Annotated in this window: 196 protein-coding genes, 1 tRNA gene and 2 riboswitches (2 of these 199 only partly in view); of the genes, 97 read left to right on the top strand and 100 right to left on the bottom strand. The window is 70.9% G+C overall.

Translation table 11 applies throughout. From position 1 onward, the window contains the following. A protein-coding gene (locus AC1HIL_RS23310) for a response regulator transcription factor (protein ID WP_057593104.1) crosses the window boundary here: on the top strand, positions 1-442 show its 3' portion. Its footprint begins 470 nt before the window's first position; only the last 442 of its 912 coding nucleotides appear in the window; its start codon lies off the left edge, out of view; its stop codon occupies positions 440-442. Between the two features lie 9 nt (positions 443-451). On the opposite strand, the gene AC1HIL_RS23315 is transcribed toward AC1HIL_RS23310, so the two are convergent. The 3 genes from AC1HIL_RS23315 to AC1HIL_RS23325 all read right to left on the bottom strand — a co-directional run bounded on the left by AC1HIL_RS23315 (position 452) and on the right by AC1HIL_RS23325 (position 5,064). Further along, positions 452-2,347: a GspE/PulE family protein gene (locus tag AC1HIL_RS23315; protein WP_057593103.1), complete on the bottom strand. Its 1,896-nt coding sequence runs from the start codon at positions 2,345-2,347 to the stop codon at positions 452-454. 132 nt (positions 2,348-2,479) lie between these two features. Further along, positions 2,480-4,009 (bottom strand): sensor domain-containing diguanylate cyclase, encoded by a 1,530-nt coding sequence (locus AC1HIL_RS23320; RefSeq protein ID WP_479670101.1) that lies wholly within the window; start codon positions 4,007-4,009, stop codon positions 2,480-2,482. Between the two features lie 86 nt (positions 4,010-4,095). Beyond that, entirely contained in the window at positions 4,096-5,064 is a 969-nt protein-coding gene (locus AC1HIL_RS23325) for a tripartite tricarboxylate transporter substrate binding protein (RefSeq protein ID WP_479670102.1), read from the bottom strand. 236 nt (positions 5,065-5,300) lie between these two features. On the opposite strand from AC1HIL_RS23325, the gene AC1HIL_RS23330 reads away from it, so the two are divergent. Next, positions 5,301-5,747: an SRPBCC family protein gene (locus tag AC1HIL_RS23330; protein WP_479670103.1), complete on the top strand. Its 447-nt coding sequence runs from the start codon at positions 5,301-5,303 to the stop codon at positions 5,745-5,747. Positions 5,748-5,771: 24 nt separating this feature from the next. Continuing rightward, positions 5,772-6,122, top strand: coding sequence for a hypothetical protein (locus tag AC1HIL_RS23335; protein WP_296737016.1), 351 nt, complete (start codon positions 5,772-5,774; stop codon positions 6,120-6,122). A gap of 22 nt (positions 6,123-6,144) precedes the next feature. On the opposite strand, the gene AC1HIL_RS23340 is transcribed toward AC1HIL_RS23335, so the two are convergent. Continuing rightward, positions 6,145-7,050, bottom strand: coding sequence for a LysR family transcriptional regulator (locus AC1HIL_RS23340; protein ID WP_479670104.1), 906 nt, complete (start codon positions 7,048-7,050; stop codon positions 6,145-6,147). Positions 7,051-7,157: 107 nt separating this feature from the next. On the opposite strand from AC1HIL_RS23340, the gene AC1HIL_RS23345 reads away from it, so the two are divergent. The 4 genes from AC1HIL_RS23345 to AC1HIL_RS23360 all read left to right on the top strand — a co-directional run bounded on the left by AC1HIL_RS23345 (position 7,158) and on the right by AC1HIL_RS23360 (position 9,906). Then, the gene (locus tag AC1HIL_RS23345) at positions 7,158-8,066 is read left to right on the top strand and encodes a ferritin family protein (protein ID WP_057593097.1); all 909 of its coding nucleotides are present in this window, start codon (positions 7,158-7,160) and stop codon (positions 8,064-8,066) included. After that, a complete protein-coding gene (locus tag AC1HIL_RS23350) occupies positions 8,066-8,467 on the top strand; it encodes a RidA family protein (protein WP_479670105.1) in 402 nt (133 codons plus the stop codon). Before AC1HIL_RS23345 ends, AC1HIL_RS23350 begins: the two co-directional genes overlap by 1 nt. Then, the gene (locus AC1HIL_RS23355; RefSeq protein ID WP_479670106.1) at positions 8,457-9,377 is read left to right on the top strand and encodes an alpha/beta hydrolase; all 921 of its coding nucleotides are present in this window, start codon (positions 8,457-8,459) and stop codon (positions 9,375-9,377) included. Before AC1HIL_RS23350 ends, AC1HIL_RS23355 begins: the two co-directional genes overlap by 11 nt. A gap of 112 nt (positions 9,378-9,489) precedes the next feature. Further along, positions 9,490-9,906: a PaaI family thioesterase gene (locus AC1HIL_RS23360; protein ID WP_479670107.1), complete on the top strand. Its 417-nt coding sequence runs from the start codon at positions 9,490-9,492 to the stop codon at positions 9,904-9,906. Positions 9,907-9,931: 25 nt separating this feature from the next. On the opposite strand, the gene AC1HIL_RS23365 is transcribed toward AC1HIL_RS23360, so the two are convergent. From AC1HIL_RS23365 to AC1HIL_RS23375, 3 genes are all read right to left on the bottom strand, one after another. Next, positions 9,932-10,348 carry a hypothetical protein gene (locus AC1HIL_RS23365; RefSeq protein ID WP_479670108.1) on the bottom strand — a complete coding sequence of 139 codons (417 nt, stop codon included), beginning with the start codon at positions 10,346-10,348 and terminating at the stop codon, positions 9,932-9,934. A gap of 61 nt (positions 10,349-10,409) precedes the next feature. Continuing rightward, the gene (locus AC1HIL_RS23370) at positions 10,410-12,632 is read right to left on the bottom strand and encodes a M1 family metallopeptidase (RefSeq protein ID WP_479670109.1); all 2,223 of its coding nucleotides are present in this window, start codon (positions 12,630-12,632) and stop codon (positions 10,410-10,412) included. 801 nt (positions 12,633-13,433) lie between these two features. Beyond that, on the bottom strand, positions 13,434-14,327 hold the full coding sequence (locus AC1HIL_RS23375) for an alpha/beta fold hydrolase (RefSeq protein ID WP_479670110.1): 894 nt from the start codon (positions 14,325-14,327) through the stop codon (positions 13,434-13,436). Positions 14,328-14,527: 200 nt separating this feature from the next. Between AC1HIL_RS23375 and AC1HIL_RS23380 the strand changes: the two genes are divergently transcribed. From AC1HIL_RS23380 to AC1HIL_RS23390, 3 genes are read left to right on the top strand one after another with little or no spacing between them, the layout of a single operon-like run. Continuing rightward, positions 14,528-15,214, top strand: a complete 687-nt coding sequence (locus tag AC1HIL_RS23380) for a response regulator (RefSeq protein ID WP_057593088.1) — start codon at positions 14,528-14,530, stop codon at positions 15,212-15,214. Continuing rightward, on the top strand, positions 15,211-16,698 hold the full coding sequence (locus AC1HIL_RS23385; RefSeq protein WP_064262270.1) for a sensor histidine kinase: 1,488 nt from the start codon (positions 15,211-15,213) through the stop codon (positions 16,696-16,698). The genes AC1HIL_RS23380 and AC1HIL_RS23385 overlap by 4 nt, the downstream gene beginning before the upstream one ends. A 49-nt stretch (positions 16,699-16,747) precedes the next feature. Next, the gene (locus tag AC1HIL_RS23390; protein WP_057593087.1) at positions 16,748-17,572 is read left to right on the top strand and encodes a substrate-binding domain-containing protein; all 825 of its coding nucleotides are present in this window, start codon (positions 16,748-16,750) and stop codon (positions 17,570-17,572) included. Positions 17,573-17,585: 13 nt separating this feature from the next. Here AC1HIL_RS23390 and AC1HIL_RS23395 read toward each other — a convergent pair whose 3' ends face one another. Further along, on the bottom strand, positions 17,586-18,512 hold the full coding sequence (locus tag AC1HIL_RS23395) for a LysR family transcriptional regulator (protein WP_479670111.1): 927 nt from the start codon (positions 18,510-18,512) through the stop codon (positions 17,586-17,588). 116 nt (positions 18,513-18,628) lie between these two features. Here AC1HIL_RS23395 and AC1HIL_RS23400 point away from each other — a divergent pair, with 116 nt between their 5' ends. Then, on the top strand, positions 18,629-19,039 hold the full coding sequence (locus tag AC1HIL_RS23400; RefSeq protein ID WP_057593085.1) for a RidA family protein: 411 nt from the start codon (positions 18,629-18,631) through the stop codon (positions 19,037-19,039). A 4-nt stretch (positions 19,040-19,043) separates the two neighbouring features. Here AC1HIL_RS23400 and AC1HIL_RS23405 read toward each other — a convergent pair whose 3' ends face one another. The 6 genes from AC1HIL_RS23405 to AC1HIL_RS23430 all read right to left on the bottom strand — a co-directional run bounded on the left by AC1HIL_RS23405 (position 19,044) and on the right by AC1HIL_RS23430 (position 26,122). Then, complete coding sequence (locus tag AC1HIL_RS23405; protein WP_057593084.1) at positions 19,044-19,685, bottom strand: LysE family transporter; 642 nt, start codon at positions 19,683-19,685, stop codon at positions 19,044-19,046. 61 nt (positions 19,686-19,746) lie between these two features. Then, positions 19,747-22,266 (bottom strand): response regulator, encoded by a 2,520-nt coding sequence (locus AC1HIL_RS23410; RefSeq protein ID WP_479670112.1) that lies wholly within the window; start codon positions 22,264-22,266, stop codon positions 19,747-19,749. Continuing rightward, on the bottom strand, positions 22,259-22,717 hold the full coding sequence (locus AC1HIL_RS23415) for a response regulator (RefSeq protein ID WP_057593082.1): 459 nt from the start codon (positions 22,715-22,717) through the stop codon (positions 22,259-22,261). The genes AC1HIL_RS23410 and AC1HIL_RS23415 overlap by 8 nt, the downstream gene beginning before the upstream one ends. Further along, complete coding sequence (locus AC1HIL_RS23420; RefSeq protein WP_261207081.1) at positions 22,710-25,040, bottom strand: ATP-binding protein; 2,331 nt, start codon at positions 25,038-25,040, stop codon at positions 22,710-22,712. The genes AC1HIL_RS23415 and AC1HIL_RS23420 overlap by 8 nt, the downstream gene beginning before the upstream one ends. A gap of 36 nt (positions 25,041-25,076) precedes the next feature. Next, positions 25,077-25,733 (bottom strand): biliverdin-producing heme oxygenase, encoded by a 657-nt coding sequence (locus AC1HIL_RS23425; protein ID WP_261207079.1) that lies wholly within the window; start codon positions 25,731-25,733, stop codon positions 25,077-25,079. Then, positions 25,733-26,122, bottom strand: coding sequence for a response regulator (locus tag AC1HIL_RS23430; RefSeq protein WP_057597945.1), 390 nt, complete (start codon positions 26,120-26,122; stop codon positions 25,733-25,735). Before AC1HIL_RS23430 ends, AC1HIL_RS23425 begins: the two co-directional genes overlap by 1 nt. 204 nt (positions 26,123-26,326) lie before the next feature. Here AC1HIL_RS23430 and AC1HIL_RS23435 point away from each other — a divergent pair, with 204 nt between their 5' ends. Continuing rightward, positions 26,327-27,058: an ABC transporter substrate-binding protein gene (locus AC1HIL_RS23435; RefSeq protein WP_479670113.1), complete on the top strand. Its 732-nt coding sequence runs from the start codon at positions 26,327-26,329 to the stop codon at positions 27,056-27,058. On the opposite strand, the gene AC1HIL_RS23440 is transcribed toward AC1HIL_RS23435, so the two are convergent. From AC1HIL_RS23440 to alaS, 20 genes are all read right to left on the bottom strand, one after another. Then, positions 27,055-28,377 carry an MFS transporter gene (locus AC1HIL_RS23440; RefSeq protein WP_479670114.1) on the bottom strand — a complete coding sequence of 441 codons (1,323 nt, stop codon included), beginning with the start codon at positions 28,375-28,377 and terminating at the stop codon, positions 27,055-27,057. The two genes, AC1HIL_RS23435 and AC1HIL_RS23440, sit on opposite strands and share 4 nt — an antisense overlap. Positions 28,378-28,405: 28 nt before the next feature. Continuing rightward, on the bottom strand, positions 28,406-29,512 hold the full coding sequence (locus AC1HIL_RS23445; protein WP_479670115.1) for a porin: 1,107 nt from the start codon (positions 29,510-29,512) through the stop codon (positions 28,406-28,408). 45 nt (positions 29,513-29,557) lie between these two features. Beyond that, complete coding sequence (locus AC1HIL_RS23450; protein WP_479670116.1) at positions 29,558-30,526, bottom strand: PDR/VanB family oxidoreductase; 969 nt, start codon at positions 30,524-30,526, stop codon at positions 29,558-29,560. Between the two features lie 17 nt (positions 30,527-30,543). After that, complete coding sequence (locus AC1HIL_RS23455; protein WP_479670117.1) at positions 30,544-31,590, bottom strand: Rieske 2Fe-2S domain-containing protein; 1,047 nt, start codon at positions 31,588-31,590, stop codon at positions 30,544-30,546. Positions 31,591-31,600: 10 nt separating this feature from the next. After that, a complete protein-coding gene (locus AC1HIL_RS23460; protein WP_057595700.1) occupies positions 31,601-31,822 on the bottom strand; it encodes a recombinase-like helix-turn-helix domain-containing protein in 222 nt (73 codons plus the stop codon). 29 nt (positions 31,823-31,851) lie between these two features. Next, positions 31,852-33,012 (bottom strand): FAD-dependent monooxygenase, encoded by a 1,161-nt coding sequence (locus tag AC1HIL_RS23465; RefSeq protein WP_479670118.1) that lies wholly within the window; start codon positions 33,010-33,012, stop codon positions 31,852-31,854. Positions 33,013-33,043: 31 nt separating this feature from the next. Beyond that, the gene (locus AC1HIL_RS23470; RefSeq protein WP_479672434.1) at positions 33,044-34,030 is read right to left on the bottom strand and encodes a Bug family tripartite tricarboxylate transporter substrate binding protein; all 987 of its coding nucleotides are present in this window, start codon (positions 34,028-34,030) and stop codon (positions 33,044-33,046) included. Between the two features lie 14 nt (positions 34,031-34,044). Beyond that, the gene (locus AC1HIL_RS23475) at positions 34,045-35,016 is read right to left on the bottom strand and encodes a VOC family protein (protein ID WP_479670119.1); all 972 of its coding nucleotides are present in this window, start codon (positions 35,014-35,016) and stop codon (positions 34,045-34,047) included. A gap of 15 nt (positions 35,017-35,031) precedes the next feature. Beyond that, positions 35,032-36,507, bottom strand: a complete 1,476-nt coding sequence (locus tag AC1HIL_RS23480) for an aldehyde dehydrogenase (protein WP_479670120.1) — start codon at positions 36,505-36,507, stop codon at positions 35,032-35,034. Between the two features lie 8 nt (positions 36,508-36,515). Further along, on the bottom strand, positions 36,516-37,313 hold the full coding sequence (locus AC1HIL_RS23485; protein ID WP_479670121.1) for an aspartate dehydrogenase: 798 nt from the start codon (positions 37,311-37,313) through the stop codon (positions 36,516-36,518). 32 nt (positions 37,314-37,345) lie between these two features. Next, complete coding sequence (locus tag AC1HIL_RS23490) at positions 37,346-39,052, bottom strand: thiamine pyrophosphate-binding protein (protein ID WP_479670122.1); 1,707 nt, start codon at positions 39,050-39,052, stop codon at positions 37,346-37,348. After that, a complete protein-coding gene (locus AC1HIL_RS23495) occupies positions 39,045-39,878 on the bottom strand; it encodes an SDR family oxidoreductase (protein WP_261207056.1) in 834 nt (277 codons plus the stop codon). Before AC1HIL_RS23495 ends, AC1HIL_RS23490 begins: the two co-directional genes overlap by 8 nt. Positions 39,879-39,883: 5 nt before the next feature. Continuing rightward, complete coding sequence (locus AC1HIL_RS23500) at positions 39,884-40,720, bottom strand: IclR family transcriptional regulator (RefSeq protein ID WP_057595708.1); 837 nt, start codon at positions 40,718-40,720, stop codon at positions 39,884-39,886. Between the two features lie 39 nt (positions 40,721-40,759). Beyond that, the gene (locus AC1HIL_RS23505) at positions 40,760-41,617 is read right to left on the bottom strand and encodes an alpha/beta fold hydrolase (protein ID WP_479672435.1); all 858 of its coding nucleotides are present in this window, start codon (positions 41,615-41,617) and stop codon (positions 40,760-40,762) included. A gap of 11 nt (positions 41,618-41,628) precedes the next feature. Continuing rightward, a complete protein-coding gene (locus AC1HIL_RS23510) occupies positions 41,629-42,177 on the bottom strand; it encodes a cupin domain-containing protein (protein WP_479670123.1) in 549 nt (182 codons plus the stop codon). A 33-nt stretch (positions 42,178-42,210) separates the two neighbouring features. Continuing rightward, on the bottom strand, positions 42,211-43,026 hold the full coding sequence (locus AC1HIL_RS23515) for an SDR family oxidoreductase (RefSeq protein WP_296785066.1): 816 nt from the start codon (positions 43,024-43,026) through the stop codon (positions 42,211-42,213). Positions 43,027-43,033: 7 nt separating this feature from the next. Beyond that, a complete protein-coding gene (locus tag AC1HIL_RS23520) occupies positions 43,034-44,017 on the bottom strand; it encodes a Bug family tripartite tricarboxylate transporter substrate binding protein (protein ID WP_479670124.1) in 984 nt (327 codons plus the stop codon). A 189-nt stretch (positions 44,018-44,206) separates the two neighbouring features. Then, positions 44,207-45,463: a D-amino acid dehydrogenase gene (locus tag AC1HIL_RS23525; protein ID WP_479670125.1), complete on the bottom strand. Its 1,257-nt coding sequence runs from the start codon at positions 45,461-45,463 to the stop codon at positions 44,207-44,209. 52 nt (positions 45,464-45,515) lie between these two features. Then, entirely contained in the window at positions 45,516-46,532 is a 1,017-nt protein-coding gene (locus AC1HIL_RS23530; RefSeq protein ID WP_479670126.1) for a 2-dehydropantoate 2-reductase, read from the bottom strand. A gap of 19 nt (positions 46,533-46,551) precedes the next feature. Then, entirely contained in the window at positions 46,552-49,176 is a 2,625-nt protein-coding gene (gene alaS / locus AC1HIL_RS23535) for an alanine--tRNA ligase (RefSeq protein WP_479670127.1), read from the bottom strand. Positions 49,177-49,442: 266 nt separating this feature from the next. On the opposite strand from alaS, the gene AC1HIL_RS23540 reads away from it, so the two are divergent. Together AC1HIL_RS23540 and oxlT are read left to right on the top strand one after the other, a co-directional pair. Beyond that, positions 49,443-50,267: a ferritin-like domain-containing protein gene (locus AC1HIL_RS23540; RefSeq protein ID WP_057595715.1), complete on the top strand. Its 825-nt coding sequence runs from the start codon at positions 49,443-49,445 to the stop codon at positions 50,265-50,267. Positions 50,268-50,478: 211 nt separating this feature from the next. Further along, complete coding sequence (gene oxlT / locus AC1HIL_RS23545) at positions 50,479-51,804, top strand: oxalate/formate MFS antiporter (RefSeq protein ID WP_296727389.1); 1,326 nt, start codon at positions 50,479-50,481, stop codon at positions 51,802-51,804. 63 nt (positions 51,805-51,867) lie between these two features. Here oxlT and AC1HIL_RS23550 read toward each other — a convergent pair whose 3' ends face one another. Together AC1HIL_RS23550 and AC1HIL_RS23555 are read right to left on the bottom strand one after the other, a co-directional pair. Then, positions 51,868-52,152: a hypothetical protein gene (locus tag AC1HIL_RS23550; protein WP_057595717.1), complete on the bottom strand. Its 285-nt coding sequence runs from the start codon at positions 52,150-52,152 to the stop codon at positions 51,868-51,870. A gap of 242 nt (positions 52,153-52,394) precedes the next feature. Beyond that, the gene (locus tag AC1HIL_RS23555; protein WP_412179530.1) at positions 52,395-52,772 is read right to left on the bottom strand and encodes a VanZ family protein; all 378 of its coding nucleotides are present in this window, start codon (positions 52,770-52,772) and stop codon (positions 52,395-52,397) included. A gap of 137 nt (positions 52,773-52,909) precedes the next feature. Here AC1HIL_RS23555 and AC1HIL_RS23560 point away from each other — a divergent pair, with 137 nt between their 5' ends. From AC1HIL_RS23560 to AC1HIL_RS23585, 6 genes are all read left to right on the top strand, one after another. Then, positions 52,910-53,668 (top strand): hypothetical protein, encoded by a 759-nt coding sequence (locus tag AC1HIL_RS23560; RefSeq protein WP_479670128.1) that lies wholly within the window; start codon positions 52,910-52,912, stop codon positions 53,666-53,668. Between the two features lie 9 nt (positions 53,669-53,677). Continuing rightward, positions 53,678-54,301: an FMN-binding negative transcriptional regulator gene (locus AC1HIL_RS23565; protein ID WP_479670129.1), complete on the top strand. Its 624-nt coding sequence runs from the start codon at positions 53,678-53,680 to the stop codon at positions 54,299-54,301. 152 nt (positions 54,302-54,453) lie between these two features. Continuing rightward, the gene (locus tag AC1HIL_RS23570) at positions 54,454-55,548 is read left to right on the top strand and encodes an FkbM family methyltransferase (protein WP_057595720.1); all 1,095 of its coding nucleotides are present in this window, start codon (positions 54,454-54,456) and stop codon (positions 55,546-55,548) included. A 26-nt stretch (positions 55,549-55,574) separates the two neighbouring features. Beyond that, a tRNA-Gly gene (locus AC1HIL_RS23575) sits at positions 55,575-55,648 on the top strand. Positions 55,649-55,787: 139 nt separating this feature from the next. Further along, positions 55,788-57,071: a PucR family transcriptional regulator gene (locus AC1HIL_RS23580; RefSeq protein WP_479670130.1), complete on the top strand. Its 1,284-nt coding sequence runs from the start codon at positions 55,788-55,790 to the stop codon at positions 57,069-57,071. Positions 57,072-57,189: 118 nt separating this feature from the next. After that, complete coding sequence (locus AC1HIL_RS23585; protein ID WP_479670131.1) at positions 57,190-59,514, top strand: hypothetical protein; 2,325 nt, start codon at positions 57,190-57,192, stop codon at positions 59,512-59,514. 24 nt (positions 59,515-59,538) lie between these two features. Here AC1HIL_RS23585 and AC1HIL_RS23590 read toward each other — a convergent pair whose 3' ends face one another. Continuing rightward, on the bottom strand, positions 59,539-60,660 hold the full coding sequence (locus AC1HIL_RS23590; protein ID WP_082322006.1) for an AraC family transcriptional regulator: 1,122 nt from the start codon (positions 60,658-60,660) through the stop codon (positions 59,539-59,541). Positions 60,661-60,800: 140 nt separating this feature from the next. Here AC1HIL_RS23590 and AC1HIL_RS23595 point away from each other — a divergent pair, with 140 nt between their 5' ends. Then, positions 60,801-62,999: a DUF6351 family protein gene (locus tag AC1HIL_RS23595; RefSeq protein WP_479670132.1), complete on the top strand. Its 2,199-nt coding sequence runs from the start codon at positions 60,801-60,803 to the stop codon at positions 62,997-62,999. Here AC1HIL_RS23595 and AC1HIL_RS23600 read toward each other — a convergent pair. Both AC1HIL_RS23600 and AC1HIL_RS23605 read right to left on the bottom strand, forming a co-directional pair. Then, the gene (locus tag AC1HIL_RS23600) at positions 62,978-63,490 is read right to left on the bottom strand and encodes a guanylate cyclase (protein WP_479670133.1); all 513 of its coding nucleotides are present in this window, start codon (positions 63,488-63,490) and stop codon (positions 62,978-62,980) included. The two genes, AC1HIL_RS23595 and AC1HIL_RS23600, sit on opposite strands and share 22 nt — an antisense overlap. 68 nt (positions 63,491-63,558) lie before the next feature. Continuing rightward, the gene (locus AC1HIL_RS23605) at positions 63,559-64,266 is read right to left on the bottom strand and encodes a Crp/Fnr family transcriptional regulator (RefSeq protein WP_261206901.1); all 708 of its coding nucleotides are present in this window, start codon (positions 64,264-64,266) and stop codon (positions 63,559-63,561) included. A gap of 139 nt (positions 64,267-64,405) precedes the next feature. Between AC1HIL_RS23605 and AC1HIL_RS23610 the strand changes: the two genes are divergently transcribed. The 3 genes from AC1HIL_RS23610 (at position 64,406) to AC1HIL_RS23620 (ending at position 67,622) form a co-directional block, all read left to right on the top strand. Further along, positions 64,406-66,649 carry a DUF6351 family protein gene (locus AC1HIL_RS23610; protein WP_479670134.1) on the top strand — a complete coding sequence of 748 codons (2,244 nt, stop codon included), beginning with the start codon at positions 64,406-64,408 and terminating at the stop codon, positions 66,647-66,649. Between the two features lie 179 nt (positions 66,650-66,828). After that, a complete protein-coding gene (locus tag AC1HIL_RS23615; RefSeq protein ID WP_057598357.1) occupies positions 66,829-67,062 on the top strand; it encodes a hypothetical protein in 234 nt (77 codons plus the stop codon). A gap of 29 nt (positions 67,063-67,091) precedes the next feature. Then, the gene (locus AC1HIL_RS23620; protein ID WP_479672779.1) at positions 67,092-67,622 is read left to right on the top strand and encodes a 2'-5' RNA ligase family protein; all 531 of its coding nucleotides are present in this window, start codon (positions 67,092-67,094) and stop codon (positions 67,620-67,622) included. Between the two features lie 31 nt (positions 67,623-67,653). On the opposite strand, the gene AC1HIL_RS23625 is transcribed toward AC1HIL_RS23620, so the two are convergent. The 4 genes from AC1HIL_RS23625 to imuA all read right to left on the bottom strand — a co-directional run bounded on the left by AC1HIL_RS23625 (position 67,654) and on the right by imuA (position 74,227). After that, positions 67,654-68,610 (bottom strand): hypothetical protein, encoded by a 957-nt coding sequence (locus AC1HIL_RS23625; protein WP_261206893.1) that lies wholly within the window; start codon positions 68,608-68,610, stop codon positions 67,654-67,656. Between the two features lie 104 nt (positions 68,611-68,714). Next, positions 68,715-72,071 (bottom strand): error-prone DNA polymerase, encoded by a 3,357-nt coding sequence (locus AC1HIL_RS23630; protein ID WP_479670136.1) that lies wholly within the window; start codon positions 72,069-72,071, stop codon positions 68,715-68,717. Next, positions 72,064-73,443: a Y-family DNA polymerase gene (locus AC1HIL_RS23635; protein ID WP_479670137.1), complete on the bottom strand. Its 1,380-nt coding sequence runs from the start codon at positions 73,441-73,443 to the stop codon at positions 72,064-72,066. Before AC1HIL_RS23635 ends, AC1HIL_RS23630 begins: the two co-directional genes overlap by 8 nt. Continuing rightward, positions 73,412-74,227 (bottom strand): translesion DNA synthesis-associated protein ImuA, encoded by an 816-nt coding sequence (gene imuA, locus AC1HIL_RS23640; RefSeq protein WP_057596687.1) that lies wholly within the window; start codon positions 74,225-74,227, stop codon positions 73,412-73,414. Before imuA ends, AC1HIL_RS23635 begins: the two co-directional genes overlap by 32 nt. Before the next feature lie 231 nt (positions 74,228-74,458). Between imuA and AC1HIL_RS23645 the strand changes: the two genes are divergently transcribed. Together AC1HIL_RS23645 and AC1HIL_RS23650 are read left to right on the top strand one after the other, a co-directional pair. After that, positions 74,459-75,346 (top strand): CmcJ/NvfI family oxidoreductase, encoded by an 888-nt coding sequence (locus AC1HIL_RS23645; protein WP_422096674.1) that lies wholly within the window; start codon positions 74,459-74,461, stop codon positions 75,344-75,346. An 8-nt stretch (positions 75,347-75,354) separates the two neighbouring features. Next, entirely contained in the window at positions 75,355-75,969 is a 615-nt protein-coding gene (locus AC1HIL_RS23650) for a 2-hydroxychromene-2-carboxylate isomerase (RefSeq protein WP_409976481.1), read from the top strand. A 12-nt stretch (positions 75,970-75,981) separates the two neighbouring features. Here AC1HIL_RS23650 and AC1HIL_RS23655 read toward each other — a convergent pair whose 3' ends face one another. Then, positions 75,982-76,896 (bottom strand): LysR substrate-binding domain-containing protein, encoded by a 915-nt coding sequence (locus AC1HIL_RS23655; protein ID WP_479672436.1) that lies wholly within the window; start codon positions 76,894-76,896, stop codon positions 75,982-75,984. A 90-nt stretch (positions 76,897-76,986) separates the two neighbouring features. After that, positions 76,987-77,886 carry a LysR family transcriptional regulator gene (locus AC1HIL_RS23660; RefSeq protein ID WP_479670138.1) on the bottom strand — a complete coding sequence of 300 codons (900 nt, stop codon included), beginning with the start codon at positions 77,884-77,886 and terminating at the stop codon, positions 76,987-76,989. A 132-nt stretch (positions 77,887-78,018) separates the two neighbouring features. Here AC1HIL_RS23660 and AC1HIL_RS23665 point away from each other — a divergent pair, with 132 nt between their 5' ends. Then, positions 78,019-79,386 (top strand): M20 metallopeptidase family protein, encoded by a 1,368-nt coding sequence (locus tag AC1HIL_RS23665; RefSeq protein ID WP_479670139.1) that lies wholly within the window; start codon positions 78,019-78,021, stop codon positions 79,384-79,386. 15 nt (positions 79,387-79,401) lie between these two features. Here AC1HIL_RS23665 and AC1HIL_RS23670 read toward each other — a convergent pair whose 3' ends face one another. Further along, the gene (locus AC1HIL_RS23670) at positions 79,402-80,940 is read right to left on the bottom strand and encodes a WD40/YVTN/BNR-like repeat-containing protein (protein WP_479670140.1); all 1,539 of its coding nucleotides are present in this window, start codon (positions 80,938-80,940) and stop codon (positions 79,402-79,404) included. 268 nt (positions 80,941-81,208) lie between these two features. Here AC1HIL_RS23670 and AC1HIL_RS23675 point away from each other — a divergent pair, with 268 nt between their 5' ends. Continuing rightward, positions 81,209-82,141 carry an aldo/keto reductase gene (locus AC1HIL_RS23675; protein ID WP_479672437.1) on the top strand — a complete coding sequence of 311 codons (933 nt, stop codon included), beginning with the start codon at positions 81,209-81,211 and terminating at the stop codon, positions 82,139-82,141. Between the two features lie 6 nt (positions 82,142-82,147). On the opposite strand, the gene AC1HIL_RS23680 is transcribed toward AC1HIL_RS23675, so the two are convergent. Both AC1HIL_RS23680 and AC1HIL_RS23685 read right to left on the bottom strand, forming a co-directional pair. After that, a complete protein-coding gene (locus AC1HIL_RS23680; RefSeq protein ID WP_479670141.1) occupies positions 82,148-83,038 on the bottom strand; it encodes an alpha/beta fold hydrolase in 891 nt (296 codons plus the stop codon). Further along, positions 83,035-83,595, bottom strand: coding sequence for a cytochrome b (locus AC1HIL_RS23685; RefSeq protein ID WP_479670142.1), 561 nt, complete (start codon positions 83,593-83,595; stop codon positions 83,035-83,037). Before AC1HIL_RS23685 ends, AC1HIL_RS23680 begins: the two co-directional genes overlap by 4 nt. 128 nt (positions 83,596-83,723) lie before the next feature. Here AC1HIL_RS23685 and AC1HIL_RS23690 point away from each other — a divergent pair, with 128 nt between their 5' ends. After that, a complete protein-coding gene (locus tag AC1HIL_RS23690) occupies positions 83,724-85,214 on the top strand; it encodes a glycosyltransferase family 2 protein (RefSeq protein ID WP_057596695.1) in 1,491 nt (496 codons plus the stop codon). On the opposite strand, the gene AC1HIL_RS23695 is transcribed toward AC1HIL_RS23690, so the two are convergent. Then, positions 85,205-86,035 (bottom strand): DODA-type extradiol aromatic ring-opening family dioxygenase, encoded by an 831-nt coding sequence (locus tag AC1HIL_RS23695; RefSeq protein ID WP_479670143.1) that lies wholly within the window; start codon positions 86,033-86,035, stop codon positions 85,205-85,207. The genes AC1HIL_RS23690 and AC1HIL_RS23695 overlap by 10 nt on opposite strands. Positions 86,036-86,141: 106 nt before the next feature. Between AC1HIL_RS23695 and AC1HIL_RS23700 the strand changes: the two genes are divergently transcribed. Together AC1HIL_RS23700 and AC1HIL_RS23705 are read left to right on the top strand one after the other, a co-directional pair. Continuing rightward, entirely contained in the window at positions 86,142-87,086 is a 945-nt protein-coding gene (locus AC1HIL_RS23700; protein ID WP_479670144.1) for a LysR family transcriptional regulator, read from the top strand. Positions 87,087-87,158: 72 nt separating this feature from the next. Continuing rightward, positions 87,159-89,018 carry an ABC transporter ATP-binding protein gene (locus AC1HIL_RS23705; protein WP_172705665.1) on the top strand — a complete coding sequence of 620 codons (1,860 nt, stop codon included), beginning with the start codon at positions 87,159-87,161 and terminating at the stop codon, positions 89,016-89,018. A gap of 23 nt (positions 89,019-89,041) precedes the next feature. On the opposite strand, the gene AC1HIL_RS23710 is transcribed toward AC1HIL_RS23705, so the two are convergent. Then, the gene (locus AC1HIL_RS23710; protein ID WP_296798507.1) at positions 89,042-89,470 is read right to left on the bottom strand and encodes a VOC family protein; all 429 of its coding nucleotides are present in this window, start codon (positions 89,468-89,470) and stop codon (positions 89,042-89,044) included. A gap of 81 nt (positions 89,471-89,551) precedes the next feature. Here AC1HIL_RS23710 and AC1HIL_RS23715 point away from each other — a divergent pair, with 81 nt between their 5' ends. Further along, positions 89,552-90,172, top strand: coding sequence for a TetR/AcrR family transcriptional regulator (locus tag AC1HIL_RS23715; protein ID WP_057596700.1), 621 nt, complete (start codon positions 89,552-89,554; stop codon positions 90,170-90,172). 8 nt (positions 90,173-90,180) lie between these two features. Here the strand turns inward: AC1HIL_RS23715 and tssF are convergent, their stop codons facing one another. Beyond that, complete coding sequence (gene tssF, locus AC1HIL_RS23720) at positions 90,181-92,070, bottom strand: type VI secretion system baseplate subunit TssF (protein WP_479670145.1); 1,890 nt, start codon at positions 92,068-92,070, stop codon at positions 90,181-90,183. Positions 92,071-92,088: 18 nt separating this feature from the next. Then, positions 92,089-92,649 carry a type VI secretion system baseplate subunit TssE gene (tssE, locus tag AC1HIL_RS23725; protein WP_479670146.1) on the bottom strand — a complete coding sequence of 187 codons (561 nt, stop codon included), beginning with the start codon at positions 92,647-92,649 and terminating at the stop codon, positions 92,089-92,091. Positions 92,650-93,116: 467 nt separating this feature from the next. On the opposite strand from tssE, the gene AC1HIL_RS23730 reads away from it, so the two are divergent. Further along, a complete protein-coding gene (locus tag AC1HIL_RS23730; protein ID WP_479670147.1) occupies positions 93,117-94,517 on the top strand; it encodes a DUF2868 domain-containing protein in 1,401 nt (466 codons plus the stop codon). Next, entirely contained in the window at positions 94,514-95,941 is a 1,428-nt protein-coding gene (locus AC1HIL_RS23735) for a GTPase/DUF3482 domain-containing protein (protein WP_479670148.1), read from the top strand. Before AC1HIL_RS23730 ends, AC1HIL_RS23735 begins: the two co-directional genes overlap by 4 nt. Positions 95,942-95,954: 13 nt before the next feature. On the opposite strand, the gene AC1HIL_RS23740 is transcribed toward AC1HIL_RS23735, so the two are convergent. The 4 genes from AC1HIL_RS23740 to AC1HIL_RS23755 are packed head-to-tail and all read right to left on the bottom strand — an operon-like array spanning position 95,955 to position 100,301. Then, positions 95,955-98,177: a xanthine dehydrogenase family protein molybdopterin-binding subunit gene (locus AC1HIL_RS23740; protein ID WP_479670149.1), complete on the bottom strand. Its 2,223-nt coding sequence runs from the start codon at positions 98,175-98,177 to the stop codon at positions 95,955-95,957. A 3-nt stretch (positions 98,178-98,180) separates the two neighbouring features. Beyond that, positions 98,181-99,176 (bottom strand): FAD binding domain-containing protein, encoded by a 996-nt coding sequence (locus AC1HIL_RS23745; protein ID WP_479670150.1) that lies wholly within the window; start codon positions 99,174-99,176, stop codon positions 98,181-98,183. Then, positions 99,169-99,816 carry a (2Fe-2S)-binding protein gene (locus tag AC1HIL_RS23750; protein ID WP_479670151.1) on the bottom strand — a complete coding sequence of 216 codons (648 nt, stop codon included), beginning with the start codon at positions 99,814-99,816 and terminating at the stop codon, positions 99,169-99,171. Before AC1HIL_RS23750 ends, AC1HIL_RS23745 begins: the two co-directional genes overlap by 8 nt. A gap of 29 nt (positions 99,817-99,845) precedes the next feature. Beyond that, complete coding sequence (locus tag AC1HIL_RS23755; protein ID WP_057597412.1) at positions 99,846-100,301, bottom strand: DoxX family protein; 456 nt, start codon at positions 100,299-100,301, stop codon at positions 99,846-99,848. A 145-nt stretch (positions 100,302-100,446) separates the two neighbouring features. Here AC1HIL_RS23755 and AC1HIL_RS23760 point away from each other — a divergent pair, with 145 nt between their 5' ends. Then, the gene (locus tag AC1HIL_RS23760; RefSeq protein ID WP_479670152.1) at positions 100,447-101,361 is read left to right on the top strand and encodes a LysR family transcriptional regulator; all 915 of its coding nucleotides are present in this window, start codon (positions 100,447-100,449) and stop codon (positions 101,359-101,361) included. A 61-nt stretch (positions 101,362-101,422) separates the two neighbouring features. Here the strand turns inward: AC1HIL_RS23760 and AC1HIL_RS23765 are convergent, their stop codons facing one another. Continuing rightward, positions 101,423-103,447, bottom strand: coding sequence for a tetratricopeptide repeat protein (locus AC1HIL_RS23765; protein WP_479670153.1), 2,025 nt, complete (start codon positions 103,445-103,447; stop codon positions 101,423-101,425). 146 nt (positions 103,448-103,593) lie between these two features. Here AC1HIL_RS23765 and AC1HIL_RS23770 point away from each other — a divergent pair, with 146 nt between their 5' ends. Together AC1HIL_RS23770 and trhA are read left to right on the top strand one after the other, a co-directional pair. Next, complete coding sequence (locus tag AC1HIL_RS23770) at positions 103,594-105,024, top strand: glycerophosphodiester phosphodiesterase family protein (protein WP_422096661.1); 1,431 nt, start codon at positions 103,594-103,596, stop codon at positions 105,022-105,024. An 18-nt stretch (positions 105,025-105,042) separates the two neighbouring features. Next, positions 105,043-105,663: a PAQR family membrane homeostasis protein TrhA gene (gene trhA / locus AC1HIL_RS23775; RefSeq protein ID WP_057597838.1), complete on the top strand. Its 621-nt coding sequence runs from the start codon at positions 105,043-105,045 to the stop codon at positions 105,661-105,663. 9 nt (positions 105,664-105,672) lie between these two features. Here the strand turns inward: trhA and AC1HIL_RS23780 are convergent, their stop codons facing one another. The 3 genes from AC1HIL_RS23780 to bla all read right to left on the bottom strand — a co-directional run bounded on the left by AC1HIL_RS23780 (position 105,673) and on the right by bla (position 109,278). Continuing rightward, the gene (locus AC1HIL_RS23780) at positions 105,673-106,974 is read right to left on the bottom strand and encodes a UDP-N-acetylglucosamine 1-carboxyvinyltransferase (protein ID WP_093344681.1); all 1,302 of its coding nucleotides are present in this window, start codon (positions 106,972-106,974) and stop codon (positions 105,673-105,675) included. A gap of 41 nt (positions 106,975-107,015) precedes the next feature. Continuing rightward, on the bottom strand, positions 107,016-108,245 hold the full coding sequence (locus tag AC1HIL_RS23785; RefSeq protein WP_261206836.1) for an MFS transporter: 1,230 nt from the start codon (positions 108,243-108,245) through the stop codon (positions 107,016-107,018). A 145-nt stretch (positions 108,246-108,390) separates the two neighbouring features. Continuing rightward, positions 108,391-109,278: a class A beta-lactamase gene (gene bla, locus AC1HIL_RS23790; RefSeq protein ID WP_422096660.1), complete on the bottom strand. Its 888-nt coding sequence runs from the start codon at positions 109,276-109,278 to the stop codon at positions 108,391-108,393. 178 nt (positions 109,279-109,456) lie between these two features. Here bla and AC1HIL_RS23795 point away from each other — a divergent pair, with 178 nt between their 5' ends. The 7 genes from AC1HIL_RS23795 (at position 109,457) to AC1HIL_RS23825 (ending at position 116,698) form a co-directional block, all read left to right on the top strand. Then, positions 109,457-109,810: an ArsR/SmtB family transcription factor gene (locus tag AC1HIL_RS23795; protein ID WP_479670154.1), complete on the top strand. Its 354-nt coding sequence runs from the start codon at positions 109,457-109,459 to the stop codon at positions 109,808-109,810. Between the two features lie 35 nt (positions 109,811-109,845). Next, complete coding sequence (locus tag AC1HIL_RS23800; RefSeq protein ID WP_479670155.1) at positions 109,846-110,382, top strand: SRPBCC family protein; 537 nt, start codon at positions 109,846-109,848, stop codon at positions 110,380-110,382. 258 nt (positions 110,383-110,640) lie between these two features. After that, positions 110,641-112,707, top strand: a complete 2,067-nt coding sequence (locus tag AC1HIL_RS23805; protein WP_479670156.1) for a hypothetical protein — start codon at positions 110,641-110,643, stop codon at positions 112,705-112,707. A gap of 12 nt (positions 112,708-112,719) precedes the next feature. After that, positions 112,720-112,968 (top strand): hypothetical protein, encoded by a 249-nt coding sequence (locus tag AC1HIL_RS23810; protein ID WP_479670157.1) that lies wholly within the window; start codon positions 112,720-112,722, stop codon positions 112,966-112,968. Positions 112,969-112,979: 11 nt separating this feature from the next. Beyond that, entirely contained in the window at positions 112,980-115,094 is a 2,115-nt protein-coding gene (locus AC1HIL_RS23815) for a phosphocholine-specific phospholipase C (protein ID WP_479670158.1), read from the top strand. Positions 115,095-115,166: 72 nt separating this feature from the next. Continuing rightward, a complete protein-coding gene (locus AC1HIL_RS23820; protein WP_203201563.1) occupies positions 115,167-115,943 on the top strand; it encodes a DeoR/GlpR family DNA-binding transcription regulator in 777 nt (258 codons plus the stop codon). Between the two features lie 20 nt (positions 115,944-115,963). Beyond that, positions 115,964-116,698: a glutamine amidotransferase gene (locus AC1HIL_RS23825; RefSeq protein WP_057595075.1), complete on the top strand. Its 735-nt coding sequence runs from the start codon at positions 115,964-115,966 to the stop codon at positions 116,696-116,698. A 141-nt stretch (positions 116,699-116,839) separates the two neighbouring features. Here AC1HIL_RS23825 and fauA read toward each other — a convergent pair whose 3' ends face one another. Continuing rightward, positions 116,840-119,032 (bottom strand): TonB-dependent alcaligin siderophore receptor FauA, encoded by a 2,193-nt coding sequence (gene fauA / locus AC1HIL_RS23830; protein ID WP_479670159.1) that lies wholly within the window; start codon positions 119,030-119,032, stop codon positions 116,840-116,842. 88 nt (positions 119,033-119,120) lie between these two features. On the opposite strand from fauA, the gene AC1HIL_RS23835 reads away from it, so the two are divergent. The 8 genes from AC1HIL_RS23835 (at position 119,121) to AC1HIL_RS23870 (ending at position 126,551) form a co-directional block, all read left to right on the top strand. Next, positions 119,121-120,107 (top strand): helix-turn-helix transcriptional regulator, encoded by a 987-nt coding sequence (locus AC1HIL_RS23835; RefSeq protein ID WP_479670160.1) that lies wholly within the window; start codon positions 119,121-119,123, stop codon positions 120,105-120,107. Between the two features lie 93 nt (positions 120,108-120,200). Continuing rightward, the gene (locus AC1HIL_RS23840) at positions 120,201-120,833 is read left to right on the top strand and encodes a CDP-alcohol phosphatidyltransferase family protein (RefSeq protein WP_057595072.1); all 633 of its coding nucleotides are present in this window, start codon (positions 120,201-120,203) and stop codon (positions 120,831-120,833) included. A gap of 29 nt (positions 120,834-120,862) precedes the next feature. Next, entirely contained in the window at positions 120,863-121,444 is a 582-nt protein-coding gene (locus tag AC1HIL_RS23845; RefSeq protein WP_479670161.1) for a glutathione S-transferase family protein, read from the top strand. A 110-nt stretch (positions 121,445-121,554) separates the two neighbouring features. After that, positions 121,555-123,942 carry a penicillin acylase family protein gene (locus AC1HIL_RS23850; protein WP_479670162.1) on the top strand — a complete coding sequence of 796 codons (2,388 nt, stop codon included), beginning with the start codon at positions 121,555-121,557 and terminating at the stop codon, positions 123,940-123,942. A 56-nt stretch (positions 123,943-123,998) separates the two neighbouring features. Next, on the top strand, positions 123,999-124,652 hold the full coding sequence (locus AC1HIL_RS23855) for a histidine phosphatase family protein (RefSeq protein ID WP_479670163.1): 654 nt from the start codon (positions 123,999-124,001) through the stop codon (positions 124,650-124,652). Between the two features lie 50 nt (positions 124,653-124,702). Continuing rightward, the gene (locus AC1HIL_RS23860; protein WP_479670164.1) at positions 124,703-125,665 is read left to right on the top strand and encodes a DnaJ C-terminal domain-containing protein; all 963 of its coding nucleotides are present in this window, start codon (positions 124,703-124,705) and stop codon (positions 125,663-125,665) included. Position 125,666: 1 nt separating this feature from the next. Further along, a complete protein-coding gene (locus AC1HIL_RS23865; RefSeq protein ID WP_057595067.1) occupies positions 125,667-125,981 on the top strand; it encodes a chaperone modulator CbpM in 315 nt (104 codons plus the stop codon). A 90-nt stretch (positions 125,982-126,071) separates the two neighbouring features. Next, positions 126,072-126,551 (top strand): MerR family DNA-binding protein, encoded by a 480-nt coding sequence (locus tag AC1HIL_RS23870; protein ID WP_479670165.1) that lies wholly within the window; start codon positions 126,072-126,074, stop codon positions 126,549-126,551. Here AC1HIL_RS23870 and AC1HIL_RS23875 read toward each other — a convergent pair. The 3 genes from AC1HIL_RS23875 to AC1HIL_RS23885 all read right to left on the bottom strand — a co-directional run bounded on the left by AC1HIL_RS23875 (position 126,505) and on the right by AC1HIL_RS23885 (position 129,804). Beyond that, positions 126,505-128,250, bottom strand: a complete 1,746-nt coding sequence (locus AC1HIL_RS23875) for a dipeptidase (RefSeq protein ID WP_479670166.1) — start codon at positions 128,248-128,250, stop codon at positions 126,505-126,507. The genes AC1HIL_RS23870 and AC1HIL_RS23875 overlap by 47 nt on opposite strands. Positions 128,251-128,402: 152 nt before the next feature. Beyond that, complete coding sequence (locus tag AC1HIL_RS23880) at positions 128,403-128,744, bottom strand: hypothetical protein (protein WP_057595065.1); 342 nt, start codon at positions 128,742-128,744, stop codon at positions 128,403-128,405. Between the two features lie 199 nt (positions 128,745-128,943). After that, entirely contained in the window at positions 128,944-129,804 is an 861-nt protein-coding gene (locus AC1HIL_RS23885) for a hypothetical protein (RefSeq protein WP_479670167.1), read from the bottom strand. 173 nt (positions 129,805-129,977) lie between these two features. On the opposite strand from AC1HIL_RS23885, the gene AC1HIL_RS23890 reads away from it, so the two are divergent. Beyond that, complete coding sequence (locus AC1HIL_RS23890) at positions 129,978-131,060, top strand: S1C family serine protease (RefSeq protein WP_479672780.1); 1,083 nt, start codon at positions 129,978-129,980, stop codon at positions 131,058-131,060. Positions 131,061-131,083: 23 nt separating this feature from the next. Here AC1HIL_RS23890 and AC1HIL_RS23895 read toward each other — a convergent pair whose 3' ends face one another. Then, complete coding sequence (locus AC1HIL_RS23895; RefSeq protein WP_479670169.1) at positions 131,084-132,415, bottom strand: lytic murein transglycosylase; 1,332 nt, start codon at positions 132,413-132,415, stop codon at positions 131,084-131,086. Positions 132,416-132,566: 151 nt separating this feature from the next. Between AC1HIL_RS23895 and AC1HIL_RS23900 the strand changes: the two genes are divergently transcribed. Then, positions 132,567-132,737, top strand: a complete 171-nt coding sequence (locus tag AC1HIL_RS23900) for a hypothetical protein (protein WP_172705438.1) — start codon at positions 132,567-132,569, stop codon at positions 132,735-132,737. 30 nt (positions 132,738-132,767) lie between these two features. On the opposite strand, the gene mmsB is transcribed toward AC1HIL_RS23900, so the two are convergent. The 5 genes from mmsB to AC1HIL_RS23925 form a co-directional block, all read right to left on the bottom strand. Continuing rightward, positions 132,768-133,661, bottom strand: coding sequence for a 3-hydroxyisobutyrate dehydrogenase (gene mmsB / locus AC1HIL_RS23905; protein WP_296729667.1), 894 nt, complete (start codon positions 133,659-133,661; stop codon positions 132,768-132,770). A 27-nt stretch (positions 133,662-133,688) separates the two neighbouring features. Further along, complete coding sequence (locus tag AC1HIL_RS23910; protein WP_296729665.1) at positions 133,689-134,804, bottom strand: enoyl-CoA hydratase/isomerase family protein; 1,116 nt, start codon at positions 134,802-134,804, stop codon at positions 133,689-133,691. A 150-nt stretch (positions 134,805-134,954) separates the two neighbouring features. Beyond that, positions 134,955-136,109, bottom strand: coding sequence for an acyl-CoA dehydrogenase family protein (locus AC1HIL_RS23915; protein WP_479670170.1), 1,155 nt, complete (start codon positions 136,107-136,109; stop codon positions 134,955-134,957). Then, positions 136,106-136,468 carry a lysozyme inhibitor LprI family protein gene (locus AC1HIL_RS23920; RefSeq protein WP_064262341.1) on the bottom strand — a complete coding sequence of 121 codons (363 nt, stop codon included), beginning with the start codon at positions 136,466-136,468 and terminating at the stop codon, positions 136,106-136,108. Before AC1HIL_RS23920 ends, AC1HIL_RS23915 begins: the two co-directional genes overlap by 4 nt. 32 nt (positions 136,469-136,500) lie before the next feature. Further along, positions 136,501-138,024 carry a CoA-acylating methylmalonate-semialdehyde dehydrogenase gene (locus AC1HIL_RS23925; protein ID WP_261206788.1) on the bottom strand — a complete coding sequence of 508 codons (1,524 nt, stop codon included), beginning with the start codon at positions 138,022-138,024 and terminating at the stop codon, positions 136,501-136,503. Between the two features lie 253 nt (positions 138,025-138,277). Here AC1HIL_RS23925 and AC1HIL_RS23930 point away from each other — a divergent pair, with 253 nt between their 5' ends. After that, entirely contained in the window at positions 138,278-139,177 is a 900-nt protein-coding gene (locus AC1HIL_RS23930) for a LysR family transcriptional regulator (RefSeq protein ID WP_057595057.1), read from the top strand. Here AC1HIL_RS23930 and AC1HIL_RS23935 read toward each other — a convergent pair. Then, the gene (locus tag AC1HIL_RS23935; RefSeq protein WP_479670171.1) at positions 139,174-140,142 is read right to left on the bottom strand and encodes a LysR substrate-binding domain-containing protein; all 969 of its coding nucleotides are present in this window, start codon (positions 140,140-140,142) and stop codon (positions 139,174-139,176) included. The two genes, AC1HIL_RS23930 and AC1HIL_RS23935, sit on opposite strands and share 4 nt — an antisense overlap. Before the next feature lie 176 nt (positions 140,143-140,318). On the opposite strand from AC1HIL_RS23935, the gene AC1HIL_RS23940 reads away from it, so the two are divergent. From AC1HIL_RS23940 to AC1HIL_RS23960, 5 genes are read left to right on the top strand one after another with little or no spacing between them, the layout of a single operon-like run. Next, positions 140,319-141,266 carry a dihydrodipicolinate synthase family protein gene (locus AC1HIL_RS23940; protein WP_479670172.1) on the top strand — a complete coding sequence of 316 codons (948 nt, stop codon included), beginning with the start codon at positions 140,319-140,321 and terminating at the stop codon, positions 141,264-141,266. Continuing rightward, positions 141,247-142,494, top strand: a complete 1,248-nt coding sequence (locus AC1HIL_RS23945) for an aminotransferase class V-fold PLP-dependent enzyme (protein WP_479670173.1) — start codon at positions 141,247-141,249, stop codon at positions 142,492-142,494. Before AC1HIL_RS23940 ends, AC1HIL_RS23945 begins: the two co-directional genes overlap by 20 nt. A 33-nt stretch (positions 142,495-142,527) precedes the next feature. Further along, the gene (locus AC1HIL_RS23950; protein WP_479670174.1) at positions 142,528-143,511 is read left to right on the top strand and encodes a Bug family tripartite tricarboxylate transporter substrate binding protein; all 984 of its coding nucleotides are present in this window, start codon (positions 142,528-142,530) and stop codon (positions 143,509-143,511) included. Positions 143,512-143,524: 13 nt separating this feature from the next. Beyond that, on the top strand, positions 143,525-144,706 hold the full coding sequence (locus AC1HIL_RS23955; protein ID WP_413763101.1) for an enolase C-terminal domain-like protein: 1,182 nt from the start codon (positions 143,525-143,527) through the stop codon (positions 144,704-144,706). A gap of 55 nt (positions 144,707-144,761) precedes the next feature. Next, positions 144,762-145,928 carry a pyridoxal phosphate-dependent aminotransferase gene (locus AC1HIL_RS23960; protein WP_479670175.1) on the top strand — a complete coding sequence of 389 codons (1,167 nt, stop codon included), beginning with the start codon at positions 144,762-144,764 and terminating at the stop codon, positions 145,926-145,928. Here AC1HIL_RS23960 and AC1HIL_RS23965 read toward each other — a convergent pair. The 3 genes from AC1HIL_RS23965 to AC1HIL_RS23975 form a co-directional block, all read right to left on the bottom strand. Continuing rightward, entirely contained in the window at positions 145,925-147,310 is a 1,386-nt protein-coding gene (locus tag AC1HIL_RS23965) for a CoA transferase (RefSeq protein WP_479670176.1), read from the bottom strand. The genes AC1HIL_RS23960 and AC1HIL_RS23965 overlap by 4 nt on opposite strands. Positions 147,311-147,386: 76 nt before the next feature. Next, a complete protein-coding gene (locus AC1HIL_RS23970) occupies positions 147,387-148,025 on the bottom strand; it encodes a 3-oxoacid CoA-transferase subunit B (RefSeq protein WP_057595049.1) in 639 nt (212 codons plus the stop codon). A 1-nt stretch (position 148,026) separates the two neighbouring features. Then, positions 148,027-148,827 (bottom strand): CoA transferase subunit A, encoded by an 801-nt coding sequence (locus AC1HIL_RS23975; protein WP_057595048.1) that lies wholly within the window; start codon positions 148,825-148,827, stop codon positions 148,027-148,029. 95 nt (positions 148,828-148,922) lie between these two features. Here AC1HIL_RS23975 and AC1HIL_RS23980 point away from each other — a divergent pair, with 95 nt between their 5' ends. Further along, positions 148,923-149,525 (top strand): LuxR C-terminal-related transcriptional regulator, encoded by a 603-nt coding sequence (locus AC1HIL_RS23980; protein WP_261206766.1) that lies wholly within the window; start codon positions 148,923-148,925, stop codon positions 149,523-149,525. 21 nt (positions 149,526-149,546) lie between these two features. Here AC1HIL_RS23980 and AC1HIL_RS23985 read toward each other — a convergent pair whose 3' ends face one another. After that, positions 149,547-150,029 (bottom strand): GNAT family N-acetyltransferase, encoded by a 483-nt coding sequence (locus AC1HIL_RS23985; protein WP_479670177.1) that lies wholly within the window; start codon positions 150,027-150,029, stop codon positions 149,547-149,549. Between the two features lie 192 nt (positions 150,030-150,221). Here AC1HIL_RS23985 and AC1HIL_RS23990 point away from each other — a divergent pair, with 192 nt between their 5' ends. Further along, positions 150,222-150,362, top strand: a complete 141-nt coding sequence (locus AC1HIL_RS23990) for a hypothetical protein (RefSeq protein ID WP_172705439.1) — start codon at positions 150,222-150,224, stop codon at positions 150,360-150,362. A gap of 124 nt (positions 150,363-150,486) precedes the next feature. Next, positions 150,487-150,954, top strand: coding sequence for an ASCH domain-containing protein (locus AC1HIL_RS23995; RefSeq protein WP_479670178.1), 468 nt, complete (start codon positions 150,487-150,489; stop codon positions 150,952-150,954). Positions 150,955-150,981: 27 nt separating this feature from the next. Here the strand turns inward: AC1HIL_RS23995 and AC1HIL_RS24000 are convergent, their stop codons facing one another. The 5 genes from AC1HIL_RS24000 to adh all read right to left on the bottom strand — a co-directional run bounded on the left by AC1HIL_RS24000 (position 150,982) and on the right by adh (position 155,709). Continuing rightward, positions 150,982-151,191 (bottom strand): TOBE domain-containing protein, encoded by a 210-nt coding sequence (locus AC1HIL_RS24000; RefSeq protein WP_057597434.1) that lies wholly within the window; start codon positions 151,189-151,191, stop codon positions 150,982-150,984. A gap of 115 nt (positions 151,192-151,306) precedes the next feature. Next, positions 151,307-152,230: a LysR family transcriptional regulator gene (locus AC1HIL_RS24005; RefSeq protein WP_057597435.1), complete on the bottom strand. Its 924-nt coding sequence runs from the start codon at positions 152,228-152,230 to the stop codon at positions 151,307-151,309. A 22-nt stretch (positions 152,231-152,252) separates the two neighbouring features. Further along, entirely contained in the window at positions 152,253-153,599 is a 1,347-nt protein-coding gene (locus AC1HIL_RS24010; protein WP_057597436.1) for a DUF2325 domain-containing protein, read from the bottom strand. A 119-nt stretch (positions 153,600-153,718) separates the two neighbouring features. Beyond that, entirely contained in the window at positions 153,719-154,108 is a 390-nt protein-coding gene (locus tag AC1HIL_RS24015; protein WP_057597437.1) for a DUF779 domain-containing protein, read from the bottom strand. A gap of 80 nt (positions 154,109-154,188) precedes the next feature. Next, positions 154,189-155,709 carry an aldehyde dehydrogenase gene (gene adh / locus AC1HIL_RS24020; protein ID WP_479670179.1) on the bottom strand — a complete coding sequence of 507 codons (1,521 nt, stop codon included), beginning with the start codon at positions 155,707-155,709 and terminating at the stop codon, positions 154,189-154,191. A 236-nt stretch (positions 155,710-155,945) separates the two neighbouring features. On the opposite strand from adh, the gene AC1HIL_RS24025 reads away from it, so the two are divergent. The 3 genes from AC1HIL_RS24025 to AC1HIL_RS24035 all read left to right on the top strand — a co-directional run bounded on the left by AC1HIL_RS24025 (position 155,946) and on the right by AC1HIL_RS24035 (position 159,915). Continuing rightward, on the top strand, positions 155,946-157,853 hold the full coding sequence (locus tag AC1HIL_RS24025; RefSeq protein ID WP_479670180.1) for a sigma-54-dependent Fis family transcriptional regulator: 1,908 nt from the start codon (positions 155,946-155,948) through the stop codon (positions 157,851-157,853). Between the two features lie 110 nt (positions 157,854-157,963). Beyond that, complete coding sequence (locus AC1HIL_RS24030; protein ID WP_479670181.1) at positions 157,964-158,866, top strand: nitroreductase family protein; 903 nt, start codon at positions 157,964-157,966, stop codon at positions 158,864-158,866. After that, positions 158,863-159,915, top strand: coding sequence for a M24 family metallopeptidase (locus AC1HIL_RS24035; RefSeq protein WP_064262340.1), 1,053 nt, complete (start codon positions 158,863-158,865; stop codon positions 159,913-159,915). Before AC1HIL_RS24030 ends, AC1HIL_RS24035 begins: the two co-directional genes overlap by 4 nt. Positions 159,916-159,939: 24 nt before the next feature. Here the strand turns inward: AC1HIL_RS24035 and AC1HIL_RS24040 are convergent, their stop codons facing one another. Next, a complete protein-coding gene (locus AC1HIL_RS24040; RefSeq protein ID WP_479670182.1) occupies positions 159,940-160,980 on the bottom strand; it encodes a molybdopterin-dependent oxidoreductase in 1,041 nt (346 codons plus the stop codon). Between the two features lie 208 nt (positions 160,981-161,188). On the opposite strand from AC1HIL_RS24040, the gene AC1HIL_RS24045 reads away from it, so the two are divergent. The 3 genes from AC1HIL_RS24045 to AC1HIL_RS24055 all read left to right on the top strand — a co-directional run bounded on the left by AC1HIL_RS24045 (position 161,189) and on the right by AC1HIL_RS24055 (position 164,838). Next, positions 161,189-162,022, top strand: coding sequence for a class I SAM-dependent methyltransferase (locus tag AC1HIL_RS24045; RefSeq protein WP_479670183.1), 834 nt, complete (start codon positions 161,189-161,191; stop codon positions 162,020-162,022). A 282-nt stretch (positions 162,023-162,304) separates the two neighbouring features. Next, complete coding sequence (locus tag AC1HIL_RS24050; protein WP_479670184.1) at positions 162,305-163,903, top strand: OpgD/OpgG family glucan biosynthesis protein; 1,599 nt, start codon at positions 162,305-162,307, stop codon at positions 163,901-163,903. Between the two features lie 173 nt (positions 163,904-164,076). Next, complete coding sequence (locus tag AC1HIL_RS24055) at positions 164,077-164,838, top strand: glucose 1-dehydrogenase (protein WP_479670185.1); 762 nt, start codon at positions 164,077-164,079, stop codon at positions 164,836-164,838. A gap of 3 nt (positions 164,839-164,841) precedes the next feature. Here the strand turns inward: AC1HIL_RS24055 and AC1HIL_RS24060 are convergent, their stop codons facing one another. Further along, complete coding sequence (locus tag AC1HIL_RS24060) at positions 164,842-165,252, bottom strand: FKBP-type peptidyl-prolyl cis-trans isomerase (RefSeq protein ID WP_057597061.1); 411 nt, start codon at positions 165,250-165,252, stop codon at positions 164,842-164,844. A gap of 130 nt (positions 165,253-165,382) precedes the next feature. Between AC1HIL_RS24060 and eat the strand changes: the two genes are divergently transcribed. Genes eat through AC1HIL_RS24080 form a run of 4 tightly spaced genes read left to right on the top strand, consistent with a single transcriptional unit; the run spans position 165,383 to position 169,623 of the window. Then, positions 165,383-166,810: an ethanolamine permease gene (eat, locus tag AC1HIL_RS24065; RefSeq protein WP_479670186.1), complete on the top strand. Its 1,428-nt coding sequence runs from the start codon at positions 165,383-165,385 to the stop codon at positions 166,808-166,810. 7 nt (positions 166,811-166,817) lie between these two features. After that, positions 166,818-168,212, top strand: a complete 1,395-nt coding sequence (locus tag AC1HIL_RS24070) for an ethanolamine ammonia-lyase subunit EutB (protein ID WP_296742455.1) — start codon at positions 166,818-166,820, stop codon at positions 168,210-168,212. Further along, positions 168,209-168,994 carry an ethanolamine ammonia-lyase subunit EutC gene (gene eutC, locus AC1HIL_RS24075; RefSeq protein ID WP_479670187.1) on the top strand — a complete coding sequence of 262 codons (786 nt, stop codon included), beginning with the start codon at positions 168,209-168,211 and terminating at the stop codon, positions 168,992-168,994. Before AC1HIL_RS24070 ends, eutC begins: the two co-directional genes overlap by 4 nt. Before the next feature lie 50 nt (positions 168,995-169,044). Further along, positions 169,045-169,623, top strand: coding sequence for a peroxidase-related enzyme (locus tag AC1HIL_RS24080; protein ID WP_479670188.1), 579 nt, complete (start codon positions 169,045-169,047; stop codon positions 169,621-169,623). Between the two features lie 30 nt (positions 169,624-169,653). Here AC1HIL_RS24080 and AC1HIL_RS24085 read toward each other — a convergent pair whose 3' ends face one another. Next, positions 169,654-171,408 (bottom strand): phosphoethanolamine transferase, encoded by a 1,755-nt coding sequence (locus tag AC1HIL_RS24085; RefSeq protein WP_479670189.1) that lies wholly within the window; start codon positions 171,406-171,408, stop codon positions 169,654-169,656. A 57-nt stretch (positions 171,409-171,465) separates the two neighbouring features. Further along, a complete protein-coding gene (locus AC1HIL_RS24090) occupies positions 171,466-172,164 on the bottom strand; it encodes a phosphatase PAP2 family protein (protein ID WP_057597067.1) in 699 nt (232 codons plus the stop codon). Positions 172,165-172,328: 164 nt separating this feature from the next. Here AC1HIL_RS24090 and AC1HIL_RS24095 point away from each other — a divergent pair, with 164 nt between their 5' ends. Further along, a complete protein-coding gene (locus AC1HIL_RS24095; RefSeq protein WP_057597068.1) occupies positions 172,329-172,997 on the top strand; it encodes a winged helix-turn-helix domain-containing protein in 669 nt (222 codons plus the stop codon). A gap of 3 nt (positions 172,998-173,000) precedes the next feature. Beyond that, entirely contained in the window at positions 173,001-174,365 is a 1,365-nt protein-coding gene (locus AC1HIL_RS24100) for a sensor histidine kinase (RefSeq protein ID WP_479670190.1), read from the top strand. Between the two features lie 16 nt (positions 174,366-174,381). Here the strand turns inward: AC1HIL_RS24100 and AC1HIL_RS24105 are convergent, their stop codons facing one another. The 3 genes from AC1HIL_RS24105 to AC1HIL_RS24115 all read right to left on the bottom strand — a co-directional run bounded on the left by AC1HIL_RS24105 (position 174,382) and on the right by AC1HIL_RS24115 (position 176,491). Continuing rightward, a complete protein-coding gene (locus AC1HIL_RS24105; RefSeq protein ID WP_057597070.1) occupies positions 174,382-174,804 on the bottom strand; it encodes an acyl-CoA thioesterase in 423 nt (140 codons plus the stop codon). Next, entirely contained in the window at positions 174,801-175,631 is an 831-nt protein-coding gene (locus tag AC1HIL_RS24110; RefSeq protein ID WP_409976483.1) for a DMT family transporter, read from the bottom strand. The genes AC1HIL_RS24105 and AC1HIL_RS24110 overlap by 4 nt, the downstream gene beginning before the upstream one ends. Before the next feature lie 77 nt (positions 175,632-175,708). Further along, positions 175,709-176,491 carry an SDR family oxidoreductase gene (locus AC1HIL_RS24115; protein ID WP_479670191.1) on the bottom strand — a complete coding sequence of 261 codons (783 nt, stop codon included), beginning with the start codon at positions 176,489-176,491 and terminating at the stop codon, positions 175,709-175,711. A 138-nt stretch (positions 176,492-176,629) separates the two neighbouring features. Here AC1HIL_RS24115 and AC1HIL_RS24120 point away from each other — a divergent pair, with 138 nt between their 5' ends. Then, complete coding sequence (locus AC1HIL_RS24120; protein ID WP_479670192.1) at positions 176,630-178,333, top strand: electron transfer flavoprotein-ubiquinone oxidoreductase; 1,704 nt, start codon at positions 176,630-176,632, stop codon at positions 178,331-178,333. Between the two features lie 131 nt (positions 178,334-178,464). Here AC1HIL_RS24120 and AC1HIL_RS24125 read toward each other — a convergent pair whose 3' ends face one another. The 5 genes from AC1HIL_RS24125 to AC1HIL_RS24145 all read right to left on the bottom strand — a co-directional run bounded on the left by AC1HIL_RS24125 (position 178,465) and on the right by AC1HIL_RS24145 (position 186,682). Beyond that, entirely contained in the window at positions 178,465-179,541 is a 1,077-nt protein-coding gene (locus AC1HIL_RS24125; protein ID WP_413763084.1) for a hypothetical protein, read from the bottom strand. 231 nt (positions 179,542-179,772) lie between these two features. Then, positions 179,773-183,429, bottom strand: coding sequence for a hydantoinase B/oxoprolinase family protein (locus AC1HIL_RS24130; RefSeq protein WP_479670193.1), 3,657 nt, complete (start codon positions 183,427-183,429; stop codon positions 179,773-179,775). A 45-nt stretch (positions 183,430-183,474) separates the two neighbouring features. Next, entirely contained in the window at positions 183,475-184,782 is a 1,308-nt protein-coding gene (locus AC1HIL_RS24135; RefSeq protein ID WP_413763082.1) for an MFS transporter, read from the bottom strand. 90 nt (positions 184,783-184,872) lie between these two features. Then, positions 184,873-185,688, bottom strand: a complete 816-nt coding sequence (locus tag AC1HIL_RS24140) for a putative hydro-lyase (protein WP_479670194.1) — start codon at positions 185,686-185,688, stop codon at positions 184,873-184,875. Between the two features lie 88 nt (positions 185,689-185,776). Then, on the bottom strand, positions 185,777-186,682 hold the full coding sequence (locus AC1HIL_RS24145) for a LysR family transcriptional regulator (RefSeq protein WP_479670195.1): 906 nt from the start codon (positions 186,680-186,682) through the stop codon (positions 185,777-185,779). Positions 186,683-186,769: 87 nt separating this feature from the next. Between AC1HIL_RS24145 and denD the strand changes: the two genes are divergently transcribed. The 4 genes from denD to AC1HIL_RS24165 all read left to right on the top strand — a co-directional run bounded on the left by denD (position 186,770) and on the right by AC1HIL_RS24165 (position 190,717). Beyond that, a complete protein-coding gene (gene denD, locus AC1HIL_RS24150; protein WP_479670196.1) occupies positions 186,770-187,789 on the top strand; it encodes a D-erythronate dehydrogenase in 1,020 nt (339 codons plus the stop codon). A 64-nt stretch (positions 187,790-187,853) separates the two neighbouring features. Continuing rightward, on the top strand, positions 187,854-188,825 hold the full coding sequence (locus tag AC1HIL_RS24155) for a TRAP transporter substrate-binding protein (RefSeq protein WP_057597664.1): 972 nt from the start codon (positions 187,854-187,856) through the stop codon (positions 188,823-188,825). Positions 188,826-188,948: 123 nt separating this feature from the next. Beyond that, positions 188,949-189,443: a TRAP transporter small permease gene (locus tag AC1HIL_RS24160; RefSeq protein WP_057597665.1), complete on the top strand. Its 495-nt coding sequence runs from the start codon at positions 188,949-188,951 to the stop codon at positions 189,441-189,443. Beyond that, positions 189,440-190,717: a TRAP transporter large permease gene (locus AC1HIL_RS24165; RefSeq protein WP_057597666.1), complete on the top strand. Its 1,278-nt coding sequence runs from the start codon at positions 189,440-189,442 to the stop codon at positions 190,715-190,717. The genes AC1HIL_RS24160 and AC1HIL_RS24165 overlap by 4 nt, the downstream gene beginning before the upstream one ends. 10 nt (positions 190,718-190,727) lie before the next feature. Here AC1HIL_RS24165 and AC1HIL_RS24170 read toward each other — a convergent pair whose 3' ends face one another. Continuing rightward, positions 190,728-191,543, bottom strand: a complete 816-nt coding sequence (locus AC1HIL_RS24170) for an AraC family transcriptional regulator (RefSeq protein WP_479670197.1) — start codon at positions 191,541-191,543, stop codon at positions 190,728-190,730. A gap of 140 nt (positions 191,544-191,683) precedes the next feature. Between AC1HIL_RS24170 and AC1HIL_RS24175 the strand changes: the two genes are divergently transcribed. Further along, entirely contained in the window at positions 191,684-192,877 is a 1,194-nt protein-coding gene (locus tag AC1HIL_RS24175; RefSeq protein WP_479670198.1) for an MFS transporter, read from the top strand. A gap of 148 nt (positions 192,878-193,025) precedes the next feature. Beyond that, complete coding sequence (locus AC1HIL_RS24180; protein ID WP_479670199.1) at positions 193,026-193,544, top strand: YybH family protein; 519 nt, start codon at positions 193,026-193,028, stop codon at positions 193,542-193,544. Between the two features lie 16 nt (positions 193,545-193,560). Here the strand turns inward: AC1HIL_RS24180 and AC1HIL_RS24185 are convergent, their stop codons facing one another. From AC1HIL_RS24185 to AC1HIL_RS24200, 4 genes are all read right to left on the bottom strand, one after another. Next, entirely contained in the window at positions 193,561-195,939 is a 2,379-nt protein-coding gene (locus AC1HIL_RS24185) for a TonB-dependent siderophore receptor (RefSeq protein WP_479670200.1), read from the bottom strand. A 2-nt stretch (positions 195,940-195,941) separates the two neighbouring features. Then, entirely contained in the window at positions 195,942-196,946 is a 1,005-nt protein-coding gene (locus AC1HIL_RS24190) for a DUF4880 domain-containing protein (protein WP_479670201.1), read from the bottom strand. Then, positions 196,943-197,443 carry a sigma-70 family RNA polymerase sigma factor gene (locus AC1HIL_RS24195; RefSeq protein WP_057597614.1) on the bottom strand — a complete coding sequence of 167 codons (501 nt, stop codon included), beginning with the start codon at positions 197,441-197,443 and terminating at the stop codon, positions 196,943-196,945. The genes AC1HIL_RS24190 and AC1HIL_RS24195 overlap by 4 nt, the downstream gene beginning before the upstream one ends. A 191-nt stretch (positions 197,444-197,634) precedes the next feature. Beyond that, complete coding sequence (locus AC1HIL_RS24200) at positions 197,635-199,674, bottom strand: acyltransferase family protein (RefSeq protein WP_479670202.1); 2,040 nt, start codon at positions 199,672-199,674, stop codon at positions 197,635-197,637. A 203-nt stretch (positions 199,675-199,877) separates the two neighbouring features. On the opposite strand from AC1HIL_RS24200, the gene AC1HIL_RS24205 reads away from it, so the two are divergent. Further along, positions 199,878-200,429: a hypothetical protein gene (locus AC1HIL_RS24205; RefSeq protein WP_479670203.1), complete on the top strand. Its 552-nt coding sequence runs from the start codon at positions 199,878-199,880 to the stop codon at positions 200,427-200,429. On the opposite strand, the gene AC1HIL_RS24210 is transcribed toward AC1HIL_RS24205, so the two are convergent. Continuing rightward, a complete protein-coding gene (locus tag AC1HIL_RS24210; RefSeq protein ID WP_479670204.1) occupies positions 200,423-201,391 on the bottom strand; it encodes a LysR family transcriptional regulator in 969 nt (322 codons plus the stop codon). The genes AC1HIL_RS24205 and AC1HIL_RS24210 overlap by 7 nt on opposite strands. A 136-nt stretch (positions 201,392-201,527) precedes the next feature. Between AC1HIL_RS24210 and AC1HIL_RS24215 the strand changes: the two genes are divergently transcribed. The 9 genes from AC1HIL_RS24215 (at position 201,528) to AC1HIL_RS24255 (ending at position 213,394) form a co-directional block, all read left to right on the top strand. After that, positions 201,528-202,850: an MFS transporter gene (locus AC1HIL_RS24215; RefSeq protein ID WP_479670205.1), complete on the top strand. Its 1,323-nt coding sequence runs from the start codon at positions 201,528-201,530 to the stop codon at positions 202,848-202,850. A 26-nt stretch (positions 202,851-202,876) separates the two neighbouring features. Continuing rightward, a complete protein-coding gene (locus AC1HIL_RS24220) occupies positions 202,877-203,950 on the top strand; it encodes a porin (RefSeq protein WP_479670206.1) in 1,074 nt (357 codons plus the stop codon). A gap of 23 nt (positions 203,951-203,973) precedes the next feature. After that, entirely contained in the window at positions 203,974-205,497 is a 1,524-nt protein-coding gene (locus AC1HIL_RS24225) for an FAD-dependent monooxygenase (protein ID WP_479670207.1), read from the top strand. 4 nt (positions 205,498-205,501) lie between these two features. After that, on the top strand, positions 205,502-206,845 hold the full coding sequence (locus AC1HIL_RS24230) for an amidohydrolase family protein (RefSeq protein WP_479670208.1): 1,344 nt from the start codon (positions 205,502-205,504) through the stop codon (positions 206,843-206,845). Beyond that, positions 206,842-207,801, top strand: coding sequence for an alpha/beta hydrolase (locus AC1HIL_RS24235; protein ID WP_479670209.1), 960 nt, complete (start codon positions 206,842-206,844; stop codon positions 207,799-207,801). Before AC1HIL_RS24230 ends, AC1HIL_RS24235 begins: the two co-directional genes overlap by 4 nt. Positions 207,802-207,823: 22 nt before the next feature. Next, a riboswitch (glycine riboswitch) is annotated at positions 207,824-207,907 on the top strand. A gap of 20 nt (positions 207,908-207,927) precedes the next feature. Further along, positions 207,928-208,034: riboswitch (glycine riboswitch) on the top strand. A gap of 15 nt (positions 208,035-208,049) precedes the next feature. Continuing rightward, positions 208,050-209,249 carry a glycine cleavage system aminomethyltransferase GcvT gene (gene gcvT / locus AC1HIL_RS24240; RefSeq protein WP_057597618.1) on the top strand — a complete coding sequence of 400 codons (1,200 nt, stop codon included), beginning with the start codon at positions 208,050-208,052 and terminating at the stop codon, positions 209,247-209,249. A gap of 48 nt (positions 209,250-209,297) precedes the next feature. Beyond that, positions 209,298-209,669, top strand: a complete 372-nt coding sequence (gene gcvH, locus AC1HIL_RS24245) for a glycine cleavage system protein GcvH (RefSeq protein WP_093344930.1) — start codon at positions 209,298-209,300, stop codon at positions 209,667-209,669. Between the two features lie 75 nt (positions 209,670-209,744). Further along, on the top strand, positions 209,745-212,657 hold the full coding sequence (gene gcvP, locus AC1HIL_RS24250; protein WP_479670210.1) for an aminomethyl-transferring glycine dehydrogenase: 2,913 nt from the start codon (positions 209,745-209,747) through the stop codon (positions 212,655-212,657). Positions 212,658-212,662: 5 nt separating this feature from the next. Further along, positions 212,663-213,394 carry a Crp/Fnr family transcriptional regulator gene (locus tag AC1HIL_RS24255; RefSeq protein WP_479670211.1) on the top strand — a complete coding sequence of 244 codons (732 nt, stop codon included), beginning with the start codon at positions 212,663-212,665 and terminating at the stop codon, positions 213,392-213,394. Here the strand turns inward: AC1HIL_RS24255 and AC1HIL_RS24260 are convergent. Next, positions 213,337-214,902 (bottom strand): alpha/beta fold hydrolase, encoded by a 1,566-nt coding sequence (locus tag AC1HIL_RS24260; protein ID WP_479670212.1) that lies wholly within the window; start codon positions 214,900-214,902, stop codon positions 213,337-213,339. The genes AC1HIL_RS24255 and AC1HIL_RS24260 overlap by 58 nt on opposite strands. 270 nt (positions 214,903-215,172) lie before the next feature. Here AC1HIL_RS24260 and AC1HIL_RS24265 point away from each other — a divergent pair, with 270 nt between their 5' ends. From AC1HIL_RS24265 to AC1HIL_RS24285, 5 genes are read left to right on the top strand one after another with little or no spacing between them, the layout of a single operon-like run. After that, positions 215,173-216,642, top strand: coding sequence for an MFS transporter (locus AC1HIL_RS24265; protein WP_479670213.1), 1,470 nt, complete (start codon positions 215,173-215,175; stop codon positions 216,640-216,642). Beyond that, a complete protein-coding gene (locus tag AC1HIL_RS24270) occupies positions 216,639-218,198 on the top strand; it encodes an FGGY family carbohydrate kinase (protein ID WP_261206668.1) in 1,560 nt (519 codons plus the stop codon). The genes AC1HIL_RS24265 and AC1HIL_RS24270 overlap by 4 nt, the downstream gene beginning before the upstream one ends. Next, on the top strand, positions 218,195-219,874 hold the full coding sequence (locus tag AC1HIL_RS24275; RefSeq protein WP_208510386.1) for a glycerol-3-phosphate dehydrogenase/oxidase: 1,680 nt from the start codon (positions 218,195-218,197) through the stop codon (positions 219,872-219,874). Before AC1HIL_RS24270 ends, AC1HIL_RS24275 begins: the two co-directional genes overlap by 4 nt. Then, complete coding sequence (locus AC1HIL_RS24280) at positions 219,871-221,421, top strand: FAD-binding oxidoreductase (protein WP_479670214.1); 1,551 nt, start codon at positions 219,871-219,873, stop codon at positions 221,419-221,421. The genes AC1HIL_RS24275 and AC1HIL_RS24280 overlap by 4 nt, the downstream gene beginning before the upstream one ends. Positions 221,422-221,431: 10 nt before the next feature. Beyond that, positions 221,432-222,028 carry a glycerol-3-phosphate responsive antiterminator gene (locus AC1HIL_RS24285; protein WP_057596439.1) on the top strand — a complete coding sequence of 199 codons (597 nt, stop codon included), beginning with the start codon at positions 221,432-221,434 and terminating at the stop codon, positions 222,026-222,028. On the opposite strand, the gene AC1HIL_RS24290 is transcribed toward AC1HIL_RS24285, so the two are convergent. Next, a protein-coding gene (locus AC1HIL_RS24290; protein ID WP_479670215.1) for a DUF3014 domain-containing protein crosses the window boundary here: on the bottom strand, positions 222,025-222,258 show its 3' end. Its footprint extends 699 nt past the window's final position; only the last 234 of its 933 coding nucleotides appear in the window; the start codon falls outside the window, past its right edge; it ends in the stop codon at positions 222,025-222,027. The two genes, AC1HIL_RS24285 and AC1HIL_RS24290, sit on opposite strands and share 4 nt — an antisense overlap.

Below are 222,258 nucleotides of genomic sequence, written 5' to 3' on the forward strand. Positions count from 1 at the left end.
CGGGCGCGTCGCCTGGCGCTCGCCGCAGGCCGGCCTGTGGCTGCATGCGCTGGGCGAGGCACGCGCGCCGGGCCTGCTGCCGCGCGCGCTCGAGGCCGCGCTGGCGCCCGGCGCCACCCTCGGCGTGGTCACGGCGGCCGGCATCCGGCTGTCGGTGCGCAACCTCGGCGCGGCCGCGCTCGGCGAGACCATGCTGCTGTTCGCGGTGCAGCGCGAGGGCGCGGGCGGCGCCTCGTCGGCGCGGCTGGCCGAGGCCGCGCTCACGCCGCGCGAGACCGAGGTGCTGTCATGGCTCGCCAAGGGCAAGACCAACCGCGACATCGGCGAGATCCTCGGCACCAGCCCGCGCACGGTGAACAAGCACCTCGAGCACATCTTCGAGAAGCTCGGCGTGGAGACCCGCGCGGCAGCGGCGGCGCTGGCCAGCGGCCGGTTCGATTGAGGCGCGCCCTCAGGCGTTGCTGGTCGCGCGCACTTCCTCGATCGTGGTCTGGCCGGCCAGCACCTTCTCGATGCCGTCCTGGCGCAGGGTGCGCATGCCTTCCTTCAACGCCGCCTGCAGCAGTTCCTCGGCGCGCGCCCCGCCCTGCACCAGCCGGCGCAGCTCCTTCGAGACCGTCATCAGCTCGTGGATGCCGACGCGGCCGCGGAAGCCCGTCTTCGCGCAGTGCTCGCAGCCCGCGCCGCTGTGCAGGTGCAGCCGCCCGTCGCGGCCGAAGCGCTGCAGCCAGCCATCGAGCGTGGCCTGCCGGCGCGCCGGGATCTCCTCGGCCGGGAAGGCGTGCAGGTAGTCGGCCAGCAGTTCCTCGACCGCCTCCTCGCTCGCGGGCGCGCTGCGCACGCAGTGGCCGCAGATGCGGCGCACCAGCCGCTGCGCCAGCACCGCGAGCAGCGAGTCGGCGAAGTTGAACGGGTCCATGCCCATGTCGAGCAGGCGCGTCACTGTCTCGGGCGCGCTGTTGGTGTGCAGGGTCGACAGCACCAGGTGGCCGGTCAGCGAGGCCTCGATCGCGGTCTTCGCGGTCTCCTCGTCGCGGATCTCGCCGACCATGATCACGTCGGGATCGGCGCGCACGAAGGCGCGCAGCGCCTTGGCGAAGGTCCAGCCGATGCGCGGATTGATCTGCACCTGGCGCAGCCCGTTCTGCGTGATCTCCACCGGGTCCTCGGCGGTCCAGATCTTGCGCTCGGGCGTGTTGATGTGCATGAGCGCCGAATGCAGCGTGGTGGTCTTGCCCGACCCCGTGGGGCCCACGCACAGCACCATGCCGTAGGGCCGTTCCACCGCGTGGGTCAGGCGCCGCAGGTTGTCGGGCGACAGGCCCAGCGACTGCATCGGCAGCGGCTTGGCCGAGGCCAGGATCCGCATCACCACGTCTTCGAGGCCGTTGTTGGTGGGAATGGTCGCCACGCGCAGCTCGATCTTGTGCTGCGGCGAGTACTTGGCGAAGTTGATCTTGCCGTCCTGCGGGTTGCGCTTCTCGCTGATGTCGAGGTCGCACATGATCTTCACGCGCGCCACGATCGCGTTGCGGTAGCTCGGCGGCAGCTCGAGGTAGGTGTAGAGCAGCCCGTCGCGACGGAAGCGGATGCGCGTCTTCTCCTGGCCCGGGTAGCTCTCGATGTGGATGTCCGAGGCGCCCTCGCGATGCGCCTCCTGGATCATGCTGTTGATCATGCGCACCAGCGAGTTGTCCGACTGCTCGATCGGCGTTTCCGCCGGTGCCGGCGCCGGGCCCTCCTTCTCGAGCGTCTGCAGCAGCTCGGTGGTGCCGGCCATGTCGAACTCGAGCGGGCGCATCGGGTCGAGGTGGGCCGCGCCGCCGCCACCGCCGTCGGCCGCGTCGCCGATCTTCTCGTAGGCCGCGGCCAGCACGGCGTCGAGGTCCAGGCACTGGCCCACCACCGGGATCACCTTCATCTGCGCGACGAACTGCACCTCGTCGATCACCGAGTAGCGGCTCGTGGGATCGTCGATCGCGATCACCAGCCGCCCTTCGTGCAGCATCAGCGGCATGACCTGCAGCCGCCGCGCCACGCCATGCGCGACCTTGCGCAGCGCCTCGGCCGCGGGCGGGAACACGTGCAGGTTGACCAGCGGATAGCCCATCTTGCGCACCAGCGCGGTCTGCAGCTGGCCGCGGCTCACGGCGCCCATGCGCACCAGGGTCTCGCCCAGCGGCACCAGCGGCTCGCGGCGCTGCTGGCGCAGCCCGGCGGCGAGCTGGTCGCCGGTGATCATGCCGAGCGCGACCAGCGCCTCGCCGATCCGCGTGATCGGCATCCGGCTCTGCGCGTCGAGCGCGCGCACGAGCTGCTCGGGCACGGCGACTTCTGTGAATGACATGGCTTGTTCTTTTCCTGTTGTCGGGTTGGGCGGCGCGCCGGACGGCGATGCCATCGCGGCGCGCGGGATGCGCGATCGTAGAGCGCCGCGCGAGGGCCCGCTACCCGGCGGGACTCCTGAGTACGCAAGTGTTCAGGTCACCGGTGTCTCGTTGGTGCACACGCGGTTGCGCCCGCCCGACTTGGCGACGTACAGCGCCTTGTCGGCGCCGCGCACCAGCTCCTTCGGCTGCAAGGCGCCGGCCTCGGGCCGCAGCGCGTCCACACCCGCGCTCAGCGTGACGAAGCCGTCGATGGCACCAACATGCTCGATCTCGAGCGCGCGCACCGCGGCGCGGATGCGCTCGGCCAGCAGCGCGGCCGCCTCGACGTCGGTGCCCGGCAGCAGCACCGCGAGTTCCTCGCCGCCATAGCGCGCCGCGAGGTCGCCGGGCCGGCGCGCCGCCACGTTGGCGATGGTGCGGCAGATCTTCTGCAGGCACTCGTCGCCGGCCGTGTGGCCGTAGATGTCGTTGTATTCCTTGAAGCGGTCCACATCGAGCAGGATCAGCGCCAATGTGCTGGCATTGCGCACCGCGCGGCCGAACTCCGTGTCGAGCGCGACGTCGAACTGGCGCCGGTTCGCGAGGCCCGTCAGGCCGTCCTCCATCGCCAGCGTGTTGAGCGTCTTGTTGAGCGCCTCGAGCGCGTCGCGCGCGCGCAGCAGCTCGGCCTCGGTGCGCGTGCGCCGCTCGATCTGGCGCACCAGCCCCAGGCCGACGAAGGCCACCACGGCGCTGAGCGCCAGCACGCCGCCCGAATGCCAGAAGGTGTCCTTCCACCAGCCCGCGAGGATCTCGTCCTTGGACAGCGCCGCGCCCACGAACAGCGGGTAGTGGTCGAGCCGCCGGAAGCTGTTGAGCCGCAGCACGCCGTCCTGCGCCGACTTGATGTAGGCGGTGCCGACCGGGCCGTTCTCCTTGTACGAAGTGAACAGCTGCGAGCCGCGCATGTCGCGCCCCACCATCTCCGGGCCGAAGGGGCGGCGGACCATCATGGTGCCGCTCTCGAGGATCAGCGCCGCGGCGCCGCCCTTGCCGATGTCGAGGCTGTCGTAGAACCTGAGGAAGAAGTCGACGTCGATGCTCGCGAGCGCCACGCCCGCGAAGCTGCCGTCGGCATGGTCGATGCGGCGCGACACCGGGATCAGCCGCTTGCCGTTGGTGCGGCTCGTCACCGGAATGCCGATGTGCGGGCCGCGGTCGGGGTGGTCGCGGTGGAAGACGAAGTACTCGCGGTCCGCGTTGTTGAGGTTCTGCGGCGGCGCCGCACGGGAGTTCGCGACCCAGTTGCCGTCCTGGTCGTAGACGTGCAGCGCGTCGAGCTGCGGCAGCTCGGCCACCTGCGCGGCCAGCACGCGGCGCAGCCGCTCGACCTGGGCCGGCCCCGTGCCCTCGTGCTCGATGCGCTCGACCACGCCGACCAGCACGGTGTCGGCCTGCTTGATGGTGTCGTCGGCCTGCTGCGCCAGCGCGCGCGACAGGTTCGAGGTCGCCACGCCCATCTGCTCGAGCAGCACCGTGCGCGACTCCCAGCTGTGCCAGATGTCGAGCCCCACGAGGGCGAGGCACACGGCGGCCACGAAGGCCATCGTGCGCACGGCAATGGAGGGACGTTGGAACACGGGAAACCTGGCGGCAGTGAAGGCGGCCGGATTCTCGCCGGTATCCGGCCCCGCCGGCCTGCGCACGATCCCGCGTCAGCGGCCGGTCAGGGTGCGAGCCCCGCGGTCTTCACGACCGCCGCGTACTTGCCGGCCTCCTCGCCGACGTAGGCGGTGAACTGCGCGGCATTGCGCGGATCGGGCTCGGCGCCGATCTCGCGCAGCCGCTGCGCCAGCGCCGGGTCCTCGAGCACCTTCGCCATGGCGGCCGACAGTTGCCTGAGCACCGGCGGCGGCAGCTTCGCGGGCGCGAACACGCCGAACCAGGCGCTGACCTCGAAGCCCGGCAGCCCGCTCTCGGCCACCGTGGGCACATCGGGCAGCAGCGGGCTGCGCCGGCTGCCGGTCACGGCCAGCGGCTTGAGCTTGTGGGTGGCGATGTTGGGCAGCGACGTGGTCTGCAGGTCGAACATCAGCGGCACGTGGCCCGCGAGCACGTCGGCCAGCGCCGGCGCGCTGCCGCGGTAGGGCACGTGCAGCAGCTTGAGCTTGGCGGCCGAGGCCAGCATCTCGCCGGCCAGGTGGTTCGAGGTGCCGGGGCCGGCCGAGGCATAGCTGATCGATCCCGGCGCCTGCCGGGCCGCCGCGAGCAGCTCGGCCACGCTGCCGTAGGGCGCGCTGGGATGGGCCACCAGCACGAAGGGGATCGATGCCAGCGCGCTGACCGGCACGAAGTCCTTCACCGGGTCGTAGCCGACCTTGGACATCGCCGGGTTGATGGCCTGCGAGCTCACCGTGCCGAGCAGCAGCGTGTAGCCGTCGGGCTTCGCTTCCGCGACGAAGCGCGCGCCGATCGCCGTGCCGGCGCCGCCCTTGTTCTCGACCACCACCGGCTGCCCGAGCTGCGCCGCCAGCTTCTGCCCCACCGTGCGCGCCAGGATGTCGGCCGAGCCGCCGGCCGGATAGGGCACGACCAGCGTGACCGGGCGATCGGGAAAGCCCTGGGCCAGGGCCGGCGCGGCGATGCCGGCGGCAACGAGCAGCAGGCCCGCGAGCAGCGTGCGAGGAAGATTCATCGGGGGACTCCTTGGTGGGAACCGCATGGTGCGAACGGGGGTGGCGGTCTGTCCAATACGTTCACTGGCCGGCGTTCATATATGAAATGAATCACCGGGCCGCCGAAGTCCGGCGCCGGCTACAGTGAATCCCGCCGGTTCGAAAAAAATTTCGGATTCGTGTCGATCCGTCCGGAGCTCGTCCGTCGTGTCAGTGGAGGGTCGTCCTCCGCACCACTTCACCAGGAGAACACACCATGGCTACCCACACCGTCCGCCTGCACCGCGTGCTGCGCGCCCCGCCCGAGCGCCTCTACCGCGCCTTCACCGAACCCGGCGCCTTCGAGCGCTGGCTGCCGCCCTTCGGCTTCACCGGCAAGGTCCACCAGATGGAGCCGGTGGTCGGCGGCAGCTGGCGCATGTCCTTCACCAACTTCAGCTCGGGCCACGGCCATTCGTTCGGCGGCAAGTACCTCGAGCTGGTGCCGGGCCAGCGCGTGGCCTACGACGCGAGCTTCGACGACCCCAACCTGCCGGGCACGATGAAGACCACCGTCACGCTGACCGCCGTGTCCTGCGGCACCGACGTGGCCATCGTGCAGGAAGGCATTCCCGAGATGATTCCGGTCGAGATGTGCTACCTGGGCTGGCAGGAGTCTTTGGTGGCACTGGCGCAATTGGTGGAGCCGGATATTCCGGGTTGAGACGCCCTCGCTGGCGCCACCGGAATGAACCACGCCCACCCCTACTGGCCGAAGCTCGAAGCCGCCTTGTCCGACACCTCGGGAATCATCGTCCCTCAGGGCGAGGACGAGGGGGCGTATTTCGAGCGGCTGCGGTCCAGCATTCGCGAACATGCCACCGGGGCGGAGATGGTGTCGGCCACGGTCGCGGCGCCCGGATTCGCCCATCGCGAACTCGGGTCGCGGATCTCGGGCTGGCTTCTCGCGCGATCCGAAGGCTACTGGCTGGTCTACGAACCCGACGAGGACCTGTACTACTGCTTCTGGGGCGCGGACGCGGACAGCCTCGGCGCGCACGGCGTCTGCGGAAACCCGCTCTATTGCTGGTGGGACTGAGGCGACTCGGTCTTCGCGCGCCCTATCGCCCCGCCCCCTCCACCGCCTTCCTCGCCACCGCCAGGAACGACTGCACCACCGGATTGTCGTTGCCGCTCGCATGCGCGAACACCAGGCGGTAGGTCGGCGGCGGCCGCGCGCCGGCGATCTCGAGGAAGGCGACGTCGGCCATCGCGAGCACGCGCATCGCGGCCGGCACCAGCGCGATGCCCAGGCCGCCCGCGACCAGCGTGAGGATGGACTGCATCTGCGCGGCCTCCTGCACCACCTTCGGCAGGAAGCCCGCCGCCTGGCAGGCGCCGAGCAGCGCGGCGACGAAGCCCGCGCCCTCCGCGGCCGGGAACGAGATGAAGGATTCGGCCGCCAGCGCCTCGATCTTCACCGAACGCTGCGCCGCCAGCGGATGGCTGCGCGGCACGGCGATCACGAACTTCTGCGCCTGCAGGTCCACCAGCACCAGCCCGCGCGATTCGTAGACCGGGCCCACCACCAGCGCGAGCTCGACCTCGCCCTTGCGCAGGTCCTCGAGCTGGCGCGCGGTGGTCTCGGCCGTGAGGCGCAGCTGCACGGTCGGGTAGTCGTGCTGGAAGCGCTTGAAGATCGCGGGCAGCACGTCGAGCGCGGCGCTCGGCACGAACGAGAGCCGCAGCGAACCCTCCAGCCCCTGCGCCGCGCGGCGCGCGCGTTCGCCGGCCGCCTGGGCCTGCTGCAGCAGGCGCTGCGCGTCCTTGTGGAAGACCTGGCCCGCGGGCGTGAGCCGCACGTGGTGCCGGCTGCGGTCGAACAGCACCGCGCCGAGCTGCTCCTCGAGATTGCGCATCGCCACGCTCAGCGGCGGCTGCGACATGTGGAGCCGGATCGCGGCGCGGCCGAAGTTCAGTTCCTCGGCCAGCACCACAAACTGGCGCAGTTGTCTGAATTCGAACATGGGCGTGGAGATAGCTGCGGCGAATGACGAGCCACTTTAAACAGTATTGGATGTATGAGCGCGGCCTTCCTAGCATGGCCTTTCCCCACCCACGACGGACACCGCCCATGCAAGCCTCGCTGCTCGAAGAGATTCCTTCCGTGCCGAACCCCTATCCCGTGGTCTCGAAGGTCGAATACCCCGAGGTCTGGCGCCTGTGCACCCAGGCGCGCGAACTGGCCTGGGACCCGGTGGCCGACATCGATTACGCCGACCTGCGCGAGGCCGAGCTGCCGCCCGAGGTGCGCCAGGCCGGCGCCGAATGGTGGAGCCTGCGCGCCTGGATGGAGCACGGCGCCACGCCCTACGGCGCCGAGCGGCTGCGCGAGGCGATCTTTGGCCACCAGCCCTTCGAGATCAAGCAGCACATCACGAACTTCATTGCCGAGGAGTTCCGCCACCACGAGGCCAGCTTCCGCATCGCCGAGCACCTCGCGGCCTACGAGCCCACGCCGCGGGCCGACTACTTCCGCGACATCATCCCGCGCTTCCACGACGAGAAGGACGAGAAGGCGATGAGCTTCTTCGCGGGCCTCTCGGTCAACACGCTGTTCGAGCAGCTCTCGGGCGAACTGCTGCAGGCGCGCTACGAGAACGCGCGCTTCGGCTCGATCCGCGAGGCCTGCCGGCTGATCCTGCGCGACGAGGCGCGCCACATCCAGTTCGGCCGCATCATCATGCGGCGCTTCTTCAGCGAACTGCCGGCCGACGAGAAGCGCACCATCGGCGAGAAGGTCGCGAAGAAGCTGCGCGGCAGCCTGCTCAACGGCGTCTACGCGGTGGTCAACCTGCCCGAGGACGAACGCCGGCGCTCGGGCCGCAACCGCGCGCTGGCGGCCGACCACGGCCTGGGCGCCACCCATCCCGACGAGGAGATGGGCATCATCAAGCGCGGGGTCGACAAGATCCGCGAGGACATCGGCGCCTATGGCGTCGAGATCCCGTTCATTCCCGAACTCGACGGCGCGGTGCATTGATGACGAGCACCGCAGCCACCCTCATCGCACCCGGGGACGTCGCGCCGCCGGTCGGCGCCTACAGCCACGGCATCGTCACCCAGGGGCCCGGCCGCTGGCTGCACATCGCGGGCCAGATCGGCACCGCGGCCGACGGCACGCTGCCCGAGGGCTTCGAGGCGCAGGCCAGGCAGGCCTGGACCAACCTCGTGGCCGTGCTGCGCGCGGCCGGCATGGACGTGTCGCACCTGGTCAAGGTCACGACCTTCCTGACCGACGCCGCCGACCTGCCGCGGCTCGGCCCGGTACGCGCCGGCTTCCTCGGCGAGGCGCGCCCGGCCTCGACCTTGCTCGTGGTGCAGGCGCTCGCGCAGCCGGCCTGGCGCATCGAGGTCGAGGCCTCGGCCTTCCGTGCCGACTGAAGACGGCATGCGCCCCGACGGACGCTCCGAAGCCATCGACCGGATGCTGCGCGAGACCGGCCCGGCCTGGCAGGCCGACATCCGCGCGGCCGGCGACCGCGTGAAGGCCGCCTACCTGCCGCTGCTGCTGGCCGCGCCCGCCCACGGCTGCGAGGTCGTGCGCGACCTGCCCTACGGCGCGCATCCGCGGCAGGTGCTCGACGTCTATCGGCCGCGCGGAGCGCGGGCCGCGCCGGTGATCGTGTTCGTGCATGGCGGCGCTTTCGTGCGCGGCGCCAAGGACATCAACGCCGCGATGTACGGCAACGTGCTGCGCTGGTTCGCGCGCCGGGGCTGCGTGGGCATCAACGTCGAATACCGGCTCGCGCCCGAGGCCATGCATCCGCAGGGCGCGCTCGACGTGGCCGCGGCCTGCGACTGGGTCGCGCGCCATGCGGCCGGGCACGGCGGCGATCCCGCCGCGATCTGCCTGATCGGGCATTCGGCCGGCGGCACGCATGCGGCCAGCTATGCCTGCGATCCCTCGCTGGGCTTCATGGGCCGGCACCTGCGCGCGCTGGTGCTGGTGTCGGCGCGGCTGCGCGCCGACGCGCGGCCCGAGAACCCGAACGCGGCCGGCGTGCGCGCCTATTTCGGCGACGACGCCGCGGCCTACGACGCGCTGTCGCCGATGGCGCATGCCCACCGGCTGGCGCTGCCCACCTTCGTCGTGCATGCCGAATACGAGAACCCGCTGCTCGACGTCTACGCGACCGAGTTCGCCTGGCGCATGGCCGAGACCCGGGGCCACGCGCCGCGCCACCTGAGCCTGCCCGGGCACAACCACGTCTCGGTCATGGCCCACTTCGACAGCGGCGAGCAATGGCTGGGCGAGGAGATCCTGGCCTTCCTCGAGTCGGTGCGCGGCTGACTATCTCTTTCGGGGAATCGATCGCGCCGCGCCGGTGCGGTACGCTGCCGGCCTTCGCCGCGCCGGCGCGCGGCCTCCCTCCACCGCATCGACCACGGAAAGACCTCCAGCCATGACCGCGTTCACCCTCGAAGAAGCCAGGGACGTCCTCGCCACCGCCTTGCCGGGCTGCGTGCGCAGCCTCGGCGTCAGCGTCGAATCGCTGGGCGAAGGCAAGGCCACGCTGCGCATGCCGGCCAGCGAGCAGGCCACGCGCGAGGGCAACATCTTCGGCGGCCAGGCGCTCTCGGTGCTGGCCGACAGCGCGATGTGCTTCGCGATCTGGACCGACGGCCGCGGGCGCCGCCCGATCGCCACGGTCGACCTGCACATGACCTTCATGCGCGCGGGCGGCGGCGAGGACGTGCTCGCGCATGCCGAGCTGGTGCGCTCGGGCCGCTCGCTGGCCTTCGCGCGCGTGACCATGGACCTGGCCTCCACCGGCCAGACGCTCGCGACCGCGGTCGCGACATTCGCCCTACCGGCCTGAGCCAGCGCCCACGCGGGCGTCGCGCTCAGAGCTTGTAGGCCTCGACCGGTCCGTGCGAATAGAACAGGAAGTAGCCGGTCGAGGTCCGGAAGCCGTTCTTCTCCCAGCCCGGCGGCACCTTGAACAGCGCGAGCTGCTCGCTCTTCATGCCGACGAATTCCGTCCGCGTGCCGTCGGTGGTGATGCGCTGCCAGTCGTCGCGCGTGGCGGGCGCGAGCTGCATCTTGGGCTCGCTCCAGTCGGGCGTGCGCACCTTGTCGCGCAACACGTAGCGCCCACCCTGGCGCTCGATCTTGATCAGCTCCTTGAGCGCCCCGCCCTGCTTCACGGCATAGACGCCGACCAGCTCGGCCTCGGGGCCGCCGCGCGCGCCGCAGGCGGCCAGCAGCAGCGCGCAAGCGATGCACGCGAGCGCGCGCGGTGCGTTGTTCCATGTGCTCATCGATGGTCTCCGGTGAAAGATGGGTGGCCCACCGGGCACGTCGCCCGGCGGGTTCGGGCCGTCAGCGCTGGAGGTTCTCGCGCAGCTTCAGGCTGCCCCGGAAGCGCAGCGCATGCGGGTACTCCTCCTTGGCGCCCGCATCCACCGCCGCCATCTTCTGCTGGCTCTCCTGCGTCTTGGCCAGCAGCGCGGTCGGCAGGTTCAGCACGCCCTTGATCTGGTCGTACTGCGCCTGCGTGATGCGCCCCACGCCGAGCAGCCGGAAGGCATCGCGCTCGATGTTCAGCAGCAGCGGCTTGTTGCCGGCGAAGTTCTGCGCCTGCGCCAGCAGCGCGCTCCACGAGCCCGCGCTGTAGTTGCTCACGTAGTAGTCCTGCCCGGTCGGCCCGGCCAGCACCGCGGTGCAGCCCGGCAGCTCGAGGTTGGTGCGGTTGTTGTCCATCACGAAGGTCTTGCGCTGCGCCATCGCGTCGCCATAGGCCAGCGTGACGGGCACGGTCCAGGTCGAGGCCGGGTACTGGTTCTGGTTCGGGAACGACTCCTGCGTGATAGCCACGTAGGTGCGGTCGCCCGCGCACTGCGCGTCGACCGTGAGCAGCGGCACGCCGGTCTGGCGAATCAGGCTGTCGCCGATGGCACTCACCTTCTTGTCGGTGGCTTTCTCGAGCGAGCTCCACAGCCGCGAGGGCGTGACGTTGCCATAGGCATAGTCCTTCAGGTAGATCTGCAGGCCCTTCTGCATTGCCTCCTCGCCGATGTAGTTCTGGATCGTCTCGAGCACGTGGCTTCCCTTGTTGTAGACGAAGATCGACGGGCTGATGAAGCCGAACGAACCCGCGTCGTTGAGGTTGCGCTGCACCGGCACCGCCGTGTTCTTGAGGTCGGCCACGATCACGCTGTGCTTGTCGAGCACGTAGTCCGAGAAGCTGTAGTACTCGGGGTGGAACTTGATCGTGGTGCGCCGTTCGAACCAGCGCGCGAACGACTCGTTGAGCCACACGTTGTCCCACCAGTCGAGCGTGACCAGGTCGCCGAACCACTGGTGCGCGACCTCGTGCGTGACCACCGTCACCGAATAGAGCGTGGGCGTGTCGCCGGGCTTGGTCAGCACCGAGTCGGCGAACTCGAAGATCGAGCCCCAGTTCTCCATGCCGCCGAAGCCGGTGTTGGGCTTGTTGTCGTAGCTGTCGTTGGCGGCCACGGTGTCGAACTTGTCGAAGGGCAGCGGGATGCCGGTGTACTTGTAGTAGTAGTCCATCGCGACCTTGGTCCACTCCATCGCGAAGGTGGCCCAGGTCGAGCGGCCGGGCGGCGTGAACCAGCGCAGCGGCATGGTCTTGCCGTCGAGCGGGCTCTTGAATGTGTCCTCGAGGATGTCGAACTTGCCGCCGCCGAAGAAGGTCAGGTACATGGGCATCGAGGGCGTCTTCTCGAACGACACCAGCTGGTAGCCGTCGGGCAGCCGGGTCTGCGATTTCTGCGCGCCGTTCGACACCGTCTTCCAGTCGCCCGGCACCTCGGCCGAGATCTCGAAGGTATGGCGGAACGCGGGCTCGTCCCAGCCCGGGAACCACTGGCGCGCGAAGTTGGTTTCGCCCTGCGTCACGATGGCATCGCTGCTCACGCCCTCGGGCGTGGAGAGGCCGACCTTGAACACGCCGGTGGCGGCCGAGCACAGCGGGTTCTTGATCATCTCGGCCGGCGGGCAGTACTCGGCATCGGAGAACTGGATCTTGCCGTCCCACTCCATGTGCAGCAGGTACTTGCCCTTCGCGATCTGGCCGTCGTTGAGCCGCAGCTGCACGAAGTCGCCGCGCGTCTGCGGCGTGGGGATCAGCGCGATCGCCTCGCCCGGGCTCGAGAGCTTGCGCAGCGTGGTGCGGCCGTTGGCGAACTTGAGGTCGTGCGCGGCCACCACGATCGCATCGACCGGCTTCAGCACCTCGATCTCGACGTCGCCGCGGCCCGTGAAGGTCTTGAGTGCCGCATCGGGCCGGAACCACAGCTTGTAGTTCTTCGGCCAGACCGTGTCGGGCAGCTCCATCGGCTGGGCCGAGCGATCGATGTTGCCGTTCGCCGCCGCGTCGGGCACGGCCGAGGGATTGCCGTCGTCGGGCGCGTTGGCGTCGCCGTTCTGCGCCACCACGTTGCCGGTGTCGGGGGCCGCGCCGGTGCCGCCGAACGATGGCGTGCCGCCACCGCCGCCACCGCAAGCCACGAGCGCGGCAAGGGTCACTGCACCGATGGCAAAGTACGGGATTGCGGGCTTGAGAAATTTCTTCATGATCGCCTCTTGTAGGGACATGCGCCGTCCTGCACCTGCCGGCGTGTGGCCGGCTCCTGCATGGAACGCGCGCGGGTTAAGGGGGTGAAAGGCTCGCGCGTCGGCAAGACGCCACCCTCCCGTCGAACCGATCGTTCGACAGGCAGGCAGTGCCAGCCATGAGCAGCGGTTTCAGTGGACGCGGCAAGCGCGTGCCGCGTGCGACCGCACCGGCGGTCGATGCGGCGGGCCGAGGATCCGCGGCATCAGCGGACTCGGCGTGCGGAAGAAGCGGATGTGCATACCCGACGATGCGCGGGGCAGCGGGAGGACGAATCGCACCAGGAGCCGGAGCGTTCGATTCAGCGAAGGGCGCGCGTGCGATGCACGCGACGCGCGATGGACGAAGCCGCGTTCGGCATGGCCCCATCGGCCGCCTTGCGTCTTCCCGCACCGGCCACGAGGCGATCGGCAGCGAGGACGCAACGGCGGGAGTATGTGCGCTTGGTGTTCGAGATCTTCACGCGTTCTCCCTCCATCGAGTGCGCACAGTTCTAACTGCCGCTCCCCCCACGCGTCAACGAAGCGCGGAACTTTTCCCTCTCAAATTGTTCGCGCTTCATACGAAGAATGGAGTCAACGAGGCGTGGTGCTTCGTGGGGTACGAAGATGGACTCACGCCATCCGCATCGCCGCGCCTTCGACGCGATGCGCCCGGACAACAGCGCATTGCTTTTTCGTTGATGCAGCGCAGTTGCATCAATCGCGGCGCACGCGTTCTTTGGTTCGCGTCGCCGCCGCCGCTGCGGACTTTGGACCGCGCTACAGCACGTAGCCGCGTCCGCGGAAATGATCGAGCAGCATCTGCCCCACCCGCTGCGCCTGATCGAACTCGATCGCATGCCCCGCATCGGGCACCACCATCAGCTCCACGCGCGGCGCGTTGACGCGCAGCCGCCGGCTCGCCACGTCGACGGCATGCAGCGCATCGTCCTCGCCGAGCAGCACGCGGGTGCCGGCCGGCAGCAGCCGCATCTCGGCATCGCTGAGGCCGGCGGCGCGCGGCGGTCCGGCGCCCTGGCTGCGCCAGCGCACGAGCAGGTCCTCGAGCGCCCAGTCGGACAGCGGGCAGGCATGCGGCGAGGAATTCAGCGCCTGCAGGCGGCGCAGGTTGCCGTCGGAGGGATGCAGCCGCGCGAGCAGCGCGAAGACGGCGGGAACGACGCGCCGCGGGCCGATGCGCGGCGGTGCGAGCAGCGCGAGCCTGGAGACGCGGCGCAGCGAGCGCCGCATGTAGGCGGCGGCCAGCCAGGCGCCGAAGGAGGCGCCGCACAGTCCCAGCTTGGGCCGGCCGATGCCGATCAGCACGTCCTCGAGCCAGTCGCAGTAGTCGTCCTCGCTGGCCGGGCGCCGGCCCTCGCTGCGACCGGCATCGCCCACGATGTCGACCGCGTACACGCGCAGCGCACCCGCGAGCACGCCGGCCATGTGCACCCAGGTGCTGGCATTGCCGCCCTCGGCATGCAGCAGCAGCACCGGCACGCCATAGGCCGGTCCCCAGGCCAGCAGGTGGGCGCGGCCGCGCCGCGTGTCGACATGGCGCGATTCCACCGGCACCGGCCAGCGCGCGAGCACGCTGTCGTACGACCGCGAGAGTGCCGCATGGGCCTGGGCCGAGCGGAAATGCGGCAGGAAGGAAATGGCGTCGAGGGACATCGTCGAAAGGCGAAGAGGACGTGGAGGATGCGAAGCCGGCCCCGGGGACCGGCCCGTGAAGCAACGCGCGAGCCTGCTGGATCGTGGGCGGCGCAGATGAAGGTCTGCTGAAGATTCGGCGACTCGGCCTGCCTTGCACCTTTCAGGCTTGGTCGAGAAGCTTTAGGAATTCCTTCAGCTTCGCCGGTTAGATTGCATTCATGAAGATTCTTGTGGTGGAAGACGATTTCGACCTCGCGACCGGCATCCGGGTGGCGCTGCAGACGCAGGGCATGGAGGTGGTGTGGGTGCGCCGCATCGAGGACGCGCGGCGCATCCTCGATGGCGAGGGCTGCGACCTTCTGCTGCTCGACCTGGGCCTGCCCGACGGCGACGGCCTGGGCCTGCTGCAGCACGTGCGGCGCGCCGAATCGCGGCTGCCGGTGCTGATCCTCAGCGCGCGCGATGCGCTCGACGACCGCCTGCTCGGGCTCGACAACGGCGCCGACGACTACCTGGTGAAGCCTTTCGTTCTCGCCGAGATGCTGTCGCGCGTGCGCGCGCTCGCGCGCCGCAGCTACGGCAGCGACGGCGTGACCTTCGAGGTGCGCGGCCTGTGGCTGCACGAGCCGACGCAGCGCGTGCAGGTCAACGGCCAGCCGGTGGACCTGTCGCGCAGCGAGTTCAAGCTGCTGAGCCTGCTGATCAAGCGCACCGACCGCGTGATCACGCGGCGCATGCTCGAGCAGCAGGTGCTGCCGGCCTGGCAGACCCATGGCAGCAACGTGCTCGAGGTCCACATCTCGAACCTGCGCCGCAAGATCGGCGACGGCTACATCCGCACCGTGCGCGGCATCGGCTACGTGATCGACCAGGCCGCGCTGAAGCTGCCGGGAACGCCGTCTTGACGGCCGCGGCGGCGGCCTCCGACGCCCCGCGCGGCTGGCGCCGGCTGCTGCGGCCCACGCTGGTGCGCCGGCTGATGCTGGCGCAGGTGGCGATGCTCACGCTGCTGTGGAGCATCGCGGTGGGCCTGGTGCTCGGCACCTCGCTGACCGAGGACATGGGCATGGTCGACACCTCGCACCGCAGCGTGCTGTCGGTGGCGCACAACCTGGCGGACCGGCCCGCGGCGCTGGCCGAGAGCCTCCAGCGCATGGACACCGCGCTGCGCGAGACCATGGGCAGCGACAACGATCCCTCGCTCTCGCCGAGCCTGCTGGTGTGGCAGCACGGCCGGCTGGTCTACCACTCGGAGGGCGTGCCCACCGACATCGCCAACAGCCGCCTCGGCGTGGCCGAGGACGTGACCGCGCAGGGCAAGCAATGGCGCACGCGTTCGCTGGAGAGCGAGGACGGCGCCACGCGCGTCGCGCTGGTGCTGCCGGCCGGCCCGCAGATGTGGCTGACCTTCCATTCGCGCGGCTACTACATCCTGCCGCTGGTCATCAGCGTGCCCTTCCTGCTGCTGCCGGCCTGGCTGTCGATCCGGCTCGCGCTGCGGCCCTGGCGCAAGGTGGCGCGCGAGATCGCGTCGCGCGACGTGCGCGAGCTCGCGCCGCTGGCCACGCAGACGCGCCACGACGAGCTGCGCCCGCTGGTCGACAACTTCAATGCGCTGATGCAGCGGCTGCGCGCGAGCATCGAGCGCGAGCAGAGCTTCATCGCCGATGCCGCGCACGAGCTGCGCACGCCGATCGCGGCGCTGCGCGTGAACGTCGAGGCACTGCAGGGCCTGCAGGCGCAGCCCGAGCCGGTGCCGCCGCCGCGCCAGCAGGAGCTGATGGCGCGCGTGGTCAGCGCCAGCGCGCGCGCCGAGCGGCTGGTGAATCAGCTGCTGCACCTGATGCGCAGCGCGGCCCAGGTCTCGGCGCCGCGCCCCGCCCTGCTGCGCCTGGACGACCTGGTGCAGGAACGGCTGGCCGCGCTGTCGGTGCTCGCGCGCACGCGCGGCGTGGAGGTGGAGCTGCTGAGCGACGACCCGGCACCGGTGGCCGGCGATCGCGACAGCCTGGTGTCGATGATCGACAACCTGATCGACAACGCCACCAAGTACGCGCCGCCGGGCTCGGCCGTGACCGTGGGCATCCGGCGCGACGGCGCGCAGGCCGAGCTGACCGTGGCCGACCGCGGCCCGGGCATTCCGCCCGAGCTGCGCGAGCGCGTGTTCGACCGCTTCTTCCGCGACCCCGACCAGACCCAGACCGGCAGCGGCCTGGGCCTCGCGATCGTGCGCTCGGCCACCGAGGCACATGGCGGCAGCATCGTGCTCGGCGACACGCGGCCCGGCCCGGGCCTGCTGGTGACGGTGCGGCTGCCGCTCGCGCGCGAAGGCATCGAGCCGGGCGCCACGGCCTCGGTGAAGACCCGCGCCGTGCTGACGGCGGATTGACAGCCGGTGCTCCTACGATGACGGACGCGACATCGACACAGGAGACCCCATGACCATCCAGCGCCCCCGCCTCGCGGCCTTCACGCGCCGCGCCCTGCTCGGCGCCGCCCTCGGGCTCGCGCTCGCGGGCTGCGGCAGCCCCGCCGGCAATGCCCCGGCACCGAAGCCCGAGCTCCACGTGATGACCTCGGGCGGCTTCACGGCCGCCTACAACGAGCTGCGCCCCGGCTTCGAGCGGGCCAGCGGCCGTGCGGTGAAGACCGCCTACGGCGCCTCGATGGGCAATGCCAGCGACTCGATCCCGAGCCGCCTCGCGCGACGGGAGCCGGCCGACGTCGTGATCCTGGCGCGGCCCGCGCTCGATGCGCTGGTCGCGCAGGGCCAGGTGCGGCCCGGCAGCCAGGTCGACCTGGTGCGTTCCTCGATCGGCTTCGCGGTGCGCAAGGGCGCGCCCAGGCCCGACATCTCGAGCGTCGAGGCGCTCAAGCGCACCCTGCTCGCGGCGCCGTCGATCGCCTATTCGGCCAGCGCCAGCGGCACCTACTACGAGACCGAGCTGCTGAAGAAGCTCGGCCTCGAGGCCCAGGTCAAGCCAAAGAGCCGCCGCATCCTCAGCGAGCGCGTGGGCAGCGTGGTGGCGCGCGGCGACGCCGCGCTGGGCCTGCAGCAGGTCAGCGAGCTGCTGCCGATCGAGGGCATCGACTACGTCGGCCCGCTGCCGGCCGAGGTGCAGCAGGTGACGGTGTTCTCGGCCGGCATCGCCACGGCCTCGACGCAGCCCGAGGCGGCGCGCGAACTGATCCGCTACCTGAACTCGCCGGCCAGCGCGCCGACGATCGCGAAGACGGGGCTGGAGCCGCTGGCTTCGCGTTGAGGCGCGCGCCGCCTCAGGCGCCGCCCGGCACGGCGAGCGGCGCATGCTTCGCCATCAGTTCGTCGACCCAGTCGATGAACACGCGCAGCTTCGCGCTCAGGTGCCGGTTCGGCGGGAACACCAGGTACAGCGGCATCGGGGCCACTTCCCAGTCCTCGAACAGCGGCACCAGCTCGCCGCTGTCGAGGTGCGCCTGCGCCATGTAGCGCGGCAGCCAGAGCACGCCCATGCCCGCGACACCGGCCGCGGCATAGGCATTGCCGTCGTCGAGCGCGACCACGTGGCGGCCGCGCGGGGCGAGCTGCTCGCCCGCGCGCGACAGCGCGATCGGCGCCAGCGTGCCGCTGCGCGAGCGCAGGAAGCCGACGATGCGGTGATGCGAATCCTCGAGCTCGCGCGGATGCGCGGGCGTACCGGCGCGCGCCAGGTAGGCGGGCGAGGCATAGACGCCGAGCCGCAGGTCGCCCACGCGGCGCGCCACCAGCGAGGAGTCCGTGAGCTCGCCGCCGCGCAGCACGCAGTCGACGTTGTCGCCGATCACGTCGACCACGCGGTCGCTCACGCCCAGGTCGAGCTGGATCTCGGGATGGCGCGCATGGAAGGCCGGCAGCGCCGGCACCAGGATCAGCCGCGCCAGCGGGGCCGGCACGTCGACGCGCAGCCGCCCCTTGGGCGAGGCCGTGACGCTGGCCAGGCGGGTGTCGGCATCCTCGAGGTCGGCCAGCAGGCGCACCACGCGCTCGTAGTAGAGCGTGCCCTCGGCCGTGACCTTGACCTGCCGCGTCGTGCGGTGCAGCAGCTTCACGCGCAGCCGTGCCTCGAGCTGCTGCACCAGCTGGGTCACGGTGGTCTTGCTCATGTGCAGGGTCTGCGCCGCCTTGGTGAAGCTGCCGGCTTCCACCACGCGCGCAAAGGCCTGCATCGCATCGAAACGGTCCATGTCGTGGTCCGATTGTTTGGGATTGTCAAACAGTCATTGTGCGTCTTGCCCGTTTATCCGCGAAGAGCGAACACCTAGATTCACTGCATCCGCAACCATCGAAGAAAGTGAATCCCATGTCTTCCCCCCGCGATGTCGTCTTTCCCGCCGGCCGCCAGGCGCTCTACGAGCTTCACCGCTACTCGCCGGCCGTGCGCGCCAACGGCCTGCTGTTCGTCTCGGGCCAGGTCGGCAGCCGGTCCGACGGTTCGCCCGAACCCGAGCTCGAGGCCCAGGTCCGGCTGGCCTTCCAGAACCTGAATGCCGTGCTCGCGGCCGCCGGCGCCAGCTTCGCCGACGTGATCGACGTGACGGTCTACATCGTCGATCCGGCCTCGAAGTTCGAGCGCATCTGGAACCTCGTGCTCGCCGAGTTCTGGGGCGAGGCGCCCCATCCCACGGCCACCGCCATCGGCGTGACCTGGCTCTACGGCTTCGACTTCGAGATCAAGGTGGTCGCGAAGCTGCCGGAAACGGCCGCCGCCTGAGACGCTAACGAGCGACGATCCGCTGCACGCCGAGCATGACCAGCATGCCGCCGGCCACGCCATCGACCCAGCGCTCCACGCGCAGGTAGCGCGCGCGGATCGCCTCGGCGCCGAACACCACGGTGATGCCGAAGTGCCACAGCAGCGAGAGCACCGCCACCATGAGGATGGTGGCGGGATAGAACCAGCCCGCGGCCTGCGCGGGCACCAGGGTCGCGAACACGCTGGTCCAGAAAGCCGCGCCCTTGGGGTTGGTGATGCCGGTCAGCAGGCCGGCGCGGTAGGCGCCGCGCGCATCGCGGCGCGTGCCCGCGGGCGCGCGGCGGGCGCTGCCCGCGGCGGTCTTCACGGGGCGGGCCACGGCCCGCCACAGCAGGCTCGCGCCATACCAGACCAGGTAGCTCGCGCCGAGGAAACGCACGGCCGAGGCCAGCCACGGATGGTGCGCCATCAGGGTGGACATGCCCGCGAGCGAGAGCACGACCCAGAAGATCGAGCCGGTCGTGAGCCCCAGCACCACGTAGCGCGATTCGCGCTGGCGCCCGTCGAGCGCCATCTGGCTCAGGATGAAGAAGTTGGGGCCCGGGCTCGCGAGCACGGCGAGGTAGACGCCGGCGATGAGCAGCAGGGGCGAGAGTTGGGTCATGGCGCTGGGGACGGAGGCGAACGGACCCGCCGATGCTAGCGGCAGGCGAACGCCCCTGCCCTCAGCGGGCCTCGATCAGCGCCTTGACCCGGTTCGCCAGCGCATCCATCTCGAAGGGCTTGGTCATCACGTGCATGCCGGGTGCCAGATGGCCGTGGCTCAGCACCGCGTTCTCGGCATAGCCGGTGATGAACAGCACCTTGAGGCCGGCGCGCAGGGTGCGCGCGGCGTCGGCCACCTGGCGGCCGTTCATGCCGCCGGGCAGGCCGACGTCGGTCAGCAGCAGGTCGATGCGCTGGTTCGACTCGAGGATGCGCAGCGCATCGGCGCCGTCGCCGGCCTCGAGCGTGGCATAGCCCAGGCCCTGCATCACCTCCACGATCAGCATGCGCAGCGAGGCCTCGTCGTCGACCACCAGCACGGTGTCGCCACGGTCGGCGCGCGGCGCGGTCTCGACCTGCTCGGCCTCGGCGGTGCTCTCCTCCTTGTGGTCGTGGCGCGGCAGGTAGATGCTGACCGAGGTGCCCTGGCCGACCTCGGAATAGATGCGCACCTGCCCGCCCGACTGCTTGGCGAAGCCGTAGATCATCGACAGGCCGAGCCCGGTGCCCATGCCGATGGGCTTGGTGGTGAAGAAGGGATCGAAGGCGCGCGCCACGACCTCCGCGCTCATGCCCACGCCGTTGTCGCTGACCGTGAGCGAGACGTACTGGCCCGCCGGCAGGTCGCGGCCCGGCGCGCTGCGCGCGTCGATCCAGCGGTTGGCGGTCTCGATCACCAGCGTGCCGCCCTCGGGCATGGCGTCGCGCGCGTTGATGCACAGGTTGAGCAGCGCGTTCTCGAGCTGGCTCGGGTCGGCATGCACGTTCCACAGGCCGACGGCGGCCACGGTCTCGAGCGCGATCTCGGGGCCCATGGTCCGGCGCAGCAGGTCCTCCATGCCGCTCACGAGGCGGTTGAGATTGACCGACTTGGGCTCCAGCGTCTGCCGGCGCGAGAAGGCCAGCAGCCGGTGCGTGAGCGCGGCCGCGCGCTTGACCGCGCCGTGGGCCACGCCGATGTAGCGCTCGAGGTCGGCCTGCCGGCCCTCGAGCCCGCGCCGGCGCATCAGTTCCAGGCTGCCGCCGATGGCGGCCAGCAGGTTGTTGAAGTCGTGCGCGAGGCCGCCCGTGAGCTGGCCCACGGCCTCGAGCTTCTGGCTCTGGCGCAGCTGCTCGCGCGCGGCCTCGAGTTCGGCCGCGCGCTCCTTCTGCTCGGTGATGTCGCGCGCGGCCGAGTAGTTGAGGCCGCCATCGGGCACCGCGGTCCACGACAGCCAGCGGTAGCTGCCGTCCTTGGCGCGGTAGCGGTTCTCGAAGCCGCGCGTGCGCTCGCCGCGGGCCAGCCGCGCGAGCTCGGCCTCGGTCGCGGCCAGGTCGTCCGGATGCACCAGCTCGCGGAACGGCATCGCCATCAGCTCCTGGCGGCTCCAGCCGAGCACCTCTTCCCAGGCCGGGTTAGCGCTCTCGAAATAGCCCTGCCCGTTGGCCACGCCCAGCAGGTCCTGGCTCAGCTCCCAGGTGCGGTCGCGCTCGCGCGTGCGCACCTCGACCTCGCGCGCCAGCGATTCGGCGAAGGCCTGCAGCTCGAGCTGCGCCTCGCGCCGCGCGATCGCCGAGCGGATGCGCTCGCCGACCTCGCCGATGAAATCGAGCTCGTCGCGCGACCAGGCGCGCGCGCTGCCGTGGTTGAGATAGAGCAGCCCGACCAGCCCGCCGCGCTCGGTCAGCGGCATGTTGACCACGGCGCGCGCGCCGATGCCGTCGAGCGCATCGGCGTTGGCACGCGTGCGCGGATCGTCGTGGGCATCGGCGAAAGCCACCGTCGTGCCCTGGCGCAGGTCGTCGATGTAGCTGCCGTAGTCGCGAAAGTGCAGCGTGCCGGCCAGGCTCTTGACGCCGGGCGCGGTCCAGTCGCGCTCGATCTCGATGGTCTCGGCCGCCTTGTTCACCACGCCGTAGCCCGCGCGGTCCACCTGCAGCTGCATGCCAAGCATCTGCGAGGCGGTGTAGGCGATCTCGCAGATGCCGTCCATGTCGCGGATGCGGTCGCTGAGCTCGATCAGCGCCAGCCGCCGCGACTCGGCGGCGCCGAAGATCTCGTGGGCCACGCGCAGCTTGGCCTCGGCCGCCTGCTTGGCCTCGCGGTCGGCCGCCTCCTTGAGCGCGCGCTCCATCACCACCGGCAAGCGCGCCAGCCGGCCCTTGCTCACGTAGTCGGTGGCGCCGCGCTTGAGCAGCTCGACCGCGTTGTCCTCGCCGATCACGCCCGAGACGAAGATGAAGGGCGTGAGCGGCGCCACCGCGCGCGCGATCTCGAGCGCATGCGCGCCCGAGAAGCCCGGCAGCTCGTAATCCGACAGGATCAGCTGGTAGCGCGCGCTCTGCAGCGCGCCCGTGAAGCCCTCCTCGTCGCACACCACGGTCACGCGCGCCCCGGGGAGCGCGGCGACCAGCGCCTCGGTCAGCAGTTCGACGTCGAAGCGCGAGTCCTCGAGGACGAGGATGTCGGGGGCCGTCGTGGACGCCGTGCCGCTACTCATGGCGCCGGGTGGCCTTGAGCGACCCCGGCGGCGGTTCGTTGAGCACGGCCCAGAACACCCCGAGGTCGGCGATCGCCGAGACGAACCGGTCGAAAGCCACCGGCTTGACCACATAGGCGTTGACGCCGAGCTCGTAGCTGCGCAGCACGTCCGACTCCTCCTGCGAGGAGGTCAGCATCACCACCGGGATGCTGCGCAGCGCGGCCGAGGCGCGCACTTCCTGCAGCACCTCGAGCCCGGTCACCTTGGGCAGCTTGAGGTCGAGCAGGATCACGGCCGGATTGCCCTCAGCGCGATCGGCATGCTCGCCCTCGCGCTTGAGATAGTCGAGCGCCTGCGCGCCGTCGCGCAGCACCACCACGTCGTTCGCCAGTTGGCTGCGCTCCAGGGCCACCAGGGTCAGTTCCAGGTCGCGCTTGTCGTCCTCGACCAGCAGGATCGGCTTAAGCATCCTCTTCTCCGTCAGTTGCGTTGCTCGAATTCGTTCCATCCGCCTCCGCGCCCGGCAGCACGAAGCCGAAGCAGGCGCCCGCGCCCAGTTCGCCGCGCGCCCACACCGTGCCGCCATGCCGCTCCACGATCCGCTTCACGTTGGCCAGGCCGATGCCGGTGCCCTCGAACTCCTCGGCCTGGTGCAGCCGCTGGAACACGCCGAACAGCTTGTCGACGTACTTCATCTGGAAGCCCACGCCGTTGTCCTCGACCTCGAGGCCGGTGCCGGCGGCATTGCGCACCGCGCGCACCGTGATCACGGCGGGCTCGCGGGTGCGCGAGTACTTGACCGCGTTGGCCAGCAGGTTGCGCACCGTGACCTGCAGCAGCAGCGGGTCGGCGTACAGCGGCGGCAGGTCTGGCTCGACGCGCCATTCGATGGCGCGCGTGGGCTCGATGCGCACCAGCTCGCGCACCAGCCCCTCGACCAGCGAGGGCGTGTCGACCGCGCGCTTCTGCAGCGCGGCGCGGCCCATGCGCGAGAAGTCGAGCAGCGCATCGACCATCTGCCCCGCGAACGCGGCCGCGTCCTTCACATGCGAGAGATAGCGCCGCGCGCGGTCGGTGAGCTGCTGGCCCTCGGTCTGCGTCACCAGGTCGACATAGCCCGCGATGTGGCGCATCGGCGCGCGCAGGTCGTGCGAGACGGTGTACGAGAAGGCCTCGAGCTCGCGGTTCACGCGGCCCAGCTCGGTCGCCACGGCCGCGAGCTCCTCGGCGCGCCGCAGCACGATGCCGATCAGCGCCTGGCGCAGCTCGACGGCCGCGCCCTGCTCGGCGCCGGTCCAGGGATTGGAGCGCCCGCGGATGTGCTCGACCCAGCTCTGGAAGCTCAGCCGCGGATGCATGCGCCGGCCATCGGGCACCATCGGCTTGCGCGGGTCGCCGGCCCATTGCACGGTCTGCACGATCTCGGGCCGGAACCACAGGATCAGGTGGCGGTGCACCTGCGAGATCGAGATCGCCAGCACGCCGGCCGCGACCGACTGGCAGTCGGCGAAGGGCGCGAAATGCGCGGCCAGCGCGTCGCTTTCGTAGACCTCGACGCCGAGCCCCGCGATCCAGTGCGCGAGCTCCTGGATCTGCGCCTCGGCCGGCACGTCGCCCACGGTCCAGACCGCGTCGTCGAGCACCACGGCCGCGCCGGTGGCGCGCGCCACGCGCAGCAGCAGCGAGCCTTCGTCGACCAGGCGGCGCAGGGTGGCGTCGCTGTCGGCGAGCTGCGACACGGTCTGCAGGGTGAGCTGGCGCAGCTCGAGCCGCTCGGCCACCTCGCCGTGGGTTTCCTTGGCGTCGATCTGCATCGACAGCAGCTGGCCCATGTGCTCGCAGGCCAGCCGGGTCGCGGTGTCGAGGAAGCGCGGGTCGTGGTCGTGGCAGGAGATCAGCCCCCAGAGCCGGCCGCGCACCACGATCGACACCGACATCGAGGCCAGCGTGCCCATGTTGCGCATGTACTCGAGATGGATCGGGGACACGCTGCGCAACTGCGCCTGCGACAGGTCGATGCCGGCCGGCGCCAGTGCCGCGTCGTTCGAGACCAGCGGCACCGGGCTGTAGTTGGCGTCGGCGATCAGCCGGAAGTGATTGACCAGGTAGAGAGCGCGCGCCTGCTGCGGAATGTCGGAGGCCGGGAAGTGGTGGCCGACGTAGCTGTCGTAGCCCGCGTCGGCGGCCTCGGCCAGCACCTCGCCGTGGCCCGCGGCATCGAAGCGGTAGACCAGGCAGCGGCCGAAGCCCGTGAGCTGCTTCATCGCCCGCGCGACCAGGCCGGTGAGCTCGCCCACGTCGACCGCCTGCTGCAGCGCGGGCAGCAGGATGCGGCTCAGCGCGTAGATCGGCGCCTCGTTGCCCGCGGCCGGCTTCGCGGCCTCGAACTCGGCGACCAGGTGCTGTTCGGTGCGGTGCACCGCCACGTCGAGCAGGTGGCCGGCGATGTCGAGCGCGCCCAGCGACACCGGCGAGGCGCCGGGCTGCAGCGCCGGCAACGCCATGGCGCGCAGCACCCGCGCCGCCGCGGCGGCTTCGCCCTCGGGCCAGTTGTCGCTCCAGGCCAGCGGCGCCAGGCCCTCGGGCGCCAGCACCAGCATCCGGCCATGCGGCTGGATCGAGCCCGGCACGCGGATCGGCTCGAGATCGCAACTCGACAGATCGACCGCGTCGACGCTGCCGGGGAGGGATTGCGAGGGCGTGGGGGAAGCTGGCACGTTCGGTGGAAAGGACGAGGCCGGATCGGTCGGCGCGGGGTGGGAGGGGGAATGGATCGAGGTCGGTTCGATCATGCCAGCGGCCTCGGCGGCGTCCTCGTCGGCGGATTCCTACGAGGCATGCAGGTTGGCGTCGCGGCTTGGCGACGGCGCGCTTCCGCCGTCGCGCCCGAGGCCGAAGCACGGCATCAGCGCCTCGAAGCCCGCCACCGCGCCGCGCTGCGCCGACGGCACGGCCGCGCCGTCGCGCAGCGCCTCGCCGAGCTGGGCGACGAAATGGCGCCAGTGCGCGGGCGTGCCGTCCTCGGCGCCCACGGGCGCGAAGTAGCGCATCGGATGCGGCGCGAGCCGCGGGGCCAGCCGCCGGTGCATGACGCTGCCGCCGAGCCGCGAGCCTTCGACCACGTAGGCCAGGCCCCAGGCGAAGCCGGGGTCGGTGGCCTGCGCGGCGAGCGTGCCGGTGTCCGGCAAGGCCGGCAGCGTGGCCGGCCCGGCCGCCTGCGCGTCGCGCAGATCGAGTTCGAGCGCCTCGAGGCGCAGCGCGAGCTGCCGCGCCACCGCCTCGAGCGCCGCGACGCCCGAGCCGGCGAGCGCGTCGCGCACGGCCGCCAGCCAGGGCCGCAGCGCGCGCAGGTGCTCGGCATAGTCGGCCAGCGTGGCGTCCTCGCCGCCGATGCGCAGCCGGCTGTCGAGCGCATGGTGCAGTTCGCGCGTGGCCTCGCGCAGCGGTTGCAGCGCGACCGAAGCCGCCGGTCCGGGTGCCGCCATCAGCGCGCGCCCTGGGCCTCGGCCCCGAGGCCGGCGCAGAACGAGAAGAAGTCGTCGAGCCCGCCCGACTTGTCGAACACCGCGTCGGCGCCGAGTTCGCGCGCCCAGCCCGCGATGTCGTCGGTGCCGTAGTTGGTCAGCACCACCACGCGCTGACCGGCCCGGCGCTCGCGGTAGCGCTTGACGATGCCCAGGCCCGAGCCCTCCTCGAGGAACAGGTCGACCACCAGCAGTTCCCAGGGCGGATCGCAGGCGTCGAGCCGCTCGATGGCCTCGGCCTCGGTGGCGGCCGTGCCCACCAGCAGGATGTCGGCCTCGTCCTCCATGGCGGCGATGAGGTTGTGGCGGATGAGGGGGTTGTCTTCGACGAGAAAGGTGGAGATCGGCACGATGGGCGACAGCCTCGGTATTTTTTTTCGGATGGCGAGAGCCTACGCGATGGCGCTGAATATCCGGTGAGCGAGAACCATCACCCCGAGTAGGAAATCCGGCCGCCCGGCCCCCCCGGACCACGGCAACCGGCGGGCCGGCGGCCGCGCCCGTAAACTCCGGGGCCGGGCCCGCCGCCCGCGCGCCACCCCAGACGGACCGCCATGACCCAGATCTCCCCCGCCCTCGTCTCCGCCTTCGCGCCCAGCGGCACGCTGCGCGCCTCGATCAACCTCGGCAACCCGATCCTGGCCAACAAGCACCCGGTGAGCTACCAGCCGGTGGGCGTGTCGATCGACCTGGCCCACGAGTTCGCGCGCCGCCTGGGCGTGGGCGTCGAATTGGTGGTGTTCGACAAGGCCGCGGCCTCGGTCGACGCCGTCAAGGCCGAGCGCGCCGACATCGGCTTCTTCGCGATCGACCCGGCGCGCAGCGAGGGCCTGCGCTTCACCGCGCCCTATGTGCTGATCGAGGGCAGCTACCTGGTGCTCGACGGCTCGGCGCTGCAGGACAACGCCGAGGTCGACGCCCCCGGCCATCGCATCGGAGTCGGCGCGGGCAGCGCCTACGACCTGTTCCTCACGCGCGAAATCCACCGGGCCGAGCTCGTGCGCGTGCAGGGCGCGCAGGCCGTGCTCTCGGCGCTGCGCGCGGGCCAGGTCGACGTGGCCGCCGGCATCCGTCAGCTGCTCGAGACCGAGGCGCGCCGCTCCTCGGGCGTGCGCCTGCTGCCGGGCCGCTTCATGGTGATCCAGCAGGCCATGGGCACGCCGGCCAGCCGCGGCGCCGAGGCCCAGGCGCTGCTCGCGGCCTTCGTCGAGGAGATGAAGGCCAGCGGCTTCGTGGCCGAGGCGCTGCGGCGCCACGGCATCGAGGGCGCGAGCGTCGCGCCCTAAGAAGCCCGGGACACCCCTTCCGCAAGGCCGGCCGCCCGCGGCGCCCGGTCGCGCCGCCACAGCGCCAGCCCGCAGCCGAACACCACCACCTGCGTGCCGATCAGCAGCGCGAAGCCCGCGAAGAAGCCCGCCGCCGATCCGCCGCCCGCGCCATGGCCCGCCGCGCCGGCCGACGACAGCGCGCCGATCACGCCGCCCATCAGCACCGGCATGAAGCCGGCCACCAGGCTGCCCACGCCGTTGGTCACGCCGAAGGCGCTGGCCGTGTGCTCGGGCCGCGCGCAGTGCTGCACCGTGCTCGGGATCGCCGGGCTCTGCAGGCCCCAGAAGAAGTTCGCCGCCACCAGGCAGCAGGCCGCCACGTAGGGATCGCGCGCGCTGATCGCCAGCAGCACCGACAGCGCCACGCCCGCGCTGGCGCCCATGAAGATGAAGGGCACGCGCGCGCGGCCCAGCCGGTCGACCAGCACGCCGCCCACGAACACCGCGAGCACGGTCGCGTACTGCGGCAGCGAGGCCAGCCAGCCCATCTCGCGCAGCGAGAAGCCGCGCGCCTCGCGCAGGTAGGTCGGCAGCCAGTTGCTGCTGCCCCAGAGGTAGGCCAGCGCGGCCGAGGTCAGCAGCGTGATCAGGAACAGGTGGCGCGTGTGCAGCGCGCCCTTCACGATGCCGCCCACGCGCGCCATCGCGTCGCCGAAGGACTTCGGCGCTATCGCATCGCCCTGCCCCGCCGGCATGCGCACGAAGGCCAGCACCAGCGGAATGCCCAGCACGATGTTGAGCACGCCCAGCATGTGGAACGAGGTGTCCCAGGCGTACTGCGCGAGCAGCCAGCCCACGAGCGGAAAGCCCACCGCCAGCCCGAGGCCGGTGCCCATGTTGACGATGGCGTTGGGCTTGCCGTTCTCGTCGCCGCGGAAATGCGCCTTGATGTAGGACGAGGCGAGCGAGAACAGCGGCCCTTCCGACACGCCGAGCAGCACGCGCGAGGCCAGCAGCAGCCCGTAGCTGTGGAACAGCGGCGAGGCCCAGGTCACCACGCCCCACAGCACCAGCCCGAAGATCAGGCTGCGCCGCACGCCGAACAGCGCCGAGCAGAACGGCGTGAGCACGAAGGCCGAGATGCCGTAGCCCAGCATGAAGGCCGTCGCGAGGAAGCCCTGGCGCACCCGGTCGTCCGGCGCGATGCCCACGTGGCGCAGGAAGTCGGCGTCGGTGATCAGCACCGCGATGTTGATGCGGTCCACGTAGGAGATCGCGACGATCAGGAACAGCGTGATCACGCCGTACCAGCGGAGGTTCTTGCTCTGGCTTCGCATGGGACTTTCCGGGCGCGCGATGCGGCCCTCAGAACATGTGGCGCATGCCGAACTCGGTGCCGCTCGAGGACCGGTTCGGCGCCGTGATCGCGCCCGTGAGGGCCGCGGCCGCGCCGTTGCTGTTGCTGATGCGCGCCACGGTCGCGTAGAGCGCGGTGCGCTTCGACAGGTTGTGCACGTAGCCCAGCGCGAGCTTCGACGAGGTGGGGTTGCGCAGCGCGCCGAAAGGCTCGAGCCGGTAGCGCGCGTACGAGCCCTTGATCTCGCCCGGCCCGATCGGCAGGTGGAAGCCGATCAGCGCGCCCCTGGCATCGGTGGAGCCCTTCGACTCGCCGTAGAGCTCGCCCGTGAGCTTGAGGTTCATCAGCGACGGGCCGAAGGTGTAGGAGGCGCCGAGGTTGGTCACGCGCAGGTCGCCGCTCGCGTAGCGCGTCCTGCCGGTCGCCAGCGCGATGTTGAAGCCGCCGTCGGCATAGCCCAGGCGCAGGCCGGCGTGGTTGCCGTCGCGCTTGTTCGACACCAGGGTGCCCGGCAGCACAGAGGTCGACTCGTTCTCGCCCATCGCATACATCACCTGGCCGTAGAAGCCGCCGAGGCCGCCCGGCAGCAGGTAGCCCACGCTGTTGGAAGCGCGCGTGCCGGTCGGCGCCGTGAGGCCGCCCAGCCCCGAGAAGTAGAGCTGGTTGGCGCCGATGCCGCCGCCGGTGCCGAAGGGGTCGTAGATCGCGGTGTTCCAGAACGCCGGCACGTAGTCGCGGCCCAGGCGGATCTCGCCGAAGGGTCCCGCGAGGCTCACGGTGGCGCGGCGGTTGAAGCTCAGCACGCCGGGCGTGCCGTTGCCGCTGGCCTGGTTGTTCGAGTTCGAGGGAAAGCCCAGCGCGCTGTCGTTCTGCAGCCCCATCTCGAGCCAGAAGCCCGCCGACAGGCCGCCGCCGAGGTCCTCGGTGCCGCGGAAGCCGAGGCGACTGAACATGTTGCCGCTGTTCGCGAGCTGCGTCTTGCTGCCCGCGCCGGGCCCGCTGCCGCGCGTGTAGGTGACGGCGGCATCGACCACGCCGAAGATCGTGAGGGAGGATTGGGCCAGCGCTCCGCCAGCCGCGCTGATCGAAACCAGCGTGAGCAAGTACTTTTTCATGGAATGTCTCGGGTGGTTTTCTTCTGGCCTGGGGCCTTGGGGGAATCAGATATCGAGCACCAGGCGCGCGCCCTTGCAGCGCGACACGCAGATCATCATGGTCTTGTTGGCCGCGCGTTCGGCCTTGGTGAGGATGCCGTCGTGATGGTCGACCTCGCCTTCGATCACGGCCGTCTCGCAGGCGCCGCACACGCCTTCCTTGCAGCTGTGGTCGGGGTCGAGGCCGGCATCGATCAGGCTGTCGAGGATCGACTTGCCCGCGGGCACCTCGACCTCGCGCTTGCTCTTCGCGCAGGCCACCACGCAGCTTTGCGTGGCGGCCGGTGCCTCCACCTGCACGGCGGCGAAGCGCTCGATGTGCACGTTGGCATAGCCCAGTTGCTCGCAGCCGCGCTCGAAGGCATCGAGCATCGGCGTGGGACCGCAGCAGTAGTAGTGGCTGTCGTCGCCGCGCCCGGCCAGCAGCTTCGCGAGATCGGGCGGCGCGCCCTTCTCGTCGTCGAAGTGCCAGCTCAGTTCGATGGACTTCTCGCGCGCCAGCGCCTCGATGGCCTCGACGAAGGCCGCCTCCTTGCGGCTGCGCGCGCAATAGACCAGCTCGACCGGCCGCCCGAGCGACGCGAGCCGCTGCAGCATGCACCAGATGGGCGTGACGCCGATGCCGCCGGCCACCAGCACCGAGCGCCGAGCGGCCTCCTCGAGCGCGAAGTTGTTGCGCGGCGCCGAGATCGGCAAGGTCATGCCCACGCGCAGTTGCTGGTGCACGTAGCGCGAGCCGCCGCGGCTCTTGCGGTCGTTGAGCACGCCCACCACGTAGCGCTGGCGGTCGCCGGCCGGATTGCACAGCGAGTAGCTGCGCACCAGGCCGTTGGGCAGGTGCAGGTCGATGTGCGAGCCGGCCTCGAAGGCGGGAAAGTCCACCGCGGGCGTGGCCGGCCGGAACTCGACACTGACGATGCCGTCGGCCTCGTAGCGCATCGTGTGCACGAGGGCGTTCAGCGTGGGAGAGGACATGGCGATCGCTTCCTCGCTCAGGCGGTGGCTGGCTCGGCCGCTTGCGCGAGCTGCGCCACCGCCAGGTTGCGCATGTGGCGGCGCAGCCGCACGATGCCCAGGTCGTGCTGGTAGAGGTTCTCGTGCTGGTTGGCGTCGGCCTCCATCTCCTCGAGCATCACGCGGTCCTGCTCGAGCACGTGCCAGTGGCGCGCCTCGAGCCGGTTGCGGTAGAGGAAGCGCCAGGTGTCGCGCTGCCAGCCCGGTGCCAGCTTGCGCACGCGCCAGAAGAAGGTGGCGGTCATGCCCTTCACGATCGGCGAGAAGGCGCCCACGATGATGAAGTTGCCGCCGGGGCCGCCGGTCTTCGGATACGGGATCTCCAGCCGCATCCAGTGGATGCCGGTGTCGGCCCATTCGGTCCAGTCGAAGTTGACGTTGCGCTGGCCTTCCTTCTCGAACACGAAGCCGATGTCGGTCGGCCGGATGCCGAACTTGGCGCTCGAGTCGCCCTCGGCCATCGAGTGCGACTGCTTGTGCAGGTAGGTGCCGTGCATCGGGTCCATCACGTTGTCGAGCACGTAGCGGTAGTCGCCCTTCCACTCGGTGTAGCAGAGGAAGCTCGCGTACTCGGCGTCGTCGGTCAGTTGCTCGGGCAGAACCAGCGGCGGCGGCGTATCGACCGGCTCCTTCGAGTTGTAGAGGAACACGGCCCCGGCTCGCTCCTGCACGTGGAAGTGGCGCGTGGCTTTCGAGCCCTCGAGCTTGCAGCCCGGGCTGCCGGGCACGCGCGTGACCACGCCGTCGTGCCGCACCTCCACGCCGTGATAGGGGCACGAGAGCCGGTCGCCGAGCACCACGCCCTGCGACAGCGGCGCGCCGCGGTGCGGGCAGCGGTCCTCGAGCGCATGCAGCACGCCCTCGCCGTCGCGCCACAGCGCGAGCTTGCGGCCCAGGCGGCGCAGCGAGACGGGGTTCTCCTTGATGAAGTGCGAGGGGCAGATCGGATACCAGAGGTCCTTGAGGCCGATCTCGAGCAGATGGTCGACCGGGTCGGCCGGAACGGGTTGGATGGCGATGCTCATGGGTGTCTCCTCAGCCGGCCAGCGTGGCCATTTCCTTGCGGTACAGCGCCTCGGTCCAGGCCAGGCCGCCGGGCGTGGCCAGGCCGCTGTCGTTGAGCCGCTGCACCAGGCCCGGCAGGTCGTGGATGCCGTCGGCGAAGGCGCGCTCGATCACGTCGCCCAGCAGGTCTTCGTAGGTGGTGGCCGGGCGCTGGCGCGCCTGGTGCGGTTGCAGGTAGCGGTCTTGTGGCATGGGGTCCTCCGTGGGTGAGGTGGAATTCTTCAAACGGTCGCGGCCATCGCGGGCGTGGCCAGCGGCGCGGTCCAGGCGTCGTAGCCGTAGACCCAGTCGGCGTTGCCGCCCTCGCGCAGCCAGTTGTTGCCGCGCGAGCCGAGCTGCACCTGGCTCGCGCGCTCGATGCGGGCGGTCTCGAAGTCGGCCAGCGCGGCGGCGATGCCGTCCATCGCCACGCCCTCGAGATGGCGCGCGAGCACCACCGCGTCCTCGATCGCCATGCCGGCGCCCTGCGCCATGAACGGCAGCATCGGATGCGCGGCATCGCCGATCAGCGCCATGCGGCCGCGCGCCCAGGCGGGCATCGGGTCGCGTTCGTAGAGCGCGGTCTTGAGCACCGTGTCGCAAGCGTCGAGCAGCGCGCGCGCCTCGGGGTGGTAGGCCGTGTACTGGGCGCGCAGCTCGTCCACGTCGCCGGGCGCGGTCCAGGACTCGAGCTGCCAGCTGTCCTGCGGCGTGGTCGCGAAGATGAAGATGTCGCGGCCGCGGTTGAGCGGGAAGGTGACGATCTGGCTCTGCGGATTCGGCCCCCACCACTTGGTGAAGGCGCCGAGGTTCGGCAGGCCGGCCACGCGCTCAGCGCTCACCACGGCGCGGTAGGCCACGATGCCGGTGAAGCGCGGACTCTCGGCGCCGAACATCGCGTTGCGCACGCAGGAGTGGATGCCGTCGGCGCCGATCAGCGCGCCCACGCGGGCCTCGCTGCCATCGGTGAAGGAGATCGTCACGCCGCCCTCGTCGGCCGCGATGCGCTCGGCGCGTCGGGCCAATGCGACGCGCTCGGCCGGGAACATCTGGGCCAGCGCGGCCAGCAGGTCGGCGCGGTGGATCGTGAGCTGCGGCGCGCCGTAGCGTGCCTCGGCCGATTCGGCCATCTCGAGGCGCGAGGTCTCCGCGCCGCTGTCGTAGGTGCGGCTGATGCGGTGCGAGGGCCGCGCCGCGGTCACGCGGGCCGCCTCGCCGACGCCGAGGCCGTCGAGCGCGCGCACCGCGTTGGGCGTGAGGTTGATGTCGGCGCCGACGCGCGCGAACTGCTTCGCCTGCTCGAACACGACCACGTCGTGGCCGGCGCGGCGCAGCGCGATGGCGGCGGCCAGGCCGCCGATGCCGGCGCCGACGATGCCGATGGTGGATTCGCTGGTGTTCATGGGTGTGTGTCTCTTCCTTCTTGTTCGCGGCTCACTCGGCCACGATGTTTCGTGCCTTGACGATGCGGGCCCAGACGGCCGTCTCGTCGCGGATGTGGGCGGCGAACTCGGCCGGCTTCATCGCGGCACCGGTCATGCCCTGCGCCTTCAGGCGCTCGCGCACCTCGGGCTGGGCCAGCATCTCGGCCGCGTCCTTCGCGAGCTGGTCGACCACCGCCGCCGGCGTGCCGCGCGGCGCCATCAGGCCGTACCAGGAGGTCACGGCCACGCCCTGGATGCCCTGCTCCGCCAGGGTGGGGATGTCGGGCGCGGCGGGGCTGCGCACGGCCTCGGTCACACCGAGCGCGATCAGCTTGCCGTTGCCGATGAACGGCAGGGTCGCGGGCAGGTTGCTGAACATCAGCGGCACCGAGCCACCGAGCACGTCGTTGAGCGCGGGCGGCGTGCCCTTGTAGGGCACATGCAGCAGGTCGATGCCGGCCTGCTGCTTGAACAGCTCGCCCGCCAGGTGCAGCCCGCTGCCCACGCCGGGCGAGGCATACGACAGCGTGCCGGGCTTGGCCTTGGCCTGCGCCACCAGCTCCTTCACGCTCTTGATGCCCGAGGCCGGCGATGCCACCAGCACGTTGGGCGCCTTGGCCAGCATGGTGATCGGCACGAAGTCCTTCTGCATGTCGAACGGGAAGTTCGGCATCAGCGTGGGATTGATCGTGACGTTGCCGGCCGGGATCACCAGCAGCGTGTGGCCGTCGCCCTTGGCGCGCTTGACCTTCTCCATGCCGATGTTGCCGGCCGCGCCGACCTGGTTGTCGACCACGGCCGCTTGCCCATAGCGCCTGGCGAGTCCGTCGGACAGCACGCGCGCCAGCGTGTCGACCGGCCCGCCCGGCGGGAACGGCGAGACGATGGTGAAGCGCTCGGCGGCCAGTTGCTTGTGCACATCGCTTTGCGCGCTCGCGGGCAAGGCGATGGCGGCCAGCGCCGCGAACAGGAGGGAGAGGGAGAAGCGTCGTTGCATGGTGATCGGAACCGTCATTTCTTCTCGGTGAGGAAGGCGCCCTTCGGCCCCTCCGCGTTCTTCTGGCGCCGCGTGTGGCCGTCGAGGCCGCCATCGACCGCCCATTCGGCGAACACCGTCGGCCCCGGCTCGAACTCGCGCGGCTGCCAGTCGGCCGTGAGCTGGTCCTCGTCGGCGTAGTACTCGATCAGGCCGCCGGCCGGGTTTTTGAAATACCAGAAGTAGGCCGAGGAGACCGGGTGCCGGCCCGGGCCGAGCTGCGTGTCCCAGCCCTGGCGCGAGAAGTGCAGCCCGCCGCCGAACACCTCGTGGATGTCGCGCACCGTGAAGGCCACGTGGTTGAGCCCGCGCTTGCCCGAGGGGATCTGCAGCAGGAACAGGTCGTGGTGGCCGCCTTCGGGCGCGCAGCGCATGAAGGCGCCGCGGTTCGGATAGCTGTCGGAGCCGACGAAGCCGAAGCGCTCGGCATAGAAGGCGCTCGTGGCCTTCACGTCATTGACGAAGAACACCACATGGCCGACCTCGATCGGCGTGGCGCGCTCGTAGATCGGTGCCGGCTGGTTGAGGCGCGGCTTGGCGTTCCAGGTGTTCATCGCGCCGCAGTCGACCTCGACGGCATGCTTGCGGCTGACCTGCAGGCGCACGGCCAGGCCGTTGGGATCGATGCAGCCGATGCGGCGCGCGCCGTCGATGCTGGCGTCGAGGAAGCCCGGATCGTTCGCGATCGCGGCGGCGTAGCGCTCGAGGTCGGCCTCGCTCTCCACGCCCCACACCACTTCGCGCAGGGTCGAGCCCTCCTCCATCGCGGGCGGCAGGTTCGCGTCGTCCAACGCCGCGACGACGACCCGGCAGCCGTTGAGGCACTCGAAGACGAGTTCGCCAGGCGCCTCGGACTTCAGCGCGAGGCCCCAGTCCTCGAAGAAGCGGCGGCAGGTGGGCAGGTCGTCCGCCCCGTAGGTGATCTGGTCGATGCCTAGAACGCTCATGGTGTGGCCCTCTGTTCAGTTCGCCCACGCGAGCGGTTGTTCGTTGGTGCCCCAGTACATGCTCTTCTGCTCCATGTACTGGAAGATGCCTTCGCGGCCCTTCTCGCGGCCCAGGCCGCTGTCGCGCCAGCCGCCGAAGGGGGTGGAGACCGAGAACTGCTTGTAGGTGTTGACCCAGACCGTGCCGGCCTGCACCGCGCGGCCGAGCTTCCAGGCGCGCTTGAAGTCGCGGCTCCACACGCCCGCGGCCAGCGCATAGACGCTGTCGTTGGCCTGCGCGATCAGCGAGGCCTCGTCGTCGAAGGGCATCGCGACCAGCACCGGGCCGAAGATCTCCTCCTGGCTGGTGCGCGCGTGGTTGTCCAGGCCTTCGATGATGGTCGGCCGGTAGAAGTAGCCGCTGTCGTAGCCCGCGCCCTGCGGGCGCACGCCGCCGGTGCGGATGCGGCCGCCCTCGGACACGCCGAGTTCCACGTAGCGCTCGATGCCCTCGCGGTGCTTCGCCGTGATCAGCGGGCCCATCTGCGTGCGCTCCGAGGCCGGGTCGCCCACGCGCAGCGCGTTCGCGCCCTCGGCCAGCCGCGTGAGGAACTCGTCGTAGATGCCGCGCGCCACGAACAGCCGCGAGCCCGCGATGCACGATTCGCCCGACGAGCTGAAGATGCCGTAGAGCACGCCGTTGACCGCATGGTCGAGGTCCGCGTCCTCGAGCACCATGGTCGGCGACTTGCCGCCGAGCTCGAGCGACACCGGCATCATCTTGTCGGCCGCGATGTGGGCGATGTGGCGGCCGGTGGTGGTGCCGCCGGTGAAGGACACGCGCTTGACCAGCGGATGCCTGGTGATCGCATCGCCGATCACCGAGCCCCGGCCCGGCAGCACGCTGACGATGCCCCTGGGCACGCCGGCCTGTTCGCAGATGCGCGCCAGTTCGAGCGCCATCAGCGGCGTGACCTCGGCGGGCTTCACCACCACGGCGTTGCCGGCCGCCAGCGCGGGCGCGAGCTTCTGCGCCTCGCTCGCGATCGGCGAGTTCCACGGCGTGATCGCCGCGACCACGCCCATGGGCTCGTGCACGCTCATCGTGACGAAGGCGCCGCGCGACGGGGTGATGCTTTCCTCGAGCGTCTCGAGCGCGGCCGCGAAGAACTGGAAGGTGCCCGCGGCGCTGGCCACGAGGTTGCGCGTCTCGTTGATCGGCTTGCCGTTGTCGAGGCGCTGCTTCTGCGCCAGCGACTCGGCCTCGTCGCGGATCAGCTGCGCCACGCGGTGCAGCACGGTGGCGCGCTCGTGCGGCAGGCGCTGGGCCCAGCCGCTGGTGCGGAAGGCCCGGTCGGCGCCCGCGATGGCCTCCTCGACGTCGGCCAGGCTCGCGGCGCGCAGGCGCGCGATCGGTTCGCCGGTGGCCGGGTACAGGCTTTCGTAGACGTCGCCGCCGCCCAGGCGCCATTCGCCGGCGATGCAGATCGGAAGAAGTTCGGAAGAAATCATGGGGTGGCTCAGATGGCGAGCGCCGCGACGCGGTTGCGCAGCGCGCGCACGGCGCTGTAGACGGTCAGCGCGGAGGTCTTGGGATTGGCCGCGAGCGGCTTGTTGCGCATGGTCAGCTCGAAGCTGCCGAAGGCGCCCTCGGCTTCGACGGTGTGCACGTTCTCGGCCGTGGTCGGGTCGGCGATCAGCCGCACCTGCGTGAGGTCGAGCCCCAGCCCCGCGAGCGAGACCGTGGCCGCCACGTTGGCGTTCTTCGGATAGAGCAAGGCCGCCTCGCGCGCGCTGCCCTCGAAGATGACGGTGGCCTGCGCCAGCGCATCGAGGTCGCGGCCCTGCTCGGCCGGCGTGCCCTTCCAGGCCTTCGGCGGCTTGCGGCCGGTGTAGCGCACGCTGGCCAGGCCGCCGATGCGGGCCGCGGCCAGCGCGTCGATCGCGCCGATGGCGCCCGGGATCAGCTGCACCTGGGTGCGGCCCGCGACCGCCGCGGCCTCGAGCCGTTCGGCGAAGCCTGCCGCCGACAGCGCGCCCACCGAGGCGACCACGCAGGGCGTGCCGCGTTCCAGCGCGGGCAGCACGTGCTGCTCGATGGCCGCATGGCCCGCGGTCTCGACCACGAGGTCGATGCCTTCGGCCGGCACCGCGGCGAGCACCTGCGCGCCGGGCGCGGCCTGGCGCGCGGCGTCGGCGCCGTCGGCGGGCACGACGACGGTCGTCACCTTCAGGGCCGGGTCGTCGCGCAGCAGTTCGAGCACCGCGGTGCCGATGGCGCCGCAGCCGACCAGGGCGATGCGCGTGGGGGCGGTCATGGATCGGGCCTCGCTCGCTGTCACTTCTACTGTCACTTGGCCGTGCCGAGCGCGGGAATCTGCGTGACCGTGTTGGTCGGCGGGCCCGCGAAGCTGGTCTTGAAGCCGCCGATCGATAGCATGTCGATCTCGAGCAGGAAGGGGCCGTCGGTGGACAGCACCTCGTCCAGGCGCGCCGGCAGCTCGGCCAGGTCCTTCACGCGCGCATGCGGCAGCGCGATCGACCGGCACAGCAGTTCGTAGTCGGGCGTGTGCAGCTCGGCATAGCACTGGCGGCCGCCGTACTGCGCGTCCTGGATGTTCTTGATCACGCCGTAGCTCTGGTCGTTCATCAGCACGATGGCCATCGGCGCCTTCTCCTGCACCATGCAGGCCAGCTCGCCGAGGTTGAGGATGAAGCCGCCGTCGCCGGCCAGGCAGAAGGTCTTGCGGCCCGAACCGGTGACCGCGGCACCGATGGCCGCGCCGATCGCCATCGGCATGCCCTGCCCGATGCCGCCGCCCGTGGCATGCACGCCGGCGCTCGGCTCGAAGATACGCAGCTCGCGGTTGCCCCAGGTGCTGTTGGAGACCGTCACGTCGCGCACCCAGTTGAACTGGCGGCCGGCCGCCGACTGCAGGCGGCGCACGAGTTCGGCATAGGGGCCGAGGCCGTCGCGCAGCGTGGCCACCGCCTGCTCGTGCGCGGCGCGCAGGTCGACCAGCAGTTGCGGGTCGGCGCGGTAGCCGGCCGCCTCGAGGCGATCGGCCAGGCCCTCGAGCGCGAGCGCCGAGTCGCCGCAGACGAAGGCCTCGGAGGCATAGCAGCGGCCCTCGGCGGCCGCGTCGGCATCGATGCGGTAGAGCGGGCGCGGCAGCTTGAGTTCGTACTTGAGCGTCTCGTTGCCGCGCAGCCGCGAGCCGACGACCAGCAGCGCATCGCAGCTCTGGTAGAAGGCCTCGACCGGCTTCTGGATGTTGTAGGCGCCGAGCGAGCCGGCATCGTCCTCGGGCACGGTGCCGCGGCCCTGCGTGGTCGTGACCACGCCGAAGCCCAGCTTCTGCAGCCGCTGGATCGCGGCGCGGGCATGGCGCGCGCCGCCGCCGATCCACAGCAGCGGACGCTTCGCGGCGGCGAGCCGCGCGGCCAGCGCATCGAGCCCGGCAGCCGAGGGCACGGGCCGCTCGATGGGCAGCGGCGACAGGTCGGCCGGCATGGTGGTCAGCGCCGACTGGATGTCGATCGGGATCTCCACGCTGACCGGGCCGGTGGGCGCGGTCAGCGCGAGCTGCACCGCGCGCTTGAGCGTGCCGAGCACGGTCTCGACGCTGCGCACGCGCAGCGCCGCCTTCGACACCGCCTTGAGCATGGTGAGCTGGTCGGGCGCCTCGTGGATGTACGACATGCCCTTGTCGAGGTAGGGCGTCTCGATCTGGCCGGTGATGTGCAGCAGCGGCGCGCCGGCGGTCAGCGCCTCGACCAGGCTGCCCGCGATGTTGCCCGCGGCCGGACCGGTGCTGGTGATGCACACGCCCAGGCTCGCGGTGGAGCGTGCATAGGCGTCGGCCATGTTGCCCGCGCCGGCCTCGCCGCGCGCCGAGACGAAGCGGATCGTGCCGCGCTGCGCGAAGGCATCGAGGATCGGCATGTTGTGGATCGAGATCACGCCGAAGGCGGCCTTGACGCCGCACTGCTCGAGGAAGGCGGCGACGACCGCGCCCACGGTCACGGGGCTGTTGTTGTTCTGGGGGTTATGCATGGCGGGAGTGGCCTCCGGAGATGTCGATATGGCTGCCGGTCGTGTACGACGCGAGTGGCGAGGCCAGGAAAAGAATCGCGCGCGCGGCTTCGGTCGGAAGCCCCAGGCGACCCAGCGGGATGTGTTTGGTCTTCGCGAGCTGGCCGCTCCAGGCGGCCCAGTCCAGCGACTTGTCTTCGCGCGCCTCGAAGCGGCGGCGCCACTGGCCCGACTCGACCAGGCCGATCAGGATGCCGTTGACGCGCACGCCCTGCGGCGCGAACTCGGTCGCCATCGAGCGCACCAGGTTCAGCAGGCCAGCGCGCGCGGCCGAGGTCGCGACCATGTGCGGCTCGGGCTGGCGCGCCAGCAGCGAGTTGGCGCAGACGATGGCGGCGTCGCCAAGCACGGCGCGCTGCGCCGCGAGCTGCGGCAGGAAGGCGCGCGTGGGATGGATCACCGAGAAGAACTTCAGGTGCAGCTCCTGCGTCCACGCCTCGTCGTCGGTGTCGGCGAAGGTCGAGACCCGGCCCTGCCCCGCGTTGTTGACCAGCATCGAGGCCGGGCCGAGCGCGGCCTCGCTGGCGGCCGCGAAGGCGCGCACCGCGGCGGCATCGAGCACGTCGCAGGGCTGCGCGAACAGCCGCGCCTCGGGAAAGCGCGCGCGCAGGCCGGCCACGGCGCCATCGAGCCGCTCGGCATCGCGGCCGCACAGCGCGACCGCGGCACCGCAGGCCAGCAGCAGCTCGACCGTGGCCAGGCCGATGCCCGACGAACCGCCCGTGACCACGGCCACGCGGCCGGCCAGTGCATCGGCGGCGAAGAAGGAAGAAGAGGAAGCAGCCATGGGTCTCAGGCGCTGCGCAGCGGCACCACCTTGGCGGCGCGCGCGGGCGAATAGTTGAGCAGGCCCGAGATCTCGTCGGCCGTGCCGCGCACGCGCTGCACCATCTCGTCCATGCGGCTCTCGTCGATGTGGCCCGAGGTGATGGTGGCGCCCAGTGCCGCCACGATGTGGCCGCCGTGGTCGCGCACCGGCGCGGCGATGGTCGAAATGTTCGACTCGAAGAAGCCCTCGCCGAGCACATAGCCGCGCTGGCGGTCGGCCTGCACCATGTCGAACAGCTCGTTGACGGTCTTCGGCGTGCTCGGCGAGAAGGTCTCGAGCTTGTCCTCGGGATAGAGGGCGCGCAGTTGCGGCAGGGTCAGGTCCTCCAGCAGGATGCGGCCCAGCACCGTGGCATGGGCCGGCAGCCGCGTGCCCACGGTGACCGAGCTCGCGAAGGGCGTGGGCGGCGCGACCTTGGCGACGTAGACGATCGAGCGGCCGTCGCGCACCACCAGGTTGCAGGGCGTGCGCAGCTCCTCGCAGAGGCGGTTGAGCAGCGGCGTGCCGAGCTGCGTGAGCTCGAGCGAGGCCAGGTATTCGAAGCCCAGGCGCAGCACGGCCAGGCCCAGGCGGTAGTCGCGCCCGCCCTCGGCGCGCTCGAGGAAGCCCATGTTCTCGAGCGTGGTGAGCAGGCGGAACACGGTCGAGCGCGGCAGGTCGAAGCGGCGCGCCAGCTCGGGCGCCGAGAGCGTGCGGCTCTCGCGGCTGAACTCGCACAGCACGCGCAATCCGCGCTCGAGCGCGGGCACGTTGTAGCGGTCCGCGCCCTCTTCCATCGCGTCGGTGTCGTTGGTGGCCATGTCTCTTGATTTCCTTGGTTGGATAGGGGGTGATGGCGCTCAGTGCGCGAGCGATTCGCGCAGCAGCGCGGCGACGGCCCGCGGTTGCTCCACGTAGCCGGCGTGGCCCGCATCGTCCACCAATTCGAGCGCCACGCCGCAGCGCCGCGCCACTTCCTCGCAGGCCGCGGGCGGCGTGACGGCATCGAGCGCGCCGCAGGCCACGCGCACCGGCATCGGCGGCGGCAGCTCGGCCAGCAGGTCGGCGTTGCACAGCAGCTCGACGGCCTGGCGGTAGCCGCGGTCGTTGAGGCGTGCCATGTTCCAGCGCACCCATTGGCGCGCGGCCTCGCCGGCCTGGTCGGACACCAGCCGGCCCGCGCGCCGCGCGGCCATGCCGGCGATGCCGAGCTGCTCGAGCGTGGCGAGCCGTTCGGCGCGCACCTTGGCGCGCGCCTCCGCGCGCTGCGCGGCGCCGTAGCCGATCGCGGGGCTGACCAGCAGCAGCCGGCGGATGCGCGCATCGCGGCGCGCGGCCGCGGCGGCAACGATCGCGCCGAGCGAATGGCCGAGCAGCACGCAGGACTCGATGCGCAACGCATCGAGCAAGGCGCCCAGGCGCGCCGCGTAGTCGGCGGCCGCCGGTGCATCGGCCTCGAGCGGCGTCGATGCGCCGTAGCCGGGGGCGTCCCAGGCGATCAGGCGCGCCTCGGGTGCGAGCAGCTCGGCGACCTCGAGCCACGAGGCCGCGCCCGAGCCGATGCCATGCAGGCAGACGATCGCCGGGCCCTGCCCGCGTTCGCGCACCGACACCACGGCACCGCCCGCGACCGCGACCTCGCGGGCCGCGAAGCGCGCATCGAGCCGCGCCAGCTCGGCGGCGGGCGGCATCGAGGCCTGGATGTCGATGGTCTGCATGGCCGCCGTGCTCAACGCTTGATCCTGGCCAGCGGATGGTCGGCCGGATAGGTCGGCGTCACCGGCTTCTTGGCGCCGAGCATCACGCACATCAGCGCGTCCTCGTCGCCGATGTTGATCTCCTCGCGGTAGACGCCGGGCGGCACCGAGATCAGGTCGCGGTCGGTCATGATGGTCTCGAAGCGCTCGCCGTCCTTCTCGATCACCACCTTGAGCTTGCCGCGGATCAGGAAGAACACTTCCTCCACGTCGGTGTGCAGGTGCGGCGGGCCTTCGTGGCCGGCCGGGATCACCATGGTCGAGAAGGTGAAGTGCTCGGCCGGCACGGTGTTGACGTCCTTGGCGACGCCGGTGCCGCCCGTGCCCACGTAGCGCATCTGGGCGCGGCGGAACTTGGGATCGAAATCGGCCTGGAACTTCAGCGCGTCCCAGTCGTACTTGCGGGTCGAATAGCGCGCGATGCGGCTGTCCATCCACTCGGCGAGGCTGCTGCCCGCGGGTTGCGCCAGGCTGTTGCCGCCGGCATCGTTGATCTTTTGCTGTTCGGACAGATCGCTCATGGTGTGGGACTCCTGGGTCGAAGAGGAAGGGATTCAGTGCATCGCGAAGCCGCCGTTCACGGCCAGCAGCTGGCCGGTCACGAAGCGCGCGAGGCCGGAGAGCAGGAACACGGTGGCGCCGCAGACGTCGGCCGCCTGCTGTTCGCGCGGGATGGCGCGGCCCTCGAGGTATTTCTGGTGGCGCGCCATCGGCACGTACTCGGTGGCCTCGACCAGCGTGAGGCCGGGCGCCACGGCGTTGACGGTGATGCCGTCGCCGCCCCATTCGCGCGCCAGCGAGCGCGTCATGGAGATCACCGCGCCCTTGCTCGAGGCATAGGCCAGCAGGTTGGGCGCCCCCCACAGCGCGGTGTCGGAGGCGAGGTTGACGACGGCGCCGCGGCCGCTGTCGGCCAGCGCCGCGCGGCAGGCGCGGCCCATGAGCCAGCTGCCGCGCACGTTGACGGCCATCACGCGGTCCCACATGTCGATCTCGAGCTGGTGCGCGTCGCGGCCGCCCGAGTTGGTGATGGCGGCGTTGTTGACCAGGCCGTCGAGCCCGCCGAGCAGCCGGATCGCCTCGGCGGCGCCGGCCTCGATCGAGGCGGGGTCCGCGAGGTCGATGGCCAGCGCATGCGCCTGGCGGCCGGCGTCGCGCAGCGCCTTCGCTTCGCTTTCGGCCTGCTCGCCGAGGATGTCGGCCAGCACCACGCCGGCACCGGCCGCGGCGATGCACTGCGCGAACGCGAGGCCGAGGCCGCGCGCGCCGCCGGTGACGAGCACCCGGCGGCCGGCCAGCAGGTTGGCCGGCAGTTCGGCCAGCAGCGCCTGCAGGCTGGCGGGATCGGCGGTGGTCTTGAGTTCGGTCATGGCGGGTTCAGTCGGCCTGGATGCCGAGCTCCTTGATGACCTTGCCGAAGCGCGCGTAGTCGGCGGCATTGGTCTTGCCGAGCACCTCGGCCTCGCCGCCCACGGGCGTGGTGCCGAGCACGGCCATGCGCGAGACGATCTCGGGCATCTTCAGGATCTCGTTGAAGTGGCCGTTGAGCGTCTTCACGATCTCCGGCGGCAGGTTGCGCGGGCCCCAGAGGCCGTTCCAGGCCGTCACCTCGACGTCCTTGTAGCCCTGCTCGGCCAGCGTGGGCACGTTGGGCGCGAGCGGCGTGCGCTGGGCCGAGGCCACGGCCAGCGCGCGCAGCTTGCCGTTGGCGAAGTACGGCGCCACCGGGCCCAGCGTGATGAAGGTGACGGGCACGTGGCCGCCGAGCACATCGTTGACCGCCGGCGCCACGCCCTTGTAGGGCACGTGCGCGAGGCTGGCGCCCGAGGCGCGCGCGAACATCTCGCCGAGGATGTGCATCGGCGAGCCGCTGCCCGGGCTCGCATAGCCGAGCGGCTTGGCCGGCCTGGCCGCGGCCACCGCGTCCTTCAGGCTCGCGAAGCCGCTGCCGGCACCCGCTACCAGGAACAGCGGCTGGCTGCCGGTCTGCACGATCGGCGTGAAGCCCGCGAGCACGTCGTAGCCCGAGGTGCCGCCGGTCTTGAGCACCAGCTGCGCGATCGAGAAGGTGCTGGGCGCGAGCAGCAGCGTGTAGCCGTCGGGCGCGGCCTTCGACACGAAGGCGCTGCCGATGATGCCGCTGGCGCCGGGCCGGTTGTCGACCAGCACCGGCTGGCCGACGCGCGTGGCGAGCTTCTCGGCGAACAGCCGCGCGAGCGCGTCGGTGTCGCCGCCGGCCGGGTAGGCGACCACCAGCGTGATCGGCTTGGCCGGATAGGCGTCGGCCCAGGCGGACCCGGTGGCGCTGGCGGCGGCCGCGCAGACGGCGGCGGCAAGGGCGTGGCGGCGAGTGAGGGGCATGAATTCGTGGGTCCGGGTGGATCGTTGTTTGTTTTACTAATGAAACAACGATTTATTAATGGAACGCCACGAAGGATAACGATCAGGACAACTTCATATCTAGGTAGAAACCCTAGTCGGCTTTGCGCATGCAAAAACAGGGCGGCTCCTCTCGGAACCGCCCTGCCCCTGGCGTCGAAGCAGCGCTGCTCAGCCGCCGTAGCGCGCGACCGTCAGCCCTTCCATGTCGATCGCGGGCACACGCCCGCCGACCAGGTCGGCCATCACGCGGCCGGTGCCGGCCGCCATGGTCCAGCCCAGCGTGCCGTGGCCCGTGCTCAGCAGCAGGTTCGGAATGCGGCAGGCGCCGATCACGGGCGTGCCGTCGGGCGTCATCGGGCGCAGGCCGGTCCAGAAGCTGGCCGTGCCCACGTCGCCGCCGCGCGGAAAGAGATCGGTCACCACGTGCTCGAGCGTATCGCGCCGGCCGGCATCGAGGCGCAGGTCGAAGCCCGAGAGCTGGGCCGTGCCGCCGACGCGGATGCGCTCGCCGAGCCGGGTGACGGCGACCTTGAAGGTCTCGTCCATCACGGTGGATTCGGGCGCCCCCGCCGGGTCGGCGATCGGCACCGTGATCGAGAAACCCTTGACCGGGTACACCGGCAGGTCGATGCCCAGCGGCCTGGCGAGCGCGGGCGAGTAGCTGCCGAGCGCAAGCACGTAGCGGTCGGCGACGAAGCGACCGGCATCGGTGCGCACCGCGGTCACGCCGCCGCCGTCGTGCTCGATGGCCTCGATGTTCACGCCGAAGCGGAAGCTGGCGCCATGGCCCTCGGCCAGCACCGCGAGCGCCTGCGTGAACTTGAAGCAGTCGCCGGTCTCGTCGCCCGGCAGCCGCAGGCCGCCGACGAACTTCTCGCGCACCGCGGCCAGCGCGGGCTCGTATTGCACGCAGCCCTCGCGGTCGAGCAGCTGGTAGGGCACGCCCGAGGCCTTCAGCACCTCGACGTCCTTGGCGCTGCCGTCGAGCTGCTGCTGGCTGCGAAACAGCTGCAGCGTGCCCTGCATGCGCTCGTCGTAGGCGATGCCGGTGTCGGCGCGCAGCGCCTTCAGGCAGTCGCGGCTGTATTCGGCCAGCCGCACCATGCGCGCCTTGTTGACCTCGTAGCGCGCCTGCGTGCAGTTGCGCAGCATCGCGAGCCCCCAGCGCCACATGGCCGGGTCGAGCATCGGCTTGATGACCAGCGGGCTGTGCTGCATCAGCATCCACTTGACGGCCTTCCGCGGCACGCCGGGCCCGGCCCAGGGCGCCGAATAGCCGGGCGAGACCTCGCCCGCGTTGGCGAAGCTGGTTTCGAGCGCGGGCGCGGGCTGGCGCTCGAGCACCGTCACCTCGTGGCCGTCGCGCGCCAGGTAATACGCCACCGAGGTGCCGATGACACCGCTGCCCAGGACCAGGATCCGCATCGAAGACCTCCCGCTGCCGAAGCCGGCATGCCGCGAGGGTACAGCGGCCGACTTACAGCTTCAAAGCGTCTTGCAACTGCCGTGCCGAGAAGCGCTGCCGCGCCGCGGGCCAGGCCTCGAGCAGCTCGACCATGCGCGCGTTGCGCGGCGCCTCCAGGCCGCAGGCCTCGGCCAGCCGCACGATCTCGCCGCTGAGCGCATCGATCTCGGTGCGCCGGCCGAGCGCGAGGTCGTCGGCCATGCTCGAGCGCGCCTTGGCGTCGATGCGCAGCATGCGCGCGGCGACGATGCGGAACAGCCAGTCGGGCAGCCGCAGCACGCCCGGCAGCCGGCGCGGCGGCACGGCCGTGACCTGGGCCGGCGCGATGCCGGCCTGGCGCAGCACGCGCAGGCCCTCGTCCATGAGCGCCGCGAAGCAGCGCCGGTAGCCGCGCTGCATCAGCTGCTCGCGCAGCGGCAGGCCCGACAGCGCATTGACCGGGTTGTTGAGGTTGATCAGCAGCTTGCCCCACTGGATCGGCCGCAGGTCGGCGTGCAGGTCGAGCGGCACGCCGGCGCGCTCGAACACCGGCAGCCAGGGCCGCAGCGCCTCGTCGTCGCGCGCCGCGAGCCGGCCCGGCGTGCCGCGATGGAAGGCACCGGGGCCGAGCTCGGCGACGTTGTAGGGCACCATCGCCGGCACCACGTTGAGCGTGGGACCGGCCTCGGACGCGACCGCCGCATTCGAGACCCCGTTCTGCAGCGAGACCACCAGCGTGCCCGCCGGCAGCGAGAAGGCCAGCTCGGCCGCGGCCTCGGCGGTGGCACCGCTCTTCACGGCAAGCAGCACCAGCGCGGGCTTGATGCCGCCGGGCACCCGGTCGACCAGGTGCAGGCCTTCGGCCGGCAGATGGTGCTTGCGGCCCTCGAGATCGGTCAGCGCCAGGCCCCGCGCGGCCAGTGCCTGCAGGACGCGCGGGCGACCGACGAAGGTGACCGGCACGCCGGCCGCCGCGAGGCTGCCGCCGACGAAGCAGCCGATGGTGCCCGCGCCCATCACGAGGACTTCGCCGGGCACCGTGTCGGTCATCGCGACGGTTTCCGCGGGATCAGAGGCGTTCGCTCACCCAGGCCTGCACCGACTGCAGCGCCGCGGGCAGCGCGGCGGCATCGGTGCCGCCGGCCATCGCCAGGTCGGGCTTGCCGCCGCCCTTGCCGCCCACCTGCTGGGCCACGAAGTTGACGAGCTCGCCGGCCTTGACCTTGCCCATCGCGTCGGCCGTGACGCCGGCCGCGAGCTGCACCTTGGCGCCGTCGACCGCGGCCAGCACGATGGCGGCGCTCTTGAGCTTGTCCTTGAGCTTGTCCATGGTGTCGCGCAGCGTCTTGGCATCGGCGCCGTCGAGCTTGGCGGCCAGCACCTTCACGCCCTTGACCTCGATGGCCTGCGCCAGCAGCTCGTCGCCCTTGGACGAGGCGAGCTTGCCCTTGAGCGAGCCGACTTCGCGCTCGAGCGCCTTGACCTGGTCGAGCACCTGGGCCAGCCGGCCCTGCAGCTCGGCGGCCGGTGCCTTGAGCGTGGCGGCCGCGCTGTGCACGGTGGATTCGAGGTCCTGCAGATAGGCCAGCGCATTGGCGCCGGTGATGGCTTCCACGCGGCGCACGCCGGCGGCCACGCCGCCTTCGCTCACGATCTTGAACAGGCCGATGTCGCCGGTGCGTGCCACGTGCGTGCCGCCGCAGAGCTCGCGGCTCGAGCCGATGTCGAGCACGCGCACGGTCTCGCCGTACTTCTCGCCGAACAGCATCATCGCGCCGGTCTTCTGGGCCGATTCCATGTCCATCACGCGCGCCTGCGTGGCGGCGTTGGCGAGGATCTCGGCATTCACGCGCTGCTCGATCTCGAGGATCTGCTCGCGCGTGACCGGTGCGTTGTGCGCGAAGTCGAAGCGCGTCTTGTCGGCATCGACCAGCGAGCCCTTCTGCTGCACGTGGCCGCCGAGCACCTCGCGCAGCGCCTTGTGCATCAGGTGGGTGACCGAGTGGTTGCGCATGGTGGCGGCGCGGCGCGCGCCGTCGACCGCGGCCTTGACGCTGTCGCCGACCTTGAGCGTGCCCTGGGTCTGCGTGCCGTGGTGGCCGTAGACGTCGGCCTTGATCTTGAGCGTGTCCTCGACGCCGAACTGCACGCCCTCGGCCGAGATGAAGCCCTGGTCGCCGACCTGGCCGCCGCTCTCGGCGTAGAACGGGGTGGTGTCGAGCACCACGATGCCGCTCTGGCCTTCCTTGAGTTCCTGCACGGCCGAGCCTTCGAGGTACAGCGCCAGCACCTTGGCCGCTTCCTCGAGGTGTTCGTAGCCGGTGAAGACGTTGCCCGCGCCGCTGTACTCGACCGCGCGCTCCATCTTGAACTTGCCGCCCGCGCGGCCGGCTTCCTTCTGGCGCCGCATCGCGTCGTTGAAGCCGGCCTCGTCGACCTGCACGTCGCGCTCGCGGCAGACGTCCTGCGTCAGGTCGAGCGGGAAGCCGTAGGTGTCGTGCAGCTTGAAGGCCACGTCGCCCGGCAGGGTCTTCACGCCGCCGGCCAGCGCCGCGTCGAGGATTTCCATGCCGATCGCCAGCGTCTCGAAGAAGCGCTCTTCCTCGGCCTTGAGCGTGTCGGTGATCTGCTTCTCGTCGGCCACCAGCTTCGGATAGGCCTCGCCCATCAGGCGCGCCAGGTCGGGCACCAGCTTGTGGAAGAAGGGCTTCTTCTGCCCCAGCTTGTAGCCATGGCGGATCGCGCGGCGGATGATCCGCCGCTGCACGTAGCCGCGGCCTTCGTTCGAGGGGATCACGCCGTCGGCCACCAGGAAGGCGGTGGCGCGGATGTGGTCGGCGATCACCTTGAGCGAGTTGTTCGCGAGGTCCTTCTCGCCTGTCTCGCGCGCGGCGGCCTTGATCAGCGCGTCGAAGATGTCGATCTCGTAGTTGCTGTGCACGTGCTGCAGGATCGCCGCCAGGCGTTCCAGGCCCATGCCGGTGTCGACGCAGGGCGCGGGCAGCTTGACGACGCTGCCGTCGTCCTGCATGTCGAACTGCATGAACACGTGGTTCCAGATCTCGATGAAGCGGTCGCCGTCTTCCTCCGGGCTGCCCGGGGGGCCGCCGGGGATGTGCGGGCCGTGGTCGTAGAAGATCTCGGAGCACGGGCCGCAGGGGCCGGTGTCGGCCATCATCCAGAAGTTGTCGGACTTGTACTTGCCGCCCTTGTTGTCGCCGATGCGGATCACGCGCTCGGGCGGCAGGCCGATCTCCTTGGTCCAGATGTCGAAGGCCTCGTCGTCCTCGTGGTAGACCGTGGCCAGCAGGCGCTCGGGCGGCAGCTTGAAGACCTGCGTGAGCAGCTCCCAGCCCCAGTGCAGCGATTCGCGCTTGAAGTAGTCGCCGAAGCTCCAGTTGCCCAGCATCTCGAAGAAGGTGTGGTGGCGCGCGGTGTAGCCCACGTTCTCGAGGTCGTTGTGCTTGCCGCCGGCGCGCAGGCAGGCCTGGACCGAGGCGGCGCGCACGTAGGGGCGCTTGTCTTCGCCGAGGAACACGTCCTTGAACTGCACCATGCCCGAGTTGGTGAACATCAGCGTCGGGTCGTTGCCCGGCACCAGCGGGCTCGAGGCCACCACCGTGTGGCCCTTGGAGGCGAAGAAATCGAGAAAGGTCTTGCGGATGTCCGCGACAGTGAATGTGGGCTGGCTCATCTTTGGATTCGTCTTCTGTCGAGGGCGGCGCGGCGATGGCGACCCTCATGTCGAACCCACTGCGGCGAACCGGCCTAACTGCTTGATTTGCTTGAACAATCGATTATAGGTTTGGCGCCCGCCGGGCGGCCCGGCCGGATGCAATCCCCCGCTGCACGCTCCCTGGCGCGGGGCTAATATGTGCCCTGACGCGAACCCGGGGACCGACGAGAACCAAAACCGGCCGGCCCCCTCCTATTCATCTGGACATGAATCAAGGAACACGCATGGCAAGCCACGAGGCGGAAGCGCACTGGACGATCGAAGACCTCGACTTCTCGCGCATCGCGCTCGACAGGGTGCGCAGCGACGAGAACCTCTTCTACCTGGTGGCCGCCGCCTCCTTCATCGAAAGCGGTTCCGACCTCTACACCCACAACCTGGTCGATTTCTTTCGTGGCGATGAGGAAGTCACCGCCTGGCTCAGCACCCAGTGGGAGCAGGAGGAACTGCAGCACGGCAAGGCGCTGCGCGCCTACGTCGAGTACGTCTGGCCCGAGTTTCCCTGGGAGCAGGCCTACCGCGGCTTCCTCGAGGAGTACGCCACCTACTGCAAGGTCGAGCTGCTGGCGCCCACGCGCGGCCTCGAGATGAGCGCGCGCTGCGTGGTCGAGACCGGCACCGCCACCTACTACAAGGCCATGGCGCGCAGCACCGACGAGCCCGTGCTGCACGACCTCGCGACCCGCATCGCGACCGACGAGGTCAACCACTACAAGCACTTCTATCGCTTCTTCCGCCGCTACCGCGAGCAGGAAGGGCTGGGCCGCTTCCGCGTGCTCGGCACCATCGGCCGGCGCACGCTGGAACTCAAGAGCGAGGACGCCGACTGCGCGATCCGCCACGTGGTGCGCGCGCGCTCGCCCGAGCGCGCCGACGATGCCGCCTACGTGCGCGGCCTCGGCGCCACCATGAACCGCACCATCCGCACCCACCTGAGCCCGGGCGCCACGCTCAAGATGCTGATGCGTCCGCTCGAGCTGCCGGCGCGCGTGCAGACGGTGGTGCAGTACCCGATCCAGCAGTTCATGCAGCACGTGTTCCTGCGCTGAGGCGCGGTGCATGCGGGCCCGCGCGGCCATCCATTCACGACAGCGAATAAGGGACAACGAGCATGCCGCCATCGGCATGAAATTGACGCGCGTCAAGAGTTTTTGAGGCGAACGCTCCGACAGTGGAAACCGTTTCGGAAGCCCTCCATGCGAAGGCTCCGAGCACCTTCCATAACTACAGACTCGCCCAGAGACAAAGGACAGGTTCGTCATGACCACTCCCTCGCCCATCGCCGTGGAGAGCAGCAGCGCGCCGCGCGCCGCCTCGGCTTCCTCCACCACCCGCAAACCCTCGACGCGCTGGATCCAGCTCTCGCTGGGCATCGTCTGCATGGCGATGATCGCCAACGTCCAGTACGGCTGGACCCTGTTCGTCGCACCGATGGAGGCCAAGCACCACTGGGGGCTGGCCGCGATCCAGATCGCGTTCTCGGTCTTCGTCGTGGTCGAGACCTGGCTGGTGCCGATCGAAGGCTGGCTGGTCGACCGCTTCGGCCCGCGGCCGGTGATCGCCGGCGGCGCGATCCTCGCGGCCTGCGGCTGGATCATCAACGCCTACGCCGACAGCCTGCCGGTGCTCTACGCCGCGGCCGTGATCTCGGGCATCGGCGCCGGCTGCGTCTACGGCACCTGCGTGGGCAACGCGCTCAAGTGGTTCCCCGACCGCCGCGGCCTGGCCGCGGGCCTCACGGCCGCGGGCTTCGGCGCCGGCGCGGCGATCACCGTGATCCCGATCGCCAACATGATCCAGACCTCGGGCTACGAGCACACCTTCCTGTACTTCGGCATCCTGCAGGGCGCCTGCATCTTCGTGATGTCGATGTTCATGGTGAAGCCCTTCGTACCCAGCGGCGTGATCGCGCAGACCCGCCTGGTGATGACCAAGGTCGACTACACGCCGGCCGCGATGGTCAAGACCCCGGTCTTCTGGCTCACCTACCTGCTGTTCGTGCTGGTGGCCGCGGGCGGCCTGATGGCCACGGCCGAGATCGGCCCGATCGCCAAGGACTACCACATCGACAAGATGCCGATGCACTTCCTCGGCCTGTCGATGCCCCTGCTGACCATGACGCTGGCCATCGACAACCTGGCCAACGGCTTCACGCGGCCGCTGTGCGGCTTCGTGTCGGACAAGATCGGCCGCGAGAACACCATGCTGATCGTCTTCATCGGCGAGGGCCTGGCCCTGCTGGGCCTGCGCCAGTACGGCCACGAGCCGGTGGCCTTCATGACCTTCGCGGCGCTGGTGTTCCTGTTCTGGGGCGAGATCTACTCGATCTTCCCGGCGCTGGTGGCCGACACCTTCGGCATCAAGAACGCCGCCGGCAACGCCGGCACCATGTACACGGCCAAGGGCACCGCCTCGCTGTTCGTGCCGCTGGGCACCGTGCTGGCCGCGGGCGGCAACTGGGACCGCGTGTTCCTGCTGGTCGCGGTGGTGTCGATCGCCTCGGGCATCGCGGCCAAGCTGGTACTGGCGCCGCTGCGCCGGCGCACCATCGAGGCCGCGAACGCGGCGGCGGCCGCGCGCAACTGAAGACGTTTCCGCCCCAAAGAAAAACGGCCGCATCAGCGGCCGTTTTGTCGTCTGCGGGCAGTGTCAGCTCGCCGAGGTCGCACCGGCACGCCGGCCGGCATCGAGCGAGTAGAGCTGAGGTTGCGGGCGCTCCTCGGACACCTTGGGCGCATCCGCGCCGCTGGAGGGCTGCGGCCTGTAGAGCTCGCTCTCGAGGCGCCGCACCCGCTCGGCGTACATGCGCGCCAGCGCGCTGTGGTGCTCGGCCGCGGCCTGGTGCTCGATGCGCGCCATCTGCGCCTCCTCGAGCAGCGTGGCTGCGCGCTTCAGGTAGGCGGTCGGGCTCGAACGAAGGAAGTCGAACATCATGGGAAGCTCCTTTCGGATGTGATGCGATGGAGCCATCCTTGGCCGCCGGGCGGCGGCGGTCTGTAGTCTCATGCGCCACGCGGGCGTAGACACGAGGGAATCGTTCACGGAATCGTGCCCGGCATGAGGGCAGGGAAAGTACCGACGTTAAACTTTTGTTTTCATCGGAAACTTCGCTCGAATCCTCCCTCCCCCTGAGCTACATGCTCACCTCACCCGCTTCGGCGGGTGTTTTTTTGGCCTCAGATCCGCTGTTGCCATTTCGCCAGGAAGGCGGCGACGGCCGCGCCGACCAGCAGCCCGATCGCGTCCGCCAGCAGGTCCTCGAACTCCGCCGAGCGATCGGGCGTGAACGACTGCAGCACCTCGATCAATCCGCCATAGGCCAGCAGCGCCGGCAACACGAGACGCAGTCGCCCGGGCCATGACCAGCAGCCCAGGCCGCCGAGCGTCGCGAAGGCCAGCAGGTGGTTGGACTTGTCCCAACCGGTGGTCGGCATCGGCACGTTCTGGGGCAGCAGGCTCAGCACGAGCACCGCGAGCATCGTGAGGGCCAGCAGCCAGCGCCACTTGCGCGGGCCGGCGAGGGCCGCATGCGAAAAGATCTCCGGTCGGCTCACGCCATCTCCTGTAGCAAAGCCCTCGATTGTGCCGCGCACGACAGCCGCGGCTTGCCCTCGCGCGCGGCGTCCCCGCAGAATCGCGCGTGCCCGCATCCGGGCGCATTCGCCACAAGAAGAACACGAGGAGACAACCGATGCTGAAACGGCTTCTGGCCCTGGCCATGCTTGCCACCGCGCTCGTGGGCTGCACCACCGCGCCCCCCGTTCCACCCGATGCCGGCAAGCTGCCCAGGGGCGCGAAGGTCGGCCTGCTCGTCAACATGCCGGCGCCCGCGCAGCACATGCACGTGGGCACCACCGTCTTCACCAACTTCGCGACGAGCCACCAGTTTCCGTGGAACCCCACGTCGCGGACCTACGACATCTTCACGGCCGACCTCGAGCGAGCCGGCTTCCAGGTCGTGCGGCTCACGAACTACGCCACCACCAGCGTCAATGCGCTCGCCGTCTCGCAGAACGACGGCTGGCGCGCCAATCCGGCCCAGGCCTGGGCAACGCAGAAACTCAAGGAACAGCAGATCGCGGCGGTCGTCGTCGTCGAGGGCAAGCGCACCCTGACGCGCATGGAGTGCAGCGGTGGCCCCTGCGCCGAAAGCCACATGGCCAATTCGGGACTCTTCACGCGCAGCATGCTCGGTTCGACGCGCTATTTCGCCGTGCCCGCGATGGAGGCCAAGGTCTTCGCCGTCGCCCCGCCGATCGAGCTCTCGGCCTACGAGCCGCTGAAGACGTTGCAGGCGGGACGCGTACGACAGCTCAAGGACTTCGCGGAACCGAAGGATTTCAACCTGTTGAGCAAGGCCGAGTTCCAGCCGGTGGTGATGGCGATCGATGCCCACATCGCAGCGATTTCGCGTGCGACGGTGCAGACGCTGGTCAACGGGGCGAAGTAGCAAGACCCCATGCACGTCCAACCGCTGTTCGCCATGACCGAGCGCCACGAGTTGCACCGGCTCATGCGCGACTACCCGCTCGCCACCGTCGTCGTCGCCCGCTCGGGGAAGATGGACGCGAACCTGCTGCCCCTGCACCTCTCGGACCGCGGCGCGCATGGCCTGCTGTCGGGCCACGTGGCGCGAAGCCATTCGCTGTGGACGCAGGACCCGGGAGAGACCGAGGTCACCGCCGTCTTCCAGAGCCCCAACGCCTACATTTCCCCGCGCTGGTACGTCAACGGACAGCGCAGCGGCCGCAATGCGCCGAGCTGGAACTACGTGGCGGTGCAGGCACAAGGGCGGCTGCGATTCATCGACGACGCCGACTGGATGCGCGCCCACCTTGCAGCGTTGACCGCGGCGCAGGAGGCGGGACGGCCGCAGCCCTGGTCGGTGGAGGACGCATCGCCCGAATTCCTCGGCGAGACGGCACGGCGGCTCGTGGGCTTCGAGATCGAGATCCAGGCCTTGACCGGCAAGCGATTTCTTTCCCAGCAGCGCACCGATGCGGATCGGGAGAGTCTGGTGCGGAACCTGGAGCAGGATGCATCGCCAGCCGCTCGAGCGGTTGCCGGACTCCTGCGGCCATAGCGGGATCTTCAATCGGCTATGGCACCATCGGCAGACCAGGGAGCCACAAGAAAAACAGTCACGATTTCGACGGTCAGAGGCACGGAGCCGCCGAGATCGAGGCGAGCGAAGACGCACCGCAAGTCTTCCTCTCGATTCAATCATTCACCGCGATGAACGCCACAACGAAGCAAATCACGATTCGCCAGAACACCTACGACGTGGTGACCGATCTCGACTATGGCGCCCGGATCGGCAGCCGCTTCGAACCCCAGACGGTCGCGATCATGGAGGCACTGATCGACCCCGATTCACGCGTCATCGACATCGGCGCGAACATCGGCATCACCAGCCTGGCCCTGGCGCAGATGTGCCCCGCCGGGCGCATCGCCGCGGTGGAGCCGGTCCCCGCGACCTACGAGTTGCTGGCCGCGAACGTCCGGCTCGCGGCGCTCGGCCATGTCTCCACGCACAACTTCGCCCTCGGCAAGGAGCCGGGCGAGGTCGTGATGCAGGGCAACCCGAACGACCTGTCGGGCTTCTTCGTCTCGGACGATCACTACGTCGTCAAGGCCGACCACCACAGCGAGGCCAAGGCACAGGTCCTGCGCCTCGACGATGCCCTGCCGCAGCTCGGCCTCGACCGCATCGACATGCTCAAGATCGATGTCGAGGGCTTCGAACTCGACGTGCTCGAGGGTGCCAGCGAGGCACTCGCCAGGTTTCGTCCGCGCGTGTTCATGGAAATGAACCATGTCGCGCTGAATCTCTGGCGCGGCATCGCCCTGCCAGAGTTCCGCAAGAGGCTGCTGAAGATTTTTCCTTTTGCCTACGCGATCGGCCCCGATCTGATCGCCGACCTGTCGGACGACTCGCAAAGCACCAAGGCCTTCTACGCCCACGTCTACGAGAGCCACAAGTTCACGGACCTCGTGTGCGGCTTCGACAAGGCGGACCTCGCACAGCGGCTCGCGCTCATCCCCGCCATTGCCCAGAAGAACGATCGCATCTTTGCCGAGCAGGATGCCCGGTCCGAAGCGCAATTCGAGCGACTCCACAAGCGATTGGGGGAGGCGGAACAGGCGCGGGACGCGGCGCTGGCCGAATGCCATCGACTGACGGAGGAGCGCAACAAGGTCTTGGCGGACCGCGACAAGGCCGCGGCCGAACGGGACGCCCTGCGTTCGGAGATCCATGGAATGGTCTCCTCCAAGAGCTGGAAGCTGACCTCGCCGCTTCGCAATTTCCGACGCACGCTGGGGCTCTGAGTCGATCCGCTAGAATCCGCCCCCACGCGGGTGTAGTTCAATGGTAGAACGGCAGCTTCCCAAGCTTCATACGAGGGTTCGATTCCCTTCACCCGCTCCACACCCCTGACCCCGGGCCGCGCAACGCGGCCCGTCGTGCTTCTGGCAAGCACTCTTGCGCCCGCTCTCCTCCCCGCCCGACACTGGCGGCCAGCCGCCATACGAGCGGCACGGCACGAAGAGATGGAGACGAATCCCGCATGGAAAACTCGCCCACGCCCGAGCGCATGAGCCTGCCCGCGATGGAACCGCTGTCGCTCGGGCTGCGCGGACTGGTCCGCGAACTGCGCCGCGACAGCCCGAACCTCTCGACGCGCATGCTCGACACGCTGCGCGGCAGCATTCCCGAATACGGCGCGCTCGGCCAGGCGCTCGCGCACGACGTCTACCGCGTCGGCCTGCGCAACGCGGAACTCTGGTACGACGCGCTGCTGATCCGCGACAAGCCGCACGACGACGACCTGCAATGGATCGGCCGCTTCAGCCAGCGCCGCCACGCACAGGCGCTCTCGCTGTCGGCGCTGCTGCAGGCCTATCGCACGGGCACGCGCGTCTACATGGACGCGCTGCTCGCGCACGTGCGGCCGCATCCCGCGCTGTGCGACGAGGTGCTGTTCCGCGTCTCGCCCTTCCTGCTGTACTACAGCGACCTGCTGAGCCGCACGGTGAGCGATGCCTACCTGGCCGAGCACACGCGCGAGATGCGCTGGAAGGCGCAGATGCAGGCCCGGCTGGCGGCGGCGGTGTTCGATCCGACCTGGGTCGGCGCCTTCGACGACGCGGCGCAGGCGCTGGGCATCCAGGCCGACCAGCCGCACGTGGCGCTGGCGCTGCGGCCGATGCCGCTCGAACCGACCACGCCCGAGGCCGGCGAGCGGGTGCTGGAGGCGGTGGCGGCGGCGGTGCGCGAAGACCTGGGGCCGGTCGCGCTGGCGCTGCATCGCGGCCACTGGGTGGCCTGGCTGCCGGCGCCGGCCGGCGAAGCGGCCGATGCGCGCGAGCGCCGGCTGCTCGCGAGCATCGAGCAGGCGATGCGGCTGCGCCCGAGCATCGAGGCGGCGGGCCTGGGGCTGCCGTCGCAGGGCGCCGCGGGCTGGCGCGGCAGTGCCGAGCAGGCGCTGGCCGCGATCGAGATGGGGCAGCGCCTGCGCCGCGACGACGCCAGCTTCTGCTATTCCGAATTCGCGCTCGACACGCTGATGCGCCAGTCCTCCGAGGTCTCGGCGCTGTGCAACGAGATGATCGCGGCCCTCGCGGCCGAGCCGCCGCTGCTCGAGACGCTCGAAAGCTACTTCGACCACCGGCAGAACCACAAGGCGACCGCGGCCGCGCTTGGCATCCACCGCAACACGCTGCTGCACCGGCTCGCGCACATCGAGTCGCTGCTCGGCGCGCGGCTGGACGACATGGCCTGGCTCTCGCGGATGTACCTCGCGCTGCGCCAGCGCCGCCTGGGCCGCGGCGCCAATCCGTCGCTGCACTGACCGCGGCCGCCTTGTGCAGATGCACAGCCCGGCAGGGCACCTTGCCAATGGCGCGCGCGGCAACGCCTCCGTAGAGTGCGCGAGCCGCATCCCAACAACACGACGGAGACGAACACCCATGCCGATGCCCGACCGCGCGCAGGCCCCTGCGCGCCCACCCTTCCCCCACCCGACCCGCTGGCGCACACTGGCCGGCACCGCGCTGCTGGCCGCCGCGGCGGTGCTCGCCGGCTGCGGCGGCGGCAGCGGCGGATCGGGCCTCGGCTTCGCCGGCCTGCCGCCCGCCTCGGGACCGGGCACCGGCAATCCGCCGTCCGATCCGCCAATGCTCGCGAGCATCGATGCCCAGTTGCCCGCCGGCACGGCGGACACGGCACAGCGCTGCGACTTCCTCGATCCCGCGCACTGCATGCTGCCGTTTCCCAACGACTACTACACGGTGGCCGACGCCAGCACCGACACCGGCCGCCGGCTGAACCTGCAGACGGCCTCGATGCCGCGCAGCGAGGTGGTGCGCAACAAGCCGATCGACACCACCGAATGGAACCGCAACGACGGCTTCTCGCCGGGCGCGATGATCGTGACGCGCGTGCCGGGCGTGGACCTCGCGCGCACCGGCGCGCCGAGCATCGGCGATCTCTCGGCTTCGCTCAAGGTCGACGCGCCCGTGGTGCTGATCGATGCCGATACGCTCGAGCGCAAGCTGATCTGGGTCGAGCTCGACAAGAACAACGTCAGCGCGCCCGACCGCCAGAGCCTCAATATCCGCGTGGCGAAGAACCTCGAATGGGGCCATCGCTACATCGTGGCGATGCGCAACATGAAGGATGCCGCCGGCAAGACCATCGAGGCCGGGCCCGCGTTCCGCATCTACCGCGACCGCCACGAGAGCGCGCTGGGCTTCGTGAACGACCGCCGAGCGCACATGGAGAGCATTCTCTCGACGCTGCAGCGCGCGGGCGTGGCGCGCGAGCCGCTCTACCTGGCCTGGGACTTCACGGTGGGTTCGCAGCGCAGCATCACGGGCCGCATGCTCGCGATCCGCGATGCCGGCTTCGCGGCACTCACGGACGGCACGCCCGGCTTCAAGGTGACGACGGTGCAGGACCTGACGCCCGCGCAGGACGCGCGCATCGCGCGCCACATCGAGGGCACCCTCACGGTGCCGAGCTTCGTCGCGGCTCCCACGACCGGCACGGCCGACATCACGCCGGTGATCGCCGCCGTGGCGCCCTACCTCGGCGGCGGCGCGCTGTCGGTGCCGGCCGTCAAGGCGGCCTTCGACACGCTGGGTGACCGGCCGCTGCCGCTGGAGAGCTTCCGCTACGCCTCGGCCTCGCCCGGCGTCTACGACACCCCCGTGTGGGACGGCCGCTCGACGCTCACCGTGCCCTTCATCTGCAACATCCCGCGCGCGGCGCTCAACCCCGACGGCAGCATCAACCCCGCGCGCATCTCGCTGTACGGCCACGGCCTGTTCGGCAAGCCGACCGAGGTCAACGCCAGCAACGTGAAGGACATGAGCAACGAGCACAACTTCGTGTTCTGCGCGACCAACTGGTACGGCTTCTCGCAGACCGAGATCGTGCCGTCGGTGTTCGGCTTCTTCGACCTGTCGAACGCGCGCGTGCCCTTCGACACCACGCAGCAGGGCGTGCTCAACATGCTGATGCTGGGCCGCGCGATGCAAAGCGCCAAGGGTTTCGGCAGCAACGCGGCCTTCCAGATGGGCACCACGCCGCGCAGCGTGCTCGACACCAGCGAGCTGTTCTACGACGGCAACAGCCAGGGCGGCATCCTCGGCGGCATGCTGATGAGCGTGGCGCAGGACATCCACCGCGGCGTGCTCGGCGTGCCCGGCATGAACTACTCGCTGCTGCTCGAGCGCAGCGCGGACTTCCCCGAGTTCGCGACCATGGTCTACGCGGCCTACCCCGACAGCCTCGACCAGCAGTTCATCTTCTCGCTGTGGCAGACGCTGTGGGACCGCGCCGAGGCCAGCGGCTATGCGCAGGCGATGACCGACAAGCCCCTGCCCGGCACGCCGGCGCACAAGGTGCTGATGCACGTGGCCTTCGGCGACCACCAGGTCACGATGTGGTCGGCCGAGGTCGAGGCGCGCACCATCGGCGCCAGGCTCTACTGCCCGGCCACGGCCAGCGGCCGTCATCCCGACGCGGTGCCCTACTTCCAGCTCTCGTGCATGGACCTGGGCGCCGGCGGCTACGACGGTTCCGCGATGGTGGTGTGGGACAGCGGCCCGGGCCGCCTGCCGCCCCCGCCGCAGGACAACCTCGCGCCCACGGCCGGCAGCGATCCGCACGAGGATCCGCGCGCCACGCCGGCCGCGCGGCAGCAGAAGTCGGAATTCCTGCGCAGCACCGGCAAGGTGGTCGACGTCTGCGGCGGCGCGCCCTGCCGCTCGGCGGCCTACGCGCCCTGAAGTCGTGAAGGGGACGCGGCGCGCTCAGGCCGCCGCGCCCTCGCGGTACGCGCCCGCCGGTTTCGCAGGCCTCGCCTCGCGCGCGAAGCTGCGCTCCATCGCTTCGCCGCCTTCGCGGTAGTCGCCCGGCGTACCGCCGGTCCAGCGCCGGAACGCGCGGTGGAAGGCGGCCACGCTCGAGAAGCCGAGGTCCGAGGCGATGGCGATCAGCGGCTCGGAACCGCGCGTGAGCCGCTCGATGGCGACGTCGCGGCGCAGCGCGTCCTTGATGTCCTGGAAGGTCGCGCCCTCGGCCTGCAGGTGCCGTACGAGCGTGCGCGCCGACAGGCCGAAGGCACCCGCCACATGGGCGATGTCGCAGTCCTCGCCGAGCCGTGCCTGCAGCCAGCCGCGCACGCGATGCGCGGCGCTGTCGGCGCTCGGCGGCACGAACAGCCAGTCGAGCGGCGCGCGATGCAGCAGGTCGCGCAGCTCGAGGCCGGAGCGGCGGCGCACCGGCCGGTCGAGGTACTTCGGGTCGAAGACCATGGCCGTGACGGGCTGCCCGAAGCGCGCGGGGCCGGGGAACATGAAGAGGTAGTCGGCGGCATCGTCGGGCCGCGCGAAGCCGAAGTCGATGCGCTCGAGTTCGATGCGCGCGCCGATGATCCACGAGCACAGGCCGTGCACCAGCTTCATGTGCAGCTCCTGCACCAGGCGCGCGCTGCGGGCCTGGCGCGGATAGGCATCAATGCGGATCACGGCCTCGCGTTCGTCGCGGTGCAGGGTGAATACCGAGCCGTCGTCGAGCACGCGGTTGAATTGCATCCATCGCTTGATGGCGACCTGCAAGGTGGGCGCGTCGAGCATCAGGATGCTCAGCACCTTGAGCGTGCCGCAGCGCAGCGGCCGCGCATAGAGGCCGGGCATCTCGTCGTCCATGTGCAGCGCCACGCTGCGGAACAGCTCGGCGAACTGCTCCTCGGTGACGCGGCCGTGCCGCTGCGCGAGCAAGGTGGGCGAGATCGTGGCCAGGTGCAGCATGCCGTGCAAGGTGGGCGCATCGATCGGCAGTCCCTCGAGGAAATCCCTGACGTACGAGATCGGCAAGGTGGGCCGGCCCGCGAAGTTCAATGAAACGGATCTCGCTGCAGGAGGCATGTGCATGGCGCGATTGGCAAATGAAGTTGGCGCGATCGGAGAACACGGGATCGCATGCGCTGCATAGAGTGAAGCCGACGCCGTGCGGCGAGGGCTCGATCAGGCCGTGCGCGTCGACATCATCCGTCCCACGAAAGAAGAACACCATGAGACAAACGCTCGGTTCGACCCGAACCGCGCCGCCGCTTGCGCGGCCGGCACGCATCCTTTCCCTCGGTATCGCCTGCGCGGCGCTGCTGGCCGCCTGCGGCGGCGATGGCGGCGGCGGCGGGGGCTTCATCCCCGTCGTGCCGGCCTCGCCGCCGCCCGCGGCGCCGGCGGCGCTCGACCAGGCCTCGATCACGGTGCTGTCGTCCAAGCCGCAGTTCGTGAGCGGCGGCGATGCGCTGGTCGAGGTGAAGGCGCCCGCGGGCGCAACGGCCTCGGGGCTGGAACTCACGCTGAACGGCAAGCCGGTGACGGCCCAGTTCGCGCGCGATGCGAACGGCAACCTGCGCGGCATGGTCAAGGGCCTGGCCATGGGCGCGAACACGCTGGCGGTGAAGGCGAGCGCCGAGGGCCGCGCGTCCTCGAATGCCGAACTGGTGCTCACCAACCATCCCGACACCGGCCCGATCCTCGCGGGCGCGCTGCTCACGCCCTACGAATGCCGCACGGTCGAATCGAACATGGGCACGCCGCTCGATGCGAACTGCTCGGCGACGCGGCGCTTCGATTACTTCTACCGCACGCCTGCCGGCAGCTTCAAGCCGCTGGCCGATCCGCTCGCGCGCCCGTCCGACCTGGCGCAGACCACGACCATCGAGGGCAAGACGGTGCCCTACATCGTGCGCGTGGACTCGGGCACGGTGGGCCGCACGATCTACCGCATCGCGCTGCTCGACGACCCCACGGCCGAGACCGTGGTGCCCACCGGCTACAAGCCCGCCGCGGGCTGGAACGGCCGGCTGGTGGTGAGCTTCGGCGGCGGCGCGGGCACGCAGTACAACCAGGGCGTGAACCAGGCCACCGACGCGCTGAGCGACCTGCACCTGTCGCGCGGCTTCGCCTACATGATCTCGACCGAGCTGGTGAACGGCCAGCGCGGCAACGCGGTGCTGCAGGGCGAGACGCTGATGATGCTGAAGGAGCGCTTCATCGAGACCTACGGCGTGCCGCGCTGGACCGCCGGCTCGGGCGGTTCGGGCGGCGCGATCCAGCAGCTGGTGATCACGCAGATCTACCCGGGCCTGCTCGACGGCCTGCAGCCCTCGCTGACCTTCCCCGACGGCAGCCTGCACGTGGCCGACTGCCGCCTGCTGGAGAACGTCTACAAGGCCGACACCGCGACCTGGACCAATGCCAAGCGCACGGCGGTCGACGGCTTCACCAACGGCACCTGCCGCGCCTGGGACCTGAGCTTCGTCAACACCATCGTCGCGACCAACGCGGCCGGCTGCGCGCTCAAGGACGTCTCGAAGGTCTACGACCCGATCAACAACCCGACCGGCGCGCGCTGCACCACCTCCGACATGCGCACCAACATCATGGGCCGCGACCCGATCACCGGCTTCGCGCGCAGCCCGCTCGACAACGTCGGCGTGCAGTACGGGCTCGAGGCCTTCAACAAGGGCGCGATCAGTGCCGAGGAGTTCGTGACGCTCAACGAGAAGGTCGGCGGCTACGACAAGGACGGCAAGCCGGTACCGCAGCGCACCGTGGGCGACGCGCTCGCGCTCGAGCGCGCCTATGCGAGCGGCCTGGTCAACTCGGGCGGCGGCGGCCTGGCCTTCGTGCCGATCCTGCATTCGCGCACCTACAACGACGCCTCGGGCGACATCCATTCGCACGAGCGCGACCTGGTGGTGCGCGCGCGGCTGCAGCGCGCCAACGGCCGCGTCGACAACCAGGTCATCTGGGTCGGCCCGCGCACCGGCTATCCGCTGGCCGCGCTGTCGCTCGACGTGATGACGCAATGGCTCGACGGCCTCGCCGCCGACCCGGCACCGCTGACCACCGACAAGGTGGTGGCGCACAAGCCCCGGGCCGCGGTGGATGCCTGCTTCGACGGCAGCGGCACCAAGTACGAGGAATCGCCTGCCTATGGCGCCACCGGCACCTGCGCCACGATGTACCCGCTGCATGGCGAGCCGCGCCAGCAGGCCGGCGCGCCGCTGACGAACGACATCAACAAGTGCCAGCTGAAGCCGGTGCTGGCGTCGGACTACGCCCAGGCTCTCACGCCCACCCAGCTCGCCCGGCTGCGGACCGTGTTCTCCAGCGGCGTGTGCGACTGGACCAGGCCGGGTGTCGGGCAGGTGCCGCTGAAGGGCACCTACCAGAGCTACGCGGTCGCGCCGGGCTGATCGGGCAGCCGCGGCGAGGCGGCGCGCAGCACGTGCTCCGACAGCAGCCGCGCGGCCTGCTGCAGCCGCTCGAACTGCGCCTCGCTGAGGCTCTGGCGCACCAGGTCGAAGTGGCACAGCGTGCCGGCCAGCCGGCCGTCGCCATGGGTCAGCGGCACGCCGTGGTAGGCGATCACCATGCCCTGGTAGGGGCTGCCGTCAAGCAGCCGCTCCTCGCGCGAATCCTCGGTGCACAGGCGACCGTCGCGCAGCACGAACTGGCAGAAGCTGCTGCCCAGCGGCACCACGGCGAGCTGCTCGGGGCGCGCCTCGCCGAGCTTGTCGACCATGTAGAGGTTGCGCAGCAGGTCGCCGTCGAGCACGAAGACCGCGGTGTAGCGGTGCGGCACGCCCGCGTTGAGGTGGCGCAGCGCCTCCTGCACGCCGTGTTTCCGCAGCACCTCGCCCAGGTTCTCGGAAAAGGCTGCCGCGGCGTCTGGCGTGAAATTCATCGCCGAACTGTAGCAAAAAGAATTCATTTCCAGCACCCGCCAAGGCGCCGGGCGCGGCCGGAAGCGCTTCAGGCGCGGCGTGCCGAGGCCGCGTCCTCGGCCAGCGCGGGACCGTCGTAGGACACGCGGTAGTTGCCAAGGCCCGTGAGGTCGAGCACGGTGAGCCCGCGCTTCTCGAGCCGGATCAGCCCCAGCGCCTGCAGCCGCTGCAGCGCGACGTTCACGCGCTGGCGCGAGACGTTGGCCAGCAGGCCGATCTCGGTCTGCCCCACCTGCAGGTGGCGCGGCGCATCGGGATAGAGCTCGGGATTGAACAGGCTCGCAAGGCAGTTGGCCACGCGCGCGTCGGTGTCGAGCAGGCGCTCGTGCGCGAGCGCGCCGATGAACAGGCTCAGCCGCGCGTTGAGCAGCTCCTGCAGGTAGTGGTTGAAGGGCACGCTGGTCTCGCGCAGCCAGTCGAAGGTGCGGCGCGGCATCAGCGCCACGCGCGTGGGCCGCAGCGCGAACACGTCGTAGCGGCGCGCCTCGTGCTTGAAGAGCGACCCTTCGCCGAACCACACGCCCGCCGACACGCCCGTGAGCGTCGACACGCGGCCGTCCTCGGAGGCCACCGACATCTTGGCGAAGCCGTCGATCAGCGCCATCCAGTGCTCGACCAGTTGGCCCGCGCCCGCGATGCAGGCACCGCGCGCGTACTGGCGCTCCTGCATGCCGCCCAGCACGCGCTCGAGATCGGAAGAAGAAAGACCGGCCGCCCACCGGGAGCGCCGCACCATGCCCTCGAGGCAGGCCGCGGGCTGCGGGGTATCAGGGATTACCTGTAGCAATTCACGCCTCATCTGTCGTCGCAACGACCGTGGTGCCGCGTGCCGCTCCTTAATCTTTGCGGAGATCGACACCAACACAGGAGACCTCATGTTCGCCATCCCCCACGCACCGCGCAAGCGGGTTTCTCCGTGGCCGGCCCTTCGCGCCGGCTCCGTCGCGGCACTGGCCATTGCCGCGGCCGCGCTGCTCGCCAGTTGCGGCGGCAGCTCGGACAGCGGCGCGGTGTTCCTGCCGGTCGCGCCGCCCCCGCCCGCGCCGCCGCCCGCCCCGGCCGCCTTCGACGTGCGCACGCTGTCGTCCAAGCCCGAGATGGTGAGCGGCGGCGACACGCTGCTCGAGGTGCGCGCGCCCGAGGGCGTGGCCACCGACAAGGTGCGCGTGAGCCTCAACGGCAAGGACGTGAGCGCGCAATTGACCACGCGCGATGCCGCCACGCGCACGCTGCGCGGCCTGGTCACGGGCCTCGCCGAAGACCCGGCCTCGGCCGCCGGCAAGGAGAACCTGATCGTCGTGACCAACGCCGACAAGCCCGAGCAGCGCACCGAGCTCAAGCTGGTCAACTACCCGATCACCGGCCCGATCCTCTCGGGCCCGCACATCACGCCCTACGAATGCCGCACGGTGCAGAACGGCCTGGGCGTGGCGCTCGACGCCAACTGCTCGGCCACCACGCAGGTGGTCTGGTACTACCGCAGCAAGGCCGGCAGCTTCAAGCCGCTGGCCGACCCGACCGGCACGCGCCCGGCAGACCTGGCCGACACCACCACCAACGACGGCGTCACCGTGCCCTACATCGTGCGCGTGGAGTCGGGCACCATCAACCGCGGCGTGTACCGCCTCGCGGTGCTCGACAACCCGGCGAAGGACGCCCCCGCCACCTGGAAGCCCGGCAAGGGCTGGAACAGGAAGCTGGTGCCCTACTTCGACTGCTGCGGCTCGGCCCAATACAACCAGGGCGTGCATCCGATCGAATCGATCCTCGACGCGGTGGGCGACATCTACCTGTCGCGCGGCTTCGCCTTCGTCAACTCGACCGAGCTGTGGAACAACCAGCACGCCAACCCGCACCTGCAGGGCGAGACGCTGATGATGATCAAGGAACACGTGATCGAGGAATTCGGCGAGGTGCCAAAGTGGACCGCGGGCATCGGCGGCTCGGGCGGCGCGATCCAGCAGTACCTGATCGCGCAGCTCTACCCGGGGCTGCTCGACGGCATCCAGCCGATCGTCTCGTTCCCCGAGACGCTGATGCCCGAGGTGATGGAGTGCCGGCTGCTCAACAACGTCTACAGGCTCGACATGGCGACCTGGACCACCGCCAAGCAGGACGCGGTCAACGGCTTCAACACGAATACCTGCGTGGCCTGGGACCTGTCGTTCGCGAGCATCATCAAGTCCGACAACGCGGCGGGCTGCGGCTTCCTCGAGCCGACCAACGCGGCCAACGTGTTCAACCGCGCGACCAATCCGAACGGCGTGCGCTGCGACCTGTTCCAGACCAACGTCAACCTGCTGGGCAAGCGCCCCGGCACGCAGGAGGCGCGGCGCCCGATCGACAACGTCGGCGTGCAGTACGGCCTGGCCGCGCTCAACAAGGGCACGATCACGGTGAAGGAGTTCCTCGACCTCAACGAGAAGGTCGGCGGCTACGACCGCGACGGCAACGTGCAGGCGGCGCGCGCGCAGGCCGATGCCGGCGCGCTCGAGGCCACCTACTCGGGCGGCTTCAAGAACAGCTTCACCGGCCCGGGCCTCGCGAACATCCCGATCATCACGCAGCGCGCCAATGCCGATGCGACCGGCGACATCCACGACACGCTGCAGGACCTGATCATCCGCGCGCGGCTGCAGCGCGCCAACGGCCGCAGCGACAACCAGATCATCTGGACGCTGGGCTCGACCTCGGCCGTGAACTACATCGCCGCATCGATCGACCTGATGAACAAGTGGCTCGACAACATGGCGGCCGACAGCGCCGCGGCCTCGACCGACAAGGTGGTGCGCAACAAGCCCGCGGGCGCCAACGACGCCTGCTGGGACAAGGCCGGCACGCGCATCGACGAAGCCGCGTCGCAGGACCCGGCCGCGAAGTGCAACGTGGTCTATCCGCGCTTCAGCACGCCGCGCATCGTGGCCGGCTCGCCGCTCGTGAACGACGTGCTCAAGTGCCAGCTCAAGCCGGTCGCGATGGCCGACTACACGGTGACCTTCAGCGGTGCCGAGGAGACGCGGCTCAAGACCATCTTCCCGGCCGGCGTGTGCGACTGGAGCAAGCCGGGTGCGGGGCAGCAGCCGCTGAAGGGAAGCTACCTGCGCCTGCCGCTGGGCTGAGGGTTTCATGGTGGGGATTTCGGGGCTCTTCGGAGCCCCTTTTTCGTGGCGCGGCGCGGGGCGTTCGCGCGATAGGAATTCCCCATCCGCGCCGGCTTCGGGCAAGGAGTTTTAACTGTACGTCCATACAGCATTTCTCTAGAATGCCTCGTCTCCAAGAACAACTTCGAGGCGACCGCATGACCACCGCCAATCCGCCCGCAGCCGCTGCGCGCATCCTCTTCTTCTCACGCCCCACGCAGACGCAGCCCGCCCCGCGACCCACCCCGCGTCTGCGTGCCACGGGGCGCCTCTCGACCTGGCCGTTTCGCGTGCTGCGGCACAACGAACAGGGCGATCCGCACGACATCAAGGCGCAGGCGGCGCGGGTGTTGCGGACGACGGCGCAGCAGTGGTGGCCGAAGGTGGATTGATCGTGTCGTCGGGACCTCCTCAACTGCTCGTGGGCCTGTTTCCCGATGAGCAGGTGCAATTCGAGATCGAGCTGAACCGCCAGCAATGGCTATGGCCCCACAACAGCTACTTTCCACCAGCCGATCGGCTCCACCTCACGCTCGGCTACGTCGATGAGCATTCGCACGCGCGCTGCGCGGAGCGGCTGATCGAGGCCATGTCACAGGTGCGGATGCGCTCGCTCGAACTGCTGCTCGACTATTCCTGCACATGGAACAACGATGTGTCCGTTCTGCAGCCAGCAGCGCATGGAGAGCTGCATCGGCTGCGGAAAACGATCCACTGTCTCATCCGGCAGGCGGGCCTCGTGGATCAAGCCGAGATTTTCAAGTGGAAGCCGCACGTCACCATCGCACGCGATGCGGAAGGCGCCGCATGCCTGCCCATGTCACCCATTCCATGGGCCGTGAGCGAAATCCGCATCGTCCGCTCGCACTTCACGACACCGTTCCATCACGAGCACCTGGCATCGATCTCCGCACGCCACGGGCTGCGCCGCCTGACCTCCTCACTCCACTGAACCGGCAACCATCGTGCCGGCTCGGCAGGCCTCACACCAGCAAGTCCTGCACGTCCTCATCGAACCCCGCCATCGGCTGCGCCTTCGCGAGCGCCAGCCACACCGCGAACGGAATCCGCTCGAAGCTGCGATGCACCGCGGCACGCGCGACCACGAGGCGTTCGCCCTCGAGCACCATCACGCCGCATTCGGCCGGCACCTCCTCGGGCGTGGCGATGCAGCGGCCGCGCGCGTCGTTGCCCAGCACGTACCAGCACTCGCCGCCGAGGTCGAGGTAGGCCGCGCGCTTGTCGGGCTTGCGCAGGTCGCCCAGCAGGTCGGCGCGGCTCACCTTCACCTCGTGCACGATCGGATGCGCATAGGCCTCGACACTGGTGTTGCGGATCGAGAAGACATCGGGCCTGGCCATGCACCAGCGCGCCTTGCCGCCCTCTTCCGCCGGCGGCAGCTTCGCGCGCAGGCTCAGGCCGCGCCAGGCGATGCGGCCGCCGCGCGTCATCTCGCGCGCCACGCGTTCGACCAGCGCCTCGTGCGGCGACAGCGCCGCTCGGTTGATCGTGAGCGTGGTGGCGATGCGCGCGAGGCCGGCATCGGTCACGCGCAGGGTCTCGTGGCCCTGCGCCGACCGCACGCGCTCGAGGAATCCGCCCGCGAGCAGCTCGACCTCGATCGCGTCGCAGCAGGGCCAGCCGGCCGAGCGGTACATCTCGCGCAGGCGCCGCGCATGCAGCTTGCCGAAGGGCACGCCGCCCGACGCCGATGCGATGGCCAGCGAGGCCGCGAGCGACACCGCGGTCTGCATCGGTGGTTCCTCCACCGGCGGCGGAAAGCCGGGATCGGTCACCGGCGGCATCGCGGGCGGCGGATCGCCCTCGGGCAACGGCCCCGGCGGCATGACCGGCGGTGGCGGCACCACGGGCACGTCGGGCGCGGGTGGCGGCGGGCCGATGGGCGTGTCGACGATGGGATCGAGGGCGAGTGCGGACATGGTGAGGAACAGGTTAGCGAAATCCGGTGGATGAGGCGAGGACTCGAACGAACGGTTGCGATCGGTTGCACAGACGGACAGAGCGCGCGGATGCCGCCGTCGCGTCAGTGGAAATCCCGGCTGCTGTTGCTCTGCGCGAGCCGGCCCATCAACGGCGTCAGGTCCTTGAAGCCGGTGGCGACCAGGTGCTGCACCTTGCCGCCGCTGTCGTCGTCGCGCTGCCAGGTGCCCTGCACCGCGAGCAGGTGCGATTTCAGCAGCGGCTCGCGCCAGGCCTCGATCACGTGGTTCCAGACGATCACGTTGACGTTGCCGGTCTCGTCCTCGAGCGTGACGAAGATGGTGCCGTTGGCGGTCTGCGGCCGCTGCCGGCCCTTGACGATGCCGCAGGCGCGCACCACGCGGCCGCTGGGCATGGAGCGCAGCTGCTCGGCGCTCAGCAGGTTCATGCGCGCCAGCCGCGGGCGCAGCAGCGCGAGCGGATGGCGCCGCAGCGTGAGGCGCATCGACGCATAGTCGCCGACGATCTCCTCGCCCTCGGGCGCCGCGGGCAGCGCCAGCGCCTCCTCGTGGATCGGCACGCCCTTGAGCAGCCCCGGCGCGCGCCGCTGCGCCGTCGCATCCCACATCTGCTGGCGCCTATGGCCCGACAGCGAGATCAGCGCATCGGCCGCGGCCAGCGCCGCCATGTCCTTGCCGTCGAGCTCGGCGCGCAACGCGAGGTCCTCGGTGCTGGTGAAGGGCGACTGCGCACGGGCTTCGAGCAGGCGCTTCGCGCCGCCCTTGCTGAGGCTCGCGATGCGGTTCAGGCCCAGGCGCACCGCGGGCTGGTCGTCGTGGCCCAGGCGCTCGGCATAGCGCGCGTCGGTGCCCGGCGGCACGCGCGGCGCATCGGCCGCGCGCGGCTCGAGCGTGGTGTCGATCTCGCTGCAGGTCACGTCGACCGGTCGCACCTCCACGCCATGCCGGCGCGCGTCCTGCACCAGCTGCGAAGGGCTGTAGAAGCCCATCGGCTGCGAGTCGAGCAAGGCGGCGAGGAAGCAGGCGGGCTCGTGGCACTTGAGCCAGCTGCTGACCGTGACCAGCAGCGCAAAGCTGGCGGCGTGGCTTTCGGGGAAGCCGTAGTCGCCGAAGCCCATGACCTGTCTGAAGATGGCTTCGGCGAATTCCCTGGGGTACTCGCGCTTGACCATGCCGTTCACGAGCTTATCGTGAAATTTCTCCAGGCCGCCCTTGCGCTTCCAGGCCGCCATCGCACGGCGCAACTGGTCGGCCTCGTCGGCGGTGAACTTCGCCGCGATCATCGCGATCTGCATCACCTGTTCCTGGAAGATCGGCACACCCAGCGTGCGCTCCAGTGCCTCGCGCAACTCTTCCTTTTCGTAATGGATCGGCAGCTTGTTGCGTACTCGCTCGCGCTGCTTGAGATACGGGTGCACCATGCCGCCCTGGATCGGTCCGGGCCGAACGATCGCCACCTCGATCACCAGATCCTCGTAGGTGCGTGGCTTCAAGCGCGGCAGCATCGACATCTGCGCGCGGCTCTCGATCTGGAAGACTCCCACGGTGTCAGCATCACAAATCATGTCGAAGACTTTCGGATCGTCGTTCGGGACCTGATGCATCTGCGTGGACCAGCCCCGCCAGCGGTTCATGTGGTCGAGCCCTCTGCGGATCGCGCTGAGCATGCCGAGCGCGAGCACGTCGACCTTGAGCATGCCCATCGCCTCGAGGTCATCCTTCTCCCACTGGATCACCGAGCGGTCCTTCATCGAGGCCTTCTCGACTGGCACCAGCCGCGTGAGCTTGGTGTGCGTCAGCACGAAACCGCCGACGTGCTGGCTCAGGTGGCGCGGAAAGCCCCGTAGGCGCCGCGTCATCTCTATCCACTGCACGAGCTTCAGCTCGTCTTCCTGCACACCCACGCGCGCGCAAGCGGCATTCAACTGTTCGCCGAGCACGGTCTCGTCGAACCAGTAGTGGTCCTTGGCGAACTCGTCGACCAGCCGCTCGTCGATACCGATGGCCTTGCCCACATCGCGCAGCGCGCTGCGTGCGCGGTAGCAGATGACGACGGCGGCGATAGCGGCGCGCTCGCGGCCGTACTTCTCGTAGATGTACTGGATGACCTCTTCGCGCCGCTGGTGCTCGAAGTCGACATCGATGTCGGGCGGCTCGTTGCGATGGCGGCTCAGGAAGCGCTCGAACAGCAGTGTTCCCTTGTCGGGGTCGATCGCGGTGATGCCGAGACAGAAGCACACCGCGGAGTTGGCCGACGAGCCACGGCCCTGGCAAAGGATCTTCTGCGACTTCGCATAGTTCACGATGTCTTCCACCGTGAGGAAGAACATCTCGTACTTCAGCTCGACGATCAGCGCCAGTTCCTTCTCGACCTGCGCACGCACCTTGTCCGGAACGCCATCGGGGTAGCGGTCCGCGGCGCCTTCCCATGTCTTGCGCCTCAGCGTTTGAACGGGCGTTTCGCTGGAGCCCAGGGTTTCGAGCGGGTACCTGTAGTTTTCCTTGATCACTCGCGGATCGAAGCGGCATCGATCCGCCACCACCAGCGTGTTCGCCAGCATGTCCCGCAGATAGATCTCCGCCAGCCGCATGCGTTGCCGCAGGTGCCGCTCGGCATTCGACTGCAACGCGAAGCCGCACTCGGCCACGGGACGCCCCACGCGCACGGCCGTCAGCACGTCCTGCAGCGGCTTGCACGAGCGCGCATGCATGTGCACGTCACCCGCGGCCACCAGCGGCACACCGGCCTGCTCGCTCGCCTGGATGAGTCCGACGAACCACAGGTCGTCGTCGAACTCGTTGAACAGCTCCAGCGCCAGCCAGAGGTTGTCGGCATAGAGCGCCTTCGCGGCCATCAGGTCTTCATGCAGCGCGGCCGCATCCAGGTCCTTGCCCGGATGGCGGTGCGGCACGAACAGGATCTGGCAATGCCGCAGCGATGCCACGTCGCTCTCTTCCCAGCTCACGCGGTACTCGCCCTTGGGCAGCTCGGTGGTGCGCGCGGCGGTGATGAATTCGCAGAGGTTGCCCCAGCCTTCGGTGTCGTTCGCGATCACCACGAGCCTGAAGCGCTCGAAGCGGAACTCGCTGCCGTACAGCAACCGGAAATCGGGGTTGCGCGGGATCGGCGGTTCTTCGGGATGCTTCTTCTCGTACGCGTCAAGCTTGCGATCCATGTCGCGCAGGCAGACGAAGGCCCGCACGATGCCGGCCACCGAGCATTCGTCGGTGATGGCCAATGCCGAATAGCCGAGCTGATAGGCCCGGTCCACCACCTCCTCGGGCGTCGACGCCCCACGCTGGAAGCTGAAGTTCGTGAGGCAGTGCAGCTCGGCATAGCCCGGCAGCGCCGATACCGGCGCGGTTCTCGAGGGCACCGGCAGCGCATGCACCTGCGCCGGCTGGCGATTGCGCATCTGCCTGTCGCTGAGTTCAGGCATAGAAGCCCTGCAGGTACCAGCGCACCTCGCCCGTGGAGAACCGTGCCGAGGGGCGCTCGCGGAAGATCCACAGCAAGCCGGCTTCGGGGCTCTCGGCCACGTAGTAGTCGCGCATCGCGGGCTGCCCGCCATCCTCCTTGCCGCCCCACCAGCCCGCCTCGATCCGCTGCGGCCCGATCAGCTTGCTCAGCGGACCGCCATAACAGGGGCGCTCGCCGTCCATTTCGAGCAGCAAGGGCTGGGGCAGCAGCCAGGGCGGATAGATGGCATCGGGCTGGGAGGCCTCGGCCTGCGTCTCCCTGCGGGCCTTGCTGGGTGCGGGCTGGGCCGGCTGCACGGTGCGCAACGCCGGCTGCCAGGCCTGCGTGTGCTCGGCACGATGATCCGCCCGCGCCCGCGGCACTAGCACCTGCATCGCCCCCAACCGCACGCTCAGCCGCTCCACCATCTCGTGCAGCTTGTCCCCCTTGCGGTTGTCCTCCGGCAGAAAACTGGTGCTCGCCCCGGCCCACGGATCGGTCTCGAGCGAGCGCAGCTTGAGCCAGCTCGCGGGCGCGGCGAGCGTGGCGAGGGCGAGCTTTTCGGACAGCAGGCGGCGCAGGTGCGCGAGGTCCTGCGTGGGCTCGGCGGTACGCACCGCGACCTGCTGGGTCGGCGGCAGGTTCACGCCGTTGAAGCGCTTGAGGTCGAGCGTCCATTCGAGTTCGAGCGCGCGCGCGCCGCGCTGGCGCGCACGCAGCCAGATCTGCAGCGCCGACAACAACCGGTTGGCCGACCACATCAGCTCGGGCGCGGTCTCGGCCAGCGCGGGCAGCTCGAGCTTCTGCTCGAACACGTCGGGCAACGTGAGCCAGGCATGGCTTTCGGGGCGCAGGCCCCAGGCGATGTCGAGCGCGGCGCGCAGCTCGGCACCGAAGCGCCGCGAGAGCCCGCCGCGCGGCAGCGCCGCCACCTCGCCCCAGCTGCGGCAGCCCAGCCGCGCGAGCGCATCGAGGTGCTCGCGCGCGGCGCTCAGGGTGTCGAGCGGCAGGCCGGCGGGAATCTCGGGCGGCCGCTTCTCCTCGCGCACGAACAGCCGCAGCCGCGCCAGCGCCTCGAGGCTGGTGGCGCCCTGCGCGCCGCGCAGCACGGCGGCGGCAGGCACGGGGTTTTCGTTGAGCAACTGACGCATCAGCGAGGAACGCCCGCCCCACAGGCGCTCGCAGGCCGAGACCTCGAGCATCAGCGCCTCGTCGAGCCAGCACACGTGCGGCGTGTAGCGCAGCGCCCACCAGCCCAGCGCCTCGGGCGTGGGCATGGCATCGGCGGCGGCCGTGGCGGCACCGGCCTCGGCCTGCGCCTCAAGCGACCACTGCAAGGCGATCCAGTGCATTGGCGCCTCCTGCCTTCCATGCGTCGATGCGCACCACGTTGGCGGCCGGCGGTGCTTCCACCGCCTCCACCGCCACCGCGCCCTGCTGCTGCGCGCGCAGCTTGCGCCGCAGCCGCGCGGCCGCGAGCAGCGCCGCCATGCGCTCGCCGCGCGCCGGCAGCATCACCGGCGCGGCCAGCGGCGGGCCGCGGCGCTTGAGGATGTGCAGCTCGATCTGCGCCGGGTCGGCCTCGCAGCGCGCGATGCGCAGCCGCAGCCGCGCGGGCGAGGCCGACTGCGCCACCGCCTCGGGCCGGCAGACGAACAGCAGCGCCTCGTGCTGCGCGGCCGCGAGCTGCAGCCGCCGCAGCTCGCCCACGCGCGCCTGCGGCAGCCAGGCCAGCACCGCGCCCACCTCGGCGCAGCGCAGCGCCTGCTCGCAGGCCCACAGCCGCGCGGCCGCGGCCTCGCTGCGCACCCACATCAGCGCCTCGGGCCGCAGGCCATGGGCCGCGAGCGAGGCGCCGAAAGGTTCGCGCGGCGGACCGATCAGCACCACGGGGCCGCCGCGCGCCGCCACCGACTGCACCAGCGCGGGCAGCAGCAGCCGCCAGACGTGGTCCTCGGGCGCGGCCTGCAGCAGCTCGCTCATGGCGCCGACCGGCCAGCCGCCACCCGGCAGCTGCGCGTCGAGCGCGGCATGGCCGGTGCCGATGACCTGCGCGTCGGCGCTGCCGAGCTCGTCGGCATGCCAGACGCCGCGGCCGGCGGCGGGAGAGAGGGAGGCGAGGGAAGGAAGGCCCATGATGAAACTGTTAACTGTATTTTTATCCAGTATTTCAGGGTTCGCAATCGGGTCGGCAAATTTCTTTGCGGGGCCCCTTCTCCCATTCCGATGGCTCATGCGATGGCGCCAAGATCTCGTTTGAAGCCCCGCGCCGGAGCCGCTCCAATGACTTCACGAAGAATGGTCCTCGTGGCCGCGGCGGATGGGCTGCAGCGGTCGCCAGCGGGCCATGTTCCAGGAGCCCCAGGAATGCACGCCACCCTTTCCCATTCCCCACCCGCCGGCTCGGCCATCGCCGCCGCGCTGCTGCCCGCCAGCGGCGACATCGAGGCCGACCTCAACTACCTGCGGCCGACCGCGCTGCGGCCCTACAGCTACGCCTTCACGCCGCCGCCCGGCCTGCCCTGGGAAAGCGGCGAGTACGAGCGGATCGCGATGCGGATCGCCGATGCCCGCGGCCGGGCGACCCACATCGAGCGCGAGGGCTTCGAGCTGCGCGAGGCGCCCACGGCGGTCGCCGACTTCCTCGACGATGCCGAGGTCCAGGCCGTCTACTACCCCGAGCTGGCCGCGCTCGCGCTCGCGGTCACCGGCGGCGCGCGCGCCCACGTGTTCGACCACCTGGTACGACAGCGCGAGCCCGAGCGCGCCGCGCTGAACTTCGGCCGCGGCAAGACCGACGGCAAGGCCGCCGCCAACGGCCGCATCCACAACGACTACACCGAGGAATCGGGCCGGCGCCGGCTCGCGCTGGTGCTCGCGAGCGCGGCCGAGGCCGCCGCCGTGCGGCGCTACTGCATCGTCAACATCTGGCGCTCGATCGCCGGGCCGGTGCTCGACACCCCGCTGGCCGTCTGCGATGCGCGCACGGTGATGGCGCGCGACCTGGTGAACGCCGAGGTGCGCTATCCGAAGCGCACCGGCGAGATCTACCTCGCCACCCATGCCCCCACCCACCGCTGGTCGTACTTCTCGCGCATGGACCGGCACGAGGCGCTGGTGTTCAAGCAGTACGACGCGCAGCTCGGCGGCGTCGCGCGCTTCACGCCGCACGCGGCCTTCGACCATCCGCTGGCGCCGGCCGATGCACCGCTGCGCGAAAGCATCGAGGCGCGCTGCCTGGTGGTGTTCGAGTGAGGGAGGCCATGGCCATGAACGCACCCACGCTCGATTTCTGGTTCGACTTCGGCAGCAACTACAGCTACCTCAGCGCAATGCGCATCGAGCAGGCCGCCGCCGCGCACGGCGTCGCGCTGCGCTGGCAGCCCTTCCTGCTCGGGCCGGTGTTCCGCGCGCTGGGCTGGGAGACCTCGCCCTTCGTGCTGCAGAAGGAAAAGGGCGACTACGTCTGGAAGGACATGGTGCGCCAGTGCCGCAAGTACGGCCTGCCCTGGCGGCGGCCTAGCAACTTCCCGCGGGCCGCCGTGCTGCCGCTGCGCATCGCGCTGGCCGGCGCCGGCCAGCCGTGGATCGGCGAGTTCTGCCGCCGCACGATGCAGCTGAACTTCGCCGAGGACCGCGACATCGACGCGCCCGAGACCATGGCCGCGCTGCTCGCCGACATGGGCCTGCCGGCGCACCGCGTGATCGACGAGGCGCTGTCGGACGCCAACAAGCTGCGCCTGCGCCGCCAGACCGAGACCGCGATGGAGAAAGGCATCTTCGGCGCGCCCACCTTCTTCGTCGGCGAGGAAATGTTCTGGGGCAACGACCGGCTCGACGATGCGCTGGCATTCGCCCGCGCGCAGGCCGGCGCCTGAACCCCAACGGTCTCAGCGCGGCGCGGCGCCCTTGGCTTCCGCCACCAGCCACTCGGCCACGTGCCGCACCTCCTCGCGCGGCCGCGGCTCGGCCTGGATCAGCCAATAGGCATGGCCCGAGGGCTGGGCCGGCGACGCGGCCTCCACGCGCACCAGCCGCCGGTCGTCGAGCAGCGGCTGGATCAGTTCGAGCCGCCCGAGCGCCACGCCCTGCCCCGCCATCGCGGCCTGGATCAGCTGGTCGTACTGGTTGAAGCGCAGCATGCCGCGCGGCTTCGCGTCGGCCCAGCCGGCCGCGGCCAGCCAGTCGCGCCACTGCAGCCAGGGCCGCTGCGCATCGTCGAACTCGAGCAGGTTCAGCGCCGCGATCGCCTCGGCCGAGGCCAGCGACGGCAGCGCCAGCGAGGGATGCGCCACCGGCGCCACCGTTTCGCCGAACAGCCGCACCGCACCCGCCGGCGCCAGCGCGGGCGTGGTGTAGCGGATCGCGAGGTCGATGCCCTCGTTGCGCAGGTCGGCCACGCGGTTGTTGGCCGAGACGCGCACGTCCACGCCCGGATGGATGTCCTGCACCCGGCTGAGCCGCGGCAGCAGCCACAGCCCCGTGACGCCGATGCTCGCGCTCAGCGTCACCGGCCGCTGCGCCCCGGTGCGGCCGATCTCGCCCATCACCTCCTGCAGTTGCTGCACCACCGCATCGGCGCTGCGGAACAGCCGCTCGCCCTCGGGCGTGAACGAGATCGAGCGATGGCCGCGCACCAGCAGCTTCACGCCCAGCTGCGCCTCGAGCGCATGCACCTGCTTGCTGACCGCCGACTGCGTCACGCACAGGTCCTGCGCCGCCAGCGAGATGCTCATGCGCCGCCCCACCGCGACGAAGCCGCGCACGAGGTCGAGCGAGGACAGGCGGACGAGCGGGAGCGGCAAGCCCATGGCGGATGCGGCGGGATGGCGAGGGTGGAATGGGATTGGAGCACAGGCACCGCCGCGTGTCTTCGCGCCAAATGAGCCGGCTGGCTACCGTCCCCCCGCCGCCACCCCGTCCGCCACCACCTTCAACGACTGCGAGAACGCCCGCGCCGCCGGCGTGAGCGCCGCGGGGTCGCGCATCAGCAGCGACACCCGCACCTGGGGCAGCCTGTCCGCGACCTGCAGCGCGACCAGCCCGCGCGCCGCCGCCGCATGCCTGAACAGCGAGGCCGCGGCCAGGGTCAGCGCGCCGGACTTCTTCACCAGCGTGATGCCGAGCTGCCACGAATGGCAGATCACGATGTCGCGCGGCGGCGGCAGGCCGGCCGCGGCGAAGTGGCGGCGCAGCAGCTCGACGCCGTACCAGGGCACCACCCACATGGCCTCGTGCAGCTTCGCCATCGAGCGCACGCGCGCCAGCGGATGCTTCGCGCCGGCCACCACCGCGAGCGGGAACTCGAGCAGCGTCTCGCGATGCACGCCGTCGCCGGCATCGGGCTCGAGTTCGCCGAGGATCGCGAAGTCGAAGTCGCCGCGGCTCCAGAGGCCCTTCACGTCGGCGCCGCTGAGCTCCTGCAACTCGAGCGCGACGCCCGGCCACTTGCGGCGGAAGTCCTGCAGCGCGTCGGGCAGCAGCCGCTCGACCGCGAACGAGCTGAAGGCGACGCGCAGCAGGCCGCCAGCACCGTCGCGCAGCTGGGCGATCTCGTCCTCGGCGCGGCGCACCTCGTTGGCCAGCAACCGCGCGCGCTGGAGCAGGGCCTCGCCGATCACGGTGAGCGACACGCCCTGGGCGCTGCGCACCAGCAGTTGCGCGCCCACGCTCTGCTCGAGCTCGCGCATCGCGTAGGTCATGGCGGGCTGCGTGAGGCCGGCCACGCGCGCCGCGGCGCGGATGCTGCCGGCCTCGGCGATCGCTTCGAAGATCTTCAGATGGCGCAGGTTCATGGGAGGACGAAGAATGGGGTGATCAGGGATTTTGATCGCCCTGGAGTTTTTCGAGTCTTTTCCGATGCGCCGGCTTTCGCTATGGTCGACCCGCCTCGACACATTCCTTCACCCTTCCTTCTGCAGCCACCCATGAAACTCCGCTCCCGCTTCGCCCTGCTGATGCTCTCCGGCAGCCTCTTCCACGTCGCGGCCTCGGCCCAGACCGCCCCGGGGCCCGATGCCGGCCATGCGCTGACGGCACGCGCGCTGGCGCTCGCCGATGCCTCCGAGGCGCAGGTGATCGAATGGCGCCGCCATGTGCACCAGCATCCGGAGCTGTCGTACCAGGAGGTGCAGACGGCCGCCTACATCGCGGCGGCGCTCGCGAAGATGCCCGGCATCGAGGTCCAGACCGGCGTCGCCAAGACCGGCATCAAGGCGGTGCTGCGCGGCGGCAAGCCGGGCCCGGTGGTGGCGCTGCGCGCCGACATGGACGCGCTGCCGGTGGCCGAGCGCAACGAGCTGCCGTTCCGCTCGACCGTGAAGGCGCCCTGGCTCAACAGCGACGTGCCGGTCTCGCACGCCTGCGGCCACGACACGCACGTGGCGATGCTGCTGGGCGCGGCGCAGGCGCTGTCGAAGGTGCGCGACGAACTGCCGGGCACGGTGGTGTTCCTGTTCCAGCCCGCCGAGGAACAGGGCCCGGGGCCGGTGGCCAGCGGCGCGCCCGCGATGGTCAAGGCCGGCGTGCTCGACAACCCGAAGGTCGACGTGGTGATGGGCCAGCACATCAGTGCGCGCGCGCCCTCGGGCACCATCAGCTACCGGCGCGGCAGCCTGATGGCCAGCGGCGACGTGTTCAAGATCGCGCTCAAGGGCAAGGGGGGGCACGGCTCCTCGCCCTGGACCGCGAAGGACCCCACGCTGGCCGCGGCCGAGATCGCGCTGGCGCTGCAGAACATCGTGAGCCACCAGATCGATCCGCTCGACGGCCCGACCGTGGTGACCGTGGGCCTGCTGCAGAGCGGCAACCGCGTCAACATCCTGCCCGACACGGCCGAGATCGCGGGCACGGTGCGCTCGCTGTCGCAGAAGAACCAGAAGACCGCGCACGACGCCATCCGGCTCAAGGCGCAGAAGATCGCCGAGAGCCACGGCCTCGCGGCCGAGGTCACGATCGACACCGGCTACGAGGTGCTGGTCAGCGATCCGGCCGCCACGCAGGCCGTGACGCAGGCGCTCGAGACCGCGGCCGGTCCCGGCAAGGCGCGCGAGTCGCAGCCGAGCATGGGCTCGGAGGACTTCGGCTCCTTCGGCAAGAACATCCCGATCGTGTTCTGGCACCTCAATGCCTCGCCCTTCGCCGACCGCAACGGCGCGCCCAACCACTCGTCCGAGTTCGTGATCGACGAGTCGGCGCTGCGCGTGGGCGTGCGCGCGCTGGTGGGCAGCACGCTGGCGTACATGAACCGGCCGGCCGGTGGGGCCGCGGGGGTCAAGGTCTCGCAAGCGCAGTGAAGACCGCGCGACGCTTCAGTTGTCCTTGACGATCTTCCAGCTCTTGCCCTCGTCCGCGGAGCGCAGGATCAGGTTGTCGGGCAGGAAGGCGATCAGGGAGCCGTCGGAGCGGTCCACCATCATCTGGCGCACGGCCTGCGGCCCGGTGACGCTCGGTGAGCTGCCGGTGTGCGTCCAGCTCTTGCCGCCGTCGCGCGTGGTCATCAGACCCATCGGCCCGGGCATGAACCCGGGCGCGATCGGCGCCACCGCATAAGCGGTCTGGCGATCCTTGAAGGCGATGGTCACGACGAAGCGGCTGGTGTTGAGGTCGGTCCAGGTCTGACCCCAGTCCGGCGACAGCATGGTGGACTTGGTGAAGATCGCCGTCTGCGACACCAGCGTGCCGTCGGGCAGCGCGTTCACGTCGAGGGTGGACTGGCCATTGCTCGAACGCGTCAGCGTGCGGCCGTCGGTGACGTGAAGGTCGCCGTTCGGCATCATCACGCCGGCCCGCTCGGGCGTGCCGAAGGCCATGCTGCGCATCCACGGCACGTTGATCGAGCGCGTGTCGGAGAACTCGCCGAGCTTGCGCCACCCGGCGCCCGGGTCGGCGGACGCGTAGACCTTCCATTGGCTGTCGCTGCGCGAGATCACCACCAGGCTGCCGTCGCGCATCGGCTGCGCCATCTGGATCAGGCCGTCGTCGGGCGGCAGCAGATCCTTCCAGGTGTCGCCCTCGTCGCTCGACAGGCGCAGCAGGCCCTCCTCGCCGGCCACCAGCAGGCCCCCGCGGTACGGCCGCACCGACAGCACCTCGCGCCAGGTCTTCGCATCGATCTCGCGCCAGCGGCTCTCGCCGCTCTTGCGCCACAGCACCTTGCCGAGCTTGGCGCCGGCCATGAACTCGCCGTCGGCGGTCTGCGCCAGACCGTGCCAGGCGGACGCGAGCCGCTTGAGCTGCGGCGCCAGCGCGGCGCGGCGATGCAGGTCGGGCGAGAAGATGAAGCCGTGCTGCGGGCGATCGCGCGTCTGCGCCGCGAGCGCGGGATAGAGGGTCTCGAAGGTCTTCTGCAGCTCCTCCTCCGGCCGCACGTAGGCGACGACGAAGCGCGTGCCCCCGCGCGGCTGGATCAGCAGGGTGCCGAGCAGCGTGACCTCGTCGCGTACCACGTCGAAGCTGCCGAACTTCGCATCGATGGGAAAGGTGTAGTTCATGTTGCCCGAGCCGCCCGCCGCGTGCTTGATGATGTAGCGGCCCGGCGCGACCATGCCGCTGAACACGGCCGTGGTGTAGGTGGAATGGCGCGTGCGCCGCAGCACCACCATGTCCTGGCCGGTCTGCTTCTCGCCGGGCTCGAGCACGCGCTGCAGGTGCAGGGTCCACAGCGTTTCGGCCGGGTCGTTCTCGCCGGGGCTGTTGGTGATCAGCTTCATCACCACGGCGCCTTCGTGGCCCGTCAGGGTCTGCTCGGGGGCGATCGGCGGCGCGACGCAGGCGGCCAGCAGGACCGCGGCCAGCAGCAGCACGAATCCGCGCAGCAGGCGGACGATGGGTCGGGGAAACGGGGTCACGGTCGTGGCTCTCTTGTTGGAATGGTTTTGCGGGATGGCTCCGGCGGATCGCTCGATCGATCGACGGCCGGACGGCAGGCCCTCCACCTGCGGACGCGGACGATACATTCGGGAACATCCGCGGGCAATCCACCGGACGAAGGTGTTGCATCGGCGCCAATCGGAGGCCCGCTGCGCGAGGGCGAGGCCGGTGCTATCGTCGATGCCACCCTCCCCCATGAAGCCCTCCGGCCCGACGCCCTCCTCGCGGCCCGCGCTCGCGGCGCCGATGCATCGCGCGCAGTTCCTGCGGCTCGCCGCGGCCCTGCCCGCGAGCGCCGCGCTGAGCGCGTTCGCGCAGCGGCCGGCCGGGTCCACGCCCCCGCCGACCATGAACACCCGCCCCATCCCCTCCACCCAGGAAGCGCTGCCCGTGATCGGCTGCGGCACCTGGATCGGTTTCGACCAGCGTCCCGGCAGCGAGGAATACCAGCGCCTCGCGGGCGTGCTCGAGGCGCTGTTCGCCGCGGGCGGCACGGTGATCGACAGCTCGCCGATGTACGGCCGCTCCGAGGAGAGCACCGGCGAGCTGCTGGCCGCCACGGCGGCGGCACGCGGCGCTCGGCGCCCCTTCCTCGCGACCAAGGTCTGGACCTCGGGCCGCGAGGCCGGCATCGCGCAGATGGCGCAGTCCTTCGCGCGGCTGCGCACCGAGCGCATGGACCTGATGCAGATCCACAACCTGGTCGACTGGCGCACCCAGCTCGCGACCTTGCGCGAATGGAAGGCGCAGGGCCGCGTGCGCTACCTGGGCATCACGCACTACACGGCCTCGGCCTACGACGAGGTCGAGGCGGTGCTGCGCGCGCAGCGGCTCGACTTCCTGCAGATCAACTATTCGCTCGACGCGCGCGTCGCCGCCGAACGGCTGCTGCCGCTGGCGGCCGAGCGCGGGGTGGCGGTGATCGTCAACATGCCCTTCGGCGGCGGCGGCCTGCTGCGCCGGCTGCGCGAACGCGCGCTGCCGGGCTGGGCCGCGGAGATCGGCTGCGCGAGCTGGGCCCAGGTGTTGCTGAAGTTCGTGCTGAGCCATCCGGCCGTGACCTGCACCATCCCCGGCACCAGCCGCGCGGCCCACATGGCCGAGAACGCCGCGGCCGGCGCGGGGCCGGTGCCCGACGCGGCGTTCTGGAAGCGGCACGCGGCGCAGGTGCTGGGCTGACGCCGCTCAGCGATCGAGGAAGTCGGCCACGCGCCGGTTGAACTCCTCGGCCCGCTCGTACTGCACCCAATGCCCCGCGCCGTCGACCACGGCGCCTTCGCGCTGCGGCCCCTCGGCCACGAGCCGCGCCACCAGCGCACGCGAATCGGCGGTCACGTCGAACTCGCCCCAAAGGAACAGCTTGGGCCCGGGGATCTCGGCCAGCGCCGCCTGCAGGCCGCCGCGGCGCGACACCTCCTTGCTGCGAAAGCGCGTGCCGTGGCACGCGATGTCGTGGATCTCGAAGGCCAGCGGATCGGCGCGCGACATGTCGTGCAGCATCAGCGCGCCGAGGTTGTGCAGCAGCGCGGCGCGCTCCGCCTCGCGGTCCTGCGCGAGGCGCCAGTTGATCATCTCCACCGCCATGCGCCGCATCGTGCCGTGGCCGCCGCTGCCCACCAGCAGCATGCGGCGCACCGCGCGCCGGTGCAGCGCGAACTGCGAGGCCACGACGCCGCCGAAGGAGAAGCCGCCGAGGTCGATCGGCGTGCCGGCGCCGATCAATGCATCGAGAGAGCCGGCCAGCGCCGCGAGCGAGGGCGCGAGCGGATGCTCGTCGGGCGCCGGCGGGGGCGGCGTGCCCGAATCGTTGAAGCCCGGCATGTCGGGCAGCCACAGCGCGCGCTCGGCCGACAGGGCCTCGGCATTGCGCAGCCAGTGCATCCAGCTGCCATGGCCGCCATGCAGCAGCACCAGCGGCGGATGGGCGCCGCCGTCGGCGGGACCGAAGCGGCGCCAGCGGACGCGCACGCCGGCCTGCTCGATGTCGTGGTGGGTCGACAGCGCATCGACGCGCGCGATGGCGGCGCGGGCTTCTTCCTCGGTCGCGGCCGAGAGTCCGGACGGGCCCGCGCTCACGGCAGCATCCTCTGCAGCTCGGCCTCGCCATCGAGGAACTGGTGCTTGAGCGCACCGACCAGGTGCAGCGCGAACAGCACGTAGAGCACATAGCCGGCCCAGGTGTGCACGCCGCCCAGCACGGTGTGGAGGTTCTCCTTGGCGGCGGCCTCGATGTCCATGATCCAGCCGATGCGCGGCCATTCGAACAGGCCGAACAGCTGCATCGGGTGCGTGGCCGCGTCCTTCCAGGCCGAGTCGTGCATCCAGCCCGACAGCGGCAGCGCGATCATCACGAGGTACAGCGCGCCATGGGCCGCATGCGCGCCGATGCGTTCGAGCCGGCCGTAGCTGCCGGGCATGGCCGGCGGCCGGTGGGTGGCGCGCCACAGGATGCGCAGGATCACCAGCCCCAGCACGGTGATGCCGATCGACTTGTGGGTGTCGATGGCCGGGCGCACCCAGTCGTCGGGAAAGCGGTCGACCGAGAGGATCAGCGCGATGTTGACGATCATCAGCAGTGCGATGATCCAGTGCAGCGCGATGGCGGGGCGTGTGTAGCGATGGTGAGGGGGCATGCGGGAATTTTCGGCGGGAGTCCGACTCAGCCTGTCAGGCGCGCGATTGTCCGGTCTTCGGCCTCGGACATTCGAAACCGCCGGCCCGTTCCGTGCGTACACCTTCCCATCGCCCTGGCGCCCCTGTCTTGAACGACCTGCTCCGCTCCGCCTTCGTCGCCGCATCGCCGCGACTCTCGCCCCCCGCCACGCCGCTGCGAAGCTGGCTCATCCATGGCGGCGTGCTGCTGCTGTGGGGCCTGCTGTTCGCCATGGCCTTCCGCCTGGGCAACGTGCAGGCCTGGTCGGTGGGCGTGGCCTACGTGCTCTACGACACCGTGCTGCTGCTGTTCGTGGGCTGGCAGACGCTCGCGATCCTGCGCCCGCGCGGCATCGCGCTGGCCTCGGCGCCGCTGCCGCATCCCGCCGTGGCACCGCACCGCGCCACGCTCGGCGTGATCGTCGCCGCGCACGACGAGGCCGCGGTGCTGCCCGTGACGCTGGCCGCGCTGCTGGGCCAGACCGATGCGCCCGACCGCATCGTGATCGCCGACGACGGCTCGACCGACGGCACGGCCGAGCTGCTGACCACGCGCTACGGGCTCGAGGCGCCCGAGCCGGGGCAGCTCAGCGCCGCCAGCACCCTGCATCCCAACCTGCACTGGCTGCGGCTGCCGCACGGCGGCAAGGCGGTGGCGCTGAACGCCGCGGTGCTGTGCATAGACACCGAGACCGTGCTCACCGTCGACGGCGACACCCTGCTCGACGCTCGCGCCATCGCCGCGGTGCGCCGCGCCTTCTCGGACGAGCCCGCGCTGGTGGCGGCCACCGGCGTCATCACGCCGGTGTGCAGCCGCACGCTGGGCGGTCGGCTGCTGCAGTGGTTCCAGACCTACGAGTACATCCGCAACTTCCTCTCGCGCTATGCCTGGATGCGGGTCGACGGCCTGCTGCTGATCTCGGGCGCCTTCGCGGGCTTCCGGCGCGACGCGGTGCGCGCCGTGGGCGGCTTCGACACCGACTGCCTGGTCGAGGACTACGAGCTCATCCACCGGCTGCACCGCCATGCCCAGGCGCACGGCCTCGACTGGCGCGTGCGCGTGCTCGGCGACGCGCAGGCGCGCACCGACGCGCCCAGCAGCGTGGGCGCCTTCCTGCGCCAGCGCCGGCGCTGGTTCGGCGGCTTCCTGCAGACCCAGTACTGGTACCGCGCGATGGTGGGCGACCGCCGCTACGGCTGGCTCGGCACCGCGATGCTGCCGGTCAAGGCCATCGACACCCTGCAGCCGCTGTACGGCCTCGCGGCCTTCGGACTGCTCGTGATGTACCTGGTGCGCGGCGACTTCGGCGTGCTGCTGCCCGCGGCCGGCGTGATCGCCGCCAAGATCGTGCTCGACCTCGTCTTCCACCTGTGGTCGGTGCACCTGTACCGGCGCTGGGTCGGCCACGGCGGCGAGGCCGGCATGCTGCAGGCCTTCGCGGCCGCGCTGATCGAGCCCTTCACCTTCCAGCTGCTGCGCCACACGGGCGCGGCCTGGGGCTGGTGGACCTTCCTGACCGGGCGCGGCACCTGGGGCCGGCAGCAACGCGTCGGGCTGGTCGATTCAGACGGCGCCGAGCGCCGGGTCGATCAGAAGTAACCCGCGCCGCCGAAGCGATAGCTCGACACCACGAGGCCGCCCATGAAGGCCTCCTCGTGGTACACGCGCTCGCCCGCCTCCTGCTCGGCCGCCCCCACCGCCACCATCAGCGGAATCAGGTGCTCCTCGCGCGGATGCGCCATGCGCGCCGAGGGGGCGGCGGCCCAGTCCTGCAGGCGCTGCACGCGTTCCGCCGGTGCGGCCTCGACCGAGGTGGCGTCGAGCCAGTCGCCGAAGGCCTTCGACACGCCATGCGCCTGCGGCCCGAAGTTGCGCAGGTTGTGATAGCTCAGGCCGCTGCCGACGATCAGCACGTCCTCGTCGCGCAGCGGCGCGAGCGCGCGGCCCAGCGCGATGTGCTCGGCCGGGTCGAGGCCGCGGCGCAGCGAGAGCTGCACCACCGGCACCTCGGCCTGCGGATAGATCGCGGCCATCGGCGAGAACATGCCGTGGTCGTAGCCGCGCTCGGGATCGACGGCGGCCGGCAGCCCGGCCGCGGCGATCAGCGACTGCACGCGCTGCGCGAGCGCGGGCGAACCGGGCGCGTCGTAGTGCACCTCGTAGGTGTGGGCCGGGAAGCCGCCGTAGTCGTAGATCATCGGCGGACGCGGATTGCCCTGCACCGTGAACACCGGCGCCTCCCAGTGGGCCGAGACCATGAGGATGGCCTTGGGCGTGCGGCCGAGCTGGCGCGGCATGTCGGCCAGCGCGGCGGCGAGCCGGTCGTAGGTAGCGCCCATCTCGCGCTTCATCCAGGGCCAGGGGCCGCCGCCGTGCGAGATGAAGTAGGTGGGCAGGCGATTCGGGTTGTCGTGGGTCATGTCGTTGCTTCCTTGAATTGAAGGCGTTGCAGCGACTGTAGATATTTCCTGCGAGGAAATCGACAGGCTACGATTCATCAAATCGTTTCTCCAGAGGAAATCATCGATGGACCGCATGACCAGCCTGCGCGTGTTCCGCGAGGTCGTCGAATCGGGCAGCTTCGTGGCCGCCGCCGAGCGGCTCGGGCTGTCGGCGCCGATGGCCAGCAAGCACGTGGCGCAGCTCGAGAAGTCGCTGGGCGCGCGCCTGCTGCACCGTTCGAGCCGCCACCTGAGCCTGACCGAGGCCGGTACCGCCTGGTACGAGCAGAGCCGGCGCGCGCTCGACCTGCTCGATGCCGCCGAGGCCGCGATCGGCCAGACCCGCGAGGCGCCGCGCGGCCAGCTCAAGCTCAGCGCGCCCGTGTGGTGCGCCACCGCGCGCTTCGCGCAGGTGCTGGCCGACTACCGCGCGCGCTATCCCGAGGTGCTGCTCGACATCCACCTCGAGAACCGCAAGGTCGACCTCGCGGCCGACGGCTACGACCTCGCGCTGCGCGCCACGCAGGAGCCCTCGCCCGCGCTGATCGCGCGGCCGCTGTGCCGCGTGCCCTTCTTCCTCGCGGGCACGCCCGAGTACCTCGCGCGCATGGGCGGCAGCCCCACGGTGCCGGCCGAGGTAGCGCGGCTCGGCGCGATCGTGCCGAGCTACGTGGCGCTCGACCATCTCGCACTGCAGGGGCCGGGCGGGCGCATGTTCCCGCTGCGGCTCACGCCGGTCATGCGCTCGGACGACACCACGCTCACGCTGCATGCGGTGCGCGCGGGCATGGGGGTGGCGTTCATGCCGGGCTGGCTGCTCGAGGACGACCTCGGGCAGGGCCGGCTGGTGCGCCTGTTGCCCGACCACGAACCGCACCCGGTGACGCTGTTCGCGGTCTACACCAGCCGCCAGTACATGGCGCCCAAGCTGCGTACTTTCATCGACTTCCTCGGCGAGCGGCTCGCCGCGCTCGAACCAAAGACCGCGCCCGGTCCCGCCACTTCGTCGCGCAAACCACGCAGAAGCTGAAGAAACGCACCTTTTCAGGGCAAGGTCATGCGCTCACGGCTACAGTCTTCGGCTCTTCGGGAGAGTCAGTCCTTGTTCCGTTTCTTCGAAAAACTTCTACACCCCTACCCCGCCGCCGAACCTCCGCTTCCGCCGCAAGGCTTCTTCGCCTTCCTCTGGGCCTGCACGCAGGGCGTGCGCGGCAAGATCCTCGCGATGGCGGTGCTCACCGCCGTGATGTCGACCTTCGAGGCGCTGCTGTTCGCGCTGCTCGGACGCGTGGTCGACTGGCTCGGCGGCCAGGCGCCCTCGCGCCTGTGGGAAGACCGCGGCACCACGCTCGCCTGGATGGCCGGGCTGCTGGTCGCCAGCATCGCGGTGGTCGCGCTGCAGACCATCGTCAAGCACCAGACGCTCGCGATCAACCTGCCGATGCGGCTGCGCTGGAACTTCCACCGCCTGATGCTGGGCCAGAGCATGGCCTTCTACCAGGACGAGTTCGCGGGCCGCATCACGGCCAAGGTGATGCAGACCGCGCTCGCGGTGCGCGAGACCGTGTTCGTGCTGGCCGATGTGCTGGTGGCGATGGGCGTGTACGTCGCGACCATGATCGTGCTGGTGGGCGTGCTCGACACGCAGCTGATCTGGCCGTTCCTGATCTGGCTGGCCTTCTACATCGGCGCGCTGATCTACTTCGTGCCGCGCCTGGGCGCGGTCGGCAAGGCGCAGGCCGATGCGCGCGCGCTGATGACCGGCCGCGTGACCGATGCCTACACCAACATCGCGACGGTGAAGCTGTTCTCGCACACGCAGCGCGAGGCCGGCTTCGCGCGCGACGCGATGCGCGAGTTCATGCACACGGGCTACGGCCAGATGCGGCTGGTGAGCGCCTTCGAGATCGTCAACCACACGCTGAGCATGGGCCTGACCGCCGGCATGGCGGGCACGGCGCTGTGGCTGTGGTCCACCGGCGCGGTCGGCGTGGGCGCGGTGGCCGCGGCCACCGCCATGGCGCTGCGGCTGCAGGGCATGTCGCACTGGATCATGTGGGAGATGACCAGCCTGTTCGAGAACATCGGCACGGTGCAGGACGGCATGAAGACGCTGTCGCGCCCGCGCGCCGTGCTCGATGCCCCGGGCGCGAAGCCGCTCGAGGTGCCGCGCGGCGAGGTGCGCTTCGAGCATGCGAGCTTCCGCTACGGCGCGGCCGGCGGCCGGCGCGTGATCGAGGACCTCACGCTGACCGTGGCGCCCGGCGAGAAGATCGGCCTGGTGGGCCGCTCGGGCGCCGGCAAGTCGACGCTGGTGAACCTGCTGCTGCGCTTCCACGACCTGGAGAGCGGCCGCATCCTGATCGACGGCCAGGACATCGCGCTGGCCACGCAGGATTCGCTGCGCAGCCACATCGGCATGGTGACGCAGGACACCTCGCTGATGCACCGCTCGGTGGCCGACAACATCGCCTACGGTCGCCCCGACGCGACGCCGGCGCAGATCGAGGCCGCCGCGCGCCGCGCCGAGGCGCACGACTTCATCGGCACGCTGGGCGACGCCAGCGGGCGCCGCGGCTACGAGGCCCATGTGGGCGAGCGCGGCGTGAAGCTCTCGGGCGGCCAGCGCCAGCGCATCGCGATCGCGCGCGTGATGCTCAAGGACGCGCCGATCCTGCTGCTCGACGAGGCCACCAGCGCGCTCGACTCCGAGGTCGAGGCCGCGATCCAGCAGAGCCTCTACACGCTGATGGAAGGCAAGACCGTGATCGCGATCGCGCACCGGCTGTCGACCATCGCGGCGATGGACCGGCTGATCGTGCTCGACGAGGGCCGCGTGGTGGAGGAAGGCGACCACCGCACGCTGATGGCCAAGGGCGGGCTCTATGCGCGGCTGTGGGCGCACCAGAGCGGCGGCTTCCTGGGCGACGCGCTCGACGAGGAAGAGGCGGCGCTGGCCTGAGCCCCGCCACCCAACCTGATCGATCAGGTCGGCAGCGCCCCCGCCTCGTACTGCGCCACGAACTCCCCGCTCGGCGGAATCGGCTTGATGATGTCGATCAGCACCCCGTTCGGGTCGCTGGTGATGAAGTGGCGCTGGCCGAAGGCCTCGTCGCGCAGCGGCAGCAGCACCGGCAGGCCGGCCGCGGCCAGGCGGTCGTGCACCGCGTCGGGATCGTCCACCTCGAAGTTCAACAGCAGCCCGCCCGCCACCTTGCCTCGGCCCGCGGCGGGAATGGTCTCGTGCCGGCCGTCGAGCACCGCGAGGTTGACCGAGGGCTCCCCCTCCAGTTGCAGGTGCACGTACCAGTCGCTCGTGAACAGCGGCGCGAAGCCGAAGTGGCGCTGGTAGAAGTCCGCCGTGCCGGCGACGTCGTTGGTCATGATGACCGGGTAGTAGCTCGTGACTTTCATGAGGGGGCTCCTTGAGATGGCTGGAACTGACATACAGTCTGTATGTTTGATTGAATATACATACATACAGCCTGCATGTAAATGACCTCCAAGATCATCCGGACCAACAAGGAGCGCACCGAGACCACGCGGCAGGCGCTGACCGAGGCGGCGCGCGCCCTCTTCGTCGACCAGGGCTATGGCCAGACCTCCACGCCCGACATCGTGGCCGCGGCCGGCATCACGCGCGGCGCGCTCTACCACCACTACGCCGACAAGCGCGACCTGTTCCGCCATGTGCTCGAGCAGGAGTCGCGCGCGGTGGCCGCCGAGATCGCGGCCGCCACGCCCGAGGCGCTGGCGCCGCGCGAGGCGCTGCTGGCCGGCAGCGACGCCTACCTGCGCGCGATGACGGTGCCGGGCCGCACCCGGCTGCTGCTGATCGACGGGCCGGCCGTGCTCGGCATGGCGGAGATCATGGCGATGGACGACGCGAACGCCGCCCATTCGCTGCGCCAGGGGCTGGCCGAGGCCGGCATGGGCCGCGGCGAGGTCTCGCTCGACGCGCTCTCGCAACTGCTGTCGGCCGCCTTCGACCGCGCCGCGCTCGAGATCGACGCGGGCGCCGATGCCACCGAGGTGCGCGACGCGATGCGCTGGCTGCTGCAACAAGCTCTCGGCGCGGAGGCGCCAGCCAAACCCGCGCCCAGGCGCAAGAACTAGAGCGAGCGCTAGACGATCCCGCGCCCGCCCATGCGCACCGGCCAGCGCGCGACCGTGCCGCGCTGCAGCGATTCGAGCGTGGTCTGCGTGAAGACGTTGATGCTCACGTGGCGCGCGAGATAGCGCTCGAGCACGAGCCCGAACAGGTAGGGGCTGGCGCCCGAGAAGCCCTGTTCGTCCACGCTCAGCGTGCAGGCCACGCCGCGGCCGTAGACCAACGGCCCATGGCCCGGCAACCGACGCGTGACCGGCGCGATGCGCGAGCCCACGAGGGCGTCGACCTGCAGCCGCATCGCCTCGTCGTCGCCCGCGACGAACAACCGCAGCATGTCGCGCAGTGCCTGCGCGCCCTCGCGCCGCGGCAGGCCGGCCAGCGGCAGGTGGTTGAAGCCCAGTTGCCGGATCAGCCGCCAGGCGATCTCGCGCTGCGCGAACGGCGGCCGCGGCATGCTCGGCGGGCGCACCAGCCCCACCGCCGACACCGGCATCGACTCTGCCGCCGCGAGGTCGCTGCGGCCGTTGCGCGGCACCAGGCACGGCAGGTCGCGGTTGGTGAGCCAGGCCTGCGCCCACAGGCTGCGCAGGCCTTCGGGGTACGGCGCCTCGTGCTGGTCGACCAGCGACACGAACGCCTCGCTGCCGATGTACGGCGTGCGCGTGCCGTGGCGGCGCGCGGTGTCCGACACCAGCCGCGGCTCGCGCCGCAAAGAGAAGTAGCGCCCGTGGTTGCCCTGGTCCTCGTTGAGCGTCTGGTAGAGCGGCCGGAACTGCGTCGGGGCCGTGGTCCCTGGCTGCTGGCCGCTCAGCTGCTCGACCGCGTAGACCTCGAAGTCCAGCGGGCGCGAGCGGTCTGGCACGAGGTGGAACTCGGTGCGCGCGGCATCGAGTTCGATGCGGTCGGTGCGGCGCTGGAACAGGTTGACCACCGGCGTGGCGAACAGCGCGAACTGCGCCGCGTCGACCAGGCTTGGCGCCAGCCCGGGGCTCGCGGGCGATCGCGCGAGCAGCACCACGATCTCGGCCTCGCGTCCCTCGACGCGCGACAGGCCCGGCGCGAGCTGCGTCAGCGTGAAGAAGAGAAAGCGCTCGGGGCAGGCGAAGTATTCGTGCAGCAGGTTGTGGCCATGGAGGCTGTTCCATGCCGGCGGCAGCAGTCCCTCGCCGGGCTCGAGGCCCTCGTGCACCAGCGCCTCGTGCACGACCACGTGCGGACGCTCGCCGAGCCGTCCGGGCGTGCCCGTGACGGTGGCGACGGCCGCGGTGTGCAGCAGCTCGAACAGGTGCGAAGCCAGGCGCGCATCGCCGACCAGGCAGACCGGCAGCCGGTCGAGCCCGGCCAGCGCGGAGAAACCGAGCGGCCCGATCGTGCGCAGGCGCAGCCGCAGCGCGCCGCCGACCTGCACCTGCGGCGGCAGATGGCGCTCGAGCGCCGGCAGGTCGGGCGGCGCGCCCGCGAGGCTGGCCTGCGCGATCTCGATCGGCCACAGCGTCACGGCCTGGCTCGAGCGGAACTCGCAGGGTGTCTGCTCGCCCGGCGCCACCTTCGCATGGAAGGCCGTGCCGCGCGGCACCACGAAGCCGCGCCGCAGGTCGCCCTCGTTCGCGCTCGGGTGCAGCTGCGCCACCGCCATCGAGGGCGTGGGGCTCAGGTAGTGGGGATGCATCACCTCGAGCAGCCGCTGCGTGAAGCGCGGGAACTCGGCATCGAGCTTGATCCGCATGCGCGCCGACAGGAAGCTGAAGGCCTCGATCAGCCGCTCGACGTAGGGATCGGCCACCTCGATGCCCTGCATGCCGAGCCGGTGCGCGATCTTCGGATGGGCGGCGGCGAACTCGGCCGCGGCCTCGCGCATGTAGCCCAGTTCCTGGTTGTAGGCCTCGAGCATTCGGGGGTCCATGGGGGTGCTCCAGGTGTCTCAGCGCGCGGAGGGCGCCACGCTCACGCGGCGCGACTCGAGGTCCAGCGTGCTGTGCACCATGAACTCGAGCGGACAGGGCCGCAGGTCGATCAGCGCATGGATCTCGAAGCGCAGTTCGTTGCCCGCGAGGCCCGCGCCGGCCAGCGGCACGATGCGCAGCGACTGGGCGATCAGGCGCGGCTCGTAGTCGCGGATCGCGCGCCGCAGCATGCGCTCGAGTTCGCTCCAGCGCCGCTGCGACGCAGGGCCGCCCGCGAACGCCGGCAGGCCGAAGTTCAGCGTGGAAGCCGCGGCCAGCGCATGGCGCGCGCGGTCGATGCGGTCCTCGGCGCTGGTGGTGTCGAGCAGGATGGAGAGGTCGCGCCGCACGATCTCGCGCAGGCGCGCGGGGCTCGCCGCGACGTCGGACATGGCGTCGCGCCGCTGGCTCGGCGCCTCGTCGCGCAGGCGGTCGAACAGCGTGGGCAGCAGCCACGCATGCGGGCGCCGCACGGGCGCGAAAGCCGCTCGCGCCACGCGCGCGCCGGGATGCACGGGATCGATGGAATCGTCGGACATGGTCGCTACCTCCGCCAAGGCCGCCGAGTGTGGCGGCGCCCGCGATGCGGCAGTGCAAACAATGGTCACGCCGCCGCGCACGGGGCCAGACAGGCCCGCGAAACGGGAGATATGTCATGACCGGCCCCGCAAGTCCTACAGAACCCGCCGCCCCTCGCCGACACCTCCCGCACCCCTTGCGCCGCGATGCTGACCCCATCGTCAACAACGTGGAGTGCTCGCGGTGAATTCCATCATCTACATCGTCGGTCTGGTCGTCGTCATCGTGGCCGTGCTTTCGTTCTTCGGCCTGCGCTGAAAGACGTCAGTCCCCCTCGAACCATCCACACGCCAGAAAGAACGGGGCCGCCACGCGGCCCCGTTTCGCTTTGGGACGCCGGGCATAATCCGCGCGCTGAGCCGCCCTCGGCCGAGGGCGCATTCGCCGGCACCGAGCCGGCCCCGCCTCCGTTCGCGAAGGGACGCTGTTGACCACCACCGCACTGCGCGAGACCCCAGACTTTTCCGATGCGGTGATCACCGAGGCGATCCGATGGGCCGAGCAGAACGGCCCGCTCGACGACGCGCAGGCCATGCGCATCGCCGCGCAGGCGCCGCACACGCCGGCACGCATCGCCGAACGTGCACGCCTGCTCGGCGAACGACTGGGCCTGCAGGCCGAACTGCGGCGCGCGCGCCAGTGGTCGCCCTGGGTGCTGCTCGGGCTCGTGGCCCTCATCGTCGTCGCCGGCCTCGCGCTCGCGGGCAACGTGGTGGGCAGCGGCGAACGCCACATCAACGTGATCGTCGCGCTCGTGAGCCTGCTCGGCGTGCACCTGCTGACGCTGCTGCTGTGGCTGCTCGGGCTGTGGCTGCCGCTGGCCTCCTTCAGCTCGGCATCGCTGGGCTGGATCTGGCTCTCGCTGACCGCGCGCGTGGCCGGCGGCCGGCATGGCCAGGCGCCGCTGCTGGTGCGCGCCACCACGGGCCTGCTGGGTCGCGCGAAGCTGCTGCCCTGGGCCTTCGGCATCGTGAGCCACGGCATCTGGTCGCTGTCCTTCGCGGTGGTGCTGGCGGCGATGCTGTTCGCGCTGGCCTTCCGCAGCTACACGCTGAGCTGGGAGACCACCATCCTCGATCCGGCCTTCTTCGTGCGCGCGGTCGATGCGCTGGGCTGGGCGCCGTCGAAGCTGGGCTTCCCGGTGCCCGATGCCGCCACCGTGCTGGCCGCCGTGCCGCCGGCCTCGGGCCAGCGCACCTGGGCGCTGTGGCTCACGGGCTGCATCCTGACCTACGGGCTGCTGCCGCGCCTCGTGCTGCTGGGCTGGAGCGCCGCCGTGTGGCGCCTGCGCCGCCAGGCACTGCGGCCCGCGCTCGACGCGCCCTACTACCGCCAGCTCGCGGCCCGCTTCGCGGCGCTCGCGCCCAGCGCCATCGTCGATGCCGATCCGGGCCGCCGCGCGCGCGAGGCGCCCGTGGGCCTCGCGCCCTCGGACCTGCGCGACCTGCGCGTGCTGGTCGGCTTCGAGCTGCCGCCCGACATCGCCTGGCCGCCCGAAGGCCTGCCCGCGGACCTGCGGCTCGAGCGCATCGACGGCAGCGCCCCCGAGCGCCGCGCGCTGCTCGACCGCCTCGCGCTCGCGCGGCCGCGCAGCGTGGTGCTGGCCTGCCGCGCGGCCGCGAGCCCCGATCGCGGCACCGAGCGCTTCGTGCGCGACCTGCTCGCGCACAGCGGCGAATGCCGCCTGTGGCTGATCGCCGAGGGCGGCAACGAAGGCCCGGCGATCGCGCGCTGGCTCGCCTGGCTGCGCGACGCCGGCCTCGAGCGCGTGGCCGCGGACACCTCGCTCGCCGAGCTGCTGGGCGCCATCGACAGCGTCGCATCATGAGCGACCCGATCCGCATCGCCGTCGTCGGCCACACCAATGCCGGCAAGACCTCGCTGCTGCGCACGCTCACGCGGCGCATCGATTTCGGCGCGGTGTCCGACCGCCCCGGCACCACGCGCCATGTCGAGTCGGTCGACCTCGAGATCGACGGCCGCCCCGCCGTGCGCTTCTACGACACGCCGGGCCTCGAGGACGCGGTGGCCTTGCGCGAGCATCTCGCGCACATCGATCCCGCGGGCCAGGCCACGCCGCCCGAGCGCATCCGCCGCTTCCTGCAGGGCCCCGAGGCACACGGCGCCTTCGAGCAGGAGGCCAAGGTGCTGCGCGCCATGCTCGACATCGACGCCGCCTTCCTCGTGATCGACGTGCGCGAACCGGTGCTGCCCAAGTTCCGCGACGAGATCGAGCTGCTCAACGCCTGCGCGCGGCCGGTGCTGCCGGTGCTCAACTTCGTGCGCGACGCGGCCAGCCGCGAGGCCGCCTGGAAGGAACTGCTCTCGGCCTACGGCCTGCACGTGCAGGTGCGCTTCGACGCGGCGGCGCCCTTCGTGGGCGCCGAGCGCGATCTCTATGGCGACCTCGCGACGCTGCTGCGCGACCGGCGCGAACTGCTGCGCGGCGTGGCCGACGCGCTCGAGGCCGAGGCCGCGGCGCGGCGCCGCGCGGCCGCCGCGCGCGTGGCCGAGTTGCTGGTCGACGCCACCGCGCTGCGGCGCAGCGTGCCGGCCGCCGAGTTCGCCGATCCCGCGCGCCGCGACGCGCTGGTCGCCGCGCTGCGCAGGACCGTGTTCGACAAGGCGCAGCGCTGCGCCGACGACCTGCTCGCGCTCTACGGCTTCCGCCAGGGCGACGCGGCCGAGGCGCCGCTGCCGATGATCGAGGGCCGCTGGGCGCTCGACTTCTTCAATCCCGAGGCGATGAAGGACGCCGGCCTGCGCCTGGGCAAGGGCGCGGCCATCGGCGCCGCGGTCGGCGCGGTGGCCGATCTCGCGGTGGCCGGCCTCTCGCTCGGCGCCGGCGTGGCGCTGGGCGGCGCCATCGGCAGCGCGGTGTCGCAGGGCTGGGGCCCGCTGGGCCGCAAGCTCGCGAACAAGCTGCGCGACGTGCACGAGCTCACCGTGGAAGACGGCGTGCTGTTCACGCTCGCGGCCTGGCAGCTGCAGCTCGCGCGCGCGCTCGAGCGCCGCGGCCATGCGGCCACGCAGCGCATCGAGGCGGTGGACGGCGGCGCCGACGCGCCCGGTGAAGCCATCGCCGCCGCGCTGCGTGCCGCGCAGCCGGCGCGCAGCCATCCCGAATGGGAGAGCGGCCAGGGCGCGGCCGGTGCCTTGCAGTCGGTGCGCGCGCTGTGGCGTCCCGCGCCGCAGCGCGAAGCGCTGGTGGCGACGCTCGCGGGGCTGCTGCAGGGCGGCTTCGAGGCCTGAGCCCGAGCCGCGCTCAGTCCAGCAGATCCTCCAGCCGCAGCGGCAGCCGCCGCAGCCGCTTGCCCGTGGCATGGAACACCGCGTTCACGATCGCGGGCGCCACGCCCACCATCGCGACCTCGCCGAGCCCCTTCACGCCGAGCGCGTTGAAGCGCGTGTCGGGCTTGCCGACGAAGCCGACCTCGATGCGGCCGATGTCGGCCGCCACCGGCAGCACGTACTCGGCCAGGTCGGCGTTGAGGAAGCCGCCATGGCGCGGATCGACCTCGCTGGCCTCGCGCAGCGCGGCGCCGATGCCCCAGACCACGCCGCCCTCGACCTGGCTGCGCGCGGTGCGCGGACTCGCGACCGCGCCGCAGTCGGCCACGCTCACCACGCGCGGCACGCGGATGCGGCGCGTGGTCGGCTCGATGCGCACCTCGACGAAGTGCGCGATGAAGCTGAAGCCCACGTAGTCGGGATAGACCGGCCCGGCCGCGGCCGGCAGCCCGCCCGTGAGCCGGCCATAGACCTGCTCGGGCTGGCCGGGCGCGCGACGCCGGCTCTCGGCCTCGGCCTGCGCGCGGCCCGAGGCGCGCAGCAGTTCGAGCGCGGTGGCGTTCGCGCTCGCGCCGGGCGCGTGGGCGCGCAGGTCCTCCATCAACCGCTGCGCCGCCTCCTGCACCGGCGGCAGCGCGGTCGCGGTGCCCCAGGAGCCCGCCGTCAGGTGCTGCGGCGCGGCGCCGGTGTCGCCGAGCGCGATCTCCACCGCGGCCACCGGCGCGCCGAGCACGCGCGACACGGTGAGCGCGATCGCGGTGCGCATGCCCTGCCCCATTTCGTGTCCGCCCACCGCCACGCGCACGCGGCCGTCGCCGGCCAGGCTCACGGTGGCGAAGGCCGGCGCCATCGCGGCCTTGTAGGCGCCCACGGCCACGCCCCAGCCGATGCGGCTGCCGTCGGCGGCGCGCATCGAGCCCGGCGCCATGTCGCGCCGCGCCCAGCCAAAGGCCTCGCTGCCCTGCACCAGGCATTCGGCCAGGTGGCGCGAGGAGAAGGGCTTGCCGCTCAGCGGATCGACCGCGGTGTCGTTGGCGAGCCGGAAGGCCACCGGGTCGCGGCCCAGCAGGCAGGCCATCTCGTCGACCGCGCTCTCGAACGCGAAGGCGGCCGGATGCTCGAAGGGCGCGCGCATGTAGCCCGGCGTCTGCACGTCGGTGCGCACCAGCCGGTCGCGCCCGAGGAAGTGCTTCACGCCGTACAGCCGCGAGGTGATCTCGCTGCCGCTCGAGGGAAAGAGGTCGTGGCGCGAGGTCTGCTGGTCGATGTCGTGCACCGCCGCGACCAGCCGGCCCTCGCGGTCCGCGCCCAGGCGCACGTGGTGCCGGCTCGCGGGCCGGAAGCTGGCGTTGTGGAACAGCTGCGCGCGCGTCAGCACCAGCTTGACCGGCCGGCCGAGCTCGCGCGCGGCGATCGCCACCGCCGCGGTGTGCGACTGCAGCGAGTTCTTCTGGCCGAAGCCGCCGCCCAGCGTGGGCGAGAGCACGCGCACGCGCGCCGGCTCGATGCCGAGCTGCTTCGCGAGGCCGTGGCGCACGCCCTCGGCGTTCTGCGTCGGCTCGCGCACGGTCAGCACGCCCTCGTTCCATTCGGCCACGGTCGCGATGATCTCCATCGGGTTCTGGTGCTGGATCGGCAGCTCGTAGCGCGCCTCCACCGTGAAGGCCGCCGCGGCCAGCGCGGCCTCGGCATCGCCCACGCGGCGGTCGGCGAACATCGGCTGCGGCAGCAGCGCGGACTGGGCCTGCGGCTGCGCGTCGGGCGCGTCGATGCCCGCGACGAAGGGCTGGGCCTCGCAGCGCACTTCCACCAAGGCCGCTGCCTCGCGCGCGGCTTCGAGCGTGTCGGCGACCACCATCGCGACGGTCTGGCCGCGGTAGGCGATCTGCGCCGAGCGCAGCGGATAGAAGCTCTGGAAGCCGAAGCCGCCGCCCATCAGGAAGCCGCCCGATTCGAAGGCGCCGATGTTCTGGTGCGTGTAGACCTTGCGCACGCCGCGCACGCGCTCGGCGGCGCCGGTGTCGATGCGCGCCACGCTGCCGCGCGCGATGCGCGACGGCACGAGCGCGGCATGCAGCAGGCCGGCGCGCGCATCGTCGGCCGCATAGCGGGTGGCGCCGCGCACCTTGTCGTGCGCATCGACGCGCTCGGCGCCGGGACGCGCGCCGCGTTGGGGGTTGCTTGTCGTGGTTGCCATCGTTCAGCTCCTGTCCCGGGCCAGCAGCAGCGCGTCGGTCACCGTCTCGATGCCGAGCGCCACCTTGAAGCCGTTGTGCGCGAGCGGCTTCGCCTGCGCGAACGCGATCTCGGCCGCGCGTCGCGCCGCAACCTGCGTGAAAGGCCGCCCGACCAGGCTGCGCTCGGCCTCGAGCGCGCGCCACGGGTGCGTGGCCACGCCGCCGAGCGCGATGCGCGCATCGACCACGCGGTTGGCGCGCAGGTGCAGGCCCACCGCCGCCGAAGCCAGCGCGAAGGCATAGGACTCGCGGTCGCGGATCTTGTGGTACGTCGAGGCCCTGCCCGCCGGCGTGCGCGGCACGCGGATACGCACGATCAGCTCGTCGGCCGCGAGCACGGTCTCGAGGTGCGGCGTGGCGCCGGGCGCGCGGTGCAGTTCGCGCACGGCCACCGTGCGTTCGCCGCGCGGGCTCAGCGTGTCGACCTGCGCATCGAAGGCCGCGAGCGCCACCGCCCAGTCGCCCGGGTAGACCGCCACGCAGGCCTCGCTGCCGCCGAGCACCGCATGGCCGCGGTTCACGCCGGCCAGCGCCGCGCAGCCGCTGCCGGGCACACGCTTGTTGCAGGCGAATTCGGGGCCGCCGCGGAAATAGGCGCAGCGCGTGCGCTGCAGCAGGTTGCCGCCCACGCTCGCCATGTTGCGCAGCTGCTGCGAAGCCGCCTTCCACAGCGATTCCGACAGCGCGGTGAACTCGCGCTGCACCACGGGATGCTCGGCCACGTCGCTCATCGCGGCGAGCGCGCCGATGCGCAGTTCGGCCCGGTCGCTGGCGTCGATCTCGCGCAGGCCCTCGATGCGGCCGATGTCGACGACCGTGGCCGGCGCTTCCACGCCGAGCTTCATCAGGTCGAACAGGGTGGTGCCGCCCGCGAAGTAGCGCGCGCCGGGCTGGCTGCGCGCCAGCAGCTGCACGGCCTCGGCGCTGCTGCGCGGCCGGTGGTAGGCGAAGTCATGCATGGCGGCGGCCCTCCATGGCTTCGGTCTCAGCGCGCATGCGCGGGGCGGCATCGCGGATCGCCTCGAGGATGCCGGCGTAGGCACCGCAGCGACAGAGGTTGCCGCTCATGTACTCGCGGATCTGCGCCTCGCTGGTGGCGTGCCCCTCGCGCACGCAGGCGATGGCGGCCATCACCTGGCCCGGCGTGCAGTAGCCGCACTGCAGCGCGTCGTGGTCGACGAAGGCCTGCTGCATCGGATGCAGCGTGCCGTCGGGCGCGGCGATGCCCTCGATGGTGGTGACGGCGCAGCCGTCGGCCTTCACGCCCAACGTGAGGCAGGAGGCGACGCGCCGGCCGTCGAGGTGCACGGTGCAGGCACCGCACTGGCCGTGGTCGCAGCCCTTCTTGGCGCCGGTGAGGCCGAGCTGCTCGCGCAGCACGTCGAGCAGCGAAGCGCGCGGCTCGAGCTGCAGCGCATGCGGCTGGCCGTTGATGACGACGCGGGTGTCGATGCGCGGCGGCGCGGGCGTGGCCGCGGCCTCCTGCGCGCTCGCCAGGCCGGTGCCCGCGGCACCGGCGGCACCGGCCGCGGTGCTCATCATGAAGGTGCGGCGGCTCAGCGCGGGCGCGCCGGTGCCGGAGGATGGGATGGGGTTCATCGTGGCTTCCTTTCTTCCTGTTCTTCTTCTCAGACCTCGCGCCCGATGCGTGCATCGAGCGACAGCCGGCCGCCGCCGCGCGCCAGCAGGCACAGCGCGATGAAGAACAGCATCAGCGGGTATTCGAAGCCGCGGTCGATCCACGGGAAGGTCGGGCCCATCACGTAGCAGATGACCAGCATCTGCACCGCGACCATCGCGGCGACCACGCGCGTGAACAGGCCGGCCGCCAGCATCAGCCCGCCCACGCCCTCGAGGAGGGCGACGAACCAGCCGAGCAGCTCGGCGCCCGGCAGGTGCAGCACGTTGGCGATCAGGTTGACCGAGCCCTTCATCGGGTCGGCCATGCTGCCGTGGCTGCGGCCCAGCAGCTTGGGCAGGCCGTGGGTCACGAGCATCAGGCCGAAAGCCAGGCGCAGCAGCGCGTAGCTCAGCGGCTCGAAGCGGTCATAGGTGCCGCGCAGGCGCGGAAAGATCAACTGCATGGGGGTCGCTCCTCGGAAGGAAAGGTGACGAGGCGCGGCGGGATGGCCGGCGCGCTGGCAGTCTCTCTGTTCTGCATTGGCGAATAAATATGCGAATTTCGTCAATACAATTCAACATAAGCCAACAATCTGCCGAGCTCATTCCATGGACCGCTTCGATGCCATGCGCCTGTTCACCCGCATCGTGGAGCTCGGCAGCTTCACGCAGGCCGCGGCCGCGCTCGAGCTGCCGCGCGCCACGGCCACCCATGCGATCAAGGAGCTCGAGGCCCGGCTGCAGGTGCGCCTGCTCGAGCGCACCACGCGCCAGGTGCGCACCACGGTCGACGGCCAGGCCTACTACGAGCGTTGCCGCCACCTGCTGCTCGAACTCGAGGACGCCGAGTCCTCGCTCGCGCAGCTCGCGGTCAATCCGCGCGGGCGGCTGCGCATCGACATCCATGGCGCGGCCGCCAACGACATCGTGCTGCCGCGCATCGGCGACTTCCATGCGCGCTATCCGAACATCGTGCTCGCCGTGGGCAGCGGCGACCGGCTCGTGGAGCTGGTGCGCGAGGGCGTGGATTGCGTGGTGCGCGCGGGCGAGCCCAAGGACTCCTCGCTGGTCACGCGCCGGCTCGCGCTGCTGCCGCAAGTGACCTGCGCGAGCCCGGCCTACCTGGCCGAACGCGGCACGCCGCTGACACCGGCCGACCTGCTGAGCCAGCGGCACCTGGCGGTGAACTTCTTCTCGTCCTCGCGGCCCGACCACTTCCCCTACCTGTTCGAGGTGAACGGGCGCGTCGAGCAGGTCGTGCTGCCCGACTGGATCAGCGTGAACAACGCCGACAGCTACAAGACCTGCGCCGAGCAGGGCTGCGGGATCATCCAGGTGCCGCGCTATCACATCGAGCGCCAGCTGCGCGCCGGCACGCTGGTCGAGATCCTCGCCGACACGCCCTGCCCGCCGATGGTCTATTCGGTGCTCTACCCGCAGCACCGGCTGCTGTCGCCGCGCGTGCGGGTGTTCGTGGACTGGGTGACGGCGCTCTATGCGGAGCGCTTCGGGGCGCTGACGTAGCGGCCATGCCGTGGAACCGCGCCGCGCCGACAGGCATGGCTGCGGCATCCGGGCCGGCCGCTCATTCGTCGTCCGACAGCTGCGCCAGCTTGACGCGCAAGGTCTCGCGCTCGCGATCGAACAGCAGCGGAAGCACCAGCCATTGCTCGTAGAGCGTGGCGATCCAGCAGCAATAGCCGCTGTCGGGCCGATGCGCCTCCAGGCGCTCGAAGCACTGATGGATGTCGAGCATGTGGGCCGGTTCATGGCGGCCGATCCACGCGAGCGCGCGGATCGCCGCACAGGTCGACCAATCGGCGGGACCGAGCATCGCGCAGAGCAGCAGCTCGCGCCGCCGCGAACCCTGCCAGCCCTCGTCAACCTGCGCCAGGACCTGCGCCGCGACCATCTGCACGCGCGGTAGCCAGGCCAGCGCCTCGGCGCCCGCCGGCAGCGCGGGTGGATGCACCATGCAGGCCAGCACCTCGAGCGAACGGTCTTGCCCCGAAGCGGGACCGAGAGCCAGCGCCGCATGGCTGGCGGCGGCCCAGTTGGCATCCGGTTCGTAGGGCATCCGGGCCAGCCCGGCAATGCGTTCGAGCACCTCCGGCGCGGGCGCCGGCAATGCCGGGCTCGCATCGGTGCCGTCGTAGCGCCACAGCGAATGTGCCACCGGACCGGCCGGCTCCCGCGGATCGGGATGCGGGATGCCGTCGACCCGCACCGTCAGGGTCACGGGCTGATCCAGTGCCGCCAGCGCGAGCGTGAAAGCCAGGGCATTGGAAGGCGCCTCGATCGAGGACAGGCTCATCGACAAACGATTCGGCCGGGACGGCTCGGTGCTGTTGCCGGCCGGCGGGGCGGCCCGAAGCGACGCGAGCAGCTTGCGCAGCGTGTTGGCGCTCGCATCCTCCGGCTCGGGCAGCCTGTCGAACGCGGTATGCCAGAGCCGCTGCGCCCGCGCATTGCCTGCCTGGGCGGCTGCGAGGACGCGGTCGATCCACTGCGCGTCGCCCGTCAGCTTCCATTGGCAATACCACTGCGAGGCCTGCGCCCAGTCATGATCGGCCTCCTGCGCAAGCACATGGTCGTACCCCTGCAGCGCCTGTGCCCAGTCCTGGTTCTCGAGCCAGCCATCGGCCATCTCGAGAAAGGTGCTGAGCTCTTGCGGGTCGAACGCGATCGCACGGCGAAAGGCCTGCTCGGCCTCGGGCATGCGCCGCTGCTGGCGCAGCACCAGGCCGATCGCCGTCGCCACATGCCAGTCGGACGCTTCGGCCAATGGCCCGGCCAGCCGCAGCGCATCGTCGAACAGGCCGGCGCGCCGCAGGAAGCCGATCCGCAGCATGCGCCACTGCGCCTGGAACTCGTCCGGCGGCGCGATGCGCGCCAGCACCCGTGCCCAGCGCTGCATCGACCAGAGTCGGCGGGCGCTGCTGAGTCGGGCTTCGGAGGACTGCGTCAGCATCGCCTTGGCCAGGCGCATCTGCAGCCCGACGGAGAGCGACTCGATCGCCCCCGCGGGCTCGAGCCACTCGAGCAGCCAGGCACTCAGCCTGCCCGCGCCCTCGGGTTCCGACTGCACGATCTCCACCACGAGTTCGGTGGCCTCCTCCAGCCGGCCATCGCGCCGCCAGAGCCATGCCCGCAAGGCCTCGGGGCCCGCGTACCTTTGCTGTTCAGAAGGCAGCAGCGTCTCGGCGGCACCGCTGCCCGCCTTGTGCGCATAGCGCCCGGCCAAGGCCAGCGAGTCCGCATCGGTCGGCGCCATCAGCAGCAGATTGCCCAGATGCTGCGCGCCATGCGCGAGTTCGCCGTCCATCTCGAGTGAGTTGCGCGCGATCCATCGTTCGAACTCGAAGGTGCCGGCGCGAAGTTCCACCGCGCCGCTTTCCTTCGGCACCGCGTCCACCGCGTTCCGCGGCGCGACGCGACCGCCGATCCAGCGTTTCCACCATGACATCGCCTTGTTCTCCCTCGATTGCACATCGCGCACATCGCGCAGGACATTGCCTGGCCTCGGCCATCGAGCGCGAATGTACCGGACGCAAAACACTCCTTCGATGGACGCCGCCGCATGGCCGCGCATCCGCGTTGAAAGCGGCACGCAGGCCGGTGCTCGGCCAGCGGATCGGAGGCTTCATGGCGCCACGATGTCGCTGCCGCGGGCCGTGGCACCAGTCATGGTTCCGTCATGGGTCAAACCTAGCATCCGGCGGCCTTCTGGCCATATCCAACACGCAAAAAACAACCATGACCTCAAAGCTTCCCGCACCCGCACCCCGTCCCCTGCGCGCCGCCTTCGCCGCGCTCGGTGGCAGCCTCGTCATCGCCGCCTGCGGCGGTGGTGGTGGCGGTGCCATTGTCCCGGTGTTCCCGCCCGCCCCCGCGCCGGCACCCGCGCCCGCCCCGGCGCCCACGCCGCTGGGCACGCTCGACGGCTCGGTGCCGCTGGTGATCGGCCACCGCGGCCTGCCCGGCCTGTTCCCGGAGGAAACCCAGAAGGCCTACGAAGCGGCCGCCGATGCCGGCGCCGATTCGCTCGAGACCGACCTGCACCTGACCAAGGACTGCGTGCTGGTCGCGCGCCACAACCCCTGGCTCAGCGACAACACCGACATCGCCGACGTCGCCAAGACCAATGCCACCGTGAACGCGCGCAAGCGCACCGTGCCCGGCGTGCTGGTCGACGTGAAGTACCCGCCGATCGAGGCCAACGGCCCCAAGCAGTACCTGAGCGACCTCACCGATCCCAAGGATCCGAAGTCGGTGCTCAAGTCGCTGATCGTCGACGGCGAGGACCACACCAACGACTGGTCCATCACCGACTTCACGCTGGCCGAGCTCAAGCAGTGGATCCACGGCACCACCTACGACGCGAAGGACGAGCGCCCGACCGATCTCAACGGCAAGCTGCCGATCCTGAGCTTCCAGGAAGTGATCGACATCATGCGCGCCAAGGCCAAGGCCACCGGCCGCACGATCACCGTGTATCCGGAAACCAAGAACCCGATCTGGAACAACGCCCAGGCGATCGCCAACGGCTGCGGCCCGGCCGGCAGCCACCCGCTCGAGGACGCGCTGCTCAAGGCGATGAACGCCAACGACCTGAACCGCAAGGACGCACCGATCTTCGTGCAGAGCTTCGACCCGGTGAGCCTGAAGTACCTGCGCTCGGCCGGCCTCAAGGCACGCGCGGTGCAGCTGGTGGACGGCAACGCCATCGACTTCAAGACCGGCGAGATGATCTACGTCACCAACGACGTCTACACCTTCGTCGACGGCCGCCCCTACAGCTGGACGCTCGCGGGCGACCCGCGCTGGTTCGGCGCGATGCTCACCCCGGCCGGCCTGGCCGAGGTGAAGACCTATGCCGACGGCATCGGCCCGTGGAAGCCGCAGGTGATGGCCCACACCATCGTGCCCTTCAAGACCGGCGGCACGCTGGCCGACGTGAACACGATCAAGCCCACCGCGCTGATCGCCGACGCCCACAAGGCCGGCCTGTTCGTGCACAGCTACACCTTCCGCAACGAACAGAAGTACCTCGCGGGCGTGTTCAAGAAGGACCCCAAGGCCGAGTACCTCGCGTACTTCCGCGCCGGCATCGACGGCGTGTTCTCGGACTTCGCGAACACGGCCTTCGCCGCGCGCCAGGACTACCTGAAGGAAACCGGCCGCTGAGCCGGCAGGCGGCACGGCATGTACCCGGGCGAACGACTCAACGGGTACAGCCACCTGCTCGGCCTGCTGCTCGCCCTGCCGGCGGCCGTGCTGCTGCTGGCCAAGACCCTGCCCACGGGCGACCCGGCGAAGATCGCCGGCTCGCTCGTGTTCTCGCTCTCGGCGGTCGCGCTCTACGCGGCCTCCACCCTGTTCCACAGCACGCGCGGCCGGCTCAAACGCCTGTGGGAGTGCGCCGACCACTGCGCGATCTACCTGCTGATCGCCGGCACCTACACCCCGTTCGCGCTGGTGATGCTCGAAGGCGCCTGGGCCTGGCTGCCGCTGCTGGCGATGTGGGGCGCGGCCGCGGTCGGCATCCGGCGCGAGCTGATGGCCGCGCGCGGCGCGCCCGTGAAGCCCTCGCTGCCGCTGTACATCGGCATGGGCTGGCTCGCGATCGCCGCGGCCGTGCCGCTGGCGATGCAGCTCGAGGGCGGCGGCCTCGCATGGCTGCTGATCGGCGCCGTGCTCTATACCGCGGGCACGGTCTTCTACCGCAACCGCCGCGGCTTCCGGCATGCGCATGCCGTGTGGCACCTGTTCGTGCTCGCGGGCACGGTCAGCCACTACGTGGCGGTGGGCTGGTTCGTGCTGTAACCCGGCCGCCTACTCCTCGCTGGTCCACTCCACCTGCACGCCCAGGCTGCGCAGGTTCTCGACGAAGCGCGGATGCGCGCGGCGGATCGGCGTGGCGTTGCGGATCTCGGAGCGGCCCTCGATGCTCGAGGCCACCATGAAGAGCGCGATCGCCACGCGGATGATGTAGGGGCTCTCGACCACCGCGGGCACCAGCGGGGCGCCGCCGAAGGTGATGAGCCGGTGCGGGTCGGACGAGAACACGTGGGCGCCGAACTTCGAGAGCTCGCCGGTCCAGCCGAGCGCGCCGTCGTAGACCTTGTTCCAGAACATCGCGTTGCCCTGCGCGCGCACGCCCAGCGCGATGAAGATCGGCAGCAGGTCGACCGGAAAGTACGGCCAGGGCGCGGCCTCGACCTTGGTCAGCACGTTGGCGGTGAACGGCGTCTGCACCTTGAGCGGCCCCGAGCGCACGGCGCGCGACCAGCCGTCCTCGTGCACGATCTGCACGCCGAACTTGGCGAAGGTGCGGTCGATCAGCGGGAAGTTGGCCGGCGCGCTGTTGCGCACCACCACGTCGCCGCCGGTGATGGCGCCGAGCGCGAGGAAGGTGGTGATCTCGTGGAAGTCCTCGTCGAAGCGGAACTCGCCACCGCCCAGCGCATGGCCGCCATGCACCGTGAGGCGCGAGGTGCCGATGCCGTCGATGCGCGCGCCGATCATGGCCATGAAGCGGCAGAACTCCTGCACGTGCGGCTCGGAGGCCGCGTTGGTCAGGGTCGAGGTGCCCTCGGCGCCGACCGCGCACAGCACGAAGTTCTCGGTGGTGGTGACCGAGGCGTAGTCGAGCCAGTGGTCGGTGGGCACCAGGCGCCCGTCGGTGCGCACCAGCAGCGAGCCCTCGGCGCGCTCGACCTGGCCGCCGAAGCTGCGGAACACCTCCACGTGCGGATCGATCTCGCGCACGCCCAGGGTGCAGCCCTTGACGTTGTCCTCGAGCCGCGCCACGCCGAAGCGCGCCAGCAGCGGCGGCACCAGCATGATCGAGGAGCGCATCTCCTCGGGCAGCCGGTGGGCGGCGGCGTCGAACACGGTGTCGCGGTGGTGCAGCGCGAGCGTGCCGGTGGCGTGGTCGAGCTGCACCTCGCTGCCCAGCGTGCGGAAGATGTCGAGGATCTTGCGCACGTCGGTGATGTCGGGCACGCCATGCAGGCGCAGCGGCTCGCGCGTGAGCAACGTGGCGCAGAGGATCGGCAGCACCGCGTTCTTGTTGGCCGACGGCGTGATGCGGCCGCGCAGCGGCGTGCCGCCGTGGACGATGAGATTGGACATGTGTGTGTGGGACCCCTGTATGGGGTGAATGATAGGCGGCGCTAGGCCTCGTGGCCCGGCGTGCGGCGCGGAATCCAGTGGGCCAGCACGCCGGCCGCGGCGAAGGCGAGCCCGCCCGTGACCGCGATGCCCGCGGCCAGCGAGAGGCTGCCCGCGAGGAAGGACAGCAGCGCCGGCCCGCAGGAGGCGCCGATGTCGGACATCAGCCGCCACACGCCGAGGAAGTGCGCGCGGCCATGGCGCGGCGAATGGTCGGCGCCCAGGGTCATGATCATTCCCGAGCCGATGCCGTTGCCGAAGCCGATCGCCAGCGCCGCGACCAGCAGCGTGGCGGCGCCCGTGGTCAGCGGCATCAGCAGCATCGCGAGCCCCATGATCAGCATCGAGGGCACCGCGACCCAGCGCCGGCCCTTCTGGTCCATCACCTTGCCGGCCGGGTAGAACACCAGCATGTCGATGCCGCCGGCCATGCCGTAGATCAGCGAGGCCACCGAGGGAGCGAGCGCGAGGTGGTCGGCCCACAGCGGGATCACGGCCTGGCGCGAGGCGCGCACCGCGCTGACCAGGGTCACGGCGATGCCCAGCGTGAGGAACACGCGGCGGTGATCGCGCAGGGTCGAGACGATGGTGGGCTTCGCGGGCGCGGCCTGGCCCGGCGGCACGGGCGGAAGTTCGAGGTCCGGGATGCGCGCGCCCAGGATGGCCGCGCCGGCCACCGCCACGATGCCGAGCACGTAGGCCGCCATCAGGCCGAAGAAATGCACCGCGCCGGCCGCCAGGAAGGGGCCGATGAACATGCCGATGCGCATCACGCCGCCCAGCGTGGACAGCGCCCGCGCGCGGTACTCGACCGGCACCGCCTCGCTCATGTAGCTCTGGCGCGCGAGGTTGTAGACCGCCTGCGACATGCCGACCATGAAGCAGCCGAGCGCGAACAGGCCCAGGTGCGAGGTCCACACGCACAGCGCCATGCCGAGCGCGCTCCAGGCGCCGGCCGCGACGATGGCCCAGCGCTCGCCCCAGCGCATGGTGATCATCGAGGCCGGGATGTTGTTGAGCAGCGAGCCGATGCCGATCAGCGCCATCACCAGCGCCGCCATCGGCACCGAGGCGCCGAGCTCGCGCGCCGTGAGCGGCACGATCGGCAGGATCGCGCCCTCCCCGATGCCGAACAGCAGCGAGGGGCCGAAGGCCGGCACCGCGATGCGCCACAGCGAGAACGGGGCCTGGGAGGAGGACGAGGAGGTGGAGACGGCGGGCGGGGACGACATGCGGCGGGGGCTCTGGCTGGATGCCCTGGCCGCGCGGGGCGCGCAAGGCGCCGGCATTGTCCCGCCGATGGCGCGCGGGCGCAGGCGCGCCGCGCAGTGCCCGATGGGGCGGGTACGGCATTGCGGCCCGGGGCAGCGGGAACGCTCAGCCCCGCATCGCGTTCGCCACGATGCGCACCGCCGAGGCCACCACGTCGTTACGCGTCTTCGCGCCCTTGTCGCCCGGGAAGGTCAGGTACACCGCGAGCACCAGCGGCGCGCCCGAAGCCGGCCACAGCACGCCGACGTCGTTGTTGGTGCCGTAGTCGCCCGCGCCGGTCTTGTCGCCCACGGCCCAGCCGGCCGGCACGCCGGCCAGGAAGCGCTCCTTGCTGGTGGTGTTGCCGCGCAACCAGGCCTCGAGCCGCGCGCGCTGCGGCGCGGCCAGCGCATCGCCGAGCACCAGCCGCTGCACGCTGGCGGCCATCGCGGCCGGGCTGGTGGTGTCGCGCGGATCGCCGGGGATGGCGCTGTTGAGCTCGGTCTCCCAGCGGTCGAGGCGGAACACCGTGTCGCCGATGGAGCGCGCATAGGCCGTGACGCCGGCCGGCCCGCCGAGCTGGTGCAGCAGCAGGTTGGCCGCGGCGTTGTCGCTGTACTGCAGCGTGGCGGCGCACAGCTCGGCCACGGTCATGCCGTCGGCCAGGTGCTTCTCGGTGATCGGCGAGTTCGGCAACAGGTGGGCGCGGGTGTAGCTCAGGCGGCGCTCGAGCAGCGCCGGTTCCTGCGCGATGCCGCGCTGCAGGATCGCGGCCGCGAGCATCAGCTTGAAGGTGCTGCACATCGGAAACAGCTCGTTGCCGCGGTGCGCGATGCGCGCGCCGCTGGCGGTGTCGAGCGCGTGCACGCCCAGGCGGCCGCCGCAGTCGCGCTCGAGCGCCGCGAGCCGGGCCTCGGCGTCCGGGCCGGCGGCGGACCAGGCGGCGCAGGCGCTCGCGAGCGGAACCGCGCTGGCGGCGGCGAGGAGCGTACGGCGTCGGATCGGTGTGTTCATGGGTGTGGGATTGCGAGAGAGTGGTTGGACGAGACCGCATCGTAGGAACGGGCACCCCGCGCCGCCAGCGCGAGCGGGGCGGCGGGCGTCCCGGCTGTATCGGGTGTAACGGCACGGCCGGCATGAAAATTCAACCGAAGGGTTGAACAAAATCCGGAACCGATCTATATTCAACCTCATGGTTGAATTTGAACTGCCTGCCGAGCGCCAGGACCAGCGCCTCGACGCCATCTTCCACGCGCTGGCCGACAGCACGCGGCGCACCATGCTGCAGCTGCTGGCCCAGGGCGACTGCAGCGTGGGCGAGCTCGGCGCGCCGTTCCGCATGAGCTTCGCCGGCGCCTCCAAGCACGTGAAGACGCTGGAGCGCGCGGGGCTGGTGTCGCGCACGGTGCAGGGCCGCGCCCACGTGTGCCGGCTCGAGCCCGCCGCGCTGGCCACGGCCGACGCCTGGCTGCGCTACTACGAGGGCTTCTGGGGCGGCCGCCTCGATGCGCTCGAGCAGGCGCTGCGCGACGACGCCGCCGGCTGATTTCTTTTTTTCATCCGACACAAGGAGCAGCACCCATGACCACCACCGAACGATTCGGCCGGCTCGTCGAGCCCGGCACCCTGCGCATCGAGCGCCTGCTGGCCGCGCCCGTGGAGCGCGTCTGGTCCTACCTGACCGATCCCGGGAAGCGCGCGCGCTGGCTCGCGGGCGGCACCATGGCGGCGCAGCCCGGCGCGGTGTTCGAGCTGCGCTTCGAGCACACCACCCTCTCGGGCGAGGCCGCGCCCGAGCGCTACGCGGCCTACCGCGCGCCGCACCAGCAGAAGTCCCGGCTGCTGCGCATCGAGGCGCCGAGGCTGCTGGTCATCAGCTGGGGCAGCGAGGCGGACGACGCCTCCGAGGTCACTTTCGAACTCGCGCCGCGGGGCGATTCGACCCGGCTCGTGCTCACGCATCGGCGCCTGCCCGATCGCAAGGAGACCGTCAGCGTGGCCAGCGGCTGGCATGCGCACCTCGAGGTGCTCGAGGCGCTGCTCGAAGGCCGCGCACCCGCGGGCTTCTGGACCTCGCTGGCGGCGATCGAGCAGCACTACGAGGCGCAGATCCGCTGAGGCGCACGCGCTCGACCACCACAGGGGGCCTTCGGGCCCCTTTTCTTTTTCGGCCGGCGCTGTCGCGGCGCTGTCATGCGGCTCGCGCAGCATTCGAGGCATTGGTTGTATTTGTGGAATTTGTTGTAAATCACATTCATCTGCCCAAGTGCACATGAATGCATTGATCGCCGGCAAGCCACGCACGACCAGGAATGCCTTCGTGCCGGGGCGGGTCGAGTGCCCGCCCCGGCGTTCTTGACCTGCCGGAGTTCCCCGATGACAACGCCGAGAGGCCGCCTCGCGCGCGCCGCCCTGTGCCTGACCCCCGTGCTTCTGCTGGCCGCCTGCGGCGGCGGTGGCGGTGGCTCGACCCCCTTCCTTCCCGTTGCGCCGCCCGCGCCCGCGCCGGCGCCCGCTCCGGCGCCCTCCCCCGCGCCGGCACCCCGCCCCAAGGCGCTGGTCATCGGCGTCGACGGCGTGCAATACGCGGCCCTGCAACAGGCGCTCGGCGACGCGCGCATGCCCGCGCTGCAAGGCCTGGGCACCTTGCTGCCTTCCTACACCGGCGGCGTGCTCGGCCAGCGCACGCAGCAGCAGGCCACCGACGGGCCGTCGTGGGCCACGCTGCTGACCGGCGGCTGGGCCGACCGGCACGAGATCCGCTCCAACTACGAAGGCCAGGCCTTCGGCGCCGACACCGTCTTCAAGCTGCTCAAGCAAGGCCGCGCCGACACCCGCAGCGCGGTGGTCGCGAGCTGGAGCGGCCTGCCGCAACTGCTGCGCGCCGACAAGGCCGCGGGCTACATCGAGCTCGCGAAGGACTGCGACGGCAGCGACGACTGCGTCTCGACCGAGGCCGCGGGCGCGCTCGAGAGCGGCGGCTACGACCTCGTGGTCGCCGACTACCAGGGCCCGGCGCAGGTCGCCGACGTGGCGGGCTACGGCACCGACTACCAGAACGCGCTCGCGCAGGTAGACAGGCAGATCGCCACGCTGCGCTCCGCGCTGGCGCGGCGCCGCGCGGCCCAGCCGCAGGAGGACTGGCTGGTGGTCGTCGCCACCACCCACGGCCTGGGCGCCACCGGCGTGGCCGACGGCATCCCGGTGCCGTCGAACCTCGCGACCGCGCTGGTGCTCGACCGCCGCGCCAACCTCGACGCAGCAGCGCCCGCCGGGCTGCCCGCGAACATCGCGGACTGGTACGGCTACGCCTCCACGGCCGACATCGCGCCCACCCTGCTGACCCACCTGTCGGCGCTGCCCGCGGCCGACACGTACGCGATCGACGGCGCGCCGCTGCTGGGCGCGCCCGGCGTGCGCCAGCTCGCCGCGGTGGCCAACGACAAGCGCAACGGCATCCGCCTGAGCTGGACACTGCCGGCCCCCGTGGCATCGATCACGGTGCTGCGCGACGGCACGGCCGTGGCCACGCTGCCCGGCACGGCCCTCGGCTTCGAGGACACCACCATGCCCTTCGACGCCAGCGGCACCTACGCCTACGACTACACCGTGGTGGCCGACAAGACGCCGGTCTCGCTGCGCGCCTCGCTCGACTACGTGAAGCCGATCGTGCTGCTGCCCAGCGTGGCCAACGGCCTCACGCACCTGTTCCCGCTGAATGGCGCGCTCGGCGACCGCCTCGCGGGCGGCCAGGTCTTCGCGCCCTGGGTCAAGGGCGCCACCGCGGTCTATGCGGCGGCCGGCGACGGACCGCTGGGCAGCGGCACGCGCGCGCTGCTGTCGACCGACTACACCGGCGCCACGGTCTGCGCGGCCTGCGACGGTGGCTATTCGATCCCGACCGCCGGCGTGACCAGCACCACCGCGCCCTTCAGCTTCGGCTTCTGGTTCCGCTCCGACGCGACCCGCTCGGGCATGCCGGTGATCTCGAACAAGAACTGGGCCAGCGGCGCCAACCCCGGCATCGCGATCGGCCAGTACGGCAGCGCCCTGCGCTTCAACATCGGCCGCGGCGGCGACCGCGTCGGCGACAAGGACCTAGGCTTCAGCGCCAACACCTGGGCTTATGTCGTGATGACGGTGGACGTGCCGGCGCTGAAGGCGACCTACTACGTATTCGATCCTGCGCTGGGCCTGCAGAGCATTTCCGTGACGCTGACCAGCGCCTTCACGGCCGCGCTCAACGGCCTCAACAAGGGCTTCTCGCTCAACGAGGACGGCGATGGCGGCTACGGCCCGAACTTCCGCAACGGCGCCGGCAGCGCCACGGTTGCCGGGCGCTTCGACTTCGCCGAGTTTGCGACCTGGAACCGCGTGCTGAGCGCGGCCGAGATCGAGTCGATCGCGCGCTCGCGCGGTTCGCTGACCACGCTGGTGCCCTGAGGAGAGACACGCATGCGCAACACAGCAATGCAACGCACGGCCTGCGCCCTGGCGCTGCTGCTCGCCGCCACCGTGCTCACGGCATGCGGCGGCGGCAGCGGAGGGGGTGGCGGCGCCATCGCCCTGCCCCCGGCCACCGGCCTCGTGCCCAACGACCCGGCCACCGCCGGCCCGCCGGCCGAGGCGCTGACCCCGCCGGGCGGCACGCCCGATTCCCAACTGCCGCCGCGCCGTCCCGAGTCGGTGCGCTGCGCGCCCTGAGCCCGAACACCATGAGCGACACGCAAGCATCCCCTTCCCGCCGCGGCTTCCTGCGCGGCGCCGCCACCACCGCGGGCGCGGCCGCCGCGCTCGGCCTGCTGCCGCCCGGCATCCGCCGCGCGCTGGCGATTCCCGCCACGCAGGAGACCGGCACCATCAGCGACGTCAAGCACGTCGTGATCTTCATGCAGGAGAACCGCTCCTTCGACCACTACTTCGGCACCCTGCGCGGCGTGCGCGGCTTCGGCGACCGCTTCCCGGTGCCGCTGTCCAACGGCAAGCCCGTGTGGCAGCAGCCGCCGACCTCGGGCAGCGGCACCTGTGTGCCCTTCCGCTACGACACCACCGCCACCAGCGCGCAGCGCACCACCGGCATGGCCCACAACTGGTCCGACGGCCAGCAGGCCTGGAACGGCGGGCGCATGAACCAGTGGGTGGCGGCCAAGACGGCGCGCGCGCTCGGCTACTACACGCAGAGCGACATCGCCTACCAGTTCGCGCTGGCCGATGCCTTCACCTTGTGCGATGCCTACCACTGCAGCGAGCTCACCGGCACCAACTCGAACCGCCTGTTCCTCTGGAGCGGCACCAACGACCCGCTGGGCCAGGGCGGCGGTCCCGCGATCGACAACTCGAACGACGACCTCGCGAACGCGCCCGGCTACGACTGGACCACCTACCCCGAGCGCCTGGAACAGGCCGGCGTGAGCTGGCAGATCTACCAGGACATGGCCGACAACTACACCGACAACCCGCTCGAAGGCTTCACCAGCTTCCGCAAGGCCTACTACGCGGCCGAGCCGACCGAGGCGCAGCGCTCGCTCAAGGCGCGCGGCCTGTCCACGCGCTCCCTCGACGACCTGGCCGAGGACGTGAAGGCCGGCCGGCTGCCGCAGGTGAGCTGGATCGTGGCACCGGCCAAGTACTCGGAGCATCCCGGCCCCTCGTCGCCGCTGTGGGGCGCCGAATACACCGAGCGCGTGCTGAACGCCCTCACGGCCGATCCCGCGGTCTGGAGCCAGACCGTGCTGTTCATCATGTTCGACGAGAACGACGGCTACTTCGACCACATGCCGCCGCCCGCGATTCCCTCGCTCGATACCGACGGCAGCGAGGCCGGCATGAGCACGGTGTCGACGCTGGGCGAGCGCAACGACCTCAAGGCGCCCTACCGCGGCTCGCCCTTCGGCATGGGCTGGCGCGTGCCGATGTACGTGGTGTCGCCCTGGAGCCGCGGCGGCTGGGTCAACTCGCAGGTGGCCGACCACACCTCGGTGGTGCGCTTCCTCGAGACGCGCTTCGGCGTGATGGAACCCAACATCAGCCCCTGGCGGCGCGCGGTCGCGGGCGATCTCAGCACCTGCTTCGACTTCGCCACGCCCAATGCCGCGTTGCCCGCGCTGCCGCACATCGACGGCAAGGCGGCCGACGATGCCATCGCGAAGCAGCTGCTGCTGCCCACGCCGGTCGCGCCCGCGCCCGGCACCGGCACCCTGCCCCAGCAGGCCACCGGCGTGCGCTACTCGCGCGCCCTGCCCTACGAGCTGCACACCAGCGGCCGGCCCGACGTGGCGCAGCAGAAGTTCTGGCTGGTGTTCGGCAACACCGGCGGCGCGGGCGCGGTGTTCCATGTCTACGACCATCTTGCGCTCGACAAGGTGCCGCGCCGCTACACGGTGGAGCCCGGCAAGCTGCTCAACGACGCCTGGGCGGTGACGGCCGGCGGGCGCTACGACCTCTCGGTGTTCGGCCCCAACGGCTACTTCCGGCGCTTCGGCGGCAAGCTGCCAGCCGCGCTCGCGGGCGGCACGGCGCTGCCCGAGGTGCGCGTCTGCTACGACGCCGCCAACGGCGACGTGCACCTGGAAATGCACAACCTCGGCAACATCAGCTGCACCGTCGCGGTGGCGCCGAATGCCTACCGCACCGACGGCCCGTGGTCCTTCGCGCTCGCGCCGGGCCAGGTGGTGGTGCAGAAGTGGGACCTGGCACCGGCGAAGCACTGGTACGACTTCAGCGTGACGGCCAACGTGGACGACGGCACCAGCTACCTGCGCCGCTTCGCGGGCCGCGTGGAGAACGGCAGCCACGGCATCAGCGATCCGGCGATGGGCCAGGCGGCCTGAGCGTCACGCGCCTCCCCCACAATGGCGCCGGTCCGCCGCCGGCGCCATTCCTTCCTCCCCTTCGGCATCCCCATGCTCCAAGAAGAACGATTCCTGCGCATCCGCAGCCTGCTGGCCACCTTCTCGCGCCTGAGCGTCGAGCGGATCATGCAGGACCTCGCGGTCTCGCGCGAAACCGTGCGCCGCGACCTGCTCGAGCTCGAGGGCCTGGGCGAGCTGCGGCGGGTGCATGGCGGCGCCGTGGCCACGGGCGCGGAGCCCGAGCCGCCGCTGGCGGTGCGGCTGGTGGCGCGGCAGCGCGAGAAACGCGCCATCGCCAGGGCCGCGATCGCGCTGCTCGAACCGGGCCAGACCGTGTTCCTCGACACCGGCAGCACCACCGCGCTGCTGGCCGAGGCGCTGGCCACGCTCAGCGGCATGACGGTCATCACCAACTCGCTGAGCATCGCGCTCAAGCTCGCGGGCGCGGCCGAGGGCCGCGACACCGGCGGGCGCACCGTGCTGCTCGGCGGCGAGATCGACGTCAAGACCCAGGCCACCTGCGGCGCCGGCACGGTCGAGGAGATCCGCCGCTACCGCGCCGACGTGGCGCTGCTGTCGCCGGTGGCGATGCATCCGAAGCACGGCGCGATGAGCTTCGAGCACCACGAGGCCGCGATCGCGCGCGCCATGGCCGAGCAGGCGCAGCAGCTCGTGATCCTGGCCGACCACGCCAAGATCGGCCAGGCCAGCCGCGTCACCTATGCGCGCAGCGCCGACATCGACGTGGTCGTCACCGATGCGGCCTCGCGCGACATGCCGGCGCTGCCGGCCCTGCGCCGAGCCTGCGAGCGCGTGGTGCTGGCCTGAGGCTTTGGCATCATCGCGGGATGGAAATCCAATCCCGTCCCCTGGTCATCGTCAAGCTCGGCGACACCTTCGACGCCCTGCGCGAGACGCACGGCGACTTCGAGCACTGGATCGCCGACGGCCTGGCCAGCGACACGCTGCCCATCGCCGTGATCGATCCGCGCCGCGGCGACACGCTGCCCGATCCCGCCGCCATCGCGGGCGCGGTGCTCACCGGCTCGCATGCGATGGTGTCGCACCGCGAGGACTGGAGCGAACGCACCGCCGGCTGGCTCGCGCGCGCCGTGGCGCAGGGCACGCCGGTGCTCGGCATCTGCTATGGCCACCAGCTGCTCGCGCATGCGCTCGGCGGCGAGGCCGGCGACCATCCGCGCGGCCCGGAGATCGGCACGGTCAACGTCGTGCTCGAGGAGGCCGCCGCCACCGACCCGCTGCTGGGCGGCCTGCCGGCGCGCTTCGCGGCCCACGCGGTGCACTGGCAGAGCGCGCTGCGCCTGCCCGAGGGCGCGGTGCGGCTGGCCGGCAGTGCGCACGAACCGGTGCATGCCTTCCGCGTCGGCGACAGTGCCTGGGGCGTGCAGTTCCATCCCGAGTTCGATGCCCACGCGATGCGCGACTACATCGATCGCCTGGCCGGCCCGTTGAAGACGGCCGGGCTCGACCCCGAGGCGCTGCGCGAGCGCGTGCAGGCCACCGGCGATTCCGCGCAACTGCTCGGCCGCTTCGCGCGCATTGCCGAGGCGCGGCAGAGATAGGACAAGACGGAAGCGGACTTCCGGACGCAGAGGACGCGAAGGTTGCGCGAAGGACGCGAAAGGAAGGCAAGAAAAATTTTGAATTTCTCTTTCGCGCTCTTTGCGTAACCTTCGCGTCCTCTGCGTCCGGCTGTTCGTATTTCAGTACTGCACGCGCAGCGACAGCGTCGCGCTGCGCGGCGACCCGTACCAGCCCTGGTTGAAGAACGCCACCTGCGAGTAGTACTTGCGGTCGGTCAGGTTGTTGATGTTGAGGGTCGCCGAGACGTTCTTGCGGATCTCGTAGCGCGCCATCAGGCTCACCAGCGCATAGCCCGACTGCGCGACCACGGTGGAGCGGTTGGCCGGCGGCGCCATGACGGTCTCGTAGGCGCGGCCCTGCCAGTTCACGCCCGCGCCCACGGTCAGCGCGCTCCAGTCGCCCGGCAGCCGGTAGCTGCTGAAGATCTTGAGCTGGCTGCGCGGATGCCCGGTGTTGATCGGCGTGCCGTTCGCGGCCCGGGCGCGGAAGTGGGTGTAGCCCGCGGAGAGGTTCCAGCCGCGCGCGATCTCGCCGCTGAGCTCGAGGTCCACGCCCTCCACCTTCGCGCCGGCCACCGCACGGTAGGCCTGGGTGTTGGGCACGCCGCCCGCGGTCTGGCCGGCGATGGCCTCGGCCAGGTTGTCCTGGCGCGTCTGGAACAGCGCGAAGGCGCCGTTGAGCCGGCCCTCGGCGTAGGAAGCCTTGAGGCCGAGCTCGAAGCTCTTGCCGGTCACCGGGTCGAGGATCTCGCCGGCCGCGTCGCGGTTGTTCTGCGGCTTGAAGATGCTGGTGTAGCTGGCGTAGGCCGTGTAGGTGTCGTCGATGTCGTAGAGCAGGCCCGCGTAGGGCGTGATGCGGTCGCGGTGCTCGTACTTGCGGATGGCGCCGAAGTAGTTCTGGTCGGTCTTCCAGTTGCTCACGCGCGCACCCACGATCAGGTGCAGCGGGTCGGCCAGCGAGAAGCGCCCCACGGCATAGGCGCCGTCCTGGCGCGCGCGCATGGTGTCGGCCTGCGAAGGCACGCTCGACCACAACGGCTCGGCGATGCGGTCGACGCGCCAGTCGAAGAAGCTGCCGATCGGCGGCTGGTTCAGCGCGCGGTACTGCGGCAGGTCGAGCCGGTCGTCGAAGCGCATCCAGCCGAGCGAGAACTCATGGTCGCGGCCCAGCAGCCGGAACGGGCCGCCGAGCGTGGCATGGGCCGCGCGGCGCTTCAGTTCGCCGTCGTAGTAGATATACGACGGCGCCACGCTCATCGCGCCGGTGAAGGCGTTGACCGCGCCGCCGCGGTAGAGGTGCTTCATCATCATGTCGGTGCTGGCATGGCTGTAGGCCAGGCGCGCGGTCCAGCGGTTGGCGAAGCGGTGCGTGAGGTCGAGGAAGGCGGTGGTGGTGTCGGTCTCGGCCCGGGTCCATGTCGTGTTGCTGGCCACGGAGCGGTCGAAGTCGGTGCGCCGGCCATCGGTGTAGAACAGCGGGAAGCCGGCGCCGAAGCCGCGCGTCACGGTGTCCTGCCTGCTCAGCCCCAGCGTGAGCTCGGTGGCGGGCGTCAGGTCGGCACTGAGCACGCCGTAGAAGGTGTTCGAGCGGTTGCCGAGGAAAGTGGTGTAGCTGTCGCCGTCCGAATGGGCCGCCACCAGGCGCGAGCGGATGCGCCCGTCCTGCGTGAGCGGGACCGAGATGTCGGCCTCGGCGCGCCGGAAATTCCAGCTGCCCACCGACACGCCGGCCGAGGCCGCGAACTCGCGCAGCGGCCGCTTGCGCACGAAGTTGATGGCGGCCGACGGATTGCCCGCGCCGGTCATCAGGCCGGTGGCGCCGCGCACCACCTCGAGCCGGTCGTAGATGGCGGTGTCGAGGTTGCTCTCTCCGAAGGACCAGGGCGACAGCACTGGGCTCACGAGGCCGTCGAACTGGTAGGTGTCGATCGCGAAGCCGCGCGCCGACACCGAGAGCCGGTTGGCGTCGCTGCGCGTGATCGAGATGCCGGTGGCGCTGTTCAGCATGTCGCCCGTGGTCTGCAGGCCCTGGTCCTCGACGATCTGGCGCGTGACCACGCTGACCGATTGCGGCGTCTCGCGCGGCGAGAGCTGCAGGCCGGTCGCGGTGCGCGCGGCCTTCGTGGTGTACGAATTCGTGCCCTCGGTGGTGGGCGTGACCGCCGTGCCGGTGACCTCGATCGCGGGCAGCGCGGCGCTCGATCCGGCATCGGGTGCCTGCGCCAGCGCGGACATCGAAGGCAGCGCCGCGCCGAACAGGAGGCTCAGGGAATGGCGCCGGAATGGCGCGGGGGAACGGAAGGCAGTCGGCATGGCGGCAGTGAGGACAAAGGGTTTAACGACAAATGAGAATTGTTACCATCTGGCGATGGACCGACCTATGCCGGAGCGCGGCAAAGCTATGCAGTACGCCGAAAGCACGGCTTTCCCCGCCCCCGCCGCGTCGACGCGCGCGTTCAGCGCCGCCGAGTTCGACCGGCTCGGCCGCGACGCGGGCTTCCGCTATCGCCTGCCCTATCTCTCGGGCGCGCCGCGCGACCCCGAGGCGCTGTGCATTGCCGAGGGCCGCGTCGAGACGCATGCGCTCGGCGCGGGCCTGACGCTGGCCGCCTCCGACATCGTGGTGCACCACCACTACGAGGCCACCTCGCAGGCGAGCCCGCGGTTCTTGGCCATCGTGGTGCTGCAGGGCCAGGCACGGGCCGCGCTCGGCCGCGGCGACAGCGTGCCGATGCGCACGCACGGCGGCCTCAGCGCCGCCTATGGCGACGGGCTGTCGATGACCGGCATCCACCCGGCCCGCCAGCGGCTGCGCAGCATCAACGTGTCGGCCGCACCGCTCGGCACGGGCGACGCGCAACTCGAAGAACTGATCGCCGCCGCGCTGCGCTCGCCGGCCGGGCACCCGCGCCACTGGGCGGTGCCGCCGCACCTCGTGCAGGCCATCGAGCAGGTGCTCGGCGGCCGGTGGCAGGGCCCGCTGCAGGCGCTGCTGTGCCAGGGCGTGGCCCTGCAACTGCTCGCGCACGCACTGGCCGATGCGGCGCCTGCAACCCCACCGCAGCCCTCGGCGCGCGACCGCCAGTTGCTCGAACGCGTGCGCGAACGCCTGCACGACGCGCCCGAGGAACACCACACGCTCGAGGCACTGGCCAGCCTCGCCTGCATGAGCCAGAGCACGCTGCGCACCAAGTTCCGCGCCGCCTACCAATGCTCGGTCTTCGAGTGGCTGCACGAGCGCCGCATGGTGCTCGCGCGCGAGCGGCTGGCGCAGGGCCTGAGCGTGCAGGAGGCGGCGCGGCTGGTCGGCTACCGCCACGCGACCAACTTCGCGACCGCCTTCCGAAAACGCTTCGGCGTGGCGCCGAGCGGGCGCGAACGCCACTGACGCCGTCCGCGCCCCGGCGTCGGAGCGCGACTACATCGGGGCCCCGGCGCTTCGGTTAAGGTTCGGCGCATTTCCGCAGTTCCAGAAGGTCCCATGAACCGCCCCGTCCCCGTGCGCAAGCACTTCTCGATGATCCGCGGCTTCCACCTCGCCGACGTCTTCACGCTCGGCAACGCGGCCTGCGGCGTGGGCGGCGTGTTCCTCGCGATGGCCTACATGGCGAGCCAGTCGCTCACCCACTTCTACTGGGCCGCCGCGCTCGCGCCCGCGGCCTTCGTGTTCGACGTGTTCGACGGCCGCATCGCGCGCTGGCGCCAGACTCATTCGGCGCTCGGACGCGAGCTCGACTCGCTGGCCGACGTGATCTCCTTCGGCGTGGCGCCGGCCGCGCTGGGCTTCGCGGCCGGGCTCGACGGCGGCTGGGACTGCGTGGCGCTGGTCTATTTCGTCTGCTGCGGCGTGAGCCGGCTCGCGCGCTTCAACGTCACGGCCGAATCGCTCTCGGCCGGCGGCGACAAGGTCAAGTACTTCGAGGGCACGCCGATCCCGACCAGCGTGGTGCTGGTCGGCGTGCTCGCGTGGGCCGCCTCGCAGGGCCGCATCGGCGACGCGCTGTGGGGCGGCGCCTGGAGCGTGGGCCCGTGGCAGCTGCATCCGATGGCGCTGCTGTTCGCGCTCTCGGGCACGCTGATGATCAGCAAGACGCTGCGCATCCCGAAGTTCTGAGCCCGGACCAACCCAAGGAAGACACCCTCATGACGATGAAGCTGTATTTCGACCCGCACAGCCGCGCGCAGGTCGCCAAGTGGATGCTCGACGAGGCCGGCGTGGACTACGAGATCGTGCCCACGCTGATCCGCGAGAAGGCGCACAAGACGCCCGAGTTCCGCCGGATCAACCCGGCCGGCAAGCTGCCGGCGCTGGTCGACGGCCGCACGCGGCTGTTCGAGAACGCGGCCATCTGCCTCTACATCGCCGAGAAGTACCCCGCGAAGAAGCTGGCACCGCCCGTGGGCACGCCCGAGCGCGGCCGCTTCCTGTCGCTGATGGTCTATTCGACCGCGCAGCTCGAGCCCGCGATGGGCGACAGCCTGCTCAGGCTGCGCAGCAACAACAGCGCGCGCGGCTGGACCGACTTCGAGGAGGCCAAGGACGCGGTCGAGCGCGAACTCGGCGACGGCCCCCACCTGTTCGGCGCGCAGTTCACCGCGGCCGACGTGATGATCGGCTCGATGTTCATCTACCTGCGCGCCTTCGGCGGCCGCTCGAACCGGCCCCGGATCGACGCCTACGTCGAGCGGCTGCAGGCACGCCCGAAGGCCATGCGCTTCGGCTGAAGCGAAACGTTCCGGCGCCGGCTGCCGCGCCGGCGACAGGTGGCGCGGCAGAGGCGGGCCTACGCTCGGTCCCCCGCTGTTTTCCAACGAAGGCTTCGCGCCGCACCACCATGCACAACACCAAGAGACAGGCAGCCACCCTTCCCCTTTCCCTGCTCGCCGCAGCGTTGCTGCTCGCGGGCTGCGCCAGCGCCCCGCCGCCCTCGGGGCGCGCGGTCACGATCGAGCGCACCACCTACGGCATCGCCCACGTCACCGCGCCCGACTACGAAGGCCTGGCCTTCGGCGCCGCCTACGCGCATGCGCAGGACAACGTCTGCCAGACCGCCGAGCACCTGGTGACGATGCGCGGCGAGCGTTCGCGCTTCTTCGGCGCGCAGGAGCGCGGCGCCTTCGGCCTGGGCCTGATGCCCAACGCGCAGATCGACCTGTTCGTGCGCTACCACATGGACGACGCCGCGCTCGCGCGCGCCGGCGCCACCACCGGCGCCGAGGTGCAGACCATGATGCGCGGCTACGTGGCCGGCTACAACCGCTACCTGCAGGACGCCGGCCCCAACGGACTGCCCGCGGCCTGCCGCGGCAAGCCCTGGGTGCGGCCGATGACCGCGGCCGACCTGGCGCGCGCCACCGAGCAGTCGATGATCCAGGGCGGCCTGGGCGCGCTCGCGGGCGCGGTGCTCGAGGCGAAGCCGCCCGCGCCGGGCGCGCGCACCGGCGCGGCGCCGGTGCCGCTCGACCAGGCCGTGGCCGAGATCGGCCGCCACAGCTTCAACGCCAACCCCGAGGGCGGCGAGCTCGGCTCCAACGGCTGGGCCTTCGGGCGCAACGCCACGCCCGACGGCCGCGGCCTGCTGCTGGGCAACCCGCACTTCCCGTGGACCGGCACCAACCGCTTCTGGCAACTGCACCTGACGATCCCCGGCCGCGTCGACGTGATGGGCGCCACCGGCGGCCTGAGCCCGGTGGTGGCGATCGGCTTCAACAAGGACGTGGCCTGGACCCACACCGTGTCGACCGGCAAGCGCTTCACGCTCTACGAACTGCAGCTCGATCCGGCCGACCCGACCGTCTACATCGTCGACGGCCAGCGCCGCCGCATGACGGCGCGCACCGTGACCCTGCCGGCGAGCGAGGGCGCGCCCGCGCTGCAGCACACCTTCTACGAGAGCGAATGGGGCCCGCTGATCGCGCTGCCCAAGGCCGGCCTGGGCTGGACCGCGCAGCGCGCCTATGCGATCCGCGACGCCAACACGCTCAACGTGCGCTCGGCCGAGTCCTGGATGCGCATGGCGCAGGCGCGCAACGTGGCCGAGCTGCGCGCCGCGATGGGCAACCAGGGCATGCCGTGGATCAACACCATCGCGGCCGACCGCGACGGCAACGCGATGTACGCCGACCTCTCGGTGGTGCCCGACGTCTCGGCCGAGCAGCTGCGCGCCTGCGCGCCCTCGCCGGGCGCCGCGGCGCTGCTCAACGCAGCCGGTCTCGCGGTGCTCGACGGCTCGCGTGCCGCCTGCGCCTGGCAGCGCGATGCCACGGCCGCGTCGCCCGGCCTCATCGCGCCCGTGCGCATGCCGGTCGTGGTCACGCCCGACTGGGTGCAGAACAGCAACGACAGCTACTGGCTCAGCAACCCGCGCATCGCGCCGATGGCGGGCGTGTCGCCGCTGGTCGGGCCGGTGGGCGTGCCGCAGCGGCTGCGCACGCGCAGCGGCATCCTCGAGATCGAGGGCCGGCTCGCGGGCGCCGACGGCCTGCCCGGCAACCGCATGGGCGCGGCCGAGCTGCGCAGCGTGATCTTCCGCGACCGCAACCTCGCGGGCCTGCTGGTGATGGACGACCTGCAGGCGGCCTGCGCGGCGGCCGGCGGCGCGCTCGACGTCGACCAGGCGCTGGGCTGCCGCGTGCTCGCGGCCTGGGACCGCACCAGCAACGCCGACGCGAAGGGCGCGGCGCTGTTCCGCGAGTTCTGGCGCAAGGCCAAGGACATCCCGAAGGTCTGGCGCCTGCCCTTCGACCCGGCGCAGCCCGTGACCACGCCGGCCGGCCTCGACATGGCCGCGCCCGCCACCCGCGCCGCGGTCTTCAAGGCCCTGGGCGACGCGGTCGGCATCCTGCGCACCGCGGGCTTCGCGGCCGACGTGCCGCTGGGCGTGCCGCAGTCGCGCGAGGTGCGCGGCCAGCGCATCGCGCTGCATGGCGGCGACGAGTTCGAGGGCGTGCTCAACAAGCTCGAGTCGCAGGGCCAGTCGCTGATCGACCCGAAGGGCTACCGGGTCAACTACGGCAGCAGCTACATCCAGGTGGTGGGCTTCGACGAGCGCGGGCCGGTGGCGCAGGGCCTGCTGACCTACGGCCAGAGCAGCGACCCGGCCTCGCCGCGCGCCTACGACCAGCTGCCGCTGTTCGCGGCCAAGCAGTGGCACGCGCTGCCGTTCCACCGCGCCGATGTCGAGGCGCAGCGCGAGGGACGGCCGCTGCAGTTCGCCTACTGAGATCGAGCAAACCCGAGCCCGCCGCTGCGACACATCGATTGCGCAGAATCGACGCCATGTCCCAAACCACTGCCGCTCCTTTCGCCTCCAGCCACCGGCCCTCGGGCCTCGACCAGCTGATCGCCCTCGCCGCCGCCCGGCCGCTGGCGCCGGCCTGCGACCACTTCTACTTCCTGCGTCACGGCCAGACCGGCCGCAACGCGCAGCGCATCTTCCAGGCCACCGACGAGCCGCTGAGCGAGCTCGGCCTGCAGCAGGCCGCGCGCGCGGCCGAACTGCTGGCGGGCGAGCCGATCCGCACCATCGTCTGCTCCGATGCGCGGCGCGCCTTCGACACCGCCCATGCCGTGGGCAGCGCGCTCAAGCTGGTGCCCACGGCGCAGGCCGTGCTGCGCGAGCGCAACTTCGGCGCGCTGATCGGCACCTCCTCGGCCAACATCGACTGGGCCTGCGAGCCCGAGGGCGGCGAGACCCTGGCCCAGTTCGTCGCGCGCAAGCGCGCCGCGCTGGCCGAGGCCCTGGCCCAGCCCGCGCCGGTGCTGGTGGTGGCGCACGGCGGCACGCTCTATGCGCTGGCCGCGCTGCTGGGCGTGCCGGTCGACCTGGGGCTGCTGGGCAACGCGCAGCCATTGCGTTTCGACCGCAGCGGCCCCACATGGGCCGTGACGCCGCTGCTGCGGCATGCCGACGGCGACGCCGCGCTGGCCTAGGGTTCTCCGAGCGCCGCGCGCGAGCCGTCCCCACACCCCACACCAAGACCATGGAATTCAAGGACTACTACAGCGCCCTGGGCATCGAGCGCACCGCGTCGGACGACGAGGTGCGCAAGGCCTACCGCAAGCTCGCGCGCAAGTACCACCCCGACGTCAGCAAGGAGCCCGACGCCGAGCAGCGCATGCGCGACATCAACGAAGCCAAGGACGTGCTCGGCGACAAGGAGAAGCGCGCCGCCTACGACGCCCTGGCCGACCGCGTGGCGCGCGGTGGCCGCCCCGACGGCGACTTCCAGCCGCCGCCGGGCTGGGACGCCGGCTTCGAGTTCCACCGCGGACCGCGCCAGGGCCCGGCCGACCATGCCGACTTCAGCGAGTTCTTCTCCTCGATGTTCGGCGAGGCCGAGCGCCGCGGCGCCGCGCGGCAGAACTTCCGCGCGCGCGGCGAGGACCACCATGCCGCGATCGAGATCGCGCTCGAGGACGCCATCGGCGGCGCCGAGCGCGAGATCAGCCTGCGCTCGCAGGTGCTCGACGCGCAGGGCCAGCCGCGCTGGGAAACGCGCACCCTGAGCGTGAAGATCCCGCCCGGCGTGCATCCGGGCCAGTTCATCCGCCTCGCGGGCCAGGGGCTGCCGGGCCACGGCGGCGAGCCGGCCGGCGACCTCTACCTCGAGGTGCGCATCGCGCCGCACCAGCTCTACCGCGTCGAGGCGCGCGACCTCTACATGACCCTGCCGGTCACGCCCACCGAGGCCGCGCTCGGCGCGCAGGTCGAGGTGCCGCTGCCCGGCGGCGGCGCGGTCGAGGTCACGGTGCCGAAGCAGGCCAAGAGCGGCCTCAAGCTGCGCCTCAAGGGCCGCGGCCTCGCGGGCAAGACGCCCGGCGACCTCTACCTGCTGCTCGACATCGCGCTGCCGCCCGCCGACAGCGAGGCCGCGCGCGGCGCCTACGAGGCACTCGCGAAGGCTTCGGCCTCGTTCAACCCACGCCAGCACCTGGGAGTCTGAGATGGCGACCGTTTCCATCACCACCACCGCCGTCGGCCAACTGCATCCGCTGGCCGCGAGCGAACTCGCGCATGCCTGCGGTGCCGACACCGCCTGGGTCGTGCAACTGGTCGAGGTCGGCATCGTGCGCATCGAGACCGAGGAGGCGCAGCCCGAGCGCTGGCGCTTCTCGAGCGCCGACCTGCAGCATGCGCTGGAGGCGCGGCGGCTCGAGCGCGACTTCGGCGTCGGCCTCGATGCCGCGGCGCTGATCCTCGACCTGCAGCACGAGGTGCGCAGGCTCAAGACGGTGCTGCAGGCGCACGGCCTGCGATAGGCCCACGCGCCGCAAGGAAAAGCCGCGCCGCGGCTTGACCTTGACACCGTGCGAGACCGAAGACTTCGGGCCTCTTCCACAGGAGGCCGCATGATCCCTCGCATCCTTTCATCGCCCGTCCACGCCGACACCGCGCCGCGGTTCGACCTCGAGGCCGCGCTCGCGCGCGCCGGCGTTTCGCAACGGCTGCTGCGCCAGTGCGAGGCGCGCGGCCTGATCGCCGCGGCCGAGCCCCGCTACACGCACGCCCACGTCGCCGTGCTGCGCTTCGCGCGCCGTGCGCTGGCGCTGGGCTTCGCCATGGACGAGATCGAACGGCTGGTGGCGCTGTGGCGCGACGAGGAACGCACGAGCGCCGAGGTCAAGCGCCTCACGCTGTGCCGCGCCGAGGCGCTCGATTCGCGCATCGAGGAACTGCAGGCGACGAAGCGCGTGCTCGAACGGCTCGCGGACCTGTGCCGGGGCGACCACCGGCCTGCGTGTCCGATCCTCGACGAGCTGGTCGAGATGCGGGGCTTTGCCGCTACTGCATCTGCGGCAGGTTCCCGATCCGCACCAGCATCTCCGTGAACATCTGCATGTCCGCGTCGAGGTCGGGCACTTCCTTGTATTCCTTGGCGTTGTGCGCGGTGTACTTCTTGCCGGGCATCGCAGGGCCGAAGTTGATCGCGTTGGGCATCACCTTGGCGGTGGTGCTGCCGGCCGTGGGCACGGGCTTGGCCTCCAGCCCGGTGGTGTCGCCGTAGATGTTCAGCAGCGTCGAGAGCCACGCGCCCTTGGGGTCGCGCGCCATCCAGTTGCCCTGGTCGTACTGGATCTCGGGCTTGACCTTGGCCGCATCGGCCCAGGCCTGCACCTTCGCGGCCACCTGGGCCTTGAGTTCGTCGGGCGTGCGGCCGCGCGGCATGCGCACGTTGACCGTGACCTCGACGCGGCCGTCGGCCCCCGCGCGCACCAGGTTCGGCGAGAAGGTCAGCGGGCCCATGAAGTCGTCGGCATAGCCCAGGCCCAGCTTCTCGCCGAGGTAGCCGGTGCCGTAGAGCGCATCGAGGTAGTCGACCGCCTGGCGAAAGCCGTTGGGCGCGAGCGCCAGGCCCGATTCCTTGAGGAACAGCGCGAGGCGCGGCACCGGGTTCACGCCCTCCTCGGGCCGCGAGCCGTGGGCCGAGACGCCGGTCACCTTGAGTTCGATGCTGTCGGCGCCGCGCGCGATGTCGATGGCGAACTTGCCGCCCTGGGCCTCGTACTTGCGCAGGAAGCCGGCCTTCGCGGCCTCGAGGGTCGCGGCCGCGGCGCCGAGGTCGCCGCCCTTGAGCGTGGCGGTGGCGGTCTGCGCGATCGCGTTGGCCGAGGCGGCGCCGGCCATCGCGACGATGGCGGTGGCCGCGGGGTCGGCGGGCTGCGCGGGGAAGAACACCTTGAGCGCGCCCGAGCCCTTCTCGGCCACCACGGCCGGGTACTTGCTGTCGAGCACGATGTTGTAGGCCGGCAGCGCAGTCTTGTTGCGGTAGTAGAGCATCGCGTCGCCGCCGGTCTCCTCGGTGGTCTCGATCATCAGGCGGATGCCGCGCTCGATCGGCAGGCCGCTGTCCTTGACCGCCTTCATCGCGTAGAGCACGGCGGCGATCGAGCCCTTGTCGTCGATGGTGCCGCGGCCGTAGAGGAAGTCGCCCACGCGGGTCATGGTGAAGGGATCGAGCTTCGTGCCGTCGTCGAGCACCCATTCGGACAGTACCGCGGGCACCACGTCGGCATGCGTGAGGATGCCGAACTCCTCGCTGCCGCGGCCCTCGAGGCTGACCTCGAAGATGCGGTTGTCGACGTTGCGCCAGTTCAGGCCGAAGTCCTTCGCCATCTTCTCGACCAGCCGGCCGAAATCGAGGATCGCGGGACTCTCGTGCGGCGGCACCTGCACGTTGCGCACGGTCGGAATCGCAACCATGGCGCTGATGGTCGCGATCGCCGCCTGCTGGTTCCGCAGCCGGTTGTACAGGCCGAGCAGGCGCGCGATGTCGACCAGCGCATCGCCCGCGAGCGGCTGGCGCTGGCCATACGCGGACACGGCGGCGGCCAGTTCCTTGTTGGCCGGGTTCGCGGCGACGGCCTGGGCCAGGAAGGCATTGAAGTCCTTCGCGGTCTGGCCGGCCTGCCAGCGCGCGGCGAGCTGGTCGAGGGCGGGCTTCTTGAGCGTGTCGGCGAGGGCCGGGCCGCCGAGGGCGAGCACGGCGCAGCCGAGGGACAGGGCGGGCAGCGAAAGTCGCGATGGCATGAATGAGCTCCCTCGTGGCGGATACATCCGCCGACGATAGCCCAGCCTGCGGCACGAACCGCGTCGCCAAAGAAAAACCGGGCCACGCTCGTCGCGTGGCCCGGTTTCCCTAACCAATTCTCTTCAACAGAAGCGGCTTGCGCCGCCCGGCATCACAGGCCGGCTTGACGCGTCAGCGTGCGGGCTTGCGCGGGGATCACGCTGCCCGGGAACGATTCGCGGCGCAGGTTCTGGCCGGGAGCGTGGGCGGCTGCCACGGCTTCGCCACGGACCACGGCGCGGTCGGTGTTGCCGGCCACGACGGGTGCCAGGTTGGCGGTCGCGCCGTCGGCGTAGATGTTGCCTTCGCGGGCAGCGGCGGCGGCCTGGGGCGCCACGTCGGCGCGGCTGTAGCCGGAGGTCACCGAATGCACGCCTTCATAGGTTTCCGCGTGGGCGCCGGCAACGGCGATCAGCGACAGGGCGGCGGCAGCGAGGATGTTCGAGGTCTTCATGAGTGTCTTTCCTTTGGATGGTCTTCTTTTGGGTGAGACGAAGTTTGCCTCATCAAACCAGGGAAAACCCTTGCTCCAATGAATCACGGTGTTCACGAAATTGAAACAATGGCAGGGAACTTTCCTACGACGACGCCCAAATAGCTACATTCGATGCCGAATCGACGGGCTTTCCGCCCGCGGGCTGAATACCTTCCGCCTAGCGCGGCCAGGCGCGCAGCACCGCGCGGATCGCGCGCGTGTCGCCGGCCTTGACCTCGGCGCGGTAGCTGCCGACCAGCGCCTCGCGCTCGCCATCGGCCTGCGCATCGCCGCGCCAGGCGGCCAGCGCGGCGATCTCCTCGTCGCCGAGCGCCGACAGCCAGACCAGCGTGAGCTGCCGCTCGAGCTCGCGCGCGACGGTCAGCAGGTTGCGCTGGCGCGTCGAGGTCACGCCGCGCGACCACAGCGAGTCGATGGCGCCCCCGAGCGTGGCCTCGGGCAGCGAGGTGAACTGGGCCGCGTTGCCGCGCGCCAGTTGCTTGACCACGGCGCTCATCAGCAGCTCGCTCGAGAAGTCGACCTCGCGCAGCTCGGCCACCGCCATGCGATCGAGCAGCCCGGTGCGCGCCGGCCCGGGCGGGTTGGCCTGCTGGCGCTTGATGAAGTCGGCGCGCGCCGCGTCGTCCATCGCGCCATAGTCGGCGCGGACCTTCGCGAGGTGCGCGACCGCGCCCAGCACCGCGGGCGACGGCGCCGCGCCACCCTGCCCGGCCGCCGCCACGGCCGCCTGCACCGCGGCCAGCGCGGCATGCGCGTCGAAGGCATGGGCCGAGGCGGCATCGAGCGCCTTGAGCGCGCCGCCCGCGATGGCCTCGTCGGCCGGATCGAGTTGCTGCCTGGCGCCGCGCGCCACGGCGCCGGGTGCGTAGGCGGCCTGGTAGCGCGCCGGCACGCCCTCGAACTGCAGCAGCGCCTGCGCGCGGTCCTGGGCCGCGGCGGGCGTGGCGGCCAGCAGCAGCGAGAGCGAGAGGCCGAGGGCCAGGGCGGCCAGGCGACGGGAGCGGAGGAACGACAGCATGGCGCGATTATTGGCGCCGGCCCGGTGGGGCCGCGTCGGACGAGCGCCAGCCGGGCGCGCCGGAAAAATCGCGCCGCGCGCAGAACCGAACGCCGCCGCGAGGATCGCAATCCATCGCCGGTCACCACGGCCCGCTAAAGTCCGCCCCGCTCCCGTTCAATGCCCACCGCGCCATGCGAACCCTCTTCCTCCTCCCGCTCCTGCTGACCACACTGCTCGCCCTCCCCGGCCATGCCCAGCCACGCGCCGAGGCCGCGCCGCGCCCGATCGCCGCGCGCGGCGCGCTCGGGACCGACGAGCAGAACAACATCGCCGTGTTCAAGGCCGCCTCGCCCGCGGTGGTCAACATCACCTCGATCGGGCTGGAGCGCGGCCTGTTCTCGCTCAACGTGCAGCAGGTGCCGCAGGGCACGGGCACCGGCTTCGTCTGGGACACGCAGGGCCACGTCGTCACCAACTACCACGTGATCCAGAACGCGGCCGCCGCGCGCGTGACGCTGGCCGACCAGAGCAGCCACCGCGCGCAGCTGGTGGGCGTGTTCCCCGACCGCGACCTCGCGGTGCTGCGCATCGATGCGCCCGCGGCCAAGCTGCGGCCGCTGCCGCTGGGCACCAGCGCCGACCTGCAGGTGGGCCAGAAGGTCTACGCCATCGGCAATCCCTTCGGGCTCGACCAGACGCTGACCACCGGCATCGTGAGCGCGCTCAACCGCGAGATCGATTCGGTCAACCGGCGCACCATCCGCGGCGCGATCCAGACCGACGCCGCGATCAACCCCGGCAACTCGGGCGGCCCGCTGCTCGATTCGGCGGGCCGGCTGATCGGGGTCAACACCGCCATCTTCAGCCCCTCGGGCGCGAGCGCGGGCATCGGCTTCTCGATCCCCGTGGACGAGGTCAACCGCATCGTGCCGCGGCTGATCCGCGACGGCCGCTTCGTGCGGCCCGCGCTGGGCCTGACCTACGCGCCCAAGGAACTCAACAGCGCGCTCGACCTGCCGCGCGGCGTGGCGATCCTGCGCGTGCAGCCCGACAGCCCGGCCGCGCGCGCGGGCCTGCGCGCCTTCGCACGCGGCGAGCGCGGCATCGTGCCGGGCGACGTGATCACCGCGATCGACGGCGCGGCCGTCAGCAGCGCCGACGACGTGCTGACCGTGCTCGAGCGCCTGCAGCCCGGCGACACGGTCGAACTCACGCTGTGGCGCGCGGGCGCGACGCGGCGCCAGAAGGCCACGCTGGCGACCTCCGACGAATGAGCGCGAATGAGCGCGAATGAGCGCTAGGGCGTGGCGATGCGCTGCAGCAGCTGCACGGTCGGATAGCCGTCGGCCGGCTCGCCCACGCTGCGCTGCCAGCGCCGGATCGCATCGCGCGTGGCCGGGCCCAGCAGCCCGTCGGCCGTGCCGGCGCCGAAGCCGCGCGCATTGAGCGCCTGCTGCAGCGCGATCGTCTCGGCGCGCGACAGCGGCTGCAGGTCGCGCGGCCAGTCGGCGCGCACGCCGGGCCCGCCCGCGAGGCGCTGCGCCAGCAGGCCCACGCCCAGCGCATAGCTGGTCGCGTTGTTGTAGCGCAGGATGGTGCGGAAGTTCGGTCCGACCAGGAAGGCCGGCCCGCGCGCGCCGGCCGGCAGCAGGATCGAGGCATCGGCCAGCGCGGGCAGCGGCGTGGCATCGTCCATCGCACGCACGCCTTCGGCCGCCCATTGGCTCGCGGACTGGCGCAGTTGCCCATCGGCGCGCGCGAGGTCGAAGCCCGGCGGCAGCCGCACCTCCACGCCCCAGGGCTGGCCGGCCTGCCAGCCCGAGTGCTGGAGGAAGTTCGCGGTCGAGGCCGTGACGTCGGCCATGCTGTCCCAGATGTCGCGCCGGCCGTCGCCGTCGGCATCGACCGCATGCGCGAGGAACACGGTCGGCAGGAACTGCGTCTGGCCCATCGCACCGGCCCAGGAGCCGATCATGCGGTCACGCGGGATGTCGCCGCGCTGCAGGATCTTCAGCGCCGCCATCAGCTGCTCGCGCGCCCAGCCGGCGCGCCGGCCCTCGAAGCCCAGCGTGGCGAGCGCGTCGATGGTCGAGATGTCGCCGTAGTTGGCGCCGTAGTTGCTCTCCATGCCCCAGATCGCGACCACGATCTCGCCCGGCACGCCGTAGCGCGCGGCCACCGCATCGAGCTGGGGCCGCAGCGCCTGCAGCCGTTCCTGGCCGCGCGTCACGCGCTGGGGCGAGACGGCCGTGTCGAGGTAGTCCCAGACCGCGCGCACGAACTCGGCCTGGCTGCGGTCGCGCTCCACCACCTGCGGCAGGTAGCTCGCGCCGTCGAAGGCGCTGTGCAAGGTGGCCTCGTCGATGCCGGCGGCGCGCGCCTGGGTGCGGAACTGCGCGACCCAGCGCTCGAAGTCCTGCTGGATGCGGGCATCGTCGGCGACGGGTGCGACCGGCGCAACGGGCGCAGGCGCGGCGGTGCGCGGCGCGATAGGCGCGGGCTGGGTCTGCGTGCGCGCGGGCGGCGGCGCGGCGCAGCCCGCGATGAAGGCGGCGAGCAGCAGGCTCGCCGATGCGCGGTACGACAGGCGATGCGGTGGACGTGAAGTGACTGAAGTGACATGGGGCATGCCCCCATTCTGACGATGCGCGCAAAGGCCCCGCGCCCGGCTGCGGCAACGACGTGCCGCGCGAGATGTCCTACGCCGCGACGCGGCCTGCGCGCGCCGGGCGGCCCATGCGCGGTGGCCACTCTGGCGGATCCGACGCAAGGAGCCATCGATGCCGACCCGAAAGACCAAGGGCCTCTACGCCAACATCCACGCCAAGCAGGAGCGCATCAAGCACGGCAGCGGCGAGCACATGCGCAAGCCGGGCAGCGAGGGCGCGCCCAGCGACGAAGCCTTCGAGAAAGCCGAGAAGACCGCCCACAAGCGTAAACAGCGGCACTGAGGCCGCTGTCCGTCATCGAGCCGTGCCCGCTCAGGGCTTCTGGAACAGCTTCAGCACGCTCGAGAAATCGAGCGCGCCATGCCCAGCGAGGCTGTGTGCCGCATAGAGGTTGCGCGCGATGCCTCCCAACGGCGTCGAGGCGCGCACGGCGGTCGCGTTCTCCTGCGCCAGGCCCAGGTCCTTGAGCATCAGGTCGGTGCCGAAGCCGCCCGCGTAGTTCTTCGAGGCCGGCGCGGCCTCCATCACGCCGGGCATCGGGTTGTACTTCTCGAGCGCCCAGTTGCCGCCCGAGCTGCGGCGCATGATCTCCGACAACACCTTGGGATCGAGCCCGTTGGCCACGCCGAGCGCGAGTGCCTCCGAGGTGCCGATCATCAGGATGCCGAGCAGCATGTTGTTGCAGATCTTGGCGGTCTGGCCCGCGCCCGCGGCGCCCGCATGGAAGATGTTGGCCCCCATCTTCTCGAGCACCGGCCGCGCGCGCTCGAGGTCCTTCGTCTCGCCGCCGACCATGAAGGTCAGCGTGCCCGCGATCGCACCGCCCGTACCGCCCGACACCGGCGCATCGATCATCGCGATGCCCTTGGCGGCGGCCGCCTCGGCCACCTTGCGCGAGGTGGCGGCGGCGATGGTGCTGCTGTCGATCACGAGCGCGCCGGCCTGGATGCTCTCGAGCAGCCCGGGCTTGCCCGCGCCGCCGAGGAACAGGCCCTCGACGTGCGCGCTGGCCGGCAGCATGCTGATCACGACCTCGGCATCGGCCACGCTGTCGGCCGCCGACTTCGCGATCGGCAGGCCCTCGCCCGCGAACTTCTTGCAGGCGTCGGCCGAGAGGTCGAAGGCGCTGAGCGTGTGGCCGGCCTTGAGCAGGTTGAGGGCCATCGGGCCGCCCATGTTGCCGAGGCCGATGAATGCGATCTTCATGTGTTGTCTCCGAAGGATTGAGTGTCTTTATTTCAGCGTCGCCAGCTCCGCCGGCATCTCGCCGCGCGGGCGCAGGTGGTCGTCGATGAAAGCCTGGGTGATCTCCTCGATGCTCGCGGGCGACCACTTGGGGTTGCGGTCCTTGTCAATCAGCACCGCGCGGATGCCCTCGGCGAAGTCCTTGTGCGCGCAGAAGCCCAGCGAGGCCCAGTACTCGAGGCGGAACACCTCGGCCAGCGACATGCGGTGCACGCGCTGCCAGAGCTCGAAGCTCAACGCGGCCGAGCTCGGCGCGCCCTTGGTGAAGGTCTTGGCGGCGCCCTGCAGCCAGGCGTCGTCGCTCTGCAGCCCGCGCAGGCGCTGCGCGATGTCGAGCAGGTCGTCGCCGGCCATCAGCGCATTGATGGTGTCGTAGTGCTCGCGCACCTTCGAGGCCGGCAGTTCGGCGCCCTCGCCGGCCTTGGCCAGGATGCGCGACAGCGTGGCGCGGTCGGCCTTGCCTTCGCCGGCCCAGCTCGCGGCGGCGATGGCCTCGAGCACCTGGCCCTTGTGCTCCTGCGGCACGAGCACGTCGGCCAGGCCGCAGAAGATCGCGTCGGCGGCGTTGAGGTTCGCGGCCGTGAGCGCGAGGAACAGGCCGGTGCGGCCCGGCGTGCGGCGCAGGAACCAGCTGCCGCCCACGTCGGGGTACAGGCCGATGCTGATCTCGGGCATGGCGATGCGGCTCTGCGCGGTCACCACGCGGTGCGAGCAGCCCGACATCAGGCCCACGCCGCCGCCCATCACGATGCCGTGGCCCCAGCAGAGGAAGGGCTTCGGGAAGGTGTGGATCAGGTGGTCGAGCTCATACTCCTCGCGGAAGAAGTCCTCGGCGTAGGTGTTGCGTTCGGGGCCGCATTCGAGCAGCGTCTGGTAGAGCTGGCGCAGGTCGCCGCCCGCGCAGAAGGCCTTCTCGCCCGCGGCCTGCAGCAGCACGCCGACGATGCCGTCGTCCTTCGCCCATGCGCGCAACTTGGGCGTGAGCAGGCGCACCATGTCCACCGACAGCGCGTTGAGCGAGGCGGGTGCGTTGAGCGTGGCGACGCCGAAGCGCTGGCCGCCGGCGGTCTTGATTTCGTCGAAGAGAACTACGGAGTCGGTCATGGATTGAGGTGCGTTGAATACGGGAACCGAACGCAGAGAGCGCGAAGGTTTCGCAGAAGTCGCAGAAAAGAAAGTTGAAGTTTCCTCGATGTTCTTCTGCGACTTCTGCGTGATCTTCGCGACTTCTGCGTTCGGCTGTCCGGCTGTTGCTCAGCGAATGTCGCTGTCGCCCTCCAGCAATTTTCGCGCAACGATCACGCGCATGATCTCGTTGGTGCCCTCGAGGATCTGGTGCACGCGGGTGTCGCGCACCAGCCGCTCGAGCGGAAACTCGCTGAGATAGCCGTAGCCGCCGTGCAGCTGCAGCGCATCGTTGCAGACATTGAAGCCCGCATCGGTCGCGAAGCGCTTGGCCATCGCGCAGTAGGTGCTGGCGTCGGCATGGCCGGCGTCGAGCTTGCTCGCGGCCAGCCGCACCATCTGGCGCGCGGCCACCAGCTCGGTCGCCATGTCGGCCAGCTTGAACTGCAGCGCCTGGAAGCTGGCAATAGGCTTGCCGAACTGCTGGCGCTCGTGCAGGTAGCGGCGCGCCGCGTCGAGCGCGCCCTGCGCCGCGCCCACCGAGCAGGTCGCGATGTTGATGCGCCCGCCGTCGAGCCCCTTCATCGCGATGCGGAAGCCCTCGCCTTCCTTGCCCAGCAGGTTTGCGGCGGGGATGCGCACGTTGTCGAAGTTGATGGTGCGCGTGGGCTGGCTGTTCCAGCCCATCTTGTGTTCCTTCTTGCCGTAGCTCACGCCGGGCGCGTCGGCCGGCACCGCGAAGGCCGAGATGCCGCTGGCGCCCGCGCCGCCGGTGCGCGCCATCAGCACCAGCACGTCGGTGGAACCGGCGCCCGAGATGAAGGCCTTGCCGCCGTTGATCACGTATTCGGCGCCCTGCAGCTCGGCGCGCGTCTTGAGCGAGCCCGCGTCCGAGCCGGCGCCCGGCTCGGTGAGGCAGTAAGAGGCCAGCTTGCGCCCGCTCGTGAGGTCCTCGCCCCACTGCTGCGCCACCGCATCGGTGGCCCAGGTGCCGAGCATCCAGGTCGCCATGTTGTGGATGGTGATGAAGGCCGTGGTCGAGGGGTCGATCGCGGCCATCTCCTCGAACACCAGCGCTGCATCGAGCCGCGGCAGGCCGAGGCCGCCGATGCGCTCGGGCGCGTAGAGGCCGCAGAAGCCCAGCTCGCCGGCCTTGGCGATGGCCTCCTTCGGAAAGAAGGCCTCGGCGTCCCACTGCGCCGCATGCGGCGCGAATTCGGCCTGCGCGAAATCGCGCGCGGTCTGCGCAAAGGCGTTCTGCTCTTCGGACAGTTCGAAGTTCATTGTTCGCGACCCTTCCAGCGATCCAGTTCGGCGGTCCGTTTCCGGGTCGATTTCTCCAGGCATGAATTGAATACCAGCGGCCACATGGAGCCGCCCTCGTTGGCCTTCGACGCGCGCTTGCAGGCCGGGTCGCGGCCCTTGAGCCAGGCGCGCTGCTCGTTGCGCAGCGCGGTGCGCATCTGCGTCGACAGCGTCTTCATCACCTCGCCATAGCGGATGTTGAGCGCCGCGTCGGCGGCGCGGAAATCGCGCGCCGCGCAGGCGTTCATCTGCTGCTGGTTCCCGTTGGGATCGCAGTCGTCCGCGCCGGCGTCGGCGGCCGCCCGCGCGCCGCCGGCGAGCAGCGCGAGCGTCGCCACCGCGCCCCAGGCCGCGACGCGAAGGCGCTTCCTCACTTGAGGCTGATGGTGGTGTTGACGCCGTGCGAGACGGTGCTGTCGTCGAACCAGCGTGCCGTCACGGTCTTGGTCTGCGTGTAGAACATGATGACCTGCTTGCCGTACGGGCCCAGGTCGCCGAGCTTGGAGGCGCGCGAACCGGTGAACGAGAACATCGGGACCGGCACCGGGATCGGCACGTTGATGCCGACCTGGCCCACGTCGATGTCTTCCTGGAAGCGGCGCGCCGCGGCGCCCGACTGCGTGAAGATCGCGGTGCCGTTGCCGTTCGGGTTGCTGTTGATCAGCTCGATGGCCTCGTCGATGGTCTCGGCATCGGCCACGCACAGCACCGGTCCGAAGATCTCCTGGTCATAGATGGTCATGCCGGGCTTCACGCCGGTGAAGATCGTCGGGCCGACGAAGTTGCCCTTCTCGTAGCCGGGCACGCTGGGCTTGCGGCCGTCGAGCACGAGCTCGGCGCCATCGGCCAGGCCGCGTTCGATCAGGCTGCTGACGCGGTCGTGCGCCGCGCAGGAGACCAGCGGGCCCACGTCCACGCCCTTCTCGGTGCCGGCACCGATCTTCAGGGTCCTGGCCTTCTCGATCAGCTCGGGCACCCACTTGCGCGCGTCGCCCACCAGCACCGCCACCGACACCGCCATGCAGCGTTGGCCCGCGGCACCGAAGCTCGCGCCGGCCAGTGCGTTGAGCGTCTGTTCCTTGTTGGCGTCGGGCATCACGATGGCGTGGTTCTTCGCGCCCATCATGCATTGCACGCGCTTGCCGGCCAGGGTGGCGCGGTTGTAGACGTGGGTGCCGACCTTGGTCGAGCCGACGAAGCTGATCGCCTTGATGTCCTTGTGGTCGCAGATGCCGTTGACCACCGCCTCGCCGCCGTGCACCACGTTGAGCACGCCGGCCGGGATGCCGGCCTCGAGCGCGAGCTCGCACAGGCGCATCGTGACCATCGGGTCCTGCTCGGAGGGCTTGAGCACGAAGGTGTTGCCGGTGACGATGGCCATCGGGAACATCCACAGCGGGATCATGGCCGGGAAGTTGAACGGCGTGATGCCCGCGCACACGCCCAGCGGCTGCAGCAGGGTGTAGGTGTCGACGCCGTTGGCCACGTTGTTGGCCAGCTCGCCGAGCTGCAGGTTGCCGATGTTCGAGGCGTGCTCGACCACCTCGAGGCCGCGGAACACGTCGCCCTCGGCATCGGGCAGGGTCTTGCCCTGCTCGGCCGTGAGGATCGCGGCCAGCTCGGCCATGTTCTCGCGGATCAGTTGCTGGTACTTGAGGAAGATGCGCGCGCGCGCGCCGATCGGGGTCTTGCGCCAGGTCTTGAAGGCGTCCTTGGCCGACGCCACGGCGGCGTCGAGTTCATCCTGGGTGGCGAAGGGCACGCGGGCCAGCACCTGCTGCGTGGCCGGGTTGACGATGTCGCGCCATTCGGTGGTCTTCGACTCGACGAACTTGCCGCCGATCAAGAGCTTGACGGTGGCGATCTGGGTCGAGGGCTGGGTGCTGGCGTCCATGTGCTTGTCTCCTGTGAATGCGGTGCCGAAGGCGGCGGAACAGCGGGCATCGTAGCTTTGCAGTTTTGCTATGACAATAGACAAAATTGCGCTGGGGTTTTGCAAAAACGCAGAACACAGGAACAAGGACGCAGAGGACGCGAAGGTTCCGCGAAGAGCGCAAAAAAAACGAATTCACTTTTTTGATTTCTTTCGCGTCCTTCGCGGAACCTTCGCGTCCTCTGCGTCCGGTTCCCGCATTCAGAAAGAACTGATGGACTGGGACAACCTCCGCTATTTCCTCGAACTCGCGCGCTCCGGCACGCTGATGAGCGCCGCGCGCCGGCTCGAGGTCGACCACACGACGGTGGCGCGGCGCATCCAGGCGCTCGAGAAGGAGGTGGGCGCGCCGCTGTTCGCGCGCGAGGCCGGCGGGCACCGGCTCACCGAGGCCGGCCGGCGGCTGCAGCCGCAGGTGGAGGCGATGGAGAGCGCCTTCCTCGCGGTGGAGAGCACGGCGCCGGCCTCGCAGGAAGGGCTGTCGGGGCTGGTGCGCATCGGCGCCACCGAGGGCTTCGGCACGGCGGTGCTGGCGCCGCAGCTCGCGCTGTTCGCGCGCCAGCATCCGCGGCTGACCATCGACCTGCTGGCGATGCCGCGGCTGGTGCACCTGTCGCGGCGCGAGGCCGACATCGTGATCTCGCTCGAGCGGCCGGCGCGCGGGCCGGTGCTGGTCACCAAGCTCAGCGACTACACGCTGCGCCTCTACGCCTCGAAGCCCTACCTCGCGGCGCACAGGCCGATCGCCACGCGCGAGGACCTGCGCGGCCACACCTTCATCAGCTATGTCGACGACCTGCTGTTCAGCAAGGAGCTGCAGTACCTCGACGAGCTGCATCGCCCCGACAGCTTCGCGCTGCGCAGCACCAGCGTGCTGGCGCAGCACCGCGCGGTGGCCGCGGGCGCGGGCATCGCGGTGCTGCCGGCCTTCCTGGCCGAGGGCGACGGCAGCCTGCAGCCGGTGCTCGCGGGCCAGGCCAACTTCACGCGCACCTTCTGGATGTCGATGCCCGCCGAGACCAAGCACCTCGCGCGCATGAAGGCGACCTGGGAGTTTTTGCAGCAGACCGCGCAGGCGCAGCGCGACCTGCTGCTGCCCGATGCGGGCGCCTAAGCCACGCCCTCGAGGACCGGCTCGCCCTGCGCGGGCGCGTCGGCGCGCACCAGCTCGCCCAGATGGCGCCACAGCCGCTCGGCCTGCTCGGCCAGCGGCGCGGGCCGGCGCATCAGCATGAAGCGCAGCGGCACCTCGAGCGAAGTGCCGCCGGCCCGCACGAGGCGCCCGGCATCGAGGTCCTCGCGCACCAGCGCCTGCGGCAGCCAGGCCACGCCCAGCCGCGACAGCGCCATGAAGCGCAGCCCGTCGGTCAGGCTGGCCTCGTGGTGGCGCTGCAGCCGCGGTTCGGCATGGCGCTCGAGCAGCGGCGCCAGCGACCAGCCGAGGTGGCATTCCTCGGCATAGCCGAGGAAGGAAACGGGCGCACCGCCGGGATCGCGCAGGTCGAACAGCGGCCCGCCCGCGGCATTCGGCGCGCTCACCGGCACCAGCCGTTCGCGCCCCAGCTCCAGCGACAGGCAGTCGCCCGCCTCGCAGGCCGAGCCCGCGCGCGCGGCCACCGCGCCGGCTTCGTCGAACAGCGCGACCACGTAGTCGGCCGAGCCCTCGGCCAGCATTTCGAAGCATTCGGGCAGGTTGTCGGAGCTGACGCTGAACTTGGCGCTCCGGAAGTCGTTGTGCAGCCGCGGCACCCAGTCGGGGAAGAACACGGCCGACATGATGTGGGGCGCCGCGAAGCGGATGCGCAGCTGGCGGTCCTCGCCATCGGCCTTGATCGACTTGCGCAACCCCTCCAGCGCATAGACCACCTCGGAGGAGATCGCCTGCAGCCGTTCGCCGGGCTGCGTGAGCTCGAGCGCCGCGGTGCGCCGGTCGAACAGCGGCGCACCGATCCACTGCTCGAGCCCCTGGATGCGCCGGCTCAGCCCCGACACCGACACATGGCAGCGCTCGGCGGCGCGGCTGAAGCTGCGCGTCTGGCACAGGACCAGGAAATCCTTCAGGCTGACCAGGTCGATCATTTGCGGTTTTCTCAAAAGTTGGCGGCCACCCCAGTCTACTTTCTCTCAGCGGCAGTCTGGACACTCCGGCATCCGGATCCTTTGCGGCTTTCGCAAAACACGGCGCCCGATCGGCAACCCGCTGAAGGCCTCGCGCCCCAAGAATTCCGGCACCCCGAACCCTTGCTGGAATCCAGATGCCGCCCTCCACCCCCCAACGCCTTCGCGGCGTGCTCGCCCCGGTCCTCACCCCCTTCGACGCCGCGCTGAAGCCCGACGCCGCGCGCTTCCTGCGGCTGTGCCGCTGGCTGGTGGCGCAGGACTGCGGGCTCGCGATGTTCGGCACCAACTCCGAGGGCAACTCGCTCTCGGTCGACGAGCGCATCGAGCTGCTGCGGCAGGCCGTGGCCGCGGGCGTGCCCGCCGCGCGCATGCTGCCGGGCACCGGCAGCTGCTCGCTGGCCGACGCGGTGCGGCTCACGCGCTGCGCGGTCGACCATGGCTGCGCCGGCGTGCTGGCGCTGCCGCCCTTCTATTACAAGAGCGTCACCGACGACGGGCTGTTCGCCTTCTTCAGCGAAGTGATCGAGCGGGTCGGCGACAGCGGCCTGCGGCTGTACCTCTATCACATCCCGCCGGTGGCGCAGGTGGGCTTCTCCCACGCGCTGGTCGAGCGCCTGCTCAAGCGCTACCCCGGCACGGTCGCCGGCATGAAGGACACCGGCGGCGACTGGGACTACACCGCGCGCACCATCAGGCAGTTCGGCCCCGCGGGCTTCGACGTCTTCGCGGGCACCGAGACCCTCCTGCTCGACACCCTGCGCCACGGCGGCGCGGGCTGCATCTCGGCCACCGCGAACGTCAATCCCCGCGCCATCGTGCGCCTGTTCGAGACGTGGCAGGACGCGGATGCCGATGCGCGGCAGGCGGCGCTCAACGCGGTGCGCGCGAAGTTCGCGGCCCATCCGCTGATTCCCGCCATGAAGTCGGCCATCGCGATGGCCACGGGCGATGCGCAATGGGCGCGCGTGCGGCCGCCGCTCGAAGCGCTCGATGCGCAGCGGCAGGAGGCCCTGCGGCAGGCGCTGCGCGACCAGGCTTTCGATCTCGCCGCACTCGACGTCGATGCCAGCGATCGCCACTGAACCGGTCGCGGCCGCGCCCTTCACCGAAGCCGAGCTCGCGCGCCTGCGCCACGACACGCCCGCCTGGGGCGCCGGCGCGCACTTCGCGCATGGCTCGGCGAGCCTGCCGCCCGAGCCCGTCTACGCGCAATGGCAGGCCTGGCTCGAGGCCGAGCGCACGCTGGGCACGCACCGCGCCGCCGAGCGGCATGCGGACGCGCTGCATGCGGTGCGCGCCAGCGTGGCGCGGCTCGTCAATGCGCAACCGCACCAGGTCGCGCTGCTGGGCTCCGCGAGCCAGGCCTGGGCCACCGCGATGAGCGCGGTCCACGCACCCCATGTGATCACGACCCATGACGAATACGGCGCGAACGCGCTCTACCTGCTGAATGCGGCGCAACAGCGGCGGCTCGGCTTCTCGGTGATCGGCACGCGGCCCGGCGCGACGCCGCTGACGCAGCGCCTGGACCATGCGCTGCGCCACGCACCCGCCGGCCGCCGCCCCGTGGTCTCGCTCGCCGCCGTGCCGACCGCCTGGGGCGCGGCCACGCCCATGGACGGCGTGGCGCGCTGCGTGCACGCGCATGGCGGCCTGCTGTTCCTCGATGCCAGCCATGCGGTGGGCCAGGGGCCGGTCGACATGCAGGCCCTCGGCTGCGACGTGCTGGTGTTTCCCACGCGCAAGTGGCTGCGCGGCCCGCGCGGCGCGGGCGTGCTGTGCCTGTCGCAGCGCGCGCTCGAGGCGCTGGGCACGCCCGATGCCGTCGACGTGGCCGGCGCGCAGTGGCTGGAGGCCGAGCGCCTGCAGCCCTGGTCCGATGCGCGGCGCTTCGAGGGCCACGAGTTCCATCCGGGCCTGCGGCTGGCGCTGGGCGCGGCCTGCGACTACGCGCTCGCGGTCGACCCGGCGCGCGTCGCGCGACAGAACGCGCTGATTCGCCAGCGCCTCGCGCATGCGCTGCAGGAACGCTTCGGCTGGCAGCCGCTCGAGGCCGGCCAGCCCGATCGCAGCGCGCTGCTGACCTACCGCCTTCCCGAGGCCTTCGGCGATGGCGCGGCCTTCGTCCGCCGCCTCGCCGACGCGGGCGTCCACGCCTCCTTCGTCGGCCCGCAGCACGCGCGCTGGGCGCTCGAGGCCGCGGGCCTGCCCGGCGTGCTGCGGCTCACGCCGCACTACCTCACGGACGACGACGAGATCGCGCGCCTCGTGCAGGCGATCGAGACCACGAATTCCCGCGTCCATCGCTGACGCGTTCCATCGACGAAGAACAAGGAGACACGCATGAAGCCCCATCCCCTCGCCCGCCTGGCCACCGCGCTCGCGCTGTTCGCCGCCGTCGCCGCGAGCCCGCCGGCCGCCGCGCAGGCCTATCCCTCGAAGCCCATCACCGTCGTCATCCAGTACCCGGTCGGCGGTCCTTCGGATGCCCTCGCGCGCCTGCTCGCGCCGCGCCTGCAGGCCGCGCTCGGGCAGCCGCTGGTGATCGAGGCCCGGGTCGGCGCCGGCGGCAACATCGGCACCGACGTCGTGGCCAAGGCCAAGCCCGACGGCTACACACTGCTGCTGTCCTCGAGCGGGCCGCTGGCGATCAGCCCCTGGCTCTATCCGAAGCTGCCCTATCGCCCGCTGAAGGACCTGGCGCCGGTGGTGCAGCTCGCGGCGGTGCCGCTGGTGCTCGAGGTCAACGACGCGCATCCGGCGCGCAGCGCGGCGGAGTTCCTGCGCCTGCTGAAGGCCAACCCCGGCAAGTACAGCTTCGGCTCGTCCGGCAACGGCACGCCGCAGCACCTGTCGGCGGTGCTGCTCGGTTCGATGACCGGCGTGACGCTCACGCACGTGCCCTACAAGGGCCAGGCGCCGATGGCCACCGACCTGATGGGCGGGCAGATCGACTTCGCGATCGACAGCATGGTCTCGGCCATGCCCAACCTCGCGACCGGGCGGCTGCGCGCGCTGGCCGTCACCGGCCGCCAGCGCTCGCCGCTGCTGCCCGGGGTGCCGACGATGGAAGAGGCCGGCGTGCCCGGCTACGAGGCGCTCGCCTGGTACGGCCTGATGGCGCCGGCGGGCACGCCGCGCGCCATCGTCGCGCGGCTCAACGAGGCCGCGCGCCAGGCGCTCGGCACGCCCGCCGTGCGCGAGCAGATCGCGCGGCTCGGCAGCGCGCCCGTGCACGGCACGCCCGAGCGCTTCGACGCCTTCATCCAGGCCGAGCACGACAAGTGGGGGCCGATCGTGAAGAGCACCGGCGCCGTGGTCGATTGAGGCCGCACCGCCCATGAAGATCGTCAGCATCGCGGAACGCACCGTTCCCATCGCCTCCTCGCTGCGCAACGCGCGCATCGATTTCAGCGAGATCACCGCCAGCGTGGTGGCCGTCGTCACCGACCAGTTCCGCGACGGCCGCCGCGTCGTCGGCCATGCCTTCAACTCCTTCGGCCGCTACGGCTGCGGCGGACCGCTGCGCGAGCGCTTCATACCGCGCCTGCTGCGTGCCACGCCCGCGGAACTCAACGACCCCGCCAGCGGCATCGTCGACCCGCAACGCGCGCTCGACCTGATGCTGCGGCGCGAGAAGGCCGGCGCCCATGCCGAGCGCTCGATGGCGGTCGGCACGCTGGAACTCGCGCTCTGGGACATCGTCGGCAAGATGCGCGGCCTGCCGCTGTACCGGGTGCTGGCCGAGCGCATGGGCGAGCCCGGCATCGAACCCGCGCGCTCGGTGCGCTGCTACGTGGGCGGCGGTTTCTACCGCGACCACGACGACCTGGCACGGCTCGGCGACGAGGTGCGCGGCCATCTCGATGCCGGCTACACCGAGCTCAAGATCAAGGCCGGCGGCCTGCCGCTGGCCGCCGAGCTGCGGCGCATCGAGTCGGTGCTGGCGCTGGTGGGCTCGGGCGCGCGGCTGGCGCTCGACGCGAGCTGCGCCTTCGGGCGCGACGAGGCGCTGGCCTTCGCGCGCGCCATCGCGCCCTACGGCCTGCGCTGGCTCGAGGAGCCCTGCGACCCGGCCGACTTCGAGACCTACCGCGCGGTCAGCGAGGCCTATGCGGGCACCGTCGCGGGCGGCGAGAACCTGTTCTCGCGCGAGGAGGTCGCCAACTTCCTGCGCTACGGCGGCTTCGAAGGCCGCGTCGTGCTGCAGCCCGATCCGCCGCTGGCCTACGGCCTGCTCGAGCTGCAGCGCATCGTGACGCTGGCACGGGCGCACGGCGTGGCGCGCGAGAACATCGTGCCGCACGGCGGCAACCTGATGTCGCTGCATGCGACCGCGGGGCTGGGGCTCGGCAGTGCGGAGTCCTATCCCGGGCTGTTCGGCCCCTTCGGCGGCTTCAGCCGCGAGGTCCGCATCGAGAACGGGCGCGCCACCCTGCCCGAGGCGCCGGGCATCGGCTTCGAGGAGCAGCCCGCGCTCTATCGCATCTTCCGCGAACTCGCGGCCAGCCTGGGGGTGTGAACGCGCGCGCGCCGGCCGCAGAATGCGCGGACAACGCCTGCCAGGAGACGCCCGCATGCCACGCCACCGCCCCGCCCGCCTGACCCACATCGCCGGCATCGGCGTCGACCGCATGGGCGCCATCGCCGACGACGCCGAGGGCCCGCCCTTCCTGCGGCTCGAGAACCTCGACGTCGACATCCCGCCCGATGCCGAGGCCGTGGCGCGCACCGTGCGCGCCGCCACCGAGGACGCGGACAACAGCTACCTGCCCTTCGTCGGCCAGGCGCGGCTGCGCGAGGTCGCGGCGCGCCATGTGTCCGAGCTCTCGGGCGTGGCCTACGAGGCGCGCCATTGCGTGATCTCGGCCGGCGGGCTCTCGGGCCTCCTCAATGCCCTGCTGGCCACGGTGGAGGTCGGCGACGAGGTGCTGGTGACCGACCCGACCTATGCCGGCCTGCTCAACCGCATCCGGCTCGCGGGCGGCACGCCGAAGTACGTGCCGTTTCGCTTCACGCCCGGCGGCGAATGGAAGCTCGACCGCGAGGCGCTGCGGGCCGCCGTGGGCCCGCGCGTGCGCACGATGCTGCTGATGTCGCCCTCGATGCCCTCGGGCGGCTTCTTCGACGCCGACGACTGGCGCGCGATCGCCGCGCTGTGCGTGCAGCACGACCTGACGCTGATCCTCGACGCCGCGATGGAGCGGCTGCTGTTCGACGGCCGCGAGCTCATCCATCCGGCCGGGCTGCCCGGCATGGCCGAGCGCACCATCACCGTGGGCTCGTCGGCCAAGGAACTGCGCATGATCGGCTGGCGCGTGGGCTGGACCGTGGCGCCCGAGAGCTACATGCCCGACCTGGTGGCGGTGTCGCTGGCCAACGTGGTGGTGCCGGTGGGCATCGCGCAGGACGCGGTCGCCACCGCGCTCGCGCAATCGCCGCGCACGCTGGCGCCCTATGTGGCCGAGCTCGAACGGCGACGCGACACGCTGCTCGACGAGCTGCGCGGCCTGCCCGTGGGCGTGCCGGCCGGCGGCTGGTCGATGCTGCTGCGCGCCAGCGATTTCGGCATCGACGGCCGGACGCTGTCCGAGCGGCTGCTGAAGGCGCGCGTGTGCGCCACCGCCATGCAGGGCTGGGGCGAGACGCATGGCGCGCAGTACCTGCGCTTCGTGTTCTCGAACGAGCCGGTGGAACGGCTGCGCGGCCTAGGCGACAAGGTGCGCGCGGCGCTGGGGGCTTAGGCCGAGGGCCACTCCGCCGGGTGGCTGCCCGGCGGCATCGAGGGCCGCGGCCAGGCGGCCGGCGTGCGCGCGAGCAGAGCACTGTGCCGCAGCCCCGCGAGTTCGCCGAAGCCCGAGGGCTCGGTTTCCACATAGGGCGCGATGTCGGGCCTGGCCGTGGCGAGCCCGCCGGGCACGCGGCCGAGTCCGCGCAGCCAGTGGCCGGTCTGCGCGAGCGACACCCGCACCAGCCAGCTGCCGCCCTCGCGCTGCTGTCGATGCAGCGCGGCGGCCGCGCCGAAGGCGATCAGGTAGCCCGTTGCCTCGTCGAGGATCTGCATCGGCAGCGGCTTCGGCTTGCCGTCGCCGGCCGCCTCGCCCTCGGCCTGGTTGAAACCCATGGCGGTCTGCACCAGCGAATCGAAGCCGCGGCGGCCTGCCCACGGGCCCTGCGTGCCATAGGCCGTGAGCGAGACGCAGACGATGCCGGGCCGCAGCGCCGCGAGCTGCGCCGGCCCGAAGCCCAGCGCCTCGAGGCCGCCGGGCCGGTAGCCCTGCACGAACACATGCGCCTGGCCGGCCAGCCGGCGCAGTGCCGCCTGTCCTTCGTCGGTGCGCAGGTCCACGTGCGTCGACAGCTTGCCGCGGCTGGTGTCGACGATGGCCTCGATGTTGGGCAGCCGCGGCGAGTTGACCAGCAGCACGTCGGCCCCGTAGGCCGCGAGCGCGCGCCCGCCGACCGGCCCGGCCAGGATGCGCGTGAGGTCGAGCACGCGCAGGCCCGCGAGCGGCCGCTGGTCCTCGCGCAGCGGCGGCAATGCAAGCGGTGCCGCGTCGCCGATGCGCTCGATGGTGAACAGCGGCTGCGCGGCGATCGCTTCGCCCTGCGGCGTGGCATCCCATTCGTCGAAGCGGCGCAGCGCAGTGGCCACCAGCCCGCGCGCGGCGGCGGCATTCTCGAAGTCGAGCGCACGCCAGCCGGCCATCGCGGCCTCGGCATCGGCGCGCACGGCCGTCGCGGGATCGAGGCCCAGCAGGCGCAGCGCGCCTTCGCGGTGGTGCGCGAAGTTGGCGTGGATGCGCACCCAGCCGTCCGCCGTGCGGTAGAGGCCCGAGAACGCGTCCCAGAGTTCGGGCACGCGGCCATCGAGGCTGAACCAGCCGGTGCATTCAAGCGCGGCATGGCGCATGTCGACCGCGACCGCCTGGCTCGGCACGCCGCGCGCATGGCCGAGTTCGCAGGCCGCCAGCGCGGCCGCGGCGATGCTGCCCTGCGCCGCCGCGCCGACCGCGAAGGACGACGGCAGCACCGGGTCGGCGCCCGTGAGCCGCGCCAGCGGCAGTGCGTCGGCCGGCAGGCCGGCCTGGCGCCAGAGGTCGTGGAGGATGTCGCTCGCGCTCATCTTTCGTTCTCTCCAATGAAAAAGGCAGGGCCCGCTCGCGCGGCCCTGCCCTTCGTTTGTCGTACCTGCCTTCGCCTTACTGGATCAGCTTGGCGCCGGTCTTGGCCTGCAGCGCATCGAAGCTCACGCCGGGCGCGAGTTCGATCACCTTGAGGCCCTCGGGCACCACGTCCATCACGGCGAGGTCGGTGATGATGCGGTCGACCACGCCCACGCCGGTCAGCGGCAGGGTGCACTTCTCGAGGATCTTGAAGTCCTCGGTGCCGTCCTTCTTCTTGGCCACGTGTTCCATCAGCACGATCACGCGCTTGACGCCGGCCACCAGGTCCATCGCGCCGCCCATGCCCTTGACCATCTTGCCCGGGATCATCCAGTTGGCGAGGTCGCCCTGGGTGCTCACCTGCATCGCGCCGAGGATCGAGAGGTTGATCTTGCCGCCGCGGATCATCGCGAAGCTGTCGTGGCTGCCGAAGATGGCCGAGCCCGGCAGCGTGGTGACGGTCTGCTTGCCGGCGTTGATCAGGTCGGCGTCGACCTGGTCCTCGGTCGGGAACGGGCCGATGCCCAGCATGCCGTTCTCGCTCTGCAGCCAGACTTCCTTGGTGCCCGTGTGGTTGGCCACCAGCGTCGGGATGCCGATGCCGAGGTTGACGTAGAAGCCGTCTTCCAGCTCTTGCGCGGCGCGCGCCGCCATCTGGTCTTGGGTCCAGGGCATCTCAGGCTCCTTCTTTCTTGTTGACGACCTTGGCCGGCACTTCGCTGCCGGCGGCGGCCTGGGCGATCGCCGTCTGGGCCTCGACCTTGGCGGCCGCGGCATCGACGCCGGCGCTCACGGTGCGCTTCTCGATGCGCTTCTCGGGCGTGGCATTGAGCACCAGGCGGTGCACGTAGATGCCCGGCAGGTGGATGTCGTCGGGGGCCAGCTCGCCCACCTCGACGATCTTCTCGACCTCGACGATGCAGATCTTGCCGGCCATCGCGGCCGCGGGATTGAAGTTGCGCGCCGTCAGGCGGAAGCGCAGGTTGCCAGACTTGTCGGCCACGTCGGCCTTGACCAGCGCCACATCGGGCACCAGCGAATGCTCCATCACGTAGGTCTCGCCGTCGAACTCGCGCAGTTCCTTGCCCTCGGCGACCTGCGTGCCCACGCCGGTCTTGGTGAAGAAGGCCGGGATGCCGGCGCCGCCGGCGCGCAGCTTCTCGGCCAGCGTGCCCTGCGGCGTGAATTCCAGCGCGAGCTCGCCCGCCAGGTACTGGCGTTCGAATTCCTTGTTCTCGCCCACGTAGGAGGCGATCATCTTCTTGATCTGGCGCGTCTCGAGCAGCTTGCCGAGGCCGAAGCCGTCGACGCCCGCGTTGTTCGAGATCACGGTGAGGTTCTGCGCGCCGGAATCCTTGAGCGCGTCGATGAGCGCCTCGGGAATGCCGCACAGGCCGAAGCCGCCGACCGCGAGCATCTGCCCGTCGGCCACGACCCCCTTGAGCGCCGCCTCGGCGGAGGGATAGATCTTGTTCACTCGTGCTCCTTGATTGGCTGTGTCGAGAGTGGGTGGGAAAGCCCTGAACGATACTACGTACCCGCATACGTAGTATTTCGTAATGGTGACCCCCGATGCAGGAGACGACCGATCGCAAGGCTGAGGCGGCAACGCCCGACATCGACTACCGGCTGGCCTTCGAGCACGCCCCGGTCGGGATGGTGGTGTCGCGCCACCGCGCCATCGTGGCCTGCAACCGGCGCGTGTGCGAGATCTTCGGCGCAACGCCCTCCGCGCTGGTGGGGCATTCGTTCAGCATCCTCTACCCCAGCCTCGCCGAGTTCGAACGCATCGGCAAGCGCATGGAGCCGATCATGAATGCCAGCGGGCACTACGCCGACAACCGCATGATGCGCCGCCTCGGCAGCCTGCACGGCGCGATCGCGGGCGAGACCTTCTGGTGCCATGTCACCGGCCATGCGATGAACCGCGCCATCCCGCACGAGTCGGGCATCTGGACCTTCGAGGACCTGGGCTCGCGCCGCGCGACCAAGGCCCAGCTCACGCCGCGCGAACGCGAGGTGGCGGCCCAGGTGATGCGCGGCCTGACCTCGAAGGAGATCGGCAAGGCGCTGGGCATCAGCCACCGCACGGTGGAACTGCACCGAGCGCGGCTGATGCGCAAGTACGCGGCGGCCACGACGGCGGAGCTGGTGCAGAAGCTGATCGCGGGCTGACTTGCTGCCCGAAGGGCGGCCTCAGAGATCGATCGCGAGGCGCACCATGTCGCGCAGCACGATGCCGTCCTGCTTCTGCACGCGCGCCGAGCGGCGCGTGAAGAAGCCGAAGTCGATGCCGCACAGGCGGAAGCCGAAGCGCTGGTAGAAGCCCAGCTCGCGCAGGCTGCTGTTGCCGGTGCCGACCTCGAGCCGCCGCGCGCCGTGCGCGCGGGCCAGCGCCTTCGCCTTGCGCAGCAGCGCCGTGCCAACGCCCTGCCCGCGCAGTGCCTCGTCCACCGCGATGTTCATCACCTCCCAGGTGCCGACGCGGGTCTGCATCAGCACCATCTGGCCCACCACGCGGCCGGCTCGCTCGGCCAGCCACAGCTCGCCGCGCCCGAGGTAGACGAGGATCTCGCGCCGCGGCCCGTCGGCGGCGAGCAGCAGCGTCCACGGCACCGCGTCGCCGGGGCCGAAGGGACGGATAGCGGTGGCGGAAAGGCGTCTGGCGGGGGCGGGCATGCGGGTGTCCTGTCGATGTCGTCGGCCCGCATTCTGGCTGCCGGAGCGCGGCGTCCGGCGATTGGTTCCCCGCGATCGTTGCCGAAACGGAAACGCCGTGTCGATGAAAGGCACGAACCACGGCGCTGTCGCAGGACTATCGTTGCAGTCATGCGGACACGGTGTCCGCGTCACTGTTCAAGGAGTCGTCTCATGACCACAGCCCTTCATTCCGAAAAGGCCCTTCTGCAATCGCGCCTGGCCGCGCATGCCCATGTGCTCGCCGTGCACAAGGCACCGGTCGCGCTGACGCTGGCCGCCGTCATCCTGTCGGTGCTCGGCGTGCGCGCCTGACCCTGGCACCCTGCCAGGGCTGAACGAGAGGCGCCGCGCCGCACGCATCGCGGGATGCGCCCACGGCGCCCCTCATTCAGCGCTCATTCTTCGCTATGCTCTGCGCCCTTTGGCAGGCACGCGCATGGCGATTCCCGACGAGATCCTTCCCTTCTGGCAACGCTTCGAGGCCGCCCTCGGCAGCGAGGCCGCTTCGCGCTTCTGCGAAGCCTTCCACTTCGACGACAACGAGGCCGGCGCCACCGAGCTCGCGCAACTCGTGCTCGAGGGCCGCAAGCGCGGCACCGCGAGCCTCGAATGGTCCTTCGCCGCCACGGGCCGCCCGCGGCCGCGTCCCGGCGATCTCAGTGTGGTGACCGACTGGCACGGCCGGCCGCTGTGCGTGATCGAGACGCGCGCGGTGGTGGTGATGCCCTTCGAGGAGGTCGGCGCGGACTTCGCGGCGGTCGAGGCCGAGGGCGACGGTTCGCTGCGCTACTGGCGCGAAGGCCACTGGCAGTACTTCAGCGGCGAGTGCGAGCGCATCGGCCGCAGGCCCGACCTGCGCATGCCGGTGCTGTGCGAGACCTTCGAGATGGTCTGGCGCGACTGAGCGATGTGCGCCGTGCGCCGCGGCACCTCAGTCGGTGCCGACCATCACGCTCGAGGCCTTGATCACCGCATAGGCCGTCTGTCCTTCGGCCAGCTTGAGCGAATCGGCCGAATTGCTGGTGATCGTCGAGACGATCTGGATGCCCGGCGCGATCTCGAGCGTGACCTCGGTGCTGACGGGGCCGCGGACGATGGAAATGACCTTGCCCGAAAGGACGTTGCGTGCGCTGATCTTCATGAATGCTCCTGGTTGGGTGTGAAAGCCCCCGGGCGGCCGCGATGCGCGTCGCCGGGGCGCGAGGCATGGTAGCGTGCCCGCCCTCGGCCCGGCACCGACCGGTACGCCGCGCGCTTCAGGAGGCCGGCAGCGCGCCGAGCAACCCGTCGACCCACCCCTGCAGGTCGAGGTCGCGAAAGCTGCGCAGCGCGGCATCGAGCACCGCTCCATGCGGCTGCTGCGCCAGCACCACCAGGCCGATGTCGCGCTGCAGTTGCGGCGACATCGGCCGCCAGCGTAGCTGCTCGGCGCCCTCGGCCAGGCACAGCACGCTGTGCGGCAGGATGCCGCAGAGGCCGGCCTGGCGCACGTGCGCGTAGAGCACCGTCATCGAGTCGGTCTCGACCTGCGGCACGGCCTTCACGCCCGCGGCGGCGAAGGCCGCGTCCATGCCGCGGCGGCACTGCATGTTGGTGGTGAACAGGCACAGCGGCAGGCTCGCGGCGTCGGCCCACGACATCGAGGCCGCGCCCTCGAACATGGCTTCGTCGGCCGCCACCAGCACATAGCGCTCGCGGAACACGGGCAGGGTCTGGAAGGCACCGAGCCGGTCGTCGTCGAGGTAGCTCAGGCCGATGTCGAGCTCGAAGTCGGCGATCTTGCGCAGGATCTCGGCGGCCGACAGCGTGTAGACCTCGTGCTTGAGCCGCGGATGCCGGCGCAGGCAGTCCTGCGTGAGCCGCGGCACCAGCGGCAGCGCGGCCGGGATCGCGCCCATGCGCAGCACGCCCACGGGATCGTTGCCGCCGGCGCGCGCCTCCTGCCGCAGGCCCTCGCAGTCGGCGAGCACGCGGCGCGCCCAGGCCAGCACGCGCTCGCCGTCGGCCGTGAAGCCCTCGAAGCGCCGGCCGCGCTGCACGATGACCACGCCCAGCTCTTCCTCGATGCTGCGGATGGCGCCCGAGAGCGCGGGCTGCGAGACGTTGCAGGCGGCGGCGGCGCGGCCGAAGTGCTGTTCGCGCGCGAGCGCGACGACGTAGTTCAGCTGGCGGATGAACATCGGGGCGAGGCGCGCGCCCGGCTCAGCCGTGCCGCGGGCAGATCGGCGACGTGCCGGACGGCCCGTCCTCCCTGCCCTCGCCCTGTGCCTGCGTGCCTTCCGCCGGCCCCGAGAAGGCCGCGGCGAAGCAGCCGATGCCCGCGCTGCGCAGCGGCAGGTAGCGCACCTGCTGGCGCGTGCACAGCCGCTTGAGGTTGTCCACCGATTCGTGGTCGATGCAGTCGACCGGAAAGACCACCACGTGGGCCCAGGACACGGCCGCGGCCAGCAGGCCTGCACGATCCTCGAGGCCGCCGCCGTGGCGCCGGAATTCCCCGCCATGGCGCAATACGAGGTCGCGGATCGCCGGATAGGTGCTGGGCCGGCCGCCCACGTAGAGGATGCGGCGCCCCTGCAGCTGCGCGTCGAGCTGCGCCGACTGGTCGTTGCGCCCGCCGTCGTCCGCGTTGAGCCGCAATTGCAGCTCGGCGGCCCCAAGCTCGCGGCCCAGCGCCTGGGTGTGGCGGCGCAGATGCTCGAGCGTCTCGGCGAGCTGCGCCGCCTCGGCCTGCGCGGCGGCGGCGGTCTGCTCGGCGCGTTCGCGGCGCGCGGTCTGCAGCGCGATCAGCGCGGCCGCCTTCTCGCTCCGGTCGGTCTCCTCCACCCGCTCCTGCCGGTCGGGGGCCGCTGCGGCCGTGGCCTCGATCAGCTCGCGCCGCAGCGCCGCGATCTGCCGGTCCCGCTCCTCCACCAGTTCCTGCGAGCGCAGCTGCTGGCGGTCGAGCTTCTCGCGCAGCTCGGCGTTGTCGCGCTCCAGCGCCACCAGCCGGCGGATGTCGGCGCGATTGGCCGCGCCGACCAGGTGCGAGAGCATGTGGACGTCGCCGAACACGCGCTGGCGCAGCGCGGGCGTGGTCTTGCGGTGCGTCAGCACGGCCCAGTAGGCGCCGGGCACCTCGCCCTGGTGCAGCGACTCGTCCCAGTAGGCGGTCAGGGCTTCGGCATCGGCCAGCTTCGCGGTGCGCTGCAGCGCCGGCGCATGCCGGTGGTCGAGCGCCTTCTGCAGCGCCTTCGCGACCTGCGGCTCGTGCGAGGTCAGCCGCACCGCGTCGTGGTGGATGTCGAGGTCGCTGGCGCCCTTCACGTCGGCGAAGCGCGCCATCAGCTTGCGCAGCTCGGCCGTGCTCAGGCAGGTGCCGATCACCGAGCAATGGAGATGGTGGTCGAGGTCCGCCAGCCTCGCACGGCCGGCCACGGCGGCCTCCGGCGCCTCGGGTTCGGGCGTGGCGCAGCATTCCACGGCGGCATAGCGCAGCGGCGAATCGGCGCGATCGACGCGCGTGAGCGCGGCATCGGCGGCGGCGAGAAGGCGGAAAGGCGGCTGCTGCATCGGCGGGGCGCGCGAAGGCGCGGTCTGGCGAAAACGACACCGCAATATACGACGCAACATAACGAAAGCCAAGCGGCGGGATTTTCGCCCGCCGGAAGGCTGCCGCGGCGCGGGCAGGCTCAGGTCTTGACGCCGTCGCGCTCGCGCGCCTCGAGCACGGCCCATTCCTCGTCGGTGAACAGCCGCGAGCGGGTCAGGAAGCGCACGCCCTCGGGCCCCTCGAGCGAGAACATGCCGCCGCGCCCCGGCACCACGTCGATGATCAGCTGCGTGTGCTGCCAGTACTCGAACTGCGGGCCGCTGATGTAGAACGGCATGCCGCCGATGTGGCCCAGCAGCCGGTCGTAGTCGCCGACGATGAACTCGCCCTGGGCATAGCACATGGGCGCGCTGCCGTCGCAGCAGCCGCCCGACTGGTGGAACATCAGCGCACCGTGCTTCGCGGCGAGCCTGTCGATCAGCGCCAGCGCCGCGTCGGTCGCGGTCACGCGCGGGACTTCTTGTGTCATGGAAAGCCTTCCTTCGGGGATGCACGAACGCCCCGCGCGTCCCGTCTCGGGCCGCGCGGGGCGTGCCTTGCGGCAGGGGATCAGAAGAAGCCGAGCTTGTTCTCGCTGTAGCTCACCAGCAGGTTCTTGGTCTGCTGGTAGTGGTCGAGCATCATGCGGTGGTTCTCGCGGCCGATGCCCGACTGCTTGTAGCCGCCGAAGGCCGCATGCGCCGGGTAGTGGTGGTAGCAGTTGGTCCACACGCGGCCGGCCTGGATGCCGCGGCCCATGCGGAAGGCGCGGTTCATGTCGCGGCTCCAGACGCCGGCGCCCAGGCCGTAGAGCGTGTCGTTGGCGATCGCCAGTGCCTCCTCCTCGTCCTTGAAGGTGGTGACCGAGACCACCGGGCCGAAGATCTCCTCCTGGAAGATGCGCATCTTGTTGTGGCCCTTGAACACGGTCGGCTTCACGTAGTAGCCGTCCTTGAGGTCGCCCCCGAGCGCGTTGCGTTCGCCACCGATCAGCACCTGCGCGCCCTCCTGCCGGCCGATGTCGAGGTACGAGAGGATCTTCTCGAGCTGCTCGCTCGAGGCCTGCGCGCCGATCATGGTCTCCATCTCGAGCGGGCTGCCCTGGCGGATCGCGGCCACGCGCTTCAACGCGCGCTCCATGAAGCGGTCATAGATCGACTCCTGGATCAGCGCGCGCGAGGGGCAGGTGCAGACCTCGCCCTGGTTGAGCGCGAACATCGCGAAGCCCTCGAGCGCCTTGTCGAAGAAGGCATCGTCCTTGTCGAGCACGTCGGCGAAGAAGATGTTGGGCGACTTGCCGCCGAGCTCGAGCGTCACGGGAATCAGGTTCTGGCTCGCGTACTGCGAGATCAGCCGGCCGGTCGTGGTCTCGCCCGTGAAGGCGATCTTGCCGATGCGGTTGCTCGAGGCCAGCGGCTTGCCGGCTTCCACGCCGAAGCCGTTGACCACGTTGACCACGCCCGGCGGCAGCAGGTCGCCGACGATCTCCATCAGCACCAGGATCGACACCGGCGTCTGCTCGGCCGGCTTGATCACCACGCAGTTGCCGGCCGCGAGCGCGGGCGCGAGCTTCCACACCGCCATCAGGATCGGGAAGTTCCACGGGATGATCTGGCCGACCACGCCGATCGGCTCGTGGAAGTGGTAGGCGAAGGTCTCGTGGTCGATCTCGCTGATGCCGCCTTCCTGCGAGCGGATGCAGGAGGCGAAGTAGCGGAAGTGGTCGACCGCCAGCGGCAGATCGGCCGCGGTGGTCTCGCGGATCGGCTTGCCGTTGTCCCAGGTCTCGGCGGCCGCGAGCACGGCCAGGTTCTCCTGCATGCGGTCGGCGATGCGGTTGAGGATGTTGGCGCGCTCGGTGGTCGAGGTGCGGCCCCAGGCGGCCTTGGCCTTGTGCGCCGCGTCGAGCGCGCGGTCGATGTCGGCGGCGCTCGAGCGCGGCACCTCGCAGAAGACCTGGCCGGTCACCGGCGTGATGTTCTCGAAGTACTGGTTGTCCACCGGCGCGACCCATTCGCCGCCGATGTAGTTGCCATAGCGCTTTTTGAACGGCACCGCGGTACCGAATTTGCCCGGTTCGAGCATGTCCATGCGTGTCTCCATGTGTGTTGCAGGCGCCGCGACATGCGGCGTCCCGCACGAAGGTCTGCAAGGCCCGTACCCGCCGGCCTCGGTGAAATCCCCAGCATGCCGGCCCGGGTCAAGGCCCTGTCGCAAGGGTTTTCTTTCGCAATCTGCGACATATCCGTGCGAACACGACGGTTAGCATGTCGCGAAAGGCGAACCGGTGCGAACCGGCGCGCACCCCGAACCGACTGGAGCCGTGGATGACCGACTCGCAATCGCCCTCGTCGCAGGTGGAACAGGCCCGGGAGCTCTTCTTCGTGCAGGGCCGCGACCCGGAGCCCTGGATCGCGCCGCACATCTCGCGTTCGTGGCGCCGCAGCCGGCCGGTCGATCCGCGCGGCGGCGACTGCGAGCCGCTGGCGCTGGCGCTGCTGCGCGAGCGGCGCGAGCAGGCGATGCGGCTGCTCGACTGCGCCCAGCCCGAGCTCGACGGGCTGGCCGAGCACGCCACCGGCAACGGCTGCGTGGTGGTGCTGTCGGACGCCAGCGGCCTGATCCTCGACGAGATCGGCAGCCCCGACTTCCTGCCCAAGGCCGAGCGCCTCGCGCTGCGGCCGGGCGCCGGCTGGTCGGAGCACCAGCGCGGCACCAACGCCATCGGCACCGCGCTGGCCGAGCGCGAGGCGCTGATGGTGCTCGGCGGCGAGCACTACCTGGCGCGCAACGGCACGCTGGGCTGCGCGGCGGCGCCGATCTTCACCGGCCGCGGCGAGGTCGCGGGCGCGCTCGACATCTCGGGCGAGACGGTGCGCGTCAACAGCCATGCGCTCGGGCTGGTGCGCATGGCGGCGCAGCAGGTCGGCCACCGCATGATGCTCAGCGAGGCCAGCGGCCACCTGCTGCGCTTCCATCCGCGGCCCTCGCTGATCGGCACCGCGCGCGAAGGCCTTATGGTGATCGCCGACGGCCGCATCGTCGCGGCCAACCACGTGGCCCTCGAGCTGTTCGGGCGCTCGTGGCAGGAGCTGCTCGACCTCGATGCCGCCACCTTCCTCGGCCGCGACTGGGCACGCATGGAGCGCCGCCGCAGCCTGCTCACGCTGCCGGGCGGCCGCCAGATCGCGACCGTGCTCGAACGCTCGACCCGGCCCGGCGAAACGCTGTCGCGCGGCGCGCGGCGCCAATGGACGCCCGAGGATTCGGCCGCCGCGCCGCCGCCCGACGACGTGCAGCCGCTGCTCGAGCGCGCGGTACGGGTGCTGAACCAGGGCGTGCCGGTGCTGGTGAACGGCGAGACCGGCAGCGGCAAGGAGGTGTTCGCGCGCCGGCTGCATGCCGCGAGCCGGCGCAGCGCGGGGCCCTTCGTCGCGGTCGACTGCGCCTCGCTGCCCGAGACCCTGATCGAGGCCGAGCTGTTCGGCTACGAGGACGGCGCCTTCACGGGCGCCCGCCGCCGCGGCGCGCCGGGCCGCATCCGCGAGGCGCATGGCGGCATGCTGTTCCTCGACGAGATCGCGGAGATGCCGCTGGCACTGCAGACGCGGCTGTTGCGCGTGCTCGAGGAGCGCACGGTGCGCCCGCTCGGCGGCGGCCAGGGCGTGGCGGTGGATTTCGACCTGGCCTGCGCCACGCACGGCGACCTGCCGGCGCTGGTGGCGGCCGGTCGCTTTCGCGCCGACCTGATGTACCGCGTGGCCGGCTTCACCGTGGCGCTGCCGCCGCTGCGCGAGCGCGCCGACCGGCATGCGCTGATCGCGCGGCTGTTCCTCGAGTCGGGCGGCGCCGCGCGCGAGCTGCGGCTGGAGGACGAGGCGCTCGAGGCGCTCGCGGCCTGCCCCTGGCCCGGCAACGTGCGCGAACTGCGCAGCGTGCTGCGCTCGATGGTCGCGCTGGCCGAGCCCGGCGACGCGGTCGGGGTCGATGCGCTGCCGGCGAGCCTGCGCGCGATGCCCGCGACGCCCACGACGGCGGCCGCCTCCGTCCGGGACGGTGCGAACCCCGCCTTCGGCAGCCCACCGCCGCTCGTGACCATCACGCGCCAGGCGATCGCGCAGGCGCTGCAGGACTGCGGGCACGACGTGGCCGAGGCCTCGCGCCGGCTCGGCATCCACCGCAGCACGGTCTACCGGCACCTGGCGCGCGAGCGCGGCCGGCGGCCGGCGGACTGAACGGCGGCAGGTAGATTCCCCGCGCGCGCCACGCCTTTCGTTATGTTTTTTAAAATATAGCGTATCGCTCGCTGTCCATCCGCTGCCCCCTCCACGCTTCCGTGTTCCCCATGATCAGCACCACCCCTCTCCACGGCCTGCTCGCGCTCGCCGACGAGCGCCACCTGGGCCGCGCGGCCCAGGCCAGCCGCATGTCGCCGGCCGAGTTCGCGCAGGCCCTCCAGGCGCTCGAGGCCGAGTACGGCCATGCCTTGCTGCGCACCTCCGAGCCGTCCGTCGAGCGCAGCCAGCGCTTCGAGGGCTTCACGCCGCAGGGCGAGCAGGTGCTGGCCTGGGCGCGCGGCTTTCTCGCGCAGAGCGAGGCCCTGCGGCAAGAACTCCAGGCCTCGCGCACCGAGGCCGCGCTGGCGCCGCTGCTCGAGCGCCGCTCGGTCTCGCCCAAGCGGCTGCGCCCGCCCGCGCCCACGGCCGAGCACATCGACGCGATGCTGCAGGCGGCATTGCGCGCGCCCGACCATGGCGGCCTGCATCCCTGGCGCGTGATCGAGTTCCGCGAGGCGCAGCGCGCCGCGCTGGCCGAGCGCTTCGAGGCCGAGAAGCTGCGCCGCGATCCGCTGGCCTCGGCCTCCGACCAGCGCCGCGCGCGCGAGCATGCGACGCGCCCGCCCGCGCTGCTGGCCTTCGTGGTCGTGCCGCGCGCGCGCAGCAGGGTGCCGGCGCGCGAGCAGTGGCTGGCCGCCGGCGCCGCGCTCGGCAACCTGCTGAATGCCGCGCACCAGCTGGGCTTCGGCGCGATCGTGCTGAGCGGCGAGCGCTGCTTCGATCCGGTGCTGGCCACCGAACTCGGCGTGCGTCCCGAGGAATTCCTCGCGGGCTTCGTGAGCATCGGCAGCGTGGCCGAGGCACCGCCCGCGCGCGATCACGCGCTGCCGGGCGAGGTCTGGTCGGCCTGGACGCCGCCAACCGTGCCCACGCCCTCCCCCGACCTCACCCACTCCGACCCGTCACGATGAGCACCCTCCCGACAAGCCGCACCGAAGCCACTGGCACGAAGTTCTCGCTGGCCGCCATGCAGCGCGCACGCGCGCTGTCGCAGCTCGCGGTGCGCCGCATCGCCTCGGCCGTGCGGCCGGGCATGACGCAGCGGCAGGCCTGCGATCTCGCCACCGCCACCCTGCAGAAGCTGGAGATCGAGCGCAACTGGCATCCGGTCATCGTGCGCTTCGGCGAGGACACGCTCAAGACCTTCCGCGAGGCATCGGATCCGGCGCGCGTGCTCGGCGAGCGCGACATCTTCTTCATCGACATCGGTCCGGTCTGGGACGGCCACGAGGGCGACGCGGGCGACAGCTTCGTGGTCGGCGACGACGCGCGGATGGCGGCCTGCGCCGAGGCCGCGCGCACGCTGTGGCACGAGGTCGCCGCGCGCTGGCGCGCCGACCGGCTCAGCGGCCAGGCGCTCTATGCCTTCGCCGCCGAGCGCGCGCAGGCCATGGGCTGGCGCCTCAATCTCGACATCAAGGGCCATCGCGTCTGCGACTTCCCGCATGCGATCTACCAGGCCGGGCGGCTCGGCGATTTCGGCCTCTGTCCCGCGACCGGGTTGTGGATCCTCGAGATCCAGATCGCGCATCCCGCGCTGCCCTTCGGCGCCTTCTACGAAGACCTGCTGATCGCCGACGACGCGGCACGGGCGGCCGCGGGCGGGGCAGCCACGGAGCAGCTGTTCTCGTACGGCACACTGCAGCTGCAATCGGTGCAGATGGCCACCTTCGGCCGGCTGCTGGCCGGCCGGCTCGACCAGTTGCCCGGCTACCGCCTGGAGCGGCTCGCGATCCGCGATCCGGCCGTGGTCGCGACCAGCGGCAAGAGCCATCATCCGATCGTGGTGCCCACGGGCCGCGCCGAGGACGGCGTCGACGGCGCGGTGTTCGCGATCACGCCGGCCGAGCTCGCGCTGTCGGATGCCTACGAGGTCGAGGACTACCGGCGTGAGCGGGTGCGGCTCGCTTCGGGCCTCGAGGCCTGGGCCTATGTCGACGCGCGCGGCCAGCCCCGCTGAGGCTGGCGCGCGCGCGGCTGCCGCTCAGGGCGTGTCCGCCGCGAACACCTCGATCGCGACCAGGTTCGACACCGAGCGGCCCTGCTTGACCTCGCCCGGCACCACGAGGCGCGCGACGCCGTTCGCGCCGAGCCCCTCGCCGTTCATGTCGTAGGCGATGAGCGCGCCCTTGTTGCCGAAGCCCGGATCGATCTCGCCGAGCGAGACCGCGGCGCGGTAGCCGTCGCTGCCGGTGGCCACGGCATACATCGACAGGCTGGGGTTCTTGCCCGCGGGCAGGCGCAGGCCCAGGCTGTTGAGCAGCGTCCAGAGGCTGACGCCGGTGTAGACGTTGGCGCCCACGGTCTGGGTGACCGGCACCATCGCCTGCAGCGCCTTGAGGTCGAAGCTCAGCGGCGTGGTGACCGCGCCCGACACCGCGAAGCTCGCGGACACCCCGCCGCCCGTGCCGGCGGCGGTGGCGGCCGAGGGCTGCACCCGCAGCCGCACGAGTTGCGAGACGTAGCGCCCGCCCTTGATGTCGCCCGGCGCGGTGACGCGGAACGGCCCGTCGGCCGCGGCCAGCGGCCCCGAGCCGGCGCCGGTGGTTTCGGCATAGGCCACGATCGCCGGCTTGTTGCCGAAGTCGGGGCTCAGCTCGCCGAGCGCGAACACCACGCGGTAGCCGTCGGCGCCGGTGGCCAGCACGTGGCGGCTCAACGGGTCGTTCTTGCGCGTGGCGTCGACCTGGAGGCCCGCGTCGGACAGCAGCGACCATAGGCTGGTGCCGGTGTAGGTGCGGGTCTGCGGCGTGCTGCCGCTGTTGAAGTTCACCGTCTGCGTGAGGGCGGCGCGCGCGGCGAGGTCGGCCTCGGCGTAGTCGGCGGGACGGTCGATGGCGCCCTCGAGCTTGACCGTGGGCGCCGGCGGCGCGGGAGGAGGCGGCGGTGGGGGAGAAGGCGGTGCGGGCGCGGGCGCGGGAGGCGGCACGGTCGGCAGGAACACCGCGCCATCGCCCCCACCGCCGCAGCCGGCGACCACGACCGCCACCAGACCGGACATCACGCCCGCGGACCAATGTTTCATATCCACCTCGTCTCCATGTTTTTCGATATGTTTATTCTTACATAGCGAATTCATTCGAATCCAATAGCTCTATTCGTATTCGATTTATCACTGTGCATGTATGGATACGGCGAAGGGCCGATCTCCGCCGCGACCGAACAGCGTGCGCCCTTGCCCGTCCCTTCATCAGGCGAGAGACTTCGCCCTTGCCCTCACTTCCGGTCCCCGCATGCCCTCCGACGCCGCCCTGCCCGCTTCCGGCCTCTCGGCCGTGCCCTCCACATTGCGCATCCCGCTGGCCGCGCGCGCCTTCGGCGATGCGATGTTTCCGCGCCTGGCGATCGGCGACGCGAGCGCGGCGCGCCTGCTGGCCACGCTCGAGGACCAGGCCCCGCCGCTGCCGCGCGACCGCGCCACGGTCTATGGCGTGCTGGCGCGCACGCGCTGCTTCCGCGCGCTCGCGCGCGACTTCCTGCAGGCGCATGCCGGCGGCCATGTGGTCAACCTCGGCTGCGGCCTGAGCCACTACTTCCAATGGCTCGACGACGGCCGCTCGCGCATGACCGACGCCGACCTGCCCGAGGTGCTCGCGGTGCGCCGCGCGCTGATGGCCAACGACGAGCCGCGCCACGAGGTGCGGCCGCTCGACCTCACCGCCCCCGGCTGGTGGGACGGCCTCGGCCTGCCCGCGCGCGACGGGCCGCCGGTGTTCCTGTTCTCGGAAGGCGTGCTGATGTACCTCGAGCCCGCGCAGGTCGAGGCGGTGTTCGCGACCTTCGGCGAGCGCGCGCCCGCGGGGTCGGTGCTGGCCTTCGATGCCATGTGCTGGCTCGCCACCGGCCGCGCGCACCGGCATCCCTCGGTGCGACCCACGGGCGCGCAGTTCCGCTGGGGCCTGCGCCGGCCGGCCGAGCTGGCGCGCGCGCATCCGCGGCTGCGGCTCGCGGGCATCCATGAGGTGATGACCGGCTATGGCTTTCCGCACGGAATGCTGTCGCGTGCGATCGGCGCCGTCTTCGGTGTGCCGATGTACGCGGTGTATGCGCTGCATGCGGCGGGCTGAGCGCGGCCCGATACACAAACGCACAATTTCGTCGCATCGCCGGCCTTGTCCGGCGGCGTTTGCGCGGAATGGCTGACGCGCCGCGGGCCGCCGCGCGGGCAAGCTCCAGTCTCGTCCCGCCCACCGAACCTGCGCCTCCCGGCACAGGCCGGTGCCTTCACGACGGAGGAGTTTCGCGCTGCATTAGGATCGCCCGGCCGTCGCGCCGGCGCCTGCTCTCCTTCGTCCACTCCCCGGAGTTCGCCCGAACTCGCCAAAGCCATCGCAACCCTCAAGAAAACAATGCTTGATCGCCGATCCTTCCTTGCCGCCGGCAGCACCGCCGCCGCCCTCGCCGCCCTCGGGCTGCCCGCCGAAGCGCTGGCCGCCAACGGGCTGCAGCTGAGCCAGCCCCGGCCCTTCTCGTTCGACAACCTGATCGCGGAGGCCAAATCCCTCGCCGGCCGGCCCTATGCCGCGCCGGCGCCGCTCGCGCCGCAGGTGCTCGACAAGATCGACTACGACGCGCACGGCAAGCTCAAGTTCGACCCGGCCAACGCCCTGTTCCGCGACGGTCCGGGCGCCTTCCCCGTCACCTTCTTCCACCTCGGCCGCTTCTTCCAGACGCCGGTGCGCATGCACGTGCTCGAGAGCTCCGACGGCGACGGCTTCGCGCGCGAGGTGCTCTACAGCCCGTCGTACTTCTCGATGCCGGCCGACAGCCCGGCGCGCGCGCTGCCCGAGGGCGCCGGCTTCGCGGGCTTCCGCCTGCAGGAAAGCCGCCTGGGCGACCAGAGCAAGCTCGACTGGCAGAAGAACGACTGGGTCGCCTTCCTCGGCGCCTCCTACTTCCGCGCCATCGGCGAGCTGTTCCAGTACGGCCTGTCGGCGCGCGGCATCGCGCTCGAGGTGGCCGTGCCCGACCGGCCCGAGGAATTCCCTGCCTTCACGCGCTTCTATTTCGAGACGCCCGCGCCCGGCAACACGACTTCGATGACGGTCTATGCGCTGCTCGAGGGACCAAGCGTCGCCGGCGTGTTCAAGTTCGTGATGCAGCGCGGCAAGGCCGTGATCATGGACATCGACTCGCGCCTGTTCCTGCGCCGCGACGTGGCGCGCCTGGGCCTGGTGCCGCTGACCTCGATGTACTGGTATTCCGAGACCGCCAAGCCCACCGCGATCGACTGGCGCCCCGAGGTGCACGACTCCGACGGCCTCGCGATCTGGAACGGCGCGGGCGAGCGCATCTGGCGCCCGCTCAACAACCCGACGCAGACGCGCGCCTCGGCCTTCGCCGACACCGCGCCCAAGGGCTTCGGCCTGCTGCAGCGCGACCGTTCCTTCGATCACTACCAGGATGGCGTCTACTACGAGAAGCGCCCGAGCCTGTGGGTCGAGCCGCTGGGCAACTGGGGCGAGGGCTCGGTGCAGCTGATCGAGATCCCGACCGACGACGAGATCCACGACAACATCGTGGCCTTCTGGGTGCCCAAGGCCGATGCCAAGGCCGGCGCCAGCTACAACCTCAAGTACCGCCTGCACTGGACCGACCAGGAGCCCTATCCCTCGCCGCTGGCGCGCTGCGTGGCGACGCGCATCGGGCGCGGCGGCCAGCCGGGCCAGCCGCGGCCGCCGGGCGTGCGCAAGTTCATGGTCGAGTTCATCGGCGCGCCGCTCGCCAACATCCCGTTCGGCGTCAAGCCCGAGCTGGTGCTCACGGCCTCGCGCGGCAAGTTCTCCTACATATTCGCGGAGGCCGTGCCCAACGGCGTCACCGGCCACTGGCGCGCGCAGTTCGACTTCACGGCCGAGGGCAACGAGCCGGTCGACATGCGGCTGTACCTGAAGAATGGCGACCAGACGCTGACCGAGACCTGGCTGTACCAGTACCAGCCGGGCTGAGGCCATCCGCCTTCGATCGGCGGCACGCGTGGCAGCGCTCGGGGCCATCGGCCGATTGTTGGCGATTCGTGAATAAACAAGTGACGCGCGGCATCTTGGTCCGCGCGGGGGTGGCACCCAAACTTCCTTGCGTTGTCAACGCCGCGTCGCGGCATCACCCAAGGAAAGAAGTCATGTCCACCTCTTCGCTCAAGCTCGATGGAAAGATCGCCCTCGTCACCGGCGGCACCAGCGGCATCGGCCTGGCCACCGCGCAACGCTTCGTGGCCGAAGGCGCCCACGTCTTCGTCACCGGCCGCCGCCAGGCCGAGCTCGACGCGGCCGTGAAAGCCATCGGCCGCAACGTCACGGGCGTGCTCGGCGACGTCTCGAAGCTCGACGACCTCGACCGCCTCTACGACACCATCCGCGCGCAGAAGGGCCGGCTCGACGTGCTGTTCGCCAACGCGGGCGGCGGCAGCCTGGTGCCGCTGGGCCAGATCACCGAGGAGCACTTCGACAAGACCTTCGGCATCAACGTGCGCGGCCTGCTGTTCACCGTGCAGAAGGCGCTGCCGCTGATGCCCAAGGGCTCGTCGATCGTGCTGAACGCCTCGATCACCAGCATCAAGGGCATGCCGGCCTTCAGCGTCTACAGCGCGACCAAGGCCGCGGTGCGCAGCTTCGCGCGCAGCTGGGCCGTGGACCTGAAGGACGCCGGCATCCGCGTCAACGCGGTCAGCCCGGGCGTGGTGCCGACCCCGGCCTACGAGCTGCTGGGCCTCACGCCCGAGCAGGTCGAGGGCTTCATCGAATCGCAGGCCCAGGCCATTCCGCTGGGCCGCGTCGGCACGCCCGACGAGATCGCCAAGGCCGTGGTGTTCCTGGCCTCGGACGACAGCAGCTTCGTCAATGCCACCGAACTCTTCGTCGATGGCGGCATGGCGCAGATCTGAAGCTCAGCGCTTGGTCACCGAGATCAGTTCGATCTCGAAGTTCAGCGTGGCGTTGGGCGGAATCACGCCGCCCGCGCCGCGCGAACCGTAGGCGATCGACGGCGGGCATGTCAGCTTGGCCTTGCCGCCCGGCTTCATCTTCTGCACGCCCTCGGTCCAGCACGGGATCACGCCGTTGAGCGGGAACTCGGTGGGCTCGTTGCGCTTGTAGGAGCTGTCGAACTCCTTGCCCGAATCGGGGAAGGTGCCGCGATAGTGCACCTTGACCACGTCGGTCGCGGCCGGCGAGGCGCCCGTGCCTTCCTTGAGCGACTGGTAGATCAGGCCGCTGGCCGTGGTGACGGGCGCGGACTGGGCCCACGCGGCGGACACGGCGCAGAAGGACACGAGAGCGGCACAGAACAGGGACTTCACGGGATACCTCGAGGGAATGGTGGGAAAGGGCCGATTATGGCCAGCGCGCATGAAGCGCCAGCGCCCCCGGTGGAACGGCCCTTGCTTCGCGGCGGGGGTACTGTCAACATCCCCCGAGAGAGGAACTCCCATGCCTTCCACCGAAGCGAGTTCGGCGATGCCCGCCCACGGCGGCACCGGCCACCTGAAGAAAGTGCTCGGCCCGCTGCAACTGTGGGGCATCGCGGTCGGCCTCGTGATCTCGGGCGAATACTTTGGTTGGAGCTACGGCTGGAACACCGCCGGCACGCTCGGCTTCCTGGTCGCCACGGTGCTGGTGGCGACGATGTACACCACCTTCATCTTCAGCTTCACCGAACTCTCGACCGCCATCCCGCATGCCGGCGGTCCTTTCGCCTACGCGCGCCGCGCCTTCGGCCCGCATGGCGGCTTCGTGGCCGGCTTCGCCACGCTGATCGAGTTCGTGTTCGCGCCGCCGGCCATCGCGCTGGCGATCGGCGCCTACCTCAACGTGCAGTTCCCGGGCATCAACCCGAAGTGGTTCGCGCTCGGCGCCTACGTGATCTTCATCGGCCTCAACTGGATCGGCATCGGCATCGCCGCGGCCTTCGAGCTGTTCGTCACCGTGCTCGCGATCTTCGAGCTCTTGGTGTTCATGGGCGTGGTCACGCCGGGCTGGTCGATGGCGAACTTCGTGGCCAACGGCTGGGCCGGCGGCAGCGTGCTGAACGGCGCGGCCATCGCGGGCATCTTCGCCTCGATCCCGTTCGCGATCTGGTTCTTCCTCGCGATCGAGGGCGCGGCCATGGCGGCCGAGGAAGCGCGCGATCCGCACCGCACGATCCCGATCGCCTACACCAGCGGCATCGTCACGCTGGTCGTGCTGGCCTTCGGCGTGATGATCTTCGCGGGCGGCGTGGGCGACTGGCGCAAGCTCGCCAACATCAACGACCCGCTGCCGCAGGCCATGAAGGCCGTGGTGGGCGACAACAGCGGCTGGCTGCACATGCTGGTGTGGATCGGCCTGTTCGGGCTGATCGCCTCCTTCCACGGGATCATCATGGGCTACTCGCGCCAGATCTTCGCGCTGGCGCGCGCCGGTTACCTGCCGCGCTACTTCGCGGGCCTGAGCCCGCGCTTCGACACGCCGCACCGCGCGCTGCTGGCGGGCGGCGTCGTCGGCGTGGTGGCGATCTTCAGCGACGAATGGGTGCAGTTCGGCGGCCAGACGCTCACGGCCAACATCGTGACCATGGCCGTGCTCGGCGCGATCGTGATGTACCTGGTCTCGATGGCCGCGCTGTTCAGGCTGCGCCGCACCGAGCCCGCGCTGCCGCGCAGCTACCGCGCGCCCTTCTACCCGGTGTTTCCCGCCATCGCGCTGGGCCTGGGCCTGGTGTGCCTCGGCGCGATGGTGTGGTTCAACCCGATGCTCACCCTGCTGTTCCTCGTGCTGACGGCGCTGGCCTACGGCTACTTCCTCGCGACCTCGGCGCAGCGCCGCGCGGCCGCGCCCGACGAGATGCTGTCGGCGCCGGCCTCCACGCCCGCCGCCTGATCGAACGATGCGCTACCGCACCACCATCGCCGGCCAGGGCTTTTCCTTCGACGACCTGCGCCAGGTCATGGCCGCGGCCAGTCCCGCGCGCTCGGGCGACTACCTCGCGGGCATCGGCGCGGCCACCGCGCAGCAGCGCATGGCCGCGCGCCACGTGCTGGCCGACACGCCGCTCGCGCAGTTCCTCAACGAGGCGCTGATCCCCTACGAGAGCGACAACATCACGCGGCTGATCATCGACGGGCACGATGCGCAGGCCTTCGCGCCGGTCTCGCACCTCACGGTCGGCGACTTCCGCAACTGGCTGCTGTCGGAGCAGGCGGACACCGCGGCGCTCACGGCCCTCGCGCCGGGCCTCACGCCCGAGATGGTGGCGGCGGTGTCGAAGCTCATGCGCAACCAGGACCTGGTCTCGGTCGCGAAGAAGTGCAACGTGGTCACGCGCTTTCGCGACACCATCGGCCTGCCCGGCCACCTCGCGGTGCGGCTGCAGCCCAACCATCCCACCGACGACCTGCGCGGCGTGGCCGCCTCCACGCTCGACGGCCTGCTCTACGGCGCGGGCGACGCGGTGATCGGCCTGAACCCGGTGTCCGACAGCCTGCCGGTGCTCGGCCGCCTCCTGCACATGCTCGACGAGCTGATCCAGCGCTTCGAGATTCCCACCCAGAGCTGCGTGCTCACGCACGTCACCAACACGCTGCGCCTGGCCGAGGCCGGCGCGCCGGTCGACCTCGTGTTCCAGTCGATCGCGGGCACCGAGAAGGCCAACCTCTCGTTCGGCGTCACGCCCGAGCTGCTGGCCGAGGCCCACGACGCCGCGCAGTCGCTCCAGCGCGGCACCATCGGCGACAACCTCATGTACTTCGAGACCGGCCAGGGCAGCGCGCTGTCGGCCAATGCCAACTTCGGCGTCGACCAGCAGACCTGCGAGGTGCGCGCCTATGCGCTGGCGCGCCGCTACAAGCCGCTGCTCATCAACACCGTGGTCGGCTTCATCGGCCCCGAGTACCTGTACGACGGCAAGCAGATCATCCGCGCCGGCCTCGAGGACCACTTCTGCGGCAAGCTCATGGGCCTGCCGATCGGCTGCGACATCTGCTACACCAACCATGCCGAGGCCGACCAGGACGACATGGACAACCTGCTGGTGCTGCTGGGCACCGCGGGCATCAACTTCATCATGGGCATCCCGGGCGCCGACGACGTGATGCTCAACTACCAGAGCACCTCGTTCCACGACGCGCTGTTCCTGCGCCAGACCCTGGGCCTGAAGCGCGCGCCCGAGTTCGAGGCCTGGCTGCAGCGCATGCAGATCACCGATGCGGCGGGACGGATCGCGCCGCCCTCCTCCAACCGGCTGCTGGCCGGCATGGGCGCCCTGTCGGCGCTGTCCTCATGAGCGATCCGGTCACGCCCAACCCCTGGGGCCAATGGCGCTCGGCCACGCCCGCGCGGCTCGCGCTGGGCCGCGCCGGCGCCGGCATGCCGACCGACGAGACGCTGCGCTTCGGCTGGGCCCATGCGATGGCGCGCGATGCGATCCATGCGGCGCTCGACGTCGATGCGCTCGAAGCCGCGCTGCGGCACGACGGCTGGCGGACCGTGCGTGCCCGCAGCCGCGCCGAGGACCGCGCCACCTACCTGCGGCGGCCGGACCTGGGACGGCAGCTCGATGCCGGCGATACCGACCGGCTGCGCGCCGAAGCCGATGGATCGGCCGATGTCTGCATCGTGATCGGCGACGGCCTGTCCTCCCTCGCGGTCGCGCGCCACGCGGCGCCGCTGCTCGCGGCGCTGCGCCCCCACCTGCCGCCCGACACCCGCTTCGCCCCGATCGTCGTCGCCACCCAGGCGCGCGTCGCGCTCGCCGACGAGGTGGCAGAGCTGTTCGGCGCCACGCTCTCGGTCATGCTGATCGGCGAACGGCCCGGCCTCAGCTCGCCCGACAGCCTCGGCATCTACCTGACCCACGCGCCGCGCAAGGGCCGCCACGATGCCGAGCGCAACTGCATCTCGAACGTGCGGCCCGAAGGCCTGTCGTACGAGCTCGCCGCCTTCAAGCTGACCTGGCTGATGCGCGAGGCGCTGCGGCGCGGGCTCAGCGGCGTGGGGCTCAAGGACGAGAGCGATCTGGCGGTGCTGGAGGCGGGTGGTGGGTCGCAGGCGCTGCCAGGCGCGTAGCCACCGGGCCGGCGTGCCTATGATGGCGCGCAGAACCACCCGGAGACACCATGACCACCCGCTACCCCCTGGCCGAACTCGAGAACCTGCCCGAAGACATCCGCACCGCCATCCTCGCGGTGCAGGAAAAGGCCGGCTTCGTGCCCAACGTGTTCCTCGCGCTCGCGCGCCGGCCCGCCGAATGGCGCGCCTTCTTCGCCTACCACGACGCGCTGATGCTCAAGGAGGAAGGCTCGCTGACCAAGGGCGACCGCGAGATGATCGTGACCACCACCAGCGCGGCCAACCAGTGCCTCTACTGCGTGGTGGCGCACGGCGCGCTGCTGCGCATCTACGAGAAGAAGCCGCTGGTGGCCGACCAGGTGGCCGTGAACTACCGCAAGGCCGACATCACGCCGCGCCAGCGCGCGATGCTCGACTTCGCGATGAAGGTCTGCGAACGCTCGCACGAGATCGACGACAGCGACTTCGCACCGCTGCACGCGCACGGCTTCGACGACGAGGACATCTGGGACATCGCGGCGATCACCGCTTTCTTCGGCCTGAGCAACCGGCTCGCGAGCTTCAGCGGCATGCAGCCGAATCCCGAGTTCTTCCTGATGGGGCGACTGCCGCGCGAGAAAAAGTAGATCGGGATCGAAGGCCCGATCCCGAATCCGTTACCCCTTCTTGCCGCGGCACGACGCCAGCATGTCGAGCCCCGGCTTGTAGGTCGGCGTATTCACGTCCATCACACCGAGCACCGTGTGGTAAAGGTTGTCGTGCGTCAACGGCGTGTCGAGCCTGGCTTCCATGCACGAACGCGAGAGCTGGCGCCGCGCATCGAGCCCCTCGCTGAACCAGGTGACCATCGGCACATGCTTCTGCGCCTCGGGCGCGAAGCTGTAGGGCACGCCGTGCAGGAACAGGCCGAACTCGCCCAGCGATTCGCCGTGGTCGCTCACGTAGAGCAGGCCCGGGTCGTACTGCTTCGACTGGCCCTTGAGCCAGTCGATGGTGCGGCCGAGGAAGCGATCGGTCTGCGCGATCGAGTTGTCGTAGACGTTCATCAGTTCGGTGTGGCCGCACTCGGCGAGCGCATTGGTCTTGCACTCGGGCTGGAAGCGCTTCATGTCGGCGCCCGAGCGCTTGTAGTAGGCGGGCCCGTGGCTGCCCATCTGGTGCATCACCAGCACGACGCCCTTGGCGCGGCGCTCGGCCGGCAGCGCGGCGATGCGCGCATCGAGGCCCTCGAGCATCACGTCGTCGAGGCACTCCTCGCCGTCGCACAGCGCGCTCTTGGTGGCGGGCGGCAGGTTGTCGAAGGCCGAGGCATTGGGAATGCGGGCACAGACGCCCTTGCAGCCGGCCTGGTTGTCGAGCCAGAACACGGCCAGCCCGGCGGCCTGCAGCACGTCGACCAGGTTCTCGTAGTCGTCCTTGCGCGATTCGTAGCCCTGCTTGCCCAGCGGCGAGAACATGCAGGGCACCGAGGCCAGCGTGTTGGTGCCGCAGGAATAGACCTCGCGGTAGCTCAGCACGCCGCGCTTCGCGAGCTCGGGCGTGGTGTCGCGCGCATAGCCGTTGAGGCCGAAGTGATCGGCGCGCGCGGTCTCGCCCACCACCACCACGAACAGCGGCGGCTTCTGCTGGGCCGCGTAGCTCGCGCCCAGCGTGGTGCCCGCGGTGATCGGGATCAGCTTGCCGCTGCGCTTGAACAGCGGCTTGATGAACACCGCGCCGGTCGAATAGAGGCTGGCGATCGGGTTCATCATGTAGCGCAGGTGCACGTTGTTGCGCATCAGCGGCGCCAGCTGCCGGTTCATGGCGACGGCCGCGACCAGCGCGACGACCACCATGAGCAGCAGCAGCACGGCGTTGCGCCAGAGCTGCGACAGCCAGCGCATCGGTACGATGCGCGCGAACCACAGCACGACGCCGACCGGCGCGACCACCACCAGCAGGTTGAAGCCCATGCGCCAGCTCAGCAGGTCGCGCGCCTCGTTGGGATCGGTCTGCAGCACGTTGGCGATCATGGTCGGATCCATGACCACGCGGTACTCGAGCATGTAGTGCTGCACCAGCGCCGCCAGCACGGCCACCGCGAACCACAGGGGCTTCATCCAGCGCGACCAGGCGGTGAACGAGAGCATGGCCACCGTGCCGCAGAAGCTCAGCAGGCTCATCGCGGCGATGGTCGGAAGGTAGGTGCTCGGTGCGCCGCCGATACGGGCCAGCTCGTTCCACAGCGGCCAGTTGGCGGCCACGCCCAGGTACAGGGCCAGCCACAGCACCAGCTGCCGGGCCGATCGCGGCCGCTCCAGCCATTGCCGCACCGTCTCCCACGAGGATGCGGGCGCGGGGCCCGGCGAGGGTTCGGAGATCGATGGGATGCCGGACCGGAGCGGCGCGGGCTCTATGCGCGTGACAGACATGCGACAAATATAGGAAGCGGGCCTGAAAGGAGCCTGAACTCGAAGTTCAGACGGCGTTCAGGCCTGCTGCAATGCAACAACGTCCGCGGAGCGGCGGGCGCGACGGACCATGGTGTCGATGGCGAGGCCCACGGTCCAGCAGACCCAGCCGCTCCAGAGGGTATGGCTCATGTAGTGGGCGCCGCGCAACTGCTGCGTCACGCCGAGCAGCAGGCCGCCGATCAGCGCGACGGCCAGCCATGTCGAGGCGATTCGAGGGGAGACGCGCCGCAGCACGAAGTAGCCCCCCAGGTAGGCGAAGGCGGTGGAGGCGTGGCCGGCGGGGAAGCAGCCGCCCGGGCCGCCGTCGCGCACGCCCCAGGACCAGTGCGAGACGTAGTGCGCCATGCCGCCGAACTCCTGCAGGTCCCAGGGGCAGCTCGTATGGCTCGCATGCTTGAACAGGCTGACAGCGAGCACCGAGGCCAGCACCGTCAGCGCGAGCTGCGCCCGGCTGGCGCGGTCGAGGCGCCGCAGGAAACCCACGGGCCAGCGGATCGCGAGGAACAGCCCGATCACCAGCGCCCAGCTCAGGTTCTTGGCGCCGGTGTGCATCACCTGGACCAGGAACGGGTTCTCGCGCAGCGGAAAACCCATCGGCGTGCCCATCCAGCGCGCCAGCGGCAGGTCGGCGCCGCTGGCGTCCCAGAGCAGCAGCAGTGCGAACGAGATCAGGGTCCAGGCGCCGAGGCGGAGGTTCGGAAAGCGGCGAGTCATCGAGGAAAAAGCGGCCATCGGCAAAAATGGGTGCCAGCCTAGGCCGCGCGAATGAACCAGGGCTGAAGCCACATGAACCGAAGCTGAAGCCATCTGAGCGCCAGCTGACCGCGTCCCGGACGCTAGACTGCGGCTTTCCCACCGAATCCGAGGAGTGCCACCGCGTGCGCATACTGCTGGTCGAAGACGATGTGGCGCTGGCGGACGCGGTCTGCGGCTACCTGCTGGCCAAGGCCTTCGTGGTCGACGTGGCGCCGAGCCTGGCCGATGCGCGCGGCGCGCTGCTCTCGGTGCAGTACGCGGCCGTGCTGCTCGATCTGCACCTGGGCGACGGCGACGGCCTGTCGCTGCTGCCGCAGGTGCGCGCGCTGCGCGAGCCGCCGATCGTCATCGTGCTGACCGCGCGCGACCAGGTCACCGACCGCATCCGCGGGCTCGATGCCGGCGCCGACGACTACCTGATCAAGCCCTACGACCCGGCCGAGCTGCTGGCGCGGCTGCGCGCGGTGGAACGCCGGCGCAGCGCCAGCAACTCGCCCGTGCTGCAGCTGGGCACGCTCGAGATCGACATCGCGCACGACCGCGTGCGCCGCGACGGCCAGCCCGTCACGCTGACGCAGAAGGAGTGGGCACTGCTGCGCGTGATGGCCACGCGGCCCGAGCGCATCCACACGCGCGAGAACCTCGCCGATGCGCTCTACGGTTTCGGCGACGAAGCCGACAGCAACACGCTCGAGGTCTTCATCAGCCGGCTGCGGCGCAAGCTCGGCCGCAGCCACATCCAGACCCTGCGCGGGCTCGGCTACCGGCTTTCGGCCGACGAGGAGGAATAGCCGATGACCGAAGCGGCGCGACCTCGCGCGCGCAGCGAGCGCGACACCCTGGCCGGCCGGCTCACCCGCACGCTGATCCTGTGGGTCGGCGGCGTCTGGCTGCTGTGCGTGTTCGCGGTGGTCTGGTATGTGGACCGCGAGATCAACCACAACTTCGACAACGAACTGGTCGAGGTCTCGCACCGCATGTTCGCGATGGCGGTGCAGGAACTCGAGAAGCTGCAGCACCCCGGCGAGGAGGCGCCGCGCGCGCCGCTGATCGCGCCCAAGCAGCTGTTCTCGGAGGACGCGGTGATCTACCAGATCGTGGACCTGCACGAGCACGTGCTGCTGCGCTCGGCCGAGGCCCCCGAGGACACCTTCGACGTCCCGCTCGCGGCCGGTTTCGCGAACAACCCGAACTGGCGCATCTACACGGTGCGCCATCCCACGCTGGGCCTGTTCTTCCAGGTGGCCGATCCGCTCGACGAGCGCCGCCGCGCGCTCAACCGCACGCTGTTCGGGCTGATCATCCCTTTCGGCGCGGTGCTGCCGCTCTTGGCGCTGGTGCTGCGCAACGTGGCGCGCACCGAGCTGCGCGTGCTGCAGCAGCTCACCGGCGAGATCGAGAAGCGCAGCGGCGCCGACCTGCGCCCGATCGCCCTGCCGAACCTGCCGCGCGAGCTGCGCACCGTCGGCGACCACGTCAACCTGCTGCTGCAGCGCCTGTCGCATTCGCTCGACGTCGAGCGCGCGCTGGCGGCCAATGCCGCGCACGAGCTGCGCACGCCGCTGGCGGCCGCGCGGCTGCGGCTTCAGACCGCGCTCGAACACGACCTGCAGCGCAACGACGTGCAGGCCGCGCTCGACGCGCTGCGCACCCTGAGCCACCGCGCCGAGAAGCTGCTGCAGCTCTCGCGCGCCGAGTCGGGCGCCTCGTTCGCGCGCGCGCGGGTCGACCTGGTGCAACTGGCCGGCACGGTGGCCCAGGAGTTCTGGCAGGACCCTCAGCATGCCGAGCGCCTCGCGCTCAAGGTGCCCGACAGCGTGGCGCCGGTGGCCCTGGGCGACGTCGACGCGCTCGCGATCGCGCTGCGCAACCTGGCGGAGAACGCGCTGCGCTACGGCGGCGACGGCCGCGTCGTGATCGAGGTGATGGCGCCCTGCGTGCTCGCGGTGCGCGATGCCGGCCCGGGCGTCAACGCCGAGCAGCTCGCGACCTTGCGCGAACGCCACGTGCGCCACAGCTCCGACCGCGCCGGCTACGGCCTGGGCATCTCGATCGTGAGCACCATCGTCGAGAAGCACGGCGCGAAGCTCGAGCTGGCTTCGCCACCGGCGGGCGCGGCCCACGGCTTCGAGGCGCGGATCGTGCTGCGGCCGGCCTGAGGGCCGGCGCCGGCCCTCAGTCGCTCACCAGCGCGCGCAGCCAGTCGGGCAGCGCCAGCGCCTTCTGCTTCGGGAAGTCGACCCAGATCGTGGTCGCCCCGCCGGCCGCGCAGATCACCTCGGGCTGGTCGGCGCGCGCCATCGTGGCCCAGCTCTCGAAGGTGGTGCGGCCCGGGTCGCTCACGTACATCCTGAGCAGCACGTTGCCCGGGTACTCGATCTGGCGGTAGAAGTTGCAGAAGGCATTCACGATCACCATGCCCTCGCCGCCGGGCTCGGGTTCGAAGCCGATCGAATGCATCCAGTCGATGCGCGCGGTCTCGAGGTAGCGGAAGTAGCTGGCGTTGTTGAGATGGCCCATCGCGTCCATGTCGCCCCAGCGGATCGGGATCGACATTTCGTAGACCAGTTTCTTCTTCTCGGGGATTTCGATTCTCATCGGTGGGCCTTGATAGAGGCGAGGATGCCGAGGACGAACAGCAGCGCCGCCACCAGCTCGGTGGCCTGCGGCCAGCGGCCGTCCCAGACGAAGGAATAGACCAGCGCGAACAGCGTCTCGCTCACGATGAGCTGGCCGCAGAGGCTGGCCGACAGCCGCTGGCTCGCGAGGTTCCAGAGGATGGTGGCGAGCCACGAGGAGCCGAAGCCGCCCGCGAGCGCCAGCACGACGAACAGCAGGCCATCGGGCTGGGCCCGCAGCGCCGCGAGCTCGCTGCCGGCCGCGAGCCAGAGGCCGATGGCGCCCAGGCCGGTGGCGATGCCGAGCCAGTTGGCCCAGTCGGCCGCGTGGATCTCGGTGTGGCGCTGCAGCCAGGCCGCGTTGAGCAGGCCGTAGACGGTCCAGCTCGCCATCGCGCCGAGCGAGAGCACGATGCCCCAGGCGAAATGCCCGCCGCCGTGCGCACCGCCCTGCCGGGCCGACCATGCGCCCCAGATCATCAGCGCGATGCCGGCGCCGGTGAGCAGCAGGCCGGGCAGCAGCGCGGCCATGCGCAGCCCCGGCGGGCGGCCCAGCAGCATCATCCAGACCGGGATGGTGCCGATGATGAGGCTCGGCACCTCGGTACCCGCTGCCACGATGCCGAAGGCCAGCAGCAGGTAGTAGCCGCTGAAGCCCAGCACGCTGAGGCCGAGCGCGGCCAGCGCCTGGCGCCCCGTGGGCCAGCGCCGCGCCGCGGGCCGCGCGAACACGGCCAGCGCCGACACGGCGCCGAAGACGGCGAAGCGCGCCGAGACGATGTCGACCATGGCGAAGTGCCCGACCATGCGCGGCACGACGAACACCAGCCCCCAGAGCGCGCCCGCGCCCAGGCCGGCCGCGATGCCGATCCAGGCGCGCGGGCTCAGAGCGCGAACCCGTCGTCGGCCACGATCACGGCGCCGTTCACGAAATGGCTCTGGCCGCTGGCCAGCAGCACGATCAGGCCGTCGAGGTCCTCGGGCTTGCCCACGCGCTTGCGCGGCAGCATGCTCACGAGCTTGGCGCCGCCCTCGGTGCTCCAGTGCGATTCGTTGATCTCGGTCTCGATGTAGCCCGGGCACAGCGCGTTGACGTTGATGCCGAAGCGGCCCCATTCGAGCGCCATGGCCTTGGTCATCTGGATCAGCGCGGCCTTGCTCATGGCGTAGACGCCGATCTGCGGCAGCACCTTGAGCCCGGCCACCGAGGCGATGTTGACGATGCGCCCGCCGATGTAGGTGCCCGGCGCCGCGCCCTTGGCGCGCGCCAGCATGCGCTTGCCGACCTCCTGCGCGACGAAGAACGAACCCTTGAGGTTGGCGTCGAAGATGAAGTCGTAATCTTCGGGCGTCACGTCCTGCAGCCGCTGGGTGGTGCTCACGCCCGAGTTGTTGACCAGCACGTCGATGGCGCCGACCTCGGTCTCGGCGCGCGCCACCGCGGCCTTGATGCTGGCCATGTCGGTCACGTCGAGCTCGACCACGTGGGCGTCGCCGCCCTCGCCCTGGATGCGCGCGCGCAGCTCCTTGAGCTTGTCGACGCGCCGGCTCGCGAGCACCACGGCGGCACCCGCGCGCGCCAGCGTTTTCGCGAACTGCGCGCCGAGGCCGCTCGAGGCGCCGGTGACGAAGGCCACGCGGCCCGAGAGATCGATGCTGTACGCCATGGAGTGCTGTTCCTGTGGAGTCGCCAAGGCGACGTGAAAACACGGGCGACACGCCCCGCGGGGCGGCCCGTGGCGCCCGCATAAAATGCCCGGCAGCCACGAAGCGCCAGTGCCTCCCATCATATCGACGAGACCCCCATGACCCACGACGAAATCCTTGCCCAGTACGGTCCCCGCGAAGCCATGGAGTACGACGTCGTCGTCGTCGGTGGCGGGCCGGCCGGCCTTTCGACCGCGATTCGCCTGAAGCAGCTCGCCGCCCAGCACGAGAAGGAGATCTCGGTCGTGGTGCTCGAGAAGGGCTCGGAGCCCGGCGCCCACATCCTGTCGGGCGCCATCATGGACCCGCGCGCGCTCAACGAGCTGCTGCCCGACTGGAAGGAACTCGGCGCGCCGCTGAACCAGCCCGTGACCGACGACGCGATGGTGTTCCTCGGCGAGAAGGCCAGCCTGCGCACGCCCAACGCCTTCCTGCCCGACTGCTTCCAGAACCACGGCAACTACATCATCAGCCTCGGTGCCTTCACCAAGTGGCTCGCGCAACAGGCCGAGAACCTCGGCGTCGAGATCTTCCCGGGCTTCCCGGCCGCCGAGGTGCTCTACGACGAGAAGGGGGCCGTGCGCGGCGTCGCCACCGGCAACATGGGCGTGGGCAAGGACGGCGAGCCGACCGAGAACTTCCAGCTCGGCATGGAGCTGCTGGGCAAGTACACGGTGTTCGCCGAGGGCGCGCGCGGCCACCTGGGCCGCCAGCTGATCTCCAGGTTCAAGCTCGACGAGGGCAAGGATCCGCAGACCTACGGCCTGGGCGTCAAGGAAGTCTGGGAGATCGATCCCAAGCGCCACGAACCCGGCTTCGTGCTGCACACGGCCGGCTGGCCGATGAAGAGCGACACCTACGGCGGCGCCTTCCTTTATCACATGGAGGACAACAAGGTCACGATGGGCTTCATCACGGGCCTGGACTACAGCAACCCGTACCTGAGCCCGTTCGAGGAAATGCAGCGCTGGAAGCTGCACCCCAACATCCGCTGGTACCTCGAGGGCGACGAGGCCAAGGGCATCAAGCCGGCCAAGCGCATCGGCTATGGCGCGCGCGCGATCACGGCCGGCGGCCTGCAATCGCTGCCCAAGACGGTGTTCCCGGGCGGCGCGCTGGTCGGCTGCGAGGCCGGCTACCTCAACGTGAGCCGCATCAAGGGCAGCCACGCCGCGATCAAGACCGGCATGCTGTGCGCCGAGGCTGCCTTCGACGCAGTGCAGGCCGGCCGCCAGCACGACGAGCTCACGGCCTACCCGGCGGCCTTCGAGAAGAGCTGGCTGCATGCCGAACTCAAGAAGGCGCGCAACTTCAAGGCCTGGTTCAAGAAGGGCCTGCTGGTCGCGACGCTGATGAACGGCATCGAGCAATGGCTGCTCAAGGGCAATATCCCCTGGACCCTGCGCCGCACCAAGCCCGACCACCAGTACCTGAAGCCGGCCTCGGAATGCCAGCCGATCGCCTACCCCAAGCCCGACGGCAAGCTCACCTTCGACCGGCTCTCGAGCGTGTTCATCAGCAACACCAACCACGAGGAACAGCAGCCGGCCCACCTGACGCTGAAGGACGCGTCGGTGCCGGTCAACGTCAACCTCGCGAAGTTCGCGGGCCCCGAAAGCCGCTACTGCCCGGCGGGCGTGTACGAGTTCGTGCCCGACGAGGCCAGCGCGGGCAAGCAACGGCTGCAGATCAATGCGCAGAACTGCGTGCACTGCAAGACCTGCGACATCAAGGACCCGACGCAGAACATCGTGTGGGTCACGCCTGAAGGGGGCGGCGGGCCCAACTACGTGGGGATGTAAGGTCTGTTCTTCTGGGGCCCTCTTCGGAGGGCCTTCTTGTTTTCGTTCGGGGCGCGTGCACAGGACAGCGGGTACTTCCCTCCGCGAATGTCCCCCGGCCTTCGGCCTCCTCCTTGATTTCGCTGCGGGGGTCAGGCGAAGTAGGTGGCTACCTCGTCGGCCGTGAGGAAGCGCACTACCGTCACCTGTGGCTTCTGCTCCGAATGGAAGGCCTGGTTGAAACCGTTCCAGCCGCGCGCGGGCTTGTCCTCGGTCTCCAGCGCGACGAGCACCAGCCTTCCCTGCCGGCGCGCGTTCTCGCGCAAAGTCCCCTCGCCCCAGGCCCAGGCCATGCGGTCGACGAGTTCACCACCGGCATAGGCCTTGGCCTGCAGCCAGAGGTACTGCGCCGAATCGCTGTCGCGCGGCTCGTCGTCGGCACCGAGACGATCGGCCAGCGGCTGCCGGATGCCCAGGGTCTTCGCATGCACGCTGAACAGGTCCTGCAGCAGCGAGAAGGCGTGGAAGTTGTTGTTGATGCCGTGGGCACGCACGATCATCCCCGCGTTCGAGGCCGGCAGCAGCACGACCAGCTCGTCCTCGTAGGCCATCTGGGCGGTGCGGTGCAGGAAGTGCAGTTCCTCGAAGGGCAAGGTGCCGTTGACCGACAACGCCTCGATGCGCGCGCACAGTGCCTCGTCGGCCAGCAGCTCGCGATGGTTGCGGACATCGCGCATCAGCATCGCCATCAGCGGCAGCACCAGCAGGTCGACCGCCTGCCGGCTCGCTTCGACCTGCAGGCGCTCGGCCGGCGGCAGCGCTTCGAGCGCAGCTTCGGCGGCGCGCCAGGCGAGGACGTCGGCCGGCTCCTCCTCGGACGCTTCTTCTTCGTCGTCCTCCATCGGCTCCGCGGCGCAATAGGGTGCGAGCGATTCGAGCAGTCGGGCCAGGCGTCGCAGCGCCGCCGGAAACAGCAACCGCGGATCGGCGCCGTTCTCCACCAGCCCGCCGCAAAGAATCGCGAACAGCGCGGCACGCAGCGGATGCAGGTCGGGCAGCAGCGCGGTCGCGGCCTCCAGCACCTCGTCGCCCGTGCCCTCCTTCACCGTCGCGCGGTAGAAGTCGGACACCGCATCGCGATCGAAGAAGGTCGCCTGGGCATCGAGGTCGTCCTCGTGCTGCACGGGCAGGCGCAGGGTCGCGAGAAAATCTGGGGGCAGCGCTTTCATGCGCGAGAGGGTAGCGCAGGCTCCTCTGCTTTTCCGATGCGTTCGTGCTTGGTCACGCCTTTCTTGTTACCGGGGGCGCTGCGGTGGTGCCGGCGGCCCAACAACCATTGCGTCCAGGCGCGTGTCGATGGGGTACTCCCCACAGCGAAATAAAGGAGGAGGCCGCAGGCCGGGGGACATTCGCGGAGGGGAGTACCCCGTCGGCGCGCGCCCGCCCCAGACCTCAAGGCCTCAACCCTGAACAGCGCCCCACCCACCCCCACCAGGCGTCTCGATCACGAACACATCCCCCGCCCCCATCTGCACCTGCCCGATGTGATCCAGAGGCTCGACCGTTCCATCGGCCCGCTCCACACGATTGATCCCCACCGCGCCCGCTTCGCCACCCGAACCACCGAACGCACCATGGTGCCGCCCATTGCTGAGGATCGACGCCGTCATCGGTGCCAGGAACCGAACCCGCCGCACACCGCCGTCACCACCACGCCAGCGCCCCGCACCACCCGACCCCGAACGCAGGCTGTAGCTGTCGAGACGCACCGGGTAACGGAACTCCAGCACCTCCGGATCGGTGAGCCGCGAGTTCGTCATGTGGGTCTGGACCACGCTCGTGCCGTCGAAGCCCTCGCCCGCGCCCGAACCGCCCGAGATGGTCTCGTAGTACTGGTGCGCGCCATCGCCGAAGGTGAAGTTGTTCATCGTGCACTGGCTCGCCGCCATCACGCCGAGCGCACCATAGAGAGCATTGGTCACGCAGCTCGAGGTTTCGACATTGCCGGCCACCACCGCCGCGGGCGGCAACGGGTTCAGCATGCAGCCGCTGGGCACGATCACCTCGATCGGCTTCAGGCAACCCGCGTTAAGCGGAATGTCGTCGTCGACCAGCGTGCGGAACACATACAGCACCGCCGCCATCGTGATCGCGCGCGGCGCATTGAAGTTGTTCGGCAATTGCGCGCTCGTGCCACTGAAGTCCACCGTCGCCGAACGCGCGGCCGCATCGACCTTCACGCGCACCTGGATGCGCGCGCCGTTGTCCAGCGGCAGCACGAACTCGCCGTCCTTGAGCGCCGTGATCACGCGACGCACCGACTCCTCGGCGTTGTCCTGCACATGGCCCATGTAGGCCGCCACCGTCTCGCGGCCGAACTGCGCCACCATGGCCTGCAGCTCCTGCACACCCTTCTCGTTGGCCGCGATCTGCGCGCGCAGGTCGGCCAGGTTCTGTTCGATGTTGCGCGAGGGATGCGCGCCGCCGCCGAGCAATGCGCGGAGTTCGACCTCGCGCAGCCGGCCGCCCTCCACCAGCTTGAAGTTGTCGATCAGCACGCCCTCCTCGCCGATGGTCTTCGAGAACGGCGGCATCGAGCCCGGCGTGATGCCACCCACGTCGGCATGGTGGCCGCGCGAGGCCACGTAGAACGAGGGCCGCGCATCGGCCGTGTCGAGGTAGACGGGCGTCACCACCGTGATGTCGGGCAGGTGCGTGCCGCCGTGGTAGGGGTCGTTGAGCACGAACACGTCGCCGGGCTTCATGTCGGGGTTGCAGGCGATCACGGTCTTGATCGACTCGCTCATCGAGCCCAGGTGCACCGGCATGTGCGGTGCATTGGCGATCAGGTTGCCCTCGACGTCGAACAGCGCGCACGAGAAATCGAGCCGCTCCTTGATGTTGACCGAGTAGGCGGTGTTCTGCAGCCGCAGCCCCATCTGCTCGGCGATGTTCATGAAGAGGTTGTTGAAGACCTCGAGCATCACCGGGTCGGCGCGCGTGCCGATCGCATGGCTGGTGGCGCGCTCGCGCACGCGATGCAGCTCCACGCCGTCGGCCGTGGCGCGTGCCTGCCAGCCGGGTTCGACCACGGTGGTGGCGTTGCGCCCGGCCAGGATCGCCGGGCCGTCGACCACCGCACCGGGGCGCAGTGCGGCCTCGTCGAACAGCGCGGCATCGCGCCAGCCCGCGGCGGCTTCGTCGGCCTCGCAGTACATGCGCACGGCCGCGAGCGACTCGGGCACATGCGACTCGGCCTTGCCGGTCGTGGCCGCGGCGCGCGTGCGCTCGCCCGCGCCGACGGCTTCGACCGCCACCGCCTCGATCACCAGCGCGCGCTCGCTCATCAGGAACGCGAAGCGCCGGCGGTAGGCCTGCTCGAACTCGTCGCGCATTGCGGCGATGGCTTCGACGGCCGGCGTGTCCATCGGCAGCGCGCAGGGCAGCGCGGTGTCGGTCCCCTCGTAGCGCAGCTGCACGCGATGCAGCACCTCGATCGCGGCTTCCGCCACGCCCTGCCCGCGCAGTTCCTCCACGGCCTGCCCGGCCAGGCCGATGGCCGCCTCGCGCGCCTCGGCCAGGCCCGCCGCGTCGAGCCGGTGCTCGAGCGCACGCTCGCGCAGCGCCAGCTGGTCGGCCAGCCCCATGCCGAAGGCCGAGAGCACGCCCGCCAGCGGATGCAAGTAGACGCTGCGCATGCCCAGCGCATCGGCCACCAGGCAGGCATGCTGGCCGCCCGCGCCGCCGAAGCACTGCAGCGTGTATTGCGTGACGTCGTAGCCGCGCGCCACCGAGATCCGCTTGATCGCATTGGCCATGCTCGCCACCGCGATGCGCAGCGCGCCGCTCGCGACCTCCTCGGTACCGACCGCGCGGCCCGTGGCCTCGGTCATGCGCCGTGCCATCGCAGCGAAGCCGCGCTCGGCCGCGTCGCGGTCCAGCGGCTGGTCGGCGCCCGGGCCGAACACCCGCGGGAAGTGCGCGGGCTGGATCTTGCCGAGCAGCACGTTGGCGTCGGTGGTGGTCAGCGGGCCGCCGCGGCGGTAGCTCGCGGGGCCGGGATTGGCGCCGGCCGACTCGGGCCCGACGCGCAGCCGCGCGCCGTCGAAGGAGACGATCGAGCCGCCGCCGGCCGCCACCGTGTGGATGCTCATCATCGGCGCGCGCATGCGCACGCCGGCCACCTGGGTCTCGAACGAGCGCTCGAACTCGCCCGCGTAGTGCGACACGTCGGTGGACGTGCCGCCCATGTCGAAGCCGATCACGCGCGCATGGCCGGCATCGAGCGCGGTGCGCACCATGCCGACGATGCCGCCGGCCGGGCCCGAGAGGATCGCGTCCTTGCCCTGGAAGCGGTGCGCCTGCGTGAGCCCGCCCGAGCTCTGCATGAAGAACAGCGGCACGCCCGGCATCTGCTGCGACACCTGCTCGACATAGCGGCGCAGGATCGGGCTCAGGTAGGCGTCGACCACCGTCGTGTCGCCGCGCGGCACCAGCTTCATCAGCGGGCTGGTCTTGTGCGACACCGACACCTGCGTGAAGCCGATGGCGCGCGCGATGCCTTCGGCCGCCAGCTCGTGCGCCGTGTGGCGCCAGCCGTGCATGAAGACGATCGCACAGGCGCGCAGGCCCTCGTCGAAGGCGGACTGCAGCTGCGCGCGCAGCGGGGCCTCGTCGAGCGCCTGCACGGTGCCGCCCCGCGCGTCGATGCGCTCGTCGGCCTCGATCACGCGCCGGTACAGCAGCTCGGGCAGCACGATGCGGCGGTCGAACAGGCGCGGCCGCGCCTGGGTGGCGATGCGCAGCGCATCGCGGAAGCCCTTGGTCGTGACCAGCACCGTGGGCTCGCCCTTGCGCTCGAGCAGCGCGTTGGTGGCCACCGTGGTGCCCATCTTCACGCACTCCACGCGCTCGGGCGTCACGGCCTCGCCCGGTGCCAGCTTCAGCAGGCGGCGGATGCCCTCGACGGCCGCGTCGCGGTACTGCTCGGGGTTCTCCGACAGCAGCTTGAGCGTGTGCAAGCCGCCTTCGGGATCGCGGCCCACGAGGTCGGTGAAGGTGCCGCCGCGGTCGATCCAGAACTGCCAGCGGGACGGGAGAAGGGTTTGCGTGGTCATGGGGAACAAGGATAGGTCTTCGCGAGGAAAGGGAGCGGAATCGGTTCAGTTCTGGCGCAGGTCGCGCCCGCGGGTCTCGGGCAGGCACAGCGCCACCACCACCACGATCGCATAGGCTACCGCCGCGCAGATGCCGATGGCCGTGCCCAGCGGCAGGTGCATGCGGTCGCTCAGCACGCCGACCAGCGCCGGAAAGGTGGCGCCGATGCCGCGCCCGAAGTTGTAGCAAAAGCCTTGCCCGGAGCCGCGCAGCTCGTTGGGGAACAGCTCGGCCAGGAAGGCGCCCGCGCCGCTGAAGATGCCCGACATGAAGAAACCGAGCGGAAAGCCCAGCAGCAGCATCAGGCCGTCGGTGATCGGCAGCAGCGTGTAGGCATAGACCAGCAGGCCCGCGCCGATGGCGAACAGGATGAAGGCGCGGCGGCGGCCCAGGCGGTCCGACAGGTAGGCGCCGCAGAGGTAGCCGACGAAGGCGCCGACGATGAACATGAACTGGTAGCCGCCCGAGCCCAGCACCGTCAGGTGGCGCTCGTTCTTCAGGAAGGTCGGCAGCCACACGCCGATGGCGTAGTAGCCGCCCTGCATGCCGGTGAACAGCAGGCTCGCGAGCACCGTGGTGCCGAGCACGCCGGGCTTGAAGATCGCGAGGAAATTGCCGCTGCGCTCGCCGCGCGCCACGGCGGCGCGGGTCTGCACGTAGATCTCGGGATCGCTGATCGAGCGCCGGATGAAGACGATCAGCAGCGCCGGCAGCAGGCCCAGCAGGAACATCACGCGCCACGAGACCTCGGGCGGCAGGAACGAGAACAGCGCCATCGACACCAGCACCGCCGCGCCCCAGCCCACGGCCCAGCTGCTCTGCACCAGCCCGACCGCCTTGCCGCGGTAGGCCGGCCGGATCATCTCGGCGATCAGCACCGAGCCCACGGCCCATTCGCCGCCGAAGCCCAGGCCCTGCAGCGTGCGCGCCACCAGCAGCTGCCCGGGCGTCTGGGCCAGGCCGCAGGCGAAGGTGAAGATCGCGAACACCAGGATCGTGAGCTGCAGGATGCGCACCCGGCCATAGCGGTCGGCCAGGATGCCCGCGGCCCAGCCGCCGAGCGCCGAGGCCACCAGGGTCGCGGTGCCGATCAGGCCGACCTCGGTCTTGCTCATGCCCCACAGCGACAGCAGGATCGGCGTGACCAGCGGCAGCGTGTAGTAGTCGAAGGCATCGACCGCGTAGCCGCTGAACGAGGCCGCGAGCGTGCGCTTCTCGTTCGGGTTCAGGGTGCGCAGCCAGTTGGCGTCGCCGGCCTCCGCCGTGCCGTCGCCGGGCGTCGGCGCGGTGGCCTCGAGGGTGCTGTTTTTCATGGTGTCTTCTCCAGGGTGGGTCGGGGCGGGAACGGCGCCGCGCGGTCCCTGCCCAGGGAACCGGCGGCGATCGGAACCAGGGGCGGCGCGCTACAGCGCGGCGAGCCGGTGGTGCGGCAGGTCGGTGACCAGCATCGCGCCCGGCGCATGCGTGATCGCCAGCGGCAGCCGCGCGGCCGCGAGCGCGGCCTGGGGCGTCACGCCGCAGGCCCAGAACACCGGCAGCTCGTCGGGCATCACCTCGACGGCATCGCCGTACTCGGGGCGGCCGATATCGCGGATGCCGATCAGCGCGGGATCGCCGAGGTGCACCGGCGCGCCGTGCACGGCCGGAAAGCGCGAGGTGATCTGCACCGCGCGGATCGCATCGGCCGCGCGCAGCGGCCGCATCGACACCACCAGCGGCCCGCTGAACGGACCGGCCGGCACCGTCTGCAGCCCGGTGCGGTACATCGCGACGTTGCGGCCCTGCGCCACGTGCCGCAGCGCGATGCCCTCGGCCAGCAGCGCATGCTCGAAGGTGAACGAGCAGCCGATGACGAAGCCGACCATGTCGTCCCGCCACAGCGCGCGCACGTCGGTGGGCTCGTCGGCCAGTTCGCCCTCGCGCCAGACGCGGTAGCGCGGCAGGTCGCTGCGCAGGTCGATGTCCTCGCCGAGCGCGGGGAGCGAGGGATCGCCGGCCTCGGTCACGCCGAGCAGCGGACAGGGCTTGGGATTGGCCTGGCAGAAGCGCAGGAAGTCGCCCGCATGGGCCTGCGGCAGGATCACGAGGTTGCCCTGCACGTGGGCGCTGGCGAGGCCGCTGGTGTGGCCGCTCAGGCGGCCGGCGCGGGCGGCTTGCCGCACCTCGCGTGCGCTGCTAGCGTCGGTGGGCAGGGAGGTCGATTCGTCTGTGGCTGGCATGGCGTTGGCGAGCGGCTGCTTGTCTCTTCGTTGTGGTGGGCGGATTGTGGGAATCCGCGCGCCCGAACGCCAACGCAAAGTTTCTTGCTCAGCTCATCGATTTTTTCGATGACCCAGCGCGGTGCGATCCGTGCACCACGGCAGAGCTCACCGCTGCTTCGAGCAGCAAGGAGGAAGGATCGTCGCGATAGCTCGCATAGATCGGCAAGGGCTCCAACGTGCCTTCGCTCGGCAGCACGCGCAGCGGCAGCCGCCGCGCGAGGCCATCGACCACCGCGCGCGGCAAGGTGGCCACGCCGAAGCCCGCCTCCACCAGCTGCGCCATCGCCGAAATCGAGGAGATCGCATGCACGCGCGGCGCCGCGCCGCCGGCCTCGCGGAAGAACTCGAGCAGCGCCACGTGCGGCTGCGAGCCGCGCTGGAAGGTCAGCAGGTCGAGCGACAGCAGGTCGGCGATGCGGTAGCGCCGCCGCAGGTGCAGCTCGCGGTGGCCGACGAAGCACATGGCCATCGGCGGCACCGCGCGCGTGCGCACGCCGTCGCCCACCGCGGGCAGCGCGGCGAACACCAGGTCCTGCTTGCCGCGCTGCAGCTGGTCGACCAGCACCGGCGTGGTTTCGACCGTGAGCTCGAGCTCGAAGTCCGGGTAGGTGGACTGCATGTGCTTGAGCCAGCCGGTCAGCCAGCTGTGCACCACCGATTCGATCGCGCCCACGCGCAGCACCGTATCGCGCACCGCGCCCGAGCCCATCTCGGCCTTGATGTGCATCTGCATCTCGAGCAGCTTCTGCGCGAAGGCATGGAAGCGCTGGCCCGCCACCGTGAGGCGGAACTGCTTGTCGCGGCGGTCGAGCAGCAAGGTGCCGAGCTCGCGCTCGAGCGCGGCGATGCGGCTGGACAGCGCGGACTGCGTGAGGTGCAGCTTCTCGGCGGCGCGCGTCACGCTCTTGAGGGCCACGGCCCAGTGGAAGGCTTCCACGAATCGGAGGTTCATCGTTCGGCTCGGCGGACTGGCGAAGGCCCCGAGTGTCGCGCCGGTCGCGCTTATCCTCGAACCCTCGACAAGGAGACAAGGACCGACATGCAGATCGTCATCACCGGCGGCGCCGGCTTTCTGGGCGCCCGCCTCGCCCGCACGCTGCTCGCGCAAGGCAGCCTCTCGCTCGCGGGCGCGGCCCCCGCCCCCATCGCCAGGATCACCCTGGTCGACCGCGCGCCGCCGCCGGCCGACCTCGCGGCCGACCCGCGTGTCGCCTTCGTGACCGGAGACCTCAACGACCAGCTCGGCGCCGATGCCGACGCCACGCCCTGGCGCGAGGCCGAGGCCGTGTTCCACCTCGCGGCCGCGGTCAGCGGCGAGTGCGAGGCCGACTTCGACCTCGGCATGCGCAGCAACTTCGCCGCCACACACGCCCTGCTCGAACGCCTGCGCGCGCTCGGCACCCGGCCGGTGCTGGTGTTCTCGAGCTCGCTCGCGGTGTTCGGCGATTCGCCCGAGCAGCCGCTGCCGCCGGTGATCGACGACCGCACGCTGCCCACGCCGCAGACCAGCTACGGCATCCAGAAGTTCATCGGCGAGCAGCTGGTGGCCGACTTCACGCGCAAGGGCTTCATCCGCGGGCGCAGCGTGCGCCTGATGACGGTGAGCGTGCGCCCCGGCAAGCCCAACGGCGCGGCCTCGGGCTTCTTCAGCGGCATGATCCGCGAACCGCTGGCCGGGCTGCGCGCGGCCTGTCCGGTGCCCGACGAGACGCCGGTGGCCGTCGCCTCGCCGGCGCGCACCATCGAGGGGCTGATCCGCGCGGCCGAGGCGAGCGACGCCGAATGGGGCCCGCGCACCGCCGTGAACCTGCCTTCGCTGTCCACGACCGTCGGCGAGATGGCCGCGGCCCTCGAACGCGTGGCCGGCCCGGCCGCGACCGCGCTGCTCGACCGCACGCCCGAGCCGACGATCCGGCGCATCGTGAAGTCCTGGCCCGGGCGCTTCGACACGCCGCGCGCCCGCGCGCTCGGGCTGGGTTCGGACGACAGCTTCGACGCGGTGATCCGCGAGTACGTCCGTGAAAATCCCGACGCGGTGAAGCTACCGCTTGTTGCATAGTCATGCCTTTGCGGCATGGCGCACCCCGCGCCGCCCGCTTCCCATAAATCCCAGGAGACTCCGAATGAAATTGACCCGACTGGCCGCTGGCCTGGTGCTGGGCATGGGCATGGCATGCGCGGCTTTCGCGCAGACGACCATGAAGATCAGTATCTCCGTGGCGCAGAACTCCCACCAGGGCGTGGCGATCGACACCTTCGCGAAGGAAGTCGAGAAGCGCACCGGCGGCCGCTACAAGGTCCAGACCTTCTACAACGGCTCGCTCGGCGGCGAGCGCGAGTCGATCGAGGCGGTGCAGCTGGGCACGCAGGAACTGGCCTTCTCCTCCACCGGCCCGATCCCCAACTTCGTTCCCGAGACCAAGATCCTCGACGTGCCCTTCCTGTTCCGCGACAAGGCGCATGCGCGCGCGGTGCTCGACGGCCCGATCGGCCAGGACCTGCTGACCAAGTTCGACGCCAAGGGCTTCAAGGCGCTCGCGTGGGCCGAGAACGGCTTCCGCCACATGACCAACAGCAAGCGCGACGTGAAGGCGCCCGAGGACCTCAAGGGCCTGAAGATGCGCACCATGGAGAACCCGGTGCACATCGCGGCCTACAAGGGCTTCGGCATCATCACCACGCCCATGGCCTTCCCCGAGGTGTTCACCGCGCTCCAGCAGGGCACGGTCGACGGCCAGGAGAATCCGCTGCCGGTGATCATCTCGGCCAAGTTCGACCAGGTGCAGAAGCACCTGACGCTGACCGGCCACGTCTACTCGCCCTGCATCTTCGTGATGAACAAGGCGGTGTTCGACAAGCTCAGCGCCGCCGACAAGCAGGCCTTCATCGATGCCGCCAAGGAAGGCACCAAGGCCAACCGCGCGCGCGTGGACGAGGACGACGCCAAGGGCGTGGCCGACCTGCGCGCCAAGGGCATGACGGTGATCGACAACGTCGACAAGGCCAGGTTCGTGGCGGCGATCGCGCCGGTCAACGCCCAGTTCGAGAAGGACTTCGGCAAGGCCAACCTCGACAAGATCCGCGACTTCAAGTGAGAGCGATGGCCCGCGCCGCGTGACCGTCGAACCCATCGACCGGCGCCCGGCCGAAGCCGCGCCCGCCAGGCACGACGCCCGGCGGGCGTTCCTGTTTTTGACTTCCCTCCCGGGACATTCCTGATGAAAAACAAGTTCCTCGGCCTGGAACGATGGACCACGATGGTGTCCATGGTCCTGGCCTGCGCGATGCTGGTGGTGGCCGCCTCGCTCGGCATGTTCCAGATCGTCACCCGCTTCGTGCTCGAGCAGCCCGCAGAGTGGAGCGAGATCCTGATCCGCGTGAGCCTGATCTGGATGGTCTTCCTCGGCATCCCGATGGCCTTCCGGCAGGGCGCCATGGTCAGCGTCGACGTGCTGTACCGCTGGAGCTCGCCGCGCACGCGCCGCATCCTCGACGCGGTGGTGAGCGTGGCCGCGCTCGCGCTCATGCTGGTCGTGCTGTGGTGGGGCTGGGACTACGCGATCCGCGGCCGCGTGCAGAGCATGGCCGGGCTCGAGAGCCTCTCGATGATCTGGGCCTACATGGCGCTGCCGGTCGGCGCGGTGTTCTCGCTGTTCGGCATCGTGGGCAACTACCTCGATCCCAAGCGCCTCGAACTGGAGACCGCGCAATGACCACGACCATGATCGCGACGATGGTGCTGTGCTTCGCACTGTCGGTATCGGTGGCCGTCTCGATCGGCCTGGCCTCGATCCTGGGCATCCAGGTCACGAACGCCAACATGCTGATCTCCGCCAAGGAGATGTTCAACTCGATCAACAAGTTTCCGCTCGCGGCGATTCCCTTCTTCATCCTGGCCGGCAACCTGATGGAAACGGGCGGCATCTCGCGCCGACTGGTGGAGTTCGCCAAGAGCATCGTGGGCGGCATCCAGGGCGGGCTGCCGATGACCTGCGTGCTGACCTGCATGATCTTCGCGGCGGTCTCGGGCTCCTCGGTGGCCACCACCTTCGCGATCGGCGCCATCCTGATCCCCGCGCTCATCAAGCACGGCTACCCGACCTCCTACGCGGCCGCGCTGCAGGCCACCAGCGCCGAGCTCGGCGTGATCATCCCGCCCTCGATCCCGATGATCCTGTACGGCGTGAGCGCCGAGGTGTCGATCGGCGAGCTGTTCATCGCGGGCTTCGGCCCCGGCATCCTGATCAGCCTCGCGCTCATGCTGTTCGTGTGGGTCTACTGCAAATGGAAGGGCTGGGGCAAGAACGACGGCGAGGGCCGCATGCCCTTCGGCCGCGCGCTGTGGCAGGCCGGCTGGGCACTGCTGATGCCCGTCATCATCCTCGGCGGCATCTACGGCGGCATCTTCACGCCGACCGAGGCCTCGGCGGTGGCGGTCTTCTACGCGCTGATCGTGGGCATGGTGATCTACCGCGAGATCAAGTTCGCCGACCTGTTCGCGATCCTGCGCAAGTCGGTGCTGTCCTCGGCGGTGATCATGTTCATCATCGCCAACGCGGGGCTGTTCGCGTTCCTGATCACGCGCGCGGGCGTGCCCGACGCCATCGGCCACTGGCTGCAGGAAGTGTTGCAGTCGCCCGCGATGTTCCTGCTGGGCGTGAACGCGGCGCTGTTCGTGATCGGCATGTTCATCGAGACCAGCGCGGCGATCATCGTGCTCGCGCCCATCCTCGCGCCGGTGGCGCAGCACTTCGGCATCGACCCGGTGCACTTCGGCCTGATCATGGTGGTGAACCTGGCGCTGGGCATGATCACCCCGCCCTTCGGCGTGAACCTGTTCGCGGCCTGCACGGTGGCGCGCATCTCGCTCGACCGGATCGTGAAGCACCTGGTGCCCTTCGTGCTCGTGATCCTGGCCTGCCTGATGGTGATCACCTACGTGCCCTGGGTCTCGCTCGCGCTGCGCGACCTCGTGTACGCGCGCTGAGCGGGATCGCTCATCCGGCCCCCTCGGCGGGGCCGGGCGCCTGCAGGTACTGGCTCGGCGGCATGCCCAGCGTGCGCCGGAACATCGCGGCGTAGGCGCTCGGACTCTCGTAGCCGTGCGCCAGCGCCACCTCGAGGATCGAGGCCCCGGCCGCCAGCCGCGGCAGGCTGAGCAGCAGCCGCGCCTGCCGGCACCAGGCGCCGAAGTTCATGCCGGTCTCGCGCTGGAACAGCCGCGCCAGCGTGCGCGCATTCATGTGCAGCCGCTTCGCCCAGGCCTCGAGCGTGGCCGGCAGCGCGGGATCGCGCACCAGCTCCTCGCACAGCGCCGAAAGGCGCGCATGGCGCGGCATCGGCACGTGCAGCGAGAGCGCGGGCGCGCGCTCGATCTCGTCGAGGATCAGCTCCATCACGCGCTCGTCGCGCCCGCCGCGCGCGTAGTCCAGCGGCAGCGCGATCGCGCTCACGATGAGCTCGCGCAGCAGCGCGTCGACCGCGATCACGCGGCAGTCGGCGCCCAGGCCGGCGCGCGTGCCGGGCTCGACGAAGACGGTGCGCATGCGCACGTCGCCCGCCATGCGGATGCCGTGGACCATGCCGGGCGGCACCCAGGCGCCGCGCCCCGGCGGCACCACCCAGCTGCCGGCCTCGGCGCGCACGATCATCACGCCCGAGATCGCATGGATCAGCTGGCCGCGCCGGTGGCTGTGCGGCGGGATTTCCGAATCGCCCACGGCATCGGTGGCCAGCACCGCGACGGCACGCGGCGTCGACTCGCCGTGCTCGGGACGCAGGTCGAAGGCGGCGGGCGGCTGCAGCTTGTCCATTTCTCGACGATCCTTGTTCATTCGTAGCGAGATCATCTTCGCATGGCTTCCTAGCATGGCCCGGCCTCGACACGAGGTTCCACCGAAAGGACTGATCGAATGCCATGCAATCCGCCACCCGCCACTCCGGGAGGCCACCGATGAACAAGGGCCGCCTCGGGCTTCTCACCGGCACCCACGCCGTCAACGATCTCTACCAGGGCCTGGTGCCCGCGCTGCTGCCGCTGATGGTGCTGGAGCGCGGCTACAGCTACACGGCCGTGAGCGGGCTGATGCTCGCGGCCACCGGGCTGTCGAGCGTGGTGCAGCCGCTGTTCGGCCTCTATGCCGACCGCCATCCGCGGCCCTGGCTGGTGCCGGTGGGCTTCCTGGTGGCGGCGCTGGGGCTGGTGCTCGCGGGCCTGGGCCCGAACTACCTCTGGACCTGGCTCGCGACCGTGCTGTGCGGCCTCGGCATCGCGGCCTATCACCCGAGCGCCACCGTGGCCGCGCGCGCGGCCGGCGGCGCCTCGCAGAAGGCGATGAGCGTGTTCTCGGTCGGCGGCACCATCGGCGCCTCGTTCGCGCCGGTGCTCGCCACCACCGTGGTCGGCGGCGGCGCGCTGTCGCGCAGCTACCTGCTCGGTCTGCCCGCGCTGGCGATGGGCGCCGTGTGGCTGCTGGCCAACCGCGGCCAGGGCGCGGCGAACGCGGCGCGGGCCGGCACGGCCCGGCGCGCGCAGGCCGCGACGCAGCGCCCACCGAACGACTGGCGCGCCTTCGCGCTGCTGGTGGCCACCATCGTCGGCTGGTCGATCCCCTACGTGACGGTGCTGTCGATGCTCTCGCTGCGCATCACGCGCGACCTGCACGGCTCGGCCTTCCAGGGCGCGGTAGCACTGACCGGCTTCACCGCCGCCGGTGCCGTGGGCACCCTGCTGGGCGGCTGGCTCGGCGACCGCATCGGGCGCATGGGCACGATCCGCGCGGGCTACCTGCTCGCGGTGCCGGCCATGGCCGGGCTGGTGCTCGCATCCTCGCCCGCCTGGGCGCTGGCCTGCACGGCGCTGCTGGGACTGTGCATGTTCCTGCCCTTCGCGGCGCAGGTGACGCTGGCGCAGGACTACCTGCCGCGCAACCCGGCCACGGCCAGCGGCATCACGCTGGGACTCGCGCTCTCGGTGGGCGGCCTGGTGTCGCCGCTGTTCGGCCTGCTGTCCGATGCGCGCGGATTGGGCGTGACCTTGAGCGCGGTGCTGTGCGTGCTGTGCGTGGCGGCGCTGCTGTCGCTGCGCATGCGCAACCGCACGCCCGACGCGGCCGCGATCTCGCCGCGCCCCGCGAGCGCCGCTTGAACCACGGGAACCGGTGAGTGCGCGAGCACCGGTCGTTGCGGCCACCGTACAGACGGGACGATCCGACACATGCGGGCCGGGTTTCACTGCCAGAATCGAAAATCGCCCCGGCGACCGGTTCCGACATCAACACCACCAGGACACGCGCATGAATCGATTCCTCCCCCGTCTCTCCGCAGGTGCCGTGCTCGCGGCGGCAGCGCTGGCCGCGATGGCACCGGCCTTCGCGGCCGATGCGCCCGCGAAAGCGCCCGCACCTGCGGCTGCCGCCTCCGCCGCGGCGCCCGCGGCAGCCCCGGCCGCACCCGCTTCCGCCGCGGCCAGCGCCGCGCCGGCCGAGGTCGAGGCCGCCGTGCTCGCCTGGGCCTCCGCCTGGGCCTCGAAGGACGTGGACAAGTACCTCGCGAGCTACGCGAGCGACTTCCAGCCCGCCAAGGGCGCCAGCCACAAGGCCTGGGAAGAGCAACGCCGCAAGCGCATCGGCAACAAGTCGAGCATCAGCGTGAAGGTCGACAACCTGGTGGTCAGCGTCAACGGCAACACGGCGACCGCGAAGTTCAAGCAGAGCTACGCCGCCGACAAGATCAAGGAGAGCGGCCGCAAGACGCTCGAGCTGCAGCGTGTCGACGGCCGCTGGCTGATCCGCAAGGAAAGCGCGGGCGGCTGAACGCCGCCGCCGTCCCTCACCAGCGGTAGACGGCGCGCGCCTGCAGCGTGCGCCGCTGCCCGAAGGCCTGGCCGAGGTTCGACACGTAGGTGCGGTCGAACAGGTTGGTGGCGTTGAGCGAATAGCTCCAGGGTCCGCGGTCGTGGCGCAGCGCCACGTCGACCAGCGTGTAGGCCGGGTTGTGGAAGGCGTTGTCCGCGCGCGCGGGCACGCGTCCCACGTAGCGCACGCCGGCACCCAGGCTCCAGCCCGCGAGCGCCTCCCCCGCGAAACGGTAGTCCAGCCACAGCGAGGCGCTGTGGCGCGCCGACTGGCGCGGCCGCTTGCCGACCTGCGCGGTGTCGATGCTCTCGAGCACGCGCGCGTCCAGCCAGGTGTAGCTCGCGAGCGCGCGCAGCCGCGCGCCGAGCGCGAGCTGCGCCTCGAACTCGAGGCCGCGCGCACGCACCACCGCCGGCACGATCTCGAGGCCGAGGTAGTTGCGCTGGTCGCCGGTGAAGCTGCTGCGCCGCGTGAGCTCGAAGGCCGAGACCGTGTAGAGCGAGCGCGTACCCGGCGGCTGGTACTTGAGGCCGAGCTCGAACTGCCGGCCCGTGTCGATGCGCAGCGGCGCCGCGTTGAAGTCCGCGCCGAGCACCGGCATGAACGAGCTCGACTGGTTGAGGTAGGGCGACCAGCCGCCGGCACCGCGGTACAGCACGCCGACGTTGTAACTGGTGTGGCTGCGGGTGCTCAACTGCGTGGTGTTGTAGTCGTCGTAGCGGCTGCTGCCGCGGTCGTGGCGCAGCGCGAGGTCGAGCGTCCAGCGCTCGGAGCGCATCTGGTCCTGCACGTAGAAGCCGTTGATGCGCAGGCGCCGGGTCTTCGCGCTGGTGCGCGGCAGGTCCACGGGCGCGCCGTACACCGGCGAGAAGGCATCGATGGACGGCGCCGCGACCGCGCCGAACTCATCGCTGCCGCGGAAGTACTGCTGGTCGGCGCCGAACTGCAGCACATGCGACCAGTCGCCGTGCCGCAGGCGCCCCTCGATGCTGTTGTCGAAGGCGATGGCGCGGCCGCGCGAGCGCGACAGCAGCGTGCTGCGCTCCACCGTGCGCCGGTCGGCCGCGAAGCCGGTGCCGCGCACCTGCGCATAGTCGAGCGCGGAGTGCGACAAGCGGGCCTTCTGGTGGAAGCTCCAGCGTGCGTCGATGCGGTGCTCGAGCAGGTAGGCCAGCGAGGCCGTGTCGCGGTCGTAGCGGTCGATGGCCGGCTCGCCGATCGAGCGGCTCGGCGGGATGCGGCCGTGGGGATTGGGCACGACGAGCGCGTAGTCGGGCCACCAGCTCTTGGGCGTGACGCGGTCGCGCGTGATGTCGGCCAGCAGCGTGAGGCTGGTGTCGGCCGAGGGCTTCCAGCGCAGCGCGGGCGCGAGAAACTGGCGGTCGTCGCGCGAGAAGTCGGTCTGGCCGCCGCTGTCGCGCAGCAGGCCGTTGAGCCGGTAGGTCCAGCGCTCGTCCTCGTCGATCGCGCCGCCGAGGTCGACGCTGCCCTGCCTGCGCGCATGGCTGCCCAGCGTCAGGCCCACCTCGCGCACCGCGTCGGCCGTGGGCCGCTTCGACACCAGGTTGAGCACGCCGCCGGGCGCGCCCTGACCGTAGAGCGCGGAGCCCGGCCCCTTGAGCAGCTCGACGCGCTCCAGCCCCTGCGGCTCGACCTGCCAGCCCGCGTAGTCGCCCGAGGCGAAGAGCCGGAAGCCATCGAGGAGCTCGGCCGGCGAGAAGCCGCGCACCGTGATCGCCGAGGTGCTCGGGTCGTAGCCCGCGACCTCGGTCAGCACGCCCGCCGTGTAGCGCAGCGACTGGCCCACGGTCTGCGCGCCCTGGTCCTCGATCTGCGCGCGCGACACCACGCTGACCGCGCGCGGCGTCTCGGCCAGCGCGGTGTCGATGCGGTTCGCGGTGGCGCTGCGCCGGGCCGCGTAGCCGTTCACCGGGCCCTCCGCGCGCTCCGCTTCGGCCTCGACCGTCACGGGGGCGAGTTGCCCTTCCTGCGCCTGCTGCGCCGGCTGCGGCGTGCCGGGCCGCAGCAGGTAGCCGCCGGCCTCGCTGCGCTGCGCCTGCAGGCCATGCGGCGCGAGCAGCGCGGCCAGCCCCTCGGCGGGCGCGCTCGCCACCGAGCGCGCGGCGCTCGCGCGGCCGCGCACCAGCGCGGGATCGAAGGACAGCGTGATGCCCGCGCGGCGCGCGAAGGCATTGAGCGCGTCCTCGAGCGTGCCGGCCGGCAGCTCGATGCGTTCCCGCGCCATGCCGTCGGCCGGCTGCGCGGCGGCCTGGCCGCACAGCGCGAGCCCGAGGCAGAGCGCCAGCACGCCCTGGCGGGCCGGCAGCCGCCGCGAACGGATCGGCACGCGCATGCTCAGCGCCGCACCACGGTCAATGCATCGCCGGCGCCGCGCTCCACCTTCACGGGCAGGGTGCGCACCAGCGCGTCGAGCGCGCGGCCCACCGGATCGGCGCCGCCGAGCTGGAACACGCCCGACACGCGCAGCGACGCGGCTTCGGCATCGCAGGCCAGCGGCGCCTGGCGGTAGCGCGCGAGCTCGGCCACGAAGGCATCGAGCCGCATCTGCCGCGCGACCAGCGCGCCATCGGTCCAGGCATCGGCCTCGAAGCCGGCCTCGGCGGCGCGCTCGGGCGCCGCGCCGTTCGCGCGCACCACGAAGCGGTCGCCGGCCTGCGCGAGCACGGGTGGCGCGTCGCCCGCGTGGATCGCGACCTGGCCCTCGCTCATCGACAGCCGCGTCTCGCTCCCGGCCTGGCGCACGCCGAAGCGCGTGCCGATGGCCTCGAAGCGGGCCTGCGCCGCATGCACCCAGAAGCTGCGGCGGCCGACCAGCGAGTCGGCGTCGGCGCCGGTGCGCACGAACAGCTCGCCGCGCCGCAGCACGATCAGCCGGCGCAGCGGCGAGAACAGCACCTCGGCCTCGGAACCGGTGTTGAGGCTCAGCTCGGTACCGTCGGCCAGCACGACGCGGCGGCGTTCGCCGATCGCCGTGAGGTACTCGGTGCGCTGCAGCCAGGGCGCCTCGCGCCACAGCCAGGCGCCGAACACGCCGCCGGCCGCGACCAGCCCCAGCAGCCGGATCGCGCGACGCCGGCCGCGGGCCTGCAGGCCGGCGGCCGACTGCAGCGCGCCATGGGCCAGCGAGGCCGTGCCCGACGGCACCTGGCGGAAGGCCTCCTCGACCGACTGCACCTGCCGCCAGGCCTGCTCGTGCAGAGGATCGGCCGCGCGCCAGGCCTCGCAGGCGGCCTGGACCTCGGCGCCGGCGCTGCCCGAGCCCAGGCGCACCGCCCAGGCGATGGCCTCGTCGAGCACCTCGGGTGGAGCGCCGCCCTCCGGCGCCGCGCGGCCGCTCATCGCAGCGACAGGCAGTGGCGGATCGCGGTCGCCATGTATTTCTCGACCGAGCTCAGGCTCACGCCGAGCTGCCGCGCGATCTCGTTGTAGCCCAGGCCCTCGAGCCGCGACAGCAGGAAGGCGCTGCGGGCCTTGGGCGCGAGCCCGTCGAGCATGGCGTCGATGCGCACCAGCGCCTCGACCAGCATCAGTTGCGCCTCGGGCGACGGCGCCTGCGGCTCGGGCAGGTGGGCGATGGCGTCGAGGCAGGCGCGCTCGAGCGTCTTGCGCCGCACGTGGTCGACCGCGAGGCCGTGCGCGATGGTCGTGAGCCAGGCGCGCGGCTCGCGCAGTTCGGCGAGCTCGCGCGGCCGGCCGAGCACGCGCATGAAGGTGTCCTGCGCCAGGTCGGCCGCATCGCAGGCATTGCCGAGCTTGCGGCGCAGCCAGCCCTGCAGCCACGCATGGTGGTCGCCGTAGAGCGTTTCGACGCTGGGGGTGGAGACGAGATCCGTCATGGCTGGCACGGGAAGAAGGCGCCCCGCCGGCCGCGGGGCGCCCGATTATCGGCGAGCCCGCGGCGCGGTCCGGCGCCCGGGGCGGAGGGTGGAGAACGGTGCATCGGTGTCTGTCGCATCCCCCGTTTGACGAACGGCGCCGCAAAACCCGCAATGCCCGATTGCAACAATGTGCTTCAGGAAGGCATGGCTCAGGGCGGCGGGCCGCGCAGCAGCACCTCGTCGAGCCAGTCCGCATGCGCGCGCGTGAAGGCCGGCCGCAGGTGCTGCTCGTCGATGAAGGCCGGGCTGCCGTCCGGCAGGGTGCGATCGCACCGGCCGCCGCGGCACATCCGGCGCGTGACGTCGATGGCCTTGGCGCCGCTGGCCGCCGCGATGCGCAGCAGCTGGTCGTTGAGCGCGGCCTGCGACAGCGGCTGCGGCGTCGTGACCTCGCGCGACACCCGCAACGAACCGAGCCGGCTGCCCTCGAGCATGCGCGCCGGGTCGAACCCACTGCCGCCCGGGTTGTCGAGCAGCAGGTAGACCTTCTTGCCGCGTTGCACCAGCGCTGCCAGCAGGCCCTCGAGCGCGGCCAGCGCGCGCGCCTCCCCTTCCCTGCGCTCGATCGGATAGGCGGCCTCGCCCTCGCGCAGGTCGAAGCCCATCGGCAGGCCCAGGGTCTCGGTGAAGTAGCAGTTCCAGCAGGCGCCGACCAGCACCGTCTCGAACGGTCCCTCGAGCGCCATGCGCAGCCCTTCGTCACGCCGCGCGCCGCACTCGATGCCCTGGCGCGCGAACACGCCGGGGATCGGCGGGCAGGCCAGGAACACCGTGAAGTACGAGCTCGCCATGCGCCCGGGCGCGCGCTGTGCCAGCGCCGCGGCGCGCGGCGCGTACTGCATCACGTGGCTGTCGCCGATCAGCAGCACCTTGTGCGCGCCCTCGCCGATGCGGTAGGTGACGAAGGGTCCGAGTTCGCCGGTGGTCGGTCCGTCGTGGTAGTCGCGGTCGGCCGCCGCATCGGCCATGCGCTGCAGCGCCGGCCCGTGCAGCCGCGCCGGCAGCCCGGCCTGCACCGCGCAACCCGCGAGCGCGACCAGCACCATCCCCGCGCCGAGCCAGCGCACGGTGGCGCCGCCCGTGCGAGCGCGCAGCCGGCGCTCGAGCCAGCCATGGGTCGCGGCGGCCAGCAGCAGGCTCGCGGCCAGCGCCGCCACGCGCACCGAGGCGGCCAGGCCCGTGAGCTCGTGCGGCTCGCGCGGCAGCACGATGCGCAGGAAGCTCAGCACCGGCCAGTGCCAGAGGTACAGCGGATAGCTCAGCAGGCCGATCCACACCAGCACGCGGTTCGACAGCAGGCGCCGGTTCAGCACGCCGCCGCCGCCGGCCGCGATGCAGCAGGCCGCGCCCGCCACCGGCAGCAGCGCCCACCCACCCGGAAAGGCCTTGTCGGCGCGCACCGTTGCCAGGCCGATCGCGATCAGCGCCACGCCCGCCAGCGACAGCAGGTGGGCACGCCAGCCCGCGGGCGGCGCGTGGCCCGGCCGCAGCTGCAGGCAGGCCACGATGCCGCCGGCCGCGAGTTCCCAGGCGCGCGACAGCGGCGAATAGAACGAGGCCCCGCGATGCGAATGGATGCCCAGCACGTTGATCGCGAAGGAGGCGATCGCCACCAGCCACAGCACGCGCAGCAGCGGCCAGCGCCGGCGCCAGCTCAGCGCGATCAGCACCGGCCACAGGATGTAGAACTGCTCCTCGATGCCCAGTGACCACAGGTGCAGCAGCGGCTTGAGCTCGGCCGCGGCGTCGAAGTAGCCGGCCTCGCGCCAGAAGACCAGATTGGCCACGAAGAAGGCGCCGCCGCCCGCCTGCCGCCCGAGCGCCCTGAACTCGTCGTCGAGCAGCACCCACCAGCCGAAGGCCAGCACCGTGGCGAGCACCAGCAGCAGCGCCGGGAAGATGCGCCGCACGCGCCGCGCATAGAAGTCGCGATAACTGAAGCGGCCCTCGGCCTGCGCGCGCAGCAGGATCGAGGTGATCAGGAAGCCCGAGATCACGAAGAAGACATCGACGCCGATGAAGCCGCCGGGCACCGCGCGCGGAAAGGCGTGGAAAAACACCACCGCGAGCACCGCGACGGCGCGCAGGCCGTCGATGTCGGCGCGATAGGCTTCGGCCCGCGCGGCGGTGTTCGCCGCAATGGCCGGCGCGCGCATCGGCAGGTCGCGAAAGGTCGGGCTCGTGCTCATCGGGGTCGGCAACATCCGGTGCAGCCCGCGCCGTCCGGAGCGCGTTCCGGTCTTGTCGCGAGGGCTTGCCGGGTTGCCGAACGGAAGCGCGAAACCCGCAGCGCTCGCACGGGCGATGCTTAAGCCTTTGGTGTTCCGCGCTTCATGAAGATGTCACGCGCATCCGCGATGCTCGGGCTCCATCCCGGACCCGGCGGCACCGCATGTTTCCCACCAAGACCGACAAGGCGCGCGACGAACTCCAGGGCGGACAGCGCACCCTGAGCCAGCGCGAACGGGCCTTGCTGCTGATGGCCGACGGCCGCCGCTCGCTGACCGACTTCAGCCCGCTGTTCGCGAGCCGCGGCGATGCCGAGCAGGCCCTGATGACGCTGGTGGAGCGCGGCTACCTGCACGACCCGCGCACGGTGGCCGTGGTGGAGGCGGTGGAGGCCGCGGCGCCGGAACCGCAGCCCGCGCCGGCCGCCGAACCCATCCACGTCTCGACCGCCGCCGACGCCTTCGACGGCAAGCGCTCGCTGGCCACCACGCGCATGTTCCTGTTCGACATCTGCGAGCGCATGTTCGTGCGCCGCGATCCGCGCTTCGCGCTGCAGATGCGCGACGCGCTGCGCGAGGCGCGCGACCGCGAGGCCATGCTGACCATCGCCGCGCTGATGCTGACCGAGGTCGAGAAGACGGCCGGCGCCGAGCGCGCGGAGTCATTGCGCGAGCGCATCGAGCGGCTGCTGCCGCCGGCCGAAGTGGTTCACTGAGCTCGGGCGCGCCGCCGCGGCGGTGTTGAACGCGCGGCCTTCAAGTCCTTTAATTCGGGCAGCCCCCGCGCGGTTTCGCGCAGCAGCGAGCGCAGCCAGACGATCGCCGGGTCGCGGTCCTGGTGCTTGTGCCACTGCAGCTTCTCGGTGAAGCCCGGGATCTCGATCGGACAGGGCTGCACCTGCAGCGGAAATCGCCGCGCCATCTGGTGCGCGAGCCGCGTCGGCAAGGTGGCGATGCGCGCGCTGCCCAGCAGCAGCTCCGGCACCAGCGTGAAGTTGGGCGCGATCACGTCCTGGCGACGCGTGCGCCGGCCGGTGGAGATGAGCCGCGCGTCGAAGGTCACGCGCCGGCCACCGGCCCATTCGATGCCGACGTGGGCGGACTCGAAGTACTGCTCGGCGCCGAGCCGCTTGCCCTTCACCGGCTGGTCGAGGCACAGCAGGCAGGAGAAGGTGTCCTCGAACAGCGGCTCGGACGGATGCCCGGGCACGATCGCGAAGTCGGGCGAGATCAGCAGCTCGATCTCGCCGCTGTCGAGGTGCTCGCGCATCTGCGGGCTCATGGCACGCAGGTCGAACTGCATCAGCGGCGCGAGCGTCGCGGCGCGCCGCACCACCTCGGACAGCAGCACGCTGATCACGTAGTCCGAGGACTCGATGGTGAAGCGCCGGGTCGAGGTGGCCGGGTCGAAGCCGGGCCGCGCGCGCGTGATGGTCTGCAGCTGCAGCAGCACGTCGCGCACCGGCTTCATCAGCTCGTTGGCGAGCGCGGTCGGCACCTGGGTCTTGCCCACCGGCACCAGCAACTCGTCCTCGAAGTATTCGCGCAGCCGGCTCAGCGACAGGCTGGTCGCCGGCTGGCTCAGGTACAGCCGCTCGGCGGCGCGGCTCACGCTGCGCGTGCTCAGCACGGCATCGAGCACCACCAGCAGGTTGAGGTCGAGCTTGTTGAAGCGCATGGTTTCGTCTCCTTGATTTGCACGGCAAATGCATCGCATTTAAAGAATGAATTTTGCATATGCACCACCGGCTTGGATCATCGCCTCCAACGAGCCATCGCGAGCTCGCGGAACAAGCAACCGGAGACAAGACGAGATGCAAGACCAACGCAAGCGCGCACTCGCGCAGTGGGCCCTGGTGGCCTGCCTGACCCTGCTGAACATGCTGGCCCAGATCGACAAGAACATCCTGGTTCTGATGGTCGGTCCGATCCAGCGCGACTTCGGCGTCAGCGATATCGAGATCAGCTTCCTGATCGGCACCGCCTTCGCGGTCGCCAACATCCTGGTCGGCCTGCCGGCCGGCTGGCTGGCCGACCGCTTCGACCGCCGCCTCGTGATCGCCACCGGCGTGCTGGTCTGGTCGGCGGCGGTGGCGGCCAACGCGGCGGCCACCGCCTTCATCGCGCTGGTGATCGCGCGCGCCGTCGTCGGCGCGGCCGAGGCGCTGACGCCCCCCTCCTCCTATTCGCTGATCCGCGACGGCGTGGACGACCACCGCCGCGCCCGCGCGCTCTCGGTCTACACCATGTCGATGATGCTGGGCACCGGGCTGTCGCTGGTGCTGGGCGGGCCGCTGCTGCACCTGGTGCAGGCCTCGGGCATCCACTCGCTGCCTTTCGTGGGCGAGGTGTCGGCCTGGCAGATGACGCTGTTCATGATCGGCGTGGCCGGCCTGCCGCTGAGCCTGCTGATCTTCTGCTTCAGGGACCCGAGGGCGCAGCACGATGCCGCGGCCCGTCCGCAGCAGAGCCTGCGCGCCGTGCTGCGCTGGCTGGCCGGCCAGCGACGGCTGTTCGTGCCGCTGTTCACCTACGCGGTGGGCAGTTCGATGATCGGCTTCGGCATGGCGGCCTGGGTGCCCACCATGATCGCGCGCCGCTACGGCATGGAGTTGCGCGACATCGGCCTGATGCAGGGCGGCCTGCTGATGACGATGGGCCCGCTCGGTCTGTGGCTGGTCGGCGTGGCGCTGGACCGCGCCACCGGGCTGGCGGCGATCGCGCGCATCGGCGCCGCGGTGGCCGCGGCCGCCACCGTGTTCAGCGTCTCGATGTGCCTGGTCGGCGAGCTCACCGCCTTCTGGGTGCTCGACGCACTGGTGGTGCTGTGCTCGTGGAGCTTCATGGCGGTCGCCTCGACCTTCGTGGCCCGCACCGTGCCGGCCGGAAACATCGGCATGGTGATGGCGATCGTGCTGGTGCTCAACGGACTGATCGCGCAGTCCGGTTCGCCCACGCTGATCGCGCTGGTGGCGCGCCATCTCTACGACGGCCAGGCGCTGGCCCTGCCCTCGGCGATGGCCACGGTGTTCGCGCTGTCGGGCTGCGTCGCGGTCGGCGCGGCGCTGCTGCTCGGCGGCCGGCTCGCGCGGCGCGAGACCTCGGGCGCGTCCTTCGAGCAGCGGGTGCCGTCGTGATCTCGACGCTTGCCGGGCGCCACGCCATGATCCAACGCAACACCCAGGCCCTGCTGCTCGTCCTGTCGGGACTCTCGCTGGCCCAAGGCGCGCAGGCGCAATCGGAGCTCAAGCTGTCGGGCCTGCTCGGCAGCGGCGTGCTCTACACCCGCGACTCGGGCGGCCGCAGCCAGCTGCAGATGACCTCGACGCATGCCGCGCCCTTCCTGGCCCTGACCGGCAGCGAATCGCTGGGCGGCGACCTACGCGCGATCTTCCGCTGGAGCAACTCGGTCTTCGTCGACAGCGGAACGCTCGCGCCGCTCGAGAGCTACATGGGCCTGAGCTCGGGCACCTGGGGCACGCTCACGCTGGGCGCGATGTATGACCTGCTCGCCGACGCGACACCCTTCACCTCGGAGCGCTACACCTCCCTGCTCGCCACCCATCCCGGCAACCTGGACCGCACGGTCGGCAACTCGCTGAGCAACCTGGTCAAGTACAAGTCGCCGGTGTTCGGCGGCTTCCAGTTCGGCGCCATGTACGGCTTCGCGGAGCCGGATTCGACCACCAACGTCGGGCGCGCCGTCGGCGCGGAACTCAGCTATGCCAGCGGGCCGCTGCAGGCGCTCGCGATCTGGGAGTCGGTCCGGGGCATTCCTTATGCGCCCGTCACCCGGCTCGGCGTGCCCGCCCTCTATGGCGTCGACTTCTCCAAGACCCCGGGCAGGACCGTGTCGCAGACGCAGGACACGGCCACGGTCGGGCTGGCCTACACCAACGACGGCTGGCGCTGGATGGGCAACTACAGCCACACGCGCCTGTCGGCGGACGGCCTGTCGCAGACCGAAACGGCGCGGACCCTCGACGTCGGCGCCTACAAGTACCTCACGAACCAGTTGCGCGTCGGCGGCGGCTATTCGCTCACGAAGCTCGCGAGCTACCGCTGGGACCAGGTGCACGGCCACGTCGACTACGCGCTGTCCAAGCGCACCAGCCTGTACCTGCTCGGCGTGCTGCAGAAGGCGGGGCCCGGGCAGAAGGCGGTGCTGCGCAGCCAGGCCGTGGCCGGAGGCCGTCGCCAGTCGGCGTTCGAGGTCGGCATGACGCACGCCTTCTAAAAGGTTTTTTCCAAGGAGATCGAGTGACCGGAGATTCAATGCAGTGGGATGTGATCGTCGTCGGCGGCGGCCCCTCGGGCCTGACCATGGCGGCCGAGCTGGCGGGTTCGGGCGCGCGCACGCTGGTGCTGGAGCGGCGCGTCGAGGGCGTGCAGTCGCGCGCGGGCACGCTGCTGCCGCGCGTGCTCGAGCTGTTCGACGCACGCGGCATCGCCGACCGCTTCATCGAGCGCACGAGGCAGATCCTCGACTACCCCTTCCGCTCGAGCCACATCTGGGCCGGCTTCCAGTCGATCGAGTGGGAGCACCTCGACACCCGCTTCGGCTTCACGCTCGGGCTGCCGCAGAACATGACCGAGGAGATCCTCTGGAGCTGGGCGGCCGACAGCGGCGCCGAGCTTCGCCGCGGCGCCGAGGTGCGCTCGGTGCGGCAGGACACGGAGGGCGTGGAGATCGAGGTGGCCGATCCGTCGGGCGCGGTATCGACACTGCGCGCCAGCTACCTGGTGGGCGCCGACGGCGGCCGCAGCACCGTGCGAACCCAGTGCGGCATGCCCTTCGAGGGCCACTCGGGCACCTTCCGCGGCATCGTGATCGACGCGGAGCTCAGCGCGCCCTGGCCCGGCGGGCGCACCGGCGCCGACAACGAGATGGGCTGGGTGCGCGGCTATGCCTTCGGCGAGGGCATCACGCGCTTCAACATCGTGCACCGCGACCGCCGCCATGCGACCAAGGACGAGCCGGTGACGCTCGAGGAGGCGAAGCAGTGCCTGCGCGACGTGCTCGGCAGCGACTTCGGCATCGAGGGCTTCCGTTGGGCCTCGCGCTTCGACGACCAGATGCGCGCGGTCAGCAGCCTGCGCCAGGGGCGCGTGTTCCTGGTCGGCGAGTCGGCGCGCATCCACTACCCGGCCAGCGGCGTCGGCATGAACTTCTGCCTGCAGGATGCCTTCAACCTGGGCTGGAAGCTCGCGAACGTCGTCACGGGCGTGGCCGACGAGGCCACGCTGGACAGCTACGACACCGAGCGCCTGCCGGTGATGCATGCGCTGCTCGAGAGCGTGAAGGCGCAGTGCGTGCTGCAGTTCAATTTCGAGCCCGACGCAGTGGCGCTCAAGCGCCGGCTGGCCAAACACATCATTCCGCTGCCCGAGGTGCAGCGCCAGCTGGTGCTGGAGCTGTGCGGGCTCGAGCAGCCCTACCCCAGCCGCGCGGGAGAGGCCGACCGCCACCCGCTGGCCGGCCAGCGGCTGCCCGACTTCGACCTCGTCACGCGCGACGGCCGCTCGGTGCGCGTCGCCGAGCTGCTGCGCGAACGGCGCTTTTTGCTGCTCGATCTCGAGGGCAACTCGCGCCAGTTCGAATCGCTGGACCTGAAGGGCCTGCCCGTGACCCTGATGCCGGCCCGCGTGGCGCGCGTGCCGCCCGCCATGCGCGGCGTGCAGGCGATGCTGGTGCGGCCCGATGCCTATGTGGCCTGGGCCGGCGCGGACGTGGCACGCGTCGCCGAGGTCGAGGCCGAACTCTCGCGCTGGATGAGGAGGTGATGCGATGAAGAACGAAGACAGGCCCTTGCTGATCGCGGGTGGCTGGGTGCTGAGCATGGACCCGGCCATCGGCGAGCTGCGCCGCGGTGACGTGCTGATCGAGGGCGAGCGCATCGTCGCGATCGCGCCGAGCATCGATGCTCCCGATGCTGAACGGATCGAGGCCGACCGCATGATCGTGCTGCCCGGCTTCGTCGACACGCATCGCCACACCTGGCAGAGCTGCGTGCGGCATCGCTATGCCGACATCGATTCGCAGGTCTACTTCGCCGAGATGCTGGGCGCCAAGGGCGCGGCCTACCGGCCCGAGGACGTCTATACCGGCACGCTGCTGGGCGCGGTCGCGGCGCTCGACAGCGGCATCACCACCCTGCTCGACTGGTCGCACGTGCAGAACAGCCCCGAGCATTCCGACGCGGCGATCGCGGCGCTGCGCGACGCCGGCATCCGCGGCGTGTTCGCGCACGGCTGGCCGCTGGTCGATGGTGCCTCGTGGATGTTCGACAGCGAGCGCGGCCATCCGCAGGACATCCGGCGGCTGCGCGAACGCTACTTCTCGAGCGACGACCAGCTGCTCACGCTCGCGATGGCCGCGCGCGGCCCCGAGATGGCGCGGCGCGAGACCTGGCTCGGCGACCTGCGGCTGGCGCGCGAACTCGGCATCCGCTCGAGCATCCACATGGGTGCCTACGCACGCAACGCCGCCGCGCGCGGCATCGCGCAGATGCACGAGGCCGGCGTGCTCGGCGACGACCTGACCTTCGTGCACTGCTGCTGCTCGCACCCCGACGAGTTCTCGATGATGGCCGACGCCGGCGTCAGCGCCTCGCTCGGCGTGCACTGCGAACTCAATGCGCAGGGCATGGGCGACATCCCGTTCGACCGGCTGCTGGCCGTGGGCATCCGGCCCAGCCTCAGCGGCGACACCGAGACCAAGTGCGCGGGCGACATGTTCACGCAGATGCGCCACGCGCTGGCCTACTACCGCTCGTGGATGGGCGGCGGCCATTCGAAGACGAAGAACGCCCCGGCGACGCTGGGCCTGCGCGACGTGCTGGGCTTCGCCACCCTGGCTGGCGCGCAGGCGAACGGGCTCGCGCACAAGGTGGGCTCGCTCACGCCGGGCAAGCAGGCCGACGTGGTGCTGATCCGCGCCGACGACCTCAACCTGGCGCCGGTCTCGGACGCGGTCGGCGCGGTGGTGCTGGCGGCGCATCCGGGCAATGTCGACAGCGTGTTCGTCGCGGGGCGGCCGGTGAAGCGCGACGGCCGCCTGCTCGATGTGGACCTCGATCGGCTGCGGCAGCGCGCGGCGGACTCGCAGGCCTACGTGCTGGGGCTTCAATGAACGCGCCGCTCGATCCCCAGCTCGCCGCGATCGTCGCGGCGATGCGCGCGAACAAGGCGCCACCGCCGTTCTCCGGAACGCCCGGCGAGGCGCGCGAACGCATGCGCCGCGCGGTGATGGCGGCGCGCGAGCGCACGACGCTGCCGGTCGTGGCTTCCACCGAGGACCGCGTCGCCGAACACCAGGGCCTGCGCGTGCCGGTGCGGGTCTACCGGCCCGTCTCGACCGAAGCGCCGTTGCCGACCGTGGTGTTCCTGCACGGCGGCGGCTTCGTGCTCGGCAGCGTCGAGCTGATGGACGACATCGCGCGCAAGCTCTGCCGCGACGTCGAAGCCGTGGTGGTCTCGGTGGACTACCGGCTGGCGCCCGAGCACCCGTTCCCGGCCGCGCACGACGATGCGCTGGCCGCGACCCGTTGGGCGCTGGACCATGCGCAAACCCTCGGCGGCGATCCGTCCCTTATCGCCCTGGCCGGCGAGAGCGCGGGCGCCAACCTGGCCGCCTGCACCGCGCTGGCGCTGCGCGGCAACGCGCGGCCGCTGGCGGCCCAGCTGCTGGTGGTGCCGGGCCTGGACATGGCGCGCGACGTGGCCGCGATCGAGGCCCGCGGCATCGACTACCCGATGCTCGCGCCCGCCGACCTGCGCGAGATCGCCCGGCTCAGCATGGGCGCCTCGGCCCACCGCGCCGCCGAGGTGCCGCCCTCCCCGCTGCGCGCGGTGGAGCTCGCGGGCCTGCCGCCGACCCTGATCGCCGTCGCCGGCCACGACCCGCTGCGCGATGAAGGCCTGGCCTACGCGCACCGGCTCGAGGCGGCCGGCGTCCCGACCCGGCTGCTGGCCTTCGACGACATGTTCCACCCGTTCTTCGGCTTCTTCGCCCACTCGGCCGCCGCCGGCCGGGCCCATGACGCCATCTGCCAGGCGCTGTCGGACCGGCTGCGGCGCCGCGGCTGAAGCGGCCCGCAATCCACTACACTCGCCCGGGTCAGGAGAGAGCCCCGCACGGGGCCGCCGAAGGCGCAGGGAACCCCCGAACGCTCAGGCAAAAGGACTGACACAGCGCCGGCCCTCGCGGGACGGCGTTTCCTTGCTGGAGAGAGGCCGGTGCCGCAGGCGCCCGGTCCACCGAAGGAGCAAACCCCGATCGTGGGGCGAATCTCTCAGGTAAAGCGGACAGCAGGGGTGGCCCCATGGCGCGAGCCATGGCATTCGATTGCTGCCCCCAGGAGTGCCCCGTGGCTGCTTCCGCCCCCGAATCCGAACTGCTCAAGACCCCGCTGCACGCATTGCACCTGGAACTCGGCGCCCGCATGGTGCCCTTCGCCGGCTACTCGATGCCGGTCCAGTACCCCGCCGGCCTGATGGCCGAGCACAAACATACGCGCGAGGCCGCGGGCCTGTTCGACATCTCCCACATGGGCCAGCTGCGCCTGTCGGGCCCCGACGCCGCGGCCGCCTTCGAGACCCTGATGCCGGTCGACGTGATCGACCTGCCCGCGGGCAAGCAGCGCTACGGCCTGCTGCTCGACGACCAGGGCGGCATCCTCGACGACCTGATGTTCTTCAACGAAGGCAACGGCTCGCTGTTCGTGATCGTCAACGGCGCCTGCAAGGTGGCCGACATCGCCCACATCCAGCAGAAGATCGGCCAGCGCTGCCAGGTGCAGCCGCTGCCCGATCAGGCGCTGCTCGCGCTGCAGGGACCGCAGGCCGCGGCCACGCTGGCGCGGCTCGCGCCCGGCATCGAGCGCTTCGTGTTCATGACCGGCGGCGCCGTGCAGATCGGCGGCATCGATGCCTTCGTCACGCGCAGCGGCTACACCGGCGAGGACGGCTTCGAGATCTCGGTCGCCGCGAAGGACGCCGACGCGCTGGCCCGGCTGCTGCTGGCCCAGCCCGAGGTCAAGCCCATCGGCCTGGGCGCGCGCAACTCGCTGCGGCTCGAGGCCGGCCTGTGCCTCTACGGCAGCGACATCGACACCAGCACCACGCCGGTCGAGGCCTCGCTCAACTGGGCGATCCAGAAGGTGCGCCGCACGGGCGGCGCGCGCGCGGGCGGCTTCCCCGGCGCCGAGAAGATCCTGGCCCAGCTCACCGCCGCCACCGGCGCGGCCGGCCATCTCGACCACGACACGCTCAAGCGCCGCCGCGTCGGCCTGGTCGCGCTCGAGCGCATCCCGGTGCGCGACGGCACGCCGCTGCAGTCCTTCGAGGGCCAGGACATCGGCCAGGTCACCAGCGGCCTGCTGGGCCCGACGGCCGACCGGCCGGTCGCCATGGGCTACGTGGCCACCGCCTTCGCCGAGCCCGGCACCCGGGTGCAGGCCATCGTGCGCGGCAAGCCGGTGCCGATGGAGGTCTCGACGCTGCCTTTCGTGCCGACCCGCTACTACCGCGGCTAACCTACGCCCCGGCATCGGCCACTTTTTATCCACGAGGAGTTTTTCGACATGAGCATCAAGTACACCAAGGACCACGAATGGGTGCAGGCCGAGGGCGGCAACGCCACGGTCGGCATCACCGTCCATGCGCAGGACGCGCTGGGCGACGTGGTCTTCGTCGACCTGCCCGAGGTCGGCAAGAGCTTCGCCCAGGGCGATGTCGCCGGCGTCGTCGAATCGGTGAAGGCCGCGGCCGACGTGTTCATGCCCGTCTCGGGCGAGATCACCGAAGTCAACGAGGCCCTGCGCGCCGATCCCTCGCTCGCCAACAGCGCGCCGCTGGCCGAAGGCTGGTTCTTCAAGGTCAAGCTGTCCGAACCGGCGCAGCTCGACGCGCTGATGGACGAGACCGCCTACGGCAAGTTCGCCGAGGAATCCTGACCCCCTGAAACCGGATGGCCGGACGCGAAGGCTCGCGTCCGGAAGTCCGCTCCCCCTTCTCTTCCCCCGCCCGCCATGCCCACCCCCGCCGCCCTGCCCACCCTGCAAGAACTCGAGAACGCCGAGGAATTCATCGCCCGCCACATCGGCATCGATGCCGACGACGAGGCACGCATGCTGCCCGTGATCGGGTCGGCCACGCGCGCCGAACTCATCGACGGCATCGTGCCCGCGGCGATCCGGCGCAGCAAGCCGATGCGGCTGCCGGCACCGGCCACCGAGGCCGATGCGCTGGCCGAGCTCAAGGCGATCGCGGCGAAGAACAAGGTGTTCCGCAACTTCATCGGCCAGGGCTACTACGGCACCCACACGCCGGGCGTGATCCTGCGCAACATCCTCGAGAACCCGGCCTGGTACACGGCCTACACGCCCTACCAGGCCGAGATCTCGCAGGGCCGCATGGAGGCGCTGGTCAACTTCCAGACCATGGTGTGCGACCTCACGGGCATGGCGATCGCCAATGCCTCGATGCTCGACGAAGCCACCGCGGCCGCCGAGGCGATGACGCTGGCCAAGCGCAGCGTGAAGAGCAAGAGCAACGTGTTCCTGGTCTCGGGCGACTGCCATCCGCAGACCATCGAGGTGGTGAAGACCCGCGCCGCGCCGCTGGGCATCGAGGTCAAGGTCAGCACCGCTTCCGAAACCCTGCCGCACCTGATGGCCAGCGGCGAATTCTTCGGCGTGCTGGCGCAATACCCGGCCACCACCGGCCACGTGCACGACCTGCGCCCGCTCGCGGGCCATGCGCATCAGTACGGCGCGGCCTTCTGCGTCGCGGCCGACCTGCTGGCGCTGACCCTGCTCGCGCCGCCCGGCGAATGGGATGCCGACATCGTCTGCGGCACCACCCAGCGCTTCGGCATGCCGCTGTGCAACGGCGGCCCGCACGCGGCCTACCTGGCCTGCCGCGACGACTTCAAGCGCTCGCTGCCGGGCCGCCTGGTCGGCGTGAGCGTCGACACCCATGGCCGCCCTGCCTACCGCCTCGCGCTGCAGACGCGCGAGCAGCACATCCGGCGCGAGAAGGCGACCTCGAACATCTGCACCGCGCAGGTGCTGCCCGCCGTGGTCGCGAGCATGTACGCGGTCTACCACGGCCCCGACGGCCTCACGCGCATCGCGCAGCGCGTGGCCGCGCTCACCGCCATCCTCGCGCGCGGCCTGGCCCAGATGGGCCGCGAGCCGGTCAACGAGACCGCCTTCGATTCGCTGACCATCCGCACCGGCGACGACACCGCGAAGATCCTCGAGCGCGCGCAGGCCGCCAACGTGAACCTGCGCCAGCGGCTGCAGCAGCACCTGGGCATCTCGCTCGACGAGACCAGCACGCGCGTCGACGTCGAGACCCTGTGGGCGCTGTTCGTGCCCGCCGGCACGCCGATGCCGCGCTTCGAGGAACTGGCCGCCAACACCGCGCCGCGCATTCCGCAGGAACTGCGCCGCGCGAGCGCCTTCCTGTCGCACCCGGTGTTCAACACCCACAAGAGCGAGACCGCGATGCTGCGCTACATCCGCAGCCTGTCGGACAAGGACCTCGCGCTCGACCGCAGCATGATCCCGCTGGGCAGCTGCACCATGAAGCTCAACGCGACCAGCGAGATGATCCCGATCACCTGGCCCGAGTTCGCGAACATCCATCCCTTCGCGCCGGCCGAGCAGCTGCAGGGCTATGCCCAGCTCGACGCCCAGCTGCGCGCCTGGCTCTGCGAAGCCACCGGCTACGCGGGCATCAGCCTGCAGCCCAATGCCGGCTCGCAGGGCGAGTACGCGGGCCTGCTGGCGATCCGCGCCTTCCACGAGGCCAAGGGCGAGGGCCACCGCAACATCTGCCTGATCCCCTCGTCGGCGCACGGCACCAATCCCGCTAGCGCGCAGATGGTGGGCCTGCAGGTGGTGGTGACGGCCTGCGACGCGCAGGGCAACGTCGACCTCGACGACCTGAAGCGCGCCTGCGAGAAGCACGGCAAGAACCTGGCCGCGGTGATGATCACCTACCCGAGCACGCACGGCGTGTTCGAGACCCGCGTGAAGGAGCTGTGCGAGCTGGTGCATGCGCACGGCGGGCGCGTGTATGTGGACGGCGCCAACATGAACGCGCTGGTGGGCGTGGCCGCGCCGGGCGAGTTCGGCGGCGACGTGAGCCACCTGAACCTGCACAAGACCTTCTGCATCCCGCACGGCGGCGGCGGCCCGGGCGTGGGCCCGGTCTGCGTGGTCGAGGACCTCGTGCCCTACCTGCCGGGCCATGCGACCGCGGGCGTGTCGGGCCATGGCGTGGGTGCCGTGTCCGCGGCGCCGCTGGGCAACGCGGCCGTGCTGCCGATCAGCTGGATGTACTGCCGCATGATGGGCGCGAAGGGCCTGCAGGCCGCGACCGAGACCGCGATCCTCAGCGCCAACTACATCAGCGCGCGGCTCAAGGACCACTACCCCACGCTGTACGCGAGCCCCAACGGCCACGTCGCGCACGAGTGCATCCTCGACCTGCGCCCGCTCAAGGACACCAGCGGCGTCACCGCCGAGGACGTCGCCAAGCGCCTGATCGACTACGGCTTCCATGCTCCCACGCTGAGCTTCCCGGTGCCGGGAACGCTGATGGTGGAACCGACCGAGAGCGAGCCGCTGGCCGAGCTCGACCGCTTCATCGAGGCGATGATCGCCATCCGCGGCGAGATCCGCCGCATCGAGGAAGGCGTCTGGCCGAAGGACGACAACCCGCTCAAGCACGCACCGCACACGGCCGCAAGCCTGCTCGGCAGCGAATGGGGCCATCCCTATGCGCGCGAGCTCGGCGCCTTCCCGCTGGCCGGGCTCAAGGACGCCAAGTACTGGCCGCCGATCGGCCGCGTCGACAACGTCTACGGCGACCGCAACCTGTTCTGCAGCTGCGTGCCCGTGGGCGAGTACCAGGAAACCGAAGCGGCCTGAGCCGCATGGACCCCGGCGAGATCGCCACGCTCAAGTCGCGCTGGCGCGGCTGCGTCTGGGCCCACACGCTGAGCGACGACGAGGCCGAAGTGCTGCTGCCGCAGCTGCGCTTCGTCGAACTCGCCGCGGGCCAGGCCATCTGGCACCGCGGCGATCCGGCCGAGCACTGGGTCGGCATGGGGCGCGGCAGCATGAAGCTGTGCACCACCTCGGCTTCGGGCAAGCCCGTGACCTTCATGGGCCAGGCCTTCAGCTGGGTCGGCGAGGTCGAGCTGATCCGCAACGAACCGCGCTTCTGCGATGCGGTCGCGCTGTCCGATGCGGTGGTCATCAAGATGCCGAAAGCGGCCTTCTTCCACCTGCTCGACGGCAACCGCGCCTTCAACCGCTTCGTGCTGCAGCTGCTGAGCGAGCGGCTCACGCAGTCGATGGCCGTCACGCTGTCGGACCGCACGCTCGACCCGGTCGCCAAGGTCGCGCAGAGCCTGGCATCGCTGTTCAGCCCGGCGGGCTTTCCGCCGCGCTCGCTCGAGCTGCAGGTCTCGCAGGCCGAGCTCGCGCTCTACTGCAACATGTCGCGCCCGCGGCTCAACGCGGCGCTGCGGCGGCTCGAGGCCGAGGGCCTGCTGACGCTGGGCTACCAGGTCGTGACCTTGCGCGACCTCGATGCGCTGCGCGCCTACCGCGCCGCGCCCTCGGCCGCGAGCGGCAGCCACACGCGGCCCGAGACCGCATAGGCGTTGTCGCCGGCGATGCCGGCCACCGGTGCGCCCGAAGCAGGCGCCCAGACGTACTGCGCATGGGTGGCGAACAGCGCCACGCCGAGCTCGTCGCCGGGCCGCAGGCGCGCGGCCACGCCGCCGAGCGCGATGCGCTGTCGCCCCGGCGGCGCGGGCACCACCTGGTCCGACAGCAGCATCAGTTCGCCGTTGCGGCGCAGCGCGAGCCCCACCAGGGCCACGCCGGGTCCGCCGGCCGCCCGCACGTCGAGCTCGGCCTCGGGCACGCCGGCCAGCACCGCGCCGCGTGGCGCATCGGTGGGCAAGGGAACGAAGACCGGCGCCGGCGAACCGGCGCGCACCTCGGTCCGCGCGAGTGCCGCGCCGAACTGCGCCGCGATCGGCGCCGTGCCCTCGAAGGCCGTGCCGTCGTAGAGCGCGATGCACAGCTGGGGCACCAAAGGCGCGGACGGCTCGATGTCGCGCAGCTTGGCATCGAGCCAGCCGAGCATCGCGTCCATGGCATCGACGCTGCCGCAGCGCGCGGGCTTGTCGCGCTGCCCCGCGCGCGGATTCACATGGCCCGAGCGCAGCACCATGAGCCGCACGTCGCCGCCGCCGGCCTTCAGCTGGCGCCAGTTGCGCAGGCCCTCGTCCATGTCGAACAGCACGTCCTCGCTGGCCTGCACCACCAGCGCATCGACGCGGCGCGACGGCTGCCCGGACCAGCTCAGGCCCGAGGGGCCGTGCGCCTGGTAGGCATCGCGCAGCCGCTGCGCGTCGGCGCCCATGTCGTTCCAGGCCCAGACACCGGGCTTCGGTGCCGTCTCGCACAGCGGCCGCAGCAGCCCGCCGTCGCGCACCTTGCCGCGCTGCGCCATGAAGCATTCGAACTGCACGAAGCCCTGCTTGAGCACGCCCTGCGGCGCCAGCGAATGCTTCAGGTCGTACCAGGTCATCGACGGGATCGCGGTCGCGATGCGCGGCTCGAGTTGCGCGAGCTGCATCTGGTAGCCGCCACCGTACGAGCCGCCGATGCTGCCGATGCGCGGCCTGCCGTCGGCGCCCTTGCGCAGCGGCAGTTCGCGCTCGGCCCAGTCGATCAGGCTGCGGATGTCGGCGATCTCGGCCCGCGGATCCATGATGCGGCTGTCGCCGCCGCTGTCGCCATGGCCGCGGTGGTCGAAGCTGATCACCGCATAGCCGCGCTCGACCAGCGTGGGCACGAGGCGGTCGACGCGCGACCAGTAGCTCGCGCCCGGGTCGGTGTCGCGCGGCGGCAGTTCGCGCAGCCGGCCGAGGCCGAAGCCGCTCGCATGCAGCACCAGCGGATAGCCGCCCTCGGGCTTCGCATCGGGCAGGAACAGCGTGAACGCGACCTTCGTGCCCCTGGCCGCGTCGGCGCCCGCGAGCGGATCGGGCACCGTCGATTGCAGCGCGTGCTGTTGCACCGTGGCCGCGTGCGCCGCCGGCAAGGCCAGGCAGGCGGCGGCGCACAGCGCGATGGCGTGGATCAGGGTCTTCATGTCTCGTTCGTTCCTCGTCGTGTCTTTCGAAGCACGCGACTCTAGGAACGAGGGCCGCCGCTGTTTGTCCCCGCGGGAACAGATGCAACACGGTGGCTTCTGGCGGTTCTAGTGGTTAACACCGCCTCGAATCACATTCATTGACGGATTGAAAACTTCGCACTTAGAATTTCGGCGCAGGTTCAGATTTAAAGACCATCTGTGAGATGGCTTTGTCGCGCCTGCATGGTTTGCATCGTCTTCTTGCGGATTATTCCAATGGAGACAACTGTGCAACCCAACGCGCTCAAGATCCGCGGCATCGACGATGTCATCGCCTACCTGGATTCACGCCAGGGCATCAAGGGCCGGGCCGCCGTCATCTGGTGGCTCGCACTCGGCGGACTGTTCCTCGACGCCTTTTCCAATTCCGCACTGAGCGCGGGCCTCGGGCCCATGACGCGCAACCTCTCGCTGAGCGCCGCGCAGGTCGCGCTGATGACCTCGATGGCCTCGTGGGTCGCGATCGCCTTCAATCCCATCGGCGGCTGGATGGCCGACCGCTGGGGCCGCATCCGGCCGCTGATCCTCGCCAAGGTGCTGGCCGTCACGGGCGCGGTGATCGTGGTGTTCGCGCCGGGCTTCGAGACGATCCTGGTCGGCCGCTTCTTCGTGGGCGCGGCCTACGGCATCGACTTCGCGATCGCGATGGCGGTGCTGGCCGAGTTCACGCCGGCGCGCTTCAAGAGCCGGCTCAACACCTGGCAGGGCATGTGGTACCTGGCCGTGTGCAGCAACCTGCTGCTGGCGCTGATGTTCTATTCGTGGAACGTGGGCGATTCGATCTGGCGCTACTCGGTGGCCGCCACCGCGGTGTTCGGCCTCGCGATCCTGCTGCTGCAGTTCGCGCTGCTGGTCGAGAGCCCGGTCTGGCTCGCGCGCAAGGAACGGCTCGACGAGGCCGCCGCCGCCATGAGCCGCATCTATGCCGAGCGCTTCGCCGCCGCGCCGCGCCACGAGCGCGTGCCGGTCACGAACCAGGCCCGCCGCGGCGCGGCCAACGTGCTGCTGATCTTCCGCGGCGTCTACCTGCCGCGCACCATCCTCGCGGCCACGGTGCAGATCGGCCAGTCGATCCAGTACTTCGCGGTCGGCTGGTACCTGCCGCTGATCAGCGCCACGCTGTTCGGCAAGGACTTCGCGCAGGCCACCGTCGGCGCGCTGGCCTTCAACGTGTTCGGCATCTTCGGCGGCTTCCTCTCGCCGTGGATCGGCCGCAAGCTCGGCCTGCGCCGCGCCTCGGCCTTCGGCTTCGCGATGGTGTTCCTCATGCTGCTGACGCTGGGCCTGTTCCATGGCCGCATGCCCTTGTGGCTCGCGGTGGCGGTGCCCTCGCTGTTCATCCTGTTCCATTCGGGCGGACCGGGCGCCAACGGCAAGAGCCTGTCCTCGCTGTCCTTCCGCAGCGAGCTGCGCGCGGGTGCCAACGGCATCATCGGCGCGCTCGGCTCCATCGGCGCGGCGCTGGGCCTGCTGGTGTTCCCGCTGTTCCGCGAGAAGTACGGGCTCGAGCACACCTTCCTGATCCTCTCGGCGGTGCCGCTTGTCGCGAGCGCGATCTGCTTCGCGATCCGCTGGGACCCGACCCGTACCGGAATCAATCCCGACAACGAAGCCGGCGCGCCGCAGTTCAAGGACGACGCGCGCACCGGCATCCCTTCCGATTCGCTCCAACCCGCCGTGGGAAAAATGAACCGATGATCTCCATCACCGAGGATGTGATCCTCTCCATCGACGAAGGCACCTCGGGCACGCGCGCCGCGGTCGTCGGCCGCGACGGCCATGTCTCCTGCCTCGAGTACGCGCCCCTTTCGGTCGACACGCCGCGCCCCGGCGTGGTCGAGCAGGACGCCGACGCGATCCTCGCGAAGACCCTGGCCGTGTGCCGCGCCAGCGTGGCGCGCGCGCAGGCCGAGGGCAAGCGCATCGCAGCGCTCGCCATCGCCACCCAGCGCTGTTCGGCCGTGCTGTGGGACACCCGCACGGGCCGCGCGCTGGTGCCCGTGATGGTCTGGCAGGACACGCGCCATGTCGACGAACTGACGCGCCTCGCGCCCGAGTGGGACGCGCCGCTGATGCGCCAGCTCGGCCGCCCGGTCGGCGTGCGCTCGCCCTACCTCTGGGCCACGCACCACCTGCGCGACACGCCGGCCGTGGCGCATGCCTTCGAGCAAGGCCGGCTCGGCTTCGGCACCATCGACAGCTGGCTGCTGTGGCACCTGTCGGAGCGGCGCGAATGCGTGACCACGCCGACCAACGTGACCTCGGGCAATGCCTACGTGCTGGCCGAGCACCGCTACCAGCTCGAGTGGATCGACACCCTGGGCTTTCCGCGCGCGCTCCTGCCCGCGCTGCGCGAGGATGCCGGCGACCTGGGCCGCACGCGCGCCGAGCTGCTCGGCATCGCGGTGCCGATCCTCGCCTGCGCGGGCGACCAGCATGCGGGCGCCGTCGGCCTGGGCTGTCTCGACCGCGCGCAGGCCATGTGCGTGCACGGCACCGGCAGCTTCGTCGACGTGATCACCGGCACCGTGCCGCCCCTCGACGCGGGCCTGCATCCGGGCACGCTCGCCATGACGGCGCGGCGTTCGGGCGGCGTCTCGCACTTCGCGGTCGAGACCTATGTGGCCACTACCGGCTCAGCGCTCAACTGGGTCTGCGAGAAGCTGCAGTGGTTCGAGAACGCGGCGCAGATCGGCGCGCTGGCGGCCGAGGCCGCGAGCGCGAACGGCGTCAGCTTCGTTCCCGCCCTCACGGGCCTGCGCGTGCCCGCGATGGAGCCGGCCGCGCGCGCCTCGCTCACCGGCATCTCGATGGCGACCACGCGCGCCGAGGTGGCGCGCGCGGTGCTCGAGGGCATCGCGCATTCGGTGGCCGCGTGCATCGCGGCCAACGAGCAGGTCTCGGGCCTGCAGGTGTCCGAGCTGGTGGTCGGCGGCGGCCTGTCGGGCAGCTCGACCCTGCTGCAGATCCAGGCCGACCTCAGCGGCATGCCGGTGCGCCGCATGGCCGAGACCGAGCGCGCGAGCCTGCGCGGCGCCGCCTTCCTCGCGGGCGCCTCGGGCCTGCTGTGGCCCTCGCTGCAGGAGGCCCGCGCCACGCTGGCCACCGACGCGGTGTTCGAACCCGCGATCGGCGCCGACGAGCGCGAGGCCCGGCGCGCGCAATGGCAGGCACGGGTCGACTCCGAGCTCGCGCATGCGCAGCGCTTCAAGAACCCACCACTTTCCACCACGCCAGGAGAACTTCCACGATGAGGGTCCTGCCATCCCTTCGACCGGCCAGGGACCGCGCCGAGATGACGGCCACCGAGCCCCTGCGCCTGCACCGCCCCGACCTGCTCGCGCGCCTGGGCGACGAGCACTTCGACATGCTGATCGTCGGCGGCGGCATCACCGGCGCCTATGCCGCGCTCGATGCCAGCCTGCGCGGCTACCGCGTCGCGCTGGTCGAGAAGGACGACTTCGCCTTCGGCACCTCGTCGAAGTCCTCGAAGATGGTGCACGGCGGCCTGCGCTACATCGAGCAGGGCAACCTGGGCCTGGTGCGGCACTCGCTGCTCGAGCGCCAGCGCCTGCGCCGCAACGCGCGGCACCTGGTGCAGCGCCTGCCCTTCCTGTTCCCGGTGATGGAGCGCGAGGGCGTGTTCGACAAGCGCCTGGCCAAGGCCTTCGAGAGCCTGCTGTGGACCTACGACATCGCGGGCGGCTGGCGCGAGGGCATCCTGCACCAGAAGCTCAGCAAGGCCGAGGTGCTGTCGCACTGCCCCACCTTCCGCGAGGAGCACCTGACCGGCGGCTTCATGTACTTCGACGCGCGCGTGGACGACGCGCGCCTCACGCTCAACGTGGCGCGCACCGCCGCCTTCCACGGTGCCGCGGTGCTCAACCACGCGAAGGCGATCGAGATCACGCGCGACGCGCACGGCAAGGTCGACGGCGCGATCGTGCAGGCCGACGGCCGCGAGATCCGCGCGCGTGCCCGCGTCGTGGTGATGGCCACCGGCGTCTGGCTGCGCGACTGGGACGGCCGGCGCAAGAACGAGGAGAAGACGCTCAACGTGCGCCCGGCCAAGGGCGTGCACGTGGCGATCCCCTGGCTCAAGATCCGCAACGACTGCACCGTGACCATTCCGGTGCCGGGCCGCAACCGGCGCGCGACCATCACGCGCTGGGGCAACGTCTCCTACCTCGGCACCACCGACGAGGACTACGAGGGCAACCTCGACGACGTCTGCTGCACGCGCGAGGAGCTCGACTTCCTGCTCGAGGGCGCGCGCTCGGCGCTCAAGACCGACCTGCGCGCCGAGGACGTGGTCGGCAGCATCGCGGGCTGCCGTCCGCTGGTGGCGCCGCCCGGCGGCAAGACGCTCGAGATCAAGCGCAACCACGAGATCCGCACCGCCTCCGACGGGCTGCTGACCATCGTCGGCGGCAAGCTCACCACCTCGCGCCACATGGCCGAGCAGACCATCGATGCCGCGCAGAAGGTGCTGGGCCGGCGCGCCGGCTGCAAGACCAAGTCGGCCTTCCTGCTCGGCGCGGCCGGCTACGACGCGCAGGCGATCACCGCCTCGGGCGGGCTCTCGGCCCACCTGGGCGAGCGCTACGGCACCGAGGCGCGCTTCGTCAGCGACATCCTGCAGGACGACCCCGGCCTGCAGAAGCCGATCGTCGAAGGCCTGCCCTACAGCGAGGCCGAGATCGTCTACGCGGTGCGCCACGAACTCGCCCGCACCGTCGACGACGTGCTGTCGCGCCGCATCCGCGCGCGCCTGATGGCGCGCGACGCCTCGGGCCGCGCCGCGGACCGCGTGGGCGAAATCCTCCAGGCCGAACTCGGCCTGTCCCCCGCCGAGACGGCGCAGCAGGTCACCAGCTACCGCGCCGCCCTCGCACACGAAAAATCCATCCTCATGGGAGAAAGCAGATGATCAGCAAGGACGCCATCCAGCGCGGCTACAACCGCCGCAACTACATCGTCGGTGCGCACACGCCACCGGCCTATGCGAAGACCATCGCGGCCACCGACGGCCCGCCGGGCCTGCAGCGCGCGCCGATCGCGGTGCCGCCCGCGCAGCTCGAGGCGCTGCGCCAGGCCGCCGACGAGGTGCTCACCGCCACCGCCGACGTGGTGGCCTGGACCCGCGACTGGTGGGCCGGCTCCATGGTCAGCGAGACCGGCGGACGGCCCGCCACGCCGCAGGCCGCGATCGTGCGCGTGTCGAGCGTCGAGCAGATCCAGGCCGTGATGCGCATCGCGCACGCGGCATCGATTCCCGTCACCGTGTCGGCCGGCCGCAGCAACGTGACCGGCGCGGCGCTGCCGGTGCGCGGCGGCATCGTGCTCGACGTCTGCGAGCTCAACGAATTCATCGGCTTCGATGCCGAGAGCCAGATCGTCGAGGTCGAGGCCGGCATGTTCGGCGACGTGTTCGAGGAGACCATCCAGCGCGACCACCGGATGACCATGGGCCACTGGCCCTCGTCCTTCGGCATCAGCACGGTCGGCGGCTGGGTCGCCTGCCGCGGCGCGGGCCAGCTCTCGACGCGCTACGGCAAGATCGAGGACATGGTGTTCGGCATGGACGTGGTGCTGGCCGACGGCAGCCTCGTCACCGTGGGCGGCTACTCGCGCGCCGCGGTCGGCGCCGACCTGCAGCAGCTGTTCATCGGCTCCGAGGGCACGCTCGGCGTGATCGTGCGCGTGCGGCTCAAGCTGCACCGCCTGCCCGACTACGGCCGCGCCATCGCCTTCGGCTTCGACAGCTTCGCCTCCGGCCTCGAGGCCTGCCGCCAGATCATGCAGCGCGGCGCCAACCCGGCCGCGCTGCGGCTGTACGACGCGCTCGAGAGCAAGGTGCAGTTCGAGCTGGCCGACACGCATGTGCTGCTGATCGCCGACGAGGGCGCGCCCGAGATGGTCGATGCCGTCATGGCGATCAGCGAGCGCGCCTGCCGCGAGCTGGGCCGCGAACTCGACGGCCCGGTGATCTTCGAGCGCTGGCTCGACACCCGCTACCTCACGGGCAAGAGCGCCGAGGGCTTCAAGCGCAGCCCGGGCTTCGTGGCCGACACGCTCGAGATGAGCGGCCGCTGGAGCGACCTGAGCGCGATCTACGACGAGGTGGTGGCCGCGATCAACGCCGTGCCCGGCACGCTGGCCGGCTCGGCCCACCAGTCGCACGCCTACGTGGACGGCGCCTGCCTCTACTTCTCGCTGCGTGGCGAGGTCGAGGTGGCGGACCGCGCGCGCTGGTACCGCGCGGCCTGGGACGCGGCCAACGCGGTGCTGGTGCGCCACAATGCCGCGTTGAGCCACCACCATGGCGTCGGGCTGCTGCGTGCGCCCTACATGGCCGACTCGCTGGGCAGCGCCTTCCCGGTGCTGCAGGCGATCAAGCGCACGCTGGACCCGAAGAACATCCTGAACCCGGGCAAGCTCGGCCTCACCGACGAGCTGCCCCCTTCCGCAGACTGAGCCCCATCGAATGGACCGTTCCCTCGGCGCGCGCCTCGCGCGGCACCCGATCATCGCGACGCTCTACGGCGCGGAGCAGATCGACAGCTTCGTCGACAGCGCGAGCGAGATCGCCATCGTCGCGAACGTGGAGCTGCGCCGGTTGCAGGCCGTGGTCGCGACCATCACGCGCGCGGACAAGATCGCCATCGTCAACATCGACAGCTGCGAGGGCATCTCGCCCGACAAGGGCGGCGTGGAGTACCTGGCCGAGATCGGCGCGACCAGCCTGGTGTCCACGCGCGTGGCGACCATCCAGCGCGCCAACCGCGCCGGCCTGCTGACCATGCAGAAGGTGTTCGTGACCGACCGCTCGACCTGGCCGCGCAGCGTGAAGGCGCTCGAGCAGAGCGACCCGAACCTGGTCCAGCTGATGCCCGCGCCGATGCTGCCGCACATCTCGATCAAGGAGCGCAACGCGCTGCCGCCGATCGTCGCCTCGGGTTTCGTGATCACCACCAACGACGTGCGCAGCGCGCTCGCGGCCGGCGCGGTGGCGGTGTCGACCAGCGACACCGCGATGTGGAGCCTCGACATCCAGGCGCCGAAGACCGGCGCGGCGGGCTAGGACTTCTTCTTCGCCACCTCGCCCGTGGCGATCTGCTGGCGCAGCGCGCGCAGGCTGGCCTTGAGCTTGCGCTCGTTCTCCGGGCCCATGCGCACCATGATCTTCTGGCCCGCGCTGAGCGACTCGAGCTGGGGATCGACGTACTCGTAGCGCGTCCACGGGCGCTGCGAGGGATAGTCGCCCTTGACCTCGACCAGGCGCACCTGCACCGGCCCCTTGGGCTCGGGCGC

The organism is Variovorax sp. ISS6 (assembly GCF_056523145.1).

What these genes read in the sequence shown, in the direction of transcription:
- AC1HIL_RS23700 (WP_479670144.1), top strand. Translation starts at nt 86,142, where the DNA reads ATGGACCGCATGACCAGCCTGCGCGTGTTCCGCGAGGTCGTCGAATCG.
- AC1HIL_RS23315 (WP_057593103.1), bottom strand. Translation starts at nt 2,347, where the DNA reads ATGTCATTCACAGAAGTCGCCGTGCCCGAGCAGCTCGTGCGCGCGCTC.
- AC1HIL_RS23350 (WP_479670105.1), top strand. Translation starts at nt 8,066, where the DNA reads ATGACGAGCACCGCAGCCACCCTCATCGCACCCGGGGACGTCGCGCCG.
- AC1HIL_RS23550 (WP_057595717.1), bottom strand. Translation starts at nt 52,152, where the DNA reads ATGATGTTCGACTTCCTTCGTTCGAGCCCGACCGCCTACCTGAAGCGC.
- AC1HIL_RS23540 (WP_057595715.1), top strand. Translation starts at nt 49,443, where the DNA reads ATGGCAAGCCACGAGGCGGAAGCGCACTGGACGATCGAAGACCTCGAC.
- AC1HIL_RS24230 (WP_479670208.1), top strand. Translation starts at nt 205,502, where the DNA reads ATGAAGAACGAAGACAGGCCCTTGCTGATCGCGGGTGGCTGGGTGCTG.
- AC1HIL_RS23795 (WP_479670154.1), top strand. Translation starts at nt 109,457, where the DNA reads ATGGTTGAATTTGAACTGCCTGCCGAGCGCCAGGACCAGCGCCTCGAC.
- AC1HIL_RS23695 (WP_479670143.1), bottom strand. Translation starts at nt 86,035, where the DNA reads ATGACCCACGACAACCCGAATCGCCTGCCCACCTACTTCATCTCGCAC.
- AC1HIL_RS23760 (WP_479670152.1), top strand. Translation starts at nt 100,447, where the DNA reads ATGGACCGCTTCGATGCCATGCGCCTGTTCACCCGCATCGTGGAGCTC.
- AC1HIL_RS23875 (WP_479670166.1), bottom strand. Translation starts at nt 128,250, where the DNA reads ATGCCATCGCGACTTTCGCTGCCCGCCCTGTCCCTCGGCTGCGCCGTG.
- AC1HIL_RS23990 (WP_172705439.1), top strand. Translation starts at nt 150,222, where the DNA reads ATGACCACAGCCCTTCATTCCGAAAAGGCCCTTCTGCAATCGCGCCTG.
- AC1HIL_RS24090 (WP_057597067.1), bottom strand. Translation starts at nt 172,164, where the DNA reads ATGACTCGCCGCTTTCCGAACCTCCGCCTCGGCGCCTGGACCCTGATC.
- AC1HIL_RS24085 (WP_479670189.1), bottom strand. Translation starts at nt 171,408, where the DNA reads ATGTCTGTCACGCGCATAGAGCCCGCGCCGCTCCGGTCCGGCATCCCA.
- AC1HIL_RS23335 (WP_296737016.1), top strand. Translation starts at nt 5,772, where the DNA reads ATGAACCACGCCCACCCCTACTGGCCGAAGCTCGAAGCCGCCTTGTCC.
- AC1HIL_RS23390 (WP_057593087.1), top strand. Translation starts at nt 16,748, where the DNA reads ATGACCATCCAGCGCCCCCGCCTCGCGGCCTTCACGCGCCGCGCCCTG.
- AC1HIL_RS24280 (WP_479670214.1), top strand. Translation starts at nt 219,871, where the DNA reads ATGATCAGCAAGGACGCCATCCAGCGCGGCTACAACCGCCGCAACTAC.
- AC1HIL_RS24275 (WP_208510386.1), top strand. Translation starts at nt 218,195, where the DNA reads ATGAGGGTCCTGCCATCCCTTCGACCGGCCAGGGACCGCGCCGAGATG.
- AC1HIL_RS23435 (WP_479670113.1), top strand. Translation starts at nt 26,327, where the DNA reads ATGACCCAGATCTCCCCCGCCCTCGTCTCCGCCTTCGCGCCCAGCGGC.
- AC1HIL_RS23520 (WP_479670124.1), bottom strand. Translation starts at nt 44,017, where the DNA reads ATGCCCCTCACTCGCCGCCACGCCCTTGCCGCCGCCGTCTGCGCGGCC.
- AC1HIL_RS23965 (WP_479670176.1), bottom strand. Translation starts at nt 147,310, where the DNA reads ATGAGCGCGAGCGACATCCTCCACGACCTCTGGCGCCAGGCCGGCCTG.
- AC1HIL_RS23570 (WP_057595720.1), top strand. Translation starts at nt 54,454, where the DNA reads ATGAACGCCACAACGAAGCAAATCACGATTCGCCAGAACACCTACGAC.
- bla (WP_422096660.1), bottom strand. Translation starts at nt 109,278, where the DNA reads ATGAACACACCGATCCGACGCCGTACGCTCCTCGCCGCCGCCAGCGCG.
- AC1HIL_RS24215 (WP_479670205.1), top strand. Translation starts at nt 201,528, where the DNA reads ATGCAAGACCAACGCAAGCGCGCACTCGCGCAGTGGGCCCTGGTGGCC.
- AC1HIL_RS23935 (WP_479670171.1), bottom strand. Translation starts at nt 140,142, where the DNA reads ATGATCGACCTGGTCAGCCTGAAGGATTTCCTGGTCCTGTGCCAGACG.
- AC1HIL_RS24120 (WP_479670192.1), top strand. Translation starts at nt 176,630, where the DNA reads ATGACCCACGACGAAATCCTTGCCCAGTACGGTCCCCGCGAAGCCATG.
- AC1HIL_RS24040 (WP_479670182.1), bottom strand. Translation starts at nt 160,980, where the DNA reads ATGAAACATTGGTCCGCGGGCGTGATGTCCGGTCTGGTGGCGGTCGTG.
- AC1HIL_RS23585 (WP_479670131.1), top strand. Translation starts at nt 57,190, where the DNA reads ATGCCGATGCCCGACCGCGCGCAGGCCCCTGCGCGCCCACCCTTCCCC.
- AC1HIL_RS24140 (WP_479670194.1), bottom strand. Translation starts at nt 185,688, where the DNA reads ATGCCAGCCACAGACGAATCGACCTCCCTGCCCACCGACGCTAGCAGC.
- AC1HIL_RS23460 (WP_057595700.1), bottom strand. Translation starts at nt 31,822, where the DNA reads ATGCCACAAGACCGCTACCTGCAACCGCACCAGGCGCGCCAGCGCCCG.
- AC1HIL_RS23750 (WP_479670151.1), bottom strand. Translation starts at nt 99,816, where the DNA reads ATGAACCCCATCCCATCCTCCGGCACCGGCGCGCCCGCGCTGAGCCGC.
- eat (WP_479670186.1), top strand. Translation starts at nt 165,383, where the DNA reads ATGCCTTCCACCGAAGCGAGTTCGGCGATGCCCGCCCACGGCGGCACC.
- AC1HIL_RS23410 (WP_479670112.1), bottom strand. Translation starts at nt 22,266, where the DNA reads ATGAGTAGCGGCACGGCGTCCACGACGGCCCCCGACATCCTCGTCCTC.
- AC1HIL_RS24190 (WP_479670201.1), bottom strand. Translation starts at nt 196,946, where the DNA reads ATGAGCGGCCGCGCGGCGCCGGAGGGCGGCGCTCCACCCGAGGTGCTC.
- AC1HIL_RS23855 (WP_479670163.1), top strand. Translation starts at nt 123,999, where the DNA reads ATGTCCCAAACCACTGCCGCTCCTTTCGCCTCCAGCCACCGGCCCTCG.
- AC1HIL_RS23505 (WP_479672435.1), bottom strand. Translation starts at nt 41,617, where the DNA reads ATGCAGACCATCGACATCCAGGCCTCGATGCCGCCCGCCGCCGAGCTG.
- AC1HIL_RS23995 (WP_479670178.1), top strand. Translation starts at nt 150,487, where the DNA reads ATGGCGATTCCCGACGAGATCCTTCCCTTCTGGCAACGCTTCGAGGCC.
- AC1HIL_RS23455 (WP_479670117.1), bottom strand. Translation starts at nt 31,590, where the DNA reads ATGAGCATCGCCATCCAACCCGTTCCGGCCGACCCGGTCGACCATCTG.
- AC1HIL_RS24205 (WP_479670203.1), top strand. Translation starts at nt 199,878, where the DNA reads ATGTTTCCCACCAAGACCGACAAGGCGCGCGACGAACTCCAGGGCGGA.
- AC1HIL_RS23645 (WP_422096674.1), top strand. Translation starts at nt 74,459, where the DNA reads ATGCACGCCACCCTTTCCCATTCCCCACCCGCCGGCTCGGCCATCGCC.
- AC1HIL_RS24115 (WP_479670191.1), bottom strand. Translation starts at nt 176,491, where the DNA reads ATGGCGTACAGCATCGATCTCTCGGGCCGCGTGGCCTTCGTCACCGGC.
- AC1HIL_RS23785 (WP_261206836.1), bottom strand. Translation starts at nt 108,245, where the DNA reads ATGTCGTCCCCGCCCGCCGTCTCCACCTCCTCGTCCTCCTCCCAGGCC.
- gcvT (WP_057597618.1), top strand. Translation starts at nt 208,050, where the DNA reads ATGGCATTCGATTGCTGCCCCCAGGAGTGCCCCGTGGCTGCTTCCGCC.
- AC1HIL_RS23395 (WP_479670111.1), bottom strand. Translation starts at nt 18,512, where the DNA reads ATGGACCGTTTCGATGCGATGCAGGCCTTTGCGCGCGTGGTGGAAGCC.
- AC1HIL_RS23445 (WP_479670115.1), bottom strand. Translation starts at nt 29,512, where the DNA reads ATGAAAAAGTACTTGCTCACGCTGGTTTCGATCAGCGCGGCTGGCGGA.
- AC1HIL_RS23450 (WP_479670116.1), bottom strand. Translation starts at nt 30,526, where the DNA reads ATGTCCTCTCCCACGCTGAACGCCCTCGTGCACACGATGCGCTACGAG.
- AC1HIL_RS24285 (WP_057596439.1), top strand. Translation starts at nt 221,432, where the DNA reads ATGGACCGTTCCCTCGGCGCGCGCCTCGCGCGGCACCCGATCATCGCG.
- AC1HIL_RS23525 (WP_479670125.1), bottom strand. Translation starts at nt 45,463, where the DNA reads ATGCGGATCCTGGTCCTGGGCAGCGGTGTCATCGGCACCTCGGTGGCG.
- AC1HIL_RS23710 (WP_296798507.1), bottom strand. Translation starts at nt 89,470, where the DNA reads ATGAAAGTCACGAGCTACTACCCGGTCATCATGACCAACGACGTCGCC.
- AC1HIL_RS24100 (WP_479670190.1), top strand. Translation starts at nt 173,001, where the DNA reads ATGACCGAAGCGGCGCGACCTCGCGCGCGCAGCGAGCGCGACACCCTG.
- AC1HIL_RS24130 (WP_479670193.1), bottom strand. Translation starts at nt 183,429, where the DNA reads ATGACCACGCAAACCCTTCTCCCGTCCCGCTGGCAGTTCTGGATCGAC.
- AC1HIL_RS24260 (WP_479670212.1), bottom strand. Translation starts at nt 214,902, where the DNA reads ATGAAGACCCTGATCCACGCCATCGCGCTGTGCGCCGCCGCCTGCCTG.
- AC1HIL_RS24055 (WP_479670185.1), top strand. Translation starts at nt 164,077, where the DNA reads ATGTCCACCTCTTCGCTCAAGCTCGATGGAAAGATCGCCCTCGTCACC.
- AC1HIL_RS23565 (WP_479670129.1), top strand. Translation starts at nt 53,678, where the DNA reads ATGCACGTCCAACCGCTGTTCGCCATGACCGAGCGCCACGAGTTGCAC.
- gcvP (WP_479670210.1), top strand. Translation starts at nt 209,745, where the DNA reads ATGCCCACCCCCGCCGCCCTGCCCACCCTGCAAGAACTCGAGAACGCC.
- AC1HIL_RS24270 (WP_261206668.1), top strand. Translation starts at nt 216,639, where the DNA reads ATGATCTCCATCACCGAGGATGTGATCCTCTCCATCGACGAAGGCACC.
- AC1HIL_RS24030 (WP_479670181.1), top strand. Translation starts at nt 157,964, where the DNA reads ATGATCAGCACCACCCCTCTCCACGGCCTGCTCGCGCTCGCCGACGAG.
- AC1HIL_RS23780 (WP_093344681.1), bottom strand. Translation starts at nt 106,974, where the DNA reads ATGTCCAATCTCATCGTCCACGGCGGCACGCCGCTGCGCGGCCGCATC.
- imuA (WP_057596687.1), bottom strand. Translation starts at nt 74,227, where the DNA reads ATGGGCCTTCCTTCCCTCGCCTCCCTCTCTCCCGCCGCCGGCCGCGGC.
- AC1HIL_RS23475 (WP_479670119.1), bottom strand. Translation starts at nt 35,016, where the DNA reads ATGAGCGTTCTAGGCATCGACCAGATCACCTACGGGGCGGACGACCTG.
- AC1HIL_RS23870 (WP_479670165.1), top strand. Translation starts at nt 126,072, where the DNA reads ATGATCCCTCGCATCCTTTCATCGCCCGTCCACGCCGACACCGCGCCG.
- AC1HIL_RS23885 (WP_479670167.1), bottom strand. Translation starts at nt 129,804, where the DNA reads ATGCTGTCGTTCCTCCGCTCCCGTCGCCTGGCCGCCCTGGCCCTCGGC.
- AC1HIL_RS23420 (WP_261207081.1), bottom strand. Translation starts at nt 25,040, where the DNA reads ATGATCGAACCGACCTCGATCCATTCCCCCTCCCACCCCGCGCCGACC.
- AC1HIL_RS23945 (WP_479670173.1), top strand. Translation starts at nt 141,247, where the DNA reads ATGCCAGCGATCGCCACTGAACCGGTCGCGGCCGCGCCCTTCACCGAA.
- AC1HIL_RS23960 (WP_479670175.1), top strand. Translation starts at nt 144,762, where the DNA reads ATGCCACGCCACCGCCCCGCCCGCCTGACCCACATCGCCGGCATCGGC.
- AC1HIL_RS23400 (WP_057593085.1), top strand. Translation starts at nt 18,629, where the DNA reads ATGTCTTCCCCCCGCGATGTCGTCTTTCCCGCCGGCCGCCAGGCGCTC.
- AC1HIL_RS23925 (WP_261206788.1), bottom strand. Translation starts at nt 138,024, where the DNA reads ATGGACGCCAGCACCCAGCCCTCGACCCAGATCGCCACCGTCAAGCTC.
- denD (WP_479670196.1), top strand. Translation starts at nt 186,770, where the DNA reads ATGCAGATCGTCATCACCGGCGGCGCCGGCTTTCTGGGCGCCCGCCTC.
- AC1HIL_RS23880 (WP_057595065.1), bottom strand. Translation starts at nt 128,744, where the DNA reads ATGAAGACCTCGAACATCCTCGCTGCCGCCGCCCTGTCGCTGATCGCC.
- AC1HIL_RS24105 (WP_057597070.1), bottom strand. Translation starts at nt 174,804, where the DNA reads ATGAGAATCGAAATCCCCGAGAAGAAGAAACTGGTCTACGAAATGTCG.
- AC1HIL_RS23745 (WP_479670150.1), bottom strand. Translation starts at nt 99,176, where the DNA reads ATGCATGACTTCGCCTACCACCGGCCGCGCAGCAGCGCCGAGGCCGTG.
- alaS (WP_479670127.1), bottom strand. Translation starts at nt 49,176, where the DNA reads ATGAGCCAGCCCACATTCACTGTCGCGGACATCCGCAAGACCTTTCTC.
- AC1HIL_RS24185 (WP_479670200.1), bottom strand. Translation starts at nt 195,939, where the DNA reads ATGCGCGTGCCGATCCGTTCGCGGCGGCTGCCGGCCCGCCAGGGCGTG.
- AC1HIL_RS23625 (WP_261206893.1), bottom strand. Translation starts at nt 68,610, where the DNA reads ATGTCCGCACTCGCCCTCGATCCCATCGTCGACACGCCCATCGGCCCG.
- tssF (WP_479670145.1), bottom strand. Translation starts at nt 92,070, where the DNA reads ATGGACCCCCGAATGCTCGAGGCCTACAACCAGGAACTGGGCTACATG.
- oxlT (WP_296727389.1), top strand. Translation starts at nt 50,479, where the DNA reads ATGACCACTCCCTCGCCCATCGCCGTGGAGAGCAGCAGCGCGCCGCGC.
- AC1HIL_RS24175 (WP_479670198.1), top strand. Translation starts at nt 191,684, where the DNA reads ATGAACAAGGGCCGCCTCGGGCTTCTCACCGGCACCCACGCCGTCAAC.
- AC1HIL_RS23415 (WP_057593082.1), bottom strand. Translation starts at nt 22,717, where the DNA reads ATGCTTAAGCCGATCCTGCTGGTCGAGGACGACAAGCGCGACCTGGAA.
- AC1HIL_RS23735 (WP_479670148.1), top strand. Translation starts at nt 94,514, where the DNA reads ATGAGCGACCCGATCCGCATCGCCGTCGTCGGCCACACCAATGCCGGC.
- AC1HIL_RS23815 (WP_479670158.1), top strand. Translation starts at nt 112,980, where the DNA reads ATGAGCGACACGCAAGCATCCCCTTCCCGCCGCGGCTTCCTGCGCGGC.
- AC1HIL_RS23615 (WP_057598357.1), top strand. Translation starts at nt 66,829, where the DNA reads ATGACCACCGCCAATCCGCCCGCAGCCGCTGCGCGCATCCTCTTCTTC.
- AC1HIL_RS23770 (WP_422096661.1), top strand. Translation starts at nt 103,594, where the DNA reads ATGACCTCAAAGCTTCCCGCACCCGCACCCCGTCCCCTGCGCGCCGCC.
- AC1HIL_RS23380 (WP_057593088.1), top strand. Translation starts at nt 14,528, where the DNA reads ATGAAGATTCTTGTGGTGGAAGACGATTTCGACCTCGCGACCGGCATC.
- AC1HIL_RS24025 (WP_479670180.1), top strand. Translation starts at nt 155,946, where the DNA reads ATGACCGACTCGCAATCGCCCTCGTCGCAGGTGGAACAGGCCCGGGAG.
- AC1HIL_RS24045 (WP_479670183.1), top strand. Translation starts at nt 161,189, where the DNA reads ATGCCCTCCGACGCCGCCCTGCCCGCTTCCGGCCTCTCGGCCGTGCCC.
- AC1HIL_RS23365 (WP_479670108.1), bottom strand. Translation starts at nt 10,348, where the DNA reads ATGAGCACATGGAACAACGCACCGCGCGCGCTCGCGTGCATCGCTTGC.
- AC1HIL_RS23740 (WP_479670149.1), bottom strand. Translation starts at nt 98,177, where the DNA reads ATGGCAACCACGACAAGCAACCCCCAACGCGGCGCGCGTCCCGGCGCC.
- AC1HIL_RS23900 (WP_172705438.1), top strand. Translation starts at nt 132,567, where the DNA reads ATGCCGACCCGAAAGACCAAGGGCCTCTACGCCAACATCCACGCCAAG.
- AC1HIL_RS23405 (WP_057593084.1), bottom strand. Translation starts at nt 19,685, where the DNA reads ATGACCCAACTCTCGCCCCTGCTGCTCATCGCCGGCGTCTACCTCGCC.
- AC1HIL_RS24015 (WP_057597437.1), bottom strand. Translation starts at nt 154,108, where the DNA reads ATGACACAAGAAGTCCCGCGCGTGACCGCGACCGACGCGGCGCTGGCG.
- AC1HIL_RS23370 (WP_479670109.1), bottom strand. Translation starts at nt 12,632, where the DNA reads ATGAAGAAATTTCTCAAGCCCGCAATCCCGTACTTTGCCATCGGTGCA.
- AC1HIL_RS23340 (WP_479670104.1), bottom strand. Translation starts at nt 7,050, where the DNA reads ATGTTCGAATTCAGACAACTGCGCCAGTTTGTGGTGCTGGCCGAGGAA.
- AC1HIL_RS23515 (WP_296785066.1), bottom strand. Translation starts at nt 43,026, where the DNA reads ATGACCGAACTCAAGACCACCGCCGATCCCGCCAGCCTGCAGGCGCTG.
- AC1HIL_RS23980 (WP_261206766.1), top strand. Translation starts at nt 148,923, where the DNA reads ATGCAGGAGACGACCGATCGCAAGGCTGAGGCGGCAACGCCCGACATC.
- AC1HIL_RS23485 (WP_479670121.1), bottom strand. Translation starts at nt 37,313, where the DNA reads ATGACCGCCCCCACGCGCATCGCCCTGGTCGGCTGCGGCGCCATCGGC.
- AC1HIL_RS24010 (WP_057597436.1), bottom strand. Translation starts at nt 153,599, where the DNA reads ATGCAGCAGCCGCCTTTCCGCCTTCTCGCCGCCGCCGATGCCGCGCTC.
- AC1HIL_RS24220 (WP_479670206.1), top strand. Translation starts at nt 202,877, where the DNA reads ATGATCCAACGCAACACCCAGGCCCTGCTGCTCGTCCTGTCGGGACTC.
- mmsB (WP_296729667.1), bottom strand. Translation starts at nt 133,661, where the DNA reads ATGAAGATCGCATTCATCGGCCTCGGCAACATGGGCGGCCCGATGGCC.
- AC1HIL_RS23685 (WP_479670142.1), bottom strand. Translation starts at nt 83,595, where the DNA reads ATGCCCCCTCACCATCGCTACACACGCCCCGCCATCGCGCTGCACTGG.
- AC1HIL_RS23330 (WP_479670103.1), top strand. Translation starts at nt 5,301, where the DNA reads ATGGCTACCCACACCGTCCGCCTGCACCGCGTGCTGCGCGCCCCGCCC.
- AC1HIL_RS23805 (WP_479670156.1), top strand. Translation starts at nt 110,641, where the DNA reads ATGACAACGCCGAGAGGCCGCCTCGCGCGCGCCGCCCTGTGCCTGACC.
- AC1HIL_RS24165 (WP_057597666.1), top strand. Translation starts at nt 189,440, where the DNA reads ATGACCACGACCATGATCGCGACGATGGTGCTGTGCTTCGCACTGTCG.
- AC1HIL_RS23715 (WP_057596700.1), top strand. Translation starts at nt 89,552, where the DNA reads ATGACCTCCAAGATCATCCGGACCAACAAGGAGCGCACCGAGACCACG.
- AC1HIL_RS23895 (WP_479670169.1), bottom strand. Translation starts at nt 132,415, where the DNA reads ATGCCCCATGTCACTTCAGTCACTTCACGTCCACCGCATCGCCTGTCG.
- AC1HIL_RS23325 (WP_479670102.1), bottom strand. Translation starts at nt 5,064, where the DNA reads ATGAATCTTCCTCGCACGCTGCTCGCGGGCCTGCTGCTCGTTGCCGCC.
- AC1HIL_RS23850 (WP_479670162.1), top strand. Translation starts at nt 121,555, where the DNA reads ATGCACAACACCAAGAGACAGGCAGCCACCCTTCCCCTTTCCCTGCTC.
- tssE (WP_479670146.1), bottom strand. Translation starts at nt 92,649, where the DNA reads ATGTCCGACGATTCCATCGATCCCGTGCATCCCGGCGCGCGCGTGGCG.
- AC1HIL_RS23440 (WP_479670114.1), bottom strand. Translation starts at nt 28,377, where the DNA reads ATGCGAAGCCAGAGCAAGAACCTCCGCTGGTACGGCGTGATCACGCTG.
- AC1HIL_RS23610 (WP_479670134.1), top strand. Translation starts at nt 64,406, where the DNA reads ATGTTCGCCATCCCCCACGCACCGCGCAAGCGGGTTTCTCCGTGGCCG.
- gcvH (WP_093344930.1), top strand. Translation starts at nt 209,298, where the DNA reads ATGAGCATCAAGTACACCAAGGACCACGAATGGGTGCAGGCCGAGGGC.
- AC1HIL_RS23825 (WP_057595075.1), top strand. Translation starts at nt 115,964, where the DNA reads ATGGAAATCCAATCCCGTCCCCTGGTCATCGTCAAGCTCGGCGACACC.
- AC1HIL_RS23840 (WP_057595072.1), top strand. Translation starts at nt 120,201, where the DNA reads ATGAACCGCCCCGTCCCCGTGCGCAAGCACTTCTCGATGATCCGCGGC.
- AC1HIL_RS23675 (WP_479672437.1), top strand. Translation starts at nt 81,209, where the DNA reads ATGCATCGCGCGCAGTTCCTGCGGCTCGCCGCGGCCCTGCCCGCGAGC.
- AC1HIL_RS24210 (WP_479670204.1), bottom strand. Translation starts at nt 201,391, where the DNA reads ATGCGCTTCAACAAGCTCGACCTCAACCTGCTGGTGGTGCTCGATGCC.
- AC1HIL_RS23465 (WP_479670118.1), bottom strand. Translation starts at nt 33,012, where the DNA reads ATGAACACCAGCGAATCCACCATCGGCATCGTCGGCGCCGGCATCGGC.
- AC1HIL_RS23500 (WP_057595708.1), bottom strand. Translation starts at nt 40,720, where the DNA reads ATGGCCACCAACGACACCGACGCGATGGAAGAGGGCGCGGACCGCTAC.
- AC1HIL_RS23490 (WP_479670122.1), bottom strand. Translation starts at nt 39,052, where the DNA reads ATGCATAACCCCCAGAACAACAACAGCCCCGTGACCGTGGGCGCGGTC.
- AC1HIL_RS23835 (WP_479670160.1), top strand. Translation starts at nt 119,121, where the DNA reads ATGCAGTACGCCGAAAGCACGGCTTTCCCCGCCCCCGCCGCGTCGACG.
- AC1HIL_RS23865 (WP_057595067.1), top strand. Translation starts at nt 125,667, where the DNA reads ATGGCGACCGTTTCCATCACCACCACCGCCGTCGGCCAACTGCATCCG.
- AC1HIL_RS24050 (WP_479670184.1), top strand. Translation starts at nt 162,305, where the DNA reads ATGCTTGATCGCCGATCCTTCCTTGCCGCCGGCAGCACCGCCGCCGCC.
- AC1HIL_RS23480 (WP_479670120.1), bottom strand. Translation starts at nt 36,507, where the DNA reads ATGATTTCTTCCGAACTTCTTCCGATCTGCATCGCCGGCGAATGGCGC.
- fauA (WP_479670159.1), bottom strand. Translation starts at nt 119,032, where the DNA reads ATGCCGACTGCCTTCCGTTCCCCCGCGCCATTCCGGCGCCATTCCCTG.
- AC1HIL_RS23910 (WP_296729665.1), bottom strand. Translation starts at nt 134,804, where the DNA reads ATGACCGACTCCGTAGTTCTCTTCGACGAAATCAAGACCGCCGGCGGC.
- AC1HIL_RS24170 (WP_479670197.1), bottom strand. Translation starts at nt 191,543, where the DNA reads ATGGACAAGCTGCAGCCGCCCGCCGCCTTCGACCTGCGTCCCGAGCAC.
- AC1HIL_RS24070 (WP_296742455.1), top strand. Translation starts at nt 166,818, where the DNA reads ATGCGCTACCGCACCACCATCGCCGGCCAGGGCTTTTCCTTCGACGAC.
- AC1HIL_RS23560 (WP_479670128.1), top strand. Translation starts at nt 52,910, where the DNA reads ATGCTGAAACGGCTTCTGGCCCTGGCCATGCTTGCCACCGCGCTCGTG.
- AC1HIL_RS24135 (WP_413763082.1), bottom strand. Translation starts at nt 184,782, where the DNA reads ATGAAAAACAGCACCCTCGAGGCCACCGCGCCGACGCCCGGCGACGGC.
- trhA (WP_057597838.1), top strand. Translation starts at nt 105,043, where the DNA reads ATGTACCCGGGCGAACGACTCAACGGGTACAGCCACCTGCTCGGCCTG.
- AC1HIL_RS23985 (WP_479670177.1), bottom strand. Translation starts at nt 150,029, where the DNA reads ATGCCCGCCCCCGCCAGACGCCTTTCCGCCACCGCTATCCGTCCCTTC.
- AC1HIL_RS23510 (WP_479670123.1), bottom strand. Translation starts at nt 42,177, where the DNA reads ATGAGCGATCTGTCCGAACAGCAAAAGATCAACGATGCCGGCGGCAAC.
- AC1HIL_RS23810 (WP_479670157.1), top strand. Translation starts at nt 112,720, where the DNA reads ATGCGCAACACAGCAATGCAACGCACGGCCTGCGCCCTGGCGCTGCTG.
- AC1HIL_RS23665 (WP_479670139.1), top strand. Translation starts at nt 78,019, where the DNA reads ATGAAACTCCGCTCCCGCTTCGCCCTGCTGATGCTCTCCGGCAGCCTC.
- AC1HIL_RS23635 (WP_479670137.1), bottom strand. Translation starts at nt 73,443, where the DNA reads ATGCACTGGATCGCCTTGCAGTGGTCGCTTGAGGCGCAGGCCGAGGCC.
- AC1HIL_RS24200 (WP_479670202.1), bottom strand. Translation starts at nt 199,674, where the DNA reads ATGAGCACGAGCCCGACCTTTCGCGACCTGCCGATGCGCGCGCCGGCC.
- AC1HIL_RS24110 (WP_409976483.1), bottom strand. Translation starts at nt 175,631, where the DNA reads ATGGTCGGGCACTTCGCCATGGTCGACATCGTCTCGGCGCGCTTCGCC.
- adh (WP_479670179.1), bottom strand. Translation starts at nt 155,709, where the DNA reads ATGGACATGCTCGAACCGGGCAAATTCGGTACCGCGGTGCCGTTCAAA.
- AC1HIL_RS24035 (WP_064262340.1), top strand. Translation starts at nt 158,863, where the DNA reads ATGAGCACCCTCCCGACAAGCCGCACCGAAGCCACTGGCACGAAGTTC.
- AC1HIL_RS24160 (WP_057597665.1), top strand. Translation starts at nt 188,949, where the DNA reads ATGAAAAACAAGTTCCTCGGCCTGGAACGATGGACCACGATGGTGTCC.
- AC1HIL_RS23345 (WP_057593097.1), top strand. Translation starts at nt 7,158, where the DNA reads ATGCAAGCCTCGCTGCTCGAAGAGATTCCTTCCGTGCCGAACCCCTAT.
- AC1HIL_RS23605 (WP_261206901.1), bottom strand. Translation starts at nt 64,266, where the DNA reads ATGGTGCGGCGCTCCCGGTGGGCGGCCGGTCTTTCTTCTTCCGATCTC.
- AC1HIL_RS23630 (WP_479670136.1), bottom strand. Translation starts at nt 72,071, where the DNA reads ATGCCTGAACTCAGCGACAGGCAGATGCGCAATCGCCAGCCGGCGCAG.
- AC1HIL_RS23955 (WP_413763101.1), top strand. Translation starts at nt 143,525, where the DNA reads ATGAAGATCGTCAGCATCGCGGAACGCACCGTTCCCATCGCCTCCTCG.
- AC1HIL_RS23820 (WP_203201563.1), top strand. Translation starts at nt 115,167, where the DNA reads ATGCTCCAAGAAGAACGATTCCTGCGCATCCGCAGCCTGCTGGCCACC.
- AC1HIL_RS23495 (WP_261207056.1), bottom strand. Translation starts at nt 39,878, where the DNA reads ATGGCTGCTTCCTCTTCTTCCTTCTTCGCCGCCGATGCACTGGCCGGC.
- AC1HIL_RS24080 (WP_479670188.1), top strand. Translation starts at nt 169,045, where the DNA reads ATGACCACCCGCTACCCCCTGGCCGAACTCGAGAACCTGCCCGAAGAC.
- AC1HIL_RS23930 (WP_057595057.1), top strand. Translation starts at nt 138,278, where the DNA reads ATGGACTGGGACAACCTCCGCTATTTCCTCGAACTCGCGCGCTCCGGC.
- AC1HIL_RS24235 (WP_479670209.1), top strand. Translation starts at nt 206,842, where the DNA reads ATGAACGCGCCGCTCGATCCCCAGCTCGCCGCGATCGTCGCGGCGATG.
- AC1HIL_RS23890 (WP_479672780.1), top strand. Translation starts at nt 129,978, where the DNA reads ATGCGAACCCTCTTCCTCCTCCCGCTCCTGCTGACCACACTGCTCGCC.
- AC1HIL_RS23915 (WP_479670170.1), bottom strand. Translation starts at nt 136,109, where the DNA reads ATGAACTTCGAACTGTCCGAAGAGCAGAACGCCTTTGCGCAGACCGCG.
- AC1HIL_RS23530 (WP_479670126.1), bottom strand. Translation starts at nt 46,532, where the DNA reads ATGACCGACACGGTGCCCGGCGAAGTCCTCGTGATGGGCGCGGGCACC.
- AC1HIL_RS23600 (WP_479670133.1), bottom strand. Translation starts at nt 63,490, where the DNA reads ATGAATTTCACGCCAGACGCCGCGGCAGCCTTTTCCGAGAACCTGGGC.
- AC1HIL_RS24005 (WP_057597435.1), bottom strand. Translation starts at nt 152,230, where the DNA reads ATGTTCATCCGCCAGCTGAACTACGTCGTCGCGCTCGCGCGCGAACAG.
- AC1HIL_RS24155 (WP_057597664.1), top strand. Translation starts at nt 187,854, where the DNA reads ATGAAATTGACCCGACTGGCCGCTGGCCTGGTGCTGGGCATGGGCATG.
- AC1HIL_RS23800 (WP_479670155.1), top strand. Translation starts at nt 109,846, where the DNA reads ATGACCACCACCGAACGATTCGGCCGGCTCGTCGAGCCCGGCACCCTG.
- AC1HIL_RS23755 (WP_057597412.1), bottom strand. Translation starts at nt 100,301, where the DNA reads ATGCAGTTGATCTTTCCGCGCCTGCGCGGCACCTATGACCGCTTCGAG.
- AC1HIL_RS24000 (WP_057597434.1), bottom strand. Translation starts at nt 151,191, where the DNA reads ATGAAGATCAGCGCACGCAACGTCCTTTCGGGCAAGGTCATTTCCATC.
- AC1HIL_RS23650 (WP_409976481.1), top strand. Translation starts at nt 75,355, where the DNA reads ATGGCCATGAACGCACCCACGCTCGATTTCTGGTTCGACTTCGGCAGC.
- AC1HIL_RS24180 (WP_479670199.1), top strand. Translation starts at nt 193,026, where the DNA reads ATGAATCGATTCCTCCCCCGTCTCTCCGCAGGTGCCGTGCTCGCGGCG.
- AC1HIL_RS23580 (WP_479670130.1), top strand. Translation starts at nt 55,788, where the DNA reads ATGGAAAACTCGCCCACGCCCGAGCGCATGAGCCTGCCCGCGATGGAA.
- AC1HIL_RS23375 (WP_479670110.1), bottom strand. Translation starts at nt 14,327, where the DNA reads ATGTCCCTCGACGCCATTTCCTTCCTGCCGCATTTCCGCTCGGCCCAG.
- AC1HIL_RS24255 (WP_479670211.1), top strand. Translation starts at nt 212,663, where the DNA reads ATGGACCCCGGCGAGATCGCCACGCTCAAGTCGCGCTGGCGCGGCTGC.
- AC1HIL_RS23425 (WP_261207079.1), bottom strand. Translation starts at nt 25,733, where the DNA reads ATGGCGGCACCCGGACCGGCGGCTTCGGTCGCGCTGCAACCGCTGCGC.
- AC1HIL_RS23590 (WP_082322006.1), bottom strand. Translation starts at nt 60,660, where the DNA reads ATGCACATGCCTCCTGCAGCGAGATCCGTTTCATTGAACTTCGCGGGC.
- AC1HIL_RS23845 (WP_479670161.1), top strand. Translation starts at nt 120,863, where the DNA reads ATGACGATGAAGCTGTATTTCGACCCGCACAGCCGCGCGCAGGTCGCC.
- AC1HIL_RS23595 (WP_479670132.1), top strand. Translation starts at nt 60,801, where the DNA reads ATGAGACAAACGCTCGGTTCGACCCGAACCGCGCCGCCGCTTGCGCGG.
- AC1HIL_RS23950 (WP_479670174.1), top strand. Translation starts at nt 142,528, where the DNA reads ATGAAGCCCCATCCCCTCGCCCGCCTGGCCACCGCGCTCGCGCTGTTC.
- AC1HIL_RS23360 (WP_479670107.1), top strand. Translation starts at nt 9,490, where the DNA reads ATGACCGCGTTCACCCTCGAAGAAGCCAGGGACGTCCTCGCCACCGCC.
- AC1HIL_RS23860 (WP_479670164.1), top strand. Translation starts at nt 124,703, where the DNA reads ATGGAATTCAAGGACTACTACAGCGCCCTGGGCATCGAGCGCACCGCG.
- AC1HIL_RS24195 (WP_057597614.1), bottom strand. Translation starts at nt 197,443, where the DNA reads ATGACGGATCTCGTCTCCACCCCCAGCGTCGAAACGCTCTACGGCGAC.
- AC1HIL_RS23970 (WP_057595049.1), bottom strand. Translation starts at nt 148,025, where the DNA reads ATGCCCTGGACCCAAGACCAGATGGCGGCGCGCGCCGCGCAAGAGCTG.
- AC1HIL_RS23940 (WP_479670172.1), top strand. Translation starts at nt 140,319, where the DNA reads ATGCCGCCCTCCACCCCCCAACGCCTTCGCGGCGTGCTCGCCCCGGTC.
- AC1HIL_RS23470 (WP_479672434.1), bottom strand. Translation starts at nt 34,030, where the DNA reads ATGCAACGACGCTTCTCCCTCTCCCTCCTGTTCGCGGCGCTGGCCGCC.
- AC1HIL_RS24145 (WP_479670195.1), bottom strand. Translation starts at nt 186,682, where the DNA reads ATGAACCTCCGATTCGTGGAAGCCTTCCACTGGGCCGTGGCCCTCAAG.
- AC1HIL_RS24125 (WP_413763084.1), bottom strand. Translation starts at nt 179,541, where the DNA reads ATGAAAGCGCTGCCCCCAGATTTTCTCGCGACCCTGCGCCTGCCCGTG.
- AC1HIL_RS23660 (WP_479670138.1), bottom strand. Translation starts at nt 77,886, where the DNA reads ATGAACCTGCGCCATCTGAAGATCTTCGAAGCGATCGCCGAGGCCGGC.
- eutC (WP_479670187.1), top strand. Translation starts at nt 168,209, where the DNA reads ATGAGCGATCCGGTCACGCCCAACCCCTGGGGCCAATGGCGCTCGGCC.